This is a genomic window from Flavobacterium ustbae (assembly GCF_003946915.1).
Taxonomy (GTDB): Bacteria; Bacteroidota; Bacteroidia; order Flavobacteriales; family Flavobacteriaceae; genus Flavobacterium; species Flavobacterium ustbae.
This window is the reverse complement of the sequence record NZ_RPOC01000006.1, coordinates 1-230,686: the sequence shown is the minus strand read 5'-3', so window position 1 is coordinate 230,686 and position 230,686 is coordinate 1. Positions and strand designations below refer to the sequence as shown.

The window sequence follows — 230,686 nt, the reverse complement described above, 5'->3', positions numbered from 1 at the left end:
AACGTTTCTATTGGTTATACAGTAAAAGAAAGCTGGCTGAATGGAAAAGCGAAATTGAGATTCTTTATTTCTGGACAAAACTTATTTACGATTACCAATTATTCTGGAATGGATCCTGAAGTTGGACTTAAAAACTTCGGAATGGATTTAGCACGTTATCCGCTTTCTCGTATTTACATGACTGGTGTTAACGCAACTTTTTAAAAAATAAAAAACAATTAAAATGAAAAAAATAAGTCTTTTATTAATGAGTTTTGTGCTTTTGGTTAGCACTTTAGCTTGCGAAAGCGAACTTGATGTTGTGCCGCAAGGAGCTCCTTCAAGCGGAAATTTCTGGAAAACACCAGCAGATGCAAAAGCAGGAGTAAATGCAATTTATGCTTTGTATTCTGATGATAATATGTATGGTCGCGGTTTCTTTTGGCTAAATAATGCCAGCGATGATATTGGAACAAAACCAAGACAAAATGCAGAAAGAATCAAAAATTTTATCGTAGACGGTTCAGAATCGGATACAAAAGATATTTGGAGAATTCACTACGAAATTATGAAACGTTGTAACGATGTGATTCGTAATATTCCAAATGTTTCAATGAGCGAGAGTGAAAAAAACGGAATGCTGGGAGAAGCTTATTTTAATCATGCTGTAATGCATTTAGAATTAGCATACCATTATGGAGATGACCGTGCAGGAATCCCGATTCAGGATAGAGCTGATTTTACGAATGTTTATGTGCCTCGTGCCAAAAACGTTGCCGAAAACTACGCTTACATTGCTGCAGATTTAATTAAAGCAGCAGATTTATTGCCTTATTTCGACCAGCTTACAGCAGACAACCGCGGGCGTGCGCACAAAACTGCGGCTTGGGCATATTTGGTTCGTACCTATTTGTATGCAAAAGATTATGACAACGCTATAAAATATGCCAACATGATTGTGGCAAGCGGGAAACACAAACTATTAGACAATTTTGAAGATGTATTTAAAATTAGCAATAACTGGTCTTCAGAATATATCTGGGCAGTGACTTCAAGTGCAGCCAATACTTCTTTGGGCTCTATTTTTCCTGGGGTTTGCTTAGAAGACAAAGGTTGGGGAGTTTACAACGGATGGGGAAATTTCTATCCAACAAAAGAATTGTTTGACACTTATGCAGCAAACGATAAAAGACGCAGCGCCACAATTTTACAAAAAGGAGACAAGTTTGTTTATTTCGGACAAGAAGTAACTTTCAATGAAGGTAACTATATTGTAAGTTCAAGTAACAGAACAGGTTATCAGTTTAAAAAATATATGGAGCCGTTTAGTTATCCAAAAACAACTTCTGGTGCTGTAGATATTCGTTATGTAAATGCCAACGGAGACAAACCTTCGACAGCTTTAAATGTGCCTCTTTTACGTTATGCAGACGTGATTTTGATGTTAGCGGAAGCAAAATTAATGAAAGGCCAAAATGCAGATACAGAAATCAATATGATTCGCCACCGCGCTGGTCTTACCGATATTTCTGGAGCTACAATGGTAGATTTAAAAAGAGAAAGACGTTGCGAATTGGCTGGTGAATGGACGGATCGTCATTTCGATTTAGTGCGTTGGGGAGATGCAAAGGAAACTTATGCAAAACCTTTGCACCATTATGACGGAAGTGTCATTTATCCTGCTCGTAATTTTAACCCTGCGATTCACCATGTTTGGCCTATTCCGCCAGACGAAATTGCAGTGAGCAAAGGGATGTTGCCTCAAAATGAAGGCTGGTAATCAGTAGTTTAATTGTGTTTTTTTTAGTTTTTTTACGCTGCAGTCTTTTTGTCAGGAGGCTGCGGTTGTAAAAAAACATTAAAACCTTTTTTTATTTCAAAACATATCAAAAAGTAACCTACTACTTTTTGCTATTAATTTATTTTCAATGAAAAAAATAATCACCCTTTTTTGCCTTCAATTTTGTCTTTTTGCACAAGCACAGGAATACAGCTCTTCAAATATTCATTCCCATAATGATTACGAAAGCAGACTTCCATTTTATGGCGCTTATTCTAACGAAACCGGTGTGATCGAAGCCGACGTTTTTTTAGTAAATAATGAATTATTTGTGGCGCATACTTCAAAAGAAATTGCGCCTCATAATACCTTAAAAAGCATGTATTTGGAACCGCTTTCAGCTAAATTAAAAACTTTAGGAGGAAAAGCGTATCCAAGTAACAAGCCTTTAATTTTAATGATTGACGTTAAGTCGGATGCCGATTCGACTTTAAAAACTATTGCACAGCAATTAAAGACTTTTCCAGATATCATTTCGAACAAAAATATAAAAGTGGTTATTTCTGGAAATAGGCCTTCGCCATCGCTTTGGGCAGCGTATCCAGAGTTTATTTATTTTGATGGAAGATTAAATGAAAATTACACCGCAGATCAACTAGCCCGAGTAGAAATGATTAGTGAAGATTTACACGAAATCACAGTTTGGAACGGAAAAGGTGTTTTGACACAGCCAGATACGGAGAAAATTCAGGCGGTTATTAAAAAAGTTCACGATCAAAACAAAAAGATAAGATTCTGGGCTACACAGGATAACGTGAATACCTACATGACGTTGATGAATTTAAAAGTCGATTTTATCGGAACGGATAAAGTAGCCGAACTAACAGAATTCATCAATAAAATCAAAACAACATTTTATCAGAATACCCAATTTCATCAGGCTTATGTTCCTAAAAATGTTTTCAAGAATAAACGTCCTAAAAATGTCATTCTGTTAATTGGTGACGGAATGGGATTGACCCAAATATATTCTGGCTACACTGCAAACAAAGGACAATTGAATTTGTTTAATATTCAGACGCAAGGACTTTCGATTACCAAAGCTTCGGATAGTTATATTACAGATTCGGCGGCAGGAGCAACAGCAATGGCAACGGGTCATAAAACCAATAATCGTTTTATAAGTGTCGATGAGAAAGGAAAACCGCTTGTAACCATTGCAGAACAATTGGCAAAGAAAAACTATAAAACGGCTATTATTTCTGCGGGAGATATTACAGATGCAACCCCAGCTGCATTTTATGCACATCAATCAGAAAGAAGTTTAAGTGAACCAATTGCAAATGATTTTCTTACGAATCCTTCAGATATTTTAATAGGAGGCGGACAAAAATCATTTAATGCTAGAAAAGATGGTAAAGATTTATCGAAAATTCTAAGAGAAAAAGGATATACATTTTCAGATAAATTTTCAAGTTTAGATACTATTAAAAATAGCAAATTTGTCGTTTTAGAAGATGCTGCGGTGGTTTCTACGAAAAACGGAAGAGGAGATTTTTTAACGAAATCTTTAGCGAAAGCGACGACTACTTTTTCTAAAACAAAAAATCCGTTTTTTATTATGGCAGAAGGCGCTCAGATTGATTACGGCGGACATCAGACTAATGTAGAATATGTGGTTCGAGAAATGCTTGATTTTGATAAATTGGTTGGTCAAGCAATGGAATTTGTAGATAAAAATCCAGAAACTTTACTAATCGTAACTGCAGATCACGAAACAGGCGGATTATCTTTAATTGACGGAAGTATTGAAAAAGGTTACGTTCACGGAAGTTTCAGTACAAACGATCATACGTCAATTCCAGTTCCTGTTTTTGCTTACGGTTCAGGTTCTGAAAAATTCATGGGAGTTTATCAGAATACTGCAATTTATGACAAAATTATGGAGTTGATTGGAGGGAAATAATTTCTTTTTGATATAAAATTCAAATTAAGGGAGCATCTGAAAAGATAGCTCCTTTTTTTCTAAGATATATCGCTCCGCTGGAGCTTTTTTACTCGTGTTTCAAATTTTTAGCTATAGCTATTTCGCTCTTCCAGAGCTTTTTGAAAAGCCTAACGGGACGAAATATATTTGATAATTTTTAAGATAATCTTACTCCAAACATAGCCCAAGGTTTCAACATTGGGAACACAAAGAGAAATTAATCTATTTCCCTTTCAATAAATTAATGCTCACCGTCGCAGTATCAGTATCGGGAAATCTTTTAAAAATTGCTTTATCCGGAAATAATCCTGCCTCTGCCGCAATTGCGTTAAAAACATCAATTTCAACAATATACTGATCCGAAAAACCGTGCGTTGCATCATAAGCAGTTGCGGCTGTACGGCCTAAATTGCTGGCAGTCAATTTCGGATTTATGGTATGTAATTCTATGAGAAGCAGCCCAAATTTATGTACATATGGCGACCACTTTTGCAAATGTTCTAGAAGATTATCTTCGACCAGATTGTTGCTAATTCGTTTTCCTCTGTAAGCAAATGCACCTGTTGAGGTACTGACTCTATTTTGGTCAATATGTTTTGGTTCCTGCCAGATTCTATTGTGGTCTAAAAAAGTCCTCACATTCAGCAAATCTTTCAGGTCAATATTATAATTTTCTTTCAGATCGTTGGCAAGTAAATCAGGTCGGCCGATATCGCCCCAGATTACTTTTGCCCAGATATCTGCATTTATAAGATTGGCTCTCGTTACTTTCAAAGCGGTCTGATTGTAATCTACTCCGACTATAAATAACGGATATTCATCGAGCATTTTTCCTCTTAAAGTTTGTCTGTCAATTACTTCAAAAATATGCTGGAGAAAAGCGCCATTTCCGCATCCCATATCTAGAATTCCTTTTGGCTGTTCTTCAATAGGAAGATTAAAAAGTTTGATTAGAATTTCGTCCACCACTTTAAAATAAGTATCGTGAGCGCCACCGCTTCCCCAAACATTCATTTCACGATCTACATGAATTTCGTTTTCGCCTTCAGCGGTTCGTAAGGCATCTGGATTGCCGAAAATTAATTCTTCAATTTTGGCAAATGTCGGCAGATACGAAACCGTAACGCCATAAGCACTGGCTCTTTTGGCAAAAAACAAACCTGCTTCTGTAAACTGAAAATTTCCATTTTTTTCTATAAACCAGCCCAAATGCACAAAAAAGTCTAAAATCTTTTTAAAGTTTTCTGGAGATTTATGAAATTCTTCGGGTCTGAAAGAAGTTTCCATAAAATATTTATGAAACATTCCGTTCATGGCCAGACGCACGATAGTCGGACCAATCAAATAGCCTTCAATATGTTTTAAAATTTGTTCTTGAATGCTATCGATCAGAGCATCGTTGGAAGGCTCAATTCCGTATCTTTTTTTATATTTTTCAAAAATTACATTAAGTTTTTCAAAAGGTGTGTCTTCAAACAAACGCGGATGAAACTGTATCGATAGCTGAAGTAATGTAACAACATCTTCGTAGAGATAAAACAGCGAAAAAGCGGTTTCAGTTTTCTCGTTTACAGCAATTGTAATAATCTGCGTTTTATTATCAATCTCATAATCAAAAAATCCTTGAGAAGCCAAAACTCTCAAAGCGACGTTGAGATAGCCTTCATTGGCATTAAAGGCTGTTGTAAGTTCAGTTAATGTCGTCTGTTTTTTGTTTAAGATAAACTCTAATACAGATTTATTTTTAAGTGCTAGTGCCACAGGAGCAGTAACCAAGCCATCAAGATGTTTGAAAATGGAACTTAAGAGTTGTGATTTATCGGTCATAACGCAAAAATGAAGGTTAGTTAAAAATAATGATTTTTTTCTTTCCTACGGATATTGCTTTTATGGAGTGCAAATTTATTTCGAATTCTTTGTGTGCGTATTTAATTTTGAAATTTATTGTTTCTGTATTAAGTCTAATGGATTAGGTTTAAATTTTTATAGATAAAGGAATAAATAATGGTTTTTTGAAATATATTTTCGGATACTTTTTTTTCAAAATAGTCCACAGATTTTTGGCTATTCTGAGAAAAATATTTTGCAAGCTTTTTTTTTAAGTTTTAGATTTTTTTTGAATATAAATTTTTAAAATAACTTCAAAAATGCCTTTGTTTTTCTATTAAAAACTTCATAAAAAGCATAAAATGTATATTAAAAGTCAGAATGACAATAACTAATCAAAATCCAGTATTTGCTGAATATTTCGCTATTTTTTAGCTATAAAAAAACATTTTATTGAAAAAAAATTTTACTAAAACGTTTTTGTAAGTTTCACTTACATATATTTGTAATGTACTAAAATATTCAATAATAAATTCATTGCCCGATGAAAAGGATTACAATTAGAGATATTGCAAAACAGGCAGAAGTTTCTATTTCTACTGTGTCTTTTGTGATCAACGGTAAAGGCGAAAAAATGGCGATTAGTCCAGCGGTAATCAAAAAGGTTCAAGATGTAGCACAAAAACTGCAATACAAACCCAGTATGATTGCAAGCAGCTTGCGAACAGGAAAAACACGATCAATTGGACTTATTGTAGAAGATATATCCAATCAGTTTTTTGCAGATTTGGCAAGAGTAATAGAAGATGAAGCAAAAAACATCAATTACAGAGTTTTTTATTGCAGTACAGGCGATGATAATAATCGTTCGGAAGAATTAATACAGAGTCTTTTGCAGGCAAATGTTGAAGGTTTTATTATTACACCGACACGAAATTTAGAGAAAACAATCAGCCAGCTTTTAAAACTGCAGAAACCAGTTGTGCTTATTGACCGATATTTTGCCAATCAGAAAGTGAGTCATGTCGTAATGGATAATTACGAAGGAGCATATTCTGCCGTAAAATTTTTGATTGATAAAGGAAGAAAAAACATTGCGGTTGTGAATAACGAGTCTGGAATGATTCAGATGAAATTGCGAGAAAAGGGATATACAGAAGCCTTAAAAGAAGAAGGACTTTATAACGAAAAGCACACGCTTCATTTGGATTACCATGCAAGTGAACAAAGCAGAATTGAAGCCATCATAAATTTCTTTACAACAAATAAAGAGATAGATGCCGTTCTCTTTTTAGCCAATTATCTCGGACTTGCAGGACTTCAGGCCTTTAGGACATTAAAATACAAAATTCCAGACGACATTTCGGTTATCAGTTTTGATGATCATGACAGCTTCAAACTGCATACACCCACAATATCTGTAGTCGCTCAGCCTATAGAAGACATAGCCGTTCAGTCGATACAATTGTTAATGAATCAAATGACCAATTTTGAGGATTTTAAAGTTCAAAAAATTCTGAAAAAGGGCACTTTAATCGTTAGAGAATCAGTTTAAAAAATAGAGGTATTAAAAGAAGATTAGGGCTTTTTTTAACCATTTTACTAAAACGTTTTAGTAAAAAATAGAAAACAGCAGCAATTCAGAAAACGGTATGCTGTGATATTGAAAAGTGAGAACAATTTTTATTAATTATTTAAAACAAACAGAGTAGAACAAACACAAAACGAAATCAAAACCAATAACCAAAAATGCTTATGAGACAATTATTAACAGTGTTAGGCGTGATATTGCTTAGCAGTTTAAGTGCTGCCGCGCAAAATCGATTAATAACCGGCATAGTTACAGATGCAGAGAACAAGGGAGTTGTTGCTGCATCAATCGAAGTTCAAGGAAAACCATTTAGTGCTGTGACAGATGCCGAGGGGCGATTTAAAATGAATGTTCCAGAAGGTAAAGTTACTCTTATTGTATCTTCTATAGGGTTCCAGTCACAAACTGTTTTGCTTCAGGAAAAAGATACCAGAATTACTGTTGCGCTGGTTGAATCTACACAGGAATTAAAAGATGTTGTGGTAACTTCATTTGGAGTTAAAAAACAAAAGAAAAGTTTAGGTTACGCTGTAGGAGAACTAAAAGGCGAGGATCTGACAAAAAATAAAGAAATTAATTTAGGAAATGCTTTGCAGGGTAAAATTGCCGGTGTAAACGTTTCTGCACCGGTTACGGGACCATCTGGTTCAAGCCGTGTGGTGATTCGTGGAGCGACTTCGGCATCTGGATTGAACCAGCCGCTGTATGTTGTAGACGGAATTCCGATTGACAATACGCAGCAGGGAAATGCAGGAATGTGGGGAGGCGCAGATAAAGGAGACGGAATGTCTTCTTTCAACCCAGATGATATTGCTTCGATGTCGGTTTTAAAAGGTAGTGCCGCTTCTGCGCTTTACGGGTATAGAGGTTCAAATGGTGTTATTTTAATTACAACCAAAAAAGGGAAAAGCAGCACAGGAATAGGAGTAGATTTTAGTTCAAATTCTTCTTTTAATACACCTGTAAGTCTTTTAAAATGGCAAGATCAATATGGTGCTGGAGCTCCAAATGCGAGCGGTGTGCCTACTAGATTTAATAATCTGCAGGAACTTAGAGATTCGTATTATTTTGCATGGGGAGATAAATACGACGGAACACCTTCTTTGTCTATTGACGGCAAAACAAGACCTTATCAAGCTTACGGAAAAGATAATGTGGAGAAATTCTACAGAACAGGATATTCTTTCAGTAATACTTTAGCAATTTCTGGCGGAAACGAATCTACAAACTTTAGACTTTCTTTTGGAAATACAAAAGACGAATCTATTATGCCAGAAACTACTTTTGGAAGAAACAACGTGGCTTTAAGCTTAAATTCGGCTCCAAATAAAAAAATCAGCGTAGAAACAAATGCGCAATATATTTCGGAGAAAAGTCATAACCGTCCCTACTTAAACGATTCGCCAAGAAACCCGTCTTTCCCGACAACTTTTATGACTCCGGGAACAGATATTAGATGGTTAAGCAATCCTTATGATGCAAACGGCGGCGAAGAAGATTATTTAGGAGCAAACGTGTACCATACCAATCCTTATTTTGCTACAAAAGCTCCTTTAAACGATGACCTTAGAAAGCGTTTTATCGGATCTGCAAAAGTAAATTATAACATTACAGAAAAAATTTATGCTAAAGCTGTTATTGGCGTTGATGATATTAATTATGAATATACTGAAATTGAACCTACTGGAATAAACTACAGCCCAGGCGGATCAATCGAAAACAGAATTGAATCGCGTTCAGAATGGAATGCTTCTGGTTTCTTAGGTTACAAAGGAGATATTGCCAAAGATCTTTCGTTAGATGCTTTTATTGGTGCAAACCGTCAGCACAACAGATACAGTGGTATTAAAATGAAAGGAAATAATTTTATTGTTCCGTTCAAATATTTCTACGGAAATACACAGCCAGACAAAACAGAAAAATTATTCTCAGAAAGCGAAGTAAATTCACTTTTCTATTCTGCAGATCTTGGATACAAGGATTATTTGTTTCTTAGTTTAACAGGCCGTGAAGATTGGTTTTCAACTTTAGATCCGTCAAACAACAGTACTTTTTATCCTTCTGTGAGTTCAAGTTTTATTTACTCTGAAGTTATCGGACTTCCTGAATGGATTTCGTACGGTAAGTTAAGAGCAGGTTGGGGTAACGTTGGAGGAGCATTGCCAGATGCGTATGCTTTGTCTTTAACGTATATAACTCCAGACGGACAAACAGATTCTTTAGGACAGCCAATTTTGGGTGTAAATGGAGAAACTATTCCAAACAGAACTTTAAAACCGTACAACGTAAGTACAATTGAGTTTGGTTTTGAAAACACATTTTTCAATAATAGAGTAAGCACAGATTTAACATTCTACAGCAAAAAAACAACCAACGATATTACAGATGCCGATGTTTCTCAAGCTTCAGGATATAGAACTACAAAAATCAACGTTGGAGAAATTCTAAACAAAGGGGTGGAGTTTGCTATTAATGTAAAAGCGGTAAAAACAGAAAATTTCGCTTGGAATGTAGGTTATAATTTTGCTTATAATGATAGTGAAGTTTTAAATCTTTCGGATAAAATTACAACCAAAACATTGGAAGGAAATAGAGATGGAAGAGCTAATGTAGTTTTAGAAAAAGGACAGCCTTTTGGAGTTATTAAAGCTTACGATTATTTAAGAGATGCAAACGGAAACATTGTTTTAGACACCAATGGTAGATTTTTGAGAGGAGATTTAATCATTGCAGGACAAGGTGTTGCGCCTCTTTCTATGGGATTCTCAAATGATTTCTCTTATAAAAATTTCACTCTTTCTGTTTTTGTGGATGCTAAATTTGGAGGAGAAATCTATTCTGCGACAAATCAGTTAGGGACTCGTTACGGATTAACTGATATTACGCTTCCGGGCCGTGAAGGTGGAGTTGCAGTAAGCGGAACAGATGTAAACGGAAATGCCGTAAACACAACAGTTTCAGCTTATGATTATTGGAGAAGTTACAGCGACGTAACCTCAAACTTTGTTTACGATGCCGATTTTGTGAAATTGAGAGCCATTTCTTTTGCTTACAATTTTCCAAAGGAATATTTGAAGAGAACACCGTTTCAGTCTGTTAGTTTAGCATTTTCAGCGCATAATTTATGGACTATTTATGACAAAGTTCCCAACATAGATCCAGAGTCCAATTACTCCAACAGTAATGCGCAAGGTATGGAGAGAGCTTCTATGCCATTGACAAGAAACTATGGTTTTGCACTTAATGTCAAATTCTAATACTAAAAAAGATGAAAAATAGATATATCAAAATATTTTGTGTCGCAATTGTTAGTGCTTTGACATTAGCTTCATGCGATAAAGGATTCGAAGAAATGAATACGAATCCAAATGCTTTAACAGATCCAGCTGTAAAATCAATGTTTACGCTTGCCGAGATTTATGTAGACGGACAGGATTTTTCTAACACAAGAGGAAACAATTTATACGCTGCACAAATCGTTCAGCAATTTTCTTCACTTGGCGGGCCAGGTTCAAAATACACGTATTCTTCTGAATATTCGGCAGCGCTATTTGGCGAAACTTACGGGAAAGGATTAAATCAGATTTTCCAATTATTATCTGTTGTTGAAGATACGCCAGAGAATTCAAATATGATTCAGGCTTGTAGAATCATGAAAGTTTTCTTGTTCCAAAAACTGACAGATACTTATGGTGAAGTTCCTTATTTTGAAGCAGGAAAAGGATATAATGGAAACGTATTTTCTCCAAAATATGACACGCAAGAAGCCATTTATAATGATCTTTTAAAAGAATTGGACGAAGCTGGAACTGCATTAGACGCTGGAAAACCTTTCGTTGGAAATGCCGATTTGTATTACCAAAGTGATGTGGCAAGATGGAAAAAACTAGCAAACTCTTTAATGCTAAGAGTAGCCATGCGTTTGTCTAAAGTAAATCCTGCGAAAGCAAAAGAATTTGTAGAAAAAGCTTACGCTAAAGGCGTTTTTACCTCAAATGATGACAGTTTGGTTTTACGACATGATGCAGGGCCTCCGGGAGTAAAAACAAATCCGATTACTTCTGCTTGGGTTAGAAATGATTTGAATGGAGGAGAATCGAATATCAAATTCAGTAAAACTTTCATCGATTTATTGAAAAACACAAATGATCCACGTTTAAGAATTTACGCAAAATTAGAAGCAACAGGAGACAATAATCCTGCAAGTCAGCAAGGTCTGGCAAATGATGCAAAAGAATTTCCAGGTGGAGATAAGAAGCTTTTCTCAGATCCAAATACATCAACAGTATTGCGTTATGATGCTCCAACATTAATTATGTCTTATGCTGAGGTTCAGTTTTTATTAGCAGAAGCTGCAGTAAAAGGATGGAATGTTGGCGGATCTGCTCAGACGTATTATGAAAATGGAGTAAGAGGCGCGATGAATATTTTAGCCATTTTTGGAGACAAAGTGCCTTTGGTTTCGCCAGCAGAATATAACACTTACATTACCACTTATCCATTCAAATCTGCAGGAACAGAAGCACAAAAAATCGAACAGATTATCACTCAAAAATGGATTGTGTTATTGTTTAATGGATTTGAAGCATTTTCAGAATACAGAAGAACAGGCTATCCTGTTTTAGTTCCTGTAAATGATCCAACTGGAGAAACACAAGGAACAATTCCGAGAAGATTAATTTATGATCAGTCAGAACTAATTACAAACGAGGCGAATTATAAAGAAGCAATTCAACGTCAAGGTTTAGATTTAATGACCACAAGAATCTGGTGGGACAAGTAGATTTTTAAATTTGGTTGGTTAGTTAGTTAAAATAAGTCGGGTAATGAGCATACCCGGCTTATTTTTAAATCAAATAAAGAATTGATCTTCAAAAGTGTAATTGAAAATTATTTTGCAGATTGAAATGCTTTTTTTTCGCAGTAAACTAAGAGAGATTCTGCTGAAAAAGATGGATTTATTTTCAGTATTTAAAAAAAAAATATACTTAAAGTTTATTTCATTATTTGAATCTAAAACAATACAAATCAAAACCAAAATAAAGCATAAGGCAGTGGTAAAGAAGATATTTCTAGTTGTATTTTAGAGTTACTAACAAAGAATAATTCTGATGAGAAGGAAGGACTTAGTACATCCTTCCTTCTCGAAACTGCTAAATTAGATGCCTTTTTACTAATTTTAGAAGGTATTAATATAGTATTCCAAAAAATGAATTATCACAAAAAACTTCACTGGCTAATGAGCCTATGTCTGGCAAGCTTTACATCAATTGCTTTTGCACAGCATATCGATTTAAAAAATAATTGGACGTACCGTGAAGAAAAAACTCAAAAATGGTATCCCGCCACAGTTCCGGGAGAAATTCATACCGATTTGCTGAACAACAAATTAATTCCTGATCCATTTTATAGAGACAACGAAAAAAACTTGCAGTGGATCGAACGTAAAAATTGGGAATACAAAACTGTTTTTCAGGTTACGGCAAAAATGCTGAAAAAGAAAAATACAGAACTAGTTTTTGACGGATTAGATACTTATGCATCAGTATATGTAAACAATCAGCTTGTTTTAAAAGCTGATAATATGTTTCGTCAATGGCGTGTTGAGGTTAAGAAAGTTTTGAAACCAGGAAATAACGATTTGCGAATCGTATTTCAATCAGCACAAAATATAGTTGATTCACTGGCTAAAAAAGAGCAGCCATTTGTAATTCCAGACAATCCGCGTGCTTATGTACGCAAAGCGCAGTATCATTTTGGCTGGGATTGGGGACCGAAATATACCACTTGTGGCATATGGAAAACGCCAAGATTGGAAGCTTATGACGAGAAAACTCCTGAGAAACCGTATGTTTTAAATCGAAAAATTGAATTGATTCAAGAACTTGATAGTTTGGGCAGATCTTTTTATTTTAAAATTGATGGAAAGCCAGTTTACATGAAAGGGGCCAATTATATTCCGTCGGATGCTTTTCTTTCGAGAGTAACCAAAAAAGAATATGAAAAAATAGTTTTATCGGCGAAAGAAGCCAACATGAATATGCTTCGCGTTTGGGGCGGAGGTATTTATGAAGATGATTATTTCTACGATTTATGCGATAAATACGGAATAAATGTCTGGCAAGATTTTATGTTTGCCGGTACAATGGTTCCTGGCGACGATGCTTTTTTTGATAATGTAAAAAAAGAAGTGCAGTATCAGGTAAAGAGATTGCGCCATCATCCAAGCATCGTTTTATGGTGTGGAAACAATGAATCTGATGAAGCTTTTAAAAACTGGGGTTGGATGAAAAGTTTTAAAATTTCTAAACAAGATTCGATTCGTTTATGGAAAGATTATACGCGTTTATTTCACGACAGTATTCCGAAATGGGTAAAAGAAGTTGATGGAAAACGTCCTTATTTAAGTTCGTCGCCATTACATCATTGGTCAAAAGCAAAAAGTGTAGTGGAAGGAGACAGCCATTATTGGGGGATTTGGTGGGGATTGGAAGATATTGAAGCTGTCCAGAAAAAAACGGGACGATTTGTGAGCGAATACGGAATGTTATCGTTACCTAATTATTCTTCAATTGAAAATTTCACCTCAGAAGAAGACCGCCATTTATATTCAGATATACTAAAAGTACATTTAAAAGCGGGTAAAGGTTTTGAGAAGTTAGACTCCTATCTCGGCAAATATTTTATAGATGCCTCTAAAATAGAAAAGATGAATTTGGAAGATTATGCATACTTGAGTCAGTGTCTGCATTATTATTCCATAAAAAATATTGTCGGTACCCACCGTTCAAAAGCGCCGTATAATATGGGTACGTTAGTTTGGCAATTAAACGACTGTTGGCCAGTTGCCAGTTGGAGTATAACCGATTACGAAAACCGACAGCCTAAAGCGGCATGGTATGCTATAAGAGAAGCTTACAGAGACGATCTCAAACCAGAAATTGATTTTACTCGTCCGAAGGATTTATCATTAGAAGATCCAAAAATAAATTGGAAAATAAAAGGAAACACAATTATCCTAAAAACAGAAAAAGCAGCTAAATATGTTTGCATCTCAGCCAAAGGTTATAACGGAAAATGGAGCGATAATTATTTTGATTTAAAAGCTGGAGAAGAAAAAATAATTTCGTTTGAAGGTAAAGTCAAGAAAGAAAATATTAAGATTTATTCTTTATATGAGGTTTTGAATAGGTACTAAGGTACTGAGGTTCTAAGGCTCTAAGTTGCAAAGGGACAAAGAGACAAAGAGACAAAGATTTTCCGTAGAGGCGCACCGCAGTGCGTCTACACAAAGTATATCGAAAAAGAAAAACGCATAGAATATCAACAAAAATATTCCGTAGAGGCGCACCGCAGTGCGTCTACACAAAGTATATCGAAAAAGAAAAACGCATAGAATATCAACAAAAATATTCTGTAGAGACGCACCGCAGTGTGTCTACACACAGTGATTAAAAAACGCATAAATCATAAATCTATTTTTGATTATTGATTTGCATTGAAATAATAAAAACAAACAAAATGGTTAAAAAATATAATAGAATTGCTCTTGGCGGCATTTTAGCTTTAAACCTATTCTTTGTGAATTTTGTAAATTCACAGAAGAAAAAAGACAAAGAAACACAAACAAATTATACGCAATATGTCGATCCAATTATCGGATCTGCTGGCCATGGTCATGTTTTTGTGGGGGCTAATGTTCCTTTTGGAGCGGTACAGCTAGGTCCGGTAAATATTTTTGAAGGCTGGGATTGGTGCAGCGGTTACAACTATGCCAGCAATACGATTTTGGGCTTTACGCACACACACTTAAGCGGAACCGGAATTGGCGATTTAAATGATATTTTGGTATTGCCTGTCAGCGGAAAAGTTGGCTTGACAAAAGGCACAAAAGAAGATATGGTAAACGGTTACGGTTCGTATTTCTCTCATAAAAATGAAGTCGTTAAGCCTGGATATTACAGTGTTCTTTTAGATAAATATAAAGTCAAAGCTGAATTAACGGCGAGCGAAAGAGTAGGATTTCATAAATATACTTTCGAAAACACAAACGATTCACATATTTTAATTGATCTTGCCGACGGAATTGGCTGGGACAGACCTGTAAAAACATTCATTAAAAAAATTAGCGAAACCAAAATAGAAGGCTATCGCTATTCTACAGGCTGGGCGTCAGATCAGCGTATTTATTTTGCAATGGAATTCTCTGAACCAATTACTAGTATGGTGGTTTATGACAGCACAGCAGTGGTTAAAGGAACTGAAGGAGAAGGTTTAAAAATAAAAGCGGTTTTAGATTTTAAATCCTTAAAAAATAAACAGATTCTAGTAAAAGTTGGAATTTCTCCAGTAAGCGTTGAAAATGCATCGGCGAATATAAAAGCAGAAATTCCAGATTGGAATTTTGAAGCTGTAGTAAAATTAGCAGACTCCAAATGGAATAAAGAACTCAATAAAGTTCAGATTAAAGCCAATGAAAAAACAATGAAAGTTTTCTACACAGCATTGTACCACACTATGTTTGCGCCTTCTATTTTTAATGATGCCAACGGAGATTACAGAGGTACAGACAAAAAAGTGTACGAAAAAGCCAATTTTACCAATTACACCACTTTTTCGCTTTGGGATACTTACCGCGGACTGCATCCATTATACACGATTACACAGCCAGAAAAAATCAATGATATTGTAAAATCATTCTTAGCGATTTATCAGCAGCAAGGCAGATTACCAGTTTGGCATTTAATGGGTAACGAAACTAATACCATGAACGGAAACCATTCTATAGCCGTTATTGTTGATGCATATTTAAAAGGATATCGCGATTATGATACAGAATTAGCATACGAAGCAATCAAAAAAACGGCAATGCAAATGCGCGACGGAATGGATTATGTTCAGAAACTGGAATATATTCCTGCCGATAAACATTTGGAATCTGTTGGAAATGCTTTAGAATATGCCATTGATGATTATTGTATTGCTTTGATGGCGAAATCTTTAAACAAAACAGACGATTATAATTACTTCACCAAAAGAGCCAATTTATACAAATTGTATTTCGATAAAGAAACCACTTTTATGCGTGGAAAATTGACCAACGGAAATTGGAAAACACCGTTTAATCCGCTTTCATCTGCTCATAGAAAAGACGATTATGTAGAAGGAAATGCGTGGCAGTACACTTGGTTGGTTCCTCAAGATCCGTACGGATTGATTGAATTGTTTGGAAATGAAGAAAAATTTATCGCAAAATTAGATTCACTTTTCTTACTAACCGATAAAGTAGAAGGCGAGGATGTTTCACCAGATATCAGTGGTTTAATTGGACAGTACGCACACGGAAATGAGCCGAATCATCATATTCCGTATTTGTATGCGTATGTTGGACAGCCTTCGAAAACAGCAAAATTAATTCGCGAAATCGATGATAAATTTTATTCTACAAAACCAGACGGATTGTGCGGTAACGAAGATTTAGGACAAATGTCGGCTTGGTATATTTTATCTTCAATGGGATTTTATTCTGTTAATCCAGCAAATGGAATTTATGTTGTGGGAAGTCCGTTAGTAAACAGCGCCGTGATTCATCATACAAAAGAGGTTTCTTTTACAATAAATGCGGTTAATAATAGCGCTTCAAATATCTATATTCAAAAAGTAGAATTCAACGGAAAACCTTATGCAAAATCATACATTACACAAGATATGATTGTAAAAGGCGGAGAACTGAAATTATATATGGGAAACAAACCATCAGCGACTTGGGGAGTGAAGAAAGAGGATAGACCTTTTTAGGAGTGGTCAGTGATCAGTCCCGAAGCTTCGGGATAGTGATCAGTCACATTTTGCAGTTCCTGCAAGGTTTCCAAAACCTTGTAGGTATGATTTAAAGTTTAGATAAATGAGATTTAAATTTCGCAAAAAATAAATACCTACAAGGTTTTGAAAACCTTGCAGGATAAATACATATAATATGAAAATAAAAAGTTTAATTTTTTTAGGAGTATTGCAATCCTGCTTTTTTTTAAATGCACAGATAAAGTCTTTAGATCCTGTAGAATATGTAAATCCGTTAATGGGAACGCAATCGCTGCATAATCTTTCTAATGGAAATACGTATCCCGCAGTTTGCAGACCTTGGGGAATGAATTTCTGGACGCCTCAAACAGGGAAAATGGGCGACGGTTGGGCGTATACGTATACAGCCGAAAAAATCAGAGGATTTAAGCAAACGCATCAGCCTTCGCCGTGGATGAACGATTACGGTCAGTTTTCGATTATGCCCGTTACGGGTAAATTGGCTTTCGCCGAAGACGAACGCGCGAGTTGGTTCAGCCATAAAGCAGAAGTTTCAAAACCTTATTATTATAGCGTTTATCTTGCCGATCATGATGTTACGACCGAAATTACGACAACAGAAAGAGCTGCACATTTTCAGATTACATTTCCCGAAAATGAAAAATCTTCTATTGTAATCGATGCATTTGATAAAGGCTCTTATATCAAAATAATTACATCAGAAAATAAAATAATCGGTTATACAACACGCAATAGCGGTGGAGTTCCTAAAAACTTCAAAAACTATTTTGTTTTGGTATTTGATAAAAAGTTTGAAACAAATTCAACTTGGCTAGATAAAGTTTTAACCGCTGATAAACTAGAATCAGAAGGAGCACACGCAGGTGCAGTGGTCGGATTTAAAACCAAAAAAGGAGAAAAAGTTAATGTCAAAATTGCTTCTTCTTTTATAAGTTTTGAACAGGCCGAATTAAATTTAAAAGAATTGGGAACAGCAACTTTTGAAGAAACAGTTTTACAATCTAAAGCAGAATGGAATAAAGTTTTAGGTAAAATAGCTGTAGACGACACCAATATCGATCAGTTAAAGACTTTTTATTCTTGCTTATACCGAACCGTTTGTTTTCCGCAAAAACAATATGAAATTGATAAAGACGGAAAAATTGTGCATTACAGTCCGTACAACGGAAAAGTGCTGCCGGGATATATGTATGCAGGAACTGGATTTTGGGATACTTTCCGCGCTTTATATCCTTTGTTAAATCTGGTTTATCCTTCTATAAATAAAGAAATGCAGGAAGGATTAATAAACGATTATAAAGAAGGCGGATTCTTGCCAGAATGGTCAAGTCCTGGTTTTAGAGATGTTATGGTAGGAAATAATTCTGCTTCTGTAGTTTCCGACGCTTATATAAAAGGATTACGCGGTTATGACATTAATACTTTATACGAAGCTTTACTGCATGGAGCCAATAATGAAGGTCCGCTGGAAGCTGTTGGAAGAAAAGGAGTTCAGTATTACAATACTTTAGGATATGTTCCGTATGATGTGAAAATCAACGAAAATGCGGCGAGAACTTTAGAATACGCTTATGATGATTTTACGATTTGGAAATTGGCAAAAGCATTAAATCGTCCGAAAAAAGAAATCAGTTTATATGAAAAACGAATGCTGAATTACAAAAATCTCTATAATCCAGCAGTTGGTTTAATGAGCGGACGTAATAAAGACGGCAGTTTTCCAGCCAATTTTAATCCGTTCAAGTGGGGAGATGCTTTTACCGAAGGAAACAGCTGGCATTACAGCTGGAGCGTTTTTCATGACATTCAAGGTCTGATTGATTTAATGGGAGGCGAGAAAAATTTCACAGCAAAACTAGATGCTGTATTTACGACTCCTCCAATTTTTGATGACAGTTATTACGGAGCGGTTATTCATGAAATTCGCGAAATGCAGATTATGAATATGGGTCAATATGCTCATGGAAATCAGCCCATTCAACACATGATTTATTTGTACAATTACGCTGGCGAACCTTGGAAAACGCAATATTGGTCAAGAGAAGTCATGAATCGTTTGTACAAACCAACTCCAGATGGCTACTGCGGAGACGAAGATAACGGACAGACTTCTGCATGGTATATTTTCTCAGCCATGGGATTTTACCCAGTTTGCCCAGGAACAGACGAATATGTTTTGGGAGCGCCATTATTTAAGAAAACGACCTTACAGTTAGAAAATGGAAAACAGCTTATTATCAATGCGCCAAATAATTCGGAAACCAATAAATATGTAAACGAATTAAAATGGAATAATGCTCTTCATACCAAGAATTATATCAATCATTTTGAGGTATTAAAAGGCGGAGAATTAAATTTTGATATGACCAATTCGCCTAATTTAAAAAGAGGTACAGCCAAAGAAGCATTCCCATATTCTTATTCAAATTCAAAATAAAAAGATATGCAGTCACGTAGAAAATTTATAAAAAACGCAGGCATTTTTTCGGCAGGATTATTAGCCATTCAAACAGAAGCTTTTGGCTTTAATTCAGATACTTTCCAATTTCCTTTAAAAGATTTTGTTTCGAAAAGACCTCCAGTTGCGGAAAGAAAATTTACAAGTAAAGCCATTGAAGCGGCAATCGTGCGCGTTAAAAAACAAATCGCTAATCCAGAATTGGCTTGGGTATTCGAAAACTGTTTTCCAAATACATTAGATACCACAGTAGATTTTGAGATTATAGACGGGAAACCAGATACGTATGTCATTACAGGAGATATCGATGCCATGTGGCTCAGAGACAGTACAGCGCAGATTTGGCCGTATATTCCGTTTGTAAAAGAAGATCCAAAACTGGCCGAATTAGTAAAAGGAGTAATTAATCGTCAAGCGAAATGTATCCTGCTAGATCCGTATGCGAATGCTTTTTATAAAGATTTTACGAAGGAAAGCGAATGGAAAAACGACCTTACGAAAATGCAGCCTGGAATTCATGAAAGAAAATGGGAAATTGACAGTTTGTGCTATCCAGTTCGTTTAGCGCACGGGTATTGGAAAGAAACGGGAGATATCAGTTTATTTGATGCCAAATGGAAAGAAGCCATGCTGTTGGTTTTACAGACATTTAAAGAGCAGCAAAGATTAGACGGAAAAGGCGGACCATATAGTTTTCAGCGTCAAACGGCGTGGGCAACAGATGGAGTTCCGTTAGGCGGTTATGGCTATCCAGTAAAACCTTGCGGATTGATTGTTTCGACTTTTAGACCAAGCGATGATTCTACTTTGTTTGGTTATTTGATTCCGAGTAATATGTTCGCCATTGAAATATTGGGATATCTGATCGAAATTTTCTCTCTTCCAGCTTTAAAAGATACTGATTTAGTTGCAAAAGCTACAGAACTAAGAGACCAAGTTCAAAAAGGTTTAAACGAACACGGAATTATCAATCATCCAAAATTCGGAAAAATTATAGCTTTTGAAGTCAACGGATACGGAAGTTTTCACATGATGGACGATGCAAATGTGCCTTCGTTATTATCATTGCCTTATTTAGGAGCGATTGCTCCAAATGATCCTTTATATCTGAATACGAGAAAAGTAGTGTTGTCAGAGAACAATCCGTTTTTCTATAAAGGAAAAGCTGGCGAAGGCATTGGAGGCCCACACACAGGAGTCGATACGATTTGGCCAATGAGTATTGTTTTAAGAGCCATAACTAGTGTAGACGAAAAAGAAATAAAAGCCTGTATCAGCAATTTAATAAAAACCAATGCCGATACAGGATTCATGCACGAATCTTTTCATAAAGACGATGTCAATAAGTTTACCCGCAAATGGTTTGCTTGGGCGAATACATTGTTTGGTGAAATGATTGTGCACACCAGTATTCATTATCCTCAAATTTTAAAAGATAAAAATATCTAGTTACTAAAGCTAAAAAAGTAAAAATGAATACATCACATGCCATTGGGCTAGATATAGGAGGAACACATATTACCGCTGCGGTTATCAATAAAACAGATATGAAAGTTTTGGACTTTTCGCTCTGCAAAGAATCTTTTGATTCGAATAAACCTGCAGATGAGGTCATGAATATTTGGAAAAAAGTAATCTGCACCGCAATAGAAAATTCTAAAATAAAAGATATTAGCGGAATAGCAGTTTGCATGCCAGGACCATTTGATTATAAAAACGGCATCTGCTGGATTAAAGATCAGTCCAAATACGAACATTTTTACGGATTAAATATTAGAGAATTGCTTTTGGAAACTCTTGGTTTTTCATCAAATTTTCCGGTTCTTTTTGAAAATGATGCCGTTTGTTTTGGAAAAGGAGAGGTTTTTAAACAGCAAGAAAATCTTTCTAAAAAAGTGATGGCCGTTACATTAGGCACAGGATTAGGTGCTTGTTTTATTGATAAAGGAGTATCAATCAGTTCAGGGAATTCTGTTCCAGCTGATGGAGAAATATATAATTTGCCTTATAAAGAAGGTATGGCAGAAGATTATGTTTCGGTTAGAGGTCTTTTGTCACATTACAAATCTTTAAGCAATGCAGATCTTAATAATGGCTTGGAATTGTATACTCTAGCCAAAAATGGAGATCAATCCGCCATTACAGTTTTTGAAAGAATGGGCGATGATTTAGCAAAAGTTGTTATTCCGTGGATCAAAAACTTCGCAGCAGATCATATCATTATCGGCGGAAAAATTGCCAATGCGAGCGATTTGTTTTTAGCACCATTTAATAAAACAATTCAAGAATCAGGTTTAAAAGTTGAGGTTTCCATTTCAAATGATAATGAAATTGCCGCCTTACTAGGAGCCGTCAGTTTTCTTTGCGATTAAACAAAAAACGGATGATTAAAACTTATCCGTTTTTTGTTTTTTATTGTTTAAAAAACCGATTTAAACAGCTTCTTTATTATTTTTCTGTAGATAAGTAATAAAAGTTAAAGGCGAAACTCCTGTTATTTTTTTAAATGTTATCGTAAACCTGCTGTGCGAAGAAAAACCAGCCTGCTCTGCCAAATAGCTTATTTTGTATTTTAAATAATCGGAGTCGTTTTTTAGTCGATCCACGATATAATTAATTCGTAATTCATTAATATAACTGGCAAAATCCTTAGATTTATGTTTGTTAATTACATAAGATAAATAACGGTGGTTGATATTTAATTCTGCAGCCGTCGAATTTATTGACAACGTTTTATTGAGATAAAATTGTGAAGCTTCAAACTCATTTATACTTTTTAGAATACTTTTTTCTGTTGCTTCAGACATATATTCTTTGGCAGTATCTCTCTTTGGAGCTAGTGTAGTTTCAGGCATATGAATGGGTTTATTGTTTGCAATAAAAGCCCTTATTTTTTTATGGTCTTGTTTTCTCTTATAAATATAAAATCCAATGGTTATTAAAATAAGAAGGACAGAGACACCCAGAATAACATATTTATTCTGCTGATATTCTGATTCACTGTGCTGCTGGTTCTTTTCTAGCGATTTAAATAAATTGTCAGCCATGGCTTTTCTACTCTGCTTTTCGGCTTCGCTTAACTTTAAATTCTTTTCATTGTAGAACACATACTTTTTTGTATCTCTTTTTTTATAAAATTCCATTAAAGAGTTGTAAACTTCCTGTTTCAAGGCAAAATAATCTGAAAGGTCTGCAATTTCTTCTGCTTTTTTATAATTTAAAACAGCATTTTTAGAATCGTTAATACTAGCGTAAACATTAGCTAGACCATTATAAAGAAAGCCTCTTAACGGACTATCACGCAATAAAGAAGCGTCAATTTCTTTAAGGCCTCTTTCGTAATGAAACAAAGCAGAATCGATTTTTTGGAGCGAAAGATAATTACGGCCAATAAGTTCGTCATTTATGGCAATTTGATAGTTTTTGTCGCTTTTAGTGCTGGCTTTTTCAAAAAACTGAATTCCTTTTTTAAGATTTGAAATTGCTTTTGAAAAATTAGAATCAAATATGTCGTAATAAGCTAATTCTTGTGATAAATTACCCTGAAAACGATACATTTCTGTTTTATTTTTAATCTTTTTACTGACAGCAACGGCTTTATTCAAGTAGATTTTTCCAAGATTATAAATTTCATTTTCGCGATAAAGCGATGCTAAAAAACCGCAGGCTTTAGCTTGTGCTACATAATCTTTATCTATAATAGCCAGACTGTCTGCTTGTTTTAAAACGTTGATCGCTTCGGTATGAATTCCATATTGATACAAAATCTGGGCTTTCAGCATTCGGGTTTTTATTCTGTCAGGATTGTTTTTTGCAATTCTATAGAGATAATCGGTGTTACTTAAAGCCTTTTTTGGATTTGAACTCAACAAAACCTGATAAGTTTCTAGATAGATTTTTTCAAATGAATTTTGCGAATAAGTAAGGCGTGAAGAAAGTAAAATAATAAGGAGAATAGTAATTTTTTTGTGCATATAGAGAAGTTATAAATTAAACCATTTTGTTATATATAATTTCAAAAATGATTAGCGAATGACTGTAATATTAATATTTTTATTGTAGTTATCTAGAAAAAACTTTTTCATAATCACTGTTTATATCGTTTTTTAACAATATTGAAACATTAAGTTTGAAATACCATTAAAGTGCCACTAAGTAGACTGTTTTTTTCAAATGGTGCTTTTTCAAATCAAAATTTAGCGATTTTTTATTTCTTCCAAATATAGAATTTCTATATAAATGGCGATTAGTGTACAAAAAACGCCTTGTATTTTAAAGTACTGATAATTAAAGATTTATGTGTTTTGTAAGATAAAAGATGTTTTATCTTTTACGTAATTTGTAAAGAATCTGTTCGTTTTGCCCTTTGTCAAATTACTAGTTTCGTATCCGAAAATTTAAAAGTTAAAATTTTATGATTTGGGATAGTTGCAGGGAATTATTTAGCGAATATATTAAGAGAGGGGTCTTGTTTTTTTTGTTTTTTATCTTTTTATCAGGTTTAAAATCTTTTGCTCAGAATAAGAGCACAATTCAAGACAGTAAATTTTATAAGGTAATTTCATTTGATGAAAAAATTGCTTTTGGAAATTTTGAATCTTCTACATTATGGATTATTACAGATTTGAAAGATAACAGCGCAACAACTTTGCAGGCAAATGAGATTAACAATTATGTATTTCAAGAACCAGGCGAATACGTTGTTACTTTTCGGGAAAACAAAAAACATACAGGAGAATGTGACCATCCTTTGCTTCCTGAAAAAATGCATATCAAAGTAGAAGCGGTTAAATTGTCTTTCGATTTTTCAAAAATTAAATTCTCCCAGAACCTTCAAAAAGGAACAAATTATTCTGATTTAATAATTAGCGTTCCTGTCAAAATTGCTACAAGAAATAGTTTTATTAAAAAATTGCCCGCACCTGCAATGTCAATTTCTGGTATCGGAGTTGAATTGACTGCCAAAGCTTTAGAAAATGAAATTTTTGTAAACAATCCAACTCAGATTTTAAAATATAAACTATCAGGACTAATAGCAAAGGAAACCTATCTCATGTTTGATTTTTTTGATTTTAATAATCAGGCTCAAACCTATAATCTTCCGCAGCTGATCAAATAATTAAAACGTACTTATGATAATAAACTACTCTGATTTACATAAACCAGCATACCCCAAAAAAATACTCTTTGTATTTTTTATTTTTTTAATAAGCCAAATGGCAATTGCGCAATGCTCGCAGCCAATAGTAGGATGTCCGAATATTGATTTATCCAATTTTGGAAGTGATTCTAATACGAATGCCGCAACTATCGAGTATGATAATTTTGTTTCTAGTTATCATGCAACAATTGTTAGAACTGCAGAAGGTTCTTTACAGGTTTGGGGTGAAAAAATGGACAGCAACGGAACTTCAAACGTATTATCTCCAATTACAATAAACCAATCAAATTTTCCTGCGTTAGGCACTGCTGTTCCGCTTAAAGCAGCTTTAGGAAGTCGCTCTGGAAGTGATGTTCAAGGTATTCTTTTGGCAACAGATGGTTTATATGCTTGGTCTACTGAAGGTGCAGTACTCGACGAAACAATTACTTCTGGAGTATCTTTTGAAAAACTGACAATTAATGGAAATTCTAATGGTTTACCAGCAGGTGTAACACCTGGAGATGTGAAAATGATGTTTGCTACCTACAAAACATTAGCAATCACAACTTGCTCGGGTGATGTTTGGGTTATCTCACAAACGGCAGATGTTCGTGGAAACGGCGGAACTGGAGATGCAACAACTTGGTACAGAGTTACAACAGCAGATGCTCAAAATCCGTATTTGACAGATGTTGTGGTGTGTCGAGGAAACTACGATGGTCTTATGGCTTTAAAATCGGATGGGACAATTTATGTTTGGGGTTCTAATATTTTAATCGGAAATAATACACCTATACAGCCGAGCGCGCCTAGAGCAGTACAGATGACTTTGCCGGTAATGACTCCAAAAATGATTGCTTCGTCTGGAAACAATCTATTGCGATCTTATTACATCTTAGCTACAGATGGTAATTTATATACTTTAGGCGAAAATTCAAGTAGGCAATTAGGCGACTGGACACCAACTGATAGGTTTTCTTGGGTGCAGCCTCGATATACTTCTGGCGGTCAAATTATGAATAATATAAAATGGTTTAGTGTTCAGGAACATGATGCCACTTACGGAAGTGTAAACGTAATTAACGATAACAAAAACTTATATGCCTTTGGACAAAATGATTACAATTTATTAGGTACTACAGGAAATTCTACCAATCCTGTTATGCCAACAGGTTTAACCGTTTCGGATAAAATTCTAGCTGTAGAAACTGGCGGACATACTTCTATGATTGTTAAAAATTGCGAAGGTAATTTTGGTTATGCGGGACACAGAGTAAGAGGAAGTATGGGAAATGGAAGTAATGAAAATGAAACAGAATCCGTTTATACATTTGCCACAGCGCCCGTACAAATTTGTGGTGTAGAATCGCTTCCAGCTATTAATACGGTCTCTGTAGGAGATGGGCCAAACTCTAAATATTGTGTAGGGCAGCCTATTGTATTAAATCTGACTCCCGCTGGAGGAGTATTAAGTATAGTAAGCGGCCCTGCAACTGTAACAGGAAACACTGTAAATTTTACTGGAGCAGGAACAGTTGTGGTGCAATATTCGATATCAGATTCATGTGGAGGCGTGCCAACATTAGCAACCAAAACTTTGGAAACTGCTATTTGTTCTGCCGATCTGCAAATTACAAAGACAGTAGATAATCTTAATGCAAGTGTTGGCAGTAACAGTGTTTTTACAATAACAGCTACAAATGCAGGTCCTTATAAAGCAAGCGGAGTTACGGTAAGTGATGTACTTCCGTCTGGTTACACTTTTATAAGTGCGAATCCTTCTACAGGGACTTGGTCGGCGCCTGACTGGAATATAGGAGCTTTGGCAAATGGAGCTAGTGCCACAATGGCGATTACCGCTTTGGTAAATCCTTCAGGATCTTATTCAAATACAGCTGCGATTACAGGAAACGATACAGATACTGATCTTACAAATAATACAGCAACTGCGACGCCAGTGGTAGAGACTGATCTCTCGATTACGAAGACAGCAGATAAAAATAATGCCAATATTGGCGACAGTATTACTTTTACAATTACAGCGGCTAATTTTGGCCCAAGTGCTGCAACAGCTATTACTGTAAATGAAGTGCTTCCGTCTGGTTATACTTTTGTGAACGCAACAGTTTCGCAAGGAAATTGGCTGGCACCAAATTGGACCATTTCCAATCTTGCAAGCGGAGCAAGTGCAACGCTATCCATTACTGCGATTGCTAATGCTTCTGGTTCTTACGCCAATACAGCCACTATTGTAGGTATGCAGCACGATCCGGTTGTTGCAAACAATACCGCGACTTATACACCAATTGTAAATCAGCTTCCTATAGCGTATGATGATACTAATGCTATAATTCCGTCCACGGCACCGGCGACAGCTATTAATCCTTTAACGGCATCCGACACAGATGGAACAATTACTAATTATACCATTGTAACGCTTCCTTCTCACGGAATTTTAGCCTTAAATGGAATTCCTGTAACGGTAAATCAGGTTTTAACGCCTTCTGAAGCCGCAAACCTTACTTACGATCCAAATGGAGATTTTACAGGAAACGACAGTTTTGATTTTAATGCAACAGACAATTCTGGAGCAACATCGGCATCGGCAACCATAACAATTCCAGTTGGCAATAATCCACCGACAGCGCATTCAGCTGTTAATCCCGTTATTCCATCTCCATCTCCGGCAACGGCTATTATTCCGCTAACGGCATCAGATACAGACGGAACGATTTCTAATTATACCATTGTAACGCTTCCTTCCCACGGAATTTTAGCCTTAAACGGAATTCCTGTAACGGTGAATCAGGTTTTAACGCCATCTGAGGCCGCAAACCTTACTTATGATCCAAAAGGAGATTTTACAGGAAATGACAGTTTTGATTTTAATGCGACAGATAATTCTGGAGCAACATCGGCATCGGCAACCATAACGATTCCGGTTGGCAATAATCCGCCAACGGCACATTCAGCTGTTAATCCCGTTATTCCATCGCCAGCTCCAGCAACGGCTATTATTCCGCTAACGGCATCCGACACAGACGGAACAATTTCCAATTATATGGTTGTAACGCTTCCTTCTCACGGAATTTTAGCCTTAAACGAAATTCCTATAACGGTAAATCAGGTTTTAACGCCATCTGAGGCCGCAAACCTTACTTACGATCCAAATGGAGATTTTACAGGAAATGACAGTTTTGATTTTAATGCGACAGACAATTCTGGAGCAACATCTGCATCGGCAACTATAACAATTCCGGTTGGCAATAATCCACCGACAGCGCATTCAGGCGTTAATCCCGCTATTCCATCACCAGCTCCGGCGACGGCTATTATTCCGCTAACGGCATCAGATACAGACGGAACAATTTCTAATTATACCATTGTAACGCTTCCTTCTCACGGAATTTTAGCCTTAAACGGAATTCCTGTAACGGTAAATCAGGTTTTAACGCCATCTGAAGCTGCAAACCTTACCTACGATCCAAATGGAGATTTTACAGGAAATGACAGTTTTGATTTTAATGCGACAGACAATTCGGGAGCAACATCGGCATCTGCAACCATAACGATTCCGATTGGCAATAATCCACCGACAGCGCATTCAGCTGTTAATCCCGTTATTCCATCGCCAGCTCCCGCAACGGCTATTATTCCGCTAACGGCATCCGATACAGACGGAACAATTGTAAATTATACTATTATAACGCTTCCTTCTCACGGAATTTTAGCCTTAAACGGAATTCCTGTAACGGTAAATCAGGTTTTGACGCCATCTGAGGCCGCAAACCTTACTTACGATCCAAAAGGAGATTTTACAGGAAATGACAGTTTTGATTTTAATGTGACAGACAATTCTAGAGCAATATCGGCATCGGCAACTATAACGATTCCAGTTGGCAATAATCCGCCTGTGGCACATGATGCTGTTGGAGCGATTGTTCCTGCAAGGGCATCGGCAGTTGCCATAAATCCTTTAACGGCGACAGATACAGATGGAACTATTGTTAATTATACAATCGTTACATTGCCATCACATGGTGTTTTAACATTAAATGGAATAGCAGTAACTGTAAATCAGGTACTAACACCAGCAGAAGCAGGTTTACTTTCTTACGACCCGCACGGAAACTTTTCTGGTAATGATTCTTTCACTTTTACTGCCACAGATAATAATGGAGCTATAGATAACACTCCTGCAATAATTACAATTACAATAGAAAAGACAGCCATTATCGCTGTAGAAGATAAAAAAAGCAGTGTACGGATTGATCAAACTGTAACGGTTTTGAATGTTTTAGAAAATGATTCTCTAGATAATAAACCGATTGTATTTTCTGAAATTATTTTGAATACGCTAATTCCAGATCCAAACGGATTTTTAGTATTACAACCCGAGGGAAATATAGAATTGGCTCCAAATGTACCGACAGGAACGTATTCTTTAACCTATGAAATTTGCGAAAAAACAAATTCTGTAAATTGTAGTTCGGCAGAAGTAGTAATTACTGTTTTAGAGCCTACTTTGACAATAGAAACAGATAGTTATTGCGAAAATAATACAGCGTATGTTTCTTATACGGTTTCAGGAAATAATTTTATTCCAACAGGATTGCTTACCATTAATTGGATTGATAGTGCAGGAAAAGTAGTGGCAACCCAAAACAATATGCCGTTAAACGGAAAAACATTATGGCCAGGAATGGTGTTGAATGCAGAAAACAATCCGATAGATTGGCCGGGATGGAGTTTAGTAAATAATAAATGGATTCAAGATAATGATGGATTTGAATTGACAAAACCGTCTGTAACAATGGAATTTGTTTTAAATGCCACTCAATCTGTTTCGGTTGCCTATCCCGATTCAATTTTAGGATGTAATGCAAGACCAATTTTTGAAATTAAAGCTGTAAACGATGATCTTCTTCCTCAAGATGGCATTATTGGAGCACTAGAAATAGGGAATGTTTTGGATAATGATATTTTGAATGGCAGTCCTATAAACCGTCCTGACGTTATTTTAGAAGGTTTAGATTTTCCTAAAGGAATTGTTTTAAATCCAGATGGTACAATCGATGTAGAGCCAAACACAAAAGGAGGAAGTTATACGGTAACGTATCAGATTTGTGAAACAGCGAATCCAACTAATTGCAGTACGGCATCAATAACAATTTTTGTTGAAGTTCCGGCAATTGCTATTGTAAAAACGGTACAAGCAAATGATACCAATGGTAATGGTTATATGGAAGAAGGAGAAACACTTACTTATAATTTCTCTATACAAAATACAGGAAATACAGATCTTGAAAACATAGTGTTAGATGATCCTCTACCGGGAATTATAATTTCAGGCGGGCCAATACAATTAGCGGCAGGCCAAACAGATTCATATTCTTTTACAGGAACTTATATCTTATCGAAGGCTGATATAAACAATGGTTCTGTAAGTAATCAGGCGACGGTATCTGGAATAACAAAAAGCGGTATCGCAGTTTTTGATAAATCGGATCCTAATGATTTCACTGCCGATAATCCAACCATTATAAAATTAGGTGGCTGTGAAATTGTCATCTATAATGCTGTTTCCGCAAATGGGGATGATCAGAATGGGAGATTTTATGTAAAGGGATTAGAATGTTATCCTGAAAATACCGTACAGATTTTTAACCGCTGGGGAGTTCTGGTGTTTGAAAGAGAGCATTATAATAATGATGATATTGCTTTTAGAGGCGTTTCTGAAGGGCGTGTAACGATTAAAGATTCCAACGGATTACCAGAAGGCACTTACTACTACATCATCAGATACAAAGACAGACAGTCGTTGCCGCATCAGGAAGCGGGCTATTTATACCTGACCAAATAAGATTTATACAAATTATACAGCTCAGTTTAAACTGGGCTGTAATTTAAAATATAACAAAATGAAGAAGTTAACTTTTGTTTTAGTTTTTTTTTGTTCTGCTGCTGGTTTCGCACAACAGGATGCGCAGTTTACACAATACATGTACAATACAATAAACATTAATCCTGCTTATGCAGGCTCAAGAGGGGTCCTGAGTATTTTTGGGTTGTATCGTACACAATGGGTAGGCTTGGAGGGCGCGCCTGAAACCAGCAGTTTTTCAATAAACACGCCGATAAGTCATAATATGGGGCTAGGAGTTTCTTTGGTAAATGATAAAATTGGTCCCACAAATGAAAACAATCTGTCAGCAGATTTTTCGTATTCGATTCCAACATCGGCTACAGCCAAACTTTCATTTGGAATAAAAGGGTCGGCCAATTTATTCAACTTAGATCCTTCAAAATTGAGACCAGAAAATCAGGGAGATCCTAAATTTCAGGATTTTAAAAACAAATTTTCACCCAATATTGGAGCTGGAATCTACTGGCATAGCGATAAAGCGTATGTAGGTTTATCGGTACCCAATTTTATTCAGACAAACCGTTATGATGATAACGAAACGGCGATTTACAAAGATCTAATTAACTATTATTTAATTGCTGGTTATGTCTTCAATTTAGATCGTTATGAGAGAATAAAATTCAAACCTGCACTCTTAATCAAAATGATTGAGGGTTCACCACTACAAGTAGATGTCTCCGCAAATTTTATGTTTAATGAAAAGTTTGTACTTGGAGCGGCTTATAGATGGAGTGCTTCTTTTAGTGCCATCGCAGGTTTTCAAATCACCGACGGTTTGTATTTGGGGTACGCATACGACAGAGAAACCACCAAACTTGCTAATTATAATTCAGGATCGCATGAGATTTTTCTGCGTTTTGAATTCTTAGATAAGTATAGCCGAATCAATTCACCAAGATTTTTCTAATTATGAAAATGAAAAAAATACTTTACACCGCTTTTTTTATCGTTTTATGTTTGAATGCAATAGCGCAAAAAAAAGCTCTGAACCAAGCCGAGAAAGAATACAATAATTACGCCTATGTAAATGCCATTTCAATTTTTGAAAAAGTGGCAGAAAGTGGCTATCAAGACGAAAAGTTATTTCAAAAATTAGGAAACGCCTACTATTTTAATGCCGAATTAAGCAAGGCCTTAAAATGGTATGATGCCTTATTTGCATTAAACAAAGAACAAGAGCCAGAATATTATTATAGATATTCACAAGCTTTGAAATCTATCGCTGATTATAGTAAGTCGGATGAAATGCTGGAAATTTTTAATGAAAAGAATCAGAAAAATCAGAAAGGAATAACGGTTATAAATCATAAAAATTATCTCGAACAGATTAGACGCAATTCAGGCAGATTTGAGATTTTAGACGCTGGAATAAATTCGAACGAATCTGATTATGGAAGTGCTATTTTGAATACCAAACTAGTATTTGCTTCTGCTCGCGACACAGGTTTGGTAACAAAAAAAATATTTAAATGGACCAATAGATCTTTCACAGATTTATACACAGCAGAAATAAAACCAGATGGAAGTTTAGGAAATCCTGTGAAATTTGATAAAAACATCAATTCCAAGTTCAACGAATCTACTCCGGTTTTTACCAAAGACGGAAAAACAATGTATTTTACGAGAAACAATTTTTTGGCTGGAACAAAAGGAAAAAACAGTGATAAAATTACCTTACTAAAACTCTACAAAGCCGAATTTGAAGACGGAAAGTGGACGAATAGTGTAGAGCTTCCTTTTAACAGCGATCAGTACAATACGGCTCATCCGTCATTAAGTGCAGATGAAAAGACATTGTATTTTGCATCTGACATGCCGGGAGGATACGGACAATCTGATTTGTACTGCGCAGTAATAAATAGCGATGGGACTTTTGGAAAACCAGAAAATCTTGGACCAGCTGTTAATACGCCTGGACGAGAAAATTTTCCTTCTACAGCACAAAATGAATTTTATTTTTCTAGTGACGGACATTTTGGGCTAGGAGGATTGGATGTTTTTACGGCAAAAATTAAAGAAGGTAAAATTGATCAGGTGCAAAATATTGGTGAACCTGTAAATACCCAGTATGATGATTTTGCGTATATAATTGACAGCACGACAAGAAAAGGCTTTTTCTCCTCTAATCGTGAAGGCGGAAAAGGAACAGACGATATTTATCAATTTACAGAAACCAGTAAATTAGAATGTGACAGAGAATTATCTGGAATTATTGTCGATGCCGAAACAAATGAGATTTTAGCAGGTGTAAAAGTGATTTTACTTGATAATAAATTTCAGCAGGTTGCCGAATTAATTTCTGGCTCAGACGGTAGTTATAGTTTTCAGTTAAATTGCTACGAAATGTATCATATTCGAGCTGTCAAAGAGGATTATGAAACTAGCGAAACGGCAGTTTCTGTTCATCCTTCAGATACTAAACCAGAACGTATTGTAAAACTTGAAAAACAAATTAAAAAAATTGAGATAGGAACAGATTTGGCAAAAACACTAAATATTCCAACAATTTATTTCCAATTGGATCAATTTAGTATTCAGAAGGAAGCGGCTTTCGAGCTAGAAAAAATTCTAGCAGTAATGCAGCAATATCCTGAAATGAAAATCGATGTGCGTTCTCATACAGACAGCAGACAAAGCAAAAAATACAACATGATCCTATCTGAAAAAAGAGCTAAAGCAACAATGGAATGGTTTATTAAAAAAGGAATTGCAGCTTCTAGATTATCTGGAAAAGGATATGGTGAAAGTCAGCTTCTAAATAAATGTTCGGATAATATAAAATGCACAGAAGAAGAACATAAAGTAAATAGACGAAGTGAGTTTGTAATTCTTTCATTTTAAAATTGATTATATATAGTAAACCAAAATGGAAATCAAACATAGTAAAGAAACTGCATTATTGCTGCTCGAAATTCAGAATGATTATTTTTTTAAAGGAAAGATGGAACTTCACGATTCTTATGACTCGGCTTTTAATGCTAAGAAAGCGCTGGATTTTTTTAGAAAAAAAAGAAAAAAAATTATTCATGTACAGCATGTTGCTTTAAACAATAATGCGTCTCATTTTATAAAAGGAAGTTACGGGGCTGAAATATTTGAAGATGTTGCACCAAAACCTGGAGAAAAAATAATTGTAAAAAATAACCATAATGCATTTAATGAAACTACCCTGCTTGAATATTTGACGGACAATGAAATTAATCACTTAATTATTGCCGGTATGATGTCAAACATGAATGTAGACGCAACTGTATGTACCGCTAAAGATTTAGGCTTTAAAATTGAATTGATTGAATAATCTCAATAACAAATATTAAAAATGCGTATAAAAGACAAAACCCTGCAAATCGTTTGATCTGCAGGGTTTTTTGTGAATTTTAGCCTTTTTATAAACTTTTAAAAGTCTTATTAAGCTTTCTGCGGAGAAAGAGGCTCCGCCACGTGTATCGTAAGCCCAAGCAAACACTGGGTGTCATGTTGTGTCAAAAAAAGAAGGGCACTAATAGGGCACTCTTGAAATTCTTGGGTTTATTAACCTCTGTAAATGTAGGAAAAAAAATCGAGAAAAAGACGGAGAATTTCAAGAAAATGGGATGTGATTTTTAGAGTTTGAAAACAAAATTGTAATGTAGTTTTAAATATTCGTCAAACTACAAAATGCATATAAATAAAAATACGTTTTAGATGTATATTTCTTTGATGATTATTGTAAAAGTTAATTCTTTTAAATACTTACTATTATAGTGTGAAGAAAATAAAAACAATTTTTATGAAATACAAATACTACAATTCCATATTATTGAATGTATTTCGTCGGATATCCTCTGCTTTCATCTATAATTTACAATTGTCATAATATTCCGCACAAAATCTTTCAGGTATTTTATTATATTTGATTTTTGTACAATAACTGAATAAATAAAAAAGACAAGAAATATGCAATGGCGCTTGAAGAATATGCTAAAACTGCTGAAGGTCGAGTCAAATATTCATTGGAAAGAATAGATACATTAATTATATCATTATCAAGCGGGGGTTTATATTTTTGATTTAAAAAGTGTAAAAAAGTTAACAACTAATCAAAAAATAGAATCTTGATAGTGAACAAAAGAGATTTAAAAGCCAAAATCTAAATCAACTACAAATTTTGTTGTTGAGATTAGCGGTTGGGAGGAAGTGATTATTTAGAAAAACGAATGAACAACATAAACCACATATGACTAAAATTTTACTTCCTGAATTAAGATTATCATACTTTGATAAAGTTGGTGTAAAAAATACTGTTGAACAAATTATTTTAGAGAAGGCTTATGTAGAATATTTTTTTCAGAATAGTTATCGAGGTTATGTTATTGTACTAGTTGATGGAACACCTATTTGTATTACATCTAATAAAGATTTTGAATCACCTCATTATGAATTTATTATACTTTCAAATAAAAAGCCAACAGACCAGGACTTTGAAAGTGAAGGCGAAGTCATATTGAAAAGATGGTTGAAACACCCTTTGAAAAAAGAATACTCTAATGTTGAAATATTAAACTCATGGACAAGAAACTTCAATTTTCTAGAGGAAGATAAAGAAGCTAATATAAATGGTCTACGTGAACCTCAGATTGCAGCACTTTATTCAATTTTAAGTCATTTAAAAGTTTCTGACGAAATAGGAACCATTGTGATGCCAACTGGAACAGGAAAAACTGAAACAATGTTGTCTACTTTGATTGCAGGTAAATTAAATAAAATAGTTATAACTGTTCCCTCAGATGCATTAAGAACTCAGATTTCTAACAAATTTTTAAAACTGGGGTTATTAAAACAATTTGGAATTCTTAACCAAAGTGTTATTAATCCTAAAGTTGGAATTATCTATCAAAGTTTTAAAAACAATGAAGATTTACTTGAATTTATAGAAAAGTCAAATGTTATTGTAACAACGATGAATATTTTGTCAAATTTTCAACCTAGTGTATTAGCTACTCTAAATTCTTATGTCTCACATGTGTTAATAGATGAAGCACATCATGTCGAAGCAAATTCATGGAAGCGTGTTAGAAGAGCTTTTGACAATAAGAAAATTTTACAGTTTACTGCAACTCCTTTCCGTAATGATCAGAAGCGAATAGAAGGGAAAGTAATTTTTAATTTTAGTTTGAAAAAGGCTCAAGAACAAGGTTATTTTAAGGCAATCAATTTTTTACCTATAAGAGAGTACGATCTAGATAAAGGTCACAAATTAATTGCACAAAAGGCAGTCGAAAAGCTTCGGGAAGATCTTGCAAATGGTTATAATCATATTTTAATGGCTAGATGTGTAAAAAAAACAAAAGCCGCAGAAATTTTTAAATATTACGAAGAGTTCGAAGATTTAAAGCCTGTATTGATCCATTCAGAAGTTTCAGGTAAGAATGAAATTTTGCAAAATATAATAAATGGTGAACATAAAATCATAGTTGCAGTCAATATGTTGGGAGAAGGTTTTGATTTACCCCAACTAAAAATTGCAGCGTTTCATGATATTAGAAAAAGTTTGCCAATCACTTTACAATTTGCGGGAAGATTCACAAGAACTTCAATAGATAATGAATTAGGGAATGCAACTTTTATTGCAAATTTAGCAGATTCTGAAGCAGAGAATGAATTGAGCGAACTATACGCCCAAGATTCAGATTGGAATTTACTATTATCAAGACTAAGTTCTGACCAGATTGATGAACAAATAGATTTTGATGAGTTTATAAATGGTTTTCAACATTTGGACAATTCTAAAATACCTTTTCAAAATATTAAGTTTGCCCTAAGTACTGTCGTTTACAAAAATTTAAATCCAGATAATTCTTTTAATCTATTAGATTTTAAAAAAGGAATTAAGGGGTACGATGAATTAGAATATAAGTTTGATGATTTTAATCCAGTTGAAAATACAATTGTTATTATTACTGCGTCGAAATCTGAAGTTGAATGGGTAAATTATAAAGAAGTTTTTGGTTTAGATTGGAAACTTACAGTACTATATTACAATGAAGAAAGTAATCTTCTTTTCATTCATAGTTCTGACAAATCTAGCTTATATTATGATCTTGCAAAAGCTGTTTTAGGAGATAGGTCTGAATTGATTAATAAATTATTAGTTTACCGTAGCTTCTATGATGTAAATCGTGTATCATTACAAAATGTAGGATTAAAGGAGTTTTTAAATAGGAAAATAAGGTTTACAATGCGTGTAGGAACTGATATTCAAGATGCACTTTCTTTAGCTGAACAACAAAGAGGCGAAAAAGCATTTGTATTTGGCTCAGGTTTTCAAGATGGCGATAAAATTACACTTGGATGTTCTTACAAAGGGAGAATTTGGAGTTATATGAAAGGAGATCTCAAATCTTTCATTAATTGGTGTAATAATTTAGGGAAAAAGCTAATTGACGAGAGCATTGATCCAAATCAAGTTTTACGTGAAACCTTGATTCCAGAGATTATCACTGAAATTCCAAAATTAAATCCAACCTATATTGATTGGGATGATAACTTCTATAATTTCCCTGAATCAAAAATAGAAATAACAATCAATGGGATTTTTAACGCTTCTTATTGCTCTATTGAAGTAATTAATGATAACAATCAAGGGATTATTGATTTTCAAGTTGTTTCCCCTAATGGCTCTGCAAAATTCAGAAAGGAATTGTTTGTAGATAGCAATGTTGATGGTAATAATTATCCAAACTTCAGAATTGTTAAGTTAGATACTGCTCAAAGCGAAGTAAAAATTGCATCAAAAACTTTTACCCTTCTTGAGTATTTCAATCAATATCCTCCAATTATATGGTTCGCAGATGGATCAGCTCTTCAAGGAAATGAATATATTGAACTGAAGCAACTTATTCAACCATATCCAACGGAAAGGATGATTGATTGGAGTTGGAATGGAGTAGATTTAAGTAAGGAGGCACAAGGAATTCATCCTTTAAAAACAGATTCAATTCAATATAGAGTTATACAAGATCTTATAGCTAAAGATTTTGATATTGTTTATGATGATGACTACTCGGGAGAAATAGCAGATGTAATAACTATAAAGGAAAATGAAAATGAAATTAATGTACAGTTTTACCATTTAAAATTTGCAAAAAATGGTCTAGTCAATACTAGGGTTGATAATTTTTATGAAGTATGTGGTCAGGCTCAAAAATCAATTCATTGGAAGCACAAGAGTGGTTTTGAATTCTTTCAACATCTATTAAGAAGGGAAGTTAAAGTTAGAAATGGACATCAACGAAGTAGAATTGAAAAGGGAACTAAGGTTGATCTAGAAAGGTTTCTTGCTATTGCAAAGAATAAAAAACCAATGAGTTTTGAGGTATTCATCGTTCAGCCAAGTTTATCCAAACAAAATACTTCAGAATCTATTATGACTTTGCTGGGAGTAACCGCGAATTATTTAAAAGAAGTAGCAGATATTGATTTAAAAGTAATTGTAAATGAATAAAATTATTCAACTTCAATTGTTCTCTCGGTTGGCAGGCAGTTGTGGAGAGAGTGAGTTTGAATATAAATAAAACTAGAAAACTTAAATTATGAGTAATTCAGAAAACTACAATGAATTTAAATTATTAGCCATTCGGCCGCTAAAAGGCACTGTACCAGAATTATTAAAGGGCCTGAAAGAGAATTATATTTATCCTTTTTATAGTGAATATAAATATATAAATAGGGATGGAAAAGAAATATTAGATACCAAAGAATACCATGAAATAGAGAGTATAAAATATACCCACACTGTGCCATCAAATTTGTATGGTGAAAATATTAGTATTTCTGCAATAGTCGGTCAAAATGGAAGTGGAAAAAGTTCACTGCTTGAAATTTTTTATTATTTCTTATTTGAATATTCAAGAACTGAAGGATTATTAGGAAGTGGTTCAGATGTAGTAAAAATAGATTCGAAAGAATTTCATTTCGAATTATATTATTTATTAAATGACGAGATTCACTGCATTGAGTGGGATAACATAAATAACTTCATAAAAACACGTTATAAATATAATGCTGAAAATCAAACTTTCGAAAGAGATTCTGACACAGAGTCATTTAATAAAGGTAATGATTTTCAAATGCCTATCTATAATATTGTTACTAATTATTCAATATATGGCTTAAATAGTAATTCGGACGAAGATAGATGGCTGGATAAGCTTTTTATAAAAAATGATGGTTATCAAACTCCAATTGTATTAAATCCATATAGAGAGGATGGTAATATAAATGTTAATAGAGAGTTTGAATTAGCCAATTCTAGATTATTAAAAGTGTTTCTTTCTACATCTATAGAATCAAAAGATTTCAACACATCTCACCTGATAAACGATATTTCTGTAAATAAGCTCCTTTTTAAATTAGATATAGATAAAAATCTCAAACTACGTATTGATGATAAAAATGAAAAGATAGAAAATGTTGTAACTAATTTTGAGTCAATCAATAATTGCAGTATGAGGGATTTTTATGAAGCTCTATTTAACAAGTTTAATAAACAGAATAAATTTAAAAAACTGACTTATTTATATAATAAGTTAGACTTACTGACAGAAAATACATTAGTCAATACTTGTATGGACTTAAGCAATTTATACATTTTCAAGAAAATAGTAAAGATTGTCTATAGTTACAAAAAATATACGGTATTTAAACCTATCTTTAAAATCCAAAATATTGGAGATTTGGAATCTAATTCCAATTTAAAAACTACATTCAGTGGTCAGTATTATAAATACTTTTTGACCGATTCAAAAAACGTAAATCAAATTGAAACTATAGAACACTCTAAAGTAAACTTTGATCTTGATTTTGACAAATTGCATATTATAGAAAAGTCTCTTTTGAATTATTATTCGTTTTACTATGATACAACCTTTATAAATAGTGTATATAGTAGATATAAGAAAAAAAATGCTGAAAAAGAATCTATTTATGATTCAATGAATAATTTTCTAAAGGACTTCAATGAATTTTTAAATAGCAAAGAAATTAGAGCTGAATATATTATTATACTACTCACTAAATTAAGCTCAGATAAGAGTCATATTACTTTAAAACTTAGACAAGTTTTAAATATGCAAGAATCTAATTTTTTCAATAATCTAAATGTAAAAGATAAAAAAAACCTATCAATAGCAGATGACAAAAACATTATTTATTATACTGTTAATGATAATTATTTATCAAAAGATAATAATCTTGAAATTGAAGAAATACCGAACGCTTTCTTAGAACCTATCTTCATGTTTAATAAAAAAGAGATAAAAGAGCCTTTTGAATTAAAATATTTAAGTTCTGGTGAGCAACAATTGTTACACTCAACAATTTCTATCTCGTACCATATAGATAATTTACTTTCGATCATAGAAAATGAGGAAGAGGGAAAAGAAAAAGAAAATAGTGACAAAAATGTTCTAAGAACATATAAGAAAATCAACATTATATTAGATGAAATAGAGTTGTATTACCATCCAGAGTATCAAAGAAATTATATTAATAATTTAATTATTTTACTAAGTCAAAAAAAATATGAAATACTTAGGTTTAATGTAATTTTCTCCACCCATTCCCCTTTTATTTTATCAGATATTCCATCTCAAAATATTTTAAAATTGAAAGATGGTAAGCCTAAGCCTAATGATGGTATTAATTCTTTTGCAGCAAATATATATGATTTGCTAAAAGATGAGTTCTTTTTGAAAAAAGGAGCTATTGGCGCGTATGCTTCAAAAAAAATAGCCAATATTTTAGAAAACGATGTTATACAACAAGAAGATATCAATATTGTTAATTTAATTGGTGACCCATTTCTAAAAGGAGTCATCAACAAGCAAATTGAAAATAAAGTTTCTACTGAGATATTAAATAAAGAGATTATGAGATTGCAAGAAATTTTAACCAACCGCTCTTAAAATGATACAAATCAAGGAATATAATTTAGGCAGTATAGAATGGGAGTTGGATGAAGATATTAAAGATATAGACAATCAGATAAAGTCAGATTTAAAAAAAATTTCTAGAATAAAAACAATTGAATCTTTTTTCAAAGATTTAGAACCAATAATTAGTATTGAAGATAATTCTTCATTTATAAAAGCTCCAAGAAATAAGATTAAACAACTGATACTGATAGATACATCTATTATTATCAATGATTTAAGATCCTTTAATGCAAAATTCAAATTATTAGCTCCATACTTGAAGAAAAAGGGAAAGTATAAGAAATGTACTTTAAATGACATATTAGAATTTATTTTTGGTTATCATTCAGAAAATAGAACTCAAACTTTAAAAAAAGTTTTGCGTAAAATAGATCTTCAAAATTGTGTATATTGTCTAGCTCAGTATACCACTTCTTATGGTCTTGATAAGCAAAAAATCTATGTAAAAGGTAATTTAGATCATATTTATCCTAAAAGTTTAAATGCTTTGGTTAGTTTAAGTATTAATAATTTAGTGCCCGTTTGTGGACATTGTAATCAAAGAAAATTAAACGCTACTCTAGCAAATTTTAATTTTAATCCATTCGATTCCAGTATAATTCCAATTTTTAAATTTGAAGATGTTTTAGAAATCAATAAAGGACAAGTTAATTTTAAAAATTTGACTGATTTGAAAATTGAAAATGTTAATTCTACATTAGAAAGTAGATTAGAATTGACATCATTATATAAAGAATACAAATCTCCAATTGAAAATCTATTAGAAAGATATAAAAAATTCAATTCTTCTTCTTACGAAGCACATATTCAAAAATTACTAGGTAAGGGGATATCTGCTGATTTAGAATATTTTATTTCCGAAACACCTTATACAGAAGAAAATCTGCAAAATATACCTTTACATAAATTTAAGAATGACTTCTATAAAGAGTTAGAGGGCTATAAAAAAAGTGGCAAAATAAAATTTTCTTGATATGAAATAAACTTGTTATTGCAGTTATCAAAATTGAAGTTGTTTATAGGATTAAGAACGTAAATATTATTTTAGAACGTTATATAGAATTAGCTCATTTTTAATGTTTTCAGACTATTTTCTTTTTAGTTTCTCCACCGCCGAGTTCCGAGGCATTAGGTGGCCAGATCGTTTGTTTAACAAACGGACATCTGGCCGATTGCAGGAACGTTGCAATCTTTATGTAGCATTAAAATTATAAATTGATCAAAGCGCTGTTTATGCAGTTCGTATCCCGTTCAATATATGGACGGGATAGCTTTTTTAACGATGTTTTAACTGTTCGAAGAATTCAATTTTTAGAACTTTAACTTGTTAATAATGAAAGTAATAATATAGACGGTAATAAGTTGTATCTTTGTAAAATGATTCATAAAGTTAATATAGCCGACATTTTTCCAAAATACTTGTTTTGGGACATGGATTATAGCAAGCTTGATATTGTAAAAGATAAAGCGATTATAATTCCAAGGGCGCTTTATGCCACTACATCTGATACATTTGAGTCAGATATTAAACTTCTGGAAAGTCTTTATTCTACTTCCGATATTATTAAATATTTAAAACAGACAACTGAAAACATAAGCAATAATGTATGCTTAAAAGTTGCTGAAAGATATAATATCGAATCTTTCAAAAGATTTGCTTTGTAGAATTAAAAAACAAATTTTATTATGAATGCTGTATCTCCAGAAATACTAAAAACTATTTTAGAATTACAGAATCTACCTGCTCTCTCAGAATTTGCTTTGGGAGGTGGGACAAATCTTGCTCTGCAGTATAATCACAGAATCTCTGACGACATAGATCTATTCTGTCCTGAAATTATTGGAAGAGATGGGTTTAAAAAAATTGAGGATGAGGTAGCTGACTACTTTGGAGATAAGGCAATGAGATTTGACAGGCCTTGCAATATCGATGACCAGTTTATCTTTTTACGTTTTTTTATTGCTGTCTCAAGAGGTCTTACCCTAAAGGTGGAACTGCTTCAGAACATGAAGAATGTATCTCCAATTGAAGTGAACCAAGGAGTGCGTCTGCTGTCTAAATTAGATATAGGACTGTTTAAATTAGTAAGTGCCGCCAATAGGGCAACTAAAAAGGACATCTATGATCTTGATTTTATAACCAATGATATTCCTTTAGTTGATCTCTACCAGGAATTGGAAGATAAAACTTCGAAATTTAATGCCGAGAAGGACAGGACTATTTTTGATCTGGACGAGCAGCTTTCTCCTATTGATAATCCTGACCTTTTCTTGAAATTCGATGATGTGCAGGTTTCTACGAGGATGCCTTCCCATTCACACGATAACATACATATCGTAGAAGGCAGCAAGCAGTGGGCATCTTCTAAAATCGACTGGCGCAGAAAAGTTAGAAGTCTATATTCTCATTTGGGAATGCGTTTTCCAAGTCCGAAAGGAATGAGAATAAGATAAATTCCAAAAGAAAAAAGAAAAAAAGAAAGCAGTCTGTGATTGGTAAGCCAGACAGGTTGAAGTGCTATAAGTCCCGAAGGGTTGCATGGCGAAGAATGAGCCGTGCAATTATGCGCACTTCTCTGGCTGCGTCCAATAGCTTTGCCGGCTTTTTTTATTGTATTCTTTCTCAAGATTCTCCTAAACTAAAATGATGCCTGGTGTGAATTTATATTAAGGAGAAAAGTTAACACAATTAGAATTTGGCCATAAATAAATTAGGTGTACGATTAGGTACAGCGTAAACTATAATTGCACCAAGACTAATCAAAGTATTAATTTGAATAATGTCAAAAACAATAAAAGTGTAAAAAGCATGAATCAAAATCTTTTCTGATTTTGAGTTTGTGCAACAGCTTTTTTTAATCTTCACCGGCTATATTGCAGGTTTTTAAGTATTTATTCAATTTTTAAAGAACAGGGGAGTACTAATGCGCAGCAGCAAAATTTGCATTAAAAGAAATAAAAGGAATTAAGAATGAAAAGAGCCAAAACATATGAGATTATGGACAGTTTTTTTAAACTTGATTCCAGATTAAAAAATATAGAAAATTTGGTGCTCGTAAATGAATCTGAGAATGCCAATAGTAGAGTTTTATCTTGTTCTGATAAATGCAGCACCTCTTATTCTAAAATCGAGCTTGCAAATCTTCTCTATATTTTGATGGATGAAGGAATTTTATATTTTGATTCAAATGATGCGAAAAACAACCGTGCCAATTTCCAGAAATTTATAAGTGAAAATTTTACTTATAATGATAATGAAGGCGGACAGAAAGTAATAAGCACGATAAGCAGGCAGTTTTCAGAATGCAAAGGCTACACTTATAAGATCAAGCAGATTAAATTTCTAGATGATTTTATTGCAGTGATGCAGGAGCGCAGAAAACGGCTGGAAAAGTGGTAGAGAGGATAGTAGAAAAGATTAATAATATTTAAAAGACTCAATGATGATGAAGAAAGAAAAGAGGCAGTCTTATGTGATGGAAGTAAAGGAGCTGATAGAGCCTGTGGTAGCGAAACTGGAAGCAATTGATTCAAAAATAAGCCAGGGGAAAACCCTGCGGCCTGAATATTACAGAAATGAAGATTTAAAAAAGATGTTCGGGCTTTCCAATAATACGATCATTAAATACAGGCAGACCGGAATTCTGTCCTATACTAGACTCGGGGATATATATCTGTATGACAGCGGCAAGATCGATAAGATGCTCAGAAGCAACGAATCATAATTCAGCATTTTATTAGTTACCCTGACCTTTTAAAAAAACAGCTCAAACAGAGTGGGTGACTAAAAAAATACTGCTTTTTAAAGCAGGGTTCAATACCATTCCAAATAAAAAAGCCTTTAAACATCAGTGTTTAAAGGCTTTTTATTTTTAAAAAGTCACTTTTTGGACTTTATCTGGCGGAGGAAGAGGGATTCGAACCCCCGGACCTGTTACAGTCAACAGTTTTCAAGACTGCCGCATTCGACCGCTCTGCCATTCCTCCAGTAAGACGCAATCATTTTCTCATTGCGGGTGCAAAGATAATATGTTTTTTTGATTGTGAAAATTTTTTTGATGCTATTTGGAAAGAAAATTATATCAGCATTATGAGTAAATGAGATTCTCAGTAAAATTTTAAAAGCTTTGGCTGCTAGAAAAACGTTTTGGAGTTTATGGGATTACAATCTAACACCTAATTCCTATATTAATGTTTATAGATATCATCTTGAACATTGGTATTCATTCAATAATTAATTTCTGTTAATAATGATGAGTATTAGTCTGCTAAAAAGTACCTCTAACATCCTTATCAAAATTAAACAGGGAATAACTAATTGTAATCAAAAACTAACTCTTAAATTAAATTCTAATCGAAAATAATTTCAGGTAATTATACGTGTTGTTTTCACATTTAACTTTTTTAATTTTACCAGTGACCGCTATTCTCCATTGTAGTTTTCATCTTTAAAAAATATCTAGATTATATTTAAAAAACGGTCCCGCTAAATTTATAAATAAAGTTATCGTATTAAATTATTTAGTTCAATAATCTTATTGCTCTATTGTCTATAATGATTATGCATACTATTTACGTCAGCATTTATAAACAGACGTAAGCGGAAGAACACATATAATTCTTATGTGTTATTATTTCATTGTTAGTAATGAGATTTCAGTATGTGACTTGATACATGCAGCATAGACTTAAATAATTCTTTGTTAAATATTAAAATAATACATGTTATTTTCCATTTAGTATTTTCTGCCCCAAATACAGGATATGACATGTGATATACAGGATTAAATTATAATTCTATTAAATATTTTATGTTCAACCAATTAAATTAAAAAGTTATGAAAAGTAAATTACTCATTTTTGTATTACTAATGTCTTCAGCAACATTTTTCGGACAGCAGTTAAAAGCTGAATTCGAAAAGAAAATTGACACAGTTCAATCGGACAATAAGAAGGAAATTTTAGTTACTTTTAATGTTAAGGTGCCTAAACAGCCAGCGTTTGAAGGAGCAAAGGTTACTTGGTCGGTAGATCCTACAGATGTTTCAATTAGCGAAACTGAGATATTTTTTCCTTTAAAAAGGGAAATTATAGTATTTAAAGATAAAGATCTTGACGTACCTTTTAGCATAAAGTTTCAGCGAAAAAACACTCGTGACCGCATTATTAAAATAAAATTGACTGCTAAAAAAGAAAACACGGAGATTCCTATCGATCCTGCTCTTACAAGTGAATACATAATATTTGTTAAACCTTTCTCTGAAGATCCCGCATTAACAAAAAAGAAAGGATATGAACTTTGGCTATATACCGGAACTAACCTTGATTTAATAGACGGTATAAAAGCAGAAGATCTTTATTTTAAGGCCAATTATTTGGCTAATATAAAAACAAAGGGCAACAAAAGCACCCGCAGCTGGATTAATATTGATTTCGGTCGTAATAGGTATTTTAATGACATTGATTCTCTAAGTGGAATGAGTTTCAGTCAAAGATTACCTATTGTGAATCCTGACAGTATTCGTCAGGTAGTAGGTGAATACAAAACGGTGAAAAAAGTAGAAACAAACAATACATTTGTTGATATTTATTATTTATGGAACGCTACGGATTTTTCATCAGAAACTTCCAAACTTTTCGTTACTGGCGGTTTTTCACTGAATTCCCAGAGCATTAAAACCACCTATAAGAATTCGGTAACTGTGTCTGACACGATTACTTATCCCGCAGGAACTATTATACCTTCTAGATTTGGGCCAATGTATCGAAATACTAATTTCAGACAAAATAATAAGGCTATAGGATTTGGATTCGTCTATATTTTGGATGAAGAGAAAATTAATGTAAAGACCTCTTTAGTCGTGGGATTGAATAATTTTATTTATCCCAATTATATAGTGTACAATGGAGATGCTGTAGTCCGAGAACGTTATACAAGTGATCCTACTGCTTTCCTCCGTTTCCGCTTTGAGGGAACAGTGCTTAATCCAGGAATTTCTCTCGGTTTTGAAACTTTTCTAAGGGGTGGATCGGATCCGCTCTATAATGTAACACTTACAAAAACTATCGATTTTGAGCAACTCGCAACCTTATTTGGTACTCTGCCTACGGCCACTGTGTCCAAATAAAAAGGTCTTATTTGTATCTTTTTTATAATTAAGCATTTAAGTTTAATTATAAAATGCAATTGCTTGTGTAATTATAAAATCGATTGTAGGAAATTGGATAAAATAGTCAATTTTTAAAACTAAGAGATATGTAGATGGAAACTTTGCCAAGTTATACCGAAACGTAAAATAGTGCGCTTCTAGATATCCTTTAAGAAAGTTGATAAATGAGCGCCTGCTTATCTGTCGATAAATAGGCGCTATAATGAGGGGTTAAACTAGACTTTAAGGGATGCCGAGACCAATAGAAGTTTCATGATGACTAATTATTAATCAGGATTATGATTAGTCTGGAAGTTACGCTGGAGAAATATTCTATTGCGAAGCTTCAGACTCCGCAACGTAAGGATCATACACAAAGTATTTTTCGTATCAGTAGAACAGCTAACTAACATTTAGTTTGTAATAATAACAAACGTTCTAATTACTTTGAGTATTATGTCTTCTAATTTTGAAGAGGGATAGACCAAATACCTTTTCTAAGCTAAATTCCGAAAACCTTGATTTTATTAAGTTTTTATTTTTGTAAAAGTAATGTGCCACCATTCTGTCGCGAAAATTAAAATGTGAAGCATCAGTAAAATACGTCTTAGTTTTTTTTGTTAGAAAAGGTATGAAGTCTAAATATCATGCGTCACGATTCTGCCACAAAACTTTGAAGTAATAGTTTTTAGAGTATTTTCTCTTGTCATATAGAACAATATTATCCAGACCTTGTTTTTGGGCTCTTGCTCAATCTACTAAAAGGTCGCCTATAGGTGCGCTCAGATAAAGATGTAAATAGTGGCCAAAATCATGGCTCCGAATCTTGCATTTTAATATTTTTCGTTATTTTGCCACGGAATTTTTAGTGGATAAAACAAAAGGCATCCAACAGGATCGATAGCTTAGAATGTGGGGATATACCTTCTAAAGATTGGTATGATATTTGCTTTCAGTAATATACGGATAAAGATATGAAAATTATATTATTGTCAAAAGTGCGATTTTGACAATTAATTTTCTACATTTGTGCGTAATTAAATGATTAAAAGTTTAATCTAATATTTTTAAAAATGAAAACCCAAGACGTATTAATTATCGACAAACCTTCTAAAGGACTGCTAGATTTGGTGCGCAAACTGCAGCAGGAGAAAGAGGCTGAAGAAAAGGAGATGAAAAAAAACTGGAACAAATTTTTCCCTAAAAAGAAATAAATGTCCGGAAAAGAGTACTGCCATCCTTATATTACAAGTACCGGAACTGAATATATCATTAAGTTTAAGGAAACGCCGAATATTTTTCCGGGCGCCGAGAACCTGTCAGTCCCTTTAATCGAAGTTATTATTTTTACCGCTGAAAGCATAGAAGTGATTCAGACTTCCACCACGCTTTTGGAGTTGGTTGCCATGATCAGGGCTAAGGCGGATCTGCTTGATGCGGTTTATTACAGCGTGTGCAGTGATAAAATGATCCTCAGATCGGAAAAAAGAATGGCCATGAGTCATCAAGAGTACAGAAGCCACCTATTCAAGTCTATGTTTCTAAAGGCTAATGCAGATAAGAAGTACATAAATAGAGAGATTATAATCTCTGATCCAAAAGCAGGCAACCAGTATATTCATCTTATGACTGGGACTCAAAATCTTTCTGCAATGGATATTATAAGCGAGGAATTAAAAAAATACGATAAGTAGCAGTTTTTCTAGTGTGTGGCTCCGTATTTGAAAATATATCAAAAAGAAGGATAAGCAGGAAATGCCTATCCTTTTTTTTTTTTTTTTTGAAGAAAGCAGAATCCGTATGTTCCAATGTATTGATAATATACTGGATATGAAATTAGGGCCTAAAATAAGGAGGGATCTTTCGTTTTTTTTAATAAACAATTTTATATTCCAAAAGTTACTTGTTTGAAGAAGTCAGGGATTACTTTAATGAAATAAAACCTGGCTACAATTTGGATGAAAGCTACAAACCGCAGATGATATTTTAAGATGTTTTATTTTCGAATATTTCGTATTGCTTTCCTTGTAAGCAAGTATAAGCACTTAGTGATATTCTTTAGGGTAAACTCTTAAACTATGATCTATAAGTGAAAATACAATTTTGAAAGCAATTTACAACTACTCTTATTACCTGAACTTCAATATTAGTGTTGGGAATTAAGAAGTGAAAATTTCTGAAGAACAAAAAATATGTAAAACTACAACTTTGATATTTTCTGTGATTATGAATGTTATATATAGTTTCTAACCTGAGTTTGTTAAGTACTATCTTCGCTAGAATTTGAATTTTTGAAAATGTATGATATCACGATATTGTTACAAAATTGAAACTGATGAAAATCAGTAAAATTACGTATCTTATTTGGTAATTTTATTTGTTTTTTTAATTGCGTCCGCAGTGCGGACGCAATTAGAAATGTTTAGAAAGAATAGATTTATTCAATTTATAGATCGCTGTTAAATGTAGAAATTATCGTTTTCGAGCTGAAACCTATATCCTTCAACCTGCAAATAAAAAATCTCTGCTTAGCTGAAATCTCTCAACACTGTTGAGAGATTTGGATGATCTTTATTCATAAAAAAATAAAAGGAATATAACTTTTTTGTCCATGTCAATTGTGTCCGCAGTGTGGACACAATTGACATGTTTTGTAGGGAGCTTTTAAGTTAATTATACGTCCAACAAATAGTCCTTTGATTTTTGTTTTAAACTTGATCAAAGTTTTAAAAGAGGTTTCAAATTCAGGAGCCCTCCCGATAAAAAAAAAACATCACCTAAACTTAGATTTTAGTTTCTCCATATCTTCCATAATGTTTACATCAAGAACTTTTGCATAATGCTGTGTCTGCTTTGTATTGGTATGCCCCATCATTGCAGATACATTTTCCAGTCTTACTCCGTTTCCTAAGGTTACGGTTGTTGCAAATGTATGTCTTGCAACATACCATGTAAGATGTTTGTCTATGCTGCAGGCATCAGCTATTTCTTTAAGATAAGCATTCATTTTCTGGTTAGAAATTTTAGGAATGAGTCCCTTCTGCTGGTTTTTATATTTAGAAATAATTTTCTCGACTGTGGGCAGTACTGGAACATTAGCTCTAATCGCAGTTTTTGCTCTGCTGGTCATAATCCATAAGTTTCCATTTGAATCTTCGGATAAGTTTCTCTCGGTCAGATCCATGGCATCGACAGGAGCATATCCTGTATAGCAGCTGAAAAGAAATATATCTTTGACCTTTTCCAGTGTTGAAAATATCTTATTCTCGATCGTATTCAGTTCCAGCTGGGTTAGGAAAACAGCATCTTTTACGCTTAGCCTTCCGTCATAAACGTTGAATGGGTTTTTTATGATCAAATCCATTTTAATAGCATAATTGCAGGCAGTTTTATACATTTTCATATATTTTACCACCGAATTGTTTTTGATGCCTGTCTGGTCTTTAAAACCGCTCTCGTATTTAAGGAATTGTTCGAGTTTGAAGACAAACGAACTTGATATTTCAGATGCTGATATATCTTCCTTTTTGTAGGTACTGGTAATGAAGTTCAAAAGTAAACCCTTCGCTCTTTTATACTTCTGCAGTGAAGCCGCTGCGCGTTCTCCAGAATTGACTCTTTTGGTGAAGAATTCATTGTATGTATCCATAACCTGAATTATGGAAGGACCTTGAGGCTGGTCCATTTTGACTTTTCCTGTAAGTTCAGCTTTTAATAGTTGAAGGTTGACCTCTGGATCAATTCTGAAGAGTTCAGTAAATTTTTTGGCTGCATTAAGCTGGAAAAGATCAAGCAGGTTTTTGATTACTATTTCCTTTTCAATTTTAAGCTGGTTTCTAAGGTTATTTGTGCTTGCCCATCTTTCTTTTGAAATGGCTTGTCCGGTTGACATCGAAATTTGTTTGTCATTGTAGCTCAAACGGGCATAGATTGGAGATTCGCCGTTCTTGTTTACTCTGTCGGATTTCTGGTAAAAAATTACTTTTAACATGTTATCTAGTTTTAAAATTAATAATCAAATTGAATTAAAAATTTTAAGAGAGTCCATTGATAGCAGGGAATTCCCGGGGAATTCTTCCTTTTTAGTTACCCATTTTTGAGAAAAATTACCTCAAAAAAACTGGGTAACTAATAGGGTAACCATTCTTTGATAAAACATGTGCTTTTTGAAAAGTATACAAAAACGAAAAAGCCTTTAAACACTAGTATTTAAAGGCTTTTGACTTTTAAAGTTTCTTCTGAAACTTTTACTGGCGGAGAAAGAGGGATTCGAACCCCCGGACCTGTTACAGTCAACAGTTTTCAAGACTGCCGCATTCGACCGCTCTGCCATTTCTCCAGTATGTTGCTCTCATTGTCTGATTGCGGGTGCAAATATAAGACGGTTTTTCGGTTATCAAAACTTTTTTTGGGATTATTTTTAAACTTTTTTAAAATAATTTCCAAGTGTCTAATTATCAATATTTCCGAAAAATAGATTTTTTCAAAAATTAATCCAAATCGTCCAAAATTGGCGTTGGTTTTTTGTTTTCGTCAACAGCAACAAACGAAAAAGTTCCAGAAACTACAGTTTCGCGAAGTTCAGAATACATTTGTTCCATAAAAATATCAACATGAATTTTGCAGCTCGTTCTTCCAACACTGTCAACTTTTGCTACTAATTCAATTAGAGTTCCTGCCGGAATTGCTTTCTTAAAGTCAATTTGACCCGTCGAAATTGTAACTACCTTTTTGCGGCTAAAACGCGTTGCACAGATAAAAGCAACTTCATCCATAAGATGCAATGCTGTTCCTCCAAATAAAGTGTCGTAATGATTGGTTGTGCTAGGAAAAACCGCTTTAAAAATACGAGTTTCTGATTTTTGAATTCTTTCTTCTACTGTTCCCATATTAATAATTAACGTATTCTGTAATTTCAAGTCCATATCCAATCATACCAACGCGTTTGGTTTGTTCTGTATTTGAAACCAATCTGATTTTAGAAATGTCTATATCATGAAGAATTTGAGCCCCAATTCCGTAATCTTTGCTATCAATAATAACTTTTGGAGCTTTTAAAGTTCCGTTTGCCTGTAAAGTTTTAAGCTCAGAAATTCTGTTTAAAAGATTAACAGCTGTCATATCTTGATTAATAAAGATAACAGCACCTTTTCCGTTCTCATTAATCACTTTAAACATATCATCTAATTGCTGTTCAGCATTATTAGTCAACGTTCCTAGCAAATCATTATTTACCTGAGAAGAGTGAATTCTAGTTAAAATAGGTTCTCCTGAATTCCAAGTTCCCTTTGTTAAAGCAATATGAATTTGTTTATTTGTCGTTTGCTCGTAAGCTCTTAATCTAAAAGTTCCGAAACGAGTCTCAATATCAAAATCTTCTTTTTTAACAATCAAGCTATCATGCTGCATTCTATAGGCAACCAAATCTTCGATAGAAACTAATTTTAAATCGAATTTTTTAGCGACTTCAATCAATTCTGGCAAACGAGACATTGTACCGTCTTCGTTCAAAATTTCGCAGATTACTCCAGCAGGTTTAAATCCGGCTAAACGTGCGAAATCAATAGCGGCCTCAGTATGGCCAGTTCTTCTCAGTACACCACCTTGTTTAGCGATCAACGGAAAAATGTGTCCAGGACGCGCTAAATCGTGTGGTTTTGTATTTGGATCAACTAAAGACTCAACTGTTTTAGAACGATCTGCAGCAGAAATTCCAGTCGTTACACCATTGCCTTTTAAATCAATAGAAACAGTAAATGCAGTTTCCATATGGTCTGTATTGTTGGTAACCATGGCACGAAGATCTAATTCCTTGCATCGGCTTTCTGTAAGTGGTGTACAGATTAGTCCGCGCCCATGAGTAGCCATAAAGTTGATCATTTCAGGAGTAACTTTTTCGGCAGCAGCCAAAAAATCACCTTCGTTTTCACGATCTTCATCATCGACTACAATGATTACTTTACCTTGACGAATATCTTCTATAGCTTCTTCAATGGTATTCAGTTTTATTTTTAATGTTGACATAATTATTATTGCTTTTGAGCAGGTGAAAACCGCTCAGAGATTTTCTGAAATAGTTGTGAAATCGGAGTCGTAATCGCATCAAAATTGATTAATCCATTATCGTTTGTAGCACGATAAGTCAATAAAACGGCGAGAGGCGACAGAATAAAAGAAGACATCCAAGATCCAATAAATGGAGCCATACCGCCTTCTTGAGATAATCTTTTTCCGAAGGTATTAATGAAATGGAAGGTAATAAAGATTAAAACGGCAAATACAATAGGAAGCCCTAGTCCGCCCTTTCTAATAATAGCACCAAGCGGAGCCCCGATAAAAAACATCAAGAAACAAGCAAATGCAATAACGAATTTCTCATATAATGCATTGTAGTGTTTGTTGATTTCTCGTTGCTTATCTTTTAAATCTCGCTGCGTAGTTTCGATCGAATAAATATTACTGGTAATATTACTTCCGGCCATTTTTAAAATATCTACTTTGTCTTTGTTGGAATAAATAGACAAAATGTCGTTTGGAAGCGGTTTCTTTTTGATGTCTTTCTGAAAATCTTTGGCAAATTTTTTAATTCCAACTCGTTGATTAATGTTTTCAGAGAAGGAAACAATCTCGTTGTTTAAATTTTTGTTTAATGAATCTAAAGTATAGCGCAACTCATTTACATTCAGCATCGCGTTTGTTCCTGCAATACTTTCTTTACTGTCATCTACTTTATTAAGCTCAGATAAATCGATATTGATGATCTGTGTTTTAAATTTTCCTTTTATAAAAGGCAATTTTGTGCGATCCTCATATTTTTTCGGAGTAACATCTTGATAGTAATAACCGTCATTTAAAACCAGTTTCAAAATACTAGATTTCTCGTTACTTACTAGTTCGCCTGTTTTAGCTTTAATTACGGTTTTATTTTCACCCATAGTATTCGCTTTTTCGTGAATAGTCACGCCAGTTAGGTGATTGCCGTTTTCGCCCGATTTTTTGTTTACCTTAATATTGTAAGTGCCAACATCGTTAAACTGACCTTCAGCTATAGCCATTGCTGGTTTTGCCTGTGCAATATTTTTTCTAAAGTTGACAAACTTATATTCGGCATACGGAATAACATTGTTGGCAAACCAAAATGCTACAATACTTAAAATGAAAATAAAGATAATCAACACTCTCATTGCTCTTTGCAATGATATTCCTGAAGATTTCATGGCTGCAAACTCGTAATTTTCGGCTAGATTTCCGAAAGTCATAATCGAAGCCAATAACACCGAAAGCGGTAAAACTAGTGGGATAATACGAGGCATAGAAAAAAGCAGGAATTTCACGACCAAAATTAAGTCGAGATCTTTTCCTGCTAGTTCTGATATAAATAGCCATACTGTTTGAAGTATGAATATGAAAAATAAGATTACAAATACCGTAGTAAATGTAAATAAGAATGTTTTTAATAAGTATTTGTCTAGAATTTTCAACCTTCTGATTAATCTAATTTATTGATGTAGTATTTCGGGTATTTACTCGCTACAAAGGTAAATTGATTTTTTGATAATGGCTGATTGGTTTTAAAAGAATTAACGGTTAAAGTTGTTTTTGTTCCGTTTTTTCCAGTTTCAATCAAATTGTAAATGTGTTTTGTCTGAACATCAATACCTAAAAGAATCTCTTTTCTTTGGTCTTTTCCGCTTGTAGGAACTAATTTGATGTATTGAATTTTTCTTCCTTTTACATTCTGAACGATATCCATATTGTATTTGTAGCCAGAATTAAAGAAAGTAAGCATTTTAGAAGGAGTGATTGCATTATCATCCTTTTCGTTTACTTTAGAAATAGTAACTTCTTCATCTTCAGGGACAATTGTGTAGGTTTTTTGACCATCAAAAATCTTGGTTACGCCCATAAAATTCAAAACATATTGATTTCCTTTCATTGTAACGTTTCCTTTACTGTCTTGATTAATATTCTCTTTTGCATTATTCAAAGAATATTTAAAATCGATAACAATATTGTTGTAGCTTTTAATTTTAGAAGTTACTTCGTTCAATAAATCTTTCGCTTTTTTATCTTGAGCCTGAATAGAAGTGAAGCTCAAAAGCAATATAACTGCCATTTGAAAACACCTTTTAGTCATTTTTGTGATAGAATTGTTGTTGATTTCTTGAATTTTTGCTTTCATGATTGGATTAATTTTGTTCATTATTAAAAAATTGATCAAGAGCATTTAAATCTAAGATGTTTACACTGCGTGCTTTACTGCCTTCAAACGGACCAACAATACCTGCTGCCTCAAGTTGATCGATTAATCGACCTGCTCTGTTGTATCCTAATTTTAATTTTCGTTGCAATAAAGAAGCAGAGCCTTGCTGTGCATTGACAATAATCTCCGCCGCTTCTCTAAATAAAGTATCTCTTTCGGAAATATCTATATCAAGATTGATGCCACTTTCTTCTCCAACAAACTCTGGAAGCAAATAAGCGTTTGGATACGCTTTTTGTCCGCCAATAAAATCTGTAATTTTTTCCACCTCTGGAGTGTCAATAAACGCGCACTGAACACGAACTACATCATTTCCGTTGGTATATAATAAATCTCCACGTCCAATCAACTGATCAGCTCCTTGTGTGTCCAAAATGGTTCTCGAATCGATTTTAGAAGTTACTCTAAAGGCAATTCTGGCAGGGAAATTGGCCTTAATTAAACCGGTAATTACGTTTACAGAAGGTCTTTGCGTTGCAATAATTAAGTGAATACCAATAGCACGGGCTAATTGAGCCAGACGCGCAATCGGAACTTCGACTTCTTTTCCTGCGGTCATAATTAAATCGGCAAACTCGTCGACAACCAAAACGATGTAAGGTAAAAATCGGTGGCCTGCTTCGGGATTTAATTTTCTCGATTTGAACTTTTCGTTGTATTCTTTTATATTACGAACCATCGCGTCTTTTAATAAAGAATAACGATTGTCCATTTCGGTACAAAGTGAGTTTAATGTATTAACCACTTTTGCATTATCTGTAATAATAGCATCTTCTGTATCTGGAAGTTTAGCCAGATAATGTCTTTCAATTTTATTAAAAAGCGTAAGCTCCACTTTTTTCGGATCGACCAAAACAAATTTTACTTCTGCAGGATGTTTTTTGTATAAAAGCGAAGTTAAAACCGCATTTAATCCAACAGACTTACCTTGTCCAGTTGCTCCAGCCATCAATAAGTGAGGCATTTTAGCTAAATCGACCACAAAAGTTTCATTAGAAATAGTTTTTCCTAATGCAATTGGAAGTTCCATTTCGGCTTCTTGGAATTTTGCTGCTCCAATAACGCTTTTCATAGAAACCATAGTTGGGTTTTTGTTTGGAACCTCAATACCGATAGTACCTTTTCCTGGAATTGGCGCGATAATACGAATTCCTAGCGCAGATAATGATAAAGCAATATCATCTTCTAAACTCTTGATTTTCGAAATTCTAATTCCAGCTTCAGGGACAATTTCGTATAAAGTTACAGAAGGACCAACGGTTGCTTTAATCTGTGCAATTTCAATTTTGTAGTTACGAAGTGTATCTACAATTCTATTTTTATTTTCTTCTAATTCTTCCTGATTGATAGTGATGCCGCCCGTCGAATATTCTTTTAATAAATCGATGGTTGGGAATTTATAATTGGACAAATCCAAAGTTGGGTCAAAAAGCCCGAAATCTGCAACTAGGCGAGAAGCTAAATTTTCTTCGATAATATCTTCTTCCTCTGCTTTTTCAATAACAAAGGCCTCGTCTGGAGTCGCAGTAACTTGCGCAACAGGCGGTTGAATTGGCTTTAAAATCGGATTTAATTCAATTTCGGATGAATGAGAAATAGTTGGTTTTAAAGCTTCTTTATTGATTTCGAATTGCGAATCGACAGTTTTGATGTGGATATTATCCAATTCAGGAGAATTTTCTTCCTCATCTTCTTTAATAGAAAATTCTTCTAGATTATAAGCACTTTCCGGTTGTGCAACAGCTGGTTTTAAAGTGCTCAATTCTGATTTTAATTCTTTTTTTGTTGAATCAAAATAAGACTGGATTTTTTCTGGAGATATTTTGATTTTGAAGATCAGATAGACAATTAAACCAAAAAGAAGTGTTAGTAAAGTACCTGTTTTTCCGATATAATCTTGCAGGAATATATTCAATTCATAACCAATTGTACCACCTAATTCTGGCGCAGATGTAGCAAAGAAACCAAATAAAACAGAAACGATAATGATGGCAAAAATATCCCAAAACCAAGTGTTTTTTAGTTTTTGGGTCGAAAGTTCCAATGCGAGAAACATTCCCGTAAGGAAAAATAAACGCACGAATATGAAAGACGCAAGCCCGAAACCGCGATAGATAATCAAATCGGCAAGATAAGCTCCAAATTTACCGAGCCAGTTTTCAGCCATTTCAGTACGATCGCCCAGTTGGTTTACAACGCTTTGATCATTTTGCCATTGTCCGTTAACATAAAAAGAAATAAATGCTACCAAAAGAGCAATAGAAAAAAGAACTAAAAGACATCCTAGCACAAATTTTTGCTGTTTAGACATCTTAAAAGACCTTTTGCTTCCTTCTTTTTTATCGTTTTTTTTATCTACAGTTTCTTTTTTATTTTTTGCCATTCTTGCGTTTTCCTTTGCCTAAATAAATTTTGGAATATAAATAATCAAGCCTATTGCTATTGCAGTCATTGCAGCAAAAAATACTGCCCCTGCGGCAATATCTTTAATAAAACCGATTCGTCTGCTAAAATCGGGGTGGATAAAATCGGCTATTTTTTCAACTGCCGTATTTAATCCTTCAATGCTTAAAACAAAACCGATGGCTAAGGTCTGACATAGCCATTCGGTTTGTGAAATATGAAAATAGAACCCAGCGATGGTCATGATAATTCCTAATGAGAATTGTACCATAATGCTGTGTTCGGTTTTTATTAATTTTACAGCTCCATTAAAAGCATATTTCATGCTTTTTAAGCGACCTGTAACAAAGGTATTATCTTTTTGAAACTCCATTTAAGAGAAAATATTATAGTGCTGCTAAAGCTGCTTCGTAGTTTGGTTCGTTTGCAATTTCTGCAACTTGTTCTGTGTGAAGAACCTTTCCGTTTTCATCAACAACAATGATTGCTCTTGAGTGTAAACCAGCTAAAGGTCCGTCAACAATTTCAAGTCCGTTTGCTTTACCAAAAGCACCAGTTTGGAAATCTGATAAGTTTACAACATTTTCTAAACCTTCAGCACCGCAAAAACGTTTTTGAGCGAATGGTAAATCTCTAGAGATGCATAAAACAGTTGTGTTTTCTAATCCGCTTGCACTTGCGTTGAAAGTTCTAACAGATGTTGCGCAAGTTCCTGTATCAACACTTGGGAAAATGTTTAAAACTAATTTTTTACCAGCAAAATTGCTCAAAGAAGCCACTGATAAATCGTTTTGTACTAATTTGAAGTCAGCTAATTGTGATCCAACTGCTGGTAATTCGCCTGATGTATGAACTGGATTTCCTCCTAATGTGATAGATGCCATGATTTTTGTTTAAAATTAATGAGGTTCAAAAGTAAGGATTAAAATTTGAATCTAAAAGTATTTGTTATGGGTTTAAGGAGAGATTAAAGATGGTTTTTGGATCGCCACAAATTCACGAATTTAGCTTTTTATTTACTCATTTATTCACAATCTTGTCATCCTTCCTTCGTCAGGATGACACCGAAATGAAATAAAAAAAAACTTCTTTTGAAACCGTTACCCGAGAGAGGGATAGGAGCAAGCTACCGAAGTAGCGCGGATAGCCCGACAGCGTCCCGATAAAAGGGTGAATACGCGTAAAGTGAGTTAGCCCTTTTATCGGGATGGTGGCTCGCCAAAATGATTATTTTAGATTTTAGAAGATAGATTTTTTGAAAAGATTGCGTGTAAAACTGAACACTAGAAAACTGACCACTGCAAACTAAAAAAAGCGTCCCTAAAAGTAGAAACGCTTTTCAGCCTTGTTTTTTGTATTAATCTTGGAGGGTGTCGATTACTTATCGATAGAACCTAAAACACGTTTCATGAACGTATTTAAAGCTTCTTTTTTGTCGGTTCCTTGAGCTACTAATTTTTGTACTTCAAGAGCACCGTACATATTTGAAATTAATTCGCCGATTACGTCTAATTCTTCATCTTTAAGAGAAGGAATTTCGGTCATCGCTTCTAGAACTTCGATCGTTTCAATGATATAATCCTGATCGTTTTCTTCAATGAATTGTGTTAAATGCTTAATTACTGGTAATTTCATAATTTTTTGTTTAAGCGTTAAATCGTTTTTTTTGTTTAATCGATTAAACGAATAAACAAATAGCCAATTAAACAATAGCGTTTACTAAATCAATTAAAACTTCTTGTTTGTTAGTCTGCGTTTCGCCAACCAATTGTCCGTTTACAAAAGTAGCGAAAGTAGGCAAGTTGCTTACGTTAGCTAATTTTCTAGACTCAGGAGAATTTTCTGCATCAACCAAAACAAAAGTGATAGCTTCATTTTCTGTTGCTAATTTTTTGAATTTTGGTTTCATAATACGGCAATTTCCACACCATGAAGCTGAATATTGTACTACTACTTTTTCGTTTTTAGCAACTAAATCTGCTAACGTATCTTCGTTTAAGTCGATTAACATGTTTTTGTTTTTTAAGGTGCTAAGCCGCTGAGGTACTAAGGTTCTAAGTTTTTTAGCCCTTAGCCCATAAAATGACTTAACGTTAAAATTATTTTTTGAGATCTAAAGTCATCTAGGTTCTAAGATTCTAAGTATTAATCTTAGAACCCAATGACTGTATTGTAGAATGTATTTTAAGTTTCAAAAGCTTAGCACCTTAGAGGCTTAGTAGCTCAGAACCTTACAAGAAATTAGTTTGCGCTTAAGTATTCAGCAGTACTGATTCTATCAGCAGACATTGCTTCTTTACCAGCTTCCCAGTTTGCAGGACAAACTTCACCTTTAGTTTGGATGTGTGTGTAAGCGTCTACCATTCTTAAGTATTCGTTTACGTTACGTCCTAATGGCATATCGTTAACACTTTCGTGGAAAATTTTTCCAGTCTCGTCGATTAAGTAAGTAGCTCTGTAAGTTACGTTTGAACCTTCGATGATAACTGAATCTGTATCTTCGCTGTAGCTTGTAGATTCGATATCTAAAATACCTAAAATGTTAGCTAAGTTACGGTTTGTATCTGCTAAGATTGGGTAAGTTACACCTTCGATACCACCATTGTTTTTTGGAGTGTTTAACCAAGCAAAGTGAACCTCGTTTGTGTCGCAAGAAGCTCCGATTACGATAGTATTTCTTTTTTCAAATTCTGGTAATGCAGCTTGAAAGGCGTGTAATTCAGTTGGGCAAACAAAAGTAAAATCTTTTGGGTACCAGAACAATAATACTTTTTTGTTGTTGTTTACTGCTTCTTCAAAAATGTTGATTTTTAAATTATCACCCATTTCTGAGATAGCATCTACTGCAATACTTGGGAATTTTTTTCCTACTAAAGACATATTTTTCGTTTTACGTTAAAAATTTATTTCTGGTGCAAAAGTAGGGCAGAAGTACATGTTCTTACAATAAGATGTGATTATAAAAATTTATAAGTTGATAAATTTTGACTATTTAGCATTTTAACTTATTGAATTTCAATGTTTACGGGTAAGCTTCCTTCAAAACTATTTTTTTCTAAAAATTGAGTTCCTGCGGTTTTTTGAAATTCTTCAAAATCCTGATACGCCTGAATCAATCCTGAAGCCTTTTTCAGATTTGGAATAAGTGGTAAAACATACGGATTTCCGAAAACGTACACGATGCATTTTTTGGTTTGCAACAAGTTGGAAAGCAAATTGAAAACTTCATTATCAATTTCGAAATTATTTAAAGGTTTCGCTTTTGGCGGAAATAAAGCAATCAATATAGTATCGAAATTTTCAAGTTGTTTTTCAGTTTCTTGAATGTTTGAATTCTCTAAATTTTCAAAAGCAAATTCTGCTGAAGGCAATTGTGTATGTAAAGTTTTGAAAAATGTATTTTCGGTATTTTTATATAAGCTCAGTTTAGCTAATTTGTTATTTTTCTGCGCTTCAAAAGCTAAATCTGAAATTCCGTTATCGATGATTTTCGTAATGGCATTTTGAGCAATTTCCTTATTTAGTTCAGCTGTTTTTTGGAAGTTTAATTCGCCAGAAGCTGCAGTATTTCCAGATAGAATTCCTGCTTTATCTTTAGCTTTCATAATTCGGTTATAACTTTCAAAAATGCGATCTGGCGAAGCATTTTTATAAATAGCTTCAATTCCTTCAGGAACATTTTCGGCAAAACATAAAACGTCATTTCCTGAATTAAAAGCTTCCCACTCTAATTGTCCTTTTACATCGTATAATTTCGAAACGCTGTGCATGTTTAAAGCATCTGAAATTACCAAACCGTCATAACCTAATTTATCTCTCAATAAATCCTGAATAACCGCTTTTGATAAAGTTGCCGATGTATCTTTTCCGTCGTTTAAACTCGGAACCGCCAAATGTCCAATCATAATCGAATCGACATTATTATCAATTCCTTTAATGAACGGAACTAATTCGTTTTCTAATAATTCTTCTAAAGTTTCTTTTAAAACCGGTAATCCTAAATGCGAATCGACATTCGTATTTCCGTGTCCGGGAAAATGTTTCAAACAGCCTAAAACGCCAACTTCTGATTGTCCGTTTAAATATTCAATCGCAAAATCGGCTACTTTTTCTTTGTTTTCACCAAAAGAACGATAGCCAATAACAGGATTATTCGGATTGTTATTAATGTCTGCTAAAGGCGATAAATTATAGTGAATTCCAGCCGCTTTTAAATCCAAGCCAATTTGTTTTCCAACTTCGTAAACCAAACTTGATTTGTTCTCTGGCAAAGCGCCAAGCGTAATTGCATACGGATATTGTGGCGTTTTTTCAATACGCATTGCCAAACCCCATTCGGCATCAATGCTGATTAAAAGTGGGGTAGAAGCGGCTTTTTGATAACGAACAATTAAAGCTTTGATTTTTTCGTAGCTGTCATCATTAAAAACTACTTTTTTCTTGCTTTCGTAATTGGTTGCAGCGCTTGCCCGACTATGAAAAAAGGTCAAACCGCCAATATTATGTTCTTTTATTAGGCGTTCGGTTTCCTGAATATTTTCTTCGGTATCGTTGATAAAAACGGCAGGAAAAAAGAATTGTCCTATTTTTTGTTTTAATGCTTCGGCTGTAATTTTCATTATTATAAAGTCTTTTTCATGCAGACACTATTCTCCATCTTTTCGTAAGGCGGATAATTGGGTATGATGGTATAATTTAATTTTTGATATAAGTTGATGGCTTCTGGCTGATTTTTTCCTGTTTCTAGAATAGTATAAGTATAACCAACTTCTTTTGCCCAGATCTCGAGTTCATTTAAAATAGCAGAAGCGATTCCTTTTTTGCGGTGATCGGGATGAACATACATTCGTTTAATTTCGGTTGTTCCGGTTTCTTTTTCACGAAAAGCACCACAGCCAACGGCAACATTATTTTCGTAATAAACAATGGTGTGTTTTATTTTATCGGTTTTATTAAACTGATTGTAAAACGCATGATCTTCGCCGTCTCTAATCGCTAAATCTTGATCTAATAAAGCAACCAGATTTATAAAATCAATATCGTCAGAATTGGTTCGTTTTATGTTGATCATGATTTATTATTTTAAGCTGTTGGCTCAATTTTAATCGCGCAAAGTCGCAAAGTCGCAAAGATTTTGGACTTTCACTTAAGAAAGAAACTTTGCGCCTTTGCGTCTTTGCGCGCAAATTTTTCGTCTTGTATATCTATTTCAATTTCGCTTTTTTCTGTTTTGCTAATTGCTTCTTAGTTTCAAGAGCCTTTTCTAATCGGTTTTTAAAACGGAAAAGTTTTGGCAAACCTTCTAATCGGTCTTCAATCGTAATTATTTCGTAAACCACAATTGCTTTTTCTAACACGCGAATTTCATTATCCAGATCGTTTTCGTTTTTGTAGATCGTTGCCAATCGATCGTAAGGATGATTTCCTTTAAAGCCTTCTGCAACATTTTCTTCATACAATTCAATCGCTTTTTCAAGATTTCCATTTTTCTCGAACTCAGCTCCTTTCAGATTTCGTTCGTTCTGCAAATTTTCATTGATTTCCATAGGTTAAAGTTTGATTTGGGGTTTAAACTTCTTCTGATTTCTTCCCAAAATCTTTTGGGAAAGTTAAAAAACGTGATAAAATAAGACCTGGAATTGTAGCTAAGAAAACCCAAATAAAGAAGTTTTGATAGCCTAAATATTTTTGTATAAAACCGCTCAACATTCCTGGAAGCATCATTCCTAATGCCATAAAACCAGTTGCCAGTGCATAATGTGCTGTTTTTGATTCTCCTTCGGCAACATGAATTAAATACATCATAAAAGCCGTAAAACCAAAACCATAACCGAATTGCTCTACAATTACAACGGCATAAATATAATAAATTGAGGTTGGATGAAAGAAAGCCAATAATATAAATCCTAAAATTGGAAGGTGCATAGCCAAAAACATAGGAAACATCCATTTCGTTAATCCTTGTTTCGAAATGGCAATTCCGCCTAAAATACCACCAATGGTTAAGGCTGCAACGCCACAAGTTCCGTAAATAATTCCAACGGCTTCTGTATCCAATCCCATTCCGCCAGATGCTTTTGGATCCAATAAAAATGGACTTAACATTTTAAGCAATTGCGATTCTCCTAATCTGAAAATCAGAATAAAAGTTAGAATCAATCCGATTTGTTTTTTCTTGAAGAAACTGATGAAAATTGTACCAAAATCTTGAGAAGGTTTGGCTTCTTTATTAGCAACAGTATTAATTTCGTTTTTTGGTGTAAAAATAAAATTGTAAGCCGTGATGAAAGCCATCAATAAACCTACAGAAATCATGGTGTAAGACCAAGCTTTGGTATTATCTCCAAATTTATGTTCTAAATAACCTGCAAAAAGCACCACTAGTCCGTTTCCTGCAAGCATAGAAAGCCTGTAAAAAGTACTTCTGATACCGATAAAGAAAGATTGTTTGTCTTCTGGCAAAACCAATAAATAAAATCCGTCGCTGGCAATATCATTAGAAGCCGATGCAAAAGCCGCAACCCAGAAAATCGAAAGCGTCATGATGAAAAATCCATTTGTCGGAATTGTGAAACCGACCAATAGAAAGGAAATGGAAATGATTAACTGCATCATTAAAAACCATTTTCGTTTAGTTCCAATTAACTCAATAAGCGGACTCCAAAGCGGTTTAATAACCCATGGTAAGTAAAGTAAACTCGTGTAAACGCCAATATCTTCATTAGAAATTCCGAGATTTTTATACATAATTACCGAAACGGAGATAATTATGGCATAAGGCAATCCAGAAGCGAAGTTAAGAAGCGGAATCCAAAACCATGGTTTATTATCTGTTTTCATTTGGTTGAGCTGGGATATAGGTTTTTAAAGGCTTTTTTAGATCTATTGCAATTGGCGAACTTTCGTTGGCATAATAATCAATAAAAGTTACAGCGCACGCTTTGTAAAGATTCAGTTTTCCGGCCGCTATTGCGAAATTGATTTTTCCGGCGACTTCCTTAATCGTCACCTTTTCGATGATTTTTGTAGCATCGTTAATGTCGATTTTCGAAACATGCTCGCCTCCATAAACCACCATATAGCGAACCTTTGTATTAAGCGGACTTTTGAATGTAAAGTTGTATTTAATACTGTCTTTGTTGTATTCCAATACTTGCGGCGTATCAATAATAACGTGTCTTAAATTTGGAACAGCCAGAGGAAGCGCAGGATATTTATACTGGTTTTCTTGTAGCAAACGTACCACGTCAAAATTTTTACCGATGAACCACTTGGCACTAAAGTAAGCGCTTCCAGATACATTTTTAAAACTTCTTGCAAAATCTACTTGTGTTGGAATTTCAGTTGCAAAATTCCAGCTTTTGTCGCCATCGCCTCTAATTTTATAAGGAGCGTGACCAATATAAATGGCTGTACCATTAGCGTTTTCAGACCACCATTTTACTAATTTAGAATAAGAAGCCCTCGGATTATTCATACTCCAATACAATTGAGGCATGATATAGTCGATCCATTTTTGGTCCATCCATAAAACAGGGTCAGCATAAAGATCGTCATAATTTGAAGTAGACTGGGTTTCTGAACCTTTTGGATCTTGAGATTTATTTCGCCAAACCCCAAAAGGACTAATTCCGAATTGAACCCAAGGTTTGCTTTCTTTTATCGTTACAGAAATGGAATGTACAAAGTTGCTCACATTTGCGCGTCGCCAGTCGGCACGGCTTAAGCCTGAACCATATTTTTGATAAGAAGCGTTATCATTAAAAACTTTTCCTGGAACAGCGTAAGGATAAAAGTAATCATCAAAATGAATCGCATCGATGTCATATTTATCAACTACTTCTTTAACGACTTTGGTTAAATGTGCCTGAACTTCTGGTAACGCAGGATCGTAATACCATTTTCCACCGTATTCAATCATCCATTCTGGATGTTTAAAAAGATCGTGATTGGGACTTAAAAGGTTTTTATTCAAATCGAAAGTAGCGCGATACGGATTCAGCCAAGCATGAAATTCAAAACCTCTATTGTGTGCCTGTTCAATCATCCATTCCAAAGCATCATAATAAGGGTTTGGAGCCAGGCCTTCTTTTCCAGTAAGAAATCGTGACCAAGGTGCAAATTCTGAAGGATAAATAGCATCGCCAACGCTTCTAATTTGTACAATTACAGCATTGTAATTCAGTTTTTTATATGCTTCTAAAATTTCAAGATAATCTGCTTTTTCTTTCTCTACATTATCGATGCTCGTTTTCGGCCAGTCGATATTGACAACCGTTGCAATCCAAACACCTCTAAATTCATTTTTAGGATGCATGTTTTTTTCCTGCGCATTAGAAATCGAAATAGAGAAAAATGAAAATAAAAGAAAGAATATTATGTGCTGATTTTTATGCATTTCAATGTTTTTTAACAGGAATCAAAAATAGTTTGTTTTTGCCACGAATTACACTAATTGCACTAATTTTTGTTTCCAATTATTCTTTTAAAAAATAATTAGTAAAAATTCTTGTAATTCTGAGCTGTTTTTTTAGCCACAGATTAGAAAGATTAAAATGATTAATCCCAAAAATCCTTTAATCTGTGGCATAAATAATAATTCGTGCCATTCGTGTAATTGGTGGCTATTTTTTTAGCCACAGATTAGAAAAATTAAAACGATTAATCCTTAAAATCATTTTAATCTGTGGCAAAAAAAATAATTCGTGAAAATTCGTGTAATTTGTGGCTAACTTTTATAGTTAATCTGGAAACGAAATTTTGCCCATTGTTACCGATGGAATTCCTTTGCTGTTTCCGAAATTGTAATTGCCTCCAGCCACTGTTTCGTTTGCTAAAAGCGCAAATAAAACTGCTTCTTTGGCATCGCTTAGAATACCCAAATCGTCGCTGGTATAAAATTGGCAAGGCAATAACTCCATTAGCCATTTTACCAGTAATGGATTATTTGTTCCGCCTCCCGACATATAAATATGAAAATCCTCTGCCGGAATTGGAGTGTTTTTTATGGTGAAATAAATCGCTTCAGCAATCGTTTCAGCACTTAAACGCGTTAAAGTCGCCAGCAAATCTGATGCCGAAATGTTTTCTAAATTGCATTTTACTAAAGCCGACTGTACAAAATTGAAATTAAATAACTCCTGACCAATCGATTTCGGAAAGTTTTTCTGGAAGAAAGCATCTTTTTTAAGTTCGCTTAAAAGATCTTGATTTACAGTTCCCTGTTGCGCGATTTCTGCATCTTTATCGTAACTTTTTTCAGGGAAATAATGTTTGGTATAAATATCAATTAAGGTATTTGCTGTTCCTGTATCGGTTACAAAAACTTCCTCGGCGTTTAGAGAGGCTGGGAGATAGGTGTAATTCCCGATTCCACCCATGTTGAGCATGATTCGGTTTTCGCCTTTTTTTCCGAATAATAAATAATCGCCATAAACCGCTAAAGGTGCACCTTCACCGCCAGCCGCAACGTGTTTTTGTCTGAAATCTGAAAGTGTAATAATTCCCGTTTTTACCGCAATATGATCGCCGTCGCCAATTTGTAAAGTCGCATTTGGAAATTTTTCCTGCCCATGCAAAAACTTAGGCGCGTGTAAAACCGTCTGTCCGTGTGAAGCGATTAAATCAACTGCGCTTGACGAAATATTCCATTTTTCAAGACAATCGTTAATCATGCCGCTGTGTAAAATTCCGATCCATTCGTTTAATAAAGCGAAATGCTGAAAATCGATTGTTTTCTGAGCGAATACTTTTCTGATTTCGTTTTTAATGTCTTCCGAATAAGAAATGGTTTCAAACTCTAAGATTTTGACGTCTGTATTTTCGCCAGAACCAGAAACAGCACAAAGCGCAATATCAAGTCCGTCAAGAGAAGTTCCAGACATTAAACCGAGTATTTTTCGAGTTTGTTTTTGGGCTATAGTATAGAGCGCGGTTATATTTTTATTCATTTTGATTGCGATTTTTTGATTGTGCTAAAATCGGAATGTTTTGGGGATAAATTTACGGAAATGTGAGATTTTTAACGAGCATTGCTTTTCTGTTATCTTAAATATTACTTTGAATTGCCAGTTCATATGCCAGAAAAATCATGAGTTGAAAATCAAGACGCATTTGATTTAAATGAAGGTTTCAAATATATATTAACACAATTCAGGTTAGGATTAATGAACAAATTTTTAACGATTCAATTTTAATCAAGTAAATGAAATCTTGGATCAATTGACCTAAAACAGGTTAGATTTGTACTTTGATTAAATTAAGTAATAAAAATAATATAAATTAATATCTTGCAATGATTGAAAGTTTTTCTCTAATTTGATAATTACTTTAACTATTTATAAAATAAATTTGAAATGAAAAAAGAGCCCGTGATTGTTTATGAGGATAGATCAGATGTAATTTTAATAGAGAATAAACATAAGTATTCTGTAAATATAACATTGGGTTTATCTGAAGGACAAGATTTTTATGTTAAAATTAATTTTAAAAATCTTACTCTAGATGACTTTAAATTATTAAATGAATTAGGTCGATTAGAGAGAAGGTTGGTATTTAGTTCAGAATTAATTGAAATAGAAAAATTTAACATAACTCATATTGTTATTACAAACAGTCATTCTGATAGTTTATTGGGGGTTATTTGGGAATGTCTTTCAGACGATCCTAGTTTGTATGATTTAATAATAAAATAGTTAAATCTCTAGATTTTAATTGTTACAAATTATAATCAAGGATGATTTCAATTTTATAACATAAACATAAATATGAAAGAACATATTAAAAGGAAAATAGAGCGCTCAATTGATCTTGTACCAGAAGAGGGTACGGAAGCTTATGAAAAATTACAAGCAACACATGAAAAAGACATGGTTCGTAATCCTAATTTAAAGAAAATTATACAGGATAAATTTAAGAAAGCTGTTAGTACTCTTGAACTTCAAAATCTAAATGGTATTGGATTATATGTTGATCACGAGCTAAGACATTTTTTAACAGAATTTAATCACCGTTCTTGGTCATTTGGTCATCGAAAAATGCCAATAATGTTCAACATAATGGAAGCTTTTTTTGATCTTGATAAAACTGTAAATTCTTGGAAATTACTTGAGGAAGAAGATTATCTCATTTCTTTTTTTGATTTCATAGATTATTACACTTCAAATGATTTTGAATACAATATTGATTTTATAAAAGATAATTTTCAAGAGGATTTGATCTATAATTATAATGTAGGAGCTGATATAAAAGAAATTAACTTTAAGACAAGTAGTGGTAAGGAGTTTGTTATAGCAGGAATTTCGTTAGTTCGTAGAGGTTCTGAAATTACATTTATGTTCGTAACTGGAGAAATGACTGACACTTTGAAAGTAACGAAAGAATTTGTCGATCACTCCCTAGGAAAAGTAACACCTGGAAAAGAAAATATTCATCCTGCAGAAAATAGAATAAGGGAAGCAGTTAAATTAAATGATGACCCAAATTTATGGAAAGCTTTAATAGCCTGCCGATTTGATTTAGAAACTCAAAAAATTGACGCAAGATATATAGCTAAAGACGAAGGAAATTCTTATACTATTATCACTGACGATAGGACAGGTTTTATGAGAAAAGGCAAATGGCTTACAGAAGATCATAAAGAAATTTATAGTAAATTAGTAAGAGATATTGAAGAATATAATTCAATATTTGAATTAGCAAAAGCTTGTTTGTATATTCCGCATTATTTTAATGTTTCAGAAGATAATATAATTGAAGAGGAAAGGGAAACAAAAGTAAAAGCATTAATAAATAACCCGCTAAAGAATCGAAAGTACAAAGATATTGAATCAAAATATAAGATAAGATTTCGTTCTCTTTGGTTATTGAATAGTAATAATAAATTTTCTTTCGACAGAGTTGTTTTAAGAGATGATAAGTTTAAAGTAGAAAGCAGTGGCTACTGGATGGATTTGAAACCAGATGAATTTGGTACAGACAAAAATAATAAACAAATTACAGGAAGAACATGGGTTACAACAACAGAAAGTTATTTTATAGCAAATTCTGATGAATTAATTGTTTCAAAAAATGATCAGAATAGATTTGTAGGAGAAAACGCGGGCTATATTTATATTATGCGAAATACTACAATGGAAAGAAACATCTACAAAATAGGTTTGACAACAAAATTAACGGATGAAAGAGCTAAACAGCTATCGAAAACAAGTGTTCCTGACCATTTTTATATTATGCGTGAATGGGCAGTAAAAGACTGTAAAAAGGCGGAGAAAGAAATTCATGAGATTTTAAAAAATTATAGAATTTCATCAAATCGAGAATTTTTTAAATTAGATATGCGATTAGCAAATGATGTAATTGATGGCGTTGTTGATGAAATTAATAAAGAATAATAAAAATAATTAGCTAGTATGAGCGTCTCGGATGCTTGAATATTTAAAATAATAAAAACCTCGATTTTCAAGTCGAGGTTTTTCATTTTAAGCTTTTTACTCCAACTCCAAATAAGGATTTAAAGTTTCGGCTAATTCATTGAGCCAGTAAAAGCTGTCTTTTAATTTGATGATTTCGCTTTGAAATGTTTCATGTTCGCTTAAGACACATAAAGCCATTGTAAAGTTTACCTGCCTTAGTGTTTTAGCCATTTCTACAGGATCGATTCTGTCGTTGAAAAAATTCAAAAGCTTGATTTCGGTTTGTTTTGAAATTGTGTTGGTACTCATAATCTTTGTGTTTAGGAAAAGAACCCGTACAGCTAAGGTGTCCTACGCCACAAAGTGCGTTGCAGTTGTTTCCAATACTGCCACCATACCGCACGGGCAAAAGCTTTTTTGATATCATATTCTTTGTGTTTAGGACTGTAAAGATATCAAAAAAAATATTTTATGTAAGAAAAATATTATATTTTAAAGCCTAATTGTTTCTACGAAGTAAATATAAAATGTTATTTTTACAAATGAGAATATTCAAATAAATGAAATATATACAAGACGAAAATATTTTTGTTGTAATTGGTGGAATTGTATTCTGTGTTTTTCTAATATGGTGGATTAGAATTGGAGATATAAAAGAATCCAAAAAGCTAGAAGAAGAAGGATTAGAATTGGATTCAATGACTAAAATGCGTAGTTGGAGGGTTTATCTTATTGCAGGAATTGGAATCATTGTTATGTTGTTTGAAATTTTGAAACGATTGTATCAAATGATCTTTCACTAAACATCTTATGAAACCAAGTGCCCTAGCCCAGATGGAAGCGGCATCCTTTTGTGTCTCGTTTTTTAACGAGACACAAAAGATATAGCGGACAGCTGGACACGAGCGATAGCGAACTGACTAAGTAAATAGCTTCAAAAAGAAAAAAACCTCAGAAGCTTAGCATCTCAGCACCTTAGAACCTCTATTTCAACACAAACTCATTCTCTTTCAGCTTTTTCAAAACAGCAGCAATAATCTTAGAACGGCATTCCGAATTTTCGTTATAAGGACCAGTTTTAATCCAATATCTGATATTTAAATGAATGACACCAGCAGCGGCGACATCGGTAATTACGGCGGCGTTTTCGTGATCTTTATCGGTTACTTCTTCACTGTTTCCAAGAACTTCTTTTATGAGTTCGATAGCTCGTGTATAGTCAGAACCATATTCTAATCCGACTGTGAAAGTCTGGAGGAGAAAACCTTCGCTGTTATAATTAATGAGTGTGTTTTTTATAAGAAGTGCATTTGGAATATAAATAATTTTAGAATCGCTTTTGATTTCGGTGTCTCGCAGGTTGAGGTTAATGACTTCGCCTTTTACGCCGTTGCTTTCGATAATATCACCAATATTAAAAGGGCGTTTGAAGGCAAGGAGAATTCCGGCGAGGAAATTTTCGCCAATATCTTTAAGCGCAAAACCAATTACAAAAGCTGAGATTCCTGCACCGGCCAACATGCTTGTTGCAACGCCTTCCAGACCTATAATACGGAACATTATAAGAATCCCGATGATGAGTAAAACCGATTTGATTAAGCGGGCAATAAATGTAGCCAAAAGACGATCGTGCATTCTGGCTTTGAGTCGATTTCCTGCAAAAATACCCACACGGCTTGCGATAAACCAAGAAATGAGAATGACCAAAATGGCGAGAATAAATTTTGGCGTAAGATCAACAATGCTATTGTAGTAACCTTCGAGATGGTTGATGACGTCCTGAAAGAAATTTTCCATAATAATTGTGGCGTAAAAAAAGTTGTAGTTCGTTGGCTTAATTTTTTTAAACACATAGAAACATAGATTTAAAAAACTAAAAAAGGCGTTTCACTTGCATAAATTCACATAGTTTGCTATGTGTGAGAAATGTATTTCTCTTGGTAATCTTTCTGCATAAAATGAACTATGTTTCTATGTGTTTAAATTTTATTCATTTTCCAAACGAACTAAAACTTTAAAATTAGCTTTTTAGTAAACGGAATGCTTTACAGGATTCTTTCAGAATTTTATAAAATCTTTCGGAACTGTTAGATAAATTCATAAAATAGAACTGTTTTGCCTTGTGATATTTTTATCTTTGTGGTCTGAGTTTTTTCAGGAAATATTTTTATAAAAAGCACCATTTACATGTTGACCCAATCTCATTTAGAGCAATTAGCCGCAAGTCTCGAAGGCACACTTTTATTCGATGAGCTTCATAAAACGCTTTATTCTACAGATGCTTCGGTGTACCGAATTAAGCCGAATGCGGTGGCGTTGCCTAAAACGACTGACGATATTGCCAAGCTGATTAAATTTGCAGTCGAAAATAAGCTATCGATTACGCCGAGAACTGCGGGAACTTCGTTGGCGGGACAAGCAGTTGGGGACGGATTGGTGATTGATGTGTCGAAGCATTTCACTAAAATTATTTCGTACAATGCAGAAAAGAAAACCGTAACCGTTCAGCCAGGCGTAATTCGCGATGAGTTGAATTTATTCTTAAAACCTCACGACGTATTTTTTGCTCCCATTACATCAACTTCAAACCGCGCGATGATTGGCGGAATGGTTGGAAATAATTCTTCTGGAACAACTTCGATTCGTTACGGAGTTACGAGAGATAAAATTGCTGAAGTAAAAGCACTTTTAAGTGACGGATCTGAAGTGGTTTTTAAAGACCTGACTTCGGCTGAATTTATTGAAAAAACAAAAGGCGATTCTTTAGAAAATAAAATATACAAAACGATTTACGACGAACTTTCGGTTGCAGCAGCTCAGGAAGAAATAGTAAAAGAGTTTCCAAAACCAGAAATTCACAGAAGAAATACGGGTTATGCGGTTGATATTCTCTTGAAATCGGAATTATTTGGAGGAACTGAACCCACTATAAATCTTGGAAAGTTGCTTTGCGGAAGTGAAGGGACTTTGGCTTTTACAACCGAAGTAACGCTGAAAGTTGACGATCTGCCACCGCCTCACAGTATTATGGTTGTCGGACATTATCATACGATTCAGGAATCTTTAGAATCGGTTGTGGTGGCGATGAAACATCATTTGTACACTTGCGAAATGATCGACGACACGATTTTGGATTGTACGAAAACCAGTCGCGAGCACGTTAAAAACCGTTTCTTTTTGGTTGGAGAACCTAAAGCCATTATGCTGTTTGAAGTCGCATCGCACACTCTGGAAGATGCTGAAAAACAAGCCGATGCTTTGATTGCCGATTTAGAGAAAAACAATTTTGGTTATGCGAAAGTAAAAATTTACGGAAATGATATTGACAAAGCCAACGAACTCAGAAAAGCGGGTCTTGGACTTTTAGGAAGTATTGTTGGCGATGATAAAGCAGCCGATTCGATTGAAGATACGGCGGTTGAATTAAGTGATTTGCCTGCTTATATTGAAGAGTTTTCGGCGATGATGCTACGTCACGGACAGGAAGCGATTTATTACGCACATGCTGGAGCGGGAGAACTGCATCTTCGTCCGGTTTTGAATTTGAAGAAAACATCTGATTTAAAATTGTTCAGAACCATTGCGACAGAAGTGGCGCATTTGGTTAAAAAATATAGAGGTTCGTTAAGCGGTGAACACGGCGACGGAATTGTGCGCGGTGAGTTTATTCCGTTTATGATTGGCGAGAAAAACTATGAATTGTTGAAAAGGATCAAACTAGCTTTTGATCCAAATTCGGTTTTAAATATAGGTAAGATTGTAAATGCCTTGAAAATGGACGAAAATCATCGTGTAGTTTCGGGAAGAATTGAACCCGATATTAAAACGTTTCAGGATTTCTCAGACAGTTTAGGAATTTTGCGTGCGGCCGAAAAATGCAACGGTTCCGGAGATTGCAGAAAACTGCCGTCAGCGGGAGGAGCGATGTGTCCGAGTTATCGTGCGACTAAAAATGAAAAAGAAACCACCCGTGCGAGAGCCAACGCTTTACGCGAATATTTAACGTATTCTGAGAAAGAAAATAAATTCGACCAGAAAGAATTATACGAAGTTTTTGAGTTGTGTGTAAGCTGTAAAGCTTGCGCCAGCGAATGTCCGAGTAATGTGGACGTTGCAACTCTTAAAGCAGAATTTTTATACCAATACCAAAAGGCAAACGGATTTTCTACGCGAAATAAGATTTTTGCCAACAACGCCAAATTGAACAAAATGGGAAGCAAATTCCCATCGATTACGAATTTTATTTCGAATCAGTCTTTTGTTAAAAAAACAATGGGAATTGCGCCAGAAAGGCAAGTGCCGCTTTTGGCGAAAAAGACGTTTAGAAAATGGTATTCAAATAATAAACCTTCAAAAACAGATTTTCCAAACGGAAGATTGTATTTGTTTGTAGACGAATTCACCAATTATTATGATGTGAATATCGGAATCGATGCTTTTGAACTTTTAACGAAATTGGGTTATCAGGTTTTGGTAATCGATCACGAAGAAAGCGGAAGAACGTATCTTTCTAAAGGTTTTTTGGAAGAAGCCAAGAAAATTGCCAATCATAATGTGAATATTTTTAAAGATTTAGTGATGTCAAATGCTCCTTTAATCGGAATTGAACCATCGGCGATTTTGACTTTTAGAGATGAATATTTGCGTTTAGCAGATGATAAAGAAGCGGCAGAAAAATTATCCCGAGATTGCTTTACGATCGAAGAATTCTTCAAAAAAGAAATCATAGACGGCAAAATTACTTCAGATTCTTTTTCTGAAGAAACGAAAGAAATTAAAATTCACGGACATTGTCACCAGAAATCTTTAAGTTCTGTTGAAGCGACTTTCGCGATGTTGAATCTTCCTAAAAACAATACAGTTACGATTTACAATTCGGGCTGTTGCGGCATGGCGGGTTCTTTTGGTTATGAAAAAGAGCATTATAATGTAAGTATGCAAATGGGAGAGGATACGCTTTTTCCAAAGGTTAGAAACACAGCCGAAAATGTAAAAATCGCAGCTGCAGGAACTTCATGCCGTCATCAAATTTATGATGGAACGAAGAGAGAAGCACAGCATCCAGTTTCTATTTTGAGAAATTGCTTGAAGTAGAGTTTAACCGCAAAGAGCGCAAGGAATTACGCCAATGCACGCAAAGATTTTTTTGCCACAGATTATGCAGATTATCACAGATTTTTTTTAATCTTTTTAATCCTTTTAATTTGTGGCAAAAAAAATAATTCGTGAATTCTTGGCGGAAAAATAGCCACGAATTCACGAATTAAAATAATTAAAAAACTGTGTCTTAGTGCCTTCGTGGCAAGCAAAAAACTATTTCAAGCTTACTTTTTTACCCGTTTCAGCGGCTTTATAAATTGCGTTGATGATTCTAACGTCTTTAATACCTTCTTCACCAGTAATATGATTTGGAAGTTTTTTGTCTGCTAAAATCACTTTACAAATCTCATCCATTTGAGTTTGCTGCTGGTTTATAACTGGGAAATTAAACGGTTTTCCATCAGATCTCTTTCCAACAAAAGGGCCATAACTTACAGCAGGACTCATTTCAAAGAAACCTTCATCGGCAGCAGCATGAAATCTATCAATACCAAAACCATACGAACTGCAACAATTAGCGACGGCGCCACTTGGAAATTCCATTTGCCATGTAATGTTTTCTTCTACTTCTTTAAATCGGTTTTTGTTATTGATAGTTCCAAATTGTGCTGTAACCGCAATTGGTTCTTCGCCTAAAACATAACGCGAAACCTGAATACAATAAATACCTAAATTGATTAAGGTTCCTCCTCCCGCAAATTTTTTAGTCATTCTCCATTCATTTCGATCGTTTAAATCTACAGCTTTATTAACGTCGTGAATGTCATAAGTGCTGTATCCCAGAGCGGTTTCGATGTAACGAACCTGTCCCAAAACTTTTTCTTGTCCCAATCGTTTTACTTCTAAGTGATTCGGTTCGTAATGAAGGCGATAACCCATTGCCAATTGCACATTATTATCATTGCAGACTTTAATCATTTCCTCGCAATCCGCAACCGTAATAGCCATTGGTTTCTCTACAATAACGTGTTTTCCGGCTTTTGCAGCACGAACTGTAAACTCTTTGTGTAATGAATTTGGAGTTACCACATAAACCAAATCGATATCTTTATTTTTTACGATTTCATCGAAATTTTCGTAGTTGTAAATGTTCTTTTCAGGAATATTATATTGTTTTTTCCACTTTTCTGCTTTAGAAGGCGTTCCGGTAACAATTCCCGTAAGCTGACAATATTCAGAAACCTGAAGACCTTCAGCCAGCAATGAAGCATAGTTTCCTAAACCGCACAAAGCAATGTTTAATTTTTTTCCAGTATAAGGAATTCGAACCTTTTCTGTTTCAGTTATAAAAGAAGGAAGTGAAGTCATTACGACAGATGCGCCAACGCCAAGTCCAAATTTATTTACAAAAGAGCGTCTTGTAATTTTTTCCATAAGTTAATCGTTAAAAAATTAAACATTTTATTGATTAGTAGATTGTTTTTTGAAAATGTTACATTTGAGTTTAAAGTAAATTTAACCGCAATGCACGCAAGGATTTACGCAAGGGTTCGCAAAGTTTTTTTAGCCACAGATTAAAAGGATTAAGAAGATTTTTATTTCACGCAGATTTTGCTGATTTAAGCAGATTCTAAAGATTAAATTTTTAAAAATCTGCGTAAATCTTTTTAGCGTAATCAAAATCTGCATTATCTGCCAAATCTGTGTGAAAAATAATTTAGATATAGATTTAAAAATCTGTGTTAATCCTTTTAATCTGTGGCAAAAATAAAAATTAAAGAAAATTCGTGAATTCGTGGCAAAAAAAATTACGCCTTAAAGTATTCATGGCAGAAAAAAATGACACCATAAAACAAAATCGTTTTATATATTTGATATGAAGATAATTTTTGCATTATTTGCAAAATAAAAGCATTAAGTCTATATTAAATTAATTTAACCGCAAGACACTATATGGCATTTTCAAGTTTATTCCGAAAAAAGACGGTACAAGATATTTTAAAACAAGTCGCAAAAAACGAAGCCGACGGTCATGAGGCGTTAGGAAAACACCTGACGACTAAAGATTTAACGGCTTTTGGAATCGCAGCGATTGTTGGAGCAGGAATCTTTAGTACTATCGGAAAAGCCAGTGCAGATGGTGGACCAGCCGTTATTTTCTTGTTTTTATTTACAGCTTTAGCCTGTAGTTTTGCCGCTTTTGCCTACGCTGAATTTGCATCGATGGTTCCAGTTTCAGGAAGTGCATATACCTACTCTTATGTAGCTTTTGGTGAAATTATCGCTTGGATTATCGGTTGGGCTTTAATTATGGAATATGCCGTCGGAAACATAACAGTTGCCATATCGTGGAGTGATTATTTTACGGGACTTCTCCAAAGTGGCGGAATTCATCTCCCGCAATGGATTCAGATGGATTATTTAACCGCTTCAAACGGTTTTAATGATGCCGAAGCTTTAATGCGAGGCGGAAAATCTTTCGAAAATTTAAGTACAGCGTTACAGCAAGCGCACACGGCTTGGACAACAGCACCAACAATAGGATCATTTCATTTTGTAACCGATTTACCAGCTTTATTCATTATTATTCTGATTACTGCTTTGGTTTACAGAGGAATGAAAGAATCTCGTAATGCCAGTAACTTAATGGTTGTGGTAAAACTTTGCGTAGTGCTTTTAGTAATTGCAGTTGGAGTATTTTATGTAGATACAGCCAATTGGGATCCGTTTGCGCCAAATGGAGTTAGTGGCGTTTTAAAAGGAGTTTCGGCTGTATTTTTTGCTTATATCGGTTTTGATGCCATTTCGACAACGGCCGAAGAATGTAAAAATCCGCAAAGAGATTTACCACGCGGAATGATGTGGGCAATTATAATTTGTACGATTCTCTATATTGCCATTGCTTTGGTTTTGACCGGAATGGTAAAATATCACGAACTTAATGTTGGGGATCCATTAGCATTTGTTTTCGAAAAATTAGATTTAAAATGGATGTCTGGAATTATTGCTGTAAGTGCAGTTGTGGCTATGGCGAGCGTTTTATTGGTTTTCCAAATGGGACAGCCAAGAATCTGGATGAGTATGAGCCGTGACGGATTGTTGCCAAAGAAATTCTCAACAGTGCATCCAAAATTCAAAACGCCTTCTTTTGCTACTGTTGTAACTGGATTTGTTGTTGCAGTTCCGGCTTTGTTTTTAAACTTAACCATGGTAACCGATTTATGTAGTATCGGGACTTTATTTGCCTTTGTTTTAGTTTGTGCAGGAGTTTTGGTACTTCAAAATAAGCCAGAAATTCCGAGAGGAAAATTTAAGACGCCTTATATCAATTCAAAATATATTTTGCCTGTTTTAATGATTGCTGGCTTGTATTACGCTTTTGCTTTCAATAATAAGGCTACGATGGCTTTCATTAATAATGAGACTCAAACAAATGATGCTACAACAATTATTACCTCATTAAATAAAGAAGAATCAGCCAAAGTTTTTAATTATCTGGAAAGTATCGAAGTTAATAATAAAACTGCCGAAACTTCAGATTTAGAACATTTATTAGGACAATATCAAGACGATGAAGTAAAATATGCTGAAGTTGTAAAAGGGCTTCCAATTAGCGATGCAGCAAAATACGAGTCAGGTTTCAGTTTATTTAAACACAAAATTCCAATGTGGATTTTCTTATTTGTTTTAGTTGGATTAGCCGTTTGGGCCTTCAGAAAAAACCTTTCTTTAATTCCGCTTTTAGGATTAATCTGCTGTCTGTATATGATGGCTGAATTAAGCGTTTGGAACTGGATTTATTTTACTATCTGGTTAATAATCGGATTGCTGATTTACTTTGGCTACAGCCGAAAAAATAGTAAACTTAATGCTCAGGTTGTGAGTTAAGAGTTAAGAGTTTTATAAGTAAAAAGCCGTTTTGAAGTTGATTTCAAAACGGCTTTTTATTTTGTCATTCTCGATAACTATCGAGATAAAAGGATTATGCTGATTTTTTGTTTAACGCAGATTCACGCAGATCTAATTTTGATTTTTTTAAAATAATCTGCTTTATCTGCTTCAATCTTTTTAAATCTGCGTGAAACAATCTTAGCGTCTTTTCAAGCAAAAAAAACTTTGTGTCTTAGTGCCTTCGTGGCAAAAAAACTTTAGTGTATCTCTGTGAAAATCCTCCGCGCATCTCTGCGAAACAATATCTACAAAACCCCAAGCTCCACCATACATCCCTTCATCATCTGGTAAGTACGTTCAATATCATTATCCAATCCAATAGAAAAACGAATCAAACCATCTGTTAATCCCATTTCGTGTTGTTCTTCTAGCGGAATCTCACTAGAAGTAGAAGTTCCCGGCGCACTGAATAACGTTTTATAAAACCCTAAACTCACCGCCAGATAACCCAGATTTCGTTCCTGCATTAATTCCATTAATTTATTCGCTTTCGCTAAAGTGCCAACGTCAATGGTAAGCATACCCCCAAAACCATATTCCGGATTAATCATCGTTTTGTACAATTCATGACTCGGGTGACTTTTAAGTCCAGGATAAACCGTTTTTAGACCGTCTTTCTCAAATTGATTCGCTAAATAATGCGCATTATGACTGTGCTGTTTAATTCTGATATGTAACGTTCTCAAATTTTTCATCACACTTGCAGAACGCAAACTATCCATTGTTGGTCCTAAAAGCATGCTTGCACCAGAATTTACATTTTTCAGCGAATTGATAAATTCTTTCGAAGCACAAGTCACACCGCCAACCGTATCACTGCTTCCGTTAATGTATTTTGTTAAAGAATGAATCACAATGTCAGCGCCCAATTTTGCTGGAGAAACAGACAGAGGCGAAAAAGTATTATCGACAACCAATTTTAAGTTATGTCTTTTAGCAATTGCAGCCAAACCGCGAATGTCAGCCACTTCCAATAACGGATTACTCACCGTTTCGCAATATAAAACTTTCGTTTTAGAAGTAATTGCAGCTTCCACAACATCCAATTTAGTGATGTCTACAAAACTCGTTTCAATGCCAAAACGAGGCGTAAAATTCTTCAGAAAAGCATAAGTTCCGCCATAAATCGTTCGGCTCGAAACAATGTGATCACCGGCACCGCATAACTGCAAAAGCGTAGGCGTAATCGCGCCCATTCCCGAAGCCGAAACATTGGCCGTTTCCGTTCCTTCCATCGCCGCCAAAGCCTGATCCAGATACAAATTACTCGGTGAAGAATGGCGCGAATACAAATAACAGCCCTCCATATTCCCTTCAAAAGTATCAAACATCGTTTTTGCCGATAAAAATGTATAAGTCGAAGAATCAGAAATCGACGGATTCACACCGCCAAATTCGCCAAAGTATTGCAAATCCTGAATTTTATCTGCTGGGTTAAAGTTTTTCATAAGTTTTTGTTTTTTATTGTTTCAGGTTTCAAGTTTCAAGTTGTTGGAACTTTAAACCAATTTTTGGAATTTGGAATTTCGTTATTGGAATTTTTAGAAGCTATTGCCGCTATCCGTTTCAAGTCCTCGCAAAAAAGTCAAAATTTCTAATGTCCTAAAAAGAGCTTCCGCTGGTCGCTTTTTTAGAACAAGAAATTTTTGCCTTTTTTACTGTGGGCTTTCCACTTCTATCAGGGCTAGGCACTCGTTTTCAAAAGAAATCCTCGTCAAAGAAAAGATAGTATAGATTAATAATCAACTAAGTGGTTTTTATTTAGATTTTAAAACTATAAAAAAGTGTTTATTTTGGTTTTTAATCTAAATTTGAATTACAAAATCTAATTCTGTAGATTTTCTTTCGAAAACAACAAACAATAAAATTAACCAGAGGATGAGATTAGCTAACGCTCAGTTCGCTTGCGCTCGAGTGCTTCGTTCCTCGCAATGACGTAACCATGACATTAGACGAAATCGATAAAAAACTTCTTGTTTTGCTCCAAACTGATAGTAAAAAGACCAATAAAGAATTGTCTTTAAAACTTAATTTATCAGTAACAGCAGTTTACGAACGCATCAAAAAACTGGAACGTGAAGGCATTATAAAAAACTACGCCGCCCTTGTAGATAAATCCAAAATCGAAAAAGGATTTGTGGTTTTCTGTCATTTAAAACTCATTCAGCACACCAAAGAATTCCTGACCAAATTTGAAAGCGAGGTCATAAAACTCAATGAGGTTTTAGAATGCCATCACGTAAGCGGTGATTACGATTATATCTTAAAAGTCCTCGTAAAAGATATGGAAGCATACAGAGAATTTTTAGTCACAAAACTTACTTCGTTGCAGCATATCGGAAGCACCCAAAGTATGTTTATGATTAGTGAAGTGAAGAATTCGACGGTGATTTCGTTCTAAGATTTTAAGATGCTGAGGTGCAAAGTTTTTTTAATCGCGCAAAGACGCAAAGGCGCAAAGTTTTTTTGAATTGCTTCCAGCTAAAGCTGGAGGCAATTCATTTTATTAAAAACTTTGCGTCTTTGCGCGATTAAAAAAGCCTTCATGATCTTTCCATCGAAAACTAAAATCAAAAAAGCTTTGCGTCTTAGCACCTTCGTGGCAAAAAAAAACACAATGCAAAATAAAAAACTTTGTGAACCTCTGCGATAAACCTCCGTGCATCTCTGCGGTACAAAACCTCAAAATTTCACACAAAAAACATTGAAAATTAAACTTCAAACAAAACTTTATTCCTTAAATTTGTGACGCTTAAAATAAAAAAGACAAAACTATGAGTTCATTTGACGTAGTCATTATAGGTTCAGGTCCTGGCGGATATGTATCAGCAATTCGTTGCGCACAATTAGGTTTCAAAACTGCTATTGTAGAAAAATATAATTCATTAGGCGGAACTTGCCTTAACGTGGGTTGTATTCCTTCAAAAGCATTATTATCATCTTCTCACCATTACGCTGAAATTGCTCATTTTGCTGACCACGGAATCGAAGTTTCTGGCGATGTAAAAATCAATTTAGAGAAAATGATCGCGCGCAAACAAGCTGTTGTAGATCAAACCGTAGGTGGAATCAACTACTTAATGGATAAAAATAAAATTACTGTTTTTAATGGTTTAGGATCTTTCGTAGACGCAACGCACATTGCTGTTGCAAAAGCAGACGGAACATCAGAAACTATCGAAGCAAAATATACTGTAATTGCTACAGGATCAAAACCATCTTCTTTACCTTTCATCAAAATAGATAAAGAAAGAATCATTACTTCTACAGAAGCTTTGGCTTTAAAAGAAGTTCCAAAACACTTAGTTATTATTGGTGGAGGCGTTATTGGAATCGAGCTTGGACAAGTTTACCTTCGTCTTGGAGCTCAGGTTTCTGTGGTTGAATTCATGGACAGAATCATTCCAGGAATGGACGGAGCGCTTTCTAAAGAATTAACTAAAGTGTTGAAAAAACAAGGAATGAAATTCTACGTTTCTCACAAAGTAAAATCAGTTGAAAGAAACGGCGATGCTGTTGTTGTTCAAGCTGAAAATGCAAAAGGAGAAACAATCACTTTAGAAGGAGATTACTCATTAGTTTCTGTTGGTCGTCGTCCTTACACAGACGGATTAAACGCTGACAAAGCTGGAGTTAAGATTTCAGACAGAGGACAAGTAGAAGTAAACGATCATTTACAAACTAGTGTTCCAAACATTTACGCAATTGGTGACGTTGTTCGTGGAGCAATGTTAGCGCACAAAGCGGAAGAAGAAGGAGTAATGGTTGCTGAAATTTTAGCAGGTCAAAAACCACATATCGACTATAACTTAATCCCTGGTGTAGTTTACACATGGCCAGAAGTTGCTGCTGTTGGACAAACAGAAGAGCAATTAAAAGCAGCTGGAGTGAAATACAAATCAGGAAGTTTCCCATTCAAAGCTTTAGGACGTGCAAGAGCAAGTGCTGACTTAGACGGATTTGTAAAAATCTTAGCTGATGAAAAAACAGACGAAGTTTTAGGAGTTCATATGATTGGTGCTCGTACAGCAGATTTAATTGCTGAAGCGGTTACTGCAATGGAATTTAAAGCTTCTGCTGAAGATATTTCTAGAATGAGCCACGCACACCCAACTTTCGCGGAAGCGGTAAAAGAAGCAGCATTGGCAGCTACAGAAAATAGAGCTTTACACGTATAATTTACGTAAATCATATTAAAACCGTTCCGTCTCGTCAGATTCTGACGAGACGGAACGGTTTTTTTGTGCTTAAAATTTAAGCTTTGGATCATATAATATTCTAAAATAATTTTGTAAATTAGATGTGTAATTCAGGTGCTATCTTTATCATTATTAAAAAGATAGAATTATGAAAAGTAGATATATAGTTCCAATTCTAATTGGAGCAGGAATTGGAATCGCATTGACCTCATGCGGAGGCGGAATTCCAAAAAATGCAAAAGCTGTAACAAACTTTGACAGCACGAAATATCTCGGAAAATGGTACGAAATTGCCAGATTAGATTACAAATGGGAAAGAGATCTGAACAATGTAACTGCCGAGTATTCTTTAAATGAAGATAAAACTATAAAAGTTGATAATAAGGGCTATAATGTCAAAAAAGACAAATGGGAGGAAAGTATCGGGAAAGCCAAATTTGTCACAAAGGACAATGTCGGTATGCTTAAGGTTTCATTTTTTGGTCCTTTTTATTCTGGTTACAATGTCGTAGCAATCGATCCCGATTACAAATACGCACTTGTGGCTGGAGAAAGTTTAAAATACATGTGGATACTTTCTAGAGAAAAAACAATTCCAGAAAGTGTAAAAGCAGATTTTCTTATCAAAGCGCAGGAAATTGGTTACAATGTAACCGATTTGGTTTGGGTGAAGCACGATAAGGTAAATTAGAAAACAAAAAGTCCGTCTCGTTATTTCTATCGGGACGGACTTTCTGTTTTATTTGAAAATGATTTATGCTGTAAAAACACTTTTGTAATTATCCCAGTATCTGTAAATCAAAAATAAATTTCCTAGAAATAACAGTATGGCAATAGGCAAGCCTTCGGGTGCAAGAAAATAGTTGATAAACAAAATATTTACCGTAATCGGTAAGATCAAGACGTTGGCTAGAGTTACATAACGCCCAGTTACAAATGCAATTCCACAAAGCAGCTCAATTGATTTTGCCAACGGCATCAAATAAGTGGCAGCCATTAAACCTACATTAAAAGCTTTAAAGTTTCCTGTAGTTTCAGGTTCAGGCATCAAGTGAAAAAAGTAACTGATAGAGGCAAAAAGTAGCAAAAGACCAATTAAAACGCGGACAATAATGGTGGCAATTTTCATAATACTTAGGATTTTTTAGGGTTAAAAAATATAATTAAGCTATTGGAAAAGATGCAATTTATAAGCTCAAAGTAGAATCACAAATTATGTTTTTTGAGGTTCTTTTTTAAGAATTGTACAATCAAACCAAGGCTGTTTTAGGATTAATCTAATTGTATATCAAATATAACGAATTTTTTCTTATAAAAAAGCATGTCTTTTTAACAGTTTTGCAATCAGATTCAAAACGTTTGATTATTTTTTTTGCTTTCCGCTAATGAAAGAATTTTGTCGTAATTTTGACCTTTAAAATTACCATTTTTGAGAGTTTCCATCCATAAAAATATTGCCAATCCGAAACTGTTTAAGGAGCAGCTTTTAAGTTGGGCGCAGCAATTTCGCGAAGTCGTTTTTTTAGACAGCAATTCTTATCCGCAACAGTATTCGAGTTTTGACTGCATATTGGCAGCAGATGCTTTTACGTCTTTAAAAACCGATTATTACAATGCTTTTGAAGATTTAAAACAATATCAGCAAAATACCAAAGACTGGCTTTTTGGATATCTTTCTTACGATTTAAAGAATGATGTAGAAAAACTGCAATCGAATAATTTTGACGGTTTGCACTTTCCAGATTTGTTTTTCTTTCAGCCTAAAAAGATTTTTATTTTGAAAGGAAATGAACTTGAAATTCAGTATTTAATGCTTTGCGATGATGAGATTGAAGAGGACTTTGAGGAAATAGTCCAAAGTACTGAGTCCAAAGTCCAAAGTTTAGAACCGTTAGAAATTGAACAGCGTATTTCGAAAGAATTGTATATTCAGAAAATAAATAAAATGCTGGAACATATTCATATTGGAGATATGTACGAAGCGAATTTCTGCATGGAATTTTATGCTGAAAATGCAATTATAAATCCGTTAGAAAAGTTTCAGAAGCTGAATGAGATTTCACAACCGCCTTTTTCTGTTTTCTTTAAAAATTACAAACACTATTTGCTTTCAGCTTCGCCAGAACGATATCTGAAAAAGGAAGGAGATAAAATTATTTCGCAGCCAATTAAAGGAACTTCGAGACGTTTTGTAGATCCGGTTGAAGATGAAAAATCGAAGAGTACTTTAGCGACAGATGCCAAAGAAAGAGCTGAAAATATCATGATAACCGATTTGGTTCGAAATGATTTGTCGCATACTTCGCAAAAAGGTTCGGTAGTGGTTGAAGAGCTTTGTGGCATTTATTCTTTTTTGCAAGTACATCAGATGATTTCTACAATTAGTTCGAGATTAGATCCGCAATATTCTGCTGTAGATGTTTTAAAAACAACCTTTCCGATGGGAAGCATGACGGGAGCGCCAAAAATTTCGGTTATGGAAATTGTAGAAAATCTGGAAGAAACCAAAAGAGGATTATACAGTGGAGCAGTGGGGTATTTTACGCCAGATGGCGATTTTGATTTTAATGTTGTAATTAGAAGTATTTTATACAATCAGGAAAATAAATATGTTTCATTTTCGGTCGGAAGTGCCATTACAGCGCAATCTATTCCTGAAAAAGAATATGAAGAATGCTTGCTGAAAGCCAAGGCAATGCATGAAGTTTTGCAATGAAAAGATAGCCACGAATTCACGAATTATTTTTTTACGTAGATCGAACATATTTTTTTGCCACAGATTAAAAAGATTTGCACAGATTTTAAATTATTTTAATATGTGGCTATTTAGTTGAAGAAATAATTTGTGGGAATTTGTGTATTTGTGGCAAAAGAAAATATGCGCCATCAGCATAAAAAATAATTCGTGAATTGCTTCGCCTGTTCGCTATCGCTCGGGTCGTGGCTAATAAAAATATCACGCTTAACATTTCGTTTGAAAAATAAACAAAACTTATTCTTTACTTTTATCAGATGTTTTTAAAATTTCAAAATCATATCGTTTCGAGATTTCCGTTTTTAGCCAAAAAAAAGCTTTTTCTGGCTGTAAGTGGTGGGTTAGACAGTATGGTTTTATTGCATTTATTGAATAAATTGCCTTATGAAATTGCAGTTCTACATTGCAATTTTCAACTGCGCGGATTGGAAAGTTTTGGAGATCAGGAATTTATTCAGAAGTATTGCGATCAAAACAATATTCCCATTTTTACCACCCATTTTGATACCGAAGCTTTTGCTAAAGATTATAAATTATCGACACAAGTTGCGGCAAGAGAGCTTCGTTATAGTTGGTTTTATGAACTTTTAGAAGAAAAAAACTTCGATTATATTCTGACGGCACATCATGCAGATGATAATCTAGAGACGTTTGTCATCAATTTAACTCGTGGAACGGGATTGGAAGGTTTAACTGGAATTCCAGAACAAAACGATAAAATTATTCGTCCGCTTTTGCCTTTTTCAAGAGAAGAAATCTTGAAGTATGCCGAAGAAAATAAAATAGAATGGCGTGAAGACAGCAGTAATGCTTCGAGTAAATATCTTCGAAATAAAATTCGTCATAACTTGGTTCCAGTTTTAAAAGAAATTAATCCTAATTTTTTGGATGCTTTTCAGAAAACTCAATCCTTTCTTCAAGAATCAAAAGAAATGGTTGAAGATGCTTCGATTATGATTTATCAGCAAGTGGCGAAAGAAGCAGGAGATGATATTCATTTCGATTTAAATCAACTAAAAAAACTTCCCAATTATAAATCGTATTTGTACCAATGGCTGAATGAATTTGGCTTTTCTGCATGGAATGATATTTATGATTTGGTTGAAGGACAATCTGGCAAACAAGTTCTTTCAGAGGAATTTAGATTGCTAAAAAATAGAGAAACGTTGATTTTGAGTCCGTTTTCCGACACGTCAGAAAAGGAAGAATATGAAATTACTGAAAACGATACAGAAGTTAATTTTCCCTTAAAAATGAGTCTTTGTAACGTTGATCACACAACATTCGGTTCAAATAAGGTTATATTTGTCGATTCCGACAAAATCCAATTTCCTCTGACTTTGCGTAAATGGAAAGAAGGAGATGTTTTTCAGCCTTTTGGAATGAATGGAAAATCTAAAAAAGTAAGCAAGCTTTTTAAAGACGAAAAATTATCATTGATCGAAAAAGAAAAAACTTGGATTTTATGTTCTGAAAATGAAATAATCTGGGTTGTTGGAATAAGACAGGACGAACGTTTTAAAATAGAAAAAACCACAAATAGAATACTTAAAATAGAAATACAATAATGAACTTTACTCAAAATCTTCAGACAAGTTTGTCAAAAAACGTTTGGACTAAAACCATTTTACTTTTCTTGTTTTTCTTTGCTTTTGCAAAAGGTAATGCGCAAATGTTAGAACCTGTAAAATGGACTTCTAAAATTGAAAAAAAAGGAAACAATGCTGTTTTGATTTTTGATGCTGTAATCGAAAAAGACTGGCATATGTATTCGCAGTTTACACCAGACGGCGGACCTTTGGCATTAGAAATTAGTTTTAAAAACCAGAAAGGAAATTATGAGCTAGTTGGAAAAGCTAAAGAAGGCAAAACGAGAACAGCTTTTAATGATGTTTTTGGTGTAGATGAAACTTTCTTTGAAGGGAAAGCGCACATTGAACAAGAGATAAAAATCATTAATCCGAATTTAAAAACGGTCGATGTAGATTTTGATTTTCAGGTTTGTAAAGAAGTTTGCATCAACTCAAGCAAGAAATTCTCAATTGCAGTTCCTTCTACTTTCAAAATGGATGAAGTTCCAGTTGTAGCAGAAGTTAAAGCTGATGAAACTAAAGTAGTTGGATTGGCTGTTGATACAGCTAAAACAGAAGAGGCAGTTCAGCCAAAAACGGAAAAGATAGCTGAGGTAGCTAAAGAAGAAATTCCGGCACCAGCGCCTGCAAGAAGTTTGTGGTCGATCTTTTTTATTGCGTTTTTATCTGGATTCGCAGCATTATTAACGCCTTGTGTTTTTCCAATGATTCCGATGACGGTAAGCTTCTTTACGAAACAAAGTAAAAGCCGTGCAAAAGGAATTAGAAATGCAATTATTTACGGACTTTCAATTATTGCTATTTATGTAATTCTAGGATTAATTGTAACTAAAATATTTGGTGCCGATGCCTTAAATGCACTGTCTACAGATGTTTGGTTCAACCTGATTTTCTTTGTGATTTTAATCATTTTTGCAACGTCATTTTTGGGAGCTTTCGAAATTATGCTTCCAAATTCATGGGCAAACAAAGCCGATCAGCAAGCCGATAAAGGCGGTTTAATCGGAATATTATTCATGGCTTTAGCTTTAGCAATTGTATCTTTTTCTTGTACAGGGCCAATTGTTGGGACATTATTGGTTGAAGCAGCTTCAAACGGAGGAATTGCTCCAATTGTTGGAATGCTAGGTTTCTCATTAGCATTAGCGCTTCCGTTTATGTTATTTGCCATGTTCCCAGGCTGGTTAAATTCATTGCCAAAATCGGGTGGATGGTTGAATACAGTAAAAGTAGTTTTAGGATTTTTAGAATTGGCTTTGGCATTCAAATTTTTATCCAATGCAGATTTGGTTTTACAATTGCATTTCTTAGAAAGAGAAGTGTTTATCGCTATCTGGATTGCCATTTTTGGAGCTTTGACATTATATTTATTCGGAAAAATTACATTGCCTCACGATAGTCCGACCAATCATATTTCTGTTGGAAGATTGTATTTAGGATTATTGACTTTAGTATTTACTATGTATTTAATTCCAGGACTTTGGGGAGCGCCTTTAAAATTAATTAGTGCTTTCCCGCCGCCGCCGACATATAGCGAAAGTCCATTTGGAGTGGGAAGATCTGGAAATTCGGGAGTTTCGGCAGAATCTATAAAAGGCCTTCCAGAAGGAGCAGAATTAGGTCCGCACGGAATTATGGTTTTTCATGATTACGAAGACGGATTAGCTTACGCGAAAGAAATCAAAAAGCCAATTATGCTTGATTTTACAGGTTATGCTTGTGTAAATTGCAGAAAAATGGAAAATAACGTTTGGTCTGAGCCAGCGATTTTGCCTATTCTAAAAAATGATGTGGTTCTAATTTCACTTTATGTTGATGATAAACGTGAATTGCCAAAAGAAGAGCAATTTACAACTGAAGCTGGAGATAAAATCATTACAGTTGGAGATAAATGGACCGATTTTATGATTTCTAAATATAAAACTAATACACAGCCTTTGTATGTGATTACAGATTTGGAAGGTAATAATATGAATACTTCTAAACCTACAATCAGTTATGTAAGTGCTGATGAATATTTAAAATGGTTGAAAGAAGGAATTGCTAATTTTAAGTGATTAGATAAATAGTCAATTAGCAATTAGAAAATAGAAAATAGAAAATAGAAAATAGAAAATAGAAAATAGAAAATAGAAAATAGAAAGAAACTAATTAAGCATCTATTCCAAAAATCTACAATCTAAAATCAACAATAAAAACAAAAGGTTAATTCAAGCAAAAAGCACTCTAAGTCAAATTTAGAGTGCTTTTTTATTTATCAAGTAATGTGAGAAGGGAATTTATTCTTATAAGAATTCTCCGTGTTGAGAGATATCTAATCCAAGTTCTTCTTTTTCTTCAGTAACTCTTAGCGGAGTAATTTTGTTAACGATGAAGAATAAAGCGTAAGAAGCTACAAAGGCAAAAATTGAAACAATAACCAAAGCAGTTAATTGGTTGATGAATAATGTTGGAGTACCGAAGATTAAACCTTGGTTATCTCCAACTGCTGGGTTGATTGCTTTTGAAGCAAAAACACCAGTTAAAAGCATACCTACCATTCCGCCAACACCGTGACAAGCAAATACATCTAATGCATCATCGATTTTTCCTTTAGGGAATTTGCTTACTACAATGTTACTCACAATTGCAGAGAATAAACCGATAGAAATAGCGTGAGAAATACTTACGAAACCAGCAGCAGGTGTAATAGCTACAAGACCTACAACAGCTCCGATACAAGCTCCAAGAGCAGATAATTTATGACCTAAAATTTTGTCAAGGAAAACCCAAGCCATTGCAGCAGCTGCAGCAGCAACAGTTGTAGTTCCTAAAGCTTGAGCAGCAAGACCATTTGCTCCTAAAGCAGATCCAGCGTTGAAACCAAACCATCCGAACCAAAGTAAACCTGTTCCTAATAAGACATAAGTAATTCTCGCAGGATTTGCTTTTTGAACTTTTCTTTTTCCTAAGAAGATGGCTCCAGCCAATGCAGCCCATCCAGCACTCATGTGTACTACTGTTCCTCCAGCGAAGTCCAAAACTCCCATTTTGAAGAAAACTCCATCAGGATGCCAAGTCATGTGAGCAAGCGGAGTATATATCAATAATATGAATAAAACCATAAATAGCAAATAAGCCCAGAAACGGATACGTTCTGCAAATGCTCCAGTGATTAATGCAGGAGTAATGATGGCGAATTTTGCCTGAAATAATGCGAATAAAATAAATGGAATTGTTGGTGCAAGGCTCCAAGCTGTATTAGTTCCAACTCCTTCAAAGAATAAATTATAAGATGGGTTTCCGATAATTCCTCCAATTGTTGGTCCAAAAGCCAATCCAAAAGCTACAACTGTCCATAGAATAGTAACAATGACCATTGCCATAAAACTTTGAAGCATAGTACTAATTACGTTTTTCTTACCTACCATACCTCCGTAGAAAAATCCTAATCCAGGTGTCATTAACAATACAAATGCAGTTGCAACGATCATCCAGGCAGTATCTCCCGTATCAAACTTTACAGCTTCTGCAGGAATTGGGTTGTCTACAATGATAAAGTTCGAAATAAAGGTTAGTACCAAAATCGTGATAAGAATCACACTTAAAATAATTTTTCGCATAGTTATTTAGTTTTAAATTTTTTATAAAAGTATAAAATGATTTGATACCCCCTAAAAAAATAGGGTTGTGTGTTTAATTTTTGTTAAATTTAAAATTTAACCCCTCTGATTTTGCGTAGATTTCTTAAAACAAACTTAAAATTTATAATTTAGCAACATTCTTTTTTCACTTAACATCATTTTTGATAATTTTTGAGGTAATTGATTGCTATTTTTTGTAGGATAATTGATATTTGTTATTTAAAAAACGTCTTAAGTTTGTTGTAAAGAATATTTTTTAATCTTTTTAACAATTTTGGTGATTATAATATAAAGAATGGAAAACAGAAAAATTAAATGGGGAATAGTTGGACTTGGAAATATAGCAAGTCAGTTTGCATCTGATTTGTTATTGATTGAAAATGCTGAATTGACGGCAGTTGCGTCTAGAGACTTTTCTAAGGCAGAGCAATTTGGCGAGAAATTCAATGCTTTAAGAATGTATAATTCTTATGATTTGCTATTTGAAGATCCAGAAGTTGAAATTGTTTATATCGCAACTCCTCATAATTCTCACGCCGAATTGTCTATAAAAGCATTAGAAAATGGCAAGCATGTTTTATGCGAAAAACCAATGACATTATCGTATAAAGATGCTGAAAGAATAATTGAAGCTTCTAAAAAGCATAATAAATTTTTTATGGAAGCATTTTGGACACGCTTTATTCCATCAGTTCAGGATGTTTTACATAAAATCAATAATGGAGCAATTGGAAACGTAAACTACATAAAAGCCGATTTTGCCTTTTACGGAAGTGAAACAGAAAACAAAAGGCTCTTTGATGCGGAGCTTGGTGGCGGAGCATTGTTTGATATTGGAGTTTATCCGTTATTTATCTCCTATATACTATTAGGTAATCCAAAAGAGATTTTTGCGAGCGCCATTAAACATAAAAATAATATCGATTTACAGACTTCTATGATTCTGCAATACGAATCGGCTCAATCGGTTCTTCATGCTTCTATAGTTTCAGATTCTGATATGAAAGCTGTTATTTCTGGAACCGAAGGTCGAATAGAATTAAACGCGCCGTGGTTTGTTGCAGATGGGTATTCTTTATTTAAGAATGAAGAAAAGGAAGCTGTTTTTACTTTGCCAACTCTCGGAAAAGGATATTCTTACGAAATTATAGAATGCCAAAATTGTATTTTGAATAATCAAATTGAGAGTGAGTTTTGGTCACATCAGAATTGTTTGGATTTAAGTAAGATAGTAGAGGAGGTTAAGAGTCAGATCGGACTTACATTTTAAATAATTTATTTGTAATAAAATATTTACATTTAATTATTTTTCATTAGTTTTAAAAACAATTAATGAAAGATAATTATGTTAACAAAAGTTTACGGAAGTGCCGTATTTGGAGTTGAGGCTACAACCATTACAGTTGAGGTACATATGGATGCAGGAATTGGGTATCACTTAGTTGGTCTTCCAGATAGTGCGATAAAAGAAAGCAGTTTTAGAATCGCAGCAGCGCTCAAAAATAATGGCTATAAGATGCCGGGAAAGCGAATCACGATTAATATGGCTCCGGCAGATCTTCGCAAAGAAGGTTCCTCTTATGATTTGACTTTGACAATGGGAATCTTGGTCGGTTCAGATCAGATCAAAGCTCCTGAAATTGAACAGTATATTATTATGGGTGAACTTTCTTTAGACGGAAGTCTGCAGCCTATTCGAGGTGCTTTGCCTATTGCCATAAAAGCCAAAGAAGAAGGTTATAAAGGATTTTTTCTTCCGATCCAAAATGTAAAAGAAGCCGCAATTGTAGCAGGTTTAGATGTTTACGGAGTTTCAAATCTTAAAGAAATAATTGATTTTTTTTCAGGAAAAGGAACGCTACAGCCAACCGTTATCGATACCAGAGCAGAATTTTATAAAACCTTAGATTTTCCCGAATTTGATTTTTCTGATGTGCGCGGCCAAGAAAGCATTAAACGCTGTATGGAGATTGCTGCAGCGGGCGGGCATAATATTATTTTAATTGGTCCGCCGGGAGCAGGAAAAACTATGCTGGCCAAACGAGTTCCGAGTATTTTACCGCCAATGACTTTGCGTGAAGCTTTGGAAACGACTAAAATTCATAGCGTTGCAGGAAAATTAAAAGAAGTCGGATTGATGAACCAAAGACCATTTAGAAGTCCGCACCATACTATTTCGAATGTGGCGCTCGTCGGTGGAGGGAGTTATCCGCAGCCTGGTGAGATTTCGATGGCGCACAATGGCGTTTTGTTTTTGGATGAATTGCCAGAATTTAAAAGAGACGTTTTAGAAGTAATGCGTCAGCCTTTAGAAGATCGAGAAGTGACCATTTCGAGAGCTAAATTTACCATTACGTATCCTTCATCTTTTATGCTGGTGGCAAGCATGAACCCAAGCCCTAGCGGATTCTTTAACGATCCAAGCGCGCCAAACACGTCTTCGCCACACGAAATGCAGCGTTATATGAGTAAAATTTCTGGACCTTTATTAGATCGAATAGATATTCATATCGAGGTGACACCAGTTCCGTTTGAGAAACTAGCAGATGATCGAAAGGCAGAAAGCAGTGTAGAAATTCGTAAACGTGTTACGGCTGCGAGAGAAATTCAAACGAAACGATTTGAAACGATGGAAAATGTACATTACAATGCCCAAATGAGCAGTAAACTGATTCGAGATTTTTGTGTTTTAGACGAGCCATCAAAAGAATTGCTTAAAACCGCAATGGAACGTTTGAATCTTTCTGCAAGAGCTTACGACAGAATTTTGAATAATAAACTTATTTATGTATAGTTCATTTTTTATAGTTTAAAATAGCTTTTATTTCGTGGGCTTACTCAATTAGAAATTAGTTTTTGTTCAGATTATCAGTGTTTTACTTTATTGTTTGACTTATATTTTTTAAATTCACAATGGTAATAGAATCTAAAGGTGAAGGGATGGAGAAAAATAAAATTTATGACCGCGATTTCAAAGTGAATGCAGTCAAATTGGCTCTTAAATCAAATCGTTTTAAAGTGGCGAAAGAACTTGGGATAGCGATAACAAACATCTATAGATGGCAAGCTGAATTTCAAAAATATGGAGCAGATAGCTTTTGTGGAGTAAATAATTTTAGAACCCCCGAACAAAAAAAAAATTCTGAACTTAAAAGAATTCTTAAACAAAAGCTTAAAGATACAGAACTTGAAATTGAAATATTTAAGAGTGCGAGTAATTATATTCTTGAGGGAAGACTAATGATTTTTCATTTTATTGAAAACAATTTAGACAGATATCGGCTGTATAGAATGTGTAAAGTTTTAGGTACAAGTCAGCTTGCATATTATAATTGGAGAAATAAAATACTAACTCCAAAACAAATGCAGACAATTTTTATAGAGAAAGAAATAACTTCTGTGTTTTATGAATATAAGCAGAGATATGGTAATGCAAAAATCTCAGCAGAATTAAAAAGCAGAGGAATTAAAATATCAGTTTCTAAAGTTACTTCTCATATGAAAAAATTAGGTCTTGTTAGTAAGCGTAGTGTAAAACATAAAATTAAATCTTCTTCGCCGTTTGTTCCTTACAATCCTTATATTTTTCCCCATCTTTTAAATAGTCCTTTTAAGGTCGAAGAAACTTCTCAAGTTTGGGTTTCAGGCATAGCCAGTGTCGAAACAAATGAACAGCTTTTATTTCTAACAATTATAATGGATTTATTTGATAGAAAAATTATTGGGTGGAGTCTGAGTGATGGATTGACAACGAAAGAAACTTCATTGGCATCGTGGGAAATGGCAGTTCGTACTAGAAAAACTAAGAAAGGGTTGATATTTCATTCTGATCGATCGCCTCAGTACGCTAATAATTTGTTCACTAGAAAATTAAAATCTTTTAAAGGTGTCATGCGAAGTATGAGCCGAACAGGAAATCGTTTAGATAATGTTTCAGTTAAAAGCTTTTTCGTTTCACTTAAATCTGAATTAGTCAATCTTAATGCTAATTTAACTAAAGGGGAAATGGAAGAACGAATAGTCAGATATATTAACACTAAACATTAAAGGGAGGATTCTAGTATATATAATTAAATATCAGTGTGATTGTATGAAAAAATATAAACGTGCTTTCAAAGAAAATGCAGTAAAATTAAGTTATGAGAGAGGGAAGGGGCAAATTGCTAGCATTGAACGGGAATTGGGAATAACACCAAGTTGTTTGTATCGATGGCGACAGGACTTTGAAAAATTTGGAAAAGGAAGCTTTTGTGGAACTGGCTACTTAAAATTAACACCTGAGCAACATGTAATTGCTGACCTTAAAAAAAAAGTTAAAAATTCAGAACTCACTTTAGAAATTTTGAAAAGAGGAAGTAAGCATGTTGCTCAAGGAAAAGTAAAAACGAAAGAATTTATAGAAAAAAATAAACATAAATTTTCAATTCTAAAAATGTGTGACACATTGGAGGTGTCTAGAACAACATATTATAGAAGGAAGAAACAAGAGCTTTCAGATACTGAAGCTCGAATAATTTTGTTAAAAGATGAGATAGTATCTGTTTTTTTTGAGTTTAAAAAGATGTATGGAGGTTTTAAAATTGCTAAAGAACTTGAAAAGAGAGGATTTAAGATATCAGGAGGACATGTAACATCGTATATGAAAGCATTAGGTTTGCGTAGAAAATCCAAAAGAAAGTTTAAGTCAACAACTGATTCGATTCATAATCATTATATAGCTCCAAATGTATTAAATAGACAGTTTAATGTTAATGAGTCCTCTAAAACTTGGGTTTCGGACATTACCTATATACAGACCATGAGAGGCTTTTTGTATCTTACAATTATTATGGACTTATTTGACAGGAAAATTATTGGATGGAGTTTAAGCGACACAATGAGTACAAAAGCAACTACTTTGCCCGCTTGGGAAATGGCAGTAAATAACAGGAAAATCAGTAAAGATTTGATCTTTCATTCTGATAGGGGTGCTCAATATGCTAATAAATTTTTCAGTAAAACATTAGACTCTTATAACTGTGTTAGGCGTAGTATGAGTCGTAAGCAGAATCATAATGACAATGCCGTTTCCGAAAGTTTTTTCCATTCTTTTAAATGTGAATTAATTCATGGGAATAAACTCTTGCCAAGGAAACAGATGAGAATCGAAGTATATGAATACATTGAAAATTGGTATAATAAAAAGAGAAGACATTCATTTTTAGGCTATAAGACAATCGAAGAATTTGATAGAATTAATAATTTACTCTAATTTTTTTGAATTGCTTTAAACTGTTTTATAACGTTATTGAGTGTAAAGAAGCATACTAATGTCTTTTTATTAGATAATGGCTAAAAAAACGCTTATATACAACCTTCCTCGTGTTTCAAAAATGGTATTTGTATTTGCTCTTCTAAATCAATTAAAATAAAAGTATTATCCAATACTAGTCAAAGTATCTGTAATTAAAAATATTATTTTTGAATGTATGCAGATTTTAAGTGTGAAATTATACACCTAATGAGTTTTCGATTTTCAGTTTATAAAACAATAAAAATAATGGCGAGTAGTGTGTTATACTTAATACCGACTATTGTTGCGTATATCAGAATACGGTATTTGTTTTTGCATTAACAGATATATCAACTTCTTATATGGTAGAAGGGATGATGATTTAAGCATGTAGAGAGAATAGTCAAAAAGATAAAAGGCGGTTTGATTGGAATTAAGAATGTAAAGCCATATTCTAAGAAGTAAGCAAACTTAACGTTGTATAATTCAGATTTTATGCTTTCGAATTTTCAAAAGTTTTTTTCTAAAGTGTTTTGGATAATTAAGAACATAATACTTTTCAAAGTTTTTTTGAAAATAATTTTCTAATTTTTGTATATCTTGGAAATAATTAAAAAAAACTAAACGATAAGTTTGAAACTTTTTAATATCAAATAATTCCTCATTAAAGGCATAATCTTTTTTTAAAAATAAAGATTCTTTTAAACTGAATAATATAGTTTTTAATTCGTCATCAACGTATTTACCTGAACTTAATATCCTGTTAATTGTTTTAATTGTACCTGTTCGTCTTATTTGAAAGAATGATAGCAAAGAATTCTTTTCGTAATTATAAATTTTAAGCGCTTTCAAGTTATCGTATGTAAGAAGTTTATCAAATTCTTCACTTGATGGATAGTAATTTTTTAGATGTATATCCTGTTTAAGAACTCTAATAATATGATAATTATTTGAGATAATTAAATTAGTTTTAAACGAGATGTAAGGCAAGATTGATTTCTTTTCTTCTCTTTCAACAAGGTACACATTTAGAAAGTAAAAAATATAACCTGCTATGTACGACAAACATAGATTGTCAATAATAGTTTCTGCCTTATTTGCGTTGTTTGTAAATATCCAAAACGTGTTAAATTTAAAATCAATAAAATTTATCCAAAATGTAATAAGAAATGTAATAACAAATATTACTGAAAGACCTTTAATTTTCATAAAGCAAAGTTAAAATATTGGAAAGTTTAGTATCATCAAAGAAAAACAATTTAAATAATAAAACCATTTTTTCTATGCTTATTTTCAGTCATTTCGTAAAACCGTAATGAAGTTAAAAAAACTTTTAACTTCCCTTATGTTTCAAAAAAACGTTAGAAATGATAAAGACTGCAAATTGGTATTTCCTATCGGAGAAGTTAAAAAGAATACTGTATAATCTTATCAAACACTCACGACAATATTAAACCTATTCTAATTGCACTAAGAACATAATTTCGAGAAATTTTAGGAGTTAATTTATAGATTTTTCTTTTCTTCTTCTTTCAAATATCTCATTTATGTCTAAGATTTATGTATTGCTTAAGTTTTCCTACGTTGATATTTGATTTTATCCTTTTGTAATTTTAGATTCTTAATCTGATTTTTTTTAGATTTAAAACGCATTACAGCCTCATGATTTGACTACAATCTAGATGGTTATAAGGATGTTTTATCAATTTAAGGTATAATGATATGGTTTAAAAATAATAATTTCTTATAATTTGTTTTTTTTTAATTACATTTTAAGATTTAATAGTAGGATTTGAGTACATTAAGATATTAGTATTTACCTTCGCAATATTTGTTGTTTTATATTTCAATGCAAAAACCTTGTGAAATATTGGTTTCATTGATGTCTTTACATTTTTTAATAACATAACGATTATATGATATTTATTAATAAACATTTATATTTATAGTATAATAATTATATATCATTCGTATTAGTTTTAAAAAAAAAGTATGCTAAACAAAAAAAAAAACGATGAGGTTAAAATAATAGTTAATACATTAGTGGTGTTACCTAAGAAACTGGCAGATGATATAAACAATGTTTTTCCAAATAAAATATCAAAAAATCATGTCTATTCTTTTATTTCTCTATTAGTTACTAGATCTCATCAAATTGATAAAACAACAACATCTGCAGTCCCGTTTTCTTCGAAAAAATTTACAATATATTTTGGGAGTTCATATCACAATTGGTTAAATCTTTTATTGGATTCTCATATCGTAATGAGAAATTCTTATTATTCAAAAGATAAAAAAGTATGCTTAAAGTATTGGATAAATCCAATTTACAATATAAGGGAGGTTCCTAAATTAAACCATAATTGCAATTATATTGAGATCCCCATAAAGTTATCAATAGAAATGACTAAAAAAGAAATTAATTTTCAAAATCTTGTAACCAATGATTTTAAAAATTTAATATTCAATGAATCAAAACTTTTGGATATTACCAAAAGACATTTAGAAGACTTTTCTATGGAAAATTTTTTAGTAGACGAACATATTGATGAGAAAGTTGTTGAAGAAGTCTTTAAAGTGCAATTTACAGATAATTCTGGTCAAATACACAACATGTTCATGAATAGGACAGATGCATTAATTAATAGTAAAAAGTATAATCAAAATTTAATTTATGATAAGAAGAAAAATAAATTTTATTCTTATAAATTAACAGATTTTATTATTTTAAAGAAATCTGAGATTGAGCGACATTTTTTGGAAACTATATTGAGATTGCTTAATAAAAAAATGTATGCTCGAAGAAATAAAACAAATTTTAGAGTTGATACTAATTTGACGAATTGTCCAAATATACTTTTTAAACAAATTATGGCAGATAATGACCTTTGTCAAATTGATATGTCAAATGCTCAATTTGCAATTTTTGCTTATAGTGTTATCTTAAAAGAACTTATTATTCCAGACATAGCTAGAGTTCCAAGTAAAAAAAGAAGTAAATTTCAAACTAGCGAATCTCTACTTAGAAATGAATTGGAAATACTTGCTGAATCTGATGATTTTAAAAAGTTTGCTAGTTTAGCTAGTGGGGGTAATTTATACGATGAAATTGTTAGAGAACTCGGTTTGAAAAATAGAGAGGAGGCAAAAACAGTTATGTTTCAGATATTATTTTCAAGTCATATAAATAGCAGCAGTTTAAAAACTAAATTTAAAATTATCTTTCCAAATGTTATTAATTATATTGACAGATATAAAAAGTGCTATGGTCATAAAAATTTTAGTGTAGGATTACAAAGAAAAGAATCTGAAATTTTTATTGATGGAGTTTATGAAAGACTTAAGAAAGCTAATATTGCCACAATTACAAGACATGATTCTATAATTGTAAGCTTTGAAGACGAACAAAAAGCATGGCAAATAATTAATGAATATTTTAGAAGTATAAACTTTAAATGTAATTTAGTTAGAGACGCACGCATTACTGATAAATTCTATGCAATGAGTAAATTAAAAGGGCTAAAGGAAAAATTAGGTAAAAAGGGTATACTTCAAGTTTTGTGGCGTGCACAAGAGAGTTTCAAATTAGAAGATTATGACCAAGCATTATTAGATAAAGAAAAAGATGTTAAAAATGTAAGAGCACCTAAAAAATCACGTTTAAACTTTAACAAATAATTTTTTTAAAGTAATTAGTTATTTAACGGGGTTTAACTATTATGTAATATCTCAATGGATAAGTGTTTGTTTTATACTTGTTAGTTTTTTTTCGTTATAATAAAAGCTTAATAATATTATTTTGGTTTAAGTTGTTTCAAAGTAAATTTATTGCTATATAATAAGTTTTTTTTCTTATATAAACCTTTTTGCATCTTCAATCATATACAATGTTTTACAATTGGGACAATGTAGGTAATATTCATAATAATATTCCTGTCCTGATTTTAATTTTCTTTTTTTTGGTGTCTTTATAATTACTGGGGTGTTGCATTTTCTGCATTCATCACCTTCAACAGTTATTTTTTTAGTATTGTTTTGGAATCCAATTTGAGAATTTGACTCATATACTTCGTCATGAAGTAAATTGTTATTGTTGATAGCCAAATTTGCAAGTTCATCACATCTTTCGTTTTCAGTATGACCGCAATGACCTTTAATCCAATTAAATTTCACTTCATGTTGTTTTGAGATTAATATTAATAATTTTTCCCATAAATCAATATTAGTAGCTTTTTCGGTTTTGTTTCTGTACCAATTGTTCGCTTTCCATTTTTCAGCCCAACCTTGTGTAATTCCATCTATAACATATCTGGAGTCACTAAAAACATTTACTTTACATTTTTTTTTAAGTTTTTCTAACCCATATATGACTCCCATCAACTCCATTCGATTATTTGTTGTTAAAAAGAAACCTTGATTAAATTCCTTTTTGCTCCCTTTGTATGACATTATTACGCCAAAACCACCCTTTCCAGGGTTTGGCTCAGCACCTCCGTCTGAATAGAGATTAATTTCTGGAATTTCGTTCTCTTCCATATGTTTATTATTTAGAAGATTAGTTGATATTTTCGCCCACTTGTGAGATTGGCAAATCTAAAGTTTTGTTAATACACTGAGCTTTTTTACTCCTTTCTCAAATATAGTTAAAATGTATCAATTTTTAACTATACCTAAAAATTGATATAATGTTTTAAAAAGCTTTATACAGATTTGTTGGGTTTGAAATATATCAAAAGATACTAGCCTATTTTTGATGTAATTTGTAAGAAATGTATTATATTTGTAATAATTAAAAATAGATTATGATAACTACAGCAAAATATATAAGAGTGTCATCGAAAGGTCAAAATGAAGCTAGGCAAAAAGATTCATCTATGGTTGAATATTTTGATACTATCTCTGGAGTAATACCATTTACAGAAAGACCAGAAGCCATAAGACTACTAGAAGACGTTAGAACTGGAAAAATTAAAACAATTGTTGTTCATTCAGTAGATAGATTGGGTAGGAATGCCTATGATATCCAAACTACAATGGAGTTACTTAATAGGGAAGATATAAATCTTATAGTTGAGAATCTTGGTTTGCATTCAAGAATTGACGGAAGACAAAATCCAATTTTTAAAATGATATGTGATTTACTAGCGAATGTTTCTCAAATAGAACGAGAATCGATAAAAGAAAGAATTGCAGAAGGTATAGCAATCGCAAAAACAAAGGGAAAATATAAGGGGAGAGTGAAAGGTATTATAGAAACAAATGAAGAATTCTTATCTAAATATAAATCAGAAATTAAGCTTATTAAAAATGATTCATTTTCATTAAGTCAATTAAATAAGATGACAAACATTTCTATAAATACAATAAGAAAAATTAAAAGTATGTTATAACAAAAAAAGAGACACCTGAAAATGTCTCTCTTTATTGTAAATATGTTTAAATTTTATTTAGTGCAATAAAAGAAAATTTAGTTTCAGTTATTATATTTCCTGTTGCATTTTTTACACGATATGTGTATGTCGCATAAACCATAGTCCCATTATTGACCTGTCTGACGTTATCTTCGATTTTTTTTGCTAATGCATATTTACTTGCACTTTCGCTATCTCCATATTTTTCGTAATTTTTTTTTCTATTTACTACTTCTTCTTTATTTTTTTCAAAAAGAATATTAACAACGTCTTTGTTTTCTGTTTTGAGACTCACTAATTCAAAACTTTCAGGATCATTAAGTTTATTTTTTACTGTCTTCTCTATAAATTTTTCTAGTTTTGATTGTTGAGTACAGCTTATTACAGTTAAAGAGATTACAATCAATAGTAATATTTTTTTCATTTTCGATTTTGTTTTTAGTTTTGAGTTATATCTTTAATTAAATCACTTTCTTTAATAATATATACTGGATTGTACATCATATTAATTCTAACTTTATATGTTTCTTTTGTAATATTGTCAATAAAATTTACTTGAAATTTCCAATTTCCTTCATTGCCATCTGGTTCATACATTTTGTTAATTGCTGCTGTTATTTCAGTTGGGGTTGTTGCTAGTTTTAACATATTTTCTCCTTTGGCTCTATTTGTTGTCAGTCCAGAACTTTTTGCTAATTTATTCGTCCAGTTTTCAGGTGATGGTACTTGCCCTACTTCTACGATAGTAATGTTTGAAAAACCATATTTATCTAATTTTTTAGGTATTCTTTCTCTAATTGCCTTTATAACTGCTTCCGATAGATTTCCCTGTTTGACTGTCTGAAGGAATTCTCCCTCATAACTCTCTTTTACTTCTAGCACTTTTTCGCCAGTTTTAGGAGCAACTTGTGCAGATAAACTAATCGATAATGAAAAAGCTAAAAGAGCAATAATTGTTTTCGATCTTCTCATTTTTTAAATTTTTGTTTTTTAATGATTTATGTTTTTATTTTAAAAGTAAAAATAAAGTCAAGCACTTAAGTTGACATATATGTTTACCTTGTCTGTAAATATATGAAGTATCATTGACATGTATGTCAACAGAACTAAAAAATATAGAATTATATAAGAAGCAATTTGGAGAAAGGCTTAAGATTATTAGAGAATCAAAAGGAATGACTCAACTTGATTTGGCAGTTGCTATAAATAATTTGAGTACTGATTCATTTGTTGAAAAAAGCACTATTTCAAGGATTGAAAATTCACGAACAAATGTAACACTCTCTACTATAATTAAGCTTTCTTTAGCGCTGGAAATAGACATTAGAGAGTTTTTCAATTTTAGCAAATCTATTTAATTCGACAAAAAGTCGTTGACCATCATTTCTAAATTTTCATCATCAATTGGATGCCTTAACGGAAGATTTTCATTGAGATATCTTTCATTTATTGGTTTTCTTGCTTCAAAACCAAGCTTAGTACTATTTGGTTTGATTAATTCATATTCTCTCCAACCGAAGATATTTATTGTGACACTATCTTTAGTAACAATAACATGGCTAATTATATCCTTGATTTCAATTTTAAATAATTCTAAGTCTTCGCTAAAATGTTTAATATCCGTTTTCAATGCGTTTTCAGAAGTTAAAATGATTTCGTTAAGTTTACTATTAATATGATTGTATTCTCCTATTTTTGTAAGGATATCAATTTTAGTTTCATTATATTCTTCTCTGGTAACTTCTAAGTCGAGATAAAGGTCTCTTGCTCTCTTTTGCCTGTTTTGAAGCTTTTCAATTTCTTTGTTATTCAAATCAATTTTAACTTTATATGATAATATTTGTAATTTGAAGTTTTCACGAACTTGTTCGTCTTTCGTTTTTTGTGCGTGTCTTTCAACTACTTTGCGTACCATTCTAAATAACCAAGGTCTATTAATTGAATTTTTGCATTTTTCATCCTTGCACACAAAAATATCGATTCTACCTTGTGGAATGACTTTTTGATGCATTACATTACCACATTCGCAATTGATTTTTCCATGAATGATATTAGTATTTACATTAGTTCTACTTCCAAACTTGCTTCTATTATTAATAGAATCATTTGCCATTTGCCATAATTCTTTTGAAACAATTGCTGGTACAGTGAGTTCTAAATCAAGATATTTCCTTTCTCCTTTATGAAAACTATTTCTAATTATACCACTCAGAGTTCCAATTGCAATTTTTCTGCCAAATTCTGATTCAATCAGTGTAGATATATTTCTCATGCCAAGATCTTTTGAAGCCAGTTCAAATATTTTTCTAATCATTGGAGCTTCTATTTCATCAATCATTGGAGTGCCATCTTCGCCTTTAATGTATCCAATGATTTTACCACCAAAAGCTAAGTTTTTTCTCGCTTTTGACATTTTTCCAGAACTTATTCTTGATGAAAGGAGTCTTGCTTCATTTGAAGCCATTACACCTAACATAGAAATCATCATTTCTGAGGCAAATGATCGTTTTCCTGTATTATCAAGCGTAGATATATTTAAATCATCAATATGTATGTTAATTCCTTTTTCTATGTATTCTTCAACTACATTTTGAATATCATTATTTTTTCTTCCAAGTCTAGAAATTTCTAAAACCAAAATATTTTTTACATCCTCATTAAGTTGGAGGTATCTTTTCATTTGAATAAAACCTAACCTTTCATCGGTTTTGGTTGTGGAACCACTTATTTTATCATCAAAGATTTTTACTAATGTTAAATTCTTTTCTGATGCGAATTTTTTAATATCATCATACTGTCTTTCTAAAGATTGGTCTTGTGAACTTACTCTTAGATATGCAACTGCTTTCATGTATTGTAAATATTTCCGTAAAAATACAAAACGAGAATGAACTATATATTAATAATTGTAATTAAAGTTTCGAGAACCATCGCCGATTTGGACAATTCAGAAAATATTATTTCGTCTCATATTGCAGAGGCGATCCAATACAGAAGTTTGGATAGAGAAGGGTGGTTGGGGTAGAATTTTGAATGTGAAGTAAAATGTAAAATGTGAATAAATAGATTCACATTTTACATTTTTAAAACATACTAAAATGATAAGTTATTTTTTATTGTTTGCAAAAATAGCATCCAAACCTTCCATCGCAATAGTGAAACCTTCTTTAAAGCCCATTTGAAGTATCGCTTCCAGATCAGAAAGTTTTTCGTGTTTGATTACGACATCAACAAAAGTAGAGCCGTCTTTTTCGGAGAAAGTAACATCCCAATCAGAACGCGGCAACTCGTCGTTTAGCTTTCCTTCGCTATCGCAAAAAGCATCCAGCCATTTTACATTTGTTTTCGCATTGATCGAACTGTAATCTGCAAGTGCCCAATGTTCTTCGCCTTCAGGGCCAACCATTGCATACAATCTACGTCCGCCTTCCTTAAATTCCATGCTTTTTGTTTTCGATTTCCACGGAGCTGGCGCCCACCACAAATCTAGAATTTGAGGTTCTGTCCAAGCAGACCAAACATCAGGTAATGAAGCATTAAATTCGCGTTTTACGTGTACCGTACTCGTTTCTTTGTTTACGGTAAAATCCATTAAAAGATTATTTTTCATAATATTAAGATTTTAATTCGTCGTTAATTTTATTTCTTTCTACTTTCAAAAATTGTATCCAAAGTTTCCATAGTTGCCGTCATGCCTTCTTTAAAGCCCATCTCAACAATTTTAAGCAAATCTTCGAGACTGTCTCTGGTAATAGCAATATCAACAATTGTTCTTTCACCTTTTTCAGTAAAATTGATGTCCCAGTAAGAACTTCCAAATTCAGAATTCGGATTTCCTTCAGCGTCGCAAAAAGTCGCGGCATATTTAAAGTTCGTTTTAGGGGAGATCGAGCTGTAATCAAAAGTACTCCAGCGTTTCTGATCTTCAGGACCAACCATTGCATAAAGTCTTCTGCCGCCTTCTTTAAATTCCATTATTTTGGTTTCAGATTTAAACGGAAGCGGCGCCCACCACTGATCTAATATTTCGGCTTCTGTCCATGCAGACCATACAGCAGAAAGAGGAGCATCAAATTCGCGTTTAATATTCACCATTTTGTTTTCCTTGTCAATCGAAAATTCATTAATAGATTACTTTCCATTTTCTTTAGATTTTAAATTCATCAATACTTGATCCAATTGGCTAAAACGGCTTTCCCAGATTTTCTTGAATTGTTCCATCCATTGGTCTATTTCTTTCATTTTGTCAATCTTTAATTGATAATAAATTTCTCTACCCAATTTCTTTTCTTCCAACAAATCACATTCGTTTAAAATTTTAATATGTTTGGAAACCGCCTGTCTTGTAGTTTGAAACTGTTCTGCAATAGCATTGGGTGTCAATGCACTCGAAGAAACTAAAACTAATATTGCTCTTCTCGTCGGATCGGCAATAGCTTGAAAAATATCTCGTTTCATTTTTTTTTGAATATTAATCCGCAACTAATCAGTTGCAAATATACGCAACTTTTTGGTTGCGCAATTAAGAAATGATTTTTTTTTAATGAAAAGAACCTAAACAAAAAAAGATGCATCAAAAATGCATCTTTTTCATTATAAGTGTGTTATATAATTATCTTCTAAATTTATTCTTTACAATGATGTCTTTTAGCTTGGCTTTCAGGTCTTCACCTGTGTCAAAAACCATCTGTTCGTTATTCGGAAACGCAACAGCGCGTCTGTCAAAATACGCCAGATAATTATCATCGCAAGCGTTTCTATTTCCTTTATACGTCGAATAAACATTTTCAAAAACATACTCACTGCTAATCGGGAAAGTCTGCACGAGCTGGTTGCTTTTTAAATCTACATAATCAACTTTTGCGGTTACCAGACAAGATTTAAATTGTCTGAACTCATAAACCGTTGCACGCAGCATTTTGTAATTATCTACTTTGATTTCTTTGCCTAAACTATCTTTTACAGGTCTGCCGCGGCTATCCAAAAGTGTTTTTACACCATCTTTTACCTGTCTTTCTTTAATGAATTCTTTTTCTTTAATCTGTTCTGGCGAAATAGCGATCTGTCTGAAACTTAGAATCAGACTATAGTCGTACGTTACATTTTTTTGTTTGGCGCTGTGATAAACCGTCCATTTATCGTTCAAACCGTAAGTTTTGAAATCCAATAAATCCTCTTGAAGCACTTTTGGAATCACCATATTTGTTTCGTTTTTAGCATAAACATCTACGAAATCTGTTCCTTTAAAAAGCGCATCATCCATCAGCTTTTTAGTGTTTTTGTAGCCTGGATTGATGCTTTCCAAATAAGCAAAATCATCGTAAGCCTTTCTAAAATCCATTTTATTATTTGATTTCAAAAGAGCAGAAGCATTCTCGTACAGATATTTAGAAAGAGCATTTTTGCTGTTTACAAGCTCATCAGAATAATTTTCAAAAGGAAAATAAGCGTTTTTTCCCTGCTTCAATAAAGGCAAGGGCAGAAGTGGCCTAATTTTTTCCTGACGGTTATTTAGCTGTAAATAAGTATTGTAAATGCGCTCTGCATTTGCAGGATTGTTCTCTTTATTCAACATTTCTAAATTGCGACTGTCTCGATCCTTTGCTTTTGCAAAAGCTTCTTCAAGCAAATAAACATAATCTTGTTTACCTTTAGAATCCTTTTTGGTGCGAAGCGCTTCAACAGCACGATCAATCGCGCCATCATAATTTCCGTCGCTAAGCATAGATTGAGTTGTTTTGACCCCGCAAGATGAGAAGGCTAAAAACAATATAGAAAAAAGAAAAGTAATTTTTTGCATAGTCTGTTTTTTGAAGGTGTAAATATATCTTTTTTAACTTTCAACAACTATGCCTTTTTCTAATTTATTTAAGGAGCAGAAGGAGCTGTTTTTCATAGGAAGACTTGTCCCGCTTTCGCCTTTATCTCTCCTCCCGATTGCGATCGGGATCCGAGGATATCGGCTCTATCGGGGCTAGATTAGAACGTTTGGTTTTTCATAAGAAGAATTATACTTTATCTAATTTTCTTATTAATAATAAATCTAGGCTAAATATATTTCAGCCACCAGTGCTGATTTTCGGATTTATATTTTCCAAACCAGACACAAGGTTTATAAAGTAATGCTACTACAAATATCCAGATCAAATAAATTGTCCAAAGAGGCAATCCACTTTCTAGATTTTTTGGTCTGCCGAAGGTTCCAGAAGCAAACTCAAGTTGAGTCCAATTAAAACCTTGAGCAAAAAGCATCAATAAAGTTAGAATATGAATGACATAAAAATGAACGACAAAATAAAATAAAGGTACTTTACCGTAAACCAAAGTTATTTTTTTGATTCCCTTTGTAAATTTTTCTGCAAAAGCTAGAAGTAAAAACATAATGCCCAAAGTAGCAAGACAAAATAGAAGAGAAGGCGGATATTTGGTAATATTGATGAATGACAAAAAGGTAAAAACCGAATCTTTTTGAGAAGTCCATAATGCAGGATCTCCGTAGATATTAACCAATCTCATGATGACAAATAGCGTTAAAGCGCTTAAACCTATTTTGACAAATAGTTTTTTTCTTTTTTCAGTTTCGAATACAAAGAATTTTCCCGTTGCAAAACCAACAAGCATAATTCCGAGCCACGGAATAGGAGGATAGCCCATAATAAAAGCTCTTCCAGAAAAAGGAAAAACTACTGGGGCAAAAAAGGGAGATAAAACAGCTTTTACAATTGAGTTTTCTGCAAACGGAATTAAAGGCAAAAGGTTGTGACAAACAATTATGATTAGACCAGTAATTCCTAATTTTCGGTAATTGATTTTTAGCAATAATCCTAGAATTATAAAGCCGAAACCTATTGCGGCGATGACTTCAAATAATAGGGTATGAAAACCAATATCAAAGAACAAACCGAAATTGACAACGGTAAATTCGAGGAAAATTAACCAAAATCCTCTTTTAATTAAATTCTGTCTTTTTGGAGCAAAATTATTTTCGTTTTGAAGTGAAAGATAAACCGAAGTTCCTGCCAGAAAAACAAAAATTGGCGCGCACAAATGCGTTATCCATCGCGTAAAAAACAGTAATGGAGAAGTTGTCGCCAAATCGGTTGGACTTTGGGTAATTGAATCCACATGCATCAAATCCCGAACATGATCCAGAGCCATAATAATCATTACAATTCCGCGTACGATGTCTATAGATGGCTGTCGTTTCATAAGTTTGATTCTTAAATACTTAAGGTAAAACTACTAAATTATTTTTTAAGTTTATTTAAATCTAATAGAACGATAGAAATAGAGATAAGAAAATGAATTGCCTCCAGCTTCAGCTGGAGGTGTGGTTAGTGAAAAAAGAAAAGGCTTTAGCCAAACTTTGAGAGTTTTGGCTAAAGCCTATTTCGTACTATATTTTTCCGCCAGCTAAAGCTGTCGGCAATTGAATAAATTATTGTCTTCTTACCTTTATCTGATACAAAATCTCCCAAAAAATAATAGAAAAAACAGCATTAGCAAAAATGGCAGTTTTCACCTGATACGGATCATAATCTATAAACAAATGTAGATTAGTAAACTGCAAGGCTAGGAATAAAGCCAAAGCCGCTATTCCGATCGCGCAGATAATATTTAAAAGCGGTTTCCATTTCAAACCAAAAAAGGCGTAAATAAGATTTAAAACCGCAAAACCACAACCTAAAGTGATGTAAGGATCTGTTTTTAAAACTGTACCCAACGATAGAATAAATTGAGTAAGCGTTAGATATAAAAAGAATAAAATAGAGTAAAACAGAATTCGTACTTGTGGTTTCATTTTGAATATTTTTTAAAATTATAAGATTTTTTTCTTTTATTTACACTTTAGAAAATGAAAACATAAAAAAGATAAAATTATGGATAAATTAATTAATGATTTCAGCTTTGGGTTATTTATGTGGCAGTTTTTAATGATTGTATTTGGTTTTTTTTTACTTTATATACTCTATTTATTATTTAAGTTTTTACGAAAAAATGTATAATACCGTTTTAAGATATTTAAAGAAAATCCCGTTTCAAAATAAAGAAACGGGATTTTTTTATTCTAAAATTGCTTCAACTTTAGTTTCCGATTTCTCTTTTAGCGGACTATCTGGCTGTAAACTCCAAATAACAAGGAATTTTCCTTTTGCCAAATATTCTTCTGGATGTTCAGCTGTTGGTTCGCCAGCTTTTCCCCACAATAATCCTTGAAGGAATCTATCGCCTTTAAAAACGTGATCAAACTCAAAATACATAATAGAACCGCGGTCTGCTTTGCTTTTAAAACTCTGAATGGCTTTACTTTTTACCGTTCCAACAATGTTTGCGTAGGTTTCAATATCATTATAAAAAGTGCAGGCTTGTGGCGTAATGCAAATATTTCCGTCGCTTACCATATAACCGCCTTTCGGAATTTCTTTTGGTTTTAGTTTTAAATCAGCAATGGTTTGGCTGAAAGAGTTGATCGTAAATAGTAGGAGCAGGGTTGATAGGGTAATTTTGAATTTCATTTTATTTTTTTTAGGTTGATTTGGTAAAGCTAAAATATATTTTTTGGGAGCTAATTCCGCTATCCTTTACAATTTTTTTTATTTTTAAAGAAAAAATAAAAAAGGATTTGCACTTCTATCAGCGATAGGATAATCATTTTATGATAATATTTTCGTTCAGTTTGTCATTTCGACTGAAAGGAGAAATCGCACTAGTTTGTCTACAAAGATTGGCGATGTTTTTTGTGGAGTTTCTAGTGTGATTTCTCCCTTTGGTCGAAATGACAACTAGCTGATTTAAGGAGTATTGAATTAGATTCTGAGAAATAGTTGACCTTACTCAAAGCGAGAATTAAGAAATTCAAAATTTGAATTAAAATCTTTAATCAATTGAAGTTTTTTATCTCTTCTCCACTTCTTTAATTCCTTTTCTCGGGTAATGGCTTCTTGAATCCAAGTAAATTTTTCGTAGTAAACTAAAAATTGAATAAAGTATTTGGCAGCAAACGTATTTTCTTTTGAATCGATATTTTCTTTATGCTTTTGAAGTCTGTGTCTTAGATTATTTGTTACGCCAATATAAAATGAAGTGCGATGTTCATTAGTTATGATATAAACATAATAAGTATGATAACCGAGTTGAGGGTTTAGCATTTTTATTTTTTTGTACGAATATACATAATTTTTATTATTATGTTTCCGCTATAAAATGATATAATCTTTGTGGAATTTTTAGTGCGATTTCTCCTTACGTCGAAATGACAAACTTGGGTGATAATTGAGACTGATAAGCTTTGCGTGGGCTTCTCCCGAAGCCTCGGGACGCTCAGCCTCACAAAAAGTTTAATCTAAAAGGTCTAAAAATCTAAGAAGTCTAAATATCTAATTAAAAAATCCCGCCTCAATTAAGAAACGGGACTTCTAGATATTCTCTTTTTTTCTATTTTTAAACTGTTGCAGCAATTTCTTGTGGCAACGGAATTTGATTTTTAAGTAAATCTTCGAAAGTTTCATGTGCACGAATCAGGATTCCTTGTCCGTTCATCCATAGCACTTCGGCTGGTTTGTATCTTGAGTTGTAGTTCGAAGACATTGAGAAACAATATGCTCCGGCGTTACGGAAAGCTAAAATGTCACCTTCTGTAATTTCTGGAATTCTGCGGTTGTTTGCAAACGTATCAGTTTCGCAAATGTATCCTACAACAGAATAAAAACGCTCTTTTCCTTTTGGGTTCGAGATGTTTTCGATATGATGCGAAGATCCGTATAACATTGGACGGATTAAGTGGTTGAAACCACTATCAACTCCAGCAAAAACGGTTGAAGTTGTTTGTTTTACTACGTTTACTTTTACTAAGAAATGACCTGCTTCGCTCACCAAGAATTTTCCAGGTTCGAAAATCAAGGTTAAGTCTCTGCCGTATTCTGCACAGAAAGAATTGAATCTTTTTGATAATTTTTTCCCTAATTCTTCAATATCTGTTTCGATATCATCTTTTTTGTACGGCACTTTGAAACCGCTTCCGAAATCTAAGAATTGTAAATCTTTGAAATGTTTTGCAGTATCGAACAAGATTTCAGCAGCATACAAGAATACTTCGATATCCAAGATATCAGATCCTGTGTGCATGTGAATTCCAACAATGCTCATTTTTGTATTCTCTACAATTCGCAAAATATGCGGAATTTGGTGTACCGAAATTCCGAATTTACTATCGATATGTCCAACAGAAATATTAGCATTTCCGCCTGCCATTACGTGTGGATTGATACGAATACAAACTGGAATATTTGGATGTTTTGTTCCGAATTGCTCCAGAATTGATAAGTTGTCGATATTGATTTGTACACCCATTGCAGCAACTTCTTCGATTTCTTCTAGAGAAACTCCGTTTGGTGTAAAGAAAATTTTGTCAGGATCGTAGCCAGCGTGAAGTCCTAACTGAACTTCCTGAATTGATACAGTGTCTAAACCAGACCCCATGTTCTTTAATAACTGAAGAATCGCAACGTTTGACAATGCCTTCATGGCGTAATTAACTCTTAAGTTTTCTACCTTAGAGAAAGCTTTAGTTAATCTGTTGTACTGAGATTGGATTTTTTCAGCATCGTAAACATACAATGGACTTCCAAATTGGTCTGCTAACTGCAGTAAATCTTTTGCTTGCATTTTTCAAATTATTTTGAGCAAAGTTATTACTCTTTTGTGTATCAGCAAATAATTTGTAGAAAAATAACAAATTATAACAAATTGTTTGTTTTTAAACAAAAAGTTGCTGTTTAGGGAATTTTGTAACGTTTAAAAGGGACTAAGATCCTAAGGCACTAAGGTACTAAGTTTTTTTTAGCCACGAATTCACAAATTTTTCTAATTTAAAAATGCTGCTGAATTAATTTATGCCACAGATTGCACAGATTAAATGGTTTAATTTTTTTTTCGCCACGAATTCACGAATTTTTCTAATTTTTAATGCTGTTGAATTAATTTTTGCCACAGATTGCACAGATTAAATGGTTTAATTTTTTTTCGCCACGAATTCACGAATTTTTCTAATTTTTAATGCTGTTGAATTAATTTTTGCCACAGATTACACAGATTAAATGGATTGTTTTTTTGCCACGAATTCACGAATTTCTCTAATTTTTGCTTTGCATACCAATGGTTGGAGCCATCGGCTATCTTCTAAAATATAATTCGTGAAATTAAGAAGGATAATTTTCAGCGTCACGTATTAAAATTAATTCGTGAATTCGTGGCGAAAAAAAATAAAAACAAAACCCCTGAATATACATTCAAGGGTTTGTAGTAGTAGTTATGTTGTTATCGGAATAAAGATTTTTAAGATGCTAAAAGAAAAACTTAGAAGCTTAGAATTTCAGCACCTTAGTAGCTTTAATTTACAAACTTGGTAAATCTCCTTTTCCTTTAGTAGGCAAGTTGGTAGATCCCATAAGGAATAAATCTACTTCTCTTGCTGCTTCGCGACCTTCTGAAATAGCCCACACGATTAATGATTGTCCACGACGCATATCTCCAGCGGTGAAGATATGAGGAACGTTTGTCTGATAATTATGAGCTTTGTAATTGCTTCTCATATCGGTTTCGATTCCTAACTGCTCGCTTAACGTTTTTTCAGGACCTGTAAATCCAAGAGCTAATAGCGCTAAATCGCAAGGCCAGATTTTCTCAGAACCTTCTTTTTCGATTAATTCAGGTCTTTGTCCCGGCGTCATTTTCCATTGCACTTCAACGGTTTTTAATCCAGTTAGTTCGCCTTTATCGTTTGCAATAAATTCTTTAGTGTTGATTAACCAGTTTCTGTCGCAACCTTCTTCGTGAGAAGAAGATGTTTTCAACTGCAAAGGCCAGAAAGGCCAAGGTGTTGACTCGCTTCTTCCAACTGGAGGTTTTGGTAAAATCTCAAAGTTAGTAACCGATTTAGCACCGTGTCTGTTAGAAGTTCCGATACAGTCAGAACCCGTATCTCCACCACCAATAACGATTACATCTTTACCAGTTGCTTTTATCTGATCTGGAATAGATTCTCCAAAAACTACTTTAGTTTGCTGCGTTAAGAAATCCATTGCTTGAACAACTCCTTTGCTGTCAGAACCTTTAGTTGTTGGCAAACCTCTTCTTTCTGTAGCTCCACCGCATAAAACGATAGAATCGAAAGCATTTAATTCGCTTACGCTAAAGTTAACCCCAACGTTTACATTTACTTTAAAAGTGATTCCTTCTGCTTCAAGGATTGCTACACGACGGTCGATAATTCCTTTTTCTAATTTGAAATTTGGAATTCCGTAACGTAATAAACCACCAATCGCGTTATCTCTTTCAAAAACCGTAACGGTGTGTCCCGCTCTGTTTAATTGTTGAGCAGCTGCAAGACCCGCTGGTCCTGAACCAATAACAGCAACCGTTTTTCCAGTTCTTTTTGCTGGTATTTGTGGTTTGATCCACCCTTCAGCAAAACCTCTTTCAACGATGTTTTTCTCGATGTTTTCGATTGCAACAGGCTCTGCGATAATTCCTAATACACATGATTTCTCACATGGAGCAGGGCATAAGCGACCTGTAAATTCCGGGAAGTTGTTTGTAGATTGTAAAATTCTTAAAGCGCTTTCCCATTCTTCCTGATGCACCATATCGTTGAAGTCCGGAATTAAATTCCCTAACGGACAACTACTGTGGCAAAAAGGAATACCACAATCCATACATCTTGATCCTTGTTCTTTTATTTTATCTTTTGCTAACGGAATAGTAAATTCGTTGTAGTTCGAAACACGTTCTGCTACCGCTAAATTACTTTCGTCGGCTCTGCTATATTCTTTAAATCCGCCTATTTTACCCATGACATTTTTAATAAATTTAGTTGTGAGTTGTGAAATGTGAGAGGTGAGTAAAACTTAGCATCTCTGCACCTTTGTAGCTCAGAACCTTTAATTAAGCTATTAATTCTTCTATTTTTTTCTCTTCTGCAATTCTTTGTAATGCTTTTTTGTAATCGGTTGGCATTACTTTTACGAAGTGCTGCTGTTCATTTTCCCAGTCTGCTAAAATTCTTTTTGCTAATGGACTGCTGGTGTACAATGAATGATTTTTGATCAGTTTTCTCAATTTGGTAACGTCTTCTTCTTCCATTGGGTCAAAGGCAACCATTTCCATATTACAAACTGTGGCATCAAATTTCTTTTTAGGATCGTAAACATAAGCTACACCACCGCTCATACCAGCTGCGAAGTTTCTTCCTGTTTTTCCTAAAACAACCACTGTACCACCGGTCATGTACTCGCATCCGTGATCTCCAATTCCTTCTACAACTGCAGTTGCTCCAGAATTTCTAACACAGAAACGCTCTCCAGCCATTCCATTAATATACGCCTCTCCGGTAATAGCTCCGTAAAGGGCAACGTTTCCGATAATGATGTTGTCTTCAGGTTTGAAAGTCGCAGTAGGAGGTACTTTTACAATTAATTTTCCTCCAGAAAGACCTTTTCCTAAATAATCATTACAGTTTCCGTGAATTTTAAATGACAATCCGTTTGTTGCAAAAGCACCAAAACTTTGTCCGGCAGAACCTTCAAAATCAACTAAAATAGTGTCATCTGGTAATCCTTGTGCACCATAGATTTTTGAGATTTCGTTACTCAAAATTGCACCTACAGAACGGTCTGTATTTTTAATTTTAAAGGTTACTCTTGTTTTCTCTTTTCTATAAATAGACGGAATCGCTTCTTTGATAATGTCAAAATCTAATACGTTTTCAAGTTGGTGATCTTGAGTAGTAGTATTGTGATTTGGCTGTGTTTTTGCTTTTTCCGGTTTGTATAAAATAGTAGACAAGTCTAAACCATTAGCTTTATAATGTTTGATCGCTTTGTCTACATTTAATTTTTGAGACTGACCTACCATTTCTTTTAAAGTTCTGAAACCTAACTGTGCCATGATTTCTCTCAACTCTTCAGCAATAAAATACATAAAGTTGATTACATGCTCTGGAGTTCCTTTGAAATTCTTTCTCAATTCAGGATCCTGAGTTGCAATACCAACCGGACAAGTATTTAAGTGACAAGCTCTCATCATGATACAACCAGAAGCTACAAGCGGTGCAGTTGCAAAACCAAATTCTTCTGCTCCCAGTAAAGCTGCTATCGCCACGTCACGACCTGTTTTTAACTGTCCGTCACACTCTAGAACTACACGGCTTCTTAAGTCGTTCAGAATCAAAGTTTGCTGAGCTTCTGCTAAACCAAGTTCCCATGGAATACCTGTATGCTGTAATGAAGTTAATGGTGCAGCACCCGTTCCTCCGTCATAACCAGAAATTAAGATTACGTCAGCTTTAGCTTTTGCAACACCGGCAGCGATGGTTCCAACTCCAACTTCAGAAACCAGTTTTACGTTGATACGAGCTTCACGGTTTGCATTTTTTAGATCATAAATCAACTGAGATAAATCCTCAATAGAATAGATATCGTGGTGAGGTGGAGGCGAAATCAAACCTACATAAGGCGTAGAGTTTCTAGTTTCGGCAATCCACGGCACTACTTTTTCTCCGGGTAATTGTCCACCCTCTCCAGGTTTTGCGCCCTGAGCCATTTTGATCTGGATTTCTTTAGCGTTTGTCAAATAGTTGATCGAAACACCAAAACGTCCAGAAGCCACTTGTTTGATCGCACTGTTTCTTGAATCTCCGTTAATTTCTTTCTGGAAACGTTTAGGATCTTCTCCACCTTCTCCAGAGTTACTTTTCCCGCCAATTCTGTTCATCGCAATAGCTAAATTCTCATGCGCTTCTCTCGAAATAGATCCGTAAGACATGGCACCAGTTTTGAATTTCTTCACAATTTCTGTCCAAGGCTCTACTTCATCAATAGAAATTGGATCTAAATTATTGAATTCAAATAAACCTCTAATAGTCATTAAGTTTGAGCTTTGCTCATTTACGGCATTAGAGTATTCTTTATAACTTTCTGGGCTGTTTAAACGAACAGCTTGTTGTAATTTAGAAATTGTTGTCGGGTTAAACATGTGTTTTTCACCGCCACGTCTCCATCTGTAAATACCTCCAATTTCAAGAGAAAGCAAGTTTGCAATTTTTGAATTTGGGAAAGCTTTTTGGAAACGTTTTTTCACTTCTTTTTCTACTTCCATCAAACCAATTCCTTCAATTCTAGAAGGCGTGTAAGGGAAATATTTAGATGTAAATGTTTTGTTTAAACCTAAAATCTCGAAAATTTGAGCAGCTCTGTACGAATGTAAAGTAGAGATACCAATTTTGTTCATGATTTTTACGATACCTTTTGCAATCGCTTTGTTATAGTTTACAACAGCATAATCAGCTTTTACCCCAGTAATGAAACCTTGAGCCACCTGATCGTGAATGATTTCGTTTACCATGTAAGGGTTGATCGCGCTTGCGCCGTATCCGAACAATAAAGCAAAATGATGCGGTTCGCGAGGTTCGGCAGATTCGATAATGATTCCGAATTTAGAACGAACCTGTAAAATGTTCAAAGAGTGGTGAATGTAAGAACAAGCCAATAACATCGGAATTGGAGCTAATTCTTCGCTAACACCTCTGTCAGATAAGATAATAATGTTACATCCTTCTTCAACAGCTTTGTAAGTTGCTTGAACACATTTTTCAAGCGCTCTTTCTAAACCGTTAACTCCTTTTTCTATTTTGTATAAAGTAGAAATAGTAGCCGATTTGAAATCTGGGTGATCGATATTTCTGATTTTATCCAAATCCTCGTTAGAAACAACTGGATTTTGGATTTTTAATTTTTTACATTGTTTAGATTCGATTTCAAAAATATTGAAATCTCCTCCAATTGCTAAACTAATATCGGTAATGATTTCTTCACGAATACCATCCAACGGCGGGTTGGTAACCTGAGCAAATAATTGTTTGAAATAGTTATACAATAATTGAGGCTGGTCTGACAATACTGCCAAAGGTGTATCGTTACCCATAGAACTGATTGCTTCAGCTCCCTGGCCTCCCATTGGGTTAATGATTGTTTTTAAATCTTCAATCGTGTAGCCAAATAATTTTTGTCTTGTTAAGAAATCTAGTTTTTCAACAGGAGTAGGATTATTGGTGTAAGGAACTTTAGCAAGAGGCAATAAGTTTTCGTCAACCCATTGTTGGTACGGACGTTTTGTAACTATCGCTTTCTTCACTTCCTCGTCTTCGATGATACGCCCTTCATTCATATCAACTAAGAACATTTTTCCTGGCTCCAAACGTCCGTGCTGAATTACATCTTCCGGATCGATGTCAAGGACACCAATTTCAGACGACATAATTACGAATCCGCTATGCGTTAATGTATAACGAGAAGGACGAAGACCATTTCTGTCCAATAAAGCTCCAATTACGTTTCCATCTGTAAACGGAATAGAAGCGGGACCGTCCCAAGGCTCCATGATACAAGCATTGTATTCATAGAAAGCTCTTTTTTCTGGAGACATGGTCTGGTGTTTTTCCCAAGCTTCAGGAACCACCATCATCATTGCCTCTGGAAGAGAACGTCCAGTCATTAATAATAATTCAACCACCATATCCATAGAAGCAGAATCTGATTTTCCTTCTAAGATAATTGGGAATAATTTTTTGATATCATCGCCAAAAACTTTGCTTTGCATCAACTCTTCACGAGCACGCATACGGCTTACGTTTCCACGAAGTGTGTTGATCTCACCATTATGACACATGTATCTAAACGGCTGAGCAAGATCCCAAGATGGAAAAGTATTGGTAGAGAAACGCTGGTGTACAAGTGCAAGACGAGTTACCAGTTCTGGATCTTTCAAATCTATATAATAACGGCTGATGTCTTCTGGCATCAATAAACCTTTATATATTATAGTAGTGGTCGATAAACTAGTAAAATAAAACATGTGGCTTTCAGAAGTTTTAGATCCTCTTACGGCATGTTCTGCAATTTTTCTAGCTGCAAAAAGTTTTGCATTAAATTCTTGTTCTGTTAAATCCTGTCCGTTTTTAGAAACGAAAACTTGTTTAATAGTTGGTTCTTTTTCTGCGGCAATTTGCCCTAAATTTTCAACGTCAACCGGCACATCTCTCCAACCTAAAACTTTTAAGTTTTGGTCTTTAATAGTAGCCTCAAATGCATTAATACAGAAAGAAACTTGGTTTTTGCTTTTTGGTAAAAAAACCATTCCTACTGCATACTCACGCGCTTCAGGGATTTCAAAGTCACATACTTTCTTAAAAAAATCATGAGGAATGTCGAATAAAATTCCGGCCCCGTCACCAGTTCTTCCATCAGAACTTACGGCACCACGATGTTCCAATTTAATTAAGATGTCTAATGCTTTGTGAATAATATCATTTGACTTAATACCATTCAAATTACAAATAAATCCTGCACCACAATTGTCGTGTTCAAATTCAGGCAGATAAAGCCCTTGTTCTTTAACTCTCATTCTTGATATTTTTTTTACAAAAATAAAGATTTCGTTAAATATAATGTATTGAATTTATCTATTCGCTTTCATTTTTATAGGAATATTAGAAAAAGGGTTCTTAAATGATAAAATTATCAGATAAAGCATTGCGAATTATGAAAATCATAATTGCGATTAAAATATATTAAGAAAAATCGTCGCGTAGGTATTGATATCAGTGAAGTTATTGTTAAATCTCAAACGTTTTAGCGTTTTTGTGTTAACTTTTTGGATACAATTGTTTAATGATTTTTTTTCTTTCGATTTAAATAGGTCAACAATCATTTAAGATGCAGTTATTAATTCAAAAAAGATTTTACTTTTAAGTTGTATTTTGTTACTTTTGTCGCACTTTTATTCTGAAATAAATTCAGGACCAGACAAATTCTATATTATGAACATACACGAATATCAAGGAAAAGAAATTTTAGCGAGTTACGGAGTACGCGTGCAACGCGGAATCGTGGCTAATAATGCAGTTGAAGCTGTGGCTGCTGCAAAACAATTAACTGCCGAAACTGGAACAGGATGGCATGTAATTAAAGCACAAATTCACGCAGGTGGTCGTGGAAAAGGTGGTGGAGTTAAGCTGGCTAAAAATTTACAACAAGTAGAAGAGTTAGCAGAACAAATCATCGGAATGCAGTTGATTACGCCTCAAACTCCGCCAGAAGGTAAAAAAGTAAACAAAATTTTAGTTGCTGAAGATGTTTACTATCCTGGAGAAAGCGAAACTTCTGAATTTTATGTTTCTGTTTTATTGAATAGAGGTACAGGACGCAACATGATTATGTATTCTACTGAAGGTGGAATGGATATCGAAGAAGTTGCTGAACACACTCCACACTTAATCTTTACTGAAGAAATTGACCCTTCTGTAGGATTACAAGGTTTCCAAGCTAGAAGAGTTGCCTTCAACTTAGGTCTTTCTGGAAACGCTTTCAAAGAAATGGTGAAATTCATCGACGCATTATACAATGCTTACATTGGTTCTGATGCTTCTATGTTCGAAATCAACCCAGTTCTTAAAACTTCTGACAACAAAATCTTAGCAGTTGATGCTAAAGTAAATATCGACGATAACGCTTTATACAGACAACCAAAATATGCTGAAATGAGAGATATCCGTGAGGAGAATCCAATCGAAGTTGAAGCTAAAGAAGTTGGTCTTAACTATGTTGATCTTGATGGTACTGTAGGATGTATGGTAAACGGAGCTGGTCTTGCTATGGCAACTATGGACTTAATTAAATACGCTGGTTTTGAGCCTGCTAACTTCCTTGACGTTGGTGGAACTGCAGATGCTAAACGTGTTGAAACAGCTTTCAGAATTATCTTGAAAGATCCAAACGTAAAAGCTATCTTAATTAACATCTTTGGAGGAATTGTTCGTTGTGACCGTGTTGCTCAAGGTGTTGTTGACGCTTACAAAAACATGGGTGACGCTATCAATGTGCCAATCATTGTACGTCTTCAAGGAACAAACGCTGAAATTGCAAAAGAATTAATCGATAATTCTGGTATGCCAATTTTATCAGCTGTTCAATTCCAAGAAGCTGCTGATCAAGTTAAAGCTGCACTTTCTTAATTAAATAAGAAATTCAATTATATAGAAAACCATTCCGAAAGGAATGGTTTTTTTATGTTCAAAAGGATACGTACAGACGCTCCGCAGTGCGTCTAACACAAAGTTTAGCGATGTGGTTACGTTACGTAAGATGCACTGCGGTGCATCTCTACAATAAATTCTGTGTAAAAAATATAGCCACAGATTAAAAAGATTAGAAGGATTTAAAAATCTGTGTTAATCTTTTTAATCTGTGGCTAAAAAATATCTTAGCGCGATTGCGGTTAAATCTCCAAATTAAGATTTTTTCTTATTGCCGTTTTTAAAAACCACTTTTTCTACAACAGATGGTTTTCCATTTCCTTTTGGGAATGATTTCTTTTTAGGTTTTCCAGTTGCTGAACCTGATTTTGATGGACTTTGATCGCCTCTATATTTTTCAGAATCTTTTGGAGTAGGTTTAAACTCTTTTCTTTCTGTAGAATTTTCTTTCTTCGGGATTTCAGCTTTATGTTTAGCTAAAACATCATTTGGGTTTTTCGGATTTTCTTTCGTTCCTCTCAAATGAATTACCAATCCGTTTAAGAAATTACGCAAAACCTGATCACCGCATTCCATATAATTCGGATGGTCTTCGGCTCTAAAAAAAGCACCCAATTCTGATTTAGAAATTCTAAAATCTACTAATTCTAAAATTTCAACTATTTGGTCATCACGGAGCATCAAAGCCACGCGAAGTTTTTTAAGTATATCGTTATTTGTCATATTATTTGTTTCAATTTTTTATTGTTTCAATTTTCAAGTTCCCCCAACTTAAATTGTTTGAAGAAAAAGACTTTATTTTTTTACAAAGGTACGTTTTAATAGTAATTCAGGCTATTATTTTTTTGCCACGAATTCACGAATTACAATTGAAATAAATAGCTTTGAGCTTGATTGTAGGAGGGTTTAACTTAAAATTCGTGAATTTGTGGCTATTTCTAAGCATGATAATCATTTAAAACTCCAACCAGTTTATCTAAATCTTCTTTTAAGTGATTCGCTGTTATTACAATACGGTTTAACGATTCGGCTTCTTTGGTATATCTAAAACTGGCAATAATAATGTTTTCTTCTTTTAATTTATGAACCAATTCTTTCGACAATAAATAAATTAGCGGATAGCTTTTATCAAACTTAACATTATCATTTTTGACTAAAATTGAATCGATATAACTTAAATTATCAAGCAGTTTTTGATGCTGTTTTTTATAAATTTCTATAGCATCAGAAAGCGTTTGTACAAAAGCAGGGTTCATTCCTGCAGCGCTTGTAAAAGTTTCGATTTCTTTTATTTCAGTAATAAATTCAGCATCTGAACCAATTACGCCACCCGTTAGTCCAAAAGCTTTTCCTAGAGAAGAAACGAATATTTTTCGTTTAATAGGAAAGTCAATTGAAGTGTAAATTCCTGAGCCATTTTTTCCAATAATTCCTAACGAATGCGATTCGTCCATAACCAGCGTAATTTCCTTTTGATTTGAAATTTCCTTTAAGAAAGTCAAATCAACAGGTTTAGTTTCAAACGAAGGAACGCCATCAGTCAAAATCGTTATTTTTTCAGGTTTTGAATCTAATAAACGATCATTTAGTTTTCCATTTACAAAAACAGGAAGACTATTTTCAATCTGAATAGCCGAATGAATTTCATTTAAATGAAAGAAACAATCAGTTTGGTTTTTTAATTTTTCTAAAACCAATTTTCCAGCCAGCATTCCAGAAGAAACCGTAACAGCATCTTCTGAACCAATATGTTCAGCCAAGAATTTTTCGCCCGTACTATAAGCGCTTAATTTGATATTAGCACTTCTAGAACTTCCGTAAGTTGTTCCCCATTTTAGAATATTCTGAACTACTAAATTTTGAAAAACTGCATTTGTAGGAAGTCCTAAATAGGCTGTTCCACCAAAGTACAAAAACTGTTTTTGGGCAATTTCAACAATTCGATCTGGAAATTTTTCGACTATCATTCGGCTTTGAATTTAAAAATCAACACATAGAAACATAGTTTAATGATTAAAAAAAGAAGTGCAAAAGAAACTAGTTTCTCAGAAATAGTCCCGACGCTTCGGGATGTTTTGATGAAAGTGAAACGCCTTTTTTAGATAAAGTAAGACTATGTTTCTATGTGTTTAAATAAAAAATTACAACAATGTAACTCCAGTTCCGTTTAAATCTGAATAACTTACAACACCATCTTTTATCATAACTCCCGTTGCAATATCTTCAGCCAAAAGCAATGCACCATCCATATCCACATAATCCAATTGCGGAATTAGATGCGCAATAGCAGAAATTCCAACAGTAGATTCGGTCATACAACCCACCATGGTTTTTAAGCCTAATTTTTTAGCTTCTTCAATCATGCGTTTTCCAGGAGTAAGTCCGCCACATTTTACGAGTTTTACATTTACACCATGAAAATGATTAAAGCATTTTGCGACGTCTTCTTCAATAATACAGCTTTCGTCTGCAATAACAGGAAGTACAGAATGTTTGAATACTTCTTTGTGGCCTTCCCAATTATCGGCTTTCATGGGCTGTTCTAGAAATTCAACGCCCAGTTTTTTTAATTCAACAGCATTATTTATCGTTTCATCAACCGTCCACCCGCAGTTGGCGTCAATTCTAAAAATAGCATTGGTATGTTTTCTAAGTTCTTTTACAATTTCGATATCTTCCTTTGTTCCGAGTTTAATTTTGTAAATCGGCCAAGGTAGTTCTTTCATTTTAAAAACCATTTTTTCGATAGAATCAATTCCTATCGTATAATCTGTCAACGGATTATGATCGGTTTTGTAATTCCATAATTCGTATAATTTTTTGCCTTTTTTGCGAGCGTATAAATCATTATAAGCCAAATCTAAAGCGCACAATGCAAACATATCGTCTTTTAAATACGGATGCATTTTTGCCCAAAAAACTTCTGGAGTTTCGTTTTCGGTATTTTCAATAATGCTTCTGATTTTTTCTAAATCCTGAATCATCATCGGAACTGTAATATGATAATATGGGTTAGAAGTAGCTTCTCCAAAACCAGAAAATCCATCGCTTTGCAATTCTACAATTAAAGAAGGTTGGAAATCAATCGATTCTCTTGAAATCGTGAAAGTATGTTTTAGCTTTAAATTGTATTCTCTTAAAATTAGTTTCATTGTAATTCTAGTATTTTTTATTTTTTAATTAGTAGCCTAACCAAAGTAGTGCTTCAACAAAGTGATCACGCCACAGTTTTTCATTATGTTCTCCGCCTTTTACAATTTTAGTTTTATCCAAATGAAGACAATAGCAGCGTTTGGTATCTAATAAACGTTTCATTTTGGTTAAATCGTTTACCATATCATCACTTTCTTTATCTCCGCATAAAAAATAGATTTTTGTTTTGATTTTGGATTGTTTTTCCGCGAAAGCGTAAATCTCATTTGAAAACCAAAAAGAGGGAGAAAAAACACCTGCTTTACCAAAAACATCGGGATATTTTAAAGCGCCGTAATACGAAACCAACCCGCCAAGCGAACTTCCAAAAAGAATTGTGTTTTTAGCCTTTGTTTTGGTTCTGTAATTTTTATCGATATGGGGTTTTAATGTTTTGACGATAAATTCTAAGTAATTATCTGCATTTCCGCCACCATATTTTTCGTTTTTAAAAGGAGTAAGTTCATAAATGCGTTTTTCGTTTCCATGCTCAATCCCGACAACAATTATCGGAGCTTTTAAACTGTCTAATTTTTCATCAATATTCCATTCGCCGACAAAAGAAGTTTTGGCATCAAACAGATTCTGAGCATCTTGCATGTAGATAACAGAATATCTTTTTTTGATGTTTTTGGAATAATTTTCAGGAAGATAAATCCAGATTTTTTTTGAAGTATAGAGCTGAGGCGCCTCAATTGTAAAAGTAGAAACGTTTTTTGAAGCCGTGCTTTGTGCTTTTCCAATAATAGTAAACAGAAGTAAAACTGCTAATAAAATCCTCTTCATTATCCTTGTTTTGTATTTTTATTAAAAAGCAATATTTTAGCTAAAAATAATAAATTGATGAATACAGAAGCAGAAAAAAGAAGCTTACTTTTAGAAATGATTATGTTCGCAACGGTTGACGGTCATTTGCACAAACGGGAGCTTGATTTTTTAAGACTTGTAGCTTTAGAATTAAGTATCAGTGAAGAAGAATTTCAAGATTTATTTCATCAGGAAACAAAGGCAATTCCAATAAAATCAGAAATGCAGCGTATCAATCAGTTTTACAGACTGGCTTTATTGATGCATATTGACGGTATTTTGCACGAAAGAGAATATAATGCCATTCAGCAGATTGCTTTAGAAATGGGATTAAACCTTTCGGCGGTAAAAAGAGTTCTGGGAATGATGAAAAAAACTCCAAATACAATGATTAATCCAATTACATTGCTGGAGATTTTTCAGGAACAGCATAATTAAGCGAGCTGTTCCTGTAGTTTTTTAATTTCATCACGAAGTTTAGCCGCTTGCAAGAAATCCAATTCTTTTGCTGCTTTTTCCATGGTTTTGCGCTTTTCGCGAATCATTTTCTCCAATTCTGTTTTAGACATATAAGCCGTTTCTGGTTCAGCTGCCACAGGAATTGGATGTCCTAATTCATATTCAACTAATGGATTTTTAGTGAAAGCGCTTTCGATTTTCTTGTTTAAAGGCTGCGGAACAATATTGTTTTCCACATTATAATTCATCTGTTTGGTTCTTCTGTAATTGGTTTCATCGATTGTTTTCTGCATGCTTTCTGTAATTTTATCTGCATACATAATCGCTTTACCGTTTACGTTTCGGGCTGCACGCCCAATGGTTTGCGTAAGCGATTTACGGTTACGCAAAAAACCTTCTTTGTCAGCATCCAAAATAGCCACAAGAGAAACTTCGGGTAAATCTAAACCTTCACGAAGTAAGTTTACTCCAATCAAAACATCAAAAAGTCCTTTTCTTAAATCCTGCATGATTTCGATACGTTCTAAAGTGTCAACTTCAGAGTGGATATAACGGCATCGAATGTTTACTTTTGTTAGATATTTAGCCAATTCTTCTGCCATTCTTTTGGTTAAAGTCGTAACTAAAACTCTTTCGTCTAACTCGCATCTAACTTGAATTTCTTCAATCAAATCATCAATCTGGTTCAAACTCGGACGGACTTCGATTATAGGATCTAATAATCCAGTCGGACGAATGATCTGTTCGACATAAATACCATCCGATTTTTGCAATTCATAATCTGCAGGAGTTGCAGAAACATAAATCACCTGATTTTGCAACGCTTCGAATTCCTCAAATTTCAACGGTCGGTTGTCCATAGCGGCAGGCAAACGGAAACCGTATTCTACCAAGTTTTCTTTTCTGCTTCGGTCACCTCCGTACATGGCGTGAACCTGCGAAACGGTCACGTGGCTTTCATCCACAACCATTAAAAAATCACTTGGAAAATAATCTAATAAACAGAAAGGTCTCGTTCCTGGTTGACGGCCGTCAAGATATCTGGAATAGTTTTCGATTCCTGAACAATATCCTAATTCGCGAATCATCTCTAAGTCGAAATTGGTTCTTTCTTCCAAACGTTTCGCTTCGAGATGTTTTCCAATTTCTTTAAAATAATCTACTTGTTTTACTAAATCCTGCTGAATCTCCCAAATAGCACCTTGTAAAACTTCTGGCGAAGTCACAAACATATTGGCGGGATAAATTGTCAAGCGCTGGAATTTTTCTATTACTTGAGAAGTTTTGGCATCAAATGCTTCGATTTCTTCGATTTCATCTCCAAAAAAGTGAATTCTGTAAGCATCATCAGCATAACTCGGATAGACTTCGACTGTATCTCCTTTAATTCTGAAAGTTCCAGGATTAAAATCGGCTTCTGTTCTGGCGTATAGACTCTGAACCAAACTATGCAATAATTTGGTTCTCGAAATCACCTGATCTCTCTTGATTTCGATTACGTTTTTCTGAAATTCTACTGGGTTTCCGATACCGTATAAACAAGAAACAGATGCCACAACCAAAACATCACGTCGCCCTGAAAGCAGAGAAGAAGTGGTGCTTAAACGCATTTTCTCTAATTCTTCATTGATAGATAAATCTTTCTCAATAAAAACTCCCGTTACAGGCATAAAAGCTTCTGGCTGATAGTAGTCGTAGTAAGAAACGAAGTATTCAACAGCATTATCTGGAAAAAATTGTTTGAATTCTGAATACAATTGTGCAGCCAAAGTTTTGTTGTGAGCCAAAACCAAAGTCGGTCTCTGCACTTCCTGAATTACATTGGCAACGGTAAACGTTTTTCCGGAACCTGTAACTCCTAATAAAGTTTGATATTTATCTCCGTCGATCACTCCTTGCGCCAGTTTTTGTATGGCTTGCGGCTGATCTCCTTTTGGACTGTATTCTGAAGAAACTTGAAATTTCATTTGTGTGGGCTGAAAATTTGGATTGTAAATATACGAAGATTAATTGGTTTTGTTTTTGATTTGGTTTGCCACGAATTACACGAATTGCACTAATTTTTTTTAATGCTGAATAATGTTTAGCCACTCCCGATAGCTATCGGGATTCACAGATTAAAAGGATTTTTTTTAATTCAATTTGGAAAAATCTTTATAATCTTTTAATCTGTGGCAAATAAAATTCCAGTAATTCGAGAAATTCGTGGCTAAAAAACATTATTTCAAAAAGTCAATCATCGCTTCATTAACGATTTTGGATTGATCTATAGAAAGAAAATGTCCAGCATCTTTTATGACTCTAGTTTCGCTATTGACTAAATATTTCTTTGCTCTTTCGATGCTTTCTTCGCCATTTATTACGTCATGATCGCCAATTAAAATCAAAACCTGATTATGGATGGATTCTAATTCTTTTTGAGAAAAAGGCATCATTTTGAGCATACTCGAATTTGACTTTGCGTATTTATTCGCAAGATAAAATTGCCTCTTGTAAATCGGACTTATTTTTTCTGGATGTGTCGAAAATGTGGTTAAAGTTTTTCCAAATTTCTTTTCACTCGGAAAAAGTTTCAGCATTAAAGCTGAAGTTGTTTTTCCCATTTTATCAATAAATTTAAAAGTCTGCGCAGGACTTAATAACACAATTCTGTTGATGGAATTTTCTTTTTGCGTGGCTAATAAAGTGGCAATCCAGCCTCCGCGGGAAGCGGCAACAACATCAAATTTCTTCAATTGATAATGGTCGAAAATCTCGTTGTACCATTTAACAATTTCGTTAGCAGAAGGAGAGATTCCGGTAAAAATAGAGTTTCTTGTATAAACGGATTTATTGGGTTCCATTAAAAAATCGATAGCATACACACGATGGCTTTTGGCTAATGCTTTAATGTTCGGATACCACATTGTCGAGCTGGCATCCATTCCGTGAAGTAAAACCAGTTTTTTTCCATTTTTAGGACCTGCAATAATAACATGAGCAGTTCCTAAAGTGGTTTTTACATCTTCTTCGGTGTAAGGAACATCCCAAAGTTTAAGCGCTTTGTCGTAAGCTTTTGTATAAGATTCTTTGTCTTTTTTGGTTTTAAAGCTGTAATCGCTAAATTTTTGTGTTGAAGAACAACCGACAAATAAAAATAAAACCGCAATTTTTAGAGCAGATTTAAGCATGATAGTGAATTATATTTACACTAAAATTACTTCAGATGCAGTTTGAAGGTGTCATATAATTTTAGTTTAAACTATCAAAATTTTAAGGTTTATTCTTTTTTTGAAGACAGATAATAAATCTGCACAAACGCTAAAATAGCATTCGGAATAATAACTGGCCAAAGCCATTGATTGAAATCTCTGTAATCATTTAGAAAAATTCCGTAAATGACAAAACAGATACAGCCAAACATATTAATGAACCGAATTGTTCTAAGGTTTTTGAGCAAGAAACCGCCAACAATAAAAACAGATGCGAGATAGCCAATATATTCTGCCATAATATTAATTTTAAAACATTTACATTAAATGTAACAAAAGGAAATTATAAAATCAAGGTTTTGGATTTGAAAATCAAGTTTTTAAAATTAATGGAAGAGTTTTTTAATTTATTTCTTTTTCCAATTTTCAATTTCTTTTTTCATTTGATTGTGAGTAAGAAAATTTCCATTTTGAATGTCTTCTTCAGCTTTTGCTAAATCACTATTATATTCTTCTAAAGAAGATTTTTTAGTGGTTAATTTCCAAGAATTTCGTTGAGAATCGTTCAAGAAACTCCAAGCGACAATGCGACTATTTTTTTGCCCTTGTGCCATCTCAATAGTTTTGACAGAAGCAGCATTTACTTTCTTCAAGGTTTTATAAATAGCAGGAAGATTTTCTTTTTTTGAAACCAAAGTTGTAAACCAAAGACATTGCGATTGATAGTGTACACTTTCGAAAATCATTTGGGTAATAAAAGCAATTTCTCCGCCTTGGCACCATAATTCATTGCTTTGCCCTCCAAAATTTAAAACGGGCGAATTGACTTTTTTGTCTCTCGGATTAAGATTTTTTACTTTTCTTAACGATCCTTTATTTGCTTCTTCTGCCGATGAATGAAAGGGCGGATTACACATAGTAAAAGTAAAACGATCTTCAGGAACAATGATATTTTTAAAAATAAATCTAGATTCTGTCTGAAGCTGTAAACTAATAGAATCTATTAATTTCGGATTGGCTTCGATAATTTTACTGCAGTTTTCGATTGCTTTTTTGTCAATATCAGTTGCAACAAAACTCCAATTGTAAATGGCATTTCCTAATATCGGATAGATGCAATTTGCGCCTGTTCCGATATCAAGCCCTAAAACAGTTGTTTCTGTTGGAATTTTTCCGTTATTGCCTTCTGCCAATAAATCGGCTATGTAATGGATATAATCTGCGCGGCCAGGAATTGGCGGACAAAGATATTGAGGCGGAATATTCCAGAAATCAAGATTATAATAGGTTTTTAAAAGCGCTTTATTAAGGACTTTTACAGCTCTTGGATCGCTGAAATCAATTGTTTCGATCTCGTATTTATTGATTGAAACGTATTGTTTTAACTCAGGACAATTTGAAATAAGAAGTCCAAAATCGTAACGAGAACGATGAAGATTTCTTGGATGTAAATTGCTTTTTTCTAAATTGTCGTTTGCTTTCATTTTCATTGATTTCGATGGCAAAGATAGTTATTCCATCTTTGAATTAGAATTCCGTAGGAATGATCTATTTTGTAGCAACGGATTTTAATCCAGTTGAAATTGATTGATGATGTTTAAATGAGTTCAATGGGAACAATTCATTTTTTGAAGCTATGTGCCGAACCTATGGTTCTCAAAATCGTGGATATATATCATTATTGCCTCGGATTAAAATCCGAGGCTACAAAATTATTCGAGCAATGGCTCTTTTTTAATCAAAACACTCCATTAAAAGTAAATCTCCGTCTGAATGGGTAATAGAAACAATGCCATCTTTTTCGACAGAATTGCTGCTTCCGGTTCTGTAGCCCATTGTTAAAGTATCGTCTTTTAATTGGTATTTTAAGTTGGTGGAAGAAATACCGTTTACAACTCCGATTGGAATTAATGAAATTGGAGTATTAGCCGTATACCATTTTTCAAATTTTGTTGGAAGAAGGAATATTTTAGAATGATCGTCTAAAATCACGATTTTAAGCAGATTGCGATATCTTACAATATTGGTAAGATTGGTAATCGTATGATCGGCGCGTTTTCCGGTTGCCCAAACGACATTTACGGCAGGAATTTTTCTTTGGATCAAATAATCAAAAGCTTTTTCTAGGTCGGTTTTGTCTTGATCGGGAGTATGAATGATTTCGATTGGAAATTGTGATTTGTAAATTTCTGGATCGAAACCGCGGTCAAAATCTCCCAACAAAACATCGACTTTTATTCCTAATTCGATCACTCTTTCTATAGCCGAATCTAAAACCACAACCAGCGGTGACCATTCTAGCAATTGTCCTAATAATTCAGGATCGCAGGCAGCGCCATTTGCAATTATTAAAGCAGGTTCTTGATCGTCTCGGACTATATGATGTGATGACATGTATGTTTTTTTGAATGAAGTGCAAAGGTAAGATTACCATTTTAGATTTCTGATTTTCGATTTTAGATTTTTTTGTCAACTGCTAAATATTAAGTGCTAAGTGCTTAATAATTAGTACTTAGTGCTTAGAGCCTAAAATCAGAAATCTAGCAGTCTCCTGTGATAGTTGATTTGGCCTAAATGATAGGCTAAATGAGTCGAAAGATGAATTAAAAAGAAACCTGTTGTCATTTCTTTTTCAAAAACAATCTGCGGGTAAATTTGTTCTAAATCGGCTTCGGTTAATGTATCTAAACTATTATTAATAACTTCAATTGTATCTTCTATTTTAGATACCAATTCCCATTTTGGGATGTCTTTTAAAGAAAATTCTAAAGGGCGATTTCTGATGTAGCCTGTTTTTCCAATTTCTGCGCCAATGTACGTATTCAAATTTCCAATTAAATGCAGGCATAGATTTCCAGCCGAATTGGAAATATTTTTATCGACTGCCCAAATTTGTTTTTCGAATTCGTAAGATTCGATTTCAAATTTTAGTTTGTTTAAATCTCTATTTAGAATAGATTTTAAGGTTTGTACAATCATAATTGATTTCTGCTTTTTATCGGAATCCAAATCTCTTCTTCAGAATTTGGATCGTCTTTTTTATATTTTTCATTCATAACAGCAAAATGCGGTCTGTTGTCTACAATATATTCAGAATTTGGAAGCCATTCTGCAAAAATGGAATGGTATGTTTTGTGTGCATCTGCGGCTGGACCTAAATGAAGAAAAACAGCATATAAACCATCAGGAACAATTAAGGTTTTCATTCCTTCTGGAATACTATCATAATTTGAAACTTCTACGGCAGCCCATTTTTCAAAACAATCATTTGGATCAAAATTATCAAAGTGATTTTCTGTATATACTTCTAAAGAATATAAATTAGTATTAATTACATTTTTTATTTCTTTTCTATTTGGCATAAACCCGCTCCATAATTGAAAAGTTTTATTCTCAATGAAAGACATTTCTATTGAATGTCCAAGGAGTTTTTTTTCGGTCAATATTTTAATGATAGGTTGCATAATTACTTAATTTTGTACTTTTTTGTACTCGTTTCGCTTAGGGAGAAATAACCCAACGGATAATCATTTTTGTCTGTTGTATTGATAATATTTCCTTTTACAGTTGCTGGTGGGGACTGAAAAGGGCCACCGACATTGCTTCCGGCTATACTTACCAAGATATTCATGTAATTATAATATTGTTTAGAAATTCCGAAATGCGTTACTTCAACTTCGTCTCCAGCTTTTAAATCTTCATCTACAGCACTGCTAAAAATTTCATTTCCTTGATAGAATTTATCTTCAGAAACATAATAATTTGAAGTTACTTGATTAGAGTAGATATATTTAAATAAATAGAAATTATCTTCGTCTGCAGGATCTGTAAAATAGGCTTTTACTTCGATGTCTTCTCCCGTAAACCCTCCATCATTTTTTTGCTCGATCCGCGTAATTGGCGCAACCGATTTTAAAATTTCAGATGCCGTATACGTATTTCCTTTGCTGATAACGGTTAAAGTATATTCTTCATTAAGTTCGGGATTAAAATTATTGCAGATGTAACGACCAGTTTTATTGAATTCTATAAAATTAAATTTTTGATTTTTACTGTTATTTATAAAAACTATCGCATTTGAAACTACTGGAACTTGGCTTTCAAAATAACCTGTCGTAGTAGATAGTTTAATTGCCTGCTGCTTTCCAGAAGTACCTTTTTCCCAATTTATGGCCGCTTCAATTACCAGTTTTGGCGGAGCAGTATCTAAATCAACATCAACCACTTCTTCACAACCTGTGAAAAATAGCGATGTAAAAATAACGATTAAAAAAACTAATTTTCTCATAAGCATATCTTTAGTTTTTGAATTTATTTTTATTAGAATTTGAAATTATAACTTACAGCAGGAACAATTCCGAAAATAGATAATTGCACCGCTTCGTTTGCGCCAGTATCAACATTTTGGCGAAAGTTAATGGATGCCGCGTTCATGCGATTATAAAGATTGTAAATACTAAAAACCCATTCGCCTTTCCAGTTTCTGTCTTTATTTTTTCGTGGCGTTAAAGTGGCAGAAATATCCAAATGATGGTAAGAAGGAAGTCGATTTTCATTTCTCAAACCATAACTTGGAACTACGATTCCTAAATATACATACTGTCCATTCGGATAAGTTACGGGCTGCCCTGACTGCAATGCAAAGTTAGCCCCAAAAGACCATTTTTCATTTAAATTATAAGCAGACGTAATAGCTAAATTATGTGTTTTGTCGTAAGCAGACGCGTACCAATTACCGTTATTAATTCCGATTTCTTCAGGCGTTCTTCCAGGTGTTTGCTGTTCAGATCTTGAAATAGTGTACGAAATCCAGCCGTTAAATTTGCCTTTGTTTTTCTTTATCATCAATTCTAAGCCGTACGATCTCATTTGGCCGTTTAAAATGACCTGTTCTATGGCGTTGTTAGCAATTAAATCGGCTCCGTCTATATAATCTAATCTGTTCTGTATTTTTTTGTAATAAGTTTCAGCTTCCAAAGAATAGGCATCATTATAAATATTTCTAAAATAGCCTAGCGCCACCTGATCTGCAAGCTGTGGTTTAATATAATTGTCACTCGGCATCCAGACATCTAGTGGAGTAGGAGAAGAGGTGTTAGAAATTAATTGCAGATATTGCGCCATTCTATTATAACTCGCCTTTAGAGCTTGATCTTCATTTAATTGATACGAAATAGAAAAGCGTGGCTCAAAATTATCGTAGCTCTGAATGACTTTATTTTTGCTAAAATACTGAGTTGAAGTTGGAGTGCCTTTTTCGTAAATCTGCATTTCATTATTAAAAACAACAGCTTGATTATTATCGTAATAATTAATGGTAGAAGAACCTAAGCGGTAAAATAAGCTGTAGCGCAATCCGTAGGCGATATTTATTTTTTTAGAAAGCTGACTTTCTGCGTCCAAATATAAAGAAGGTTCAAAAGCATATTTTTTATCCAATTGCTCTGGATTAATTCCTGAATCATCACCAGTTGGCTTAATCGTTCCTGGATTGAATTGGTAATAAATTCCGTTGAGGCCGTAGTTTAGTTTTAATTTATCTGAGATATAATGTTTGAAATCGTATTTAATATTGTAGTTTTTAATTCCAGAATCCCAATTGAATCCAACAAAATCAAGATCTAAACCGTAATAATAATCACTGTAAATTAAGGAAAGATTGGAGAATAACTTATTAGAATACAAATGATTCCATCTCAAGTTTAAAGTTGAATTTCCGTATGTATTGGTAAAACTTTTGTTTAATCTGAAAACGTCTCGTCCAAAATAACCAGACAAATACACGCTGTTATTATCGTTGAATTTATAACTTAATTTGGTGTTTAAATCATAAAAATAAGCTGCATTGTCTTTATTGTCTTCAGAGAGTTTTAAAAAAAGATGCGCATAAGAAGTTCTTCCACCAATTAAAAAAGAGCCTTTGTCTTTTACAATTGGACCTTCGGCAAGCAAACGGCTTGAAATTAATCCGATTCCGCCATTCATGTGAAAATCTTTACTGCTTCCGTCTTTTTGATAAATTTCTAAAACCGAAGAAGCTCTTCCGCCGTAACGTGCTGGAATTCCGCCTTTGTACAATTTTAAATCTTTAATAGCGTCGGGATTAAAAACAGAAAAGAAGCCGAAAACATGGGAAGAATTAAAAATCGTGGCTTCATCTAAAAGAATCAAGTTCTGATCTGCACCTCCTCCACGGACATTAAATCCAGAAGCGCCTTCGCCTGCATTCGTGACGCCTGGAAGTAGTAAAATAGATTTTAGAACATCAACTTCTCCTAAAACCACAGGCATTTTTTTTATGGTCGAAATGGAAAGTTTGTTAACGCTCATTTCTGGAGATTTGACATTTACTTTGCCTTTGTTCTCGGTAATAATAACTTCTTGAAGTTCTTCTCCACCTTCTTTGATGAAGAAGTTGCTTTTTGTATTCTGATGTAAAACAATGTTTTTTAGAATAGTTTGGTAACCAACATAACTGATTTCAATTTCATATTCTCCTTTTGGAGCAGAAAGAGAATAAAAGCCATATTCGTTTGTTGTAGTCCCTATTTTTAAGGACGGAATAAAGAGGTTTACTCCAATTAAAGTTTCGTTGTTTTTGCTGTCGCTGATAGTTCCGCTTAGAGTAAATTTTTCCTGTGCAAATGAGGTAAAAATCGTTAAAATAAAAAGAAAAAATGTGCAGGTATTTTTTGTAATCATTATATTGATTTTGATTTACATAGTTAACAAATTCTTACAACATATTCTTACGGAACTTTTGTTAAACATAAGTTAAGATAAAAAAAGGACAACTTTGCGAGTTGTCCTTTTTGTTTATTAGAAATACAGCTGTATTCTGAATTATTTGATTTTTGCCACAATAGCGTTGAAAGTTTCGCTTGGTCGCATTGCTTTACTTACTAACTCAGGAGTTGGCTGGTAGTAACCTCCAATAGTCTGAGCTTTACCTTGTGCCGCAATTAATTCAGCATCGATTTTAACTTCGTTAGCTTCAAATTCAGCAGCAATAGGAGTAAAGATTGCTTTTAATTCAGCATCTTTTGTTTGAGCTGCTAAAGCCTGAGCCCAGTAGAATGCTAAGTAAAAGTGAGAACCTCTGTTGTCAATCTGTCCTACTTTACGAGCTGGAGACTTATCGTTTGCTAAGAATTTATCATTAGCTTGATCTAAAGTTTCAGATAAAACAATTGATTTAGAATTGTCTAAAGTTTGTCCTAAATGCTCTAAAGAAGCGCCAAGAGCTAAAAATTCTCCTAATGAATCCCAACGTAAATATCCTTCTTCTGTAAATTGCTCAACGTGTTTAGGAGCAGAACCTCCAGCACCAGTTTCGAACAATCCACCACCATTCATTAACGGAACGATAGAAAGCATTTTAGCAGAAGTTCCTAATTCTAAGATTGGGAATAAATCTGTTAAGTAATCACGTAAAACGTTTCCTGTTACAGAAATAGTGTCTAAACCTTTAATGATTCTGTCTAAAGTAAATTCTGTAGCAGCAATTGGGTTTAAAATTCTGATATCTAAGTTAGTTGTATCGTAGTCTTTAAGGTATTTTTGAACTTTTACGATCAATTCTCTATCGTGTGCTCTGTTTTCGTCTAACCAGAAAACAGCAGGAGTACTAGACAAACGAGCTCTGTTTACGGCCAATTTAACCCAGTCTTGAATAGGAGCGTCTTTTGCTTGACACATTCTGAAAATGTCGTTAGCTTCAACGTTTTGTTCCATTAAAACAGTTCCGTTTGCATCAACCACACGAACAACTCCGTCCCCTTTCATTTGGAAAGTTTTGTCGTGAGATCCGTATTCTTCAGCTTTTTGAGCCATTAATCCAACGTTAGGAACGCTTCCCATTGTTTTAGGATCAAAAGCACCGTGTTTTTTACAGAAATCGATAGTTGCAGTATAAACTCCCGCGTAAGAACGGTCTGGAATAACAGCAAATGTATCTTGAGCTTTTCCTTCTTTGTTCCACATTTGTCCAGAAGTACGGATCATTGCTGGCATAGAAGCATCAACAATAACGTCAGAAGGAACGTGTAAGTTTGTAATTCCTTTATCAGAATTAACCATCGCCAAAGCAGGTCCGTTTGCGATTGCTTGATCAATAGTGGCTTCAACTTCTGCTTGTTCAGGTCTTCCAGCAATTTTAGCGTAGATGTCGCCTAAACCATTTCTAGTATCAACGTTTAATTCTGCGAATAAAGTTGCATATTTAGTGAAAACATCTGCAAAATATACTTCAACGATAGCGCCAAAGATAATTGGGTCAGAAACTTTCATCATTGTAGCTTTCAAGTGTACAGAAAGTAAAACTCCTGCAACTTTAGCTTCAGCGATTACATCAGCAGCAAAAGCTTTTAATTTGTTTACGCTTAAAACAGAGCTGTCAATAATTTCACCTGCTTTAAGTGGAGTACTTGCTTTAAGAACAGTTGTAGATCCGTCTTTAGCAACAAATTCGATTTTTACATCATTAGCTTCGTTTACAGTCAATGATTTTTCACTTCCGTAAAAATCACCATTAGACATAGAAGCTACTTTAGTTTTTGAGTCAGCAGACCAAGCACCCATAGAGTGTGGATTTGCTTTTGCAAAGTTTTTAACTGCTCTAGGAGCTCTACGGTCAGAGTTTCCTTCACGTAAAACTGGGTTTACAGCAGAACCTAAAACTTTTGCATATTTTGCTTTAATTTCCTTTTCAGCATCATTTTGTGGATCTTCTGGGAAATTTGGTACGTTGTATCCGTGCGATTGTAATTCAGCAATAGCCGCTTTTAATTGCGGTACAGATGCAGAAATGTTTGGTAATTTGATAATGTTTGCTTCTGGTTGTGTTGCTAATTGGCCTAATTCTGCCAATGCATCTCCAGTTTTTTGAGCATCTGTCAAAGAATCTGGGAAGTTTGAAAGAATTCTTCCAGCCAGCGAAATATCTCTGGTTTCGATTTCAATTCCAGCTGTTGCTGTAAAAGCTTGAACAATTGGTAACAAAGAGTAAGTTGCCAATAAAGGCGCCTCATCAGTTAAGGTGTAAAAAATTTTTGATTTTGTCATTTTCTTTTTTTTTTATAATCGTATCGTCAGGAGTTAACGATGTAAAAGATATATTCGGCTCAAAATGAGCGGAGCAAATATAATAAAATCGCAACGAAAACGGTTGAGTTTTGGTGAGAAAAGACGAAATTAACAGATTGTTATTTCGAGCTCGTTAAATTGCTAAATCGATGATTTTGGTATTAAAAAATTACGGTTTTCTTAGTGCTGAAATTAGGGCATAAAAAAAACTCGTTTCAAACAATATGAAACGAGTTTTTTATAACATTTAGATAAATGATTATCTTCTTTTATCTTTAATCTTAGCTTTTTTACCAGTAAGTTGTCTGAAGTAGAAAATTCTAGCTCTACGAACAGCACCTTTCTTGTTGATTTCAATTTTTTGTAAAGCTGGTAAGTTAACTGGGAAGATACGCTCGACACCAATAGCTCCAGACATTTTACGAATAGTAAAAGTTTCTGTAACACCAGAACCTCTTCTTTGAATAACAACTCCTTTAAAAAACTGAGTTCTTGTTTTTTCACCCTCTTTAATTTCGTAGAAAACAGTGATTGTGTCTCCAGCTCCGAAATCTGGGAAATCTTTTTTAGCAACGAATTCGTCTTGAACGAATTTTAATAAATCTGCCATGATAATTTAAATTATGGTTTTTATATTAGAACAACATTCACGGATCTCGCCAGAGGTTGGTCAAATTCGGGTGCAAATGTAAAAAATAATTATAAATTATGAATTATAAATTGTAATTATTTTTAAATTATTGATAGAATGTATGTTAGTACTCAGTGTTCAGCTTTGTAGTGTTCAGTTAATATTTAGTTTGCAGTTCTTAAACTTTACGAAAAAATTTTTAAACTGAACACTAAAAAACCGAACACTGAAAACTATTTTTCTTCCAGCAAATCTGGTCTTCTAGTTTTAGTATGTTCAAAAGCCATATCTTCTCGCCACTTATCAATTTTAGCAGCATGTCCGCTTGTTAAAACTTCTGGAACCTTCCATCCTTTATAATCTGCAGGTCTTGTGTAGATTGGGCCTGATAATAAATTGTCCTGAAAACTATCTGTAAGTGCTGAGGTTTCGTCACTTAAAACTCCAGGAATTAATCGAATTAAAGCATCAGATAAAACGATGGCGCCCAATTCTCCTCCAGATAAAACATAATCACCAATCGAGATTTCTTTAGTAATAAAATGATCTCTCACCCTTTGGTCAACACCTTTATAATGTCCGCATAAAATGATAATGTTTTCGTACATTGACATTTTATTAGCCATTTTTTGATTTAAAGTTTCGCCATCAGGAGACATATAAATTATTTCGTCATATTCACGTTGGCTTTTCAAATGTGTGATGCAATCGTCTATAGGCTGAATTGTCATTACCATTCCGGCACCCCCGCCAAAAGGATAATCGTCTACACTTTTCTGTCTGTTGGTGCTATAGTCACGAAGGTTGTGAAAATGCACTTCGACCAAACCTTTATCAATGGCACGTTTCATAATTGAGGCCTCAAACGGACTTCTTAATAATTCAGGTAAAAGAGTGATAATATCAATTCGCATTTTTTTCTTAAAAAATTTTTGACAAAGATACGAAGTTAAAAATGAAGATGCAGAGGTGTAGTCCCTACGGGACAAAAAAACATTTAATGTAACATTTGGCTACCGATATTTGATTCCTAGCGGAATGCCACAATTAAATATTTCGTTAAGAATCAAAATATTCCGTTTGTTTCTAACGAATTCCTATAATTAAATATTCTGTTATGGATCAAAACATCCCCTTTATTCCTAAGGGAAATCCTAATAATTAGATATTCCGTTAGGAATCAAATATCGGTAGAAAATAGACATTGCCTCCAATCATAATATCCCGTAGGGATTATACGGCAATTGATATAGTCCCTACGTGGACAAAAAAAAATCAATAAACATTATGGTGGCTACCGATATCTGATTCCTAGCGGAATGCCACAATTAAATATTTCGTTATGGATCAAAACATCCCCTTTATTCCTAAGGGAAATCCTAATAGTTAAATATTCCGTTAGGAATCAAATATCGGTAGAAAAATAGACATTGCCTCCAATCCTAATATCCCGTAGGGATTATACGGCAAATTGATATAGTTCCTACGGGGACAAAAAAAACATTCAATAAACATTATGGGCTACCGATATTTGATTCCTAGCGGAATGCGACAATTAAATATTTCGTTATGGATCAAAATATTCTGTTTGTTCCTAACGGATTCCTATAATTAAATATTCTGTTATGGATCAAAACATCCCCTTTATTCCTAAGGGAAATCCTAATAGTTAAATATTCCGTTAGGAATCAAATATCGGTAGAAAAATAGACATTGCCTCCAATCCTAATATCCCGTAGGGATTATACGGCAAATTGATATAGTCCCTACGGGGACAAAAAAACATTCGATAAACATTATGGGCTACCGATATTTGATTCCTAGCGGAATGCCACAATTAAATATTTCGTTATGGATCAAAATATTCCGTTTGTTCCTAACGGATTCCTATAATTAAATATTCTGTTATGGATCAAAATATCCCATTTATTCCTAATGGAATCCTAATAGTTAAATATTCCGTTAGGAATCAAATATCGGTAAAATAGACATTGCCTCCAATCCTAATATCCCGTAGGGATTATACGGCAAATTGATATAGTCCCTACGTGGACAAAAAAAACATTCAATAAACATTATGGGCTACCGATATTTGATTCCTAGCGGAATGCCACAATTAAATATTTCGTTATGGATCAAAATATTCTGTTTGTTCCTAACGGATTCCTATAATTAAATATTCTGTTATGGATCAAAACATCCCCTTTATTCCTAAGGGAAATCCTAATAGTTAAATATTCCGTTAGGAATCAAATATCGGTAGAAAAATAGACATTGCCTCCAATCCTAATATCCCGTAGGGATTATACGGCAAATTGATATAGTCCCTACGGGGACAAAAAAAAATCAATAAACATTATGCGGGCTACCGATATCTGATTCCTAGCGGAATGCCACAATTAAATATTTTGTTATGGATCAAAAATATTCCGTTTGTTTCTAATTCCTATAATTAAATATTCTGTTATGGGGCAAAACATCCCGTTTATTCCTACGGGAAATCCTAATAGTTAAATATTCCGTTAGGAATCACATATCGGTAGAATATAGACATTATCCCAATTCTAATATCCCGTAGGGATTAAACACACAGCAAAAAAAGAAAGAATATTCTTTCTTTTTTAATATATTTGACAATACGACCTATTCAATTAATTAATATAAAAAAACAAACATGGCCAACACATACACACAAATACACATACATTTTGTTTTCGCTGTAAAATATAGACAAGCCGCAATACACGAAAGTTGGAAAAACGAATTATATAAATATATTTCTGGAATTATTAAAAATCATAATCATAAACTTCTGGGAATAAACGGCATGGCTGACCATGTACATATATTAATCGGAATAAGACCAGCGCAATCTATATCAGATTTAATGAAGACTATCAAACAGAATTCATCGAAATGGATAAACGAAAATAAATTCACAGCAACTCATTTTGAATGGCAGGAAGGATACGGTGCCTTTTCATACAGTAAATCACAATTAAGTGCAGTTATCAATTATATAGAACTTCAGGAGCAGCATCATAAAAGAAAATCTTTTAAAGAAGAATACATTAGCTTTCTTGAAAAATTTGAAGTTGATTATGACGAAAAGTTTATTTTTAAAGAATTAATATAAATTCCAGATTCAAACAACTACCCTTTTGATTAAAGGAAAGATCTAATTGCCATTCTAAAAAAATAAAATCTTCGCAATTACAATTTAGCTAAAAACTTTAAGAATCAATTTTTATAATATATTTACTATCTGAAATTTATATCATAAAATGATTAGCAGAAGAAATTTTATAGTAACCACAGGTCTTGCCACTACAGCAGTTTTGGCTTCACCATCATTTGCATTTTCTATGAAAAATAAAGAAATAGGTTTACAATTGTATACGCTTCGTGATGAACTTACTAAAGGTGTAAAAGCAACTTTAGAAAAAGTAGCTAAAGCCGGTTATACCAATGTTGAAACATACGGTTTTTCTACCAAAGATCAGTTTTGGGGATTAACGCCTCAAGAATTAAAAAAGATTTTGGACGAAAATGGTTTAAAAGCAGTTAGCGGACATTATAATCTAGGAAGTTTTTTGTATGATGGTAACACTACAGAATTAATTGCTTCAATTGAAGCTGCGAAAGTTCTAAAAAGCGAATTTCTAACAGTTCCTTGGGTTGATGAACCTTTCAGAAGAAATATAGAAGATTATAAAAAGATTGCAGCGCGCGTAAATGAAGCTGCAAAAATGTGTGAAAAAGCAGGTTTAAAACTGGCTTATCACAATCATGATTTTGAGTTTCAAAAATACGATGGAGTTACAGGCTATGAAATTTTATTAAAGGAAACCGATAAGAATCTGGTTTATTTTGAGTTGGATTTATATTGGGTAATTCATTCAGGAAATGATCCTTTAAAACTATTTAAAGAAAATCCCGGACGCTTTAAAATGTGGCATGTAAAAGATAAAGACAAAAAGAATAACGATTTAAATACTGAAGTTGGTTCGGGGACAATAGATTTTAAACCATTTTTCGAAGCCGCAAAACAATCTGGAATGGTTCATTTTTTTGTAGAACAGGAGAATAATTTTGCGTCAAGTTCTTTTGAGTCCATACAATCGAGCTGGGATTTTATTTCGAAAAACTTAATCTAGTTATTCTTTATGAAGAAACTTCTTTTTTTGGTTTTTGTGATTTTTTTCGCTTGTAATTCTAAAAATGGCAAGAATGATTATTTTGAAAATATTTCGGAAAATGACATTAAACTCTACCCTCCTAAACCAGGTGACTGGCTGTATTCTCACAAGGAACGGGGGCAGACTTTTGAGCAGTTTCTAAATTCAAAACATTTAATCCCAACAAAAGAAAATAATATTATTTATCTCCAGCCAATAGGTCAATTTGATTCACTGCAAACCAAACAAATTAAATTGGTTGAGGAATATTTGAAAATATTTTTTCAATTGGAAACTAAAACGTTGAATAATGTTTCAAATGATATTATTCCGAAACATGCTAGAAGAATTGGTCCAGATGAAAATGAACAATTTTTGGCAGGATTTATTTTAGATAGTGTTTTGAAAAAGGAAAAACCGCAAAATGGAGTTGGATTAATGGCGTTGACCGAAGTAGATTTGTACCCTAAACCAGAATGGAGTTTTGTTTTTGGTTTGGCATCATATAGAGATAGAATTGCAGTAAGTTCAATTTATAGAATGCAGGATAAAAGTTTAAAGGGAGCTGATTTTAATTTATGTCTAGAAAGATTGCTAAAAATCTGTTCTCATGAAATTGGGCACATGTTTGGTTTACATCATTGCATTGATGCTAATTGTGTAATGAATGGGACAAATAGTTTGTCAGAAACAGATGAACACACGCTTAGATTATGTTCAAATTGTCAGAGAAAATTGAATTCAGGACTTAAATACGATAATGTTAAAAGATTGAAAGAATTAGAAAATTACTTCGAAAAAAATAATCTTGCAGATGGATTAGCATTGATGAAAAAAGACTTCGAAAAAATTAAAAAATAAAAATAAATGGCAACAAGCAAAGAATTTATAAAAGGAGACGAAATCGAATGGGAAGTAGTTGGTGAAGGAATTAAGCGTAAGATTTTGGCTTTTGACGAAAGAGTAATGCTCGTAAATGTGCATTTTGAAAAAGGAGGAATCGGGGCTTTGCACGATCATTATCATTCGCAAGTAACGTATATAGCAAGCGGAAAGTTTGATGTTACCATTAGCGGTGTAACACAAACTTTAAAAGAAGGAGATAGTTTTTACATTCCGCCAAATGCTGTTCACGGAGTAGTGTGTCTGGAAACAGGAATGCTAACAGATGTTTTCAGTCCTGCAAGAGAAGATTTTTTAAACTATTAAATTAAAAAAATAAACCATATAAGTCATATAAGAGAATTTAAGAGTTTAGTTTAAATAAACTTACATGACTTATATGGTTTATAAAAAACATTTAAATTTTCACGAAAGCTTTTTTAAATGAACTTATATGACTTATATGGTTCAAAAAACAAAATTTTATATATTTTTTAAAGTTTTGCTAAAGATTAGATTGGTATTTTTGCAGCATGAATTTATCAAAAACTAATGTACTGTTTATGGCAGTTTGCACGGGTCTTATAGTTGCAAATCTTTACTACTGCCAGCCTTTGATTGTCTTAATCGCCAACGAATTTAAAATTCCAGAAGCAAGTGCCGGAACCATAACGTATCTAACTCAGGCAGGTTATGCTATCGGACTGTTTTTTATGGTGCCGCTTGGCGATAAAATAGAACGTAAAAGGCAAATTTTAATGACCACTTTTGCTACTGTAATTGCCTTATTGATTGCAGCAACAGCCAAAAGTTTTCTTGTTTTACAGATTGCTTCTCTGCTAATCGGAATCACATCGATTGTACCACAGCTTATTTTGCCTTTGGCAGCTTCTTTGAGCGCGCCAGAACAGCGAGGAAAAGTGGTTGGAACTATCATGAGCGGACTTCTTGTCGGAATTTTGCTTTCGCGAACTTTAAGCGGTTTTATCGGTCAGGTTTTAGGTTGGAGGTCAATGTTTTATATCGCGGCCGGAATTTGCCTTTTGATCTTTTTCGTCATTCAAAGTAAATTTCCGTACAACAAACCACAATTTCAAGGAACTTATGGACAGTTAATTCAGTCGCTATTTACACTAATAAAAACACAGCCAGTTCTGCGCGAAGCAACAGCAATCAATGTTTTCAGTTTTGCTCAATTTGGAGCTTTCTGGACTACAATGGTTTTATTGCTTTCTGGAGAGCCGTTTAACTTCAATAGTGCTACAATTGGATTATTTGGAATTGTTGGTGCTTCTGGAGCTTTGGCAGCGCCTTTGGTTGGAAAACTTGGAGATAAAGGAAACTCTAGAATTGCAGTAGGCTATGGCTGTTTATTGATTTTAATAAGCTTCTTGGTTTTCTATTTTGCCATTGAAAGCGTAATTGGAATTGCAATCGGAATTGTTTTTATTGATATCGGAATTCAAGGCGTTCACATTTCAAACCAGACACGCGTTTATTCTTTATTGCCAGAAGCCAGAAACAGACTAAATACCGTATTTATGTCGCTTACCTTTTTAGGAACAGCCGCAGGATCTGCGTATGGATTATTACTTTGGAAATTAGGCGGATGGCATGCCGTAACAATTGGCTGTATGGTTTTATCTGCGCTATCGTTAACAATTTACGGACTTACTTATAAATCTAAAAAGCAGAAAGCACAAATTGATTAAAAAATTAATTTGTAAATTTGCTTTCAAATTAAAAATAACAACATGGAAAACGGAATATACGCTAAATTCAATACTAGCAAAGGTTCAATTTTAGTAAAATTGACACACGATTTGACGCCAGGAACTGTAGGAAATTTTGTTGCTCTTGCAGAAGGAAATATGGAAAACAAAGTAAAACCTCAAGGACAAAAATTCTATGACGGATTAACTTTCCACAGAGTTATTGCAGATTTCATGATTCAAGGTGGTTGCCCAAAAGGAACAGGAACAGGAGATCCAGGTTACAAATTTGATGACGAGTTTCACCCAAGTTTAAAACACGATCGTCCAGGAGTTCTTTCTATGGCAAACTCAGGGCCAGGAAGTAATGGTTCTCAGTTTTTCATTACGCATGTTCCAACTCCTTGGTTGGATAATAAACACAGTGTTTTTGGACACGTTGTAGAAGGACAAGATATTGTTGATGCTGTTGCTCAAGGTGATAACTTAGAGTCTGTTGAGATTATCAGAGTTGGTGAAGAAGCTCAAAAATGGAATGCTATTGAAGCTTTCATCGGTTTAAAAGGTGCTCGTCTAAAAAGAGAAGCAGCTTTAAAAGCAGAATCTGAAGCAAAAATGGAACAATTGGCTGCCGGTTTTGATAGAACTGAAACAGGTTTACGTTACAAAATGATTCAAAAAGGAGACGGTAAAAAAGCTGAGGCTGGAAAAACGGTTTCTGTTCACTACGAAGGATCTTTAGAAAATGGAAAAGTTTTTGATTCTTCTTACCCACGTAAAAAACCAATCGAATTCAAATTAGGAATTGGACAAGTTATTGAAGGATGGGACGAAGGTATTGCTTTATTGCAAGTTGGAGACAAAGCTCGTTTTGTAATTCCATCTGATTTAGCTTACGGACCAGCAGGTGCAGGAGGAGTTATCCCGCCAAACGCAACTTTGATTTTTGACGTTGAATTAATGGACGTAAAATAAGAATTTAGATCAATTTTAAATTGTCTTTATAAGTAATCCCATTCGCATGCCGAATGGGATTTTTTTTATATTTACTAAAAAACAAAGATGATGAAAAAATATATAATCCTAACAGGATTGGCTTTTGCTTTGGCTTCATGCGGAACAAAAAAAACGACCGCGGTTGCAGCAACTCCAGTAGCAGCTCCAGTTGAAGAAAAAGCTCCTGCGGTAGATTTAACGCCAGAATTAGCAGAAGGCAAAAACCTTTATGAAAACAGTTGTGCAAGATGTCATAAATTGTATGAGCCACAAGATTTTTCTAAAGAAGATTGGGCACCAATTCTAGTACGCATGCAGAAAAAAGCAAAATTGGATGATGTGAAAATGGCATCGATTACCAAGTATATTCATTCACAATTATAATGTGCTTAAAAACAAAAAAACTGCTCAATCGAACAGTTTTTTTGTTTTCAGATAGATATAAAAAAACACCGTCATGCAAATGAGGTGTTTAAAAATTTAGGAGTGATGTACTTCAGTATTGTCTACAGCGACAATTTTTAACGTTTTAATACCAGCAGGCAATTCCCAGTCAACCTGATCATTTTCTTTAAAACCAATAATAGCAACGCTTAGAGGTGCCAAGATTGAGATTTTAGATTGTTTTATATCTGCTTCAGAAGGCAAAACGATCTGAATTTTCATTTGTTTGCCAGCTTTTACGTCTTCGATCGTTACAAATGAATGGATGCGAATCACCGAATTTAAATCGCTTTCCTTGCTAATTACGGCACGATCTAATTCTTGTGAAAGCTGATTGGCTTCTTTTGTATTCGTTTCATTTTTATTTTTTAAAATCAATTCTCTTAAAAATTGATAATCTGCTTTGCAGAAAGTGGGTATTGGTTTCATATCTATCTGAATTTTATTGTTATACTAATTTATATGCGAATGTTTGTAAAAAAGCTGATGCGAAGCTTTTAATATTGTTTTTGAAATCTTTAAAATGGCGAAAAACAAAAAAATATCTGACCAATTTGATTTTGTCAAATAAATAAAATGTTTAAAATCTGGTAAAATCCTCCGTCAAAAAGAAGAAAAAGTGAAGTAGACGGAGGCCTAAAAAATAAAGGCCTTATTATGCGAAATAATTACAGCAAGAAGCGGTTTTGCTATGCAAAACGGCTTTATAGAGGCTGTAGATGGTATTATATTTCTCATAAAGATGACTAAACTGAGGGGCAAAGATACAAAATCTTTTTAAAATTAATGCGTAATTACTTCCATTTTATGCCACAGCCTAAACTTGGTTTCTGCGGTTCTTTTAAACTTCTGTTGTAAATCAAGGCATCGATAGCGCCTCTAAGATCGCTTCCGCTAAGTGGAATTCCGTTGCCAGGTCTTGAATCGTCTAGCTGGCCACGGTAAAACAATTTGTCTTGACTATCAAATAAATAGAAATCTGGCGTACAAGCCGCTTGATAAGCTTTGGCAGTTTCTTGGCTTTCATCATATAAATAAGGAAAATCGATTTTATTTTCCATAGCGAAATCGGTCATCAATTCTGGACCATCTTGAGGATATTTTACAGCATCATTGCTAGAAATCGCAATTACGCCAAGGCCTTGCACACGGTAATCATTGGCAATCATTACAATTTCTGTAATAACATGATGCACAAACGGACAATGATTGCAGATAAACATCACCAAAGTGCCTTTAGAACCTTTTAAATCTTCAAAAGAAAAAGTATGATTTGAATTGGTATCTTTTAGATAAAATTCAGGAGCAATTGTTCCTAGTGGAAGCATTGTTGATTCTGTTCGTGCCATTTTATTTCAAATTTGATTCTCAAAAATAGCTTTAAAAATCTGTAAATAAAAGAGCACAACAATAAAAATATCCAAAGAAGCAGTTAGCTATATTAGCTTGCTTCTTTGGATATTTTTTTATTTTATTTTTTACGAATTCAGAAATTGCAATAAATCCTCATTCAGTTTTTCTCTGTCGGTATAAAATAAGCCGTGTGGCGCTCCTTCGTATTCGATGTAAGTGTTGTTTGCTATTGATTTTGCTGCTTTTCTAGAAGTAAGATCAATAGGTACGATTTTATCGTCGTCTCCATGAATAATTAGAGTTGGAACCTTTATAAAATCCAATTCATCTCTAAAATCTGTAAAAGAGAATGATTCGGCACATTTTAAAGTGGCACGAGGAGAGGCTGCAGAGCATAAAGCTCTATAGTATTCCAATAAAGGAGTGCTTAAAGGTTTATTGATGATATTAACGCCAAAAAATGTTTTTCCGAAATTATCTATAAATCCGATTCGATCTTCTTTAAGCGCAGTTGCTGTATTTTCACTTTTCTCTTTTGGATGTCCATCAGGATTATCGTGTGTTTTTAAAAGAAAAGGAATGATTGAAGAAATTAGAGCAATTTTAGTAACATTTTTTCCGCCATGACGGCTAAAATAACGAACAACTTCGCCACCACCCATTGAGAATCCGACAAGTGTTACGTCTGTTAATTCCAATTGTTCGATAATTTCTTGAAGATCATCTGTCAAAGTATCATAATCGTAACCATCCCAAGGTTGAGACGATTTACCAAATCCGCGACGGTCGTAGGCAATTACGCGGAAATTGTTTTGTACTAAATGATCTATTTGATATTCCCACATTTCATTAGAAAGTGGCCAACCGTGAATCAAAATCACCGGTTTTCCCTGACCGTAATCTTTTACATATAGTCTTACATTTTGCGCGACCTCTATGTATTTATCAGTATGAACCTGTTTTAAGTTAGATTCAAAATCTTTAATTGACATGCATGCATTTGGTTCAGTATGTTCCATGTTTATATCTTTTTACGTTAGTTTAATCCTTTCTCTAGTAAAATTAGATTGTAAGTAAAACAAATGGGTTATAGAATTAGGCGCATTAATTACAAAATTTATAGGTTTGTAATAAAAGAATAAATATGGATTTGACTTGGAATGAATTTGAGCGAACCGACATGCGTATCGGAACCATTATAGAAGTAAATGATTTTCCCGAAGCCAGAAAACCAGCCTTTCAGCTGACAATTGATTTTGGTTCTGAAATAGGTATCAGAAAATCTTCGGCACAAATAACCAAAAGATATCAAAAGGAAGATTTAGTAAATCGTCAGATTGTGGCGGTTGTCAATTTCCCGAAAAAACAAATTGGAAAATTTATGAGTGAATGTTTGGTTCTCGGAGCTGTAGGCGAGGAGGGAGATGTAATTTTATTAGCTCCCGATTTTAAAATAGAAAATGGATTGAGGATTGGGTAGGTTTTAGTGATCAGTGTTCAGTTTTTTAGTGGTCAGTCTTTGGTTGATTGCTAGTTTTGAATAGAATTGTCACCCTGAGCGATCCCGAAGCTTCGGGAGAAGGGCGTTCCTATTGGAATGGGCTTTGACTCCGCTCACCCTGACAACTGATCACTAAAAATCTGACCACTGAATACTCTTAATTTATTTTAGAAAGAAACTCACGTAATATCTCCTGTCCTTCTTCCCAGTATTTCAAATCAGAATCGGAATTGATGTGACCTTGTTTTCCGACATTAACAAAATCGCTTCCCCATTTTTCTGCGAAGTATTTTTTTCTTTCGAATGCAGCATAAGGATCATTTTCACTTGCTACCACAACCGATGGAAAAGGTAATTTGTAAATTGGCATTGGCGAAAAATTTCTCGTGCATTCTGGTGTATGTTCCGGTGAATCGACATCTGCAGGCGCAACCAAAAAGGCACCAATAATGTTTGGATTATTGTATTTTTCTGCCCAATGCAAAACCAATGAAACGGCTAAGCTATGCGCTACCAAAACCGTTGGTTTATCTAATTTTGAAATATAGTCGTTTAATCTTTCAAGCCATTCTGCACGAATAGGTTCATCCCAATTATCTTGCACAACTCGAATTGAATTTTCGAATTTTTTGTGCCAAAAGGTCTGCCAGTGTTTATCTCCAGAATCTCCAAGTCCTGGTATAATTAATAATTGTGTCTCCATTGCCGTGGATTTTTATTTAGTGATTATTTTTTACGTTCTTTTAAAATTCGGTTGACCTCATTAACCAAAAGCGGAAAAGCAGGTTCTGTCATTCCGTGATTGTAGCCGTCTAATTCATAAAGTTTGGTTTGCGTATGTCCAACCAGTTTCATCATTCTAGCCATGTATGCGTTTTCTTCATAACGGCCCAACATTTCCAGTTCACGATCTCCTGTAATTAACAATACTGGCGGAACATCTGCACGAACGTGATATAAAGGAGCAAATTCGTCAATTGTTGGCTGTTTCTCTGGAATTCCATTTTCTCTTCTAATCTCAAAATGGGTAATGCATTGACTGCTAAATGGGATAAGTCCTGCAATTGAGTTGGCGTCGATGTTTTCTTTCTGAAGCCATTTTTTGTCTAAACCAATCATCAAACTTAAATAAGCTCCCGCTGAATGTCCAGAAACAAAAATCTGAGATTTATCACCACCATAATTCGTGATGTTATTAAAAGCCCAAGCAACCGCCGCCGCCGCATCTTCAATACATTTTGCCGCTTTTACTTTTGGAGAAAGTCTGTAGTTTACGCCAATAATAGCAAAACCTTTATTTTTTAACGCTTCCGGAATTTCTTTGCTTCCGCCAGTTAATCCGCCGCCGTGAAACCAAACGATTGTTGCGAATCCGGTTTTATTTTTAGGATAATAAATATCTAAAACACATCTTTCGCTAATGTATTTGTCTGATTTATTTACTGATGCATTATAATATTGAACATTATTTTTTGTTTCATATTCTGTAGGTTGTGCCGAAAGAGAAATTCCGAAGAAAAGGAAGCTTAAAAGAAGAATTAATTTTTTCATTTTTTATGATGTTATAAGTTGTGAGTTAAGAGTTATAATTTAAGGGTTATAAGTAAGAGTTTATTAATTGTCAAGTGTTAAAGTTAAAGCAGTTTAAGCAACTTTATATTTAACTACTGACTCATAACTTCTAACCTCTAAACTAAAAAAAAGTCCAAAATGCAGAACAAATTGGACTCTTATTATATGTAGATGATTTTGATTAAATATCGTCAAAATCAATATCTGTAAAACTAGATCTTTGGGTTTCAGCCTTTTCAGAGCTGTATTCTTTTTTAAAATCTTTTTGGTGTCTTTCAGAAATAACTTCTTCTCCTTTGTGGTTTAAAACATAAGAAGTCATTTCTTCTAATATTTCGGAGAAAGCACTAAAATCTTCTTTATATAAGTAGATTTTGTGTTTTTTGAAGTGAAAAGAACCATCTTCCTCAGTAAATTTTTTGCTTTCGGTAATAGTAATGTAATAATCATCAGCTTTGGTAGCTCTCACATCAAAGAAATAAGTTCTTCTTCCTGCTCGTAATACTTTAGAAAAAATCTCTTCTTTTTCTAACATGTCATTTTCTCTCATAATACGTTCTATCATTTTTGGAATTAATAGTACTCAAAAATCATAAAAAATTATCTATTACGCAACAATTAAAGTAATTCTTTTTCCGAAAGTTGTTTTAAATATAACGCTGCATAATAACCTTCTTGATTTATTAATTGATTATGAGAGCCTTGTTGAATTATACGGCCGTCTTCGAGTATGATGATTTTGTCTGCGTTCTTGGCAGATGAAACTCGATGACTTACAATTATGGTTGTTTTATCTTTAGAAATTTCAAATAAATTATTCAAAATCATTTCTTCGGTTTCGGTATCCACGGCAGACAAACAATCGTCAAAAAGTAGAATTGCAGGATTTTTTATAATCGCTCTTGCAATCGAAACACGCTGTTTTTGTCCTCCAGAAAGGGTAATTCCTCTTTCTCCTAAAATGGTGTCATATTGTTTGTTAAAGGCGATAATGTTATCATGAACAACGGCATTTTTGGCTGCTTCTATTACCTCTTCATCAGTCGCATTTTGATTTCCGAATTTGATATTATTTTTAATGGTGTCAGAAAACAAGAAAGCATCCTGAGGAACGATTCCGATAGTATTTCGAAGATCATTTAGGTTTAAAGTACTGATTTCGTTTTCGTCAATTTTAACTTCACCATCCGTTACATCGTACAATCTTGAAATCAAAGAAAGAATGGTCGACTTTCCAGAACCTGTTTTTCCTAAAATGGCTAATGTTTCTCCTTTTTTTACGGTAAAAGAAACATTCTTCAACGCTTCAATATTGGTGTCTTGATAAGTAAAAGAAACATTGTCGAAAGTGATGTTTCCTTGAATTTCTGATGGATTTTCGTTGTTGTTTTTGATTTCTGGCTCAATTTTCAAAAATTCGTTCAAACGTTTTTGAGAAGCTTCTGCTTCCTGAACCATCGACGAAACCCATCCTAAAGAAGCAACTGGCCAAGTCAGCATGTTTACATATAAAATAAACTCGGCAATAGTTCCGATATTCGGAATACTTCCATTAATGTACATAACGCCTCCAAAATAAATCACAACCAAATTACTGATTCCGATAAGGGCAATCATCAGAGGGCCAAATAAAGACTGAACTCTTGCCAGACTTAAACTTTTGCGTTTGCTTTCTTCTGCAAGATCGACCATGTTGTTTTGATGCTGATTTTCTAATGAATACGCTTTAATAACGCGAATTCCTGAAAAGATTTCCTGAGTAAAACTCGAAACTTTAGAAAGATATTGCTGGAAAGTGGTGCTTCGTTTGTTAATTTCTGAACTTAATTTGAAAATGCAATACGAAAGAATAGGCAATGGTAATATAGTATATAAGGTAAGAAGTGGTGACACATTATACATATATAATATAACGATCGCAAAACGAATAAATGTATTTATAGTATACATTACCGCTGGCCCAACATACATACGAACTTTTGAAACGTCTTCGCTAATACGATTCATTAAATCTCCAGTTCTGTTTTGTTTGTAGAAATTCTGTGAAAGTTTTTCATATTGCGCAAAAACTTCATTTTTTAAATCAAATTCGATATGGCGTGACATAACGATTAAAGTCTGACGCATTAAAAACGTCAAAAATCCAGCGACAATCGTCGTTCCGATGATAAGTAGTACATTATGAATAAGATCCTGGCGGAACGCAGCGATCACAACTTCAGACTTTTGATCAGTAGGAGAGAGTTTGTCAAAATTTTCAATCGCGTTTAAAGACTTACTAATAAGTTTTGGAGTGAAAAGAGAAAATATTTGTGCGATAATGGTGATTAAAATGCCTAACGAAAAACTATATTTATATTTGACGAAATATTTATTTAAATAGCTTAATTCTTTCATTTTTTTAAGAAATCTGATATTGAATTGATTTGTATTTAAGAATTATTATTAAATAAATTTATAATAATTTGCGATTTAATCAAAACAATTATATTGTAAAATTGTTATTTTAAAGGTAAAAAATTAGCACATGTATATTTTTTAATTATGTTTGAGAAGTCTTTTTGACGAATTCATAATTTTAACTAATTTATACTAGCGCTATGGATGCAACTTTCGCAACTGGAAAGGAACTTCAAAAAATGGATCCTGTTTTTGGTCAGTTATCTTTTGACGATCACGAACAAATTGTTTTTTGCAATGACAAAGATACAGGTTTAAAAGCAATTATTGGTATTCATAATTCGGTTATGGGGCCAGCTTTGGGAGGAACCAGAATGTGGAATTACAACACAGAATGGGAGGCTTTAAATGATGTTTTACGTCTTTCGAGAGGTATGACTTTTAAATCGGCTATTACTGGACTAAATATTGGTGGAGGTAAAGCAGTTATTATTGGTGATGCTAAAACGGAGAAAACGCCTGAGTTAATGCGTAAATTTGGTGAGTTTGTTCACTCATTGAGCGGAAGATATATTACTGCAGAAGATGTCGGAATGGAAACTAAAGATATGGATACAGTAAGAGATGTAACGCCTTATGTTACAGGAATCTCTGAAGAAAGAGGTGGTTCTGGAAACCCTTCTCCTGTAACTGCTTACGGTGTTTATTTGGGTATGAAAGCGGCTGCTAAAAGTCAGTTTGGAACTGATGTTTTAGAAGGCAAAAAAGTTTTGGTACAAGGAATTGGACACGTTGGAGAAACTTTGGTTGAATATTTAACTAAAGAAGGAGCACAGGTTACTATTTCTGATATTAACGAAGAAAAATTATACCAGGTTGCTTCAAAATACAACGCAACAATTTATACTGGAGAAGATTTGTATACTGCAGATGTTGATATCTACGCGCCGTGTGCGATGGGAGCAACAATCAATGATAATACAATCGAAAAAATTAAAGCTAAAGTAATTGCTGGTGCTGCAAATAATCAGTTGGCAGATGAGAATGTTCACGGCGCTAGATTGACAGAAAGAGGAATTTTATACGCTCCAGATTTCTTAATCAACGCTGGTGGAATTATCAATGTTTATGCTGAATTGGCAAACTACGGTAAAGCTGAAATCATGAGTAAAACAGAAAATATCTATAATACTACTTTAGAAATCATTGATTTCGCTGCTAAAAACAATATTACAACTCATAAAGCGGCGCTTACTATTGCGCAAAACCGTATCGACCAAAGAAGAATCGAGAACGCGGCTAAGTAATTTAGTGTTCAGTGTTCAGTTTTTGAGTGTTCAGTTTGGCGCTCAATTGAAATAATAATGAAAAGAGTCTCTGTTTTTTAGAAAGCGGAGACTCTTTTATTTCTTGTAATTAAATAAGTATTAAAAGTAATAATCAAAACTGACCATTTTTAGGCACTTAAATAGCATTGAATGCTAATTTACTGAACACTGAGTACTGTTTTTAAGCTTTTCAATAAGACTGAATACTAATTCACTGAACACTGAGTACTGTTTTTTAAGCTTTTCAATAAGACTGAATACTAATTCACTGAACACTGAGTACTGTTTTTTAAGGATTTCAATAAGACTGAATACTAATTTCACTGAACACTGAGTACTTTTTCGTAAATATGTTTTAAAATACGCCTTAAAAGTTATACTTTTGCAGACTAATTTTTAAATGTTCTTACACGGTGGTAAATAGAAGACACATACGCGTAAAAGTAATGCAATCCATTTATGCGATGCATCAAAGCGGTTCTGAAAACATGGAAAAAGAGGAGAAATTCCTTTTTTATAGCATTGATAATATTCAGGACTTATACCTTATAATGCTTTCTTCATTGATAGAAATTTGTAAAAAAGAAGCTGTTTTTTTGCATCTGTCAAGTAAAAAACACCTTGCTACTGCAGCAGAACGTAACCCGAATGAAAAATTTGTAAAGAACAAAATTTTTCAACTTCTTGCCGAAAGCAACTCTCTTAGTATCGCTTTAGAAAATCGTAAAATCAATAATTGGTCTTTAAACGACGATTATATTATTTTGCTTTTAAATGATGTTAAAGCAAGCGATATCTACAAAAAATACATGAGCAATACTGTGAATACATTTGAAGAAGACAGACAATTTATAATTGATTTGTTTGAAAATGTTATTGTTCCAAATGAAAAATTATACGAGTATTTAGAAGATGATAAATTAACTTGGGTAGATGATATTCCGGTTGTAAATACTCATATCGTTAAACAATTAAAAGCAATCAAAACGGAAGATCCAGATGATTTTAGAGTGCCGAAATTGTATAAAGATGTGGAAGATAAAGATTTTGCAAAAGATTTGTTTAGAAGAACAGTTTTAAACGAAACTGCTTTTGCTAAAGAATACGAAGACAAAACGCCAAATTGGGATAGTGACCGTATTGCTGAAATCGATACGATTATCTTGAAAATGGCAATTTGCGAGTTTATCAAATTCCCTTCAATTCCAGTAAAGGTTACTCTTAACGAATATTTAGAGATTGCAAAAGAGTATTCTACTCCAAAAAGCAGTATTTTTATCAACGGAATTTTAGATAATTTGGTTAAAGAGCTTACCGCTAATAAAAAGATGGTAAAAGTAGGAAGAGGGTTGATGTAGAATTTTAAAATTCCAAAATAAATTCCAAATTCCAATACTTTGTTACTCTGAGTGGAGTCGAAAAGCAGAAAGAAAAATATTAAATATAAATCAAAAACAAATTTAAATTATGGGACAATTATCTCAATTTGCGCCATTCCTTTTAATGTTCGTGGTAATCTATTTCTTCATGATCAGACCACAGCAAAAAAGAGCGAAAAACGAAAAAGAATTTGAAAGCAGCCTAAAAGTAGGTGATAAAATAGTTACAAAAAGTGGTTTCCACGGTAGAATTGCAGAATTGGCAGAAACTACTGTTGTAATCGAAACAATGTCTGGAAAATTAAAATTAGAGCGTTCTGCTATTTCTTTAGAATTAAGCGCTGCTTTGAATAAAAAAGCTTAAGTTTTTTTTAAAATTCCAATAAAATTTAAAAATCCCAAATTCCATCCCGATAGCTATCGGGAGGAATTTAGGATTTTTTTGTTTTGTTCAAATAATCGCATTGTATGTCTTTGCGAGGAACGAAGCAATCTCATTTCGGATGTTTTTGACGAGCTTGATCAGTGTGGTTGCTTCGTTCCTCGCAATGACAAACAAGGCGAAAAGAAAAAAGAAACTATGTGTTAGACGCACTGCGGTGCGTCTCTACGATCAAACTTTGCGGACATTGCTTCTCAAAATCTTCGCGTTCTCTGCAAAAAAACCTTTGCTCCCGATAGCTATCGGGACTGCGTTAAAACTCTTTTCAACAGCTCGCATGATGACAGTACTATTGGAATTTGGAATTTTAAAAATTTGGAATTTACTTAACGATATTTATCATTCAATCCCACATTCGCTAAAATCATCGGCATTACTTTCTCAATTCTCGAAAGCTTTGTTTTTTCCTGTTTTGCCGACTCAATATATTCTAAAAACTCATATTGTTTATAAGGAGCAAATTTTTCGAAAGCTTCTTTTAAAGCTGTATTTTGTTCCATTTCTTTATTCAGCAGTTCAGAAATAATAGCTTCTTTTTTAGCAGGTTTTATTATTTTTCCCTGTTTTTCGTTTTCGATAGCTTCGTGAATGTATTCTAAAATATCCTTTTCGTCTATCTCTTCTTTTGACTTAAAACGCCATTGACGCAGTGACTTTGTTACTTCTTCCTGCGCGTTGATCAGTTTTTTCTTTTCATCTTTCAAGAAAACACCATTATAAAACCAAATAGTAAAATAATCTTTAAAACCGCCGAGACCAATAACATTTTTTTTATTGAAAACATAAACAGGAGCTCCCCATTTTACAGTCTCAATAAGTTCAGTTTTATCAATAATTGATTTAAGAAGAACAATTTCTTCCTCCCACTGATTCATTTTGTCCCAGACGTGTTTTTTCTCAGACATTATTTAATTTTTTCTTTTAGATTTTTCTGTCTTATCAAAAATTCCAGGAATCGCTGTTAATTCAGCAATTTTCACAATAACATCAGTGGCTTTCTGAATACTTTCTGCTGGAACATATTCATATTTTCCGTGGAAATTATGTCCGCCCGCAAAAATGTTAGGACAAGGCAATCCCATAAACGATAATTGAGAGCCGTCAGTTCCACCGCGAATTGGTTTGATGATCGGTTTGATATTCAATTCTCTCATTGCTTTTTCGGCAATATCAACAATATGTTTTACAGGAAGAACCTTTTCCTTCATATTATAATATTGATCTTTCACTTCGGCAATTACAATATCTTCGCCAAACTTCTTCGCGAATTTTTTATTGAATTTCTTTGCAATTTTATGAATAAGCGCTTTTCTGTTTTCGAATTTTTTCTTGTTGTGATCGCGAATAATTAATTCTAAAACCGTTTCTTCTATATTTCCTTTAATGTGATGAACATGGAAAAAACCTTCGTAACCTTTCGTTTCCTGAGGAGTTTCGCCTTTTGGTAATTCATTAATAAATTCATTAGCCAAAAGCATCGAATTGATCATTTTTCCTTTGGCATAACCGGGGTGAACACTTTTTCCTTTAAAAGTAATCTTAGCTCCAGCAGCGTTGAAATTTTCATATTCTAATTCGCCAATTTGACTTCCGTCCATCGTATAAGCCCATTGTGCTCCGAATTTCTCCACATCAAAATGATGCGCTCCACGGCCAATTTCTTCATCTGGAGTAAAGCCAATTCTGATTTTTCCGTGTTTAATTTCTGGATGCTGAATCAGGTATTCCATTGCCGAAACAATTTCTGTAATTCCTGCTTTATCATCGGCACCTAAAAGAGTTGTTCCGTCAGTGGTAATGATGGTTTGTCCTTTATATTGCAATAAATCTTTAAAGTAACTTGGAGATAAAATGATGTTTTTCTCAGCATTTAGAATAATATCTTTTCCGTCATAATTTTCAACAATCTGAGGCTTTACATTTGCTCCGCTAAAATCTGGAGAAGTGTCAAAGTGAGAAACAAAACCAATTGTTGGCACTTCATGATCAACATTGCTCGGAAGCGTTGCCATAATGTAAGCTTTGTCATCAATTGTTACCTCTTCAAGACCAATTGCTTTTAGTTCTTCGACTAATTTATTGGCAAGATTCCATTGTTTTTCTGTACTTGGTGTAGTTTGTGAATTTGGATCCGATTCTGTATCAATCGTTATATAACTGATAAATCGATCTATGATATGTTGCATTTTTTTGATTTTTTAGCAAATATAGAAAAAAAAATCTGCTGAGAAATTTGGCTTTCCATATCTGAATGAATGAAAAAAGGGATTCTCAATTGAATCCCTTTCTGTTATGATAAGTTTGTTATTTGCTTTTTACGCATCTAAAACCTAAATGATTGGCTGCAGATCGATATTCTCCTTTTCCTCTCGTTCCAACCATGTAGCGTGTGCAATATTGATCGGTGCATAAAAAAGAACCGCCGCGATGCACTCTTTTAATCTGCGAAGGATCATTCGGATCATTGTAGGCATCGGGCCCTTGCGGATTTTTAATCGTTTTTCCGTTTTCTGCCAATGATTTATAATAATCTACACTATACCAATCGTGTACCCATTCCCAGACATTTCCGGCCATATCATATAAGCCGTATGCATTTGGAGCATATTGTTTTGTTGGAGCAATTCCTTTAAATCCGTCTTCTCCCGTATCTCCATCCTTTATTGGGAAATGTCCCTGATAAATATTTGCTTGAAATTTGCCGTCTGGTTTTAAATTATTTCCCCAAGCATAGAGATTTCCTGTTTTACCGCCACGAGCAGCAAATTCCCACTCAGCTTCTGTCGGAAGTCTTTTCCCAGCCCACTTTGCATAAGCTTCGGCATCTTCATAAACTACATGAACAACAGGATAGTTGCCTTTTCCTTTAATACTGCTTTGCGGTCCGTCTGGATGTCTCCAGTCTGCACCTGGTTCATATCGCCACCATTGCAAGAAATTATTCAAATTAACAGCAGATGGAGTAGGAGTAAAAATTACAGAACCTGTAATTAAATCTTCTTCATTTGCGGTCGGAAATTCCTCTTTTGTTGGTTTTTGTTCGGCAACAGTCACATACCCCGTCGCTTTCACAAATTTTTCAAACTCTTCATTTGTCACTTCCGTTTCATCCATATAATAGCCGTCTACATAAACTCTATGAATAGGAGATGCATCTTTGGTAACGCCTTTAATGCTGCACAAGCTTTCGTCTTCAACATTTGAACCCATCGAGAATTCGCCTCCAGGAATCCAAACCATTCCTTTTGGCGTTTTTGCAGGTTTGAATTTATTTTCGATTGTTGGCTTAAATTCCGATTCTGTTGTACTTGGAGTTTCATGACATTCTGCGACAACTTTTCTATCTTCATTATCAGTAAATTTGTTGTAACTGTAAGCAATCGAAATAATGGATAATGTAAGCAAAGCAATAATCCAAAAGGTCTTATTTTTCATGATTTATTATTTTTGAACTGATTATGGTTGTCAATAGCGGGTATAAAAATATAAAATAAATTCTATAATTATACTAATTTTATAGAACTAATAAAATTAACTTTCTTTTTCAACAGATACAACTTCATACTTGTCTTTGCCATCAACCTGAACAGGCTGGTAGTAGGTTTCTCCAAATTTGATGTATTTTACATTTCCAATAGTTACTTCTTCACCACCTTCTGGAAGACTTTCTACAATTGTTCCTGCTGTTGGTGCTACTACTTTGTAATTTGTTCCGTCTTTCTCATAATAGGTTCCTCCGTAATAATAATTATTTACTGTTCCTGTATTTACGGTCTGAGCGCCACTTGGAATATTATTCACTGTTCCGCCAACAGGAGCTGGAACTGCCGTATAACCACCGCTACTAGAAGTATACCAAACACCCTGATCATAATGATATTGCTGGCTTTCTACACTAACTACAATTGCCGTTACGGCTAAAGTCGCTACGAAAAATCCCCACGGATGCCAAACAGGTCCCCAGTAATAAGGTCTGTAAGGGTGATAGTAGTAAGGATGAAAAGTATTATATCTATAACCTCCGTATACGTATGGTGGACGAACATAAGGGCGAGGCGCAGGTCTTACATATGTGTTACGGTTATTTCGAACATGAACGCTATTATTAACGTTAATATTTACATTGTTTCTGTTTCTATTAACTGTATTACCGCTAATATTGGTATTTCGGTTTCCAGAATTTCTATTAACAGTGTTTTTTCTGTTTGTTGTAGCTGCTCTGTTTGTGTTTGACTTGTTTGCAGGTCTGGTTACTTTAGTTCCAGAATTATTTGCTCCAGGTCTGGTTGTTGCAGCTGGTCTGGTTGTAGCAGGCTTATTTACATGCGGTCTCGATTGAGTACCAGGTCGTGCTTGTCTGGTATGAGTCGCTCCGCCCGCTGGTCTATGGGCGCCTCCGCCTCCGTGGCGTTGCGCTAAACTGTCAATTGAAAAAAAGAAAAGAGTTCCAATTAAGCACGCAAGTGCTGATTTTTTTACTGTTTTGGATATATTTTTCATATTCAGTGGTTTATATGAATTAAAGTTATGAAAAAAAATGAACGATTTGCAGAAATTGATTGAAAGTTTGGCTGTATGGTTTTGAATTACAGAGATATATCCCATTGAATTCTAAAACGCCAACCTTGTTCCAGCGGAAGCGTTTTGTCCTCAAAACTAAAATAGCTGACCTCTGAAGTAAGTTTGTTTTTATGCCCTTTGAAAAACCAATTAAAAGCCAATGTAGATTCGTCCTGTCTGTTTTGTCTAATTGAATTGTCTGGCCTATATGCGGCATGTCTTCCTGCCATTTCTAGTTTTTTTGGCCACCATTCGAAAACATTATGAAAAAAATAGCCCGCCTGAACATAATAACCTTTCATGACGGTCATTTCATCATTATTGTATTTGTCAATAATCTCTTTTGTATGCCATTCACTCTGCCAAGAAAAACCACGAAACATAAACGCGGTTTCCAGATTCCATTGATTGACTCTATACTGACCAGGCAATCCGTCTTCAAAACCATCAAGAGAACCTCCGCCTGCCTGAGAAAATCGAGTATATGGGCTTCGGTTAGTTATAGCAGAAAAAGCAATTATCGGCGTTGGCTTTTCATGAAATTCTAGATCGCAGCCTTCAAATTCAAGAGATCTTCCTAAGAAATTCCATTGCGCTCTTCCAAAATACATTAAATGATTGTCGTCATTAGAAGTGCTTCCTCGTCCAGTTCCTGTTAAAGCCGCAGCCCAATAATTAAAATCGGCGATTCCTGCACCTTTCAAATGTCCATACACTTCAACTCCGAGCTGTCTGTCTACTGTAAAAGGACGATTAATTAAGGATCGATCGACCATCTGCTGTTCACCGCTGCTAATGAAACGTTCACGTGTAAACTCTGTTTTCCATTGCCCTACTTTAAAACTCAGCCAATCCCATTTTTCAATCATGATTCTAAAATCAAGTAAATTAGACTGGCTTAATTCGTATTCCCAATAGTATTTAAGCCAAGGTTCAAAAGCGTGGCCGCCAATTTTGAGTCTTGCTCGGTTTATTTTAAAAGTTGTTTTGGCATCCTGACTGTAATCATCATAGGTTAAAGGATCTGTATCATTTGGTGTTGAAAAACGAAACTGAAGTCGGCTTGCCAATTGAAAAAGAAATTTCTTGTCTCGAGTTTCTAGCTCAATTCCTTTACTGCCATAATGCACATTCATTAATTTTGTAGTATCTTTTTCTTGCTGTGAAAGTCCTTTAAAACCAATTAATAAAAGAAAAGCAAAGAGCACTTTTTTAGAAAAACGATGTGATTGAGTTGCGCTATACATAAGATTAATAGGTTTGTATAAATTATTTTTCGCCAAAGTTTTTTGCAATTCCTAAACCAATTCCCCAACTGTCATAAGCATTCCATTTAAAGTCATAACTCACAGTGCCAAAAATTTCCCATCCTTTAGGAAGTTCATAACCGTATTCTACGCCAGCTCGGGTTAAGAAAAAATCTTCTTCTTTGGCAAATTCACCTCCAAACCCGAGAAGAAAACTCCAATGTTCGTTTGGTTTATAAATTCCCATAAGAGCGGGCGCAATTGGGTAACTTCTTTCTACGGTTTCTTGATCTTCTTCGCTTGCATAAACCTTTTCTACTTTAAATTTTTCGACAATAAAATCGGTATGAAGACCAATGGCCCATTTTTCATGAAATTGAAAAGTATAGTCAATTCCCCAAGCCGGAAGATTTAAAGTTTCCCGATTTCCTTCATCATCACGGCCTTCAAAAACATGAACGTGATTAATGGATATTCCAATTTGATGATGCGGTTTGAATTCTTTTTCTTCACTTTCCTGAGCTGTAATCTGATACGAGAATAGATATAGCAAGCCTAATAGGTAAAGAAAATTACGTTTGAAAATGGCTTTATTGTGTAACATTCGAATCTCTGTTTAGAAAATATTGATTTAAAAAAGAGAATTAAATAATGACTTTTGATTAAAAAGCTTTACGGAACAATTTCAAAATTAATGATATGCAATGCAAATAAGCTGATTATAAGACGCTAACTGGTTTCATTTTATAATTTGCAACGTAAAAAAGAACATCGTTTGCAGTTTTTTTTCTTCATTTAAGAATTAAACAAAATAGAAATTTTTTGTTGCTGTAAATAAGCACCTTTTTAAACTATAATATCTAAATTTGCATCCGAAAAAATAACAACAACACAACTCTTATGTATAAATTGATAATTCGTCCGATACTTTTTTGTTTTGATCCTGAAAAAGTGCATTACTTTACTTTTTCATTTGTAAAATTCATTTCAAAAATCCCTGGAGTTTCGGCGATTATAAGATCAATTTATGAAGTAAAAGACGCTCGATTAGAAAGAGAAGTTTTCGGAATCAAATTCAAAAATCCGGTTGGACTTGCAGCGGGTTTTGATAAAGATGCGAAACTGTATAAAGAATTGGCTGATTTTGGTTTCGGATTTATTGAAATCGGAACTGTAACGCCAGTTGGACAAGAAGGGAATCCTAAAAAACGTTTATTCAGATTAAAAGCGGATCAAGCAATTATTAACCGAATGGGATTTAATAATGGCGGTGTTCTAGAAGCTGTAGAACGTTTGAAAAAGAATTCGGGTGTTTTAATTGGAGGAAATATTGGTAAAAATAAAGTAACCGATAACGAAGATGCAGTTAAAGATTACATCATTTGTTTTGACGCATTATATAATCATGTAGATTATTTTGTGGTGAATGTTAGTTCGCCAAATACGCCAAATTTAAGAGCTTTACAAGATAAAGAACCGTTAACGGCTTTATTACAGACGTTACAGAATAGAAATGTAGAAAAGCAAAAAACAAGTTCTCAAAAAGCAAAACCAATTCTTCTTAAAATTGCTCCAGACTTAACAGATGAGCAATTGTTAGACATTATTGATATTGTTAAAACAACTCAAATTGCGGGTGTTATTGCAACTAATACCACTATTTCTAGAGATAGTTTACAATCTGCTAGTCAAACAGAAACAGGCGGATTATCAGGAAAACCATTAACAAAACGTTCTACAGAAGTAATCCGTTTTCTTTCGGAAAAAAGCAATAAAGCATTTCCAATTATTGGAGTAGGAGGAATTCATTCTGCAGATGATGCGATTGAAAAACTAAACGCAGGTGCAAGTTTAGTGCAATTGTATACCGGTTTTATTTACGAAGGCCCAGCTTTGATAAAAGCAATCAATAAAAAAGTTTTAGGGCAATTGTAATAAAAGCGCCTGAATTAAAAGTCCGGCAACAATTGCAATTCCAAAACTAATTAAGGTTCCAATCATTACATATTCTGTAAGTTTTCGGTCTTTGGCTTCTTTTAGATCTCCGAATCTAAAAATAGATTTAGCAGCCAAAAGAAATCCGATTGCTTCAAAATGAGCGGTAAGAATAAAACAAACCACAAGAAGACGTTCTAAAATGCCAATGTAATTTCCTGCATTGGCAAGTGAATTGTCTTTGTGACTATTCTGGCTTTCTGGACTCCAGATTGAAATAATAGTTTTAATAAAAATTGATGTTGGTTTGGTAACCAGTAAAAATCCTGTTATTAAAATCCAGAATTCGTTATTAGACCAGAAATTCATGATGGCTTTGTTTTCGTAAAGAAGCACAATTCCAATCAGAATTAAAATATGCGCGATTTGGTCTACAACAAACCAAGTTCGTTTGGTTTTGTTTTTCTGAAAATTCAGTTTAATAAGATCAATAATTCCGTGTGTAAAGGCAATTAAAACGGCATACGGTATAAAACGGATTTCTCCTGCCAGAATTGCGGCTAAAACTCCATGAAACAAAATATGAACATATAAGTAAATGCTTTTATGTTTTTTAGTTTCTTTATCGGCGACCCAAGAATTGGGCTGCCAGATAAAATCTCCTAATAAATGAGCGAGAAGCAGTTTTATAAATAAGATCATGAGGCTGTAAATTGTTTTATTTGTTTTCTAAAATAACGGTCTAAATTCATAACCAGATCAAACTGAGCGCGCTTTTGTCTTCGGCTCACAGCAGCCTGATTTATGCCTAGTTTTTGCCCTAATTCTTCCTGAGATAAAGTCGGATTTTCAATAGCCACAGCAACAAATTCTGCCGATTGTACCAGCCAGCTGTCCATAAAAGTCAATGCTAGCTGCAGTATTAAATTCAGGTTTTCATCCAAACTAAAATCTCCCGTTCGCATAGCCAAAGTAACTTTCTGTTTTTTTAAAGTTTCAAAAAGTTCTCCCGAATTAATAAAAGCAGAACCATTACTTTCCGATATTCTTTCGGCATTATGCGTTTTATCTCCAAAACCAATACTCATGCGAGCATCAGATTTTATGGCTCTCAAATGAGCTTTCACTAAAATAGCGGTTAGGAGCGCATCTTCGGGATTGGCAACTTCAATTTGAAATTCATCTCCGCGATATACTTCCCACTGGCTTGGCGTTTTGCCCAATGGAGCCAAGATTTTTTTTAAATCTTCTACCCAATGTTCAGATTCTTGCTGTCTTGAACCAATTATATCGCCTGTAATTACACTAGTCATAACTCAAATATAATTAAAAAATTATAAACTTTCTATTACAAATATACGGAATAAAATTTATTATTACGTTTTTTGGTAATAATTTTAAATATTACATTTTTTGGTAATTAATTGTGGTATTACAATTTAATGTAATATTATAAGAAGTATCGTAGAGGCGCACTGCAGTGCTAAGTCCAGTACTCCCGCATTGGGGATTCTCTTTGCGTAGACGTACTACAGTGCGTCTCTACGATTATATGATTTTTTTAAGGAATTACATTTTCAATTTAATAAAGTGCTATTAACAATTCGTGCTTTAAATGAACTTACATGGACTTATATGATTTTAAAAAAAACATAATTTTTATTTCTTTAAAAAAGAAACTAACTTAGCCTTTACAAAAGAATAAGCTTTGAGTAAAGAAATCAAAATCATCGAATGTCCTCGAGATGCCATGCAGGGTATCAAGACTTTTATTCCGACAAAAAATAAAGTTACTTATATACAAGCTTTGTTGCGAGTTGGCTTTGATACCATCGATTTCGGAAGTTTTGTTTCTCCAAAAGCTATTCCGCAAATGCAGGATACTGCAGCCGTTTTGGAACAGCTGGATTTATCTCAAACCACCAGTAAACTGCTTGCCATTATTGCGAATACGCAAGGTGCAATAGCAGCGTCCAATTTTGAGCAGATTCAATATTTAGGTTTTCCATTTTCTATTTCTGAGAACTTTCAGATGCGTAACACGCATAAAACGATTGCAGAATCTTTGGTAACGCTTGAAGAAATTCTAGAAGTTGCCAATAAGAAAAACAAAGAAGTGGTAACGTATCTTTCTATGGGTTTTGGAAATCCGTATGGAGATCCTTGGAATGTTGAAATTGTAGCAGAATGGACAGAAAAACTGGCAGGAATGGGCGTGAAGATTTTATCGCTTTCAGATACTGTAGGAACTTCTACGCCAGAAGTTATTACGTATTTATTTTCAGATTTGATTCCGAAATATCCAGAAATTGAGTTTGGTGCTCATCTTCATACCACACCCGATAGTTGGTTCGAAAAAATTGATGCTGCAGCAAAAGCAGGTTGCACCCGTTTTGATGGCGCTATTCAAGGTTTTGGCGGCTGTCCGATGGCGACCGATAAATTGACAGGAAATATGCCAACAGAAAAACTGGTTTCCTATTTTACAGCCAATAAAAAAAATACCGGACTTAATTCTCTCAGTTTTGAGAGCGCTTATAACGAAGCTTCGAAATTGTTCGGAAAGTTTCATTAAATCTTTAAAAAACTAGTAGTTTATGCTTAGTAAAGAATTTAAGCTTTGGTTAGAATTTGAAGAAGTAGATGTGAACAATTGGCAAAAAGACAATGATTTTTGCAATATACATGTCACATTAGAGGATGGTAGGCATTATGGAATAAATATTTGGACCTATAATTTCTTAAAAACAGCAATTCAGTACAACAAGAAAGCAAATAAGAATCTTAAAGGACTATACTTAGTTCCTCCAGATTTATTTGTTGAAGAGTTAACTAGAGACTGTATCGAAAAAACAATTAGTGATTTGCTGAAAATCGGAAATATAGAGGAAGTCTTAAATCAAAGTGTAATTTCTAAAAATAATAATGGAGTTTAATGATTATTGGGAACTAATAATTGTTCGGAAAGTTTCATTAAAAAATGGTTATTTTTCTTACCTTAGATAATCATTGTAAACATAATGCGTTACATTTAGTATCGATATAAATATTGTCATGAGATCACGCTCCATCAGTAAAATTTTCAGCATATTTTTTTCCGTTTTCCTATTGTTTTCTTGTTCCAGTGAGTTAGATTTCGATCAAGTAAATGATTTTAAGCTAGAGCCTGTTCTTGTGGCTAATCTAGCTTATTTTGATATTCTTGCAAATAAACTTGTCGATGATGGAGGGACGAATATCTATCCCGATGTAAGAGATTTTGATATATTTAAGGATAAATTTTTTAACGAACGTCTTAAAAAAGCTGAATTTGATTTTGAAGTAGAAAATAATATAAATCGTAGTTTTATCATCAATATGATTTTGCTTAATGCAGAAAATCAGCCTTTGCAAACTATATCTTTTGCCGTTCCATCCTATAAAGGAACACCAAATGTTATAAAATACCCAACAGAAGTTTTTGAAAACACGCGATTAGATCTTTTAAAACAAACCCAAAGAATTGGTTTTGTGGTAATTATTACTGCAGGGCCTCCATTAAACAGTGAGAGTTTAGGAAATTTAAAATTAAGATCAAGTGCCACTGCTTATTTAGTAATCGAATGAGAAAAACGCTAATTCTTTGCTTGTTTTTTCATCTTTCTTGTTTTGCACAAAACAGAGAGCTGTTATATAATTTTACTTCAATTCCGCAGTCTTCTCTTGTAAATCCGGGAGCCGATGTTTCGTATAAATATTATTTCGGATTTCCAGTTTTATCTGGAATTTCAGCCAATGCAGGCTCGAGCAGTTTTTCTGCCTATGATCTGTTTGCAGACAATGGGGTCGACTTTAATCAAAAAGTTAGAAATGTCATTAATAAATCATCTAGCCGAGATAAAGTAGTAACCAACCAACAATTGGAAATTTTTTCTGGCGGACTTAGAGTGGGAGGAAGAGATAGTAAATCTTATGTTTCATTTGGAGTATACCAAGAATTTGATTTTTTTATGTTTGTTCCAAAAGATTTGGCTTTGTTAGCTTTAGACGGAAATCGAGATTATATTGGTAAATCGTTTAATCTAGGAGATTTGAATGTAAAAGCCGAAGTGCTTTCTGTTTTTCATGTCGGTTTTCATAAAAAAGTCAGTGATAAATTTGTTTATGGAGGACGCGCCAAAATCTATTCGAGCGGCGCAAATGCTACTTCGACAAAAAATTCGGGATACATTTATACGGGCCAACAAGCAGGAACTCCGAACCTTTACAATCAAATTATTTCTTCTAATTTAGAATTAAAAACCTCTGGACTTGCCAGTTTTACAAAAGACGAATATGAAGGAAATGTCGCTCGAGATATTGCCAATAATACCTTTTTTAACGGAAGTTTAGGTTTGGGTATAGATGCCGGAATTACCTATTATATAAAAGAGAATCTGCAATTTACGGCCAGTATTATCGATTTGGGATTTGTAAGACAAACCAAAGATATTGAAACGCTTACCTACAAAGGAACCTACCAGTACAACGGTGCAAATCCTGATTTTTTAGGTTTTGACGATCCAGAAAATGTTTTTGACGAATTTGATGAGGCTATACCTAGAGACACACTTTATAATAAATACACTACTTGGCGTCCGACAAAAATTTATTCTTCAATTCAATATTCTTTTGGAGAAGCACGTCCAGATGATGAATGTAACTGTCGAGGCAGTGCCGAAAAATATTATAAAAATGCTGTTGGAGTTCAGCTTTTTGGAATGTCAGCTCCGCGTGAACCACTAGTTGCACTGACTGCTTTTTATAGAAGAAATATTTTCAGGAAATTAGACGTAAAAGCAACTTATACTTTCGATACTTTTTCAAACAAAAATATCGGTTTAGGACTCGCAGGAACACTCGGGCCAGTAAATATTTATGCACTCGTCAATAATATTTTAGAATATAAAGATATTTCTAAAGCCAATAGTATGGCCTTTCAACTCGGAATTAATTTTGTGTTCCAAGACAAAGAGTAAAAAATAAAATTTTTAAATTCCAATAGTGAAATTCCAAATTCCAATCCAAAGAAAATCTAGGTTTAAAGCAATATATTCCGTTCCAATTTGGAATTTGAAATTTAAATATTGGAATTTTAAAGTGTAGGGTTTTTTGTGTAAAATTAATTTTATGATTATCTGAGTATTCAAGTTAGCAATTTATTCACTATATTTGCACGCAATTCAACTAGAAATTGCAACATGATAGCACACAACTCCAAGATTATCGGCGAAGGTTTAACTTACGACGATGTATTATTAGTACCTAACTACTCGAATGTGCTTCCCCGCGAAGTGAGCATTAAATCAAAATTCTCAAGAAACATTACATTAAACGTTCCTATTGTATCTGCTGCTATGGATACAGTTACAGAAAGTGCAATGGCAATTGCTATGGCACAAGAAGGCGGAATTGGTGTTTTACATAAAAATATGACTATCGAACAGCAAGCAGGAAAAGTTCGAAAAGTAAAACGTGCCGAGGCAGGAATGATTATCGATCCGGTAACGCTTCCTTTAACTTCTACAATTGCAGATGCTAAAAATGCAATGAAAGAATTCGGAATCGGCGGTATTCCAATCGTTGACGAAAACAAAATCTTAAAGGGTATCGTAACCAATCGTGACTTACGTTTTGAAAAAAACGGCGCTAGACCAATCGTTGAGGTTATGACAAGCCAAAACTTAGTAACTGTTGCCGAAGGAACTTCTTTAGAGCAAGCAGAAGTAGTTTTACAAGGTCATAAAATCGAAAAATTACCTGTTGTAAACGCAAATAATGAACTAGTAGGTTTAATTACCTTTAGAGATATTACAAAACTGACTCAAAAACCAATCGCTAATAAAGATAGCTTTGGACGTTTGAGAGTTGCTGCTGCAATTGGAGTTACCGGAGATGCTGTTCAAAGAGCAGAGGCTTTGGTTGCTGCAGGTGTAGATGCAATCATTATTGATACGGCTCACGGACATACTGAAGGTGTAGTGAACACTTTAAAAGAAGTAAAATCAAAATTCCCTCAAATAGATGTAATCGTTGGAAACATCGCAACTCCAGAAGCTGCTAAATATTTAGTAGAAAATGGTGCTGACGGAGTAAAAGTTGGAATCGGACCTGGTTCTATCTGTACAACCCGTATTGTTGCAGGTGTTGGTTTTCCTCAATTTTCAGCAGTTTTGGAAGTTGCTGCTGCAATTAAAGGAACTGGTGTTCCAGTTATTGCTGATGGTGGAATTCGTTATACAGGAGATATTCCTAAAGCAATCGCTGCAGGTGCTGACTGTGTAATGTTAGGTTCATTATTAGCAGGAACAAAAGAATCTCCAGGAGAAACAATCATTTTTGAAGGAAGAAAATTCAAATCTTATCGCGGAATGGGATCTGTTGAAGCAATGCAAACGGGTTCTAAAGACCGTTATTTTCAAGATGTTGAAGACGATGTTAAGAAATTAGTTCCAGAAGGAATTGTTGGACGTGTTCCTTACAAAGGAGAATTAAACGAAAGTATGCTTCAGTTCATTGGAGGTCTTCGTGCAGGAATGGGATACTGCGGTTCAAAAGATATTCCGACTTTACAAGAATTTGGACGTTTTGTTAGAATCACTTCTAGCGGAATCACTGAGAGTCATCCGCATAACGTAACAATTACTAAAGAAGCTCCAAATTATTCTAGATAATTTTTAGTTTTCGATATAAAACAAAAGGCGTAAGATTTATTTTCTTACGCCTTTTGTTTTAAAAGAATAATTTTATATTTCTGCGGTTTTTTTATCCGCTTCTCTCAAGTTTTGATTCTCTAAAATTTGCTTTAGAAATGGTTTCGTCACTGTTTCGATTTCATTTTCTGAAATGTTCAAAGCTTCAGGATCAGAAGATAATTGTAACCAAGGTTTAGGTCCGTCAAAATCATAACTTCCAAAAACCACCACAGGAGTTCCTTTTACTTTTACATTTTCTTTGTCTTTTAATATCCATTCATCTGCAAATTTGTAAAGATATTTAGCATCTTTTTCTAATAATCTTAAGCAAGAATGTGATGCTGGGTATCCAGGAAGTTCATATTGATGAAAACCAACTCCGAGTTTATTTTCGATATTAAAATTCCATTTTAATTCCCATTCGTCATTAAACGTACTCGTTGTTTTTTCGGCTTTCCAATTTGTGAAAAATAATCCAGTTGGAGTAGGATCTTTTTTTCGCCCCATATTTGTTGGTCCTGTACGTACTAATTCACCATTTTCATAAGCAGCAAATGTTTGACTAGGATAAGAAAAAATGATAACTTTTGAAACTTCTTCTAAAGCTGTAACATGCAGAGGAAAAGGCATGTAATACACTAGATCACCACTAAAATCTGTTGGGATAACAATAGAATCTAATTTTTTTAAATTTGCTTTATCCGTTCTGTTCAAAGCGGTTACTAAAGCAATTTTAGTGCTATCAGCTTCATTTGTTTTAAGCCAATCTTTTGCCTTATAGAATTGATAAGAAACAGTTGATTCTGGTTTTTTATATTCTATCTTTTTTACTGGTTTTTCCTTTTCTGTATTTTCTGTCAGCTTTATAGTATCGCTTTTTTTACAAGAAGCTAATAATAGTAAAATTAAAATAAGTAGTCCGTTGGCTGTGTAATATAACTTTTTCATAGGTCGTATTTTTATAATGATAAAGTTATAAATATGATAGCTGAAAAGGGTTACATAATTTTTGGAATAGGTTTCGGGATTTTCATTTTAGGAAAAAAAAGTACTAATATCGAAATTCCACTCCACTTTGTTTTTTATAAGGTAATTTTCATGTCCAGTATCTTTGTAGACTTTCAATTTTTTTGTTCCTTTTAAGTTGTTGTATATTTCGTCAATTTCTTTACGGCTAACGCTTTTGTCCTTTTCGCCATAAAGCAGTAGAGTAGGGCAATTAATATTTTTTGCATATTCACACGGATTATGACTAAATCCCCAAAAGCCATTTTGAATACTGCCCCAAAATAATAAAATTGAAGCCATTGGAAATGTAGGAGCATTCATTTTTCTGAATCGGGCACAAACAGTCTCGTACATAGATCCAAACGGACATTCGATAATAATTCCTTTAGGTTTAATTTGATAATCATTTATTGATTTCATTATGGCTACAGCTCCCATTGATGAGCCAAAAAGATATATGTTTGTTTCTCCAATTGTAGAAATATAATCAAAACAACTTTTAACTTCTTCTGCTTCTTTAAAGCCAATTGTTGTCTGGTTTCCTTCAGAATTACCACTCCCCATAAAATCAACAAGCATTGTGCTGTATCCTAATTTTTGAAATTCATTAGAGCGTTCTATTAAAGCTGATTTTTCAGAACCGTAACCATGAAATAAAATAACAGTTCCTTTTGAGTTTGGGTTTTGAATAAACCAACATTCTATTTCCTTGTTGCTTTTTAGTTTTAGAGTTTGAAATTTCTTTGATGGAAAATTTTTATTTTTAGGTTTTGGATTATTAACACCAAGAAATAAAGTTTTTACTTTTTCAAATGAGGTTAATTTTTCAGGGCTTTTTGTTTTTTCAATAGTATCTCCTTGAAAATGGGTGAATTTATACGCATGAAAAAAAGCAATTACATTTATCAATATAAAAATGAATGCAATTGCTTTCGTGTAATTTCGTTTGCTTGTGTAAAATTTCATTTGATTTTAGCTTGATCTTAATGTGTAATTATCAAAACTAAAATACTCAAAAAACTTTTAAATAAGACCTTTTATTTTAGCATGCTGTAATAACATAATTGTTTTAGCATCCGAAATCTCTCCAGATTCGATCATAGCGTAGGCTTCGTCAAAAGTCAATTCTAAGACTTCGATATTTTCTTGTTCAGCATCGAGTCCGCCGCCTTCGCTTACTTTCATTTTTTCATCATATTCACCAACAAAAAGATATAGAATTTCTGTTACAGATCCTGGCGACATATAGGTTTCAATAACTTTTTGAACTTTACTTAAACGATAACCTGTTTCTTCTTCTGTTTCGCGAATAATAGCCTGTTCTGCATTATCTTTATCCAAAAGTCCTGCACAAACTTCAATCATCATTCCGGTTTTGTTTCCGTTTAAATAAGTTGGCAAACGAAACTGTCTCGTTAAAATAACTGTTTTTTTAGCAGCATTATACAGTAATATTCCAGCGCCATTTCCGCGATCGTATACTTCTCGGATATGTGACTCAACAGGCTGATTTTCTTTTTTATAATTAAAAGTAACTTTATTTAATACGTACCAATTATCAGATAATAACTTGGTTTCTATAATCTCGATTTCTGGATTTTTTCTCATAAAAATATTCTTCAAAAAAAAACGCTCTGATTATCAGAGCGTTTAAAATGTATTATTTTGTTATTGTTTGTTTTCTGTCTGGTCCAACCGATACAATTTTGATTGGCACTTCGATTTCTTTTTCAATAAACTCAATATATTCTTTTAGCTCAATTGGCAATTCGTCAAAAGTTGTCAATCCTGTTAAATCTTGTTTCCATCCTTTAAACTCTTTATAAACCGGAGTAACGTTTTCTGGCTCAATGTTGTAAGGGAAGTGAGAAATGTTTTGACCTTTATAGTTGTATTCTGTACAAACTTTTAAAGTTTCAAAACCAGAAAGTACATCACCTTTCATCATCATTAACTGCGTAACTCCATTAACTTGAACCGCATATTTTAAAGCGACAAGGTCTAGCCATCCACAACGTCTTTGTCTTCCTGTAACAGAACCAAATTCGTTACCTACTTTTGCCATTGTAGCACCCACTTCGTCAAAAAGTTCCGTAGGGAAAGGTCCGCTACCAACACGTGTAACGTAAGCTTTGAAAATTCCATAAACCTCTTTGATTTTGTTAGGAGCAATTCCTAAACCTGTACAAGCTCCAGCAGCAGTAGTATTTGATGAAGTTACGAAAGGATAAGTTCCGAAATCAACATCTAATAAAGATCCTTGAGCACCTTCGCAAAGAATAGATTTACCCGCTTTTTGAGCTTGGTGCATGTATTCTTCACTGTCAATAAAATCTAATTTCTTTAATTCTTCAATAGCTTCAAAGAATTCTTTTTCTAATTCAGCTAAGTTATATTGGATAGCAACATCATAGAAAGCAATCATAGCTTCGTGTTTGTCAGCCAAAGCTCTGTAACGCTCTTTGAAATCTTCTAATTCGATATCTCCAACACGTAAACCGTTTCTACCTGTTTTGTCCATGTAAGTTGGCCCAATTCCTTTAAGAGTAGAACCAATTTTTGCTTTTCCTTTAGAAGCTTCAGAAGCTGCGTCAAGCAAACGGTGAGTTGGTAAAATTAAGTGTGCTTTTCTAGAAATGATTAATTTGCTTTTAATATCAAGATTGAATTTCTCTAAACCTTCGATTTCTTTTTGAAAAACTACTGGATCAATTACAACACCATTTCCGATGATATTTACTGAGTTTTTATGGAAAATTCCAGAAGGAATAGTTCTTAGTACGTGTTTAATTCCGTCAAATTCTAGCGTATGTCCTGCGTTTGGTCCTCCTTGAAAACGTGCAATAATATCGTAATTTGAGGTAAGTACGTCAACAATTTTTCCTTTACCTTCATCTCCCCATTGTAATCCTAGTAATAAATCTACGGTCATTCTGTTTTAATTTGCGTTGAGGCAATCTAAGCTGCCCTACTGATTATGTAGTTAATTTTCTTTTTTTATTTTTTTTGAAAAGTCTAATTTGAAAAGACTATGAATTTGAATTTTGCTTTTTGTTTCCGTAGAAATAAAGCGAGTGATTTGTGATTTCGATATCAAAAATTTCTTCGATAGTCTTTTTGATGGTTTGAATTCTTGGATCACAAAATTCGATTACCTCACCAGAATCTGTCATAATGATATGATCGTGCTGTTTATCAAAATATGATTTTTCGTAGTAAGCCTGATTTTGTCCAAATTGATGTTTTCTAACCAAAGCGCAGTCCAACAATAACTCGATCGTGTTGTATAAAGTTGCTCTACTCACACGATAGTTTTTGTTTTTCATTTTGATATAAAGATTTTCTATATCAAAATGCTCCTCGCTATCGTAAATTTCCTGAAGTATAGCATAACGCTCAGGAGTTTTGCGATGCCCTTTTTGTTCAAGATATAGTGTAAAAACATTTTTTACAATTTCTTGATTCTTAGTGTTGTCAGTTGAAATAAGTGTCATATCCGGCAAAGATAATTTTTTATTTTTAATGAATAAAAGTTTCGGGTTTAAAGTTTAACGTTTAAACTTGATTTTGATTAGTAATAAGGCACTAAATACAGGCTTTTACGTCAAAAATATTTTGAAAGTCTAATTTAGCTTAATTAACATAATTATTTTAATTTATGATAAAACTAACAATGCTTAATTTGTTTTGGACATATACATATACCAGTTCCACTCCCAAGTTTTTCCTTTGTCATCAGACATGGCCTGACTCCAGATTGGATTCTTTTTGTCTCTTGCATCCCATCGAAATACTTGAATAACGGGTTTTTCCTCAAAAACATCTTTAGAAAAAAAATGTCCAACTTTATTTTCAAAAGAACCCACTACAGGCTTGTCTAAAACACCAGTATTTGAGTCCGACCAATAGATACTCCATAATTTTGTTTTCGGATTAAATAATCTTACCGTCATTCCTTCAAATGGTTCTCCATCAAAAGTAGCAAGAAAATTATCGATATTGCCAATTCCGTGCAAAATGGTGTACATTTCCTGAGTAGAAGGAAATTCAATCCATTCGTCACAATTACAAAGTCTTTTTTTTAGTTTTTTATTTCTAATATTAGATTTGCCAATAAAAAAATCGAAATCATTTTTTGATGAAGAATCAGAAGCGGAGATAATCAGTTCTCCATTTTCGTCAAAAATTAATTGAGGAATTTCTATGTTATTATCCATAAAATAAAATTACTTTTCTAATAATTAAGTTCGATATTCTCTAGTAACCTTATCAACACCGTCAATTTTCTTGATGGCGCTAATCATTTTTTTCAAAATCGTATTGTTTTTAACAATTACCGCAACTTGTCCGTGAAAAATTCCAGCGTCTGTACTCAATGAAATACTTTGAATATTTACGCTCATATTGTTCGAAATTACTTTTGTCAATTGGTTAGTAAGACCTAAAACGTCCATTCCGGTTATGTTGATAATGGCTTTGAATTCCTCTTGCGAAGAATCAATCCATTTGGCGCTCATAATGCGATAGGCATAGTTTGACTGCATTCCGATCGCGTTCGGACAATCTTTTTTATGTACTTTAATTCCTTCATTAATCGTCACAAAACCAAAAACATCATCACCGGGAATTGGATTACAGCATTGCGAAAGTTTATAATCTAATTTATCATGCTCCGTTCCAAAAACCAACATATCATAATTACTGCTAATGACTTGTTTATGAATGTCTTCGTCTGCAGTATCTTTGGTTCTTTTAATTTTATTTTTAAAGAAATTGATAAACGTATTGCTTTTTTGCGCCGCATAATCTTTTAACTGCTGATTTTCGATGGCACCAATTCCAACTCTATAAAATAAATCTAAACTCGTTTTTAGTTTAAAGAAGTTGACTAACTCGTTCGTAACCTGTTCGTTAAATGTAACTTTTAAATGTTTTAATTTTCGAATCAGTAATTCTTTTCCTTCTTCCGCAATTTTTTTAGTGTTCTCGTTAAGAACATTTTTGATTTTATTTTTGGCTCTCGAAGTCGTTACGTATTCCAACCAGTTTACGGTTGGTTTTTGGTTTGGAGAAGTAATCACTTCAACCTGATCACCGCTTTTTAATTCATAGTTAAGAGGCACTAATCGTCCGTTTACACGAGTTCCGCGGGTTTTGATTCCAATTTCGGAGTGAATGCTAAAAGCAAAATCAAGAGAAGTGGCACCCTTTGGTAGCGATTTAATTTCTCCTTTTGGCGTAAAGACAAAAATTTCCTTAGAATATAAGTTCATTTTGAAATCTTCGACAAAATCAACCGCATTGGTTTCTGGATTTTCCAAAGCTTCACGAAGCAGGTTCAGCCAAGTATCCAGACCGCTTTCTTCTGTTGCGCCATTTTTATATTTGTAATGCGCTGCGTAACCTTTTTCAGCGATTTCGTCCATACGTTCGCTTCGTACTTGCACTTCGACCCAGCGTCCTTTTGGGCCCATTACGGTAATGTGAAGCGCTTCATAACCAGTTGATTTTGGTGACGAAATCCAGTCGCGCAAACGGCTCGGACTTGGTCTATAGTGGTCTGTTACAATCGAATAAATTTTCCAGGCAATGAATTTTTCTTCATGCGGATCGGCTTTGTAGACAATTCTAAGCGCAAATTTGTCGTATACTTCATCAAAAGTTACGTTTTGAGCACGCATTTTTCGACGAATAGAATAAATTGATTTTGGTCGGCCTTTGATGATGTAATCTACGCCTTCGTTATCAAGAGATTTTTTCAAGACATCTGAAATGTCTTTGATGTAAGCATCTTGCTCTTCTTTAGTTTCACGAATTTTGCTTACAATGTCGTTGTAAATTGCTGGTTCGGTATATTTTAAGCCTAAATCTTCTAGTTTGGTTTTAATGTTGTAAAGTCCCAAACGATGCGCTAAAGGCGCATAAATGTATAAAGTTTCAGATGCGATTTTGGTTTGTTTATATTCTGCCATCGAATCCATGGTCTGCATATTATGCAAACGGTCGGCCAATTTGATCAGAATTACGCGAACATCATCATTCAGCGTCAGAATCATTTTTCTAAAATTCTCTGCCTGCATCGAAGCATTCAAATCTTTTTGAACTAAGGATATTTTGGTAAGACCTTCAACTAATTGCGCCACTTTCGGATTAAACAAACGTTCAATATCTTCAACCGTCATTGGAGTATCTTCAACAACATCGTGCAATAATGCCGCAGCGATAGAGGTCGCACCCAGACCAATTTCTGAAGCAACAATTTTTGCAACTGCAATAGGATGAAAGATATACGCTTCGCCTGATTTACGTCTCTGTTCTTTGTGAGCATCGACCGCAACATCAAAAGCTTTTCGAATTAATTTTTTGTCGGTTGTGTCTAAAGTCTGATAACTTATTCGTAGTAATTCCTTGTATTCCTGCGCAATAGCTTTGTTTTCTTTTTCTATATCTATTTCTGTCATAACGGCATAGTTCAAGTACTAAATATAGAAATTTGTTGCCACATACGCAAGGGGTTTAGATTGCTGATTTGAGAGTTTAGATTTTAGATTTTATCAAGAATAAATTCCAATTTTTTAAATCCCAAATTCCAAAAGAGCGAAGCGATTTTTAAAATCTAAAATCTAAAATCTAAAATCTAAAATCTAAAATCTAAAATCTAAAATCTAAAATCTAAAATCTAAAATCAGAACCCTCTCTGTCTTTTTGCTTCAAAAATTAAAATCGCAGCAGCAACAGAAACGTTCATACTGTCGATTTCGCCCTGCATCGGAATAATGATATTTTGAGTTGCGGCATCACGCCATTCTTGCGTTAAACCCGTTGCTTCTGTACCCACAACTAAAGCTGTTGGAGTAGTGAAGTTCTGTGTGTGATATGAAGTCGAATTTTGTAAAGTCGCGCTGTAGAAATTGATCTTTTTTTCTTTTAAAAAGGAAATAATTTCTGAAGTTGTTCCCGTTGCAATTTGGTTGGTAAACAAACAGCCAACGCTAGAACGAACAATATTGGGATTGTATAGATCGCTTTTCGGATTGGCGATTAAAACAGCATCCAATTTAGCAGCATCTGCAGTACGCAAAACTGCTCCAATATTTCCTGGTTTTTCTAAAGATTCTACGACCAAAATCAACGGATTATCAGATAATTTTAAATCAGATAATTTTAAAGATTTGGTTTTTGCTACCGCTAAAATTCCTTCTGTAGTATCGCGATAAGCCAGTTTTTGATAAACTTCCTTATTGATTTCGATAATTTGAAACGGATTTTGAATCAGTTTGTTGATTTCTGATTCAGAAACTAATTCGGGTAAAAACATAACCGTTTCCATTTCGTAACCGCCTTTTATTGCTAATGAAATTTCGCGTAAACCTTCAATCAAAAATGTTCCGGTTTGTTTTCTGGCTTTGGATTTTTCTTGAAGTAAAACCAAAGATTTGATAAACGGATTTTGAATTGAAGTGATTTGTTTCATTTTTTAAAGCGACTAAGTTTCTAAGGCGCTAAGGTACTGAGTTTTTTTTGAAAGTTGCAAAGTTGCAAAGTGACAAAGGTTTTTTCCGCCACGAATTCACGAATTATGTAAAAATAAAATTCGTGAATTCGTGGCGGAAAAAAAATACTATTTCTCAAAAACTGCTTTTACTTCTTCATCTACAGGATGATCTGTTTTGAAAGTGTGACCTAGAAATTTTGCTATGGTTTGAGCAAATTGTTTTTGGTAGATCTGAGAATCGGTTTTGATTTCGCCTTTTGGGGCAATTTCTGGACCCATCGCGGCAAACCAAATTTCAGAAGCGCCAGCAACATCAGAACCGTGATCTGTCCATTGCGATTTTACTTTGTCGCCACGGCCGTGATCTACCGTTATAAACAAAGTTGTTTTGTTTTTGTATTGCGGATCATTTTGAGCAAAATTCCAGATTTCCTGAATCCATTTGTCTACTTGATTTGCCGCGTCTAAATACGAACGATATTGTGCGTGATGCGCCCATTCGTCGGTTTCTCCGTATGCGATATAAAGCACTTTTGCTTTTTTCGTCTTTAATTCATCTAATGCCTGATAATGTGTAAAAACGTCTAAACATTCGTCTTGATGAAAAGGCTTGTAAGAGTTGTCACGCATTTCATTAAGCAGTTTTTGAGTGGCAGTTGGCTTGTTTCCGCCCACTTTATCAAAAGCAGAAATTACTGGAAAACCGCTTCTTTCTTCATTCAAAATTCTGTCAAAAGCATCCCATGCTCCAAAAGCTGCAACTTTTCCTTTCAGTTTAGATTGTTGATTTAAAAACTCTAAAACATTAACATTCGGATTGGGTTTGTAACCGTTTGAATTGACTTTTAAATCGACATTTCCAGTCATAATTTCGCTATAACCAGGATAACTAAACCAATACGGATTGGAAACGTCAACTTTGTTTCCTAAATCTCGATTTCCGTAAATCTGACCTTTCGAGGCAATTTCTGACCAGAAAAAAGGCATTATTTTTTTGCGGGATTCTTTTATATCTGGACTGCTGTATTTTTTATAAATGTAAGCGCTGTCTCCTTGATTGAATTTTTTATCATTGGCAATTGCGACATCTACTCCTTTAAAAACTTCTTGCCATCTAAAGCCATCGGTAGTGATGATAATGATGTTTTCTGTTTTTTGTGCTTGAGTTTGAATGCTTAATAAAAGGAACAGAAATAGAATTGCTTTTTTCATGTTTTATCTGTTTTTAAGTTTTTATTATTTTCTTTCAAAACTACTTTAATGATGGCAATTACAGTAAAGCTAATCTGTAAAAATAACCATAAGTTAACAGATTATGTGCTTACAAAATCCCTCTCGATTTAATTTCTAGATATTTATTGATAGCATCCAAAGTCAGGTTTTCTGGCTGCGTTAAAACAGAATGAATTCCGTATTTCTTCAGTTCGTTTACGATTAATCGTTTTTCGAACATGAATTTTTCGGCAATCACTTTATCATAAACTTCCTGAATAGTAGTTGTTTTTTTATTGATAATGCTGTTTAATTCTGTATTGCTAAAGAAAACAACAACCAATAAATGGCTCTTCGCAATTCCTTTTAAATAAGGCAATTGACGATTTAAACCATCCATAGTTTCAAAATTGGTATAGAGAATTATTAAGCTTCTCTGATTGATGTTTTTCTTAATATCGACATACAATCTGCTGTAATCGCTTTCAAAGAAATCTGTTTTTACGTTATAAAGTGATTCTAAGATTTTCTGCATTTGAGAGCCTCTTCTTTCTGCAAAAACGCGATTTTCTACCTTTTTTGAAAAAGAAAAAAGACCAGCTTTATCTTGTTTTTTCAAAATAACATTAGACAAAACCAAAGCCGAATTAATAGCATAATCTAATAAACTTAGTCCGTCAAAAGGCATTTGCATTACGCGTCCTTTGTCGATTGCCATATAAACCGATTGCGATTTTTCGTCTTGAAACTGATTGACCATCAAAGAGTTTCTCTTTGCAGTGGCTTTCCAGTTCAGCGTTCGCAAATCGTCGCCTTGAACATATTCTTTAATTTGTTCGAACTCCATCGTATGTCCAATTCGGCGTATTTTTTTGATTCCGTATTGAAAGAGATTGTTTGAAAAAGCAATCAGATCGTATTTTCTCAATTGAATATAAGACGGATAAGTAGGAACCATTTGATCATTATCAAAAGAAAATCTTCTCGAAATCAATCTTAAAGGCGAAGAAACATAAATATTTAAAGCGCCAAAATGATATTCTCCACGTTCTGTCGGGCGAAGATCGTAACCAATTTCTTTTTGCGAAGCTGCTTTTATCGTCTTTACGATTTTGAAGTTGCGAACTTGAAATTGAAACGGAATTTCATCAATAATTTTAACCGAAATAGGAAAAGAATAATGATTTTTTAAATGAATTGTAATCGGATTCAAATCTCCGTTTGATAATTTTTCAGGAGTAATTCTTTCTGCTTCAAGACCTGTTTGGGCTAAATACAAAAGTAAAATATCAAGTCCTAAAAAAGTGATTAAACCTAGGACTAACAGCCAAACCGCATTGTACATATTCGGAAAAATAAAGGCACAAATAAATAATCCTATAATACCGATAAGCACATAGAAAAAGAAATTGTTCAGATATAGACTTTTTATGAATTTCACTTTGTTTTTGTTTACTTCGTCCGTTCGGCTTTCAGCCTCGGGTCAGGTTTAAAGTTTCAGGTTTAAAGTTTGCCCTTCGACTTCGCTCAGGGAGACAATTGGTTAATTAGCCAATCATCATTTATAATTCATAATTCACAACTAATAATTATCTCGGAATCTCTACCGTTTCAATAATCTGTTTAATGATTTCAGAACTTGTCAAACCTTCCATTTCGCGTTCTGGCGCAACAATTACACGGTGCTGTAAAACCGGAATTGCAGCTTCTTTTATATCTTCTGGAGTTACGAAATCGCGTCCGCGAATGGCTGCAAAACCTTTAGAAGCATTTAGAATAGCGATTGAAGCACGAGGCGAAGCTCCTAGATATAAAAAGGCATTTTCGCGTGTATTTACAACGATTCTCGCAATGTATTCCAAAAGATTTTGTTCTATTCTAATTTGTTTTACCAAACCTTGATATTCTTTGATTTCTTCAGCAGAAAGAATGGTTTTTATAGCATCTAATTTTCCGTGATCTTGCAAAGAATGTTCTCTTTGAATGATTAAAATCTCTTCATCCAACTTTGGATAATCGATTGTAATTTTAAAAAGAAAACGGTCCAATTGTGCTTCAGGCAAGCGATAAGTTCCTTCTTGTTCAACTGGATTTTGCGTTGCAATTACCAAAAATGGCGTTTCTAATTGATAAGCAGAACCGTCAATTGTAATTTGGCGTTCTTCCATTACTTCAAAAAGTGCGGCTTGGGTTTTTGCTGGAGCACGATTGATTTCGTCAATTAAAATCAGATTGGAAAAAATTGGCCCTTTTTTGAATTCAAATTCTGAGTTTTTCAGATTAAAGATTGAAGTTCCTAAAATATCCGAAGGCATTAAATCTGGTGTAAACTGGATTCTGCTGAAACCGATATTTAGAGTTTTAGCCAATAATTTAGCCGTAATGGTTTTGGCAACTCCAGGAACACCTTCCAAAAGAACATGACCGTTTGATAAAATGGCAACCAAAAGCTGGTCTACCATTTTATGCTGTCCTACAATTACTGTTTCAATCTCTTTTTTTATTGTGTTTACATGATCTAAAAGAGGAGTTAGGTTAATTCTAGTTTCAAAATTCACATTTTCGTTTGTGATTTCGCTTGATGTTGTATTGATGTCGTCCATAATTTGGTCTGTTTTTTATTTTCTTTTGCCACTGATTAAAAGCTTTTTAGTTAATTGTGCTAATCTTTTTAATCTGTGGCAAATATTTTTAGTTAATGTAAAATCTTTTCAATTGCTGCATTTATTCGGATAAGGTCTTCTTCCAGACTTCCGTGATAAGTGTTTCTATGGTCATTTATTAATTGAACCAAATGGCGAATGTCTTTCTCGTCTTTTCCTGTTTTATAATGCAATTTGGTTATAAAATCGTCATCTAATTTGGTAGTGTCAAGTAAATAATCGGTTCTTATTTTTTCTAAAAAGTAAATAATCTTTTTATCAATAATATTGGTATGATCGCCTTCCTGATAATATAAGTTTCCGACAGTTTTAGTAAAATCGACAGTAAGATTCTGCAATGGTTTTATAATCGGCACGATGCGCTGTTTTCTTTTTGCATTGAAAATCATAAAAATAAGAATTCCGATTATGCCTAAATACCAAGCCGATTTCAAAGCAGGCTGACTCCAAATATATCGCATTGGAGAACTTGAAATTCGTTTGTCGTTAAAACTTTTGTTGTACCAGAAAATATTTCCTTTCGGAATATAGGATACTAGATTTTCAGTATATTGATAGTTGTCTTTTTTCAGCAGATTATAATTGGTAAAAGCCACTGGCTGTGTGTGCAGATACAAATAGCCATTTTTATACGGAACTTCAATAAAATTAACTTGTTTTTCGTTTTTACGAGTGGATTGATAGCCTAAAACTTTTGTGTTTAAGGTATCAATTTTCGAAAAATAATCGCTCAGTCCTGTATTAAAAGTATATTTTTTTTGACTTATGTTTTTATTTGCTATCCAAGCCGAAGTGCTGTCATTGGGAATAAAATCGGTTTTCAGTTCAATTTTTAAAGAATCCAATAGCACTTTAGGAAATACTTTCATGCTTAAAAAAGCATTATTTCCGTGAGAAACAAAATATAGAATTTCTTTCATCGACTGATCGTCAATGTTTTCAGCTTCAGAAATATTAATAAAAGTGCCTTTTATTTTATAGGTTTCAACATTTTCATTTTCATCATATTTTGAGTCCAAATATTCGTAAGGTGTTTGTGTCGAAATTCTTTCTACTTTCTGTTTAAAAAGTCCATCAGCTTCCTGATCAAAAACGTATAATCCGAATGGAATTTTATCATCAACTGAATATGTTGGAGTCCAGTCAATAGGTTTTGGCTGGCCTTTGTCTACTAATAATGTTATTCCGAGAATTAAAACCAGAATAGCAATGTATATTTTAACTTTATTATCCATTACCAAAGGTTTTTAATGCTTTTTTAAATCTGTTTTCAGTCTTTCTGAATGTTGTTTCGTCAATTTCAAATTCGCCGTACCAAATATAATTGTACAGATAAGAAAGATATGTAAACTCTTCTTTATGAGCAGGATTATGCAATTCGTACAAATAATCAGAATTGGTTTTTTCGATATCCCATTCAATATAATGATGCTGTGCCATTACTTTCAAAAGCCATAAATAGTAATATCGTATTGCGACTCTTCTTTCGCCGGCTTCAATACTTTCTTTAATCAGTTTTTCAAAATCTAAAAGATGGATGTTTTTCTCAGCATCTGAATAAAATAAGGTTCTTTTGGCATTTTTTCCAAAAATCCATCTTCCTTCTTGTTTGGTCAAAGCTCTTGCAATAAAATAAATTAAGACAATAACGACCAAAACTGCAATTATTCTAAATAAAATAGAAATAAAGCTGAGAGACGATTTTACACTGCTGAAATTAAATAAATTGAAAATTTGTCTAGCCAACCAATGCTTAAAATGATCCCACCAGTTTTTTTCGGGAGTTTTGTATTCGTAGATAAAATTTTTATCGGTATATTTTTTCTTGAAATTCTTTTCAAAATGTCTGGCTTCTACAGTTCTAGAATCGATTTGAATGTCTTTTTCGGTATATTTAATTCCAGTAATTTTTGGAGGATCCGGAGTTAAAGGAATAGAATCCTGAGCCTGAGAAATACCGCAGCACAAAAGAAAAGATAAAATAAATAATAATCTTGTCATTACTTGTTCTTAAAGTTTTTCGGCGGTTAAAGAATAAATTTTTTTGTGCACAATAAAAGGGTAAATCAAGTAATAAAATGAAATTATGGCAAGCGTCACTAAGATAATAAAACTGCTTAGCCAATTGGGCATATCAATAGAATATCTTGTAATAAAACCTTCTAAAAATCCTGCACTTATCGTGAAAGGGAAAGTGCTTAAGAATATTTTGAAACTGTTTTTGAAGCCAATTTTAAAAGAATTTAATCTCGAAAAAGTTTTAGGAAATAGGATAGAAGCTCCTAAAATAAATCCAGCGGTAGTTTCGATTACAATGGCGAAAATTTCCATAGAACCATGAATCCAAATTCCTCTCACACTTTTCCAGAAAACGCCTTGTTCATAGAAAAAATATTGAAAAGAGCCCAGCATGATACAGTTTTGAAGAAAAATATTAAAAGTTCCGATACCTACAAAAATGCCATAAAAATAGCATTTGGCGCCTACAAAAAGGTTGTTTACAGTAATGCCAATAAAACTACCCCAATTGCTGCCCGAACCGTACACAGCCATCGGATTGCCTTTTTTAATGTTTGCCAAAGTCATATTGACGTATTCGTCGCCTAAAATGAGACGTACAAAATCAGGATCATAGCGGGCAGAAAGAACACCAATTGAAACGGTGACAAAAAATAGCGTAAAAGCATAAACCAAATACCTTCTGTACTCGTAAACCAATAAAGGTACTTCGATTTTAAAGAAATCGATAACGCGGTTCTGGTCTGTACGTTTGGTTTTGTAAATTTTCTGATAAATCTGAGACGCCAGATGATTAAGATAAACAACCGTTTTACTTTTAGGATAATACGTTTGAGCATACGACAAATCATTCATCATTTGAATGTACAAATTAGCTAATTCATCAGGATTTTTTTTAGCTTTACCAAAAATTGCCAGCTCAAACTCGAGCCATTTTTCTCTGTTTTGTTTTATAAAGGCGATTTCTCTCATTGTAGGCTAAAATATGAAATATGTCAGAATTATCTATTAATACGACACAAAATGTCAAAATAAATTTTATTGCTGCTTCTGTCGGCGAAAGACTAGGTGCTTTTTTTATTGATTTGTTTATTGTAATCTGTTATATAACAGCACTTTCTATAGTTCTTTTCGACTGGCTGCAGCTAGATCGACTGATGGTTAATTTGGATGGCTGGTCACGAGGTGCGATTTTTTTAATGCTTTATTCTCCGGTTATAGTGTACTCGCTCGTTTTAGAAAGTGTTTTTGAAGGACAGTCTCTTGGCAAAAAGTTATTAAAAATTAAAGTCGTAAAAATTGACGGTTATCAGGCTGGTTTTGGAGACTATTTAATTCGATGGTTTTTTAGAGTAATTGATTTTTTTACTTTTTTTGGACTTCCTGGACTCATTTCTGTTATAACCAGTAAGAACTCGCAGCGATTGGGCGACATGGCGGCAGGAACAGCTGTAATTACTTTAAAAAATAAAATTAACATTAGCCATACTATTTTAGAAGAAATCGGCGAAGCTTATGTGCCAACGTATCCTTTGGTCATTAAGCTTTCAGACAACGATATGCGTATTATTAAAGAAACTTTTCAAAAAGCAGCCGCCAAAAATGATCATGAAGTGATTTACAAACTAGTTGCAAAAATTGAAAGCGTAACAGGCATAAAGAATCAATCTGGAAATAATAGCGATTTTATTCGCGTAATTTTAAAAGACTATAATTTTTACACGCAAAATATGTAATTTTTTGCAGATGGTTGAAATTGTTTTTCTAGCTTTAATAATATTTTTTATATTTAACTAGTTGTTATCCAATTTTTTAAATATAAAAATAAAACTATGAAAAAGACAAAGTCGTTACTAGCCCTATTGCTATTTTTTATTACGCTTTTTAGTTTTGCCCAAAGCAGAAAAAAATTAGATAGAATTGTAAAAAGAGATTATCAGATCATTGAATGTACGATTTTAAAAATGTCTGATAAAACCGTAGAGTATTCACTTCCAGGCGAAACAGTTCAAATTTCGTTAGATGTTTCGCAGATTGCCAAGATCGATTTTGCAAGCGGGAGAACTCAAACTTTTGATGCTTCTTCAACGCCAAGCAATACGGCTCAAAATACCAGCCAAAGTATCGAAACTGCAGAAATGAAGCATAATGTAATTGCTGTATTGCCAATTCCTTATTTAAATTCAGATAGTCAGCAAAGTTCTGAAGATATGGCAAAATTTGCTCAAAACGATCTGTACAACAAATTGCTGGATAAATCGTCTAATATTTTACCCTTAACAGTTCAGGATTTAAGAACGACCAATAGCCTTTTGCACAAAGCAGGAATCGATCACAATAATATTGACGAGACGCCAATAGAAGATCTTGAAAAAATATTAGGAGTTGACAATATTGTGGCTGCAAAAATTTCATACACAATTGGAACGGCTTCTACAGCTACAACTTACAGCAGTGGAGATACAAAAGTGAGCAACAATAATAAAAAAGTGTCCTCAAGCGATATTTCGACCACTACGGCAAACAATCAGAGTTACTATTACTATACGGTTTATTTTGACATGTATAGAAATAAAGATAAAATCTACTCACAAACCCGTAAGCCCTTATTGGCAGTAAAAGACAGTTGGATGGATTCTATTACTTACTTATTAAAAAGAAGTCCGATTTATGTAAAAAAATAATAAGTATTTCATAAGTTAGGTATTCTAAAAGCATTTCATACAACTTTGTAGCTTTGATGCTTTGAATCTCTGTAACAAAAAACCGATTCAGATTTACTAAGATTATTCCTTACAACTTTGTAACTTTGGCCCCTTGCATCTTTGTAACTCAAAAAAAATGTTTCACTTACTTGATATTATAGGGACAATGGCATTTGCTATGTCTGGCGCCTTAACCGCAATGCACAAAAAACTAGATCCTTTTGGGGTTTTTATCATTGCATTTGTAACCGCTGTTGGAGGAGGAACATTGCGTGATGTTCTAATCGGAAGAACTCCCGTTGGCTGGATGCGCGACATGCAATACGTATATGTGATCATTTTAGGATTTTTTCTAGCGATTCTTTTCAGAAAAAGCTTTGATAAACTTCGTACTTCGTTGTTTTTGTTTGACACAATTGGTCTTGGCGTTTTTACATTAATTGGTCTAGAAAGAGGACTTTTAACAGGTCTTCATCCAGCAATTTGTATTGCGTTGGGAACAATGACAGCTTGCTTTGGCGGTGTAATTCGTGATATTTTATGTAACGAAATTCCAAACGTTTTTCGAGAAGAAATCTATGCAACCATTTGTATCTTAGGAGGAATCGTTTTTTTTGGATTGCGAAAACTAAACCTAAACGACGATATATTATATCTAGTTACGTCTCTTGTGATTATTGTAGTTCGTTTAATGGCAGTAAAATACAAATGGCATTTAAAAGCATTCGATCATAAGTAGAAAAATATTCAGCCACGAATTTCACGAACTTGCACTAATTTAATTCGTGAAAATTGGTAAAATTCGTGGCAAAAAAATAAAACTTTGAAAACATTCGTTGTAAGAAAATACAATAAAAACGATTATACGATTTGGAACGATTTTGTCGCTCAGGCCAAAAATGCCACTTTTTTATTCCATCGTGATTTTATGGAATATCATAAAGATCGTTTTGAGGATTTTTCGCTTTTAATTTTCGAAGAGGAAAAATTGCGCGCTATTCTTCCCGCTAATAAAAAAGGAAATTCGATATATTCTCACCAAGGTTTGACTTATGGCGGATTAGTGTTTTTATCGAAATTGAAAGCAGAAAAAGTAGAATCAATCTTTGATGAAATTTTGCTTTTTTTGAAAGAAAATAAATTCGAAACTCTTTATTACAAGCCAATCCCAGATTTTTATTTGTCAGAAGGAAATGCAACAATCGACTTTTTTTTAATGAAAAGAGGAGCGGTTTTAGAACGAAAAGAAATGAATCTTGCTGTTAATCTGACAGTTCCTTTGAAGATTTCAAAAAGCAAAATGAAACACTTTAGAAGAATTGAAAATCTTGATATAGATATTTTTGAAGAAGATAATTTTGATCCGTTTTGGGAGAAAGTTTTGGAACCAAGATTATTAGAAAAATTTGATGCAAAGCCAGTTCATTCAAAAGAAGAAATGGCACTTTTAAAATCTAAATTTCCTCAAAATATTAAACAGTATTCTGCTTTTAGAAATGACGAAATTATTGCTGGAATAACCATTTTTGAAACTAAAAATGTTGTAAAATCGCAATACGGAGCAACTTCAAAAACAGGAGAAGAATTTAGAGCTTTAGATTTTTTGTTCATCAATTTGATTCATAAATACAAAAGAAAAGGAAAACATTTCTTTGACATGGGCATTGTTGATTCTGATACTGAAGATTATAATAGTGGACTTTTAAAACAAAAAGAAGAATTAGGCTGTTCTGTTTACAATCAGGATTTTTATAAAATTGAAATAAAGTGATACCTTTTTTAGACCTAAAAAAAATAAACAAACCGTATGAAACCGCTTTTCAGGAAAAACTGAAATCGGTTTTAGAAAACGGCTGGTATATTTTAGGAAAAGAAGTAGAAATTTTTGAGAAAGCATTTGCTGAATATTGCCATTATAAATATTGCATCGGAGTAGGAAATGGTTTTGATGCCTTAGTTCTTATTTTTAAAGGATATATTGAACTCGGAAAACTCCAAAAAGGCGATGAGATAATCGTTCCTGCAAATACTTATATTGCGAGTATCTTAGCCATTTTGCAAGCCGATTTAATTCCAGTTTTAGTCGAGCCAAAATTGGAAACTTATAATATCAATCCAAATTTAATTCAGGAAAAAATCACTCCAAAAACCAAGGCTATTTTAGCGGTTCATTTATACGGACAATTGGCTGAAATGGAAAAAATAAATGAAATTGCAGAAAAGAATAATTTAATTGTTGTTGAAGATTGTGCGCAATCACATGGAGCTAAAATCAATAAATTCCAAGATCAAAATTCCAAATTCCAACCAAACGGAAATCTAAAATCTAAAATCAACAATCTAAAATCAGCTTGCGCTTATAGCTTTTACCCAGGAAAAAATTTAGGCTGTTTGGGCGATGGCGCAGCAATTACAACAAACGATTCTGAATTGGCAAAAGTGCTTTTTTCGCTTCGAAATTACGGTTCTGAAAAAAAATATCATAACGAATATATTGGCGTAAATTCGAGATTAGACGAATTACAGGCTGGTTTTTTAAATCTAAAATTACCCAATTTAGATGCAGATAATGAGAAAAGAAGAGCCGTTGCCAAACGTTATTTAGCAGCAATTAAAAACGATAAAATAACGCTTCCGTTTTGGGATTTTTCCACAAATCATGTTTTTCATTTATTTGTTATTCGAACCGAAAACAGAGAAAATCTGCAAGAATATTTAACTCAAAATAATATTCAAACGGTAATACATTATCCAATTCCGCCGCATCAGCAAAAAGCCTTTGAAGAATGGAATAAGTTGTCATTCCCAATTACCGAGAAAATTCATAGAGAAGTTTTGAGTTTGCCAATAAGCCCAGTTTTGACTGAATCGGAAGTCGATTTTATTATTGAAACTATTAATCGTTTTTAATGTCTGATAATAAAGCGTCATATCGGCAAATTTTAAAATCAACTTCTATTTTTGGAAGTGTACAGTTTTTGACTATTTTATTTTCTGTTATCAGAACAAAATTTATTGCAGTTTTTATTGGAGCAGAAGGAATGGGGATAATAGCCATGTTAAATTCGATATTGAATTTAATTAACAGCATAACAGGTTTGGGAGTTGAAACAACCGCAATAAAAAGCATTTCAGAAAACTATAAGGGTGACGACATTAGATCGGTTTCAAAGATTGCATCCATAATAAAACAGATAATGTTTTTTACAGGAGTTTTAGGCGCTGTAGTGACTATTATTTTCTCAAAATGGATTAGCATATTTAGTTTCGGAAATGATAGTCAATATGGTTCTCTTATAATTTTGTCTGTAACATTGATTTTTAAGCAATTAACATCTAGTCAACTGGTTATCTTACAAGGGTTGAGAAAATTAAATTTTTTAGCAAAAGCCAATCTGTATGCCAATCTATTTGGATTACTGTTTTCTATTCCGCTCTATTATTATTTTAAAATCGATGCCATTGTTCCTACTATTATTTTAAGTTCTTTCGCAGCGCTTATTTTTTCATTTTATTATGCATCAAAAGTAAATTTACCAAAGAAAGACATTAGTAAACAGGAGCTTTTAAACGAGGGAAAAAGCATCGTAAAACTTGGAATAATGTTAACTGTAAGTTCTTTATTAACTTTTCTTTCTGCCTACCTTACCCAGATTTATATCAGTAATGCAGGCAATACAGAACAAGTTGGTTTATATAGTGCAGGTTTTACGTTATTGAATTCCTATGTAGGATTAATTTTTACGGTAATGAGTACAGATTATTATCCGAGATTGGCGGCAATAAATAACGACAATGACAAGGTTAGAATTAGTGTTTTACAGCAATCTTATATTTCGATTTTAATAATTACGCCAATTATTGTCTTGTTTCTCACATTCATACCGATCATTATTAGAGTTCTTTATACCTCAAAATTTATGGAAGTGATTCCGATGGTTTGTTTTGGAATTATCGGAATGTTGTTTAAAGCTGCTTCATTCTCAATGGGATATATTTTAATTGCTAAAGGAGATTCTAAAATATTTACAAAAACAGCAATTGTATTTAATACTTTATCTTTTTTGTTGAATATTGCAGGATATTATTTTTATGGTTTAGAAGGACTCGGAATTAGTTTCTTATTTTATTCGATTATTCATTTTTTTGCTATGAAAATAATTACGAAAAAAAGATATAATTTTTATTTTAATAGAAAGGTCTATGTGACTTTCTCGATCTCTTTTTTATTCTGTATTATGAGCTTTTCGTGTAGATATATTGAATTGCAAGTTTTAAGATCAATAGTAATGGGAATGCTTTCGATATTGTCTTTTGTCTATTTTTTGTATGAAATCAATCGGCAAATAAATTTGAAGGATAGTTTAATTTCAGCCTTCAGAAATAACAAAAAGGAATTATGATTGCGAAAATGAGGTTTTTGTATAGCCAGATAAAGTTTTATTATTCAGTAAACTGGATCAAAACGTTATATTTCAATTTTAAGAAATTTCCATTTAAGACTGCTAAAGTGTTGCCTGTTTTCTTTTATGGCCCCGTTAAATTGAGTTGTTTATCAGGTCAAATTCAGATTATCGCACCAATTCGCAGAGCAATGATTGGCTTCGGACAGCCTTATGAAATGAACACTGTGCATAAAGGAATAGCCGAAATTAATCTAGCTGGCATATTGTCTTTCAACGGAAACGTACAATTTGGAAAGGACTATTTTGTCTACATAAAAGAAGGTGCATTTTGTGAATTTGGACATATGGCATCAATAGCCTCTAGTGGAAAAATAATCTGTACAGAAAAAATAAGTCTTGGTAATTATGCCAGGTTAGGTTCTGAATGTCAGATAATAGACACGAACTTTCATGCAATGATGGATACTCAAAATGGAGAAATCTTTAAAATGACTGAGCCGATACAAATAGGAAATTACAATTTTATTAGCAATAGGGTTTCGATCATGAAAGGTACAGTAACGCCGAACTATTGCACAGTTGCTTCAAATAGTTTGTGTACTAAAGATTATTCTTCTTTAGGAGAAAATATTCTGATTGGCGGAATCCCTGTTAAATTGCTTAAAAGTAATATTTCTAGAGATTGGAAAGGAGAATTAGAAAATTTTGAGAAATGGTTAATTATATAATTGGCGTTTAGTTTTCATCCCATTTCTGAATATACTTTTCTGCAATTTTTATGTAGTTGTGATGTTCTTCAATAAAAACCCTCGCGCGTTTTCCTATTGCCGTAATTTCGTTTGGATTTTCAATTAAAAAAGACAACTCATTTACCAGATAATCAACGTTTGGAATGGCGTTTATGCACACTTTTTCAGAAAGATTATAATGTGCTGTAAATTCATTTTCGGCACCAGTAAAAACCACTTTTCCTTTTGCCATTGCTTCGAGCGCATTATAGCCTTGATCGTAAGCATAAATCATATCTAATAAAATATGGCAGTTGTTGTAGAGATAAATGTATTCGGCATAAGGAACGCTTCTAACTGTAATTATTTCAACTTTAGAAGTATATTTTTGTTCGATTATTTCTAACGCTTTTTCAAAATAATCGTTTCCTTTTTTTAAATAATTATCATTATTGATGCCATGAAAAATGATAATTTTGTCTGTAATATTTAAAGGCTGAAATTGAAGTTTTTCAATGTTAATCGGATTCGGAATTAAACCCAAATATTTCTCGTTTCCTCGTAGCGGAAGATGATAGTCAAAATCTGAAGCAATTATGCCGTTTGTGTTTTTATAAATAAATTGATGCAGTTTGAAAAACGCTTTTTCTTGAAATTTTAAAACATTTCCGAAAGACTTTTTATCGATTTTATGATTCAGATATAACGGAAAAACAGATTTAAAATCAGGATTTTCTAAACAATATTTTACATTCAGATAATCGTATCCACAACTCAATAAATAAAGTTTTAGGTTGTTTTTTAAAAGATGTAAAATAATCTTTTTTTCGAAGTAAGGCTGGCATTCAAAACTATTTTCGTTGATTAACTGGACTACGTCAAAGCCAGAGCATTGTTTTTTGAATTTTAAAAACTGGCGATACGTTAAAAATGAGCTAATATCAAATTTTGATAATTTATAAACGGCAATTTTTACTTTTTTCAGTAAACCCGAATCCCATTTTTTTTGGATAGGAAAATCAACAGGAAAATTTTTAAATCCGTCCTTCTGACCGATAATAAAAACTTCATGTCCTAAAGCCTGTAAACCATCTTTTAAAGAATTGTGCAAATGGCTGTATTCGCCTACCAATAAAACTTTCATTAATGTGTATATTTGACAAATATATTTACTTTTTTGGTTAAAACATGAGTAAAAAGAAAGTTGCTATTGTTTCGCATTCATTAGGAGAAGGAGGAGCAGAACGTTTTGCAGGTTTGCTGACTTTTATGTTGGAAGATTCTGGTTTTGAAGTTCATTCTATTATTGTCAATGATTGTGTAGATTATGCGTATACAGGAACTTTATTTAATTTAGAAAAAGAAACTTCAGGTTCCTTTTCTTTTTTTGGAAAACTAAAAAAAGGTAAATTACTGAGAAACTATCTGGTTCAAAATAATATCGAAATTGTAATTGATGGCAGAGCAAGAAATGTCTTTTTGCGCGAATTAATTACTAGATATATTTATCGTGGTTTAAAAATCAATTACATTGTTCACAGCTATAATTTTCAGATTTATTTTCCATCTTCAAAGTTTTGGTCAAGAATGATTTACAAGAATGTCGAAGCTTTAATTTGTGTTTCTAAAACTATTGAAGAAAAAGTAAATCGATTATACGAACTCAAAAATACGGTTACGATTTATAATCCTTTTTTTATTTCCGAAGGAGAATTAGAAAAAGAAGTTTTGGAAACCAAAAAAGTAATTTTGTTTTTTGGAAGACTAGATGAAAAAGCAAAAAATTTCAGCCTGATGTTAGAAGCTTTTTCAGAATCTAAAATATATGAAAAAGGATATCTGCTTCATTTAATGGGAACGGGAAAGGATTTAGTTTTTATTCAAGAAAAGACTAAGGATTTAAATTTAAGTGATTTCGTAAAGATTTTTCCATTTAAAGAAAATCCTTTTGATGAAGTTAGAGCGGCAAAATTTACAGTTTTGACCAGTAATTATGAAGGTTTTCCAATGTCAATTGTAGAATCGTTAGCTTTAGGAACGCCAGTTGTTGCTGTAGATTGCAATTCTGGACCACGAGAAGTTATTCAAAATGAATTTAATGGTTTATTGGTCGAAAATTACAATCCGACAGCTTTTGCCGAAGCCATGAATCGATTTGCGGATGACAATGAATTGTATAATTTTTGCAAAAAGAATGCTGCTGAAAGCGTAAAACATTTGTCTTTAAAAAATATTTCAGAACAATGGAAAAATCTCCTAAATCATCAATAATGAACAGTATTTCAGATGTTCTGCTAATTGAAGTTCCTAAAATTCAAGATCGAAGAGGAAATCTTTCTGTTATTGAAGGTGAGATAATTCCATTTGTTTCAAAAAGAGTCTATTATTTGTACGATGTACCAAGCGGAAGCAAAAGAGGAGGCCATGCACATATTGAACAGCAGGAATTTTTAATTGCTTTAAGCGGCAGTTTTGACGTGATTTTAAAAGACGGAAAAAATATAAAAACCGTAACGCTAAATAAGCCAAATGTAGGTTTGCTAATTGTTTCTGGAATTTGGCGGGAACTTAAAAATTTCTCTTCGGGAAGTGTTTGTTTGGTTTTGTCTTCTGGCGAATTTAGTGAAGAAGACTACATTCGAGAGTATAAAAAATTCAGGCTATTTAAAGACAGAGGAACCAATTCCGATATTGGCTAAAAAAGTTTTAAAGGAAATTAGAAAAGTCAGAACAAATACGGGAAGACGTAATAAATTTCTTTTTTTCCAACCTAAATTCTCTAGATCAATTGCATTGTAATAATGTTGAAAAAGTGCTTTTTCGCCAACTATTTTACTTTTTATAGCAAGCGAGAAACGATTTAAATCTAGAAACTTTTTTAAATCTGAATTTGTTTTTTCTTGCATTTCAAATTTCGTAAAATCCATTTTTTGTTTTATGAAATTACGGTTTTTAGAAAGGCTTTTGGCATCATAAACATAACGCGCTAAAATTTTCCAAGAAAAAACAACAAGGTAAACTAGTCCAATTCTTATCCATAAATCTGTGTCTTCTCCATTTTTAATTTGGGTGTCAAAGTTCCCAATTTCTTCAAAAACAGATTTGTGAAAAACAGCGCAAGAAGTCCAAAGAACACTTTCTTTTACACTTGCTTTAAAGTAATTTACAATTTCAAAATCGTTATTTGTTTTTGAAATAGAGTAGGCCGAAGAAATAATTTTTTTAGAAGTGTCTACTTCAATCGCCGTCGAAAAAACTTTTTGATTAGGAACTTTCGAAATCAAATCAAACATGGTTTCTAAAAAAGTAGGATACCAAAAATCATCTGCATCGATAAAAGTAATATAATTAGAAGTTGCTTTTTCAATTCCGAAATTTCTTGCTGTAGAAGCACCTTCATTTTTTTTGTTGAAATAATGAATTCTCGAATCTTTAAAAAGCAGTAATTTTTCTTCACTTTTATCTGTAGATCCGTCATTTACTACAATAATTTCAAAGTCCTGAAAAGTCTGACCTAAAACACTTTTCATCGTGTTTTCGATAAAATTCTCTTTGTTGTAAAGTGGAATTATGATAGAAAAAAAAGCCATTTATTTTGTTTTTAAAAAACAGTAATAACCTAATTTATAAATGTCAAATAGAAAAAGAGACGGTTTTTCTGAAAGTAAATTTCGCTCAATTTTTTGTTCTGATTTTTTAAAAATAAAGTAAAACAAAGAAACTAGTTTTAGTCTTTTTAAAAGCTCAAACGCCGCAATAACTTTACTTTGTTCTCCTGAAATTTTAAGGTTAGCATTTAAAAAAGCTAAATTTTCTAGTGCCATTTTTGTTTTGCTTAAAAAGGAGGCTGATGTTTCAAAATTCAAATGAATAACGGGGTTTTCAATAGGAGAAATTGTAATGCCGTTTGATTTTAAAACTGTAAAAAAAAGTAAATCTTCGTATCCGTATTTAGTCAGTGTCTGATCAAGAGGAAAACGAATCAAAGTTTCTTTTTTAATTAATAAATTAGAAAGCAAAGCAAATTCAGATTGATTTTTACTGCGTTCAGATAGGTTTAAAGATTCTCTTTTTCTGCCATAAATCCAGCGTAAAAGTAATTCTTTTGCTGGTTTGTCATCTTTGTATATTTGTCCTCCAAAGACCAATTTTTTGTCCTCTTTTATTGCTGCAATATATTTAGAAATAAAATTATCGTGAACAGGAATTACATCAGCATCTAAAAGAAGCAGATTTTCATAATTTGCTTTTTCGGCTAATAAATTCCGAATGGCACTTCGTCCAATATTTTTTTCTAAAATAGAATATGAAGTATTTTCGAATTGATTAATTCTTTGGTTTTCAATTAAAAACTCCTGAGAAGCATCGTCTAAACAAATAATTTCAAAAGGAATATTACATTTTGAAACCTGATTGTAAAGTGTTTCTACAAGGGTAAAAATGTCATAATTATAAACCGGAATTAAAATCGAAAGCATTACACGTTTCTTTGCACCACTTCGAAGATTCTTTCATCTTCGCATTTTAAAGTTTTAGAAGGGAATTTCATCAATAAAGCATAATCGTGCGTTGCCATAATGATGGTTTTTCCAGCGGCGTTAATAGCTTTTAAAACCTCTAAAACTTCAGAACTTGTCTGTGGATCCAAGTTTCCTGTAGGTTCGTCGGCAAGGATAAATTCAGGATCGTTAAGCAAGGCTCTTGCAATGGCAACACGCTGCTGTTCTCCTCCAGAAAGCTGGTGAGGCATTTTGTTTACAAAATCTTTCATACCTACTTTGTCCAAAACTTCGTCAATTTTGTGTTGCATGGCTTCTTTTTCAACCCATCCTGTAGCTCTTAAAACAAAAAGCATATTGTCTTTTATAGAACGGTCTGGAAGGAGTTTGAAGTCTTGAAACACGATTCCGATTTTACGTCTTAAATACGGAATTTCGCTTTCTTTTAAAGTTGCCAAATCAAATTCAACAATATGTCCTTCACCTTCAACTAATGGTAAATCAGCATATAAAGTTTTTAAGAAACTACTTTTTCCAGAACCAGTTTTCCCGATAATGTAGATAAACTCACCATGGTTAACATCTAAGTTAATGTGAGAGATAATTTTTCTTCCTTCTTGATATATAGTGACTTCTTTAAGAGATAGTACGGTTTGTGACATAATAAAATTGGTTTGAATGGTAAAAGTAATAAGATAACGCTTGGATTCAAAATAAATTTTTATTAAAAACTTTAAAAAAAACTAAACCATATAAGTCATAGAAGTTCATTTAATTAAACTAGGTGAAGTTTTGCCACTCTAATTAGTAACTTATATGACTTATATGGTTTAAAAATATTTTTAGATGCTTTGAGAACCAATATTTTGAGATTGATTTGTTAAAAAAAATGCGGAAGTTTAATTTTTTAGAGATAATAAAAGCTTGAAACGTTTCGTTATAAACCGTATAAAAATGATACATTTGAATACTAAATATTATTAAAATGCGTAAACTTTCCAGGTTCTTTATATTCCAAATTTTCCTTGCTTCGACTATAGCTTCGGCACAGAAATCGGCTATTTATACTTACGAATTAAAGGATTTTGACAAAGCACTGGCTTTATATAATGATAAACAATATGCTTCGGCACAATTGATTTTTGAAAAAGTAAAAAACAACACTACAAATGAAGAAGTACAGTCTGACTGTGCTTATTATATTGCCAATTCTGCTATTAGAACCAACAAAGCAAATGCCGATGCTTTGATGGAACAATTTGTAAATGATTATCCGACCAGTACGAAACAAAATCAGGCTTATATAGAAGCGGCGCAATATTTTTTCGAACAAGGAAATTATCCGAAAGCATTAATGTGGTTTGATAAAGTGGACGAAAGTTATATGAGTAAAGCTGAAGCAGATAAGTTTAACTTCATGAAAGGCTACAGCTATTTTAGTGCGAAAAAGAAAAAAGAAGCAACCAATTATTTTAATAAAGTGGTAAATTCTAAAGAATATGGCTCTCAAGCCAAATATTACTTAGGATTTATGGCGTATGAAGGCGACGATTACAAAGAAGCAACCAAATATTTTGATGAAGTTTCTGGCGAAGAAAAATACAAAGAAAAGCTTTCGTATTATCAGGCAGATATGAATTTCAAATTAGGAAATTTTCAAAAAGCAATTGATTTAGGTCATAAGGCAATGGGAAAATCTAATGAAATTGAAAAATCGGAACTGAATAAAATTATTGGTGAAAGTTATTTTAATTTGAAACAATACGGAAAAGCAATTCCGTATTTGGAGCAATATGCGGGTAAAAAAGGAAAATGGAACAATACCGATTTTTATCAGTTAGGTTATGCGTATTACGAACAGAAAGAATATGAAAAAGCGATTTCTCAATTTAACAAAATTATTGAAGGAAGAGATTTTGTGGCGCAAAACGCTTATTATCATTTAGGTTTAAGTTATTTAAATACAGGTAAAAAGCAAGAAGCTTTAAACGCATTTAAAAATGCTTCTGAAATGGATTTTAATGCACAGATTCAAGAAGATGCAGCTTTAAATTATGCTAAACTAAGTTACGATATCGGAAACGCGTATCAAGCTGTTCCTGGAATTTTATTAGATTTCCTTAAAAAATATCCAAACAATTCAAGCCGAGCAGAAGTAGAAAAACTATTGGTTGATTCTTATATTTCTTCTAAAAACTACAAAGAAGCTTTAGCTTTATTAGAGAAAAATAGAAGTGCAGAAAATAAGGCAGCATACCAAAAAGTGCTTTTTTATAGAGGTTTAGAATTATACAATGAAAATAATTATCAGGAAGCTGGTAAATTGTTCAAAAGTGCGATCAGCGAACAGAAAACACCTGAGTTTACAGCTCGTGCGACTTTCTGGAAAGCAGAAACAGAATATTTGAACGATGATATGCAAAATGCATTATTGACGTACAAACAATTTGCCGGAATGGCTGCAGCAAAGTCAACTGACGAATATAAAAATATCAACTATAACATTGGTTATACATATTTCAAACTAAAAGAATACGATCAGGCAGCAAATTCTTTTCAAGCTCAGATTGATCAATCGCCTTTAGATAAAAGCCGCTTAAACGATTCTTATTTGCGTTTAGGAGATTGCCGTTTTGTAGCGTCTAAATATAGTGCTGCTAACGAAGCCTACGCAAAAGCAATTGCAGCAAAAGGCGTAGATGCCGACTATGCGCAATTTCAAAAAGCACTTTCTTACGGATTCATGTCAAATAATACGAAGAAAATTGATGAGTTGACTAATTTTCTTCAGATGTACAAAAAATCATCGTATCGTGATGATGCTTTGTTTGAACTTGGAAATACGTATGTAGCAGAAAAGAAAAACGATCAGGCAATTAAAACTTACGATCAGCTGATTTCTGAATATAGCAACGGATCTTTCACTTCAAAAGCAATCTTAAAACAAGGTTTGATTTATTACAATTCTGATCGCGATACTCAGGCTTTAACTAAGTTTAAAAAAGTGGCAGCAGAGTTTCCAAAAACGCCAGAAGCTTTAGAAGCAGTTTCGACAGCAAGATTAATTTATGTTGATTCTGGAAAAGTGGATGAATATGCAACTTGGGTTCGAACTTTAGACTTTGTTGAGGTTACAGATGCGGAATTGGATAATGATACTTACGATGCAGCTTTTAAACAATACAGTCAGAACAATTCTAAAAATGCTATTCCTGGTTTTGCTGGATATATCGCTAAGTTCCCGAACGGGATGCATGCGCTGGAAGCTAATTTCTATTTAGCGCAATTGACTTTTGCAGAAGGTTCTGAAACAAAATCTATAGCAAATTATCAGTTTGTAATCGATCAGCCTAGAAACGAATTTACGGAGCAAGCTTTAAACAGATTGGCTCAGATTTATCTAAAAGCAAAAGATTGCGACAAAGCGATTCCGGTTTTAGTTCGTCTAGAAAAAGAAGCCGATTATCCTCAAAACAAAACTTTCGCGCAAGCTAATTTGATGAAATGTTATTATGACAAAAAAGATTATGACAATTCGGTTTTAGCAGCAGATAAAGTGTTGGAAAACCCGAAATCTGATGCAGGCGTAAAAGCAGATGCGCAAATTATCGTGGCGCGTGCAGCAATGCAAACAGGAAATGAAGATAAAGCAAAGACGGCTTATGCAAAACTAGCTACAACATCTAAAGGAGAATTGGCTGCAGAAGCTTTATACTACGATGCTTATTTTAAAACAAAAGAAGGGAAATTTGAAGCTTCGAATACTGCGGTTCAAAAACTGGCAAAAAGCTATTCTGCTTACAAATATTACGGAGCAAAAGGTTTGGTCTTAATGGCGAAAAATTTCTACGGATTAAAAGACAGTTATCAGGCGACTTATATTTTGGATAACGTAATCAACAACTTTACAGATTATCCAGATGTTGTTGAAGAGGCGCAAAAAGAATTGAGCGCGATTAAGTCGGAAGAGTCAAAAACGAATTCTTCAATTAATAAATAGTCTTTATAGTCCTTAGTTTTTTAGTCCCTAGCACTAAGTACTAAAAAACTAAGTACTAGGGACTAAAAAAAAATACAAGAAAAACAATGAGTTTACCTTTTTATATAGTTGATGTTTTTACAGATAAAAAATATGCTGGAAATCAGTTGGCTGTTTTTTTAGATGCTGGACATTTAAGTACGAAAGAAATGCAGCAGATTGCATGCGAAATTAATTTTGCAGAAAGCACTTTTGTCACAAAACTAGATGTAGCGAATAACAAAGCAGAGATTAGAATTTTTACTCCGTCTCAGGAAATGCAGTTTGCAGGTCATCCAATTATTGGAACTTCATGGGCTTTGATAAACAAGATTTTTGAAAATTCGCCTCAAAATATAACAGTAGAAGTTCCGATTGGGCCAATTCAAATTAAACAGTCAGAAGATTTAATTTGGCTAAAAGCGGCTCAGCCAAAGTTTTGGGATGTTTTCGGGAAAGAAGATTTTCCGTCTTTCAGTAATTTAACTATTGATGATTTTGACAATCAATATCTAATTCAGGAAGTTACAACAGGAAGTGCTTTTGTAATCGTGCCTTTAAATAGTAAAAGAGCTTTAGAGAATCTGACTTTAGATAAAGATAAAACAGATAAATGGCTGAAACAGCATTGCAAAACGGATCATCAAGGATTGTATTTCTATAGTTTTGAAGATGGTAAACTGGCAAGCAGACTTTTGTATATTGAACACAATCAGTTGAAAGAAGATGCAGCAACCGGAAGCGCCAGTACTTGCCTTCAGGCGTATCTTTTAAAATATCATTCTCCAGAAATTGAAGTAACGAATTATCAAGGAGATTATATGGGACGTCCTTCTCAAATTCATTTTAAAGGAAAATTAGCCAACGATCAGTACGATATTACAATAGGAGGAAAAGCTCAATTTGTTGCAAAAGGGGAGTGGGAAGCTTAATTGATTTTTAGATTTAAGACTGTAGATTTTAGATTTAAGAAAAAAGAATATAGAAAATAGAACACAGATTTTAGAATATAGAAAATAGAACAAAAAATGTAGAGTAAATGAAATGAGAAAAGTTGAAAAATGAGAAGTCTATTCTCTTTATTCTATACTCTTTTCTCTAAAAATGCTCTCAAAAGAAAGAAATATGAAATTAAACTGCCGACATAAAATCATCATTTTGTTAGTATTATTTGCTGCTCAGTTTTCGATTGCACAGAAAAAGAACGAAAGTATCGGAACCGAGACCGTAAATGTTGTAAAACCGTATTCGCCGACTATTTCAGATGCTTTTAAAGTGAAAGAAACGCCTTCGCTTGACGACAGCGGTAATCAGCCAAAAGAAGTTATTAAGTACAGTATTTTATCTGTTCCTGTGGCGTCAACTTTTACTCCTTCTAAAGGAAAAGCAGAAGGTGTAGAAAAAGCAAAAAAAGAAAGATTATTTAATAATTATGCTACTTTAGGTTTGGGTAATTACAGTACTTTAAACGCTGAATTGTTTGTAAATCAAGATTTAGGGAACAATGATTATGTGGCAGGAATGTTTCGCCATCATTCTTCTCAAGGCGGAATTAAAGATGTGGAATTGAATGATGAATTCTACGATACGGCAATTAATGTGGGTTACGGACAGAACAATAGAGATGTAACTTGGGGTGTTGATTTAGGCTACCAAAATCAGATTTATAACTGGTACGGACTTCCTTCAGATTTTGGATCGACAATTCCAGATCAGCGTTATGATTTGGTAAACAGCATTAATCCGGATCATTCTTATAATAACATTTCGCTTGGCGGAAATGCAGAATTTAACGAAAGTATTTTTAGCAAGCTTTCAGCAAGATTTACACATTTTTCAGATAGTTATTCTTCATCAGAAAATAGATTTTATGTAAAGCCAACTTTTACAGTTGATGTAATGGATCAGGCAATTAAAACTAATGTTATTGTAGATCACGTAAGCGGTTCTTTCAAGAATAATTATTTCCAAGACAATACAGAAGCTTTAAAATACAGTTTTACAAATGTTGGAATCGAGCCAAGTTTTGTAGTAAATGAAAATGATTGGACATTAGAATTAGGAGCTGGAGTTTTTTATAGCGCAGATTCTGAAAACAGCGGAAACAAATTTTATTTCTATCCAAAAGTAAACGCTTCGTATAAATTGGTTGGCGATCTTATGATTTTTTATACTGGAGTCAATGGAGGTTTAAATCAAAATTCTTATGCCGATTTTGTGACCGAAAACCCGTTTTTGTCTCCGACTTTAAATATGCGTCCGTCAAGTACGCAATATAATGTTTTTGCAGGTTTAAAAGGGAAACTGGCAAACAATGTAAGTTATAATTTGACAGGTTCTTACTTGAATGAAAAAGATAAAGCACTTTTCAAAGCCAATGATTACACGGAAGTAATTACAAATGAAGATTATGCATTCGGAAACTCGTTTGGTGTTGTTTATGAAGATATTAGAACGTTACGTTTTTATGCAGAATTAAAAGCTGATTTTTCTCAAAATGTAACTTTCGGAATTAACGGAACTTTCAATAGTTATAATACCGACAATGTAATTGAAGCATGGAATTTACCGACAATGAAATTAAGTTCGACTTTAGACGTTAATATAACTAAGCAATGGTACGCTGGATTAAATGTGTTTTATGTGGGCGAAAGAAAAGATATGCAGTCTAATCTGAATTTAATGGCAGATCCTGAAGTTATTACCTTGAAAAGCTATTTTGATGCCAATGCGCATTTAGGTTATAAATTCAGCGAACGCTTAACTTTTTTCTTAAAAGCAAACAATATTGGAAATCAGGCTTATCAAAAATGGCTGAATTATCCGGTTCAGGGATTCCAGATTTTAGGAGGAGCTAATTATAAATTTGATTTTTAAGAGCGTTAGCCACAAAGACACTAAGGCACAAAGAATATATTAATATAGAAGTGCCTTTTTTTTAAGCCACGGATTCATGGATTTTTTGGAGTAAATTCGTGAATTTGTGGCTTTTTAAATTTAATTTGTATGAGTATGGAAATAAAAATACGTCAGGAAAATGAAAAGGATTATAAATGTGTTTTTAGTTTAATCGAAAAGGCTTTTTCAACTATTGAATACAGTGATCATCAAGAACGATTTTTGGTTGAAAGATTGAGGAAATCGGATGCTTTTATTCCAGAATTATCGATTGTGGCAGAAATTGAAGATAAAATCGTTGGGCATATTTTATTGACCAAAATTCTTATTCAGAATGAAAATCAAGCTTTTAATTCTCTTGCTTTGGCACCTGTTTCTGTTTTGCCAGAATTTCAAGGAAAGGGAATCGGAGCAAAACTCATTTTGCGTAGTCATGAAATTGCGGAACAACTAGGTTATGAGTCCATTGTACTGCTTGGGCATCAAGATTATTACCCAAGATTTGGCTATGAACTTTGCGAAAAATATAATATTAAATTGCCGTTTGATGTTCCTGCAGAAAACTGTATGGTAATCGAATTGATAAAAGGTTCTTTAGAAAAAGTAAATGGAGAAGTGGTTTATCCAAAAGCATTTTTTGAATAATTTGGGACTTATGTTTTTTTAACGATCTTTGTGTCTTACCGCCTTTGTGGCAAAATTAACTATGGATTTCAAACAAAAAATACACTCACATTATTTACAAATGGTTCAGGATCGAATTGATGTTTTTAAAGACATGATTTCGAATTTAACCGAAGATTCTAAAAATGACGCGAAAGGTTCTGCGGGCGACAAGCACGAAACGGCGCTGTCGATGATGCATATTGAGCAGGAAAAATTGACCAATAAATTGAAAGAAGCTATTGCTCAAATTTCAATTTTAGAAAAAATTGATCCTTTAAAAATTACAGAAAATATCAGTTTAGGAAGTTTGGTAAAAGCCAATGGAATTTATTTATACGTAAGTGTTGCGCTTCCTAAAATTGCTATTGACGGAATTAATGTTATTGCGCTTTCTCCTCAATCTCCACTTGGAGCACATTTAATGGGAAATAAAGTTGGTTTTCAGTTTGAGATTAATAAAACGCATTATACGATTGAGAATGTAGAGTAGATTTTTTTGAGCATGAATAAAAAATCCGTTAGGAATGAACCAATATTGTAGCAACGGATTTTAATCCGTTGAATAAAGAAATTGACGCAATTCATGAGTTTCGTAGGAACGGAAAATATAAATGTTTAAATATGTTTCGATCCTACGGATCTTCTGGTAGCAACGTTATTAAATAACCGGATTAAAATCCGGCCCTACAATATTTATCGAGCCGATGGCTCTTTCCATATATTACATATTACAAAGCATGTAAACCCGACAGGTTTTTAAAACCTGTCGGGTTTTTTCGTAATTATCAGAAAGCACAAACTCTGTGTCAATACTTGCGTGGGAAACTCAGCCTGACAAACTGTGGCTATGAAATTTACTTTGTTGCGTAATATTATTGCATAAACCATAATTCCAAAACAACTTTTCTTCTTCTCTTTACGAATCTTTCATTCATAAAGAAATAACTCAAAAATTAATTTAAAAATTTGATTAAAACTTTCAGTTTTAAAGCAATTTTCTGTTCGAAATTGAAATTTTCAAGTTTCAAGCTTTTTTTGATATCAAAATTTTACATTTTATATGTAAATGCTTAATTATGGTTTTAAATTGAAATTAAAATCGATTATTGTGTTTTTCAATTGTAACTAATACTCCATCTTTGCCCTATCAAATTAAAATTTAAAAAATAAAAATATAGAATTATGTGTGGAATTGTATGTGCCTTTGATCTTAAACAAAAAGCCGAAGCGTTAAGACCTCAAGTATTAGAAATGTCTAAAATCATTCGTCACCGCGGACCAGACTGGAGCGGAATTTACAGCAATGATAAAGCGATTCTTTCTCACGAGCGTTTGGCAATTGTAGATCCAGCGTCTGGAAAACAACCTTTATTTACAGAAGATAAAAAATTGGTTTTGGCTGCAAATGGGGAAATCTACAACCACAGAGAGCTTCGTAAACAATTTGCTGGTAAATATAACTTTCAAACTGAAAGTGACTGTGAAGTTATTTTGGCTTTATACAAAGAAAAAGGTGTAAGTTTCGTTGATGAATTAAACGGAATTTTTGGATTCGCTATCTATGATGTTGATAAAGATGAGTATTTCGTAGCTCGTGACCATATGGGAATTATTCCTTTATATATTGGATGGGATCAGCACGGAACTTTTTATGTGGCTTCTGAGTTAAAAGCTTTAGAAGGATATTGTACAAAAATCGAATTATTTCCTCCAGGACACTACTTATCAAGCAAAGATGGAGAGTTTGTACAATGGTACAAAAGAGACTGGACAGAATATGATGCAGTAAAAGATAACGAAACAAGTATTCCTGCAATTAAAGAAGCGCTTGAAGCGGCAGTTCACAGACAATTAATGAGTGACGTTCCTTACGGAGTTTTACTTTCTGGAGGTTTAGATTCGTCTATTACTTCAGCTGTGGCAAAAAAATTCGCTCAAAAACGTATTGAGTCAGATGATACAACAGATGCTTGGTATCCGCAATTGCACTCTTTCTCAGTTGGATTAGAAGGTTCACCAGATTTAGCAGCAGCGAGAAAAGTAGCAGATCATATTGGAACGATTCACCACGAAATTAAATTTACAATCCAAGAAGGTTTAGATGCAGTTCGTGATGTAATTTATAACTTAGAAACGTATGATGTGACTACAGTTAGAGCTTCAACTCCAATGTGGTTAATGGCGAGAGTTATTAAATCTATGGGAATCAAAATGGTTCTTTCTGGAGAAGGTGCAGATGAGTTGTTTGGAGGATATTTATACTTCCACAAAGCGCCAAACGCTAAGGAATTCCACGAAGAAAACGTTCGTAAATTAGGAAAACTTCACATGTACGACTGTTTACGTGCCAACAAAAGTTTAGCAGCTTGGGGAATCGAAGGGCGTGTGCCATTCTTAGATAAAGAATTTATGGATGTTGCAATGCGCATCAACCCGCAAGATAAAATGATCAACAAAGAACATCCGATGGAAAAATGGGTTGTTCGTAAAGCTTTTGAAGATATGCTTCCGGAAAGTGTAGCATGGAGACAAAAAGAGCAATTTTCTGATGGAGTAGGATACAGCTGGATTGATACTTTGAAAGAAGTAGTGGCAAGAGAAGTTTCAGACGAACAATTGGCAAATGCGAGATTTAAATTCCCATTACAAACTCCAACTTCAAAAGAAGAATATTATTACCGTTCTATTTTTACAGAACATTTCCCAAGCGATGCAGCAGCATTATGCGTGCCTCAGGAAGCAAGTGTGGCTTGTAGTACAAAAATTGCTTTGGAGTGGGATGAAGCTTTTAAAAACTTAAATGATCCATCAGGAAGAGCAGTTGCCAATGTTCACGATGATGCTTACGTTAAAGCGTAAATTAGAGTTTAATTTTTAGAATTAGTATATATTTTTAGGAAAAACGTTCTCTAACCGAGAGCGTTTTTCTTGTCTAAAGGTGTTAAATATTGTGATTTTAAAAGTTTAAAGGTTTTCAAATACAGTTGTTTGACTTTCTTTTAATATATTTGGAATCTGCTGTATTGATGCCGAATTCTAAATATTTTGGTCAATTTAATAGCTGAAAGCAAAAATTAATACATAGTTTTGCTTTCACCGAAAAATTTTAATGATTTTTTAATGTTCAATTAAAGTTTTGAACATTAGAGGAAATAGAATAATAAAATAAAAGATTATGTCTGGATTATTAGCTGTAATTGGTAAAGGAAAAGATGCTAAACTTGTAAAAGATCTTTCTGAAAGAATGTCGCACCGTGGACCTGATGAAAGTGATATTCATATTATGGAAAATGGTAGTATATTATGTCATGAAAGTTTATCGATTATTGATCTTAATTCGGGAAAACAGCCTATTCAAGGAACAGATAAAGCTTGGATGATTCATGATGGAGAAATTTATAACTATCAGGAACTTAAAAACACGATTTTAAAAAATCATACTTTCAGAACCGAATCAGATTCAGAAGTTATTGTACATCTTTACGAAGAATTTGGATATGATTTTTGTAATAAGCTAGACGGTGATTTTGCTTTTGTAATTGTTGATGGAGATAAATATATTGCTGGCCGAGACCCAATTGGGATAAAACCTTTGTACTACGGTTTGGATGAAAGAGGAAGAATTTATTTTTCTTCAGAAATGAAATCTATTGCCGATCAGTGCAAGTCATTTTCTACTTTTCCTCCAGGACATTATTATACGGCAAAAACAGGTTTTGTAAAATACTATCATCCAGAATACGAAGATCATAAAAAAGCGACTCAGACATTAGATTTAGAATTGATCCGCAAAAGTCTAATTCAAGCTACGCGTAAACGTCTATTGGCAGAAGTGCCTTTGGGAGTTGTACTTTCAGGAGGTTTGGATACTTCTTTGATTTCGGCTATCACTTCAAGATTGTTAAAAGAAAAAGGAGAAAAATTGCATTCTTTTTCTATCGGATTAGATGCTGATGCGCCAGATAATATTGCAGCTAGAAAAGCGGCAGCATTTTTAGGAACAGAGCATCACGAAATTCATTTCTCTGTAGAAGAAGGAGTTAAAGTTCTGGAGAATGTAATTTATTATATTGAAACTTATGATATTATTTCTGTACGTTCAGGTGTTCCAATGTATTTGCTTTCTAAAGCAATTGCAGATCAAGGCATAAAAGTAATCTTGTCGGGTGAAGGAGCAGATGAAGTTTTTGGAGGGCATTTGTATTTTAGGAATGCGCCTTCAGAAGAAGAATTTCAGGATGAAACTATAGAACGAGTACAAAAGCTATTTACAGCCGATTTGCTTCGTGCAGATAAAACGACAATGGCAAATGGTCTGGAAGTTCGTATTCCGTTTTTGGATACAGAATTTTTAGATACAGCCATTCGAATTAGGACAGAAGAAAAACAGCCAAAAACGTATAACGGTGTCGAAAAATATATTTTAAGAAAAGCTTTTGATACTCCAGAAGATCCTTATTTGCCTGAAGAAGTTTTATGGCGCCAGAAAGAACAGTTTTCGGATGGAGTAGGATATAATTGGGTTGATGAATTAATTGAATATTGTGCATCGCAAGTTACAGATGAACAATTGGCTGGAGCGAGTGTAGAATTTCCATATAATTCACCGACAACAAAAGAAGCTTATCTGTACAGATCGATTTTTCATAAATTCTATCCACAGGTAAGCGCGGCGCAAACAGTCCGTAAATGGATTCCTAAATGGCAGGAAAACCTTGATCCAAGCGGAAGAGCAAATGCTGCACACTTGAAAGGGAATTTTGAAAATGCAACTGCTTAGAAAAATTCCAATTAAATAAATTCCAAATTCCAATTTTGTTGAAATCCCAATATTAAAATTCCATCCCGAAGTTTCGGGACCAATTTTGGAAATAGTGTAAAATCCGAAACAGTTCCGTTTCGGATTTTTGTTTTTATGGATTTTTTGTTGGAATTTGGAATTTGAAAAAATTGGAATTTTTATGGTATTTTCAGTTTTGGAATTTGGAATTTTTAGTGCAAAGGTTTGATATTGGAATTTAAATTGAAGTTTCTGTTGATAACTTGCGTGCTTTAACGTTTAATTTACTGGGTATATAGAGCGCATTTTTATATATTTGCGTGTTAGACATAAATACATTTATTAGAATAAATTATATGAGCGAAGAAATCAAGAAGAACAATTATTCAGCAGATAGTATTCAGGCATTAGAAGGGATGGAGCACGTAAGAATGCGTCCGTCGATGTATATTGGAGATGTAGGGGTTCGAGGACTACATCATTTAGTTTACGAGGTTGTTGATAACTCTATTGATGAGGCGATGGGAGGACATTGTGATGCTATTAGTGTTGCAATAAACGAAGACGGTTCTGTAACAGTTGAAGATAACGGACGTGGTATTCCTGTTGATTTGCATAAAAAAGAAGGAGTTTCTGCACTTGAGGTTGTAATGACAAAAATTGGTGCCGGAGGTAAATTCGACAAAGATTCATATAAAGTTTCTGGAGGTCTTCACGGAGTTGGGGTTTCTGTAGTAAACGCGCTTTCTGTTCACATGAAATCTACTGTCTTTAGAGAAGGTAAGATTTATGAACAGGAATACGAAAGAGGAAAATCTTTATATCCGGTAAAACAAATTGGAGAAACAGATAAAAGAGGTACTCGTCAGACTTTCTTTCCAGATGATACGATCTTTACTCAGACTACTGAGTTTTCTTATGATACGCTTTCAGCACGTATGCGTGAGCTTTCTTTCCTTAATAAAGGAATCACAATTACGTTTACCGATAAAAGAGAGGTTGATGAAAAAGGCGAATTTAAAAGCGAAGTTTTTCATTCTGATGAAGGGCTAAAAGAATATATTCGTTATTTAGATGGTAACCGTGAGCCAATTGTTTCTCACGTTATTAGTATGGATAATGATAAAGGTGAAATTCCAGTTGAGGTTGCCTTAATCTACAATACAAGTTATACAGAGAATATTTTTTCTTATGTAAATAATATTAATACTCACGAAGGAGGTACGCACTTACAAGGTTTTAGAAGTGGTTTGACAAGAACACTTAAAAAATATGCAGACGCTTCTGGTTTATTAGATAAATTAAAATTTGAAATTGCTGGAGATGATTTCCGTGAAGGATTAACAGCAATTATCTCTGTAAAAGTTTCTGAGCCTCAATTTGAAGGACAAACAAAAACTAAACTTGGAAATAGAGAAGTTGTTTCTCCGGTTTCTCAGGCAGTTGGAGAAATGTTAGAAAATTATTTGGAAGAAAATCCAAATGATGCAAAACTGATTATTCAGAAAGTAATCTTAGCAGCTCAGGCACGTCACGCGGCAAAAAAAGCGCGTGAAATGGTACAGCGTAAAACCGTTATGGGCGGCGGTGGATTGCCAGGGAAATTATCTGATTGTTCTGAGCAAGATCCTGCAAGATGTGAGGTTTACCTTGTCGAGGGAGATTCGGCTGGTGGAACAGCAAAACAAGGACGTGATCGTAACTTTCAAGCAATTTTGCCATTACGTGGTAAGATTTTGAACGTGGAAAAAGCGATGCATCATAAAGTATTCGAAAATGAAGAGATTAGAAATATCTTTACTGCTTTAGGAGTTACCGTTGGTACTGCAGAGGACAGTAAAGCGCTTAATCTTGAAAAACTAAGATATCATAAGGTAATCATCATGTGTGATGCCGATGTCGATGGTAGTCACATTTCTACCTTAATATTAACGTTCTTCTTCCGTTTTATGAAAGAATTAATCGAAGAAGGTCACGTATACATTGCAGCTCCGCCTTTATACCTTGTTAAAAAAGGAAATAAGAAAGAATATGCTTGGAATGATGTTCAGCGTGATCAGGCTAACGAAAGAATGGGAGGAAGTGCCAACATTCAGCGTTATAAAGGTCTTGGAGAGATGAACGCGGAGCAATTGTGGGAAACTACAATGGATCCGAATTTCAGAACTTTACGTCAGGTAAATATTGATAGCCTTGCAGAAGCAGATCAGGTGTTCTCTATGCTGATGGGTGATGAAGTACCGCCACGTCGAGAATTTATTGAGAAAAATGCAGTTTATGCAAATATTGATGCTTAAACTGAAAATTTAATAAAATCATTACATCCAATTCGTTTAATTGTTTAAATTTACTAGACAATTAAACGAATTGTCTTTTTAAGGAAGAGACAAAAATAAATTAATAACCGATAAAGTAAAAAATATGAAAGTTACCATTGTAGGAGCAGGAAATGTTGGAGCTACGTGTGCAGATGTAATTTCTTATAGAGGAATAGCAAGTGAAGTAGTATTGTTGGATATTAAAGAAGGTTTTGCCGAAGGTAAGGCATTGGATATTATGCAGTGTACTACAAACACAGGTTTTAATACCAAAGTTTCTGGAGTTACCAATGATTATTCTAAAACTGCCGGAAGTGATGTAGTTGTAATTACATCTGGAATTCCCAGAAAACCAGGAATGACAAGAGAGGAATTAATCGGCATCAATGCAGGAATTGTTAAAACAGTTGCAGAAAATGTTTTGAAGTATTCTCCAGATACCATTATTGTTGTAGTTTCGAACCCAATGGATACTATGACTTATTTAGCTTTAAAAGCTACTGGTCTTCCAAAAAATAGAATTATAGGTATGGGAGGGGCTTTGGATAGTTCTCGTTTTAGAACATATCTTTCGTTAGCATTAGATAAGCCTGCAAATGATATTTCGGCAATGGTAATAGGTGGACATGGCGATACAACTATGATTCCATTAACTCGTCTAGCGTCTTATAATGGAATTCCGGTAACAGAATTTCTTTCAGAAGAAGTGCTGCAGAAAGTAGCAGCTGACACTATGGTTGGGGGTGCTACTCTTACAGGTCTTTTAGGAACTTCAGCATGGTATGCGCCAGGAGCTTCTGTAGCGTATTTGGTAGATAGCATTTTGAACGATCAGAAGAAAATGATTGCTTGTTCTGTTTTTGTAGAAGGTGAATACGGACAGAGCGATATTTGTATAGGTGTACCTTGTATAATCGGTAAAAATGGAGTCGAAGAAATTTTAGATATAAACTTAAATGATCAGGAAAAAGCATTATTTGCTAAAAGTGCAGATGCAGTTCGAAGTATGAATGATGCCCTGAAAACGATTTTAGTATAATAAAAACCGCAAAAAAGAAAAAAAGCTGCACTTTTGCAGCTTTTTTTTTGAGATTAATTAATAAATAAATTGGTTAATATTTTCGTAAATAATATATTTGCTCGGTTTAAAAAAAAATTGGTAATTCGTGATCTCGTATTTTTGTTTTAAAAAATCATATCAGGGCTTATTTTATGGGACTTTAAAACAAAAACAAAAATAAAACATAATTAATTTTTAGTAATAATGCAGAATAAAGGACTTATTAAATTTTTCGCAATTCTATTTGCATTGGTAAGTATTTACCAACTATCATTCACTTTTGTGGCAAATAGCGTCAAAAGTGAAGCTAAAGCTTTTGCAGGAGATAATCCTGATAAAGAGTTGAAATACTTAGATTCGATTGGTAAAGTAAAAGTATTAAATCTTGGTTTTACTGATTTCACTTATAATGAAGTGAAAAACAAACAGCTTAACAAAGGTCTTGACTTAGAAGGAGGAATCAACGTTATTCTTCAAATCTCTATTAAAGACGTTTTAAAAGGTTTAGCTAATAATTCTAAAAACCCAGTTTTTAATAAATCATTAGCCGATGCTTCTGCAAATTTAGAAGGTAACAAGACCTATTTAAATAAGTTTTTTGAGGCTTTTGAAGCAAATTCAAAAGGTTCTGTAAGATTAGCATCTCCAGATATTTTCGCAAACAGAAGTCTTCAAGGAGAAGGTGGTGTAGATTTTCAAATGTCTGATGCTCAGGTTCAAAAAGTTATCAAAAGAAAAGTTGATGAGTCTGTAGAAAGTGCTTTTAAAGTATTAAGAGAGCGTATCGACAAATTTGGTGTTACACAGCCAAACATTCAGAAATTAGGAGAAACAGGAAGAATCTTAGTAGAGCTTCCAGGTGCTAAAGATGTTGATAGAATTAAAAAATTATTAGGAGGAAAAGCTCAATTAGAGTTTTGGGAAACTTATAAAGTAGAAGAAATTGGTAATTTCTTAGTATCAGCAAACGAAGCTTTAAAGAAAACTGAAGTTAAAAAGACTGAAACTAAAGCAGTTGCTAAAGATTCATTAAATGCATTATTAACTGATGCTAAAGATTCTCTTGACACTAAAAAAGGAAACAATCCTTTATTTGATAAAATGATCGTTCAAGGCGGCGGACCAGTTTTAGGTTATTTCGCGCCTAAAGATACTGCTGCTATCAATGATTATTTCAAAAGACCAGAAATTAGAGTTTTATTAGCTGCTGACCAACACTATGCAAAATTTGTATGGAGTAAGCCAACAACTATTAAAGATCCTAAAGCAAAAGATATTAAAAGCGCAGCAGATATCGAAGCTGTTGAATTATACGCTTTAAAAGGAAACAGAGACAATAACCCAGCAATGAGCGGTGGTGTTGTAACTGATGCAAAAGATACTTTTGACCAAATGGGTAAACCAGCTGTTTCTATGCAAATGAACAGCCAAGGTGCTAAAGTTTGGGAAGAATTGACAGGTAGAGCATTTGCTCAAAAAAGTTACATTGCTATTGTATTAGATGATATCGTATATTCTGCTCCAGGTGTAACAAGCGGTCCTATTGCTGGAGGAAGATCTGAGATTACGGGTTCATTTGATGTAGCTGAAACTAAAGATTTAGCAAACGTATTAAATGCAGGTAAATTACCAGCTTCTGCAGATATTATCCAATCAACTGTTGTTGGTCCATCTTTAGGACAAGCAGCTATTGATGCAGGTACAATTTCTTCTGTATTAGGTTTCTTATTAGTTTGTGTTTGGATGGTATTCTATTATGGTAAAGCAGGTTGGTATGCAAACCTTGCATTATTATTAAACTTACTATTCTTATTCGGAATTATGGCAAGTTTTGGTTTTGTATTAACATTACCAGGTATTGCAGGTATCGTATTAACATTAGGTACTGCGGTAGATGCGAACATTATTATCTACGAAAGAGCAAAAGAAGAATTGCGTGAAGGTAAATCTCTTTCTGAAGCAGTTCAGGCTTCTTACGGTTGGCATGGTGCAATGCGTTCTATTATTGATGCTAACGTTACTCACGTTTTAACTGGAGCAATCTTATTCATCTTCGGAACAGGTCCTATTAAAGGTTTCGCATTAACATTATTGATTGGTATTGTAACTTCATTGTTTACATCTATCTTTATTGCTAGAATCTTTATTGATAGAAACATTATAGGAAAAGCAGATTTAACTTTCTCTACAAACATTACTAAAAACTGGTTTACTAACTTCCATTATGATTTTATTAAAGTTAAGAAGTTTACTTATATCTTTTCTTCTATTGTAACGGTAGTAAGTTTAGTTTCTATCTTCTTCGTTAACGGATTAGATGAAGGTGTTGATTTTGTTGGAGGTAGAACTTTCCAAGTTAAATTTGAAAAACCAGTAGACGCAACTGCAGTATCAGATGAATTATCTGCTGCTTTTGGTACTCCTGTTGAGGCTAAAATTTTAGGTGATGACGATCAGTTGAAAATCACAACTAAATATAAAATTAAAGAGGATGGTATAGCTATCGACGAAGAAGTAAACCAGAAATTATATCAGTCATTACAGAAATATTTCCCAAATACTACTTACGATAAATTTATCAACTCTTACAACGGTAAAAAAGTTGGGGTGTTACAGGCTTCTAAAGTTGGAGCTTCTATCTCAGAAGATATCAAAACTAACTCTTACTGGGCGGTTCTTGGAGCAATGGCAGTTATTTTCTTATACTTAATGGTATCTTTCCGTAAATGGCAATATTCATTGGGTGCAATTGCAGCTGTTGCGCATGACGTAGTTTTCGTATTAGGAATTTATTCATTATGCTACAAATTCATGCCATTCCACATGGAGATGGATCAGCACTTTATCGCTGCGATTTTGACTGTAATTGGATATTCTATGAACGATACAGTAATTGTATTTGACAGGGTAAGAGAGTTTATCATCGGAAACCGTAAAGGAAGTTTCGAAGATATCGTAAACGCTTCTATTAATACTACATTATCTAGAACATTGAATACTTCATTAATGATGATCATCGTATTATTAACGATGTTTATCTTCGGTGGAGAATCTATTAGAGGATTTATCTTTGCCATGTTAATTGGTATTATTGTAGGTACATATTCTTCATTATTTATCGCAACTCCAGTATTGGTTGATACGATTTCTAATGACGAAAAACATACAATCGAAGACAAACATAATAAAGCATAATTACTGTTTTAATTATATAAAAAGATCCAGCGAAAGCTGGATCTTTTTTTTGTACTATATTTAAAGTAGAATTTTAAAACAATTTATGACAAGAAAACTACTTTTAAGCTTACTGTTTCTTTTAGGTGTAAAAATGGCTGGACAGGAGCGTAATTCGCATTTCTCGCTCGGTTTTAATTATGGTTTTGGAGGTGAATTTAATAATAGAAACTATACGTTTACAAATCACTTTTATAAATTTCAGATATATTATAATCTAAAAGAAACAAAGTATTTTCAATATCAAATATTGGTTCAGCCTGAGATTAATTTTGCGAAACACCAATTATTAAATTTCTATTTTGTTAAGCCAGAAACACCAAACTATCAGCAAAAAAGAGATGAGTATACACAATTAAAAGACGTTCGGGAATATGTGCTTAATTGTGGTTTTTTAATTCGAAAACCTATCGGTAAAGTTTGCTCAATTTATGTTTTAGGAAGTATTGGACCAATGATTACAGATACAGAAACAGAACGAATGTCTAAAGGTTTTGCTTTTGCCGATGTTTTGGCTCTTGGTTTTACGGCAGATTATAAGAAATTGCAATTTGATGTTCGCCCGAGCGTAAGGCATGTTTCTAATGCTGGTTTAGGGAGCAGTAATGCGGGTTATAATACAAAGAATATTGAATTTGGTATTTCGTATCAGCTATAAAAAGAAAACGTCTAATAGGTAAGATATTGAGATTCTTATGAAATGATTTTTAGAATCGGAATTCTTTAGGCTCTATTAATCAAAAAAAAATCCTAAACTCTATTTAAGAATTTAGGATTTTGTTATTTACTTTTTTATCGTTTTAGGCTTCTGCTAAAGGATTTCTCTGCGCTCTAATAATAAAGAAAAGTCCAATGATGATAAACGGTATACTTAACCATTGTCCTGTTGAGAATAAGCCTAATTCGTTTTCAAAACCGCCTTGGCTTTCTTTTACAAATTCGACAATAAAACGAACAACAAATAAAAGCACTAAAAATAATCCGAATAGTAGGCCTGATTTAAGTCTTGCATTTGTTCTCCAGTATAAAAAGAATAAAACAGCAAAAACAAAAACATAACAAATTGCTTCGTACAATTGAGTAGGATGTCTTGACGGAACTTCTGCAAGCAAAGTTGCAAATTTTGGGTCTGTTGCTATTGCATTATAAGCTTGTTTTGGGTCTGCAATTCCAGTTTTTTGTACTGCATCGGCTTTACTGAAAGTGTCATGTAAGAAACGAATTCCAAATGCAGAAGAAGTTTCGTGACCAATAATTTCAGAATTAAAGAAATTGCCTAAACGAACAAATATAGCACCACTCGCAACAGGAATTACAACACGGTCTAAAATCCATAATAATGGACGTTTTAAGATTTTTTTGCTGTAATAATACATGGCAATAATAATTGCAATGGCTGCTCCGTGACTTGCTAGTCCTTGGAAACCTGTAAATTGAAACTCAGGTTCGAATTTAAATGGAAGAAAAATTTCTAAAATATGATTTCTGAAATATTCCCAATCGTAAAAGAAAACATGACCTAAACGCGCTCCAATTAGAGTTGCTAGAACCGTCCAAACAAACAGAGAATCTAGTTTTTCAATCGATTCATTTTCTCTTTCGAAAATCTTTTTCATTAGGAACCATCCTAGAGCAAAAGCAATTACAAACATTAAGCTGTAATAGCGAATCATAAAAAATCCTAAGTTGATTCCCTCAGAAGGATTCCAAACTAAATTTAAAGCGTGTGTCATGTATGAATGTTTTTATATCCGTAAAAATAAATATTTAATGTAAAGTTCCGTTTTCTAAAAAGTTAATGTTTATGATTGCATTTCTTTTCTGGAACAGGATCGTAACCGCTTTTTCCCCAAGGATGACAGCTTAAGATACGTTTAATTCCTAAAAATCCGCCGTAAAATAATCCGTGAATTTGCAATGCCTGAATCATATAAGTCGAACAAGTCGGCTCAAATCTGCAGGAAGCAGGCGTAAACGGAGAAATGGCAGTTTGGTAAAAACGAACCAGCAGTACAAACGGATAGATTAGAAATTTCATAATTTAGTGTTCAGTGTTCAGTTTTTTAGTCTTCAGTAAAAAAAATATAAAATGATAAATCTTTAGATAATCAATTCTTAGCATCTTCTGTTTTAGTTTGTTAATCTATGTGATCACTAAAAAAAAACTGAACACTGAATACTTTTTTTTACTGAATACTAAATGTAGTTCCTTCTTTTCCATCTTTCAGCTGAATTCCTAAAGCAATTAACTGATCACGAATCTGGTCAGAAAGAGCAAAGTTTTTATCTGCTCTAGCTTGATTTCTCATTCCGATTAGCATATTTACCACGCCTTCTAGTTTGTCACTATCAGCATCAGCGGCTTTATCATCATTAAGTCCTAAAACATCAAATACGAAAGCGTTTACTGCTGTTTGGAAATCAGCTAAATCATTGGCAGAAATAGTTTCTTTACCATCTTTTAATAAATTGATGTAACGAACGGCTTCAAATAGCTGCGCAATTAAAATTGGCGTATTGAAATCATCATTCATTGCATCATAGCAAAGCTGTTTCCATGCAGCAAAATCTATAGAACTAGAAGTTCCTGCTGTAATATTTGGTAAAGCATCTATTGCTTCCATTAATCTTTTGTATCCTTTTTCGGCTGCAACAATTGCATCATCAGAGAAGTCTAAAATACTTCTATAATGTGCTTGAAGCATGAAAAAACGAGTTACCGAAGCCGAAAATGGTTTGCTTAGAATATTGTTATCTCCGCTAAGAATTTCGCCTGGAAGAATATTATTTCCAGTCGATTTTGCCATTTTCTTTCCGTTTAAGGTAAGCATATTAGCGTGCATCCAGTAATTTACTGGTGACTGACCCGTGCAAGCTTCGTTTTGAGCAATTTCGCATTCATGGTGAGGGAATTTTAAATCCATTCCGCCTCCGTGAATATCAAAATGATTTCCAAGATATTTGGTACTCATTGCAGTACATTCCAAATGCCATCCTGGAAAACCGTCGCTCCATGGAGAAGGCCATCTCATGATATGTTCTGGCTCCGCTTTTTTCCAAAGTGCAAAATCCTGCGGATTTTTTTTGTCAGACTGTCCGTCAAGATCACGAGTATTTGCCAGCATGTCATCGATATTTCGACCGCTTAAGATACCGTAATTATTGGTCTCGTTATATTTAACAACATCAAAATAAACAGATCCGTTGGCAACATAAGCAATACCTTTATCGATAATTTTTTTAATTATTTCGATTTGTTCAATAATATGTCCAGTTGCTGTAGGCTCAATGCTTGGAGGTAAAAAGTTGAACGCTTTTAATATGTTATGAAAATCGACAGTATAGCGCTGTACCACTTCCATTGGTTCCAATTGCTCCAAACGTGCTTTTTTAGCAATTTTATCTTCACCTTCATCCACATCGTCTACGATATGTCCAACATCGGTAATGTTTCTAACATAACGAACTTTATAATCTAAATGAAGAAAATATCTGAAGATTACGTCAAAAGACATAAAAGTTCTCACGTTACCTAAGTGAACATTGCTATATACCGTAGGTCCACAAACATACATTCCAACATTTCCATCATGGATGGGTTTGAAATCTTCTTTTTCGCCAGAAAGCGAATTGTATATTTTTAAAGGCTGACTGCTATATAGTGGCATATTTTTTTTCTGTTTGTTGTTTGTGGTTTATTGTTTATAGTTCTGCTTGCTGTATTATGTTTATTTGAATTTTAATCCTTTGATTTCACAATTGTTTAAATAGTTCATCATGGCTCCAATTTTATTTTTGACCAACTCAACCGTTTCATTTAATTTTAAATGTTGCTCTTCTGTAATCAATTTTTTATCAAAAGCTCTGTAAGATTGTGATTTTACTTCTCCAGCAGAACCTTTTGCAATACTTAAAAAGTTTATAAATTCTCTATTGCCATTTCTTTCAAAACCTTCTGCAATATTATCCATGATGGATCCAGAACTTCTGTCGATTTGGTCCCGTAAAGAATAGTTGGTTTTTAAATTTGTGTTCTGAATAAGAAATTCAATCTGCTGACAAATCGCCCGCGCCAATTTCCAAATTTCAAGATCTTCAAATTTCTCTATTTTAGCCATAAGAACAATAAACTAAAAACAACAAACAATAAACTTTTTTAAAACTGAGTATCTAATTTAATATAATCTAAAAATTCTCGTTTCGTTTGTGCGTCTTTGAATTTTCCTCCGAATTCAGAAGTTACGGTACTGCTTTCGATATCTTTAATTCCGCGAGAGTTTACGCAAAGGTGTTTAGCATCGATAACGCAGGCCACATCCTCTGTTCCTAAAGCTTTTTGAAGTTCTTGAACAATCTGCATAGTTAGACGCTCTTGTACTTGAGGTCTTTTTGCATAATATTCAACGATACGATTCATTTTTGATAAACCGATGACGCGTCCGCTTGAGATATACGCTACGTGAGCACGTCCGATAATTGGCAGTAAATGGTGTTCGCAAGTAGAATAAACGGTAATGTTTTTTTCTACAAGCATTTCGCCATATTTATAATTATTGTCAAAAGTAGAAGCTTTTGGCTGTTTTGCTGGGTTAAGACCACCAAAAATTTCTTTTACAAACATTTTAGCAACTCGGTTTGGAGTTCCTTTAATGCTGTCATCAGTCAAATCCATTCCTAAAGTTTGCAGAATGCTTTCAACATCTTTTTTAATTTTTTCTATTTTTTCTTCGTCAGTTATATCAAAAGCATCTTCTCTTAGAGGATTTTTTGCGTTACTGCTAAAGTGATTATCTCCTATTTCGTCTAAAAATTCTTCGTTGTTTATCATTAAAAACTACTATTAGTATGTGTATTCCTTTTTTAAGGCGGTAAAGATAATTAATAAATGGGAAACCTTTTCTATGGTTTTTAGGATTTAATTGATCGTTTTTGATTATAATTCAATTTACATTTTAAATAACAAGATTTAAAACGCAAAAGACAATAACGAAAAAGTTATTGTCTTTTGAAAATTTTAATATAACGAACTGATTATCTGTTGTTGTAAATCTGTAAAGCTTCCTTTAAAATGTTTACCGCTGTAACCAAATCTTTTTTGTTTAAAACATAAGCAATACGAACCTGATTGAGTCCCATTCCTGGTGTAGAATAGAAACCTTTTGCAGGAGCGATCATTACCGTTTCGCCATTTAAGTTATAACTTTCTAAAAGCCATTGCGCAAAAGCATCAGAATCTTCTATTGGAAGTTCTGCAATGCAATAAAAAGCACCTTTTGGTTTAGTTACAATAACACCATCTATCTTATTCAATTCGGCAATTAAAGTGTCGCGGCGTTCTTTATATTCTCCAATTACTTCGTCAAAATAACTCTGTGGCGTGTCAATTGCGGCTTCGCAGGCAATCTGTTCAATCGTTGGCGGACTCAAACGTGCTTGAGCAAACTTCATTACAGTTGCCAAAACGTCTTTGTTTTTAGTCACCAAACAGCCAATTCTTGCGCCGCACATGCTGTAACGTTTAGAAACAGAATCGACCATGATTACGTTTTGTTGTACATCTTCTAGATTCATTACAGAAAAATGCACATCGTCTCCGTCGTATAAAAATTCGCGATACACTTCATCGGCGATTAAGTATAAATCGTGTTTTTTAATTAAACCAGCAAGCTGTTTAATTTCTGCTTCAGAATATAAATATCCAGTCGGATTTCCAGGGTTGCAAATCAGAATGGCTTTTGTTTTTGGAGTTATTAATTTTTCTACTTCATCAATGCTTGGCAAAGCAAATCCCGTTTCGATAGTAGAAACAAGAGGCACTACAGTTGCACTTGTAGAAGAAGCAAACGCGTGATAATTAGCATAAAAAGGTTCCGGGATAATGATTTCATCTCCTGGATCTGTTATTGTGGCCAGTGCAAAAAGTAAGGCTTCAGAACCACCAGTTGTAACAATGATGTCTTCTGTGTTAACGTGTACATTTTGGCGCTGGTAAAATTGAGCTAATTTTTTTCTATAGCTTTCATATCCGGCAGACGGACTGTATTCTATAAGAGTCAAATCAATACTTTTTACCGCCTCGATGGCCACTTCCGGTGTCTTAATATCCGGTTGACCAATGTTTAAGTGATACACCTTGTGTCCTTTTTTCTTTGCTAAATCAGCAAAAGGAGCCAGCTTGCGTATCGGAGATTCGGGCATGTTTCTTCCCTTGTGTGAAATTGTCGGCATGAGTATAAATTATTGAAGTGCAAATTTGCATTTTTTTTTCGAATTTAACGTAAACAATACAGGTACTTCCAAAAATGTAACAATAATAAATATATTTAGTAATTTTATAATAAAATATTGTCAATGAAAAAATATATAGTATTGTTTTTTGGGTTATTCTTACCTTTTTTGCTTTTTGGACAAGGCGATTTCATATTGGAAAGCAATGCAACAAAGGCAACAATCCCTTTTAAATTGATAAATAACCTTGTTTTTATTCCCATAAAAGTAAATGGAGTGGAGCTGAATTTTCTGCTGGATTCTGGTGTCGAAGAAACCATTCTGTTTAGTATGGAAGAAAAACAGGAAGTGAGCTTTAATAATGTCGCAAAAATCAAACTCCGTGGACTTGGAAGCGAAGAAGAAATAGAAGGTTTGAAATCAACAAAAAATATTCTTGAAACCCATGGTCTAAGATCTAATGACCATATGGTTTTTATTATCCTAGATCAAAGTTTTAATTTGTCTTCTCATATCGGGATTCCTGTCAACGGAATTATTGGACATAAATTCTTTAGAAATAATTTTGTGGAAGTAAATTATCAGAAAAAGAAAATAATAGTTCATGCTAAGAGCAATAAATTTGAAGAAAAGCTAAACAAAAAATTCAGAATGGTTCCAATAACTGTAGAAAAGGCAAAGCCTTATATTGTGACAACGGCTACAGTTAATAATGAAGAAATTCCAGCAAAGCTTTTAATTGATATTGGAAATAGTGATGCTTTTTGGATTTTTGAAAATGATAAAATAAAACTTCCAAATAAAAATTTTCCTGATTTTTTAGGAAAAGGCTTTAGTGGTGACATTGAAGGCCATCGCGCAAAAATTGATAAAATTTCGATTGACGAATTTGATTTTAAAAAACCAATAGTCTCTTTTCCTGATTCTATTTCGATTCGAAATGTTAAGATGGTTCCAGGCCGTATTGGTTCTGTTGGCGGTGAAGTCTTGAAACGATTTACCTTGGTTTTGGATTATAAAGGGAAAAAACTGTACTTAAAAAGAAACAGCAAGTTTGGAGAGCCATTTACCTATAATAAAAGCGGAATTACAGTTCAGCATAACGGATTGCAATGGGTACAGGAAACAGTGCATTTAGAAACCGTTCGTGTTGCTTCTACGATGGATGAGCTACAGGATAAAAATAAAAACGACAATAATTTTAAATATAAATTTGCTCTTAAGCCTGTTTACGAAATTGTAAATGTGCGTAAACATTCGGCTGCTGAAAAATCCGGTTTGCGCAAAGGAGATATTATTGTTAGCATTAATAAAACTCAACCTTATAAATACAGTTTGCAGCAAATAAATAATCTTTTAAAATCGGAAGAAGATGTTTGGATTAATATGGAAGTAGAACGAAATAGTTTGGTGCTTAAATTTAGATTCAAGTTAGAAGATGAATTATAAAAAAAAGCAAATTATTATGGATAGGATATAGTGCTAAACTGCGTTCTATGATGCTGTATTGCAGAAATATCTGTTTTTTGTGAAAATAAGTTTATTAAAAAATAGTTTTTTAGTTAAATATTTTCTTATGTTTAGAGAAAATTTAATCTATGGCAAAAAACTACATTAGCTACCTACACTTTGTACTGTTTTTTATTTTTTTTACTCTTTTACCATCAAAATTAACCGCTCAATGTGCTGGCGATGACAACGTAAACGAACTAATTTGTGATGTCACGAATCCTATTTATCAGTATGTAAATTTATTTTCTTTATTAGGAGGTTCTCCAGTTGCTGGCGGAACATGGACAGATAATAATAATTTAAAAGGACTTAATCCTGCTACTGGTATTTTAAATGCGCAGTATATTCTTGGAGGCGGAACTTATCGTTATACATACACAGCTCCGGCAACTTCTGGCTGTACAGATAACACAGCTGTAGTTACAATTACAATTGGTGCCTATGTTGGAGTAGGTTCTGAGGCAACAATTTGCAACGAAGACAAAAAATTTAATCTTTTTACCGCTTTTGACAGTAAAGTAATGCCACCGCACGTAAACGGATGGTGGACAACAGACGCGGGCGTACCTGTAAATGCGATAATAGATGTTGAAGCCATCAACACCAAAACTACACTTCACTTTATCTATACCGTACCTGCTGTATTGGCATGTTCTCCAGATGAAAAATCGACTAATGTACAAGTTACCATTTTGAGAGGTCCAAAAGCAGGAGAACCAACAGATTTAGCATTATGCGGAACTACCGATTTGGCTGGATATACCGATTTAGATTTGTTTGATCAGCTCGAAAATGAAGACAAAGGAGGCACTTGGGGGGGTATAGGATTAACATCTCCAACAGATCATACTATTAACCTTCAAGAATTGTTTGATAATTATGGACCAGGAGAATATAGTTATAAATATACCGTTTTGGCTCAGCCTAACAGTAATATATGCGAAAACAAAGACGCTACTGTAAAAATATTGCTTGAAAGAAGACTTGATTTTACAGGATCAAAAATTGAAGTTAGTAAAGATATCTGCGAATCGGAAATTGCAACAGCAACTTATTCAGCCAAAATTACGCAAGGGCCAGATAATCTTCCTAACGGAGAATATGAAGTTACTTTTAGTGTTGTCGGACCAGGAGCATCGGGATCAGAAAAAGTAAAAGCAAATTTTGTCAATGGAGAATTGAACTTTCCAATAGAATCGTCTTATTTTAAACAAATAGGTCAATTTACTATAACGGTAAATCGTATAGTTTTAACATCGAGCAAAGGAAAATGTATAGACATTTTTAGTCCGTTTTCGACAATCTTAACTATTTATCCTTTACCTCGTTTAGATGATGCTTCTATAACCGCGCTTGCTGTATGCCAAAATGATGATGCAATAATTCAAGTTACTGCGCCAGTTTTACTAGATGGTATTTACCGCATTTCTTATAATATAAATGGAGACAATTTGGCTCTCGGTGAAACAGCAGAAATGCAGTCTGTTGACGGAAAAGCCTCATTTGTAGTTCCCGGAAATCTGAATACTAGAAACGGATTATCAGTAATTAGTATTTATAGCATAACCAATATAACAAATCCTGAACCTCAATGCACCAACACTGCCAATGTTGCTGGAAATCTGACTATAAATCCGCTGCCAAATGCAGTAACTGTAATAGCAGCAGTTAAAGATTTCTGTTTGAATGCGCCGGTTACAGTAGCAATTTCTGGTTTAGGAAATTTAACCAATGCCAGTATTTCTTATACATTATCAGAAAGTAATTCTTCTGTGGTGCAAACTATTACCCAAGCAGTAACAAACGGAAAATTAGATTTTATTATTCCTGCAGAATTGCTTTTGAATACGGGAACAACAAAAATTACATTATTAAATTTAACCAATACAGTTACCAATTGCGATGTAGATTTAATTAATGTGACAGACGATTTTTTAATAAATCCAATTCCGCCAGCGCCAATTGTCATCGATCAGCAGTTTTGTAAAGTTGATGGAGCGGTAATAGCTAATTTAGAACCAAAAGGAATTCAATACAAATGGTACAATTCGGCGACGGCAACAACTCCGCTTGCCGCTGATTATGTTTTAAAAACAGAAGATTATCACGTTAGAGAAACTTCTACTGCAGGCTGTACTTCAGAACCAGCAAAAGTTTCTGTACTTATAAATGATACGCCAGCGCCAGAAATGACTGAAACATCAGATTTTTGCGGATTGGCAAATCCGAGAATAAGTGATCTGTCTGCAAAAACAAATGTTCCTTCAACAGTTGCTTGGTACGATGCTGTAGATGGAAATTTATTGCCTTCAGCGACATTATTAGTCCATAATACAACATATTACGGATATGATTTAAACGAAACCACAAGATGTCTTTCAGAAAATTATAAAGAAGTAAAAGTTTCGTTGCAGGACTGCGAGGTCGAGCAGTATGACTTTTTTATTCCAGACGGATTTTCGCCAAACGGAGACGGTGTAAACGATTCGTTTGTGATAAAAGATATTGAATTTTTATATCCAAATTATACACTCGAAATATATAACAGATATGGAAATGGAATGTATAAAGGAGATAATAGTAAACCAGCTTGGGATGGCAAAAATTACGAAAGGAGCGGTATCGCTGGAGGTATAGCGCCCAACGGAGTTTATTTTTATGTACTGCATTTTAATAAAGACAATAAACCGCCTAAACAAGGCCGTCTTTATTTGAATCGATAAATCTCTTTTTTACATTTTTAATATAATTTTCGAATGAAAAAAATAATACTCCTCATAAATTTCCTTTTCTGTTTATCCGTTTCGGCGCAGCAAGATCCAGAATATACGCACTATATGTACAATATGAGCGTGATCAATCCGGCGTATGCAACGGGAGTTCCGGCCATGATGAATTTTGGAGGATTGTACAGAACGCAATGGGTAGGCGCTTATGGAGCTCCAAAAACATTTACTTTTTTTGGACATACTGCTATTACAGACAAAATAGAAGCTGGAATCTCATTTGTTTCAGATGATATCGGAGACGGTGCTAAAAAAGAAAATAATGTCTATGCCGATTTTGCATATGTTTTAAAATTGAGTAGAAAAGACAAATTGTCGTTGGGTTTAAAAGCAGGTTTTTCGTCCATGCAAAGCAATTTTAACGGTTTCCGATTTACAGATTCTGAAACAGATTTTGCTTTTGCAGAAAATATAAATGCAACAAAACCCAATATTGGAGTGGGAGCCTACTATTTCAGAGATAATCTCTATGTGGGATTGTCTGTTCCAAATTTGCTGAAATCGAAATATGTCGAAGAAAAATCGGGAGTTAATGCTTTTGGTTCTGAAGAAATACATACTTTTTTGACGGCTGGTTATGTTTTTCAGCTGAATGATAAACTGAAATTAAAGCCAGCATTTTTGTCCAAATTTGTAAAAGGCGCTCCTATAACTTTGGATGTTACTGCGAATGTTTTGTATAACGAAAAATTTGAATTTGGAGCTGCCTATAGAATTGATGATTCTGTGAGTGCTCTTTTCAATATTAATGTTACGCCAACATTGAGAGTCGGCTACGCTTATGATTATACGCTTACAAACTTCGGCCAGTTTAATTCGGGAACACACGAAATTATGCTATTGTTTGATTTGGACTTGTTAGGAAAAGGATTTGATAAATCTCCAAGATTCTTCTAAAATGAAAAATATGAAAAAATTACTCATTATTATATTCGTATTTTCAATACAGTTTATAACGGCACAGGATCAGGAATTGGCGAGAGCAAAACGTTTTTTTGATAAAACCTATTACAGCGAAGCCATTATTTTATATCAAAAATTGGCAGACGAAAGACCTTCGCAAGAAGTCATTAAAAATCTAGCCGATTCTTATTTTTATACCAATGATTTGGTAAAAGCACAACGTTATTACCGTCTTTTGGTCAATAATTACAGTAATAATCTGGACAGAGAATATTATTTCAGATACGCGCAGACATTAAAAGCAACAAATGCTGTTGACGATGCAAATGTCAATTTAAAAGAATATTATGCTAAATCTAGTAATTCAGAAGACATTGTTAATTTCGAAAGAGAGCTTAAAACTTTAGAAAATGTTACTGCAATTGGTAAACGTTTTGATATTAAAAACCTTGCTATCAATACGCCAAATTCTGAATTTGGAGCCGTTATCTACAAACAAGATCTAGTTTTTGCAGGTGTAAAATTGAAGCCAGGTTTATTTGATAAAAAATACAAATGGGACAACGAAACCTATTTGAATCTAGTTACAATTCCGCTTAAAAATATAAATTCGGCAGATTCTATTGTTCATTATTTTGCTAAAGAACTAAAAACGGGAATGCATGAATCGAATGCTGTTTTTACAAAAGATGGCAAAACGATGTATTTCACTAGAAATAATTCTAAAGGAAGCAAAAAAAAGAAAGACGATAAGAAAATCTCCAATCTTCAGATTTTTAAAGCAGAATTGGTTGAAGGAAATTGGACAAATGTAACATCACTTCCTTTTAATAGTGCCAATTATTCTGTAGAACATCCAGCTTTGAGTGCAGATGAAAAAGTGCTATATTTTGCTTCGGACATGCCTGGAACTTTAGGTTCTTTTGATATTTATTCAGTAAACATAAATAAAGGAGCATTTGACACTCCGAAAAATTTAGGTCCAGAAATTAATACCAATAAAAGAGAGCAGTTTCCTTTTGCTTCGGCAGACTATAAATTATATTTTTCGTCAGATGGACATTTGGGTTACGGATCTTTAGACGTTTTTGTTTCTGAAATTAACGGAAACGAATATTCAAAACCTGTAAATGTGGGGCTTCCGTTGAATTCTAATTTAGATGATTTTGCTTTCAATATAGATTCAAATACTAAAGAAGGATTTTTTGCTTCAAACAGAGAAGGAGGAAAAGGAAGCGACGATATTTATCAATTTAAAGAAATAAAAGATCTTATTGTTGAAGATTGCAAACAGTTTATTGCTGGAACCATTACGGATATCGATACACAATTGGCTCTAGAAAACGCTACCGTATTATTGCAGGATTCAGAAAATAAAACGTTAAATACGATTACCACTTCTGCCGACGGAAAATTCAGTTTTACAGTTGCTTGTGAGACTTCGTACAAAATTAGTGCTTTCAAAGAAAACTATACCAACGCTTCAAAAATACTGACTTTAGATAAAACTCGAGACAAAGTGAATGATGGTTCTTTGGCACTGAAATCTTTAGAAGCAATTAAAAAAGAAGAAAAATTAATTGCCGAAAATAAGAGAAAACAGGAAATTATTATAGAAGAAGAAAACAAGAAAAAAGAAGCTTTGGCCGCAATAGAATTAAAAGAAAAAGAGAAAAAAGCCAAAGAAGCCGCAATCGTAGCAGCTGAAATTAGAAAGAATGAAAAAGTAAAAGAGATTTTAGAGAAGGAAAAAGATGTTGTAAAAGACAAAGACCGTTTGATCATTAAAACAGATCCGATTTATTTTGATTACGATTTGTGGTATATTCGAAAAGAGTCAAAAGTAATTTTAGGAAGAGTTGTCGAATTGATGAAAAAATATCCTGGAATGGTAATCGAAATTGGCTCGCATACCGATTCTCGAGGAAGTGTAAAATACAATGCAGATTTATCTCAGAAAAGAGCAGACTCAACGAGAGACTTTATCATTCAATCGGGAATTGATGCCAAAAGGGTTTCTGCAAAAGGTTATGGCGAATCGGTGCCAATTGTAAAATGCAAAACAGACGAATCCTGCTCAGAAGAAGAACACGAATTGAATAGAAGGTCTGAATTTGTAATTAAAAATTTATAAAATTATGGCAAGAAGAAAATCTTTTTTCTTTAATTTTATAGTGATATCAACAAAATAGAAAAATTATGAGAAATCTAACCTTGTCTTGTTTGCTTTTATCCTTTATCGGATTGCAAAGCTGTAAAAATGAAGAGAAACAAAAAGCCGCTGAAGCTGCAAAAGCAGACGGTGAAGCTGTAGTGAGCACTGCATGCTACAAAGCAATTTATGAAAAGGATACAATAGATTTAAAATTGAATACGTTGAAAAACGGAAAACTAGCTGGAGATATGATTATGAAAGTAGCTCCATCAACAGTTAGAACAGGAGAAGTTGCGGGTGAGTTTCATGGTGATACTTTGTTTGTAGACTATACTTTTAAAGACAATGTAAATAAAGACAAAACGTTCAAAAATCCGATGGCGCTTTTAAAACGTGATAAGCAGCTTATTTTAGGAAATGGAGTTATGCAGACCACAATGGGCGTAACTTATTTAGTAAAAGACCAGCCAATTGATTTCGACAGCGTAAAATATAAGTTTGACGAAACAGAGTGTAAATAAGTCCTTAGTCTCTAGTCCTTAGTTTTTTAGTCTTGTTCCTAAGCGCTATTTCTAAGGACTAGGGACTAAAAAACTAGCGACTAAAAGAACAAAAAAGCCGTTTCTAATCTTAGACTGCACCCAAAAGTTTAGACAAATTTATAATTAAGTTTGATAATAATGAGCTCGATATTTTATCGGGCTCATTTTGTTTAGATTTGATTTAATTCTTTCGTTATTGT

The 230,686-nt window shown here is 33.6% G+C and carries 183 protein-coding genes, 2 tRNA genes and 2 pseudogenes (1 of these 187 cut by a window edge); 89 read left to right on the top strand and 98 right to left on the bottom strand.

Translation table 11 applies throughout. The features are described 5' to 3' along the window. From EG814_RS10755 to EG814_RS10745, 3 genes are all read left to right on the top strand, one after another. Nucleotides 1–204 carry the final stretch of a TonB-dependent receptor gene (locus tag EG814_RS10755; RefSeq protein ID WP_125721716.1) on the top strand. Its footprint begins 3,177 nt before the window's first position, so 204 of the gene's 3,381 nt are visible here — the last part of the coding sequence; its start codon lies beyond the left edge, outside the window; it ends in the stop codon at nt 202–204. A gap of 19 nt (nt 205–223) precedes the next feature. Next, nucleotides 224–1,759 carry a RagB/SusD family nutrient uptake outer membrane protein gene (locus EG814_RS10750; protein WP_125721714.1) on the top strand — a complete coding sequence of 512 codons (1,536 nt, stop codon included), beginning with the start codon at nt 224–226 and terminating at the stop codon, nt 1,757–1,759. A gap of 148 nt (nt 1,760–1,907) precedes the next feature. After that, entirely contained in the window at nt 1,908–3,725 is a 1,818-nt protein-coding gene (locus EG814_RS10745; protein WP_125721712.1) for an alkaline phosphatase, read from the top strand. Between the two features lie 243 nt (nt 3,726–3,968). On the opposite strand, the gene EG814_RS10740 is transcribed toward EG814_RS10745, so the two are convergent. Next, nucleotides 3,969–5,573, bottom strand: coding sequence for a class I SAM-dependent methyltransferase (locus EG814_RS10740; RefSeq protein ID WP_125721710.1), 1,605 nt, complete (start codon nt 5,571–5,573; stop codon nt 3,969–3,971). A gap of 544 nt (nt 5,574–6,117) precedes the next feature. Between EG814_RS10740 and EG814_RS10735 the strand changes: the two genes are divergently transcribed. The 8 genes from EG814_RS10735 to EG814_RS10700 all read left to right on the top strand — a co-directional run bounded on the left by EG814_RS10735 (nt 6,118) and on the right by EG814_RS10700 (nt 21,816). Further along, entirely contained in the window at nt 6,118–7,128 is a 1,011-nt protein-coding gene (locus EG814_RS10735; RefSeq protein WP_125721708.1) for a LacI family DNA-binding transcriptional regulator, read from the top strand. 200 nt (nt 7,129–7,328) lie between these two features. Then, on the top strand, nt 7,329–10,421 hold the full coding sequence (locus EG814_RS10730; protein WP_235830956.1) for a SusC/RagA family TonB-linked outer membrane protein: 3,093 nt from the start codon (nt 7,329–7,331) through the stop codon (nt 10,419–10,421). Nucleotides 10,422–10,432: 11 nt separating this feature from the next. Further along, entirely contained in the window at nt 10,433–11,947 is a 1,515-nt protein-coding gene (locus EG814_RS10725) for a SusD/RagB family nutrient-binding outer membrane lipoprotein (RefSeq protein ID WP_125721704.1), read from the top strand. A 426-nt stretch (nt 11,948–12,373) separates the two neighbouring features. Beyond that, a complete protein-coding gene (locus tag EG814_RS10720) occupies nt 12,374–14,362 on the top strand; it encodes a beta-mannosidase (protein ID WP_235830955.1) in 1,989 nt (662 codons plus the stop codon). Between the two features lie 323 nt (nt 14,363–14,685). Continuing rightward, nucleotides 14,686–16,962, top strand: a complete 2,277-nt coding sequence (locus tag EG814_RS10715; protein WP_125721702.1) for a GH92 family glycosyl hydrolase — start codon at nt 14,686–14,688, stop codon at nt 16,960–16,962. Nucleotides 16,963–17,140: 178 nt separating this feature from the next. After that, nucleotides 17,141–19,423 carry a GH92 family glycosyl hydrolase gene (locus tag EG814_RS10710; RefSeq protein ID WP_125721700.1) on the top strand — a complete coding sequence of 761 codons (2,283 nt, stop codon included), beginning with the start codon at nt 17,141–17,143 and terminating at the stop codon, nt 19,421–19,423. Between the two features lie 6 nt (nt 19,424–19,429). Beyond that, a complete protein-coding gene (locus EG814_RS10705) occupies nt 19,430–20,893 on the top strand; it encodes a glycoside hydrolase family 125 protein (RefSeq protein ID WP_125721698.1) in 1,464 nt (487 codons plus the stop codon). A gap of 23 nt (nt 20,894–20,916) precedes the next feature. Further along, nucleotides 20,917–21,816 carry an ROK family protein gene (locus EG814_RS10700; RefSeq protein ID WP_125721696.1) on the top strand — a complete coding sequence of 300 codons (900 nt, stop codon included), beginning with the start codon at nt 20,917–20,919 and terminating at the stop codon, nt 21,814–21,816. 60 nt (nt 21,817–21,876) lie between these two features. Here the strand turns inward: EG814_RS10700 and EG814_RS10695 are convergent, their stop codons facing one another. Then, complete coding sequence (locus EG814_RS10695) at nt 21,877–23,418, bottom strand: helix-turn-helix domain-containing protein (RefSeq protein WP_125721694.1); 1,542 nt, start codon at nt 23,416–23,418, stop codon at nt 21,877–21,879. Between the two features lie 440 nt (nt 23,419–23,858). Here EG814_RS10695 and EG814_RS10690 point away from each other — a divergent pair, with 440 nt between their 5' ends. From EG814_RS10690 to EG814_RS10635, 12 genes are all read left to right on the top strand, one after another. Continuing rightward, nucleotides 23,859–24,563: a hypothetical protein gene (locus EG814_RS10690; protein ID WP_125721692.1), complete on the top strand. Its 705-nt coding sequence runs from the start codon at nt 23,859–23,861 to the stop codon at nt 24,561–24,563. A gap of 97 nt (nt 24,564–24,660) precedes the next feature. After that, nucleotides 24,661–30,450, top strand: a complete 5,790-nt coding sequence (locus tag EG814_RS10685; RefSeq protein WP_164515311.1) for an Ig-like domain-containing protein — start codon at nt 24,661–24,663, stop codon at nt 30,448–30,450. 58 nt (nt 30,451–30,508) lie between these two features. Further along, complete coding sequence (locus EG814_RS10680) at nt 30,509–31,420, top strand: PorP/SprF family type IX secretion system membrane protein (protein WP_125721688.1); 912 nt, start codon at nt 30,509–30,511, stop codon at nt 31,418–31,420. Nucleotides 31,421–31,428: 8 nt separating this feature from the next. Next, complete coding sequence (locus EG814_RS10675) at nt 31,429–33,354, top strand: OmpA family protein (protein WP_317133046.1); 1,926 nt, start codon at nt 31,429–31,431, stop codon at nt 33,352–33,354. Between the two features lie 25 nt (nt 33,355–33,379). Next, a complete protein-coding gene (locus EG814_RS10670; RefSeq protein WP_125721684.1) occupies nt 33,380–33,811 on the top strand; it encodes an isochorismatase family protein in 432 nt (143 codons plus the stop codon). Between the two features lie 918 nt (nt 33,812–34,729). After that, entirely contained in the window at nt 34,730–37,996 is a 3,267-nt protein-coding gene (locus EG814_RS10665; protein WP_125721682.1) for a DEAD/DEAH box helicase, read from the top strand. 88 nt (nt 37,997–38,084) lie between these two features. Further along, complete coding sequence (locus tag EG814_RS10660) at nt 38,085–40,457, top strand: ATP-binding protein (protein ID WP_125721680.1); 2,373 nt, start codon at nt 38,085–38,087, stop codon at nt 40,455–40,457. Nucleotide 40,458: 1 nt separating this feature from the next. Further along, nucleotides 40,459–41,460 carry an HNH endonuclease gene (locus EG814_RS10655; protein ID WP_125721678.1) on the top strand — a complete coding sequence of 334 codons (1,002 nt, stop codon included), beginning with the start codon at nt 40,459–40,461 and terminating at the stop codon, nt 41,458–41,460. Between the two features lie 404 nt (nt 41,461–41,864). After that, nucleotides 41,865–42,152, top strand: a complete 288-nt coding sequence (locus EG814_RS10650; RefSeq protein ID WP_125721675.1) for a DUF6922 domain-containing protein — start codon at nt 41,865–41,867, stop codon at nt 42,150–42,152. 21 nt (nt 42,153–42,173) lie between these two features. Continuing rightward, a complete protein-coding gene (locus tag EG814_RS10645) occupies nt 42,174–42,941 on the top strand; it encodes a nucleotidyl transferase AbiEii/AbiGii toxin family protein (protein ID WP_125721673.1) in 768 nt (255 codons plus the stop codon). A gap of 517 nt (nt 42,942–43,458) precedes the next feature. Further along, nucleotides 43,459–43,887 (top strand): hypothetical protein, encoded by a 429-nt coding sequence (locus EG814_RS10640; protein ID WP_125721671.1) that lies wholly within the window; start codon nt 43,459–43,461, stop codon nt 43,885–43,887. A 43-nt stretch (nt 43,888–43,930) separates the two neighbouring features. Continuing rightward, a complete protein-coding gene (locus EG814_RS10635) occupies nt 43,931–44,212 on the top strand; it encodes a helix-turn-helix domain-containing protein (protein WP_235830954.1) in 282 nt (93 codons plus the stop codon). Nucleotides 44,213–44,386: 174 nt separating this feature from the next. Here the strand turns inward: EG814_RS10635 and EG814_RS10630 are convergent. Beyond that, nucleotides 44,387–44,474: transfer RNA gene (locus EG814_RS10630), tRNA-Ser, on the bottom strand. Nucleotides 44,475–45,325: 851 nt separating this feature from the next. Here EG814_RS10630 and EG814_RS10625 point away from each other — a divergent pair. From EG814_RS10625 to EG814_RS10620, 3 genes are all read left to right on the top strand, one after another. After that, complete coding sequence (locus EG814_RS10625; protein ID WP_125721669.1) at nt 45,326–46,615, top strand: hypothetical protein; 1,290 nt, start codon at nt 45,326–45,328, stop codon at nt 46,613–46,615. 1,094 nt (nt 46,616–47,709) lie between these two features. Further along, nucleotides 47,710–47,850 carry a hypothetical protein gene (locus EG814_RS21020; protein WP_164515310.1) on the top strand — a complete coding sequence of 47 codons (141 nt, stop codon included), beginning with the start codon at nt 47,710–47,712 and terminating at the stop codon, nt 47,848–47,850. After that, nucleotides 47,851–48,330, top strand: a complete 480-nt coding sequence (locus EG814_RS10620; RefSeq protein WP_125721667.1) for a hypothetical protein — start codon at nt 47,851–47,853, stop codon at nt 48,328–48,330. Nucleotides 48,331–49,409: 1,079 nt separating this feature from the next. On the opposite strand, the gene EG814_RS10615 is transcribed toward EG814_RS10620, so the two are convergent. The 18 genes from EG814_RS10615 to EG814_RS10530 all read right to left on the bottom strand — a co-directional run bounded on the left by EG814_RS10615 (nt 49,410) and on the right by EG814_RS10530 (nt 67,252). After that, nucleotides 49,410–50,627 carry a site-specific integrase gene (locus EG814_RS10615; RefSeq protein ID WP_125721665.1) on the bottom strand — a complete coding sequence of 406 codons (1,218 nt, stop codon included), beginning with the start codon at nt 50,625–50,627 and terminating at the stop codon, nt 49,410–49,412. 260 nt (nt 50,628–50,887) lie between these two features. Continuing rightward, nucleotides 50,888–50,975, bottom strand: a tRNA-Ser gene (locus EG814_RS10610). A 151-nt stretch (nt 50,976–51,126) separates the two neighbouring features. Continuing rightward, nucleotides 51,127–51,525, bottom strand: coding sequence for an acyl-CoA thioesterase (locus tag EG814_RS10605; protein WP_125721663.1), 399 nt, complete (start codon nt 51,523–51,525; stop codon nt 51,127–51,129). A 1-nt stretch (nt 51,526) separates the two neighbouring features. Further along, nucleotides 51,527–52,660, bottom strand: coding sequence for a 3,4-dihydroxy-2-butanone-4-phosphate synthase (gene ribB / locus EG814_RS10600; protein ID WP_164515309.1), 1,134 nt, complete (start codon nt 52,658–52,660; stop codon nt 51,527–51,529). Between the two features lie 5 nt (nt 52,661–52,665). Beyond that, entirely contained in the window at nt 52,666–54,117 is a 1,452-nt protein-coding gene (locus EG814_RS10595) for an LptF/LptG family permease (protein WP_125721659.1), read from the bottom strand. A gap of 8 nt (nt 54,118–54,125) precedes the next feature. Further along, nucleotides 54,126–54,818 carry a LolA family protein gene (locus EG814_RS10590; RefSeq protein WP_125721657.1) on the bottom strand — a complete coding sequence of 231 codons (693 nt, stop codon included), beginning with the start codon at nt 54,816–54,818 and terminating at the stop codon, nt 54,126–54,128. A gap of 7 nt (nt 54,819–54,825) precedes the next feature. After that, the gene (locus tag EG814_RS10585; RefSeq protein ID WP_125721655.1) at nt 54,826–57,282 is read right to left on the bottom strand and encodes a DNA translocase FtsK; all 2,457 of its coding nucleotides are present in this window, start codon (nt 57,280–57,282) and stop codon (nt 54,826–54,828) included. Nucleotides 57,283–57,300: 18 nt separating this feature from the next. Next, nucleotides 57,301–57,675 carry a diacylglycerol kinase family protein gene (locus tag EG814_RS10580; protein WP_125721653.1) on the bottom strand — a complete coding sequence of 125 codons (375 nt, stop codon included), beginning with the start codon at nt 57,673–57,675 and terminating at the stop codon, nt 57,301–57,303. A gap of 13 nt (nt 57,676–57,688) precedes the next feature. Next, nucleotides 57,689–58,186, bottom strand: coding sequence for a thiol peroxidase (tpx, locus tag EG814_RS10575; RefSeq protein ID WP_125721651.1), 498 nt, complete (start codon nt 58,184–58,186; stop codon nt 57,689–57,691). 493 nt (nt 58,187–58,679) lie between these two features. Then, nucleotides 58,680–58,937 carry a DUF6952 family protein gene (locus tag EG814_RS10570; protein ID WP_008462029.1) on the bottom strand — a complete coding sequence of 86 codons (258 nt, stop codon included), beginning with the start codon at nt 58,935–58,937 and terminating at the stop codon, nt 58,680–58,682. 67 nt (nt 58,938–59,004) lie between these two features. After that, on the bottom strand, nt 59,005–59,313 hold the full coding sequence (locus tag EG814_RS10565; RefSeq protein WP_008462030.1) for a thioredoxin family protein: 309 nt from the start codon (nt 59,311–59,313) through the stop codon (nt 59,005–59,007). Between the two features lie 230 nt (nt 59,314–59,543). Further along, nucleotides 59,544–60,182: a peroxiredoxin gene (locus EG814_RS10560; protein WP_012024184.1), complete on the bottom strand. Its 639-nt coding sequence runs from the start codon at nt 60,180–60,182 to the stop codon at nt 59,544–59,546. Nucleotides 60,183–60,307: 125 nt separating this feature from the next. Continuing rightward, a complete protein-coding gene (locus EG814_RS10555) occupies nt 60,308–61,921 on the bottom strand; it encodes a glycoside hydrolase family 3 protein (protein ID WP_125721649.1) in 1,614 nt (537 codons plus the stop codon). A gap of 2 nt (nt 61,922–61,923) precedes the next feature. Next, nucleotides 61,924–62,373: a GNAT family N-acetyltransferase gene (locus tag EG814_RS10550; protein WP_125721647.1), complete on the bottom strand. Its 450-nt coding sequence runs from the start codon at nt 62,371–62,373 to the stop codon at nt 61,924–61,926. 133 nt (nt 62,374–62,506) lie between these two features. Next, nucleotides 62,507–62,848 (bottom strand): hypothetical protein, encoded by a 342-nt coding sequence (locus tag EG814_RS10545; protein WP_125721645.1) that lies wholly within the window; start codon nt 62,846–62,848, stop codon nt 62,507–62,509. 22 nt (nt 62,849–62,870) lie between these two features. Continuing rightward, nucleotides 62,871–64,142 carry an MFS transporter gene (locus EG814_RS10540; RefSeq protein WP_125721643.1) on the bottom strand — a complete coding sequence of 424 codons (1,272 nt, stop codon included), beginning with the start codon at nt 64,140–64,142 and terminating at the stop codon, nt 62,871–62,873. Continuing rightward, nucleotides 64,129–65,700: a glycoside hydrolase family 10 protein gene (locus EG814_RS10535; protein WP_125721642.1), complete on the bottom strand. Its 1,572-nt coding sequence runs from the start codon at nt 65,698–65,700 to the stop codon at nt 64,129–64,131. Before EG814_RS10535 ends, EG814_RS10540 begins: the two co-directional genes overlap by 14 nt. Before the next feature lie 343 nt (nt 65,701–66,043). Continuing rightward, a complete protein-coding gene (locus EG814_RS10530; RefSeq protein ID WP_125721639.1) occupies nt 66,044–67,252 on the bottom strand; it encodes an anhydro-N-acetylmuramic acid kinase in 1,209 nt (402 codons plus the stop codon). Nucleotides 67,253–67,657: 405 nt separating this feature from the next. Between EG814_RS10530 and EG814_RS10525 the strand changes: the two genes are divergently transcribed. Then, a complete protein-coding gene (locus tag EG814_RS10525) occupies nt 67,658–67,996 on the top strand; it encodes a hypothetical protein (protein ID WP_125721637.1) in 339 nt (112 codons plus the stop codon). Between the two features lie 72 nt (nt 67,997–68,068). Beyond that, nucleotides 68,069–69,694, top strand: a complete 1,626-nt coding sequence (locus EG814_RS10520; protein ID WP_125721635.1) for a GIY-YIG nuclease family protein — start codon at nt 68,069–68,071, stop codon at nt 69,692–69,694. A 96-nt stretch (nt 69,695–69,790) separates the two neighbouring features. On the opposite strand, the gene EG814_RS10515 is transcribed toward EG814_RS10520, so the two are convergent. Beyond that, on the bottom strand, nt 69,791–70,024 hold the full coding sequence (locus EG814_RS10515; RefSeq protein WP_125721633.1) for a hypothetical protein: 234 nt from the start codon (nt 70,022–70,024) through the stop codon (nt 69,791–69,793). A 251-nt stretch (nt 70,025–70,275) separates the two neighbouring features. Here EG814_RS10515 and EG814_RS10510 point away from each other — a divergent pair, with 251 nt between their 5' ends. Beyond that, a complete protein-coding gene (locus EG814_RS10510; RefSeq protein ID WP_125721631.1) occupies nt 70,276–70,518 on the top strand; it encodes a hypothetical protein in 243 nt (80 codons plus the stop codon). Between the two features lie 181 nt (nt 70,519–70,699). Here the strand turns inward: EG814_RS10510 and EG814_RS10505 are convergent, their stop codons facing one another. Further along, a complete protein-coding gene (locus EG814_RS10505) occupies nt 70,700–71,512 on the bottom strand; it encodes a mechanosensitive ion channel family protein (RefSeq protein ID WP_125721629.1) in 813 nt (270 codons plus the stop codon). A 390-nt stretch (nt 71,513–71,902) separates the two neighbouring features. Here EG814_RS10505 and EG814_RS10500 point away from each other — a divergent pair, with 390 nt between their 5' ends. Further along, nucleotides 71,903–74,809, top strand: coding sequence for an FAD-binding and (Fe-S)-binding domain-containing protein (locus EG814_RS10500; protein WP_125721627.1), 2,907 nt, complete (start codon nt 71,903–71,905; stop codon nt 74,807–74,809). A gap of 219 nt (nt 74,810–75,028) precedes the next feature. Here the strand turns inward: EG814_RS10500 and EG814_RS10495 are convergent, their stop codons facing one another. Continuing rightward, complete coding sequence (locus EG814_RS10495) at nt 75,029–76,189, bottom strand: Gfo/Idh/MocA family protein (RefSeq protein ID WP_125721625.1); 1,161 nt, start codon at nt 76,187–76,189, stop codon at nt 75,029–75,031. A 519-nt stretch (nt 76,190–76,708) separates the two neighbouring features. On the opposite strand from EG814_RS10495, the gene EG814_RS10490 reads away from it, so the two are divergent. Continuing rightward, nucleotides 76,709–78,643 carry an amino acid permease gene (locus tag EG814_RS10490; protein WP_125721623.1) on the top strand — a complete coding sequence of 645 codons (1,935 nt, stop codon included), beginning with the start codon at nt 76,709–76,711 and terminating at the stop codon, nt 78,641–78,643. Between the two features lie 308 nt (nt 78,644–78,951). Here the strand turns inward: EG814_RS10490 and EG814_RS10485 are convergent, their stop codons facing one another. Continuing rightward, complete coding sequence (locus EG814_RS10485) at nt 78,952–80,154, bottom strand: aminotransferase class I/II-fold pyridoxal phosphate-dependent enzyme (RefSeq protein ID WP_125721621.1); 1,203 nt, start codon at nt 80,152–80,154, stop codon at nt 78,952–78,954. A 494-nt stretch (nt 80,155–80,648) separates the two neighbouring features. On the opposite strand from EG814_RS10485, the gene EG814_RS10480 reads away from it, so the two are divergent. The 3 genes from EG814_RS10480 (at nt 80,649) to EG814_RS10470 (ending at nt 83,596) form a co-directional block, all read left to right on the top strand. After that, nucleotides 80,649–81,107 carry an Lrp/AsnC family transcriptional regulator gene (locus EG814_RS10480; protein ID WP_053471104.1) on the top strand — a complete coding sequence of 153 codons (459 nt, stop codon included), beginning with the start codon at nt 80,649–80,651 and terminating at the stop codon, nt 81,105–81,107. Nucleotides 81,108–81,480: 373 nt separating this feature from the next. Next, nucleotides 81,481–82,884 (top strand): dihydrolipoyl dehydrogenase, encoded by a 1,404-nt coding sequence (gene lpdA / locus EG814_RS10475; protein WP_125721619.1) that lies wholly within the window; start codon nt 81,481–81,483, stop codon nt 82,882–82,884. Between the two features lie 169 nt (nt 82,885–83,053). Beyond that, the gene (locus EG814_RS10470) at nt 83,054–83,596 is read left to right on the top strand and encodes a lipocalin family protein (protein ID WP_125721617.1); all 543 of its coding nucleotides are present in this window, start codon (nt 83,054–83,056) and stop codon (nt 83,594–83,596) included. Nucleotides 83,597–83,659: 63 nt separating this feature from the next. Here EG814_RS10470 and EG814_RS10465 read toward each other — a convergent pair whose 3' ends face one another. Next, nucleotides 83,660–84,034: a DoxX family membrane protein gene (locus EG814_RS10465; RefSeq protein ID WP_125721615.1), complete on the bottom strand. Its 375-nt coding sequence runs from the start codon at nt 84,032–84,034 to the stop codon at nt 83,660–83,662. 300 nt (nt 84,035–84,334) lie between these two features. Between EG814_RS10465 and EG814_RS10460 the strand changes: the two genes are divergently transcribed. The 3 genes from EG814_RS10460 (at nt 84,335) to EG814_RS10450 (ending at nt 89,309) form a co-directional block, all read left to right on the top strand. Continuing rightward, nucleotides 84,335–85,621 carry an anthranilate synthase component I family protein gene (locus EG814_RS10460; RefSeq protein ID WP_125721613.1) on the top strand — a complete coding sequence of 429 codons (1,287 nt, stop codon included), beginning with the start codon at nt 84,335–84,337 and terminating at the stop codon, nt 85,619–85,621. A gap of 296 nt (nt 85,622–85,917) precedes the next feature. Continuing rightward, on the top strand, nt 85,918–87,228 hold the full coding sequence (gene tilS, locus EG814_RS10455; protein ID WP_125721611.1) for a tRNA lysidine(34) synthetase TilS: 1,311 nt from the start codon (nt 85,918–85,920) through the stop codon (nt 87,226–87,228). Further along, the gene (locus EG814_RS10450) at nt 87,228–89,309 is read left to right on the top strand and encodes a protein-disulfide reductase DsbD family protein (RefSeq protein ID WP_206430302.1); all 2,082 of its coding nucleotides are present in this window, start codon (nt 87,228–87,230) and stop codon (nt 89,307–89,309) included. Before tilS ends, EG814_RS10450 begins: the two co-directional genes overlap by 1 nt. Nucleotides 89,310–89,537: 228 nt before the next feature. Here the strand turns inward: EG814_RS10450 and EG814_RS10445 are convergent, their stop codons facing one another. Next, a complete protein-coding gene (locus EG814_RS10445; protein WP_125721609.1) occupies nt 89,538–90,854 on the bottom strand; it encodes an ammonium transporter in 1,317 nt (438 codons plus the stop codon). Between the two features lie 316 nt (nt 90,855–91,170). On the opposite strand from EG814_RS10445, the gene EG814_RS10440 reads away from it, so the two are divergent. From EG814_RS10440 to EG814_RS10425, 4 genes and pseudogenes are all read left to right on the top strand, one after another. Then, nucleotides 91,171–92,145, top strand: coding sequence for a Gfo/Idh/MocA family protein (locus EG814_RS10440; protein WP_125721607.1), 975 nt, complete (start codon nt 91,171–91,173; stop codon nt 92,143–92,145). Nucleotides 92,146–92,220: 75 nt separating this feature from the next. Next, nucleotides 92,221–93,645, top strand: a pseudogene (locus EG814_RS10435) (YifB family Mg chelatase-like AAA ATPase); the annotation flags it as partial. 143 nt (nt 93,646–93,788) lie between these two features. Beyond that, on the top strand, nt 93,789–94,922 hold the full coding sequence (locus tag EG814_RS10430) for an IS3 family transposase (protein ID WP_235830953.1): 1,134 nt from the start codon (nt 93,789–93,791) through the stop codon (nt 94,920–94,922). Between the two features lie 43 nt (nt 94,923–94,965). Continuing rightward, nucleotides 94,966–96,126, top strand: coding sequence for an IS3 family transposase (locus EG814_RS10425; protein ID WP_125721605.1), 1,161 nt, complete (start codon nt 94,966–94,968; stop codon nt 96,124–96,126). A 507-nt stretch (nt 96,127–96,633) separates the two neighbouring features. Here the strand turns inward: EG814_RS10425 and EG814_RS10420 are convergent. Beyond that, nucleotides 96,634–97,356: a hypothetical protein gene (locus tag EG814_RS10420; protein ID WP_125721603.1), complete on the bottom strand. Its 723-nt coding sequence runs from the start codon at nt 97,354–97,356 to the stop codon at nt 96,634–96,636. Nucleotides 97,357–98,139: 783 nt separating this feature from the next. Here EG814_RS10420 and EG814_RS10415 point away from each other — a divergent pair. Beyond that, nucleotides 98,140–99,825 (top strand): hypothetical protein, encoded by a 1,686-nt coding sequence (locus EG814_RS10415; RefSeq protein ID WP_125721601.1) that lies wholly within the window; start codon nt 98,140–98,142, stop codon nt 99,823–99,825. 174 nt (nt 99,826–99,999) lie between these two features. Here EG814_RS10415 and rnhA read toward each other — a convergent pair whose 3' ends face one another. Beyond that, nucleotides 100,000–100,683, bottom strand: coding sequence for a ribonuclease HI (gene rnhA / locus EG814_RS10410; RefSeq protein WP_206430301.1), 684 nt, complete (start codon nt 100,681–100,683; stop codon nt 100,000–100,002). Nucleotides 100,684–100,949: 266 nt separating this feature from the next. Here rnhA and EG814_RS10405 point away from each other — a divergent pair, with 266 nt between their 5' ends. Further along, nucleotides 100,950–101,537: a recombinase family protein gene (locus EG814_RS10405; protein ID WP_125721599.1), complete on the top strand. Its 588-nt coding sequence runs from the start codon at nt 100,950–100,952 to the stop codon at nt 101,535–101,537. A 46-nt stretch (nt 101,538–101,583) separates the two neighbouring features. Here EG814_RS10405 and EG814_RS10400 read toward each other — a convergent pair whose 3' ends face one another. Both EG814_RS10400 and EG814_RS10395 read right to left on the bottom strand, forming a co-directional pair. Next, nucleotides 101,584–101,982 carry a hypothetical protein gene (locus tag EG814_RS10400; RefSeq protein ID WP_125721597.1) on the bottom strand — a complete coding sequence of 133 codons (399 nt, stop codon included), beginning with the start codon at nt 101,980–101,982 and terminating at the stop codon, nt 101,584–101,586. 14 nt (nt 101,983–101,996) lie between these two features. Continuing rightward, a complete protein-coding gene (locus EG814_RS10395) occupies nt 101,997–102,530 on the bottom strand; it encodes a hypothetical protein (RefSeq protein WP_125721595.1) in 534 nt (177 codons plus the stop codon). A 122-nt stretch (nt 102,531–102,652) separates the two neighbouring features. On the opposite strand from EG814_RS10395, the gene EG814_RS10390 reads away from it, so the two are divergent. Then, nucleotides 102,653–102,916 carry a helix-turn-helix domain-containing protein gene (locus tag EG814_RS10390; RefSeq protein ID WP_125721593.1) on the top strand — a complete coding sequence of 88 codons (264 nt, stop codon included), beginning with the start codon at nt 102,653–102,655 and terminating at the stop codon, nt 102,914–102,916. Here EG814_RS10390 and EG814_RS10385 read toward each other — a convergent pair. Next, entirely contained in the window at nt 102,913–104,409 is a 1,497-nt protein-coding gene (locus tag EG814_RS10385) for a recombinase family protein (RefSeq protein ID WP_125721591.1), read from the bottom strand. The two genes, EG814_RS10390 and EG814_RS10385, sit on opposite strands and share 4 nt — an antisense overlap. 57 nt (nt 104,410–104,466) lie before the next feature. On the opposite strand from EG814_RS10385, the pseudogene EG814_RS10380 reads away from it, so the two are divergent. Further along, a pseudogene (locus EG814_RS10380) lies at nt 104,467–104,583 on the top strand (magnesium chelatase subunit ChlI family protein); the annotation flags it as partial. An 81-nt stretch (nt 104,584–104,664) separates the two neighbouring features. Here EG814_RS10380 and EG814_RS10375 read toward each other — a convergent pair. From EG814_RS10375 to gltB, 11 genes are all read right to left on the bottom strand, one after another. Further along, on the bottom strand, nt 104,665–105,168 hold the full coding sequence (locus tag EG814_RS10375) for an SRPBCC family protein (RefSeq protein WP_125721589.1): 504 nt from the start codon (nt 105,166–105,168) through the stop codon (nt 104,665–104,667). 29 nt (nt 105,169–105,197) lie between these two features. Beyond that, nucleotides 105,198–105,653 carry an SRPBCC family protein gene (locus tag EG814_RS10370; RefSeq protein WP_125721587.1) on the bottom strand — a complete coding sequence of 152 codons (456 nt, stop codon included), beginning with the start codon at nt 105,651–105,653 and terminating at the stop codon, nt 105,198–105,200. Nucleotides 105,654–105,689: 36 nt separating this feature from the next. After that, the gene (locus EG814_RS10365) at nt 105,690–106,016 is read right to left on the bottom strand and encodes an ArsR/SmtB family transcription factor (RefSeq protein ID WP_125721585.1); all 327 of its coding nucleotides are present in this window, start codon (nt 106,014–106,016) and stop codon (nt 105,690–105,692) included. Between the two features lie 154 nt (nt 106,017–106,170). Then, the gene (locus EG814_RS10360; protein ID WP_125721583.1) at nt 106,171–107,358 is read right to left on the bottom strand and encodes a hypothetical protein; all 1,188 of its coding nucleotides are present in this window, start codon (nt 107,356–107,358) and stop codon (nt 106,171–106,173) included. Between the two features lie 248 nt (nt 107,359–107,606). Further along, the gene (locus tag EG814_RS10355; protein ID WP_125721581.1) at nt 107,607–108,767 is read right to left on the bottom strand and encodes a DUF1624 domain-containing protein; all 1,161 of its coding nucleotides are present in this window, start codon (nt 108,765–108,767) and stop codon (nt 107,607–107,609) included. A 229-nt stretch (nt 108,768–108,996) separates the two neighbouring features. Next, nucleotides 108,997–109,359 (bottom strand): hypothetical protein, encoded by a 363-nt coding sequence (locus EG814_RS10350; RefSeq protein ID WP_125721579.1) that lies wholly within the window; start codon nt 109,357–109,359, stop codon nt 108,997–108,999. 262 nt (nt 109,360–109,621) lie between these two features. Continuing rightward, on the bottom strand, nt 109,622–110,074 hold the full coding sequence (locus EG814_RS10345) for a hypothetical protein (RefSeq protein ID WP_125721578.1): 453 nt from the start codon (nt 110,072–110,074) through the stop codon (nt 109,622–109,624). 315 nt (nt 110,075–110,389) lie between these two features. Next, nucleotides 110,390–110,707: a GIY-YIG nuclease family protein gene (locus tag EG814_RS10340; RefSeq protein WP_125721576.1), complete on the bottom strand. Its 318-nt coding sequence runs from the start codon at nt 110,705–110,707 to the stop codon at nt 110,390–110,392. Nucleotides 110,708–110,999: 292 nt separating this feature from the next. Further along, nucleotides 111,000–112,223, bottom strand: coding sequence for a diaminopimelate decarboxylase (gene lysA / locus EG814_RS10335; RefSeq protein WP_125721574.1), 1,224 nt, complete (start codon nt 112,221–112,223; stop codon nt 111,000–111,002). Nucleotides 112,224–112,951: 728 nt separating this feature from the next. Further along, nucleotides 112,952–114,409 carry a glutamate synthase subunit beta gene (locus EG814_RS10330; protein WP_125721572.1) on the bottom strand — a complete coding sequence of 486 codons (1,458 nt, stop codon included), beginning with the start codon at nt 114,407–114,409 and terminating at the stop codon, nt 112,952–112,954. A gap of 91 nt (nt 114,410–114,500) precedes the next feature. Continuing rightward, complete coding sequence (gltB, locus tag EG814_RS10325; RefSeq protein WP_125721570.1) at nt 114,501–119,015, bottom strand: glutamate synthase large subunit; 4,515 nt, start codon at nt 119,013–119,015, stop codon at nt 114,501–114,503. Between the two features lie 415 nt (nt 119,016–119,430). On the opposite strand from gltB, the gene sucC reads away from it, so the two are divergent. Then, a complete protein-coding gene (gene sucC / locus EG814_RS10320; RefSeq protein ID WP_071636805.1) occupies nt 119,431–120,624 on the top strand; it encodes an ADP-forming succinate--CoA ligase subunit beta in 1,194 nt (397 codons plus the stop codon). Between the two features lie 276 nt (nt 120,625–120,900). On the opposite strand, the gene EG814_RS10315 is transcribed toward sucC, so the two are convergent. The 4 genes from EG814_RS10315 to EG814_RS10300 form a co-directional block, all read right to left on the bottom strand. Then, complete coding sequence (locus EG814_RS10315) at nt 120,901–121,368, bottom strand: DUF1456 family protein (RefSeq protein WP_125721568.1); 468 nt, start codon at nt 121,366–121,368, stop codon at nt 120,901–120,903. A 215-nt stretch (nt 121,369–121,583) separates the two neighbouring features. Then, nucleotides 121,584–122,612, bottom strand: coding sequence for an aminotransferase class I/II-fold pyridoxal phosphate-dependent enzyme (locus EG814_RS10310; RefSeq protein ID WP_125721566.1), 1,029 nt, complete (start codon nt 122,610–122,612; stop codon nt 121,584–121,586). A 174-nt stretch (nt 122,613–122,786) separates the two neighbouring features. After that, the gene (locus EG814_RS10305) at nt 122,787–123,797 is read right to left on the bottom strand and encodes a dipeptide epimerase (protein ID WP_125721564.1); all 1,011 of its coding nucleotides are present in this window, start codon (nt 123,795–123,797) and stop codon (nt 122,787–122,789) included. Between the two features lie 28 nt (nt 123,798–123,825). Continuing rightward, entirely contained in the window at nt 123,826–124,623 is a 798-nt protein-coding gene (locus EG814_RS10300; protein ID WP_125721562.1) for an alpha/beta hydrolase, read from the bottom strand. A 57-nt stretch (nt 124,624–124,680) separates the two neighbouring features. Here EG814_RS10300 and EG814_RS10295 point away from each other — a divergent pair, with 57 nt between their 5' ends. After that, nucleotides 124,681–125,082, top strand: coding sequence for a TerB family tellurite resistance protein (locus EG814_RS10295; RefSeq protein ID WP_125721560.1), 402 nt, complete (start codon nt 124,681–124,683; stop codon nt 125,080–125,082). Here EG814_RS10295 and uvrB read toward each other — a convergent pair. The 12 genes from uvrB to trmD all read right to left on the bottom strand — a co-directional run bounded on the left by uvrB (nt 125,079) and on the right by trmD (nt 138,923). Next, a complete protein-coding gene (gene uvrB / locus EG814_RS10290; RefSeq protein ID WP_125721558.1) occupies nt 125,079–127,070 on the bottom strand; it encodes an excinuclease ABC subunit UvrB in 1,992 nt (663 codons plus the stop codon). The two genes, EG814_RS10295 and uvrB, sit on opposite strands and share 4 nt — an antisense overlap. A gap of 252 nt (nt 127,071–127,322) precedes the next feature. Further along, on the bottom strand, nt 127,323–128,273 hold the full coding sequence (locus EG814_RS10285) for an alpha/beta fold hydrolase (RefSeq protein ID WP_125721556.1): 951 nt from the start codon (nt 128,271–128,273) through the stop codon (nt 127,323–127,325). Nucleotides 128,274–128,362: 89 nt separating this feature from the next. Further along, the gene (locus EG814_RS10280) at nt 128,363–128,593 is read right to left on the bottom strand and encodes a uroporphyrinogen decarboxylase (RefSeq protein ID WP_125721554.1); all 231 of its coding nucleotides are present in this window, start codon (nt 128,591–128,593) and stop codon (nt 128,363–128,365) included. 108 nt (nt 128,594–128,701) lie between these two features. Continuing rightward, nucleotides 128,702–129,778, bottom strand: coding sequence for a 23S rRNA (adenine(1618)-N(6))-methyltransferase RlmF (rlmF, locus tag EG814_RS10275; protein ID WP_125721552.1), 1,077 nt, complete (start codon nt 129,776–129,778; stop codon nt 128,702–128,704). Between the two features lie 250 nt (nt 129,779–130,028). Then, complete coding sequence (locus EG814_RS10270) at nt 130,029–130,688, bottom strand: thiamine diphosphokinase (RefSeq protein ID WP_125721550.1); 660 nt, start codon at nt 130,686–130,688, stop codon at nt 130,029–130,031. A 138-nt stretch (nt 130,689–130,826) separates the two neighbouring features. Further along, nucleotides 130,827–131,273, bottom strand: a complete 447-nt coding sequence (locus tag EG814_RS10265) for a DinB family protein (protein ID WP_125721548.1) — start codon at nt 131,271–131,273, stop codon at nt 130,827–130,829. Next, nucleotides 131,270–131,758, bottom strand: coding sequence for a GyrI-like domain-containing protein (locus EG814_RS10260; RefSeq protein ID WP_125721546.1), 489 nt, complete (start codon nt 131,756–131,758; stop codon nt 131,270–131,272). The genes EG814_RS10265 and EG814_RS10260 overlap by 4 nt, the downstream gene beginning before the upstream one ends. A gap of 2 nt (nt 131,759–131,760) precedes the next feature. Continuing rightward, nucleotides 131,761–132,582: a DUF4249 domain-containing protein gene (locus EG814_RS10255; protein WP_125721544.1), complete on the bottom strand. Its 822-nt coding sequence runs from the start codon at nt 132,580–132,582 to the stop codon at nt 131,761–131,763. Between the two features lie 32 nt (nt 132,583–132,614). Then, a complete protein-coding gene (locus EG814_RS10250) occupies nt 132,615–134,996 on the bottom strand; it encodes a TonB-dependent receptor (RefSeq protein WP_125721542.1) in 2,382 nt (793 codons plus the stop codon). Nucleotides 134,997–135,137: 141 nt separating this feature from the next. Next, on the bottom strand, nt 135,138–137,357 hold the full coding sequence (locus EG814_RS10245; protein ID WP_125721540.1) for an NADP-dependent isocitrate dehydrogenase: 2,220 nt from the start codon (nt 137,355–137,357) through the stop codon (nt 135,138–135,140). Between the two features lie 280 nt (nt 137,358–137,637). Further along, a complete protein-coding gene (rplS, locus tag EG814_RS10240) occupies nt 137,638–137,988 on the bottom strand; it encodes a 50S ribosomal protein L19 (RefSeq protein ID WP_125721539.1) in 351 nt (116 codons plus the stop codon). A 254-nt stretch (nt 137,989–138,242) separates the two neighbouring features. Then, entirely contained in the window at nt 138,243–138,923 is a 681-nt protein-coding gene (gene trmD, locus EG814_RS10235) for a tRNA (guanosine(37)-N1)-methyltransferase TrmD (RefSeq protein ID WP_125721537.1), read from the bottom strand. Between the two features lie 1,760 nt (nt 138,924–140,683). Between trmD and tnpA the strand changes: the two genes are divergently transcribed. The 7 genes from tnpA to EG814_RS10200 all read left to right on the top strand — a co-directional run bounded on the left by tnpA (nt 140,684) and on the right by EG814_RS10200 (nt 146,161). Further along, nucleotides 140,684–141,145, top strand: coding sequence for an IS200/IS605 family transposase (tnpA, locus tag EG814_RS10230; RefSeq protein ID WP_125721535.1), 462 nt, complete (start codon nt 140,684–140,686; stop codon nt 141,143–141,145). 148 nt (nt 141,146–141,293) lie between these two features. Then, complete coding sequence (locus tag EG814_RS10225; protein WP_125721533.1) at nt 141,294–142,166, top strand: sugar phosphate isomerase/epimerase family protein; 873 nt, start codon at nt 141,294–141,296, stop codon at nt 142,164–142,166. A 9-nt stretch (nt 142,167–142,175) separates the two neighbouring features. Further along, nucleotides 142,176–143,048, top strand: a complete 873-nt coding sequence (locus tag EG814_RS10220) for an archaemetzincin (protein WP_125721531.1) — start codon at nt 142,176–142,178, stop codon at nt 143,046–143,048. A 6-nt stretch (nt 143,049–143,054) separates the two neighbouring features. Continuing rightward, complete coding sequence (locus EG814_RS10215) at nt 143,055–143,396, top strand: cupin domain-containing protein (protein WP_125721529.1); 342 nt, start codon at nt 143,055–143,057, stop codon at nt 143,394–143,396. Nucleotides 143,397–143,632: 236 nt separating this feature from the next. Beyond that, nucleotides 143,633–144,781, top strand: coding sequence for an MFS transporter (locus tag EG814_RS10210; RefSeq protein WP_235830951.1), 1,149 nt, complete (start codon nt 143,633–143,635; stop codon nt 144,779–144,781). Between the two features lie 42 nt (nt 144,782–144,823). After that, complete coding sequence (locus EG814_RS10205; RefSeq protein WP_125721525.1) at nt 144,824–145,756, top strand: peptidylprolyl isomerase; 933 nt, start codon at nt 144,824–144,826, stop codon at nt 145,754–145,756. Between the two features lie 90 nt (nt 145,757–145,846). Beyond that, nucleotides 145,847–146,161, top strand: a complete 315-nt coding sequence (locus tag EG814_RS10200; RefSeq protein WP_125721523.1) for a lipoprotein — start codon at nt 145,847–145,849, stop codon at nt 146,159–146,161. Between the two features lie 96 nt (nt 146,162–146,257). Here EG814_RS10200 and EG814_RS10195 read toward each other — a convergent pair whose 3' ends face one another. The 3 genes from EG814_RS10195 to EG814_RS10185 all read right to left on the bottom strand — a co-directional run bounded on the left by EG814_RS10195 (nt 146,258) and on the right by EG814_RS10185 (nt 148,593). Then, on the bottom strand, nt 146,258–146,650 hold the full coding sequence (locus tag EG814_RS10195) for a GreA/GreB family elongation factor (protein WP_125721521.1): 393 nt from the start codon (nt 146,648–146,650) through the stop codon (nt 146,258–146,260). Nucleotides 146,651–147,015: 365 nt separating this feature from the next. Further along, nucleotides 147,016–147,570: a thioredoxin family protein gene (locus EG814_RS10190; RefSeq protein WP_125721519.1), complete on the bottom strand. Its 555-nt coding sequence runs from the start codon at nt 147,568–147,570 to the stop codon at nt 147,016–147,018. Nucleotides 147,571–147,699: 129 nt separating this feature from the next. Then, a complete protein-coding gene (locus EG814_RS10185) occupies nt 147,700–148,593 on the bottom strand; it encodes an alpha/beta fold hydrolase (protein WP_125721518.1) in 894 nt (297 codons plus the stop codon). 125 nt (nt 148,594–148,718) lie between these two features. Between EG814_RS10185 and EG814_RS10180 the strand changes: the two genes are divergently transcribed. Beyond that, nucleotides 148,719–149,054 carry a tRNA-binding protein gene (locus tag EG814_RS10180; protein ID WP_125721516.1) on the top strand — a complete coding sequence of 112 codons (336 nt, stop codon included), beginning with the start codon at nt 148,719–148,721 and terminating at the stop codon, nt 149,052–149,054. Nucleotides 149,055–149,232: 178 nt separating this feature from the next. Here the strand turns inward: EG814_RS10180 and EG814_RS10175 are convergent, their stop codons facing one another. The 4 genes from EG814_RS10175 to EG814_RS10160 all read right to left on the bottom strand — a co-directional run bounded on the left by EG814_RS10175 (nt 149,233) and on the right by EG814_RS10160 (nt 153,044). Next, nucleotides 149,233–149,778, bottom strand: a complete 546-nt coding sequence (locus tag EG814_RS10175) for an RBBP9/YdeN family alpha/beta hydrolase (protein ID WP_125721514.1) — start codon at nt 149,776–149,778, stop codon at nt 149,233–149,235. A 23-nt stretch (nt 149,779–149,801) separates the two neighbouring features. Beyond that, nucleotides 149,802–150,626: an alpha/beta hydrolase gene (locus EG814_RS10170; protein WP_125721512.1), complete on the bottom strand. Its 825-nt coding sequence runs from the start codon at nt 150,624–150,626 to the stop codon at nt 149,802–149,804. 202 nt (nt 150,627–150,828) lie between these two features. Continuing rightward, a complete protein-coding gene (locus tag EG814_RS10165; RefSeq protein WP_125721757.1) occupies nt 150,829–151,197 on the bottom strand; it encodes a PUR family DNA/RNA-binding protein in 369 nt (122 codons plus the stop codon). A 68-nt stretch (nt 151,198–151,265) separates the two neighbouring features. Then, nucleotides 151,266–153,044, bottom strand: a complete 1,779-nt coding sequence (locus EG814_RS10160; protein WP_125721510.1) for an ABC transporter ATP-binding protein — start codon at nt 153,042–153,044, stop codon at nt 151,266–151,268. A 203-nt stretch (nt 153,045–153,247) separates the two neighbouring features. On the opposite strand from EG814_RS10160, the gene EG814_RS10155 reads away from it, so the two are divergent. The 3 genes from EG814_RS10155 to yajC all read left to right on the top strand — a co-directional run bounded on the left by EG814_RS10155 (nt 153,248) and on the right by yajC (nt 156,118). Beyond that, a complete protein-coding gene (locus tag EG814_RS10155) occupies nt 153,248–154,354 on the top strand; it encodes a Glu/Leu/Phe/Val family dehydrogenase (RefSeq protein ID WP_125721508.1) in 1,107 nt (368 codons plus the stop codon). Nucleotides 154,355–154,821: 467 nt separating this feature from the next. Further along, on the top strand, nt 154,822–155,733 hold the full coding sequence (gene nusB / locus EG814_RS10150; RefSeq protein WP_125721755.1) for a transcription antitermination factor NusB: 912 nt from the start codon (nt 154,822–154,824) through the stop codon (nt 155,731–155,733). Nucleotides 155,734–155,842: 109 nt separating this feature from the next. Next, a complete protein-coding gene (gene yajC, locus EG814_RS10145) occupies nt 155,843–156,118 on the top strand; it encodes a preprotein translocase subunit YajC (RefSeq protein WP_125721506.1) in 276 nt (91 codons plus the stop codon). 404 nt (nt 156,119–156,522) lie between these two features. Here the strand turns inward: yajC and EG814_RS10140 are convergent, their stop codons facing one another. From EG814_RS10140 to EG814_RS10115, 6 genes are all read right to left on the bottom strand, one after another. Next, nucleotides 156,523–157,101, bottom strand: coding sequence for a YdeI/OmpD-associated family protein (locus EG814_RS10140; RefSeq protein ID WP_125721504.1), 579 nt, complete (start codon nt 157,099–157,101; stop codon nt 156,523–156,525). A gap of 3 nt (nt 157,102–157,104) precedes the next feature. Beyond that, entirely contained in the window at nt 157,105–158,382 is a 1,278-nt protein-coding gene (gene pepT, locus EG814_RS10135; protein WP_125721502.1) for a peptidase T, read from the bottom strand. Nucleotides 158,383–158,500: 118 nt separating this feature from the next. Continuing rightward, nucleotides 158,501–159,631, bottom strand: coding sequence for a formylglycine-generating enzyme family protein (locus EG814_RS10130; protein ID WP_125721500.1), 1,131 nt, complete (start codon nt 159,629–159,631; stop codon nt 158,501–158,503). A gap of 96 nt (nt 159,632–159,727) precedes the next feature. Beyond that, nucleotides 159,728–160,696, bottom strand: a complete 969-nt coding sequence (locus EG814_RS10125; protein WP_125721499.1) for a DUF6515 family protein — start codon at nt 160,694–160,696, stop codon at nt 159,728–159,730. Nucleotides 160,697–160,782: 86 nt separating this feature from the next. Beyond that, nucleotides 160,783–162,003: an OprO/OprP family phosphate-selective porin gene (locus EG814_RS10120; protein ID WP_125721497.1), complete on the bottom strand. Its 1,221-nt coding sequence runs from the start codon at nt 162,001–162,003 to the stop codon at nt 160,783–160,785. A gap of 22 nt (nt 162,004–162,025) precedes the next feature. Continuing rightward, nucleotides 162,026–162,607 (bottom strand): hypothetical protein, encoded by a 582-nt coding sequence (locus EG814_RS10115; RefSeq protein WP_125721495.1) that lies wholly within the window; start codon nt 162,605–162,607, stop codon nt 162,026–162,028. 296 nt (nt 162,608–162,903) lie between these two features. On the opposite strand from EG814_RS10115, the gene EG814_RS10110 reads away from it, so the two are divergent. Then, entirely contained in the window at nt 162,904–163,938 is a 1,035-nt protein-coding gene (locus tag EG814_RS10110) for a quinone-dependent dihydroorotate dehydrogenase (protein WP_125721493.1), read from the top strand. On the opposite strand, the gene EG814_RS10105 is transcribed toward EG814_RS10110, so the two are convergent. Both EG814_RS10105 and EG814_RS10100 read right to left on the bottom strand, forming a co-directional pair. Next, the gene (locus tag EG814_RS10105) at nt 163,924–164,640 is read right to left on the bottom strand and encodes a DUF3307 domain-containing protein (RefSeq protein ID WP_125721491.1); all 717 of its coding nucleotides are present in this window, start codon (nt 164,638–164,640) and stop codon (nt 163,924–163,926) included. The two genes, EG814_RS10110 and EG814_RS10105, sit on opposite strands and share 15 nt — an antisense overlap. Then, nucleotides 164,637–165,251: a hypothetical protein gene (locus tag EG814_RS10100; RefSeq protein ID WP_125721489.1), complete on the bottom strand. Its 615-nt coding sequence runs from the start codon at nt 165,249–165,251 to the stop codon at nt 164,637–164,639. Before EG814_RS10100 ends, EG814_RS10105 begins: the two co-directional genes overlap by 4 nt. A gap of 395 nt (nt 165,252–165,646) precedes the next feature. Between EG814_RS10100 and EG814_RS10095 the strand changes: the two genes are divergently transcribed. The 5 genes from EG814_RS10095 to guaB all read left to right on the top strand — a co-directional run bounded on the left by EG814_RS10095 (nt 165,647) and on the right by guaB (nt 170,630). Beyond that, on the top strand, nt 165,647–166,513 hold the full coding sequence (locus tag EG814_RS10095; protein WP_125721487.1) for a hydroxymethylglutaryl-CoA lyase: 867 nt from the start codon (nt 165,647–165,649) through the stop codon (nt 166,511–166,513). A gap of 22 nt (nt 166,514–166,535) precedes the next feature. Next, nucleotides 166,536–166,874 (top strand): hypothetical protein, encoded by a 339-nt coding sequence (locus tag EG814_RS10090; RefSeq protein ID WP_125721485.1) that lies wholly within the window; start codon nt 166,536–166,538, stop codon nt 166,872–166,874. Between the two features lie 118 nt (nt 166,875–166,992). Next, complete coding sequence (locus EG814_RS10085; RefSeq protein WP_125721483.1) at nt 166,993–167,544, top strand: hypothetical protein; 552 nt, start codon at nt 166,993–166,995, stop codon at nt 167,542–167,544. Beyond that, nucleotides 167,541–168,935: a DUF5723 family protein gene (locus EG814_RS10080; RefSeq protein WP_125721481.1), complete on the top strand. Its 1,395-nt coding sequence runs from the start codon at nt 167,541–167,543 to the stop codon at nt 168,933–168,935. The genes EG814_RS10085 and EG814_RS10080 overlap by 4 nt, the downstream gene beginning before the upstream one ends. A 222-nt stretch (nt 168,936–169,157) precedes the next feature. Then, the gene (gene guaB, locus EG814_RS10075) at nt 169,158–170,630 is read left to right on the top strand and encodes an IMP dehydrogenase (RefSeq protein WP_125721480.1); all 1,473 of its coding nucleotides are present in this window, start codon (nt 169,158–169,160) and stop codon (nt 170,628–170,630) included. A gap of 72 nt (nt 170,631–170,702) precedes the next feature. On the opposite strand, the gene EG814_RS10070 is transcribed toward guaB, so the two are convergent. From EG814_RS10070 to EG814_RS10005, 14 genes are all read right to left on the bottom strand, one after another. Then, a complete protein-coding gene (locus EG814_RS10070; protein ID WP_125721478.1) occupies nt 170,703–171,599 on the bottom strand; it encodes a L,D-transpeptidase in 897 nt (298 codons plus the stop codon). An 87-nt stretch (nt 171,600–171,686) separates the two neighbouring features. Continuing rightward, nucleotides 171,687–172,625, bottom strand: coding sequence for an alpha/beta hydrolase (locus tag EG814_RS10065; protein ID WP_125721476.1), 939 nt, complete (start codon nt 172,623–172,625; stop codon nt 171,687–171,689). Nucleotides 172,626–172,682: 57 nt separating this feature from the next. Beyond that, on the bottom strand, nt 172,683–173,267 hold the full coding sequence (locus tag EG814_RS10060; protein ID WP_125721474.1) for an NUDIX domain-containing protein: 585 nt from the start codon (nt 173,265–173,267) through the stop codon (nt 172,683–172,685). Between the two features lie 52 nt (nt 173,268–173,319). Next, nucleotides 173,320–174,591: an adenylosuccinate synthase gene (locus EG814_RS10055; protein WP_125721472.1), complete on the bottom strand. Its 1,272-nt coding sequence runs from the start codon at nt 174,589–174,591 to the stop codon at nt 173,320–173,322. Nucleotides 174,592–174,688: 97 nt separating this feature from the next. Further along, the gene (locus EG814_RS10050; RefSeq protein ID WP_008462215.1) at nt 174,689–175,153 is read right to left on the bottom strand and encodes a Fur family transcriptional regulator; all 465 of its coding nucleotides are present in this window, start codon (nt 175,151–175,153) and stop codon (nt 174,689–174,691) included. 183 nt (nt 175,154–175,336) lie between these two features. After that, on the bottom strand, nt 175,337–175,876 hold the full coding sequence (locus tag EG814_RS10045; RefSeq protein WP_125721470.1) for a hypothetical protein: 540 nt from the start codon (nt 175,874–175,876) through the stop codon (nt 175,337–175,339). Between the two features lie 24 nt (nt 175,877–175,900). Continuing rightward, nucleotides 175,901–178,120: a RelA/SpoT family protein gene (locus EG814_RS10040; RefSeq protein WP_125721468.1), complete on the bottom strand. Its 2,220-nt coding sequence runs from the start codon at nt 178,118–178,120 to the stop codon at nt 175,901–175,903. A 224-nt stretch (nt 178,121–178,344) separates the two neighbouring features. After that, nucleotides 178,345–179,133: a TrmH family RNA methyltransferase gene (locus EG814_RS10035; protein ID WP_125721466.1), complete on the bottom strand. Its 789-nt coding sequence runs from the start codon at nt 179,131–179,133 to the stop codon at nt 178,345–178,347. Nucleotides 179,134–179,280: 147 nt separating this feature from the next. Continuing rightward, entirely contained in the window at nt 179,281–180,366 is a 1,086-nt protein-coding gene (locus EG814_RS10030) for an alkaline phosphatase family protein (protein ID WP_125721465.1), read from the bottom strand. Between the two features lie 109 nt (nt 180,367–180,475). Further along, on the bottom strand, nt 180,476–181,807 hold the full coding sequence (locus EG814_RS10025) for a DUF58 domain-containing protein (RefSeq protein WP_125721463.1): 1,332 nt from the start codon (nt 181,805–181,807) through the stop codon (nt 180,476–180,478). 148 nt (nt 181,808–181,955) lie between these two features. After that, a complete protein-coding gene (locus tag EG814_RS10020) occupies nt 181,956–182,969 on the bottom strand; it encodes an AAA family ATPase (RefSeq protein ID WP_125721461.1) in 1,014 nt (337 codons plus the stop codon). 92 nt (nt 182,970–183,061) lie between these two features. Then, nucleotides 183,062–184,264 (bottom strand): DUF4350 domain-containing protein, encoded by a 1,203-nt coding sequence (locus tag EG814_RS10015; protein ID WP_125721459.1) that lies wholly within the window; start codon nt 184,262–184,264, stop codon nt 183,062–183,064. Then, nucleotides 184,257–185,030, bottom strand: coding sequence for a DUF4129 domain-containing protein (locus tag EG814_RS10010; protein WP_125721457.1), 774 nt, complete (start codon nt 185,028–185,030; stop codon nt 184,257–184,259). The genes EG814_RS10015 and EG814_RS10010 overlap by 8 nt, the downstream gene beginning before the upstream one ends. 9 nt (nt 185,031–185,039) lie before the next feature. Beyond that, a complete protein-coding gene (locus EG814_RS10005; protein WP_125721455.1) occupies nt 185,040–186,020 on the bottom strand; it encodes a stage II sporulation protein M in 981 nt (326 codons plus the stop codon). 20 nt (nt 186,021–186,040) lie between these two features. Between EG814_RS10005 and EG814_RS10000 the strand changes: the two genes are divergently transcribed. From EG814_RS10000 to EG814_RS09970, 7 genes are all read left to right on the top strand, one after another. Continuing rightward, entirely contained in the window at nt 186,041–186,784 is a 744-nt protein-coding gene (locus tag EG814_RS10000; protein WP_125721453.1) for an RDD family protein, read from the top strand. A 96-nt stretch (nt 186,785–186,880) separates the two neighbouring features. Beyond that, entirely contained in the window at nt 186,881–187,732 is an 852-nt protein-coding gene (locus EG814_RS09995) for a hypothetical protein (RefSeq protein WP_125721451.1), read from the top strand. Nucleotides 187,733–187,889: 157 nt separating this feature from the next. After that, nucleotides 187,890–188,492 carry a trimeric intracellular cation channel family protein gene (locus EG814_RS09990; RefSeq protein WP_125721449.1) on the top strand — a complete coding sequence of 201 codons (603 nt, stop codon included), beginning with the start codon at nt 187,890–187,892 and terminating at the stop codon, nt 188,490–188,492. Between the two features lie 84 nt (nt 188,493–188,576). Beyond that, the gene (locus tag EG814_RS09985; protein ID WP_125721447.1) at nt 188,577–189,524 is read left to right on the top strand and encodes a FemAB family protein; all 948 of its coding nucleotides are present in this window, start codon (nt 188,577–188,579) and stop codon (nt 189,522–189,524) included. Further along, nucleotides 189,521–190,663: a DegT/DnrJ/EryC1/StrS family aminotransferase gene (locus EG814_RS09980; RefSeq protein WP_125721445.1), complete on the top strand. Its 1,143-nt coding sequence runs from the start codon at nt 189,521–189,523 to the stop codon at nt 190,661–190,663. The genes EG814_RS09985 and EG814_RS09980 overlap by 4 nt, the downstream gene beginning before the upstream one ends. Beyond that, nucleotides 190,663–192,156: an oligosaccharide flippase family protein gene (locus tag EG814_RS09975; protein ID WP_125721443.1), complete on the top strand. Its 1,494-nt coding sequence runs from the start codon at nt 190,663–190,665 to the stop codon at nt 192,154–192,156. The genes EG814_RS09980 and EG814_RS09975 overlap by 1 nt, the downstream gene beginning before the upstream one ends. 140 nt (nt 192,157–192,296) lie before the next feature. Further along, complete coding sequence (locus tag EG814_RS09970) at nt 192,297–192,887, top strand: acyltransferase (protein ID WP_235830950.1); 591 nt, start codon at nt 192,297–192,299, stop codon at nt 192,885–192,887. 7 nt (nt 192,888–192,894) lie between these two features. On the opposite strand, the gene EG814_RS09965 is transcribed toward EG814_RS09970, so the two are convergent. Further along, nucleotides 192,895–194,031 (bottom strand): glycosyltransferase, encoded by a 1,137-nt coding sequence (locus tag EG814_RS09965; RefSeq protein ID WP_125721441.1) that lies wholly within the window; start codon nt 194,029–194,031, stop codon nt 192,895–192,897. Nucleotides 194,032–194,075: 44 nt separating this feature from the next. Between EG814_RS09965 and EG814_RS09960 the strand changes: the two genes are divergently transcribed. Continuing rightward, nucleotides 194,076–195,158: a glycosyltransferase gene (locus tag EG814_RS09960; protein WP_125721439.1), complete on the top strand. Its 1,083-nt coding sequence runs from the start codon at nt 194,076–194,078 to the stop codon at nt 195,156–195,158. Beyond that, nucleotides 195,158–195,586, top strand: a complete 429-nt coding sequence (locus EG814_RS09955; RefSeq protein WP_125721751.1) for a sugar 3,4-ketoisomerase — start codon at nt 195,158–195,160, stop codon at nt 195,584–195,586. Before EG814_RS09960 ends, EG814_RS09955 begins: the two co-directional genes overlap by 1 nt. On the opposite strand, the gene EG814_RS09950 is transcribed toward EG814_RS09955, so the two are convergent. The 3 genes from EG814_RS09950 to EG814_RS09940 are packed head-to-tail and all read right to left on the bottom strand — an operon-like array spanning nt 195,548 to nt 198,048. After that, on the bottom strand, nt 195,548–196,477 hold the full coding sequence (locus tag EG814_RS09950) for a glycosyltransferase family 2 protein (RefSeq protein WP_125721437.1): 930 nt from the start codon (nt 196,475–196,477) through the stop codon (nt 195,548–195,550). The genes EG814_RS09955 and EG814_RS09950 overlap by 39 nt on opposite strands. Then, nucleotides 196,478–197,365: a glycosyltransferase family 2 protein gene (locus EG814_RS09945; RefSeq protein ID WP_125721435.1), complete on the bottom strand. Its 888-nt coding sequence runs from the start codon at nt 197,363–197,365 to the stop codon at nt 196,478–196,480. It lies immediately after the preceding gene. After that, nucleotides 197,365–198,048, bottom strand: a complete 684-nt coding sequence (locus EG814_RS09940; protein WP_125721433.1) for a cell division ATP-binding protein FtsE — start codon at nt 198,046–198,048, stop codon at nt 197,365–197,367. The genes EG814_RS09945 and EG814_RS09940 overlap by 1 nt, the downstream gene beginning before the upstream one ends. Before the next feature lie 323 nt (nt 198,049–198,371). On the opposite strand from EG814_RS09940, the gene EG814_RS09935 reads away from it, so the two are divergent. The 11 genes from EG814_RS09935 (at nt 198,372) to EG814_RS09885 (ending at nt 217,018) form a co-directional block, all read left to right on the top strand. After that, nucleotides 198,372–201,386, top strand: coding sequence for a tetratricopeptide repeat protein (locus EG814_RS09935; RefSeq protein ID WP_125721431.1), 3,015 nt, complete (start codon nt 198,372–198,374; stop codon nt 201,384–201,386). Between the two features lie 86 nt (nt 201,387–201,472). Next, complete coding sequence (locus EG814_RS09930) at nt 201,473–202,336, top strand: PhzF family phenazine biosynthesis protein (RefSeq protein WP_125721429.1); 864 nt, start codon at nt 201,473–201,475, stop codon at nt 202,334–202,336. Nucleotides 202,337–202,529: 193 nt separating this feature from the next. Further along, on the top strand, nt 202,530–204,281 hold the full coding sequence (locus EG814_RS09925) for a TonB-dependent receptor (RefSeq protein ID WP_125721427.1): 1,752 nt from the start codon (nt 202,530–202,532) through the stop codon (nt 204,279–204,281). Nucleotides 204,282–204,416: 135 nt separating this feature from the next. Next, nucleotides 204,417–204,947 carry a GNAT family N-acetyltransferase gene (locus EG814_RS09920; RefSeq protein WP_125721425.1) on the top strand — a complete coding sequence of 177 codons (531 nt, stop codon included), beginning with the start codon at nt 204,417–204,419 and terminating at the stop codon, nt 204,945–204,947. 61 nt (nt 204,948–205,008) lie between these two features. Further along, complete coding sequence (locus EG814_RS09915; protein WP_125721423.1) at nt 205,009–205,458, top strand: hypothetical protein; 450 nt, start codon at nt 205,009–205,011, stop codon at nt 205,456–205,458. 692 nt (nt 205,459–206,150) lie between these two features. Beyond that, the gene (asnB, locus tag EG814_RS09910) at nt 206,151–207,827 is read left to right on the top strand and encodes an asparagine synthase B (protein ID WP_125721421.1); all 1,677 of its coding nucleotides are present in this window, start codon (nt 206,151–206,153) and stop codon (nt 207,825–207,827) included. A 316-nt stretch (nt 207,828–208,143) separates the two neighbouring features. Next, nucleotides 208,144–209,748, top strand: coding sequence for an asparagine synthase B (gene asnB / locus EG814_RS09905; protein ID WP_125721419.1), 1,605 nt, complete (start codon nt 208,144–208,146; stop codon nt 209,746–209,748). A 356-nt stretch (nt 209,749–210,104) separates the two neighbouring features. Continuing rightward, complete coding sequence (gene gyrB, locus EG814_RS09900; protein ID WP_125721416.1) at nt 210,105–212,045, top strand: DNA topoisomerase (ATP-hydrolyzing) subunit B; 1,941 nt, start codon at nt 210,105–210,107, stop codon at nt 212,043–212,045. Nucleotides 212,046–212,169: 124 nt separating this feature from the next. Then, on the top strand, nt 212,170–213,105 hold the full coding sequence (mdh, locus tag EG814_RS09895; protein ID WP_125721414.1) for a malate dehydrogenase: 936 nt from the start codon (nt 212,170–212,172) through the stop codon (nt 213,103–213,105). 225 nt (nt 213,106–213,330) lie between these two features. Beyond that, nucleotides 213,331–216,321, top strand: coding sequence for a protein translocase subunit SecDF (secDF, locus tag EG814_RS09890; protein WP_125721412.1), 2,991 nt, complete (start codon nt 213,331–213,333; stop codon nt 216,319–216,321). Between the two features lie 85 nt (nt 216,322–216,406). Continuing rightward, the gene (locus EG814_RS09885; RefSeq protein WP_125721411.1) at nt 216,407–217,018 is read left to right on the top strand and encodes an acyloxyacyl hydrolase; all 612 of its coding nucleotides are present in this window, start codon (nt 216,407–216,409) and stop codon (nt 217,016–217,018) included. Between the two features lie 142 nt (nt 217,019–217,160). Here the strand turns inward: EG814_RS09885 and lgt are convergent, their stop codons facing one another. The 6 genes from lgt to EG814_RS09855 form a co-directional block, all read right to left on the bottom strand. Beyond that, nucleotides 217,161–218,093, bottom strand: coding sequence for a prolipoprotein diacylglyceryl transferase (lgt, locus tag EG814_RS09880; protein WP_125721408.1), 933 nt, complete (start codon nt 218,091–218,093; stop codon nt 217,161–217,163). Nucleotides 218,094–218,155: 62 nt separating this feature from the next. Then, the gene (yidD, locus tag EG814_RS09875) at nt 218,156–218,398 is read right to left on the bottom strand and encodes a membrane protein insertion efficiency factor YidD (RefSeq protein WP_125721406.1); all 243 of its coding nucleotides are present in this window, start codon (nt 218,396–218,398) and stop codon (nt 218,156–218,158) included. Between the two features lie 148 nt (nt 218,399–218,546). After that, the gene (gene cysS / locus EG814_RS09870) at nt 218,547–220,028 is read right to left on the bottom strand and encodes a cysteine--tRNA ligase (RefSeq protein WP_125721404.1); all 1,482 of its coding nucleotides are present in this window, start codon (nt 220,026–220,028) and stop codon (nt 218,547–218,549) included. 60 nt (nt 220,029–220,088) lie between these two features. Further along, a complete protein-coding gene (locus EG814_RS09865) occupies nt 220,089–220,478 on the bottom strand; it encodes a four helix bundle protein (RefSeq protein ID WP_125721402.1) in 390 nt (129 codons plus the stop codon). A gap of 38 nt (nt 220,479–220,516) precedes the next feature. Next, nucleotides 220,517–221,188 (bottom strand): GTP cyclohydrolase I FolE, encoded by a 672-nt coding sequence (gene folE, locus EG814_RS09860; RefSeq protein WP_125721400.1) that lies wholly within the window; start codon nt 221,186–221,188, stop codon nt 220,517–220,519. 203 nt (nt 221,189–221,391) lie between these two features. Continuing rightward, a complete protein-coding gene (locus tag EG814_RS09855) occupies nt 221,392–222,588 on the bottom strand; it encodes a pyridoxal phosphate-dependent aminotransferase (protein WP_125721397.1) in 1,197 nt (398 codons plus the stop codon). Nucleotides 222,589–222,711: 123 nt separating this feature from the next. Here EG814_RS09855 and EG814_RS09850 point away from each other — a divergent pair, with 123 nt between their 5' ends. The 5 genes from EG814_RS09850 (at nt 222,712) to EG814_RS09830 (ending at nt 230,465) form a co-directional block, all read left to right on the top strand. Next, on the top strand, nt 222,712–224,037 hold the full coding sequence (locus EG814_RS09850) for a PDZ domain-containing protein (RefSeq protein ID WP_125721395.1): 1,326 nt from the start codon (nt 222,712–222,714) through the stop codon (nt 224,035–224,037). 149 nt (nt 224,038–224,186) lie between these two features. Further along, on the top strand, nt 224,187–226,823 hold the full coding sequence (locus EG814_RS09845; RefSeq protein WP_125721393.1) for a gliding motility-associated C-terminal domain-containing protein: 2,637 nt from the start codon (nt 224,187–224,189) through the stop codon (nt 226,821–226,823). A gap of 33 nt (nt 226,824–226,856) precedes the next feature. Beyond that, nucleotides 226,857–227,783 carry a PorP/SprF family type IX secretion system membrane protein gene (locus tag EG814_RS09840; protein WP_125721391.1) on the top strand — a complete coding sequence of 309 codons (927 nt, stop codon included), beginning with the start codon at nt 226,857–226,859 and terminating at the stop codon, nt 227,781–227,783. A 10-nt stretch (nt 227,784–227,793) separates the two neighbouring features. Then, on the top strand, nt 227,794–229,923 hold the full coding sequence (locus tag EG814_RS09835) for an OmpA family protein (RefSeq protein ID WP_125721389.1): 2,130 nt from the start codon (nt 227,794–227,796) through the stop codon (nt 229,921–229,923). A 65-nt stretch (nt 229,924–229,988) separates the two neighbouring features. Then, on the top strand, nt 229,989–230,465 hold the full coding sequence (locus tag EG814_RS09830; protein WP_125721387.1) for a hypothetical protein: 477 nt from the start codon (nt 229,989–229,991) through the stop codon (nt 230,463–230,465). The last annotated feature ends 221 nt before the right edge of the window (nt 230,466–230,686 follow it).

Excerpts from the sequence above, each read along its gene's own strand:
- EG814_RS10360 (WP_125721583.1), bottom strand. The coding sequence starts at position 107,358 with ATGCAAAAAATTACTTTTCTTTTTTCTATATTGTTTTTAGCCTTCTCA.
- EG814_RS09965 (WP_125721441.1), bottom strand. The coding sequence starts at position 194,031 with ATGAAAGTTTTATTGGTAGGCGAATACAGCCATTTGCACAATTCTTTA.
- EG814_RS10340 (WP_125721576.1), bottom strand. The coding sequence starts at position 110,707 with ATGCTAAACCCTCAACTCGGTTATCATACTTATTATGTTTATATCATA.
- EG814_RS10715 (WP_125721702.1), top strand. The coding sequence starts at position 14,686 with ATGGTTAAAAAATATAATAGAATTGCTCTTGGCGGCATTTTAGCTTTA.
- EG814_RS10115 (WP_125721495.1), bottom strand. The coding sequence starts at position 162,607 with ATGTTACACAATAAAGCCATTTTCAAACGTAATTTTCTTTACCTATTA.
- EG814_RS10080 (WP_125721481.1), top strand. The coding sequence starts at position 167,541 with ATGAGAAAAACGCTAATTCTTTGCTTGTTTTTTCATCTTTCTTGTTTT.
- EG814_RS10465 (WP_125721615.1), bottom strand. The coding sequence starts at position 84,034 with ATGAAAATTGCCACCATTATTGTCCGCGTTTTAATTGGTCTTTTGCTA.
- EG814_RS10385 (WP_125721591.1), bottom strand. The coding sequence starts at position 104,409 with ATGAAAGCAGTTGCATATCTAAGAGTAAGTTCACAAGACCAATCTTTA.
- EG814_RS09915 (WP_125721423.1), top strand. The coding sequence starts at position 205,009 with ATGGATTTCAAACAAAAAATACACTCACATTATTTACAAATGGTTCAG.
- EG814_RS10675 (WP_317133046.1), top strand. The coding sequence starts at position 31,429 with ATGAAAAAAATACTTTACACCGCTTTTTTTATCGTTTTATGTTTGAAT.
- EG814_RS09975 (WP_125721443.1), top strand. The coding sequence starts at position 190,663 with ATGTCTGATAATAAAGCGTCATATCGGCAAATTTTAAAATCAACTTCT.
- EG814_RS10685 (WP_164515311.1), top strand. The coding sequence starts at position 24,661 with ATGGCAATTGCGCAATGCTCGCAGCCAATAGTAGGATGTCCGAATATT.
- EG814_RS10670 (WP_125721684.1), top strand. The coding sequence starts at position 33,380 with ATGGAAATCAAACATAGTAAAGAAACTGCATTATTGCTGCTCGAAATT.
- EG814_RS10530 (WP_125721639.1), bottom strand. The coding sequence starts at position 67,252 with ATGAATAAAAATATAACCGCGCTCTATACTATAGCCCAAAAACAAACT.
- EG814_RS10495 (WP_125721625.1), bottom strand. The coding sequence starts at position 76,189 with ATGGAAAAAATTACAAGACGCTCTTTTGTAAATAAATTTGGACTTGGC.
- yidD (WP_125721406.1), bottom strand. The coding sequence starts at position 218,398 with ATGAAATTTCTAATCTATCCGTTTGTACTGCTGGTTCGTTTTTACCAA.
- EG814_RS10520 (WP_125721635.1), top strand. The coding sequence starts at position 68,069 with ATGAAAGAACATATTAAAAGGAAAATAGAGCGCTCAATTGATCTTGTA.
- EG814_RS09945 (WP_125721435.1), bottom strand. The coding sequence starts at position 197,365 with ATGCTTTCGATTTTAATTCCGGTTTATAATTATGACATTTTTACCCTT.
- EG814_RS09885 (WP_125721411.1), top strand. The coding sequence starts at position 216,407 with ATGACAAGAAAACTACTTTTAAGCTTACTGTTTCTTTTAGGTGTAAAA.
- EG814_RS10245 (WP_125721540.1), bottom strand. The coding sequence starts at position 137,357 with ATGACAAAATCAAAAATTTTTTACACCTTAACTGATGAGGCGCCTTTA.
- EG814_RS10690 (WP_125721692.1), top strand. The coding sequence starts at position 23,859 with ATGATTTGGGATAGTTGCAGGGAATTATTTAGCGAATATATTAAGAGA.
- EG814_RS10110 (WP_125721493.1), top strand. The coding sequence starts at position 162,904 with ATGTATAAATTGATAATTCGTCCGATACTTTTTTGTTTTGATCCTGAA.
- EG814_RS10730 (WP_235830956.1), top strand. The coding sequence starts at position 7,329 with ATGAGACAATTATTAACAGTGTTAGGCGTGATATTGCTTAGCAGTTTA.
- EG814_RS10555 (WP_125721649.1), bottom strand. The coding sequence starts at position 61,921 with ATGAAAATTACAGCCGAAGCATTAAAACAAAAAATAGGACAATTCTTT.
- EG814_RS10415 (WP_125721601.1), top strand. The coding sequence starts at position 98,140 with ATGCTAAACAAAAAAAAAAACGATGAGGTTAAAATAATAGTTAATACA.
- EG814_RS10035 (WP_125721466.1), bottom strand. The coding sequence starts at position 179,133 with ATGAAACAAATCACTTCAATTCAAAATCCGTTTATCAAATCTTTGGTT.
- EG814_RS10655 (WP_125721678.1), top strand. The coding sequence starts at position 40,459 with ATGATACAAATCAAGGAATATAATTTAGGCAGTATAGAATGGGAGTTG.
- EG814_RS10120 (WP_125721497.1), bottom strand. The coding sequence starts at position 162,003 with ATGTATAGCGCAACTCAATCACATCGTTTTTCTAAAAAAGTGCTCTTT.
- EG814_RS09850 (WP_125721395.1), top strand. The coding sequence starts at position 222,712 with ATGAAAAAATATATAGTATTGTTTTTTGGGTTATTCTTACCTTTTTTG.
- rplS (WP_125721539.1), bottom strand. The coding sequence starts at position 137,988 with ATGGCAGATTTATTAAAATTCGTTCAAGACGAATTCGTTGCTAAAAAA.
- rnhA (WP_206430301.1), bottom strand. The coding sequence starts at position 100,683 with ATGGAAGAGAACGAAATTCCAGAAATTAATCTCTATTCAGACGGAGGT.
- EG814_RS10535 (WP_125721642.1), bottom strand. The coding sequence starts at position 65,700 with ATGCATAAAAATCAGCACATAATATTCTTTCTTTTATTTTCATTTTTC.
- EG814_RS10270 (WP_125721550.1), bottom strand. The coding sequence starts at position 130,688 with ATGTCATCACATCATATAGTCCGAGACGATCAAGAACCTGCTTTAATA.
- gyrB (WP_125721416.1), top strand. The coding sequence starts at position 210,105 with ATGAGCGAAGAAATCAAGAAGAACAATTATTCAGCAGATAGTATTCAG.
- mdh (WP_125721414.1), top strand. The coding sequence starts at position 212,170 with ATGAAAGTTACCATTGTAGGAGCAGGAAATGTTGGAGCTACGTGTGCA.
- EG814_RS10285 (WP_125721556.1), bottom strand. The coding sequence starts at position 128,273 with ATGCTTAAATCTGCTCTAAAAATTGCGGTTTTATTTTTATTTGTCGGT.
- EG814_RS10220 (WP_125721531.1), top strand. The coding sequence starts at position 142,176 with ATGAAGAAACTTCTTTTTTTGGTTTTTGTGATTTTTTTCGCTTGTAAT.
- EG814_RS10005 (WP_125721455.1), bottom strand. The coding sequence starts at position 186,020 with ATGAGAGAAATCGCCTTTATAAAACAAAACAGAGAAAAATGGCTCGAG.
- EG814_RS10735 (WP_125721708.1), top strand. The coding sequence starts at position 6,118 with ATGAAAAGGATTACAATTAGAGATATTGCAAAACAGGCAGAAGTTTCT.
- EG814_RS10700 (WP_125721696.1), top strand. The coding sequence starts at position 20,917 with ATGAATACATCACATGCCATTGGGCTAGATATAGGAGGAACACATATT.
- pepT (WP_125721502.1), bottom strand. The coding sequence starts at position 158,382 with ATGCAACATATCATAGATCGATTTATCAGTTATATAACGATTGATACA.
- EG814_RS09935 (WP_125721431.1), top strand. The coding sequence starts at position 198,372 with ATGCGTAAACTTTCCAGGTTCTTTATATTCCAAATTTTCCTTGCTTCG.
- EG814_RS10430 (WP_235830953.1), top strand. The coding sequence starts at position 93,789 with ATGGTAATAGAATCTAAAGGTGAAGGGATGGAGAAAAATAAAATTTAT.
- EG814_RS09930 (WP_125721429.1), top strand. The coding sequence starts at position 201,473 with ATGAGTTTACCTTTTTATATAGTTGATGTTTTTACAGATAAAAAATAT.
- EG814_RS10355 (WP_125721581.1), bottom strand. The coding sequence starts at position 108,767 with ATGAAACGACAGCCATCTATAGACATCGTACGCGGAATTGTAATGATT.
- EG814_RS10405 (WP_125721599.1), top strand. The coding sequence starts at position 100,950 with ATGATAACTACAGCAAAATATATAAGAGTGTCATCGAAAGGTCAAAAT.
- EG814_RS10550 (WP_125721647.1), bottom strand. The coding sequence starts at position 62,373 with ATGATCAACATAAAACGAACCAATTCTGACGATATTGATTTTATAAAT.
- EG814_RS10060 (WP_125721474.1), bottom strand. The coding sequence starts at position 173,267 with ATGAGAAAAAATCCAGAAATCGAGATTATAGAAACCAAGTTATTATCT.
- EG814_RS10055 (WP_125721472.1), bottom strand. The coding sequence starts at position 174,591 with ATGACCGTAGATTTATTACTAGGATTACAATGGGGAGATGAAGGTAAA.
- EG814_RS10255 (WP_125721544.1), bottom strand. The coding sequence starts at position 132,582 with ATGAGAAAATTAGTTTTTTTAATCGTTATTTTTACATCGCTATTTTTC.
- tnpA (WP_125721535.1), top strand. The coding sequence starts at position 140,684 with ATGGCCAACACATACACACAAATACACATACATTTTGTTTTCGCTGTA.
- EG814_RS10420 (WP_125721603.1), bottom strand. The coding sequence starts at position 97,356 with ATGAAAATTAAAGGTCTTTCAGTAATATTTGTTATTACATTTCTTATT.
- EG814_RS10315 (WP_125721568.1), bottom strand. The coding sequence starts at position 121,368 with ATGACAAATAACGATATACTTAAAAAACTTCGCGTGGCTTTGATGCTC.
- EG814_RS09845 (WP_125721393.1), top strand. The coding sequence starts at position 224,187 with ATGGCAAAAAACTACATTAGCTACCTACACTTTGTACTGTTTTTTATT.
- EG814_RS10400 (WP_125721597.1), bottom strand. The coding sequence starts at position 101,982 with ATGAAAAAAATATTACTATTGATTGTAATCTCTTTAACTGTAATAAGC.
- EG814_RS09960 (WP_125721439.1), top strand. The coding sequence starts at position 194,076 with ATGAGTAAAAAGAAAGTTGCTATTGTTTCGCATTCATTAGGAGAAGGA.
- folE (WP_125721400.1), bottom strand. The coding sequence starts at position 221,188 with ATGATAAACAACGAAGAATTTTTAGACGAAATAGGAGATAATCACTTT.
- EG814_RS10570 (WP_008462029.1), bottom strand. The coding sequence starts at position 58,937 with ATGAAATTACCAGTAATTAAGCATTTAACACAATTCATTGAAGAAAAC.
- EG814_RS10085 (WP_125721483.1), top strand. The coding sequence starts at position 166,993 with ATGAGATCACGCTCCATCAGTAAAATTTTCAGCATATTTTTTTCCGTT.
- EG814_RS10515 (WP_125721633.1), bottom strand. The coding sequence starts at position 70,024 with ATGAGTACCAACACAATTTCAAAACAAACCGAAATCAAGCTTTTGAAT.
- EG814_RS10165 (WP_125721757.1), bottom strand. The coding sequence starts at position 151,197 with ATGAGAGAAAATGACATGTTAGAAAAAGAAGAGATTTTTTCTAAAGTA.
- EG814_RS09835 (WP_125721389.1), top strand. The coding sequence starts at position 227,794 with ATGAAAAAATTACTCATTATTATATTCGTATTTTCAATACAGTTTATA.
- EG814_RS10500 (WP_125721627.1), top strand. The coding sequence starts at position 71,903 with ATGTTGACCCAATCTCATTTAGAGCAATTAGCCGCAAGTCTCGAAGGC.
- EG814_RS10750 (WP_125721714.1), top strand. The coding sequence starts at position 224 with ATGAAAAAAATAAGTCTTTTATTAATGAGTTTTGTGCTTTTGGTTAGC.
- lysA (WP_125721574.1), bottom strand. The coding sequence starts at position 112,223 with ATGCAAGCAAAAGATTTACTGCAGTTAGCAGACCAATTTGGAAGTCCA.
- EG814_RS10190 (WP_125721519.1), bottom strand. The coding sequence starts at position 147,570 with ATGGCACGAACAGAATCAACAATGCTTCCACTAGGAACAATTGCTCCT.
- EG814_RS10665 (WP_125721682.1), top strand. The coding sequence starts at position 34,730 with ATGACTAAAATTTTACTTCCTGAATTAAGATTATCATACTTTGATAAA.
- EG814_RS10470 (WP_125721617.1), top strand. The coding sequence starts at position 83,054 with ATGAAAAGTAGATATATAGTTCCAATTCTAATTGGAGCAGGAATTGGA.
- EG814_RS21020 (WP_164515310.1), top strand. The coding sequence starts at position 47,710 with ATGAAAACCCAAGACGTATTAATTATCGACAAACCTTCTAAAGGACTG.
- EG814_RS10490 (WP_125721623.1), top strand. The coding sequence starts at position 76,709 with ATGGCATTTTCAAGTTTATTCCGAAAAAAGACGGTACAAGATATTTTA.
- EG814_RS10330 (WP_125721572.1), bottom strand. The coding sequence starts at position 114,409 with ATGGGTAAAATAGGCGGATTTAAAGAATATAGCAGAGCCGACGAAAGT.
- EG814_RS10225 (WP_125721533.1), top strand. The coding sequence starts at position 141,294 with ATGATTAGCAGAAGAAATTTTATAGTAACCACAGGTCTTGCCACTACA.
- EG814_RS10305 (WP_125721564.1), bottom strand. The coding sequence starts at position 123,797 with ATGAAACTAATTTTAAGAGAATACAATTTAAAGCTAAAACATACTTTC.
- EG814_RS10295 (WP_125721560.1), top strand. The coding sequence starts at position 124,681 with ATGAATACAGAAGCAGAAAAAAGAAGCTTACTTTTAGAAATGATTATG.
- cysS (WP_125721404.1), bottom strand. The coding sequence starts at position 220,028 with ATGCCACTATATAGCAGTCAGCCTTTAAAAATATACAATTCGCTTTCT.
- EG814_RS10210 (WP_235830951.1), top strand. The coding sequence starts at position 143,633 with ATGGCAGTTTGCACGGGTCTTATAGTTGCAAATCTTTACTACTGCCAG.
- guaB (WP_125721480.1), top strand. The coding sequence starts at position 169,158 with ATGATAGCACACAACTCCAAGATTATCGGCGAAGGTTTAACTTACGAC.
- EG814_RS10485 (WP_125721621.1), bottom strand. The coding sequence starts at position 80,154 with ATGAAAAACTTTAACCCAGCAGATAAAATTCAGGATTTGCAATACTTT.
- lpdA (WP_125721619.1), top strand. The coding sequence starts at position 81,481 with ATGAGTTCATTTGACGTAGTCATTATAGGTTCAGGTCCTGGCGGATAT.
- secDF (WP_125721412.1), top strand. The coding sequence starts at position 213,331 with ATGCAGAATAAAGGACTTATTAAATTTTTCGCAATTCTATTTGCATTG.
- EG814_RS10505 (WP_125721629.1), bottom strand. The coding sequence starts at position 71,512 with ATGGAAAATTTCTTTCAGGACGTCATCAACCATCTCGAAGGTTACTAC.
- EG814_RS10160 (WP_125721510.1), bottom strand. The coding sequence starts at position 153,044 with ATGAAAGAATTAAGCTATTTAAATAAATATTTCGTCAAATATAAATAT.
- EG814_RS10260 (WP_125721546.1), bottom strand. The coding sequence starts at position 131,758 with ATGCAACCTATCATTAAAATATTGACCGAAAAAAAACTCCTTGGACAT.
- EG814_RS10010 (WP_125721457.1), bottom strand. The coding sequence starts at position 185,030 with ATGACAAGATTATTATTTATTTTATCTTTTCTTTTGTGCTGCGGTATT.
- trmD (WP_125721537.1), bottom strand. The coding sequence starts at position 138,923 with ATGCGAATTGATATTATCACTCTTTTACCTGAATTATTAAGAAGTCCG.
- EG814_RS09925 (WP_125721427.1), top strand. The coding sequence starts at position 202,530 with ATGAAATTAAACTGCCGACATAAAATCATCATTTTGTTAGTATTATTT.
- EG814_RS10050 (WP_008462215.1), bottom strand. The coding sequence starts at position 175,153 with ATGACACTTATTTCAACTGACAACACTAAGAATCAAGAAATTGTAAAA.
- EG814_RS10640 (WP_125721671.1), top strand. The coding sequence starts at position 43,459 with ATGAAAAGAGCCAAAACATATGAGATTATGGACAGTTTTTTTAAACTT.
- EG814_RS10170 (WP_125721512.1), bottom strand. The coding sequence starts at position 150,626 with ATGAAAAAATTAATTCTTCTTTTAAGCTTCCTTTTCTTCGGAATTTCT.
- EG814_RS10540 (WP_125721643.1), bottom strand. The coding sequence starts at position 64,142 with ATGAAAACAGATAATAAACCATGGTTTTGGATTCCGCTTCTTAACTTC.
- EG814_RS10560 (WP_012024184.1), bottom strand. The coding sequence starts at position 60,182 with ATGTCTTTAGTAGGAAAAAAATTCCCAAGTATTGCAGTAGATGCTATC.
- EG814_RS10045 (WP_125721470.1), bottom strand. The coding sequence starts at position 175,876 with ATGGATAATAACATAGAAATTCCTCAATTAATTTTTGACGAAAATGGA.
- EG814_RS10625 (WP_125721669.1), top strand. The coding sequence starts at position 45,326 with ATGAAAAGTAAATTACTCATTTTTGTATTACTAATGTCTTCAGCAACA.
- EG814_RS10175 (WP_125721514.1), bottom strand. The coding sequence starts at position 149,778 with ATGGAGACACAATTATTAATTATACCAGGACTTGGAGATTCTGGAGAT.
- EG814_RS10545 (WP_125721645.1), bottom strand. The coding sequence starts at position 62,848 with ATGGAAATCAATGAAAATTTGCAGAACGAACGAAATCTGAAAGGAGCT.
- EG814_RS10100 (WP_125721489.1), bottom strand. The coding sequence starts at position 165,251 with ATGACTAGTGTAATTACAGGCGATATAATTGGTTCAAGACAGCAAGAA.
- EG814_RS10425 (WP_125721605.1), top strand. The coding sequence starts at position 94,966 with ATGAAAAAATATAAACGTGCTTTCAAAGAAAATGCAGTAAAATTAAGT.
- EG814_RS09940 (WP_125721433.1), bottom strand. The coding sequence starts at position 198,048 with ATGTCACAAACCGTACTATCTCTTAAAGAAGTCACTATATATCAAGAA.
- EG814_RS09990 (WP_125721449.1), top strand. The coding sequence starts at position 187,890 with ATGTTTCACTTACTTGATATTATAGGGACAATGGCATTTGCTATGTCT.
- EG814_RS10510 (WP_125721631.1), top strand. The coding sequence starts at position 70,276 with ATGAAATATATACAAGACGAAAATATTTTTGTTGTAATTGGTGGAATT.
- EG814_RS10480 (WP_053471104.1), top strand. The coding sequence starts at position 80,649 with ATGACATTAGACGAAATCGATAAAAAACTTCTTGTTTTGCTCCAAACT.
- EG814_RS09830 (WP_125721387.1), top strand. The coding sequence starts at position 229,989 with ATGAGAAATCTAACCTTGTCTTGTTTGCTTTTATCCTTTATCGGATTG.
- EG814_RS10365 (WP_125721585.1), bottom strand. The coding sequence starts at position 106,016 with ATGAAACGAGATATTTTTCAAGCTATTGCCGATCCGACGAGAAGAGCA.
- EG814_RS10375 (WP_125721589.1), bottom strand. The coding sequence starts at position 105,168 with ATGAAAAATAATCTTTTAATGGATTTTACCGTAAACAAAGAAACGAGT.
- EG814_RS10695 (WP_125721694.1), bottom strand. The coding sequence starts at position 23,418 with ATGCACAAAAAAATTACTATTCTCCTTATTATTTTACTTTCTTCACGC.
- EG814_RS10745 (WP_125721712.1), top strand. The coding sequence starts at position 1,908 with ATGAAAAAAATAATCACCCTTTTTTGCCTTCAATTTTGTCTTTTTGCA.
- EG814_RS10705 (WP_125721698.1), top strand. The coding sequence starts at position 19,430 with ATGCAGTCACGTAGAAAATTTATAAAAAACGCAGGCATTTTTTCGGCA.
- asnB (WP_125721421.1), top strand. The coding sequence starts at position 206,151 with ATGTGTGGAATTGTATGTGCCTTTGATCTTAAACAAAAAGCCGAAGCG.
- EG814_RS10265 (WP_125721548.1), bottom strand. The coding sequence starts at position 131,273 with ATGATTGTACAAACCTTAAAATCTATTCTAAATAGAGATTTAAACAAA.
- gltB (WP_125721570.1), bottom strand. The coding sequence starts at position 119,015 with ATGAGAGTTAAAGAACAAGGGCTTTATCTGCCTGAATTTGAACACGAC.
- rlmF (WP_125721552.1), bottom strand. The coding sequence starts at position 129,778 with ATGAAAGCAAACGACAATTTAGAAAAAAGCAATTTACATCCAAGAAAT.
- ribB (WP_164515309.1), bottom strand. The coding sequence starts at position 52,660 with ATGTCAACATTAAAAATAAAACTGAATACCATTGAAGAAGCTATAGAA.
- EG814_RS10105 (WP_125721491.1), bottom strand. The coding sequence starts at position 164,640 with ATGATCTTATTTATAAAACTGCTTCTCGCTCATTTATTAGGAGATTTT.
- asnB (WP_125721419.1), top strand. The coding sequence starts at position 208,144 with ATGTCTGGATTATTAGCTGTAATTGGTAAAGGAAAAGATGCTAAACTT.
- EG814_RS10370 (WP_125721587.1), bottom strand. The coding sequence starts at position 105,653 with ATGGTGAATATTAAACGCGAATTTGATGCTCCTCTTTCTGCTGTATGG.
- EG814_RS09995 (WP_125721451.1), top strand. The coding sequence starts at position 186,881 with ATGAAAAAGACAAAGTCGTTACTAGCCCTATTGCTATTTTTTATTACG.
- EG814_RS10200 (WP_125721523.1), top strand. The coding sequence starts at position 145,847 with ATGAAAAAATATATAATCCTAACAGGATTGGCTTTTGCTTTGGCTTCA.
- EG814_RS09865 (WP_125721402.1), bottom strand. The coding sequence starts at position 220,478 with ATGGCTAAAATAGAGAAATTTGAAGATCTTGAAATTTGGAAATTGGCG.
- EG814_RS09840 (WP_125721391.1), top strand. The coding sequence starts at position 226,857 with ATGAAAAAAATAATACTCCTCATAAATTTCCTTTTCTGTTTATCCGTT.
- EG814_RS10585 (WP_125721655.1), bottom strand. The coding sequence starts at position 57,282 with ATGGCAAAAAATAAAAAAGAAACTGTAGATAAAAAAAACGATAAAAAA.
- tpx (WP_125721651.1), bottom strand. The coding sequence starts at position 58,186 with ATGGCATCTATCACATTAGGAGGAAATCCAGTTCATACATCAGGCGAA.
- EG814_RS10590 (WP_125721657.1), bottom strand. The coding sequence starts at position 54,818 with ATGAAAGCAAAAATTCAAGAAATCAACAACAATTCTATCACAAAAATG.
- EG814_RS10215 (WP_125721529.1), top strand. The coding sequence starts at position 143,055 with ATGGCAACAAGCAAAGAATTTATAAAAGGAGACGAAATCGAATGGGAA.
- EG814_RS10725 (WP_125721704.1), top strand. The coding sequence starts at position 10,433 with ATGAAAAATAGATATATCAAAATATTTTGTGTCGCAATTGTTAGTGCT.
- EG814_RS10390 (WP_125721593.1), top strand. The coding sequence starts at position 102,653 with ATGTCAACAGAACTAAAAAATATAGAATTATATAAGAAGCAATTTGGA.
- EG814_RS10660 (WP_125721680.1), top strand. The coding sequence starts at position 38,085 with ATGAGTAATTCAGAAAACTACAATGAATTTAAATTATTAGCCATTCGG.
- EG814_RS10445 (WP_125721609.1), bottom strand. The coding sequence starts at position 90,854 with ATGCGAAAAATTATTTTAAGTGTGATTCTTATCACGATTTTGGTACTA.
- EG814_RS10040 (WP_125721468.1), bottom strand. The coding sequence starts at position 178,120 with ATGACAGAAATAGATATAGAAAAAGAAAACAAAGCTATTGCGCAGGAA.
- tilS (WP_125721611.1), top strand. The coding sequence starts at position 85,918 with ATGTTTTTAAAATTTCAAAATCATATCGTTTCGAGATTTCCGTTTTTA.
- sucC (WP_071636805.1), top strand. The coding sequence starts at position 119,431 with ATGAACATACACGAATATCAAGGAAAAGAAATTTTAGCGAGTTACGGA.
- EG814_RS10140 (WP_125721504.1), bottom strand. The coding sequence starts at position 157,101 with ATGTCTGAGAAAAAACACGTCTGGGACAAAATGAATCAGTGGGAGGAA.
- EG814_RS10030 (WP_125721465.1), bottom strand. The coding sequence starts at position 180,366 with ATGAAAAAAGCAATTCTATTTCTGTTCCTTTTATTAAGCATTCAAACT.
- EG814_RS10015 (WP_125721459.1), bottom strand. The coding sequence starts at position 184,264 with ATGGATAATAAAGTTAAAATATACATTGCTATTCTGGTTTTAATTCTC.
- EG814_RS10185 (WP_125721518.1), bottom strand. The coding sequence starts at position 148,593 with ATGGAACATACTGAACCAAATGCATGCATGTCAATTAAAGATTTTGAA.
- EG814_RS10310 (WP_125721566.1), bottom strand. The coding sequence starts at position 122,612 with ATGATAGTCGAAAAATTTCCAGATCGAATTGTTGAAATTGCCCAAAAA.
- EG814_RS10645 (WP_125721673.1), top strand. The coding sequence starts at position 42,174 with ATGAATGCTGTATCTCCAGAAATACTAAAAACTATTTTAGAATTACAG.
- EG814_RS10065 (WP_125721476.1), bottom strand. The coding sequence starts at position 172,625 with ATGAAATTTTACACAAGCAAACGAAATTACACGAAAGCAATTGCATTC.
- EG814_RS10615 (WP_125721665.1), bottom strand. The coding sequence starts at position 50,627 with ATGTTAAAAGTAATTTTTTACCAGAAATCCGACAGAGTAAACAAGAAC.
- EG814_RS10090 (WP_125721485.1), top strand. The coding sequence starts at position 166,536 with ATGCTTAGTAAAGAATTTAAGCTTTGGTTAGAATTTGAAGAAGTAGAT.
- yajC (WP_125721506.1), top strand. The coding sequence starts at position 155,843 with ATGGGACAATTATCTCAATTTGCGCCATTCCTTTTAATGTTCGTGGTA.
- EG814_RS10635 (WP_235830954.1), top strand. The coding sequence starts at position 43,931 with ATGATGAAGAAAGAAAAGAGGCAGTCTTATGTGATGGAAGTAAAGGAG.
- EG814_RS10350 (WP_125721579.1), bottom strand. The coding sequence starts at position 109,359 with ATGAAACCACAAGTACGAATTCTGTTTTACTCTATTTTATTCTTTTTA.
- EG814_RS10130 (WP_125721500.1), bottom strand. The coding sequence starts at position 159,631 with ATGAAAAATAAGACCTTTTGGATTATTGCTTTGCTTACATTATCCATT.
- EG814_RS09920 (WP_125721425.1), top strand. The coding sequence starts at position 204,417 with ATGGAAATAAAAATACGTCAGGAAAATGAAAAGGATTATAAATGTGTT.
- EG814_RS10680 (WP_125721688.1), top strand. The coding sequence starts at position 30,509 with ATGAAGAAGTTAACTTTTGTTTTAGTTTTTTTTTGTTCTGCTGCTGGT.
- EG814_RS10605 (WP_125721663.1), bottom strand. The coding sequence starts at position 51,525 with ATGGGAACAGTAGAAGAAAGAATTCAAAAATCAGAAACTCGTATTTTT.
- lgt (WP_125721408.1), bottom strand. The coding sequence starts at position 218,093 with ATGACACACGCTTTAAATTTAGTTTGGAATCCTTCTGAGGGAATCAAC.
- EG814_RS10650 (WP_125721675.1), top strand. The coding sequence starts at position 41,865 with ATGATTCATAAAGTTAATATAGCCGACATTTTTCCAAAATACTTGTTT.
- EG814_RS10280 (WP_125721554.1), bottom strand. The coding sequence starts at position 128,593 with ATGGCAGAATATATTGGCTATCTCGCATCTGTTTTTATTGTTGGCGGT.
- EG814_RS10250 (WP_125721542.1), bottom strand. The coding sequence starts at position 134,996 with ATGATTACAAAAAATACCTGCACATTTTTTCTTTTTATTTTAACGATT.
- nusB (WP_125721755.1), top strand. The coding sequence starts at position 154,822 with ATGCAATCCATTTATGCGATGCATCAAAGCGGTTCTGAAAACATGGAA.
- EG814_RS10720 (WP_235830955.1), top strand. The coding sequence starts at position 12,374 with ATGAATTATCACAAAAAACTTCACTGGCTAATGAGCCTATGTCTGGCA.
- EG814_RS10300 (WP_125721562.1), bottom strand. The coding sequence starts at position 124,623 with ATGAAGAGGATTTTATTAGCAGTTTTACTTCTGTTTACTATTATTGGA.
- EG814_RS10580 (WP_125721653.1), bottom strand. The coding sequence starts at position 57,675 with ATGGAGTTTCAAAAAGATAATACCTTTGTTACAGGTCGCTTAAAAAGC.
- EG814_RS10205 (WP_125721525.1), top strand. The coding sequence starts at position 144,824 with ATGGAAAACGGAATATACGCTAAATTCAATACTAGCAAAGGTTCAATT.
- EG814_RS10450 (WP_206430302.1), top strand. The coding sequence starts at position 87,228 with ATGAACTTTACTCAAAATCTTCAGACAAGTTTGTCAAAAAACGTTTGG.
- EG814_RS10565 (WP_008462030.1), bottom strand. The coding sequence starts at position 59,313 with ATGTTAATCGACTTAAACGAAGATACGTTAGCAGATTTAGTTGCTAAA.
- EG814_RS10125 (WP_125721499.1), bottom strand. The coding sequence starts at position 160,696 with ATGAAAAATATATCCAAAACAGTAAAAAAATCAGCACTTGCGTGCTTA.
- EG814_RS10020 (WP_125721461.1), bottom strand. The coding sequence starts at position 182,969 with ATGGACGACATCAATACAACATCAAGCGAAATCACAAACGAAAATGTG.
- EG814_RS09955 (WP_125721751.1), top strand. The coding sequence starts at position 195,158 with ATGAACAGTATTTCAGATGTTCTGCTAATTGAAGTTCCTAAAATTCAA.
- uvrB (WP_125721558.1), bottom strand. The coding sequence starts at position 127,070 with ATGAAATTTCAAGTTTCTTCAGAATACAGTCCAAAAGGAGATCAGCCG.
- EG814_RS10195 (WP_125721521.1), bottom strand. The coding sequence starts at position 146,650 with ATGAAACCAATACCCACTTTCTGCAAAGCAGATTATCAATTTTTAAGA.
- EG814_RS09950 (WP_125721437.1), bottom strand. The coding sequence starts at position 196,477 with ATGGCTTTTTTTTCTATCATAATTCCACTTTACAACAAAGAGAATTTT.
- EG814_RS10440 (WP_125721607.1), top strand. The coding sequence starts at position 91,171 with ATGGAAAACAGAAAAATTAAATGGGGAATAGTTGGACTTGGAAATATA.
- EG814_RS10525 (WP_125721637.1), top strand. The coding sequence starts at position 67,658 with ATGAAAAAAGAGCCCGTGATTGTTTATGAGGATAGATCAGATGTAATT.
- EG814_RS10180 (WP_125721516.1), top strand. The coding sequence starts at position 148,719 with ATGGATTTGACTTGGAATGAATTTGAGCGAACCGACATGCGTATCGGA.
- EG814_RS10395 (WP_125721595.1), bottom strand. The coding sequence starts at position 102,530 with ATGAGAAGATCGAAAACAATTATTGCTCTTTTAGCTTTTTCATTATCG.
- EG814_RS09855 (WP_125721397.1), bottom strand. The coding sequence starts at position 222,588 with ATGCCGACAATTTCACACAAGGGAAGAAACATGCCCGAATCTCCGATA.
- EG814_RS10345 (WP_125721578.1), bottom strand. The coding sequence starts at position 110,074 with ATGAAATTCAAAATTACCCTATCAACCCTGCTCCTACTATTTACGATC.
- EG814_RS10070 (WP_125721478.1), bottom strand. The coding sequence starts at position 171,599 with ATGAAAAAGTTATATTACACAGCCAACGGACTACTTATTTTAATTTTA.
- EG814_RS10000 (WP_125721453.1), top strand. The coding sequence starts at position 186,041 with ATGTCAGAATTATCTATTAATACGACACAAAATGTCAAAATAAATTTT.
- EG814_RS10155 (WP_125721508.1), top strand. The coding sequence starts at position 153,248 with ATGGATGCAACTTTCGCAACTGGAAAGGAACTTCAAAAAATGGATCCT.
- EG814_RS10620 (WP_125721667.1), top strand. The coding sequence starts at position 47,851 with ATGTCCGGAAAAGAGTACTGCCATCCTTATATTACAAGTACCGGAACT.
- EG814_RS10740 (WP_125721710.1), bottom strand. The coding sequence starts at position 5,573 with ATGACCGATAAATCACAACTCTTAAGTTCCATTTTCAAACATCTTGAT.
- EG814_RS10710 (WP_125721700.1), top strand. The coding sequence starts at position 17,141 with ATGAAAATAAAAAGTTTAATTTTTTTAGGAGTATTGCAATCCTGCTTT.